This is a genomic window from Burkholderia guangdongensis, from assembly GCF_013403875.1.
Classification (GTDB): Bacteria; Pseudomonadota; Gammaproteobacteria; order Burkholderiales; family Burkholderiaceae; genus Burkholderia; species Burkholderia guangdongensis.
In genome coordinates this window covers 57,672-253,465 of the sequence record NZ_JACBNX010000002.1, presented here as the reverse complement: position 1 = coordinate 253,465, position 195,794 = coordinate 57,672, and the positions used below count along the sequence as shown (strand labels likewise).

Below are 195,794 nucleotides of genomic sequence, written 5' to 3'. Positions count from 1 at the left end.
TCATCGGACCGTTGCCGAACTGTTCAAGCAGTTCGGCCGGAATCGCCGGCAGCTCTGCAGGCTTGGCTTTCGGTTTGCGGGGCATACATTCTCCTTGAGAGGATGATATGCCTTGAACACGAAATTACTGACAGGCCCGAAACTTTGCCTCCGGGGTATTGGCTCGAGCATAGATCAGGCTCAACTTTTCGGCGGCGTCGCCATAGCCTTGGGCGAACGCACACTCTAGCATCTGTGTTGCAATGGGCTCGTTACCCCAAAAGCCCTCCGCTGGATCGTCGTAGGTGCCCGCCAACTTGTATCCCAAGAACGTCTGCGCTGACGGGCTACCCATATCGACCGCGCGCTGGAAGAAGGCATATGCGCTTGTAGCATCGCCCCCCTTGACTAGCCCGTTCTGGTGATAAATCCCCATCATGTCGTAGGCGTCAGGCACACCTAGTTTCATCGCCTTTTCCACCCAGCGGATTGCTGCCTCTGGATCATGGTTCTGTACCCCCGGATGATCGCTCAGTATGAGCGAAGCGAGATTGAGCATGGCCTTCCAGTGATCGCGCTCGGCGGCCTGCGTGTACAGCTGGTAGATCTTCGGGTAGTCGCGCCTGTCGTAGTCGATGTTCGGATCATCTAGCGCAAGGGCCTGCTGGAACCACAATTCAGCCTGCGGATCTATCGGCGGCACGTGCTGCTCCTGATAGACGCACGTAAAAGTCTTGCGGTGCGGGCTGAACAACGGCAGTTTCTCGTAACGCGGCAGGTCGGACATCGATGCCCTCAGCTTGCTAGTCAAAGCAGCAAGGGGACTGGCCTGCGATTCGACAGCCACCACGCAGAGACTGGCGAATAGAAGTCGCAGAACAAGGACGATAAGCTTCGCGCTGGATCGATTCATTTCATACAACGGCAGAATTATCTGATGAAGGCACGGTTTTCTCCTATTTCGCGGGCGGACTGACCGGCTTCGCAGCGTCGATCAGCGTCTTCGCATTCCCGTCCCATCTGGGGAGTGAAGCGGGTGGCAACGGGAGAACTTCGTCCAGGTTCGACAATTTCAGGCGACCTTGATAGTGCTCCAACGCCCCCTTCACTACGCGATATCGATCAGCACGAGCCTTATCGATACTGCCGGGAAGGTTCCTGCCGTTGGTCAAGTTGAATCCGCCAAACTCAATGGATAACGTGCTTGCACATTTTGCACTCCCTAGCTTTACGCCTTCCTGTAAAACCGCCAGTGCACGACGTTTCGCGTCTGCCGTTCTCGCCCGAGCGTAGACAAAACCCAACTCTTCTGCCGCATCTCCGTAGCCTTGTGCGAGAGCACACTCGAGCATCTGGGTAGCGATCGGCAAGTTGCCCCAGAACGCTTCATCCGAATCGTCGTACGCAGCGTCGAGCTTTTCCCCAAGAAATGTCATCGCGGACGGACTGCCCATGTCAGCCGCACGTTGAAAAAATGCGTATGCGCTAGTCGCATCACCGCCCTTGATCAACCCGTTCTGGTGATAGGTTCCCATCATGTCGTATGCGTCGGGTACACCCAGCTGCATCGCCTTCTCAACCCAACGAATTGCAATTTCAGGATCGTGCTGGGGTACGCCGGGATACTCACTCAGAATCAGCGAGGCGAGATTGAGCATGGCCTTCCAGTGATCGCGCTCGGCGGCCTGCGTGTACAGTTGATAGATCTTCGCGTAGTTGCGTTTGTCGTAATCGATGTTCGGGTCATCTAGCGCCAGCGCCTGCTGGAACCACAATTCGGCCTGCGGATCTATCGGCGGCACGTGCTGGTCCTGATAGACACAGGTAAAAGTCTTGCGGTGCGGGCTGAACAACGGCAGTTTCTCGTAGCGTGGCAGGTCGGACATCGATGCCCTCAGCTTGCCAGTCAGAGCAGCAAGGGGGCTGGCGTGCGATTCGACAACCAGCACGCAGAGACTGGCGAATAGAAGTCGCAGAACAAGGACGATTAGCTTCGCGCCGGATCGATTCATTTCAGACAACGGCAGAATTATCTGATGAAGGCACGGTTTTTCTCCTATTTCGCTGGCGGATTGACCGGCTTCGCAGCGTCGATCAGCGTCTTCGCATTCCCGTCCCATTTGGGGAGTGGAGCGGGTGGCAACGGGAGAACCTCGTCCAGGTTCGGCAATTTCAGGCGACCTTGATAGTGCTCCAGTGCCTCTCCCAACTTGAAATAGCGTTCGGCGCGTGCTGTGTCGACATGGCCGATAAGATTGTTGCCGCTGGCCAAGTCAAATCCACGAAATTCGGACGCTAAATCGCTTGCACATTTTGCGCATCCAAGCTTTACGCCTTCGTGCAAGACCTTGAGTGCCTGAAGTTTTGACTCAGGCGTAGTTCCCTTATATAAGCCACCCAAGTCGTAAGCGGCGTCCCCATAGCCTTGGGCAAGTGCACATTGCAACATTTTCATGCCAATGGCCGAATTCCCCCAGAATTCACCATCTGGACTGTCGTAGCTCCCACTCATCCTAAAACCGAGAAACGCTTGGGCCGAGGGGCTACCCATGTCCGCTGCACGTTGAAAAAATGCATAGGCGCTGTTTGCATTGCCTCCCTTGATCATCCCGTTCTGATGGTACGTGCCCATCATGTCGTATGCGTCGGGTACGCCTAACCGCATCGCTTTCTCAACCCATTCAATCGCGATTTCAGGATCGTGCTGAGGCACTCCCGGATAACTACTTAGAATCAACGAAGCAAGATTGAGCATGGCTTTCCAGCTACCGCGATCGGCAGCCTGAGCGTATAGCTGGTAAATCTTCGGATAGTCACGCTTCTCGTAGTAGATATCCGGGTTGTCGAGCACGAGAGCCTGCTGAAACCACAACTCTGCCTGGGGATCGACAGGCGGCACATGCTGATTCTGATAAACGCACGTAAAGCTCTTTCGATGCGGATCAAAGAGGGGCGGTTTTTCGTTGCGCGGTAGATCGGACGTGGTAAGGCTCGGTTTGCTGGCCGATGATGGCAATTCTCCTGCCCGCGCGTTGAAAGTGAACAGACCCAGGGCAACAAAAATGATCCCGCAGAAGACTGCTATCGGCATCAGGCGACCTCGAATGGCCCCCACAATGTCTCGTGCACGCATTTCCATCCCTTTATTACTTTTTGACTACTCTTTATTGTCATCGAAATGACATGGGCGCTCTCCCGCGCGATTCTACAGTCAAATACACCAGCATGCGAGATGGAGATTAACCCAACGCACGCTCGCCCCGTAAACGCAAAATGGGCCGGCACGCCCCTCGCGCACCGGCCCGTTGCCGGGATCAAACCGCCCGCCCCGTTACTTCCCCGGCGCCTTATAAGCAATACAATCAACCTCGACCTTGCAATCGATCACCATGCTCGACTGCACGGCCGCGCGCGCCGGCGGATGCTCGCCGAAGTACGAAATGAACACCTTGTTGAACGACGCGAAATCGCGCGCGTCGTCGAGCCACACGCCGCAGCGCACGACGTGCTCGAGCCCGTAGCCCGCTTCCTTCAGGATCGCGATCACGTTCTCGATCGCCTGCTTCGATTGCGTGACGATCCCGCCCTCGACGACCTCGCCGTTCACCATCGGCGTCTGGCCGGACACGTACAGCCAGCCGTCCGCCTCGACCGCGCGCGCAAACGGCATCACCTGGCCGCCGGTGCCCTTCGCTTCGCCAATCCCATATCGCTTCATTGCTTCACTCCTGGTTGCTTCGGTTATGAATGCACGCGCCGCCTTCCATCACGGCACGCGACGATGATGAATCCGAATCCGCTCTCGCGTCGTCCGCCGTCCGCTATCGCCGTCAAAACGCCGCTTCGGCCGACACCGGCACTCGCGCGCCGCGCGCGACGAAGCCGCCCGCGCGCTCGCCGGTCGGCTGGCCGTCGCGGTAGGTCAGCACGCCGTTGACCCACACCGCGTCGATCCCGTGCGCCGGTTGCTGCGGGCGATCGAACGTCGCCGCGTCGATCACGCGGTCCGGATCGAACAGCACGAGATCCGCGTGGAAGCCCACGTGCACCTCGCCGCGCCCGACGATCCCATAGCGCCGCGCGGATAGCGACGTCATCTTGCGCACCGCCTCCTCGAGCGGCAGCAGCCCCGTATCGCGCGCGTAATGGCCGAGCACGCGCGGGAACGCGCCCCACAGCCGCGGATGCGGCAGCGGATCGTTCGGCAACCCGTCGGAGCCGACCATCGTCGCCGGATGCGACAGGATCCGCCGCACGTCGTCCTCCGACATGTTGTGATACACCGCGCCCGCCGGCCGGATCTTCTGCGCGGCCTCCTGCTCGGTCACGCCCCAATCGGCCGCGATCGCCTTCAACAGCTTGCCCGCGACTTCCGGATGCGGCTCCGACCACGTGATCGTGATGTCGATGTCACCCGTCACCTGCTTGAGGTCGAGCGTCGACGAGCTGCGGCTGTACGGATAGCAGTCGCAGCCGACCGGCTGATAGCCGCGCGCGCGCTCGAGCGACGCGAGCACCTCGGTGCTGCGCCCCCAGTTCGACGGCCCCGCGCACTTCAGGTGCGAGATGATGACCGGCACCTTCGCGTGGCGGCCGACGCGGTACGCCTCGTCCATCGCGTCGAGAATCGCGTCGAACTCGGTGCGCATGTGCGTCGTGTACAGCGCGCCCGCATTCGCGAGCGGCTCGGCTAGCGCCATCACCTCGTCGGGCGTCGCCGAGAACGCGGAGCCGTATGCGAGCCCGGTCGACAGGCCGAGCGCGCCGTTCGCGAGCGCCTCCTCGAGCTGCGCGCGCATTCCGGCAACCTCGGCGTCGGTCGCCGCTCGATCCAGGCGGTCCATGTGATTGTTGCGCAGCGCGGTGTGGCCGATCAGCGCCGCGACGTTCACGGCCGGCCGCGCGTCGTTCACCGCGGCGACGTAGTCGGCGAACGTCGGATACAGGAACGCGCCGCGATCGCCGAGCAGGTTCATCGGATCCGGCGGGTCGCCCGCTAGCGTGACCGGCGACGCGCTGATCCCGCAGTTGCCGACGATCACCGTCGTCACGCCCTGCGTGATCTTCGGCAGCATCTGCGGCGAGCGGATCACGTGCGTGTCGTCGTGCGTGTGGACGTCGATGAAGCCGGGCGCGAGCGCACGGCCGTTCGCTTCGACGACCTCTTCGGCCAGCCAGTTCGACAGATTGCCGATCGCGGCGATCATGCCGTTGCGGATCGCGACGTCGCGCTCGACGGGCGGCGCGCCGGTGCCGTCGTAAAGCTGGGCGCCGACGATCAGCGTATCGGCGGCTTCGGGGTGCGAATGCATGGGTCAGTCTCCTACCGGTTGACGGTCTCCGCCGCCGCGATGCGCGTCGAGCGCATGCTTGATGCGGCGCAACGATTCACGGCACGCGTCGCCGAGCCGCAGCGCGACCTCGGTGACGAGCACGTCGAGCGCCATCATCATCGCGTAGCGCGATGTCGATGGCTTGAAAATGAAGTCGGTTTCGAACGCGACCACCGGAATCAGGTGATCGGCGAGCTGCGCGAGCGGCGACGCGGGCGCGGTCAGCGCGATCAGCGTCGCGCCGTAGCGCTTCGCGAGCGCGCAGCTCTCGAGCAGCTCGGGCACGCGGCCCGTCGTCGACAGCGCGACGATCACCTGCTCGCGCGACACAGTCGCCGCAACCATCCGCTGCAGCACGCTGTCCTGATAGCTCGCGACCGGCCGGCCGAAACGCACGAGCCGAAAGCGCAGCTCGTCCGCGAGCGCGGTCGAGCCGCCGCCCTGCCCGTACACGTAGATCATCTTCGCGCCGACGAGCGCGGCCGCGGCCGCGTCGAACGACATCTGCCGCAGCAGCTGATGATTGTGCGCGAGCGCGAGCTGAATCTCCTCGTAGACGAGCAACGCCGGGTTCGTGTCCCGCGCGTCGGCCGCGCCGGCGGGCGTGAGGAAGCGCTGGCCGACGGCCGCCGCCTGCGCGACGAGCACCTTCAGCTCGCGCACGTCGCGGCAGCCCACCGCCTTCGCGAAGCGCGTGACGGTGGCGATGCTGACGTCCGCGTCGCGCGCGAGCGTGCCGATGCTCGCGTGCGCGGCGCGCGCAAGATCCGCGAGAATGAACGCGGCAACCTTGCGCTCGGCGTCGCGCAGCTCGGGCGCGCATTCGGTGATCCGCGCGACGATGTCGACGGCCGGCTGGACGCCCGATGCGGCCGACGCGGCGGATGCGGTCGACGCGGCGGATTCGGCCGACGCGGCGGATTCGGCGGCCGCGGCGGATTCGGCGGCCGGCGCAACGGTCGACTGACCGACGGATTGGACAGCGGATGGATTCATCTGCGGGAATCGTTGCGGCGCACCATGTTACTAAATAACATCACCGCGCCGATGCTACTTTCTGTACCATTCACGTGTCAATGTTGGGACCATACATATCGATGATGGAGCGGGATGAAATGAAAGTTACAAACTATCAGGAAACCTCGATCGATCCGTTCGGCAAGGGCCTCGGCAATCTGCCGGGCGCGAGCGTGCCGCTATCCGACGCGCGCCGGCTCGAATGGAATCTGCTCGCGGAGGATGTGAGCCTGCCGGCCGCCGTGCTGTACGAGGATCGCATCGAGCACAACCTGAAGTGGATGCAGGCGTTCGTCCAGGAATACGGCGTGAAGTTCGCGCCGCACGGCAAGACGACGATGGCGCCGCAGCTGTTCCGCCGCCAGCTCGACGCCGGCGCGTGGGGCATCACGCTCGCGACCGCGCATCAGACGCGCGCCGCGTATCACGGCGGCGTGCGCCGCGTGCTGCTCGCGAACCAGCTCGTCGGTCGCCACAACATGATGATGATCGCCGAGCTGATGTCGGATCCGGAGTTCGAATTCTTCTGCCTCGTCGATTCGGCCGACGGCGTCGATCAGCTCGGCCGCTTCTTCGGCGAGAAGAAGAAGACGCTCAACGTGCTGCTCGAGCTCGGCGTGCCGGGCGGCCGCACCGGCGTGCGCGACGACGCGCAGCGCCAGGCGGTGCTCGACGCGATCGCGCGGTATCCGGATACGGTAAAGCTCGCCGGGATCGAGCTGTACGAAGGCGTGCTGAAGGAGGAAGCCGACATCCGCGCGTTCCTGCAGGGCGCGGTCGCGCTGACGCGCGAGCTCGCCGCCGCCGGCCGCTTCGCGCGCACGCCGGCGATCCTGTCGGGCGCGGGCTCCGCGTGGTACGACGTCGTCGCGGAAGAGTTCGCGAAAGCGTCGGACGCGGGCTTCGCGGAAGTCGTGCTGCGCCCCGGCTGCTATCTGACGCACGACGTCGGCATCTACAAGCACGCGCAAACCGGCGTGTTCGCGCGCAACCCGATCGCGCGCAAGATGGGCGAAGGGCTGCTGCCCGCGCTGCAACTGTGGGCGTACGTGCAGTCGGTGCCGGAGCCGGACCGCGCGATCGTCGCGCTCGGCAAGCGCGACTCCGCGTTCGACGCCGGCCTGCCGGAACCCGCGCGCCACTTCCGCCCGGGCCGCGACACCGCGCCGCGCGACGTCGCCGAGAGCGAGGGCTGGGCGATCACCGGGCTGATGGACCAGCACGCGTACCTGCAGATCGCGCCCGGCGCGGACCTGAAGGTCGGCGACATGATCGCGTTCGACATCTCGCACCCATGCCTGACGTTCGACAAGTGGCGCCAGCTGCTCGTCCTCGATCCGCAGTTCCGCGTGAAGGAAGTGATCGAAACGTTCTTCTGATGTTCTGATGCGCGCCTGACGCGCACCCGACGTGCGCGAGTCGCGTCTTACCGGCGCGTCTGACCGGCGCGTCTGACCGGCGCGTCTGACCGGCGCGTCTGACCGGCGCGGCGGCCGACCGGCGCCGCGCGCGGCCCGCTCAGCGCGCGCCGGACTGTTCGTCCGAATGCGCGCCGACCTCTACGATCCGCGATTCGAGCGTCGCGAGCGCGCCCGAGAGCGCGGTCAGCGCGTCGTCCGGCAACACGGTCATCGTCTCGCGCAGGAACGCGTTGCGGCGCGGCACGCCCGCGTCGAACGCGGCGCGCCCGTCCGCGGTCAGGCTCACGTTCGTCACGCGGTTGTCGCGCGCGTCCGATTCGCGCTCGACCCAGCCGAGCGCCTCGAGCGCCTTCAACTGGCGCGTCAGCGCGCCCGGGTCGACGCGCAGCACCTCGACGAGCCGCTTCTGCGACGAGCGCCCGCCGAACCGGTCGAGCATGACCATGATCCGCCAGCGCGGCATCGGCTGCCCGACCTGCGACTCGAACGCGGACATGAATGCGCGATACGTGCGTCCGAACTGCTGAAAAATCGCGACGCGATCCTGTTCTTCCATGCGTTGAATCCGACTCCGGGGGTTATTCGACGACGACGCTCGGCTCGACCGCGCGCCGCAGCTTGACCGGCGGCACGCGGCCGCAGTGCCACACCGCATAGACCGCGACGACCGCCGACAGCGCGATGCCGAGGTGGATCGCGCCGACCAGCGATTCGCGGGCCGACTCGAGCAGCAGCGCGCCGTTGTGCCCGGCGCGCCCAAGCTCCGCGACGAGGCTGCTTTGCGCGGCGCGGTCGATCAGGATCTGCGGATCGGCGAGCTGCGCATACCAGTGCAGCGCGTGGTCGGCATCGAGCGCGCTGCGCACGCCGTTGCCGTACATCTGGTTCACCAGCGTGCCGGTGATCGCAGTGCCGACCATCCCGCCGACCATCCGCAGCGACTGCAGCAGCGCGGTCGCGATGCCGAGGTGCTGGCGCCCGGCCGTCTGCTGCGCGAACACGGTCAGGTTCGGCAGCACGAAACCGAGCCCGACGCCGCCCGCGACCATCAGCGACATCAGCGCCCAGGTCGGCATCGCGCGCGTCGCGACGGTAATGCCCGCGCACGTCAGCGCGAACAGCGCGAAGCCGATCCGAAGCATCGCGTTCGGGTTCCGGATCCGCGTGACGATGCGGCCGTTCATGATGCTGCCGATCGTGATGAACACGACGAGCGGCGTGATCACGAGGCCCGCGTCCTTCGGCGACATGCCGAAGCCGCCCTGGAACAGCAGCGGCGCATAGAACAGCAGCGACAGCATCGCCATGCCGGCCAGGATCGCGAGCACGAACAGCGCGGACAGCGAGCGGTTGCGGAACATGTCGAACGGCAGAATCGGATGTTCGCAGCGCTTCTCCCAGTGCCACAGCGCGGCGCCCGCGCCGACCGTGACGACGAGCAGCAGCGTCGCCCAGCTCGCGATCCCGTACTTCGGCAACCATTCGACGAACAGCTGCATCGAGCCGAGCGTCAGTGCGATCAGCAGCGCGCCGGGCCAGTCGAGACTCATCTGGCGGTCGTCATCGGCCTGCCGCAGGTGCGGCAGATAGCGCCATACGAAGAACAGCGACAGCAGGCCGACCGGCAGGTTCACGTAGAACACCGAGCGCCAGCCGTAATACTGGGTCAGGAAGCCGCCGAGCGACGGGCCGATCGCGTTCGCGATCCCGAACGCGGAGCTCAGGATCACCTGCCAGCGCAGCCGGACGACCGAATCGGGGAACAGATCGGGCACGCACGCGAACGCGGTGCCGACCAGCATCCCGCCGCCGATCCCCTGCAGGCCGCGCGCGAGCACGAGGAACAGCATGCTGTTCGCCATCCCGCACAGCGCCGACGCACCGGTGAACACGACGATCGACGCGATCACGAACGGCTTGCGCCCGTAGTGGTCGCCGAGCCGGCCGAAGATCGGCACGGTGATCACCGACGTCAGCAGATACGACGTCGCCACCCACGCATAGAGATCGAACCCTCTCAGTTCGGAGACGATCGTCGGTAGCGCGGTGCCGACGACGGTCTGGTCGAGCGCGACGAGCATCGTGACGAACGACATGCCGAGCATCGCGAGCAGTGATTCCCGGAACGGCAGCACTTGCCCGCTCGAATGGTGGGCGGCGGTATGAAGGGCCATTTTTTGTTAGCGCAACTTTTGACGAGTCAAAGAATTCGGGATTCTAGCATGGGTGGGGTATGCTGGCGACGGCCTGAATGCGTGTATGCGCGGCGAAACGCCACCGCGAGGGAGAGAAATGGAACCGATTTCAATCGGCGTCGCGACGACGCTGTCCGATCAAGACCTGGATGCGCTGCGACGCGCGAAGCAGCGGCTCGACAGCCCGTCGCTGACGATGAAGCTGACGAGCGTCGTCGGCGCGCCGATCGAGAAGATGATCGGCAAGCTGCCGGACTTCGCGACCGGCAAGATCCACGACGCGACGCAGATCGCACTGCGCAAGTGCCTGAACATCGCGCTGCGCACGCTCGGCCGGCCGAACGCCGACGACGCGCCCGACAAGCCGAGCAACCTGCTGCACAAGCTCGCGGTCGCGACGACCGGCGCGGCGGGCGGCGCGTTCGGCTTCGTCGCGCTGCCGGTCGAGCTGCCGGTCACGACGACGCTGATCTTCCGCTCGGTTTGCGACATCGCGCGCAGCGAGGGCGAGGATCTGTCGTCGATCGACACGCAGTTGCAGTGTCTCGCGGTGCTCGGGATGGGCAGCGCGGCGCTGCCGAAGGAAGGCGACGCGGATCTCGGCTACTTCGCGATGCGTGCGGCGCTCGCGCAGGCGATCTCGCGGGCGTCGTCGGAGATCGCGTCGAAGGGGATCGCGTCGCACGGCTCGGCCGCGCTGTTCCGGCTCGTGCAGACGGTCGCGTCGCGGTTCTCGGTGCAGGTGACCGAGCAGATGGCCGCGAAGTCGATTCCGGCGCTCGGCGCGGTGCTCGGCGCCACCGTCAACACGCTGTTCATCGATCACTTCCAGCAGATGGCGCACGGGCATTTCGCGGTGCGCCGCCTCGAGCACAAGTACGGCGCGGCCGTCGTGCGGGCCGCGTATCAGGCGATCGACGCCTCGCCCACGCGCTGAACCGACCGCTCGACCGCGACCCGGCGCAGAAACGCGGCCGCCCGGTCGAGCGCGCGCCGCGATTCCGGCAAGAACGGCGTGTACACCTGCCAGACGTGCGGCATGTCGGGCCAGATCTCGATCTCGACCTGCACGCCCGCGGCCCTCGCCTTGTCGGCGACGCGGCGCGAATCGTCGAGCAGCACTTCGGTGCTGCCGGCCTGGATGAACAGCGGCGGCAGTCCGGCGAGATCCGCGTACAGCGGCGACGCGTACGGATGCGTGCCCGGCGTGTCGCCGAGATAGAGCTTCGCGGCCTTGCCGAGCGCCGGGCCCGCGAACATCGGGTCGATCCCGTCGTTCGTGCGCAGCGTCGCGCCGGTCGCCGCGAGATCGGTCCACGGCGAGAACAGGATCGCGCCGGCCGGCAGCGGCTCGCCGCGATCGCGCAACGCGACGAGCGTCGCGAGCGCGAGCCCGCCGCCCGCCGAATCGCCGCCGAGCACGATCGATTCCGGCGGCGTGCCCAATTCGAGCAGCTTCCGGTACGCGGCGAGCGCGTCGTCGAGCGCGCCGGGGAAGCGCGTTTCAGGGGCGAGCCGGTAGTCGAGCGAGAACGAGCGCACGCCGGCGCGCTTCGTCAGTCCGAACACGAGCGGGCGATGCGTCTTCGTCGAGCAGAAGTAATAGCCGCCACCGTGAAAGTACAGCAGCATGCGTCCGTTGCGACGGCCGGCCGGCAGGTCGGTGCGCTCGAGCCATTCGCCCTTCAGCGGCGCGTCGCCCGGCCCGTCGCACTCGCGCAGCCGGTAGCCGGACGGCGCGCGGCGCGGCACGCGCATCCGCAGCCGCGTGAAGCGGCGCGCACGCTCCGGCTCGACCACCGGGCGGGTGGTCTCCGGATGGAACTGCCAGCGCAACAGCCAGCACGCGACTTTGCTTTGCCAACTCATCGGACGCACTCCGTATCGAAATGTGTCGATGGTACGTGCGATTGCGCCGGCAACGTTCGACAGGTGCCTCTACATCAAACGCCGGCCATCAGCTCGCCGGCAGCACCTGCCCGCGGATCTCGCCCGCCGGATGCGCCTTCGTATGCACGTTGAAATACCACTTGCCGGCCATCAGGTCGCCGACCTGCGTGTCGGTCAGCTCCTTCGAGCCCTTGATCGGGCTCGCGAGCCCGTCCTTCGGTATCCCCACCTGCGGGTCCGCGTTCTGCCCGACAGGCGCCGGCCCGTGGAAGTGCGCGGCCGTCGCCGGCCCGGTCAGATCCTGGTACGTGACCGTCCACTGCAGCGTGTGGGTCGACGTGTCGAACGTCGCGTCGACCTTGCCCGAGCCCTTGCTCGTCGTCGGCGGTACCTCGCTCGACGGCTGCAGGTTCGCGGTCAGATGAACAGTCTCGGCGGCAGCGCTGCCGGCGGCCAGCACGCCGGCCATCAGCGCGACACGAAGGAAACGCAGCTTGAGCATGGGATCTCCTTGTACGTCGTGGAACGCCACCGGGCGGTGGTCGTAACCGCATGTTAGTCGATCCGGGCCGATTCCACCGTGCGTTGGCCGATCGGCCAGGCGGGCAGATGCCGCGCACGAGCCTCGTTCCGGGCGGGCTCCGAGCGGCACGATCGCCGGCGCCGTCGCTACAGCTGATCCTCGACCGGCAGCATCCTGAAGAACGCGGTCAGCAGGTTGCGCAGCAGCCCCGCGTGCGGATCGGTCGTGTACGTGCGCATCTCGCCGTCGTCGACGCCGTGCCAGACGATCTTCGCCGCGCCCGGCCCCGACGGCGCGGCGAGCGACAGCTTGTAGCTGCGCTCCGGCTGCGTCACCAGCGCGAAAATGTCCGCGACCTGCCCCGCGATCTGCGGGCTGTGGATCACGAGCGCGAGCTCGGTGTTCAGGTGCGCGGAGCGCGGATCGAGGTTCATCGAGCCGATCACGAGAATCTTCCGGTCGATCACGTACGCCTTCGCATGCAGGCTCGCGCGCGATTGCGACCCGAAGATGCCCGGCCGCAGGCTGCGCTGCTGCGCCTTGAACTCGTACAGCTCGACGCCGCACTGCAGCAGTGGCACGCGGTAGGGCGCATAGCCGGCCTGCACCGCGACCGCGTCGGTCGCCGCGAGCGAGTTCGTCAGGATCGCGACGCGCACGCCGCGCGCGGTCATCGCGGCGGCCGTGTCGACACCCGCCGGGTGCGGCACGAAGTACGGCGAAAACCCGAGGAACGACTCGTGCGCGTCGCGCGTGAGCTCGATCAGCCGCTGCAGCGGCGGGCTCACGTAGTCGCTCGTCGGCAGCGCGATCTTGTCCGGCAGATCGGCCTTGAACTCGGCCGGCGCCCACGCGAGACCGAGCGCGCCGCTCGAGATCTGCTCCGCGAGCGGCTTCTCGTCGGCCGGCATCGCGTCGAACGTATCGACGTACTTGTACCAGTGCGTGCGCAACTCGTCGCGCATCGCGTCGAGATCCTTCGCGTCGAACGTCTGGTGATTCAGCGTCGACAGTGGATAGCTGCGCGCGCTCGCCCAGTACGTGTCGAAGCTCGCCGACACGTCGCGCACGATCGGGCCCGCCGCGAGCACGTCGAGATCGCGGAACTGCAGCGTCGGGCTCGCGCTGAAGTATTCGTCGCCGATGTTGCGGCCGCCGACGATCGCGACCTGGTTGTCCGCGATCATCGCCTTGTTGTGCATCCGGCGCGTGAACGTGTCGATCTGCGCGAGCACGTGCGTCGCGCGCTGCATCATCCCGCCCGCCTCCGAGCCGAACGGATTGAACACGCGAACCTCGATGTTCGGATGCGAGTTGATCGACGCCATCACGCGGCCGATGTCGCGGAAGTTCAGGTCGTCGACGAGCATCCGCACGCGCACGCCGTGGTCCGCCGCATAGAGCGCGACGCCGAGCAGCATCTTGCCGGTCTTGTCCTCGGTCGCGATGTAGTACTGCATGTCGAGCGTCTTCTTCGCCGCGAGCCCGAGCGCGACGCGCGCCTGCAGCGCCTCGGTGCCGGTGGGCAGCAGGCGGAAGCCCGATTCGCCCGGATGCGCGGCCTCCGGCGCCGCAAGCGCGTCCGACAGTGGCGTCTTCACGTCCGGCGGCAGCGCGTGCGAGACCGTGCGGTTCAGCGTCGTCGCGGGGGGATGGGTCGCGCATCCGGCGACGAGCGCCAGCAGCGCGCAAACGGCGAGCGCCCGGCACGCGCGGGCGGCACGAAAGGTCGGCGCGAGCCGGATCGGGGACGTCGGCACGTTTTCCTCGGCAAGCGGATCGGTGTGGAGCGCGCGTATGCGCCGCGCACGGGCAGGTTCGTTTCGGCCGATTCTAAGTGTCGTGAAATGACGCGGTCAATCGCGGGCAGGTGTCGCGGGCCGATGTCGCGCGGCCCGCCCCGTACGCCTATTGCGCGAGCTGCAGATCCGCGATCGCCGCCGCGAGAAAGCGCGCGGCCTCGCCGCCCGTGACGACGCGGTGATCGAACGTCAGGCTGAGCGGCAGCAGCCGGTGCACGACGGCCACGCCGCCGACCGGCACGACGCCGTCGTGGATGCGCCCCGCGCCGAGGATCGCGACGGTCGGCGGCACGACGATCGGCGCCGCGTACTTGCCCGCGATCATCCCGAAGTTCGACAGCGTGATCGTGTTGCCGCGCATCTCCTCCGGCGGAATCCTGCGCGCGCGGATGTCGTCGCGCATCCGGTCGAGCCCCGCGCGCAAGTCGGCCGCGTCGCGATGCGCGACGTCGCGCAGCACCGGCACGAAGAGCCCGTCGACCAGATCGACCGCGATGCCGACATCGATTTTTTCGAGCACGTGCCGCCGCCCCGTGTGCCCCTCGTACCACGTGTTGAGCCCCGGTTCCGCGCGGCAACCGGCCACGAGCGCGCGGATCAGCCGGATCGTCACGTCGGTGCGCGCGGGCCACGCATCGATGTCGGCATCGTCGATCACGGTCGCCGCCGCGACCTCGCTCTGCGCGCGCGCCATGTTCTGCGCCATCGCGCGCCGCACGCCGCGCAGCACCTCGGGCGGCCCGACGTCGGCGAGCACCTTCGCGACACGCTGCACGTCGGCCGCGGTGATCACGCCGTCGGCGCCGGACGGCGTCACCATCGCGAGATCGACGTCGAGCTTGCGCGCGAGCGCGCGCACCGCCGGCATCGCCTTGATCCCGCCCGCGCCGCCCCCGCCCCCCGCGCCAACGCCAAGCGCGGCCGGCTCGTCCTGCACGACGCGCGCGCTCACCTCGACCTCGCCGACGACGGTGCCCGTATCCGCGTCGTCGCCCGCCCCCTCGAACGCGACGAGCGCCGCGCCGAGATGCACGATGTCGCCGGGCTGGCCGAACAGCTTCGAAATCCTGCCGGCCAGCGGCGACGGGATGTCGACGATCGCTTTCGCGGTCTCGACCGACAGCAGCGGCCGGTCGGCGTCGACCTCGTCGCCCGCCTTCACGTGCCATTCGATGATCTCGGCTTCCTGCAGGCCTTCGCCGAGATCCGGGAGCTTGAAGATTTTCATGGGTTTACGCCCCCTCCAGCGTCTTCCTCACCGCCGCGACGATCCGCGCCACGCCCGGCAGATTCTGCTGCTCGAGCCGGAACAGCGGCACGACGACGTCGTAGCCCGTCACGCGCTGCACCGGCGAGAGCAGCGAATAGAGGCCGCGCTCCGCGATGTTCGCGGCGATCTCCGCGCCGAATCCGCCGGTGCGCGCGGCTTCGTGCACGATCACGCAGCGCCCGGTCTTCGCGACCGACGCGAGGATCGTGTCGACGTCGAGCGGCTTGAGCGTCGCGACGTCGATCACCTCGGCCATCACGCCCTCCTTCGCGAGCAGGTCCGCGGCCGCCTGCACTTCCTGCAGCGCCGCGCCCCAGCTGACGAGCGTCACGTCGGAGCCGTCGCGCAGCGTGAAGCACGTGTCGAGCGGCAGCGCTTCGCCGTCGTCCTCGATCGGCTGGCGGAACAGGCGATACAGGCGCGTCGGCTCGAGAAAGATCACCGGATCCGGATCGCGGATCGCCGCGAGCAGCAGCCCGTACGCGCGCGCGGGCGACGACGGGATCACGACGCGCAGCCCCGGAATGTGCGCGAACAGCGCCTCCGGATTCTCCGAGTGATGCTCGGGCGCGTGGATGCCGCCGCCGCTCGGCGCGCGGATCACGAGCGGGCACGACAGCCGGCCGCGCGTGCGGTGGCGCAGCCGCGACGCGTGGTTCAGCACGTGATCGAGCGCCGGATAGATGAAGCCGCTGAACTGGATCTCGGCGACGGGCCGCAGGCCCATCGCGGCCATGCCGACCGCGGCGCCCGCGATGGCCGTCTCGGCGAGCGGCGTGTCGATCACGCGCTCGGCGCCGAAGCGCGCCTGTAGATCGACGCTCGCGCGGAACACACCGCCGTTCACGCCGATGTCCTCGCCGAGCAGCACGACGGCCGGGTCGCGCGCGAGCTCGTACGCGAGCGCGCGGTTCACCGCCTCGACGAGGTTGAGGTCAGCCATGGTGGTTCCCCGGCGCTGGTGCGAACGCGAGCGCGGTGTCGCGCTGCTCGCGCAGCGCGTCCGGCAGCGTCGCATACAGATGATCGAACATCGCGGACGCATCGGGCGGCGCGACCGTGAGATACGCCTGCACCGCGGCTTCGACCTGCTCGTAGCACGCCTTGCCGAGCACCGTGTCCTGCGCCTTGTCGAGCACGTTCCGGTTCATCAGGTACTTGCGCAGGCGCACGAGCGGTTCGAGCTCCCATTCCTTGCCGACGGTTTCGGCGTCGCGATAGCGCGTCGCGTCGTCGGCGGTCGTGTGGTCGCCGAGCCGGTAGCTGAGCGCCTCGACGAGCGTCGGCCCGCCGCCGCGCCGCGCCTTGTCGAGCGCCTCGGCCACGGCCTGATGCACGGCGATCACGTCGTTGCCGTCGACCTGCCGCCCTTCGATGCCGGCTGCGATCGCCTTCTGCGCGAGCGTCTGCGCGGCGGTCTGGCGCGCGCGCGGCACCGAGATCGCCCACTGGTTGTCGTTGACGACGAGCACGAGCGGCGCCTGCCAGACGCCCGCCATGTTCATCGCCTCGTAGAAGTCGCCCTTCGACGTGCCGCCGTCGCCGAAAATCGTCACCGCGACGCGCGGCTCGCGGCTCAGCATGAACGCGTACGCGGCACCCACCGCATGGCAGACCTGCGTGCCGATCGGCACGCAATTCGGGAAGTCGCGCGGCACCGCGCTGAAGTTGCTGCCGCGCTCGTCGCCGCCCCAGTAGAGCAGGCTCTCCACCATCGTGACGCCGCGCAGCAGTTGCGCCGCGTGGTCGCGATACGACGGGAACAGCACGTCGTCCGTCTGCATCGCGCTCGCGACGCCGACGCCGATCGCCTCCTGCCCGACCGACGACGCGAACGTGCCGAGCTTGCCGGTGCGCTGCAGCGCGACGGCCTTCGCGTCGAACGTACGCGTGAGCACCATCGCGCGATACAGCGGCAGCAGCGCCGCCGGATCCTGCGCGAACGGCGGAAACGGCTGGACCGGCTCGCCGTCGGGGCCGAGATACTGCGTATGGTCGATGTGAAAACGCGCGACCGTACTCATGGCACGCCTCTGTTCGGTTGCGGGCGGGGTCGTCGCACGTGCGCGAGGCCGCGCGGACGTGCCCTTATTCCGGCCCCAAGACCATTGTTCAACCTTAGTCAGTCCGCCGATGAAAGCAAGTCGGGTCTGTACGCACGGACGCGGCACGCAGGCGCGCGCGTGGCCTATGCGCGGCGCTTCAGCCGCCGCGCGACCAGTATCGGCAGCCGCAGCAGGCAGCCGGCCACGAGCCGCAGATGCATCCACACGAGCAGCAGGTTGTCGCGGCAGTAATTGAAGTGCGACACGCCGCCCTCGTTCGCGCGGAAGTAGCGCACCGGCGCGTCGATGCGGATCGGCCGCACGCCGGCCCAGCACAGGCGCACGGCCGCCTCGGGGTCGAAGTCGAAGCCGCGCATCCACGCGTGCCGGTGCATGATCGCCGCGAGCGGCGCGACCGGATACACGCGAAAACCGTACAGCGAATCGCCGATGCCGGCCCACAGTGTCTCGACGTCCGCCCACACGTTCGACAGCCGCCGCCCCTGCACGCGGATCTGCGGCGCGCTCGAATCGAACTTCGGGAAGCCGAGCACCATCGTGTCCGGCGCGGCCTGCGACGCGACCATGAACGCGGGGATCAGGTCGGCCGGATGCTGGCCGTCGGAATCCATCGCCAGCACGTGCGTGAAGCCGCGCGCGGCCGCCGCGTCGAGCCCCGCGAGCACCGCGGCGCCCTTGCCGCCGTTCGTCGGCAGCACGATCACGTGCAGCCCCGGATCCTGCGCGGCCATCGCGACGAGGCGCTCGGCGCTGCCGTCCGTGCTGCCGTCCACGACGACCCAGACGGGATTCCACTGCGCGCGCGCGCTGCGCACCGTCTCGTCGACCTTCACGCCGGGGTTGTAGCTCGGAATCAGGACGAGGTGCGTGGTCGAGGCAAGGGGCGTGGACATGGAAACGGCCGGTTGCGGTGAGAACGGGACCTGACTGAATTCTAGGTTTTCGCCGGCGACGGGGCGGACGGCGCAGGGGCTGACCGCCCCCTCGGGCGGCAGCGAGCGTGGGGGTCGTTTCATCCCAGGCGCTCCACCTGATGGCCGGCGCTCGCCTCGATCTCGATCAGCAGATCCGCGCGGCAGACGTCGGCGCGCAGATACAGCGGCCGCGCGTCGGCGCCGGCCGCGTCGCGCAGCGCGCGATCGATCGCGGCGAGCGCGGCCGCGTCGTCGGGATCGCGCACGTAGACCTTGTAGACGAGATCGGACAACGCGAAACGCGGCCCACCGCGCCGCGCGGCCTCGTCGAGCACGGCCGCGAGATTCGCGAACGTCTCGCGCGTCTGTGCAAGCACGTCGCCGCGATGCAAGGTCCGATGTCCGACGATGCTCGCGGTGCCCGACACGAACAGCACCGGCGCGGCCGCGCCCGGCCACACGGCCGCGCGCGCGAACGTCGGCGCGCGCGCGCCGTACCGCGCAGGATAGTGATACGCGCTGACCTGCCGCGGATTCTCGATCGCGTCGGCCGGCGTGCGGCTCGCGAGGAAATAGACAGAGAGCGGAGCGGCGTCGTCCGTGCTGTCGGCCCTTCCGTCGGCCCTTCCGTCGGCCCTTCCGTCGGCCCTTCCGTCGTCCCTGCTGTCGTCCCTGCTGTCGTCCCTGCCGTCGACCATCGTCGAGCCGAGCGCGCACGCGGCGGGCACCGCGCCCGTCAGCGTGCGACGGCTCGCGTCGAACGCGCGCTGGCGGCCCGCGTTGAACTGCCGGTAGCGCTCGAGCCCGAACTGCTCCGCGTTGATCGCGGGCACCGTGTTCCAGATCCGCAGCAGGTGCGGCATCGCGAGCGTATCGATCAGCGCGAACAGCGCGCGGTACGCGGCGCAGGTCGCGCGCTCGAGCGGCGTCGTGCCATCGGTGCCATCGGTGCCGTCGATGCCACCGGTGACGCCAGCGCCGTCGCCCGACGCGAAATCCGCCTCGCGCAATGCGATGCTGCCGAACACGAGCCCCGCCGATTCGCTGTATCGATAACGGAGCGGGCCGCTTGCCGCGCTGACGACGTCGCCCGCATCGCACTGCCAGATCTCGAAGCACGCGTCGTCGCGGCACGCGAGCGGCGCCGCGCCGGCCGGCGCGAGCGGCGCCATGTGCACCGGCGCGAGCGGCAGCGTCGGCGCGGCGTCGGCGAGCACGGCCCAGCGCGCCGGATCGCCAAAGCACGCGGCGCCGAGCGCACCCGGGAACGCGCGGTCGAACGCGTCCGCGCGAGCCTCGGGGCCCGCGTCGCTCAGCCGCGCGGCGACACGCGCGGCGCCGGCCTGGACGAGCCGCAACGCGCCACGCGTGGCGCGCGCGTCAGGCGAGCCCGCCGTTGATCGACAGCACTTGTCCGGTGACATAGGCAGCCGCATCGGAAACCAGATACGCGACCATCGCCGCGACTTCGCCGGGTTCGCCCGCGCGCTGCGCGGGCACGAGCTGCTTGATGCGCTCGGGCGGGAATGCGTCGCCGGCCATCGGCGACGCGATGATGCCGGGCGCAACGGCGTTCACGGTGATCCCGCGCGACGCGAGCTCGAGCGACAGCGACTTCGTCGCGCCGATCAGCCCGGCCTTCGCGGCCGCGTAATTGACCTGCCCGCGGTTGCCCGTCACGCCAGCGACCGACGCGATGTTCACGATCCGTCCGCGACGCGTGCGAATCATCGGCAGCAACAGCGGCTGCGTGACGTTGAAGAAGCCGTTCAGCGACACGTCGATCACGCTGCGCCATTGCCGCTGCGTCATGCCGGCCATCGGCGCGTCGTCGTGGATGCCCGCGTTGTTCACGAGGATCTGCACGGGCGCGTCGTCGGTCACGCGCGCGAGCGCGGCGTGCGTCGCATCGGCGTCGGTCACGTCGAACGCGATCGCGCGCGCGGCGCCGCCCGCCGCGACGATTCGCGCGGCGACGGCTTCGGCCTGCGCCAGATTGCGGTTCGCGTGCACCCAGACTTCGTGGCCCGCCTGTGCGAGCGCATCGCAGATCGCCTGTCCCAGTGCACCGCTGCCGCCCGTCACGAGCGCGCGCATCGACTGTCCTCCCTCATTCGTTGATCATTCCGGCGGCCGCGGCCGCGCGCGTCACGGCATGCGCGTGCGCTAGCACTAGCGCACGCGATGCTCGGCGACGTACGCGGCGAGCGCGCCGAGTGTCGCAAAAATCTTTTCGTTGTCGGGATTGTCCGAGCGCAGCTCGAAGCCGTACTTCTTCGAGATCAGCAGCGCGATCTCGAGAATGTCGATGGAGTCGAGCCCGAAGCCGTCGCCGTACAGCGGGGTATCGGCACTCACTTCGTCGAGTCGGACGTCCTCGAGGTTCAGTTCGCCCACGATCAGCGTGGCGAGCTCTTGTTCCAGTTCGTTCATCATGCTTGCAAGCAGGCAGCGCACCGCAGCGGCGAGCGAACGGAAAACGACGGCACGACGCGCGCGCCGGCTGAGCCGCCCGCCCGCTTCCGCCGGCCACCCCGCCCGCGTTATTTGGGGATCGTTTGATAAAAAGTTAGGCGGATTCTAGACGAAGGGGTAGGTGTCGTATACCGCGAAAGGGTTACAGAGCTACCGGCGCGCGCAGGCCCGCATTTTGGGACGCGAACGCACCGGACGCTTGAGCCACTTTGGGCGGATATCGATCGGGCGCGCGGCGCGCGGCGCCGCAAGCCATACAATCAGTTACAAACCCGCGGGCGGACGGACGGACGCGGCCCGGCCGGCACCCTAAAATGTGCGCGGCGCCGGCCCCGATACCCGTCGGGCCCGCCATTCGTACGACGATTTTGCGGCGCGACGCCGTTGAATTGCGTTGCCCCGATCAGACCTGTTTCGACCCGCGCAGCCATGCAGCTCACGCTTGTTTGCCCCGTTCCGGACCGTCGAGCCGTCCGCCGCGTTCAGCGCGGCGGGGGGCGCCGCCGTGTCGTGCGTGTCGTGCGTGTCGTGCGTGTCGTGCGTGTCGTGCGTGTCGTGCGTGTCGTGCGCGTGGTGCACGCCGGGAGTGCCGGGAGTGCCGGGAGCGCCAGCCATGCCGGGAGCGCCCGATGACGACGCCAGCCGCGATCGCGCGCGGCACCGCGGCCGTGGCCGCGGTGGCCGCCTATCAGGCCGGCGCGCACTACGCGGCCGCGACGCCGGGCGCGCACGGCGTCGGCCTCGCGCTCGCGCTCGTGCCGCCGCTGTTGATCGCGCTCGGCGCCGCGCTGCGCTCCGCGCGGCGCGCATGGCTCGTGCCGCTGTGGGCGCTCGCGTGCGCGGCGCTGTGGAGCGCGCGCGCGCCGCTCGCGCAGCATTTCGGCTGGGGCCTGTATCTGGAGCACGCGAGCTTCAACGTCGCGATGGCGCTGCTGTTCGGCCGCACGCTCGCGCGCGGCCGGATTCCGCTCTGCACGCGCTTCGCGACGATGATCCACGGTACGCTCACGCCCGCGGTCGCCCACTACACGCGCCGGATCACGCTCGCGTGGACGCTGTTCTTCGTCGCGACGGCCGCCGTGTCGACGCTGCTGTTCGCGGCCGCGTCGATCGTCGCGTGGTCGACGTTCGCGAATTATCTGTCGCTGCCGCTCGTCGGCGTGATGTTCGTCGCCGAGCACGCGTGCCGCCGTTTCGCGCTGCCCGGCGAGCCGACCGCGGGCATCGCCGACGCGATCCGCGCGTACCGGCAGACCACGCGGGAAAGCGCGCCGAGCGGGCGCGTGCCGTGAAGCGCCGCGCGATCGCCGGAGGCGTCCGCGCCGTTGCCTATTTTCGTTGTCACTGAAGAAGTCATGCCGAGTCATCCGCTCGTATTCCATTCGTCGCCGGACCAGACGATCGCCTGGCGCGACGGCGCCCCCGTGCCGGTGCGCGCGTTTCTCGCCGACGTCGCGCGGGTCGCGGCCGCGCTGCCCGAAGGCGGCCACGTGTTCAACGTGTGCCGCGACCGCTACCGTTTCACGGTCAGCCTGTGCGCGGCGCTCGTCGCCGGCAAGATCAGCCTGCTGCCGTCGACACACACGCCCGATACCGTGCGCCAGCTCGCCGCGTTCGCGCCCGACGCGTTCTGCCTGCACGACACGCCCGACTGCGCGATCGACCTGCCGCGCTTCCGTTACCCGGAGCCGGACGCCGATGCCGCGCCCGCCGATGCCGATGCCGATGCCGCGATCCCTCGGATCGACGCGTCGCGAATCATGGCGTACGTGTTCACATCCGGCTCGACCGGCGCGCCGGTGCCCCACCGCAAGACCTGGGGCTTCCTCGTCGACAACGTGCGCGCGGCCGCCGCGCGGCTCGGGCTGCTCGACGCGCGTCCGTGCACGATCGTCGGCACCGTGCCCGCGCAGCATATGTACGGCTTCGAATCGACGGTGCTGCTCGCGCTGATCGGCGGCCTCGCGTTCAGCAACCGGCAGCCGTTCTACCCGGTCGACATCCGCGCGGAACTCGACGCGGTGCCGCAGCCGCGCGTGCTCGTCACGTCGCCGATCCATCTGCGCGCGCTGCTGGCGTCATCGGAGCGCGCGCTGCCGAGCGCGTCGCTCGTGCTGTCGGCGACCGCGCCGCTCGCCGAGAAGCTCGCGCGCGACGCGGAGGCGCGCCTCGCGGCACCGCTGATCGAAATCTACGGCAGCACCGAGACCGGCCAGATCGCGACGCGACGCACCGCGCACGGCGCGACCTGGGCGCTGTTCCCGGGCGTGCGGCTCGACGCGCGCGCCGCCGCGCCGGGCGACGACGGCGGGCCGACCGTCTGGGTATCGGGCGGGCACGTGGAGGAGCCGGTGCCAATGGGCGACGCGCTCGAGTTGCTCGACGACACGCACTTCCTGCTGCACGGGCGCAAGGCCGACCTGATCAACATCGCGGGCAAGCGGACGTCGCTCGCATACCTGAATCATCAGCTCAATGCGATCCCCGGCGTGGTCGACGGCGTATTCTTCATGCCCGACGACGATACGCGCGGTGAGCACGGCGGACACGATAAGCACGATAAGCACGAAGCGCACGACAGGCATGGCGAACCGGTCGCGCGGCTCGTCGCGCTCGTCGTCGCGCCCGGCGTCGCGGTCGCGGACCTGCAGCGCGCGCTGCGCGAGCGGATCGACGCGGCGTTCATGCCGCGGCCGCTGCTGTTCGTCGACGCGCTGCCGCGCAACGACACCGGCAAGCTGCCGCGCAACGTGCTCGCGGCGCTGGTCGCGCGGCAGATGCGCGGCGCGCCACCGCCACCCGCCCCCGTCACGTTCACGATCCCGGCCGACCACCCGGCGCTGCCGGGCCACTTTCCGGGCCGGCCGATCGTGCCGGGCGTCGTGCTGCTCGACCACGCGATCAGCGCGATCGGCGCCGCGCTGAACCGTCCATTCGACACGTGGCGGCTCGGCTCCGCGAAATTCCCGAGCCCCGCCGCGCCCGGCGAGCCGCTCGCGCTCGCCTTCGACACGGCCGCGAGCGGCGCGATCCGCTTCACCGTGCGGGCCGGCCCGCGCGAGGTCGCGAGCGGCGTGCTGTCCGCGCCGTCGGCGCCGCAAGAACGCGCCGCCGGCACCACGCGGCAGACGGCGGGCCGATGAGCCGCACCGCGTGGGCCGAGCGCCAGGAGCGCAGCAACGTCGGGCTGCTGCGCGCGATGACCTGGCTGTCGCTGCGCGTCGGCCGGCGGGCGTCGCGCGCGCTGCTGCATCTGGTCGCGCTCTATTTCGTGCTGTTCTCGCCGGCCGCGTGCGCGGCCTCGCGCGACTATCTGCGCCGCGCGCTCGGCCGCCCCGCGCGCTGGCGCGACGTGTACCGGCACGTGTTCACGTTCGCGACGACGATCCACGATCGCATCTACCTGATGAACGAGCGCTACGATCTGTTCGACATCCGGCTGCACGGCGAGACGCGCGTCGACGAAGCGCTCGCGCGCGGCCGCGGCGCGTTCCTGATCGGCGCCCATCTCGGCAGCTTCGAGGTGATCCGCTCGGTCGGCCGCACGCAGCCGGCGCTGCGCGTCGCCGTCGCGATGTACGAGGAGAACGCGCAAAACATCAACGCGGCGCTCGCCGCGATCAATCCGGCCGCGAGGCCGGACGTGATCCCGCTCGGGCGCGTCGACGCGATGCTGAAGGTGCACGAGCGGCTCGACGCGAACTGCATGGTCGGCATCCTCGCCGACCGCACGCTGCCGCACGACACGCAGGCGTCGACGCTGCGCGACCTGCTCGGCGCGCCCGCGGCGTTCCCGCTCGGCCCGCTGCACATGGCCGCGATGCTGAAGCGGCCGGTGATCTTCATGACCGGCCTCTATCGCGGCGGCAACCGCTACGACGTCCACTTCGAGTCGCTCGCCGATTTCACGGGCCTGCGGCGCGACGCGCGCGCGGCCGCGGTCGACGATGCGCTCGCACGCTACGTCGCGCTGCTCGACCGGTATTGCCGCGCGGCGCCGTACAACTGGTTCAATTTCTTCGACTTCTGGCAGAACGACGAGGCGCCCGCGTCGCGCACCGATCTGCCCGCCACCCGGAACTCCGACGCATGACCGCCCTTCGCCGCCCTCCGCTGCGCCTCCGGCGCGCCGTCACCACGCTGGCGGCCACGCTGACCGCGGCCGCCAGCGTGCTCACCGCACTCACCGCGCCTGCCCACGCGGCGGACGCGTCCGCCGCGAACGCTGCCGGCTGGACCCTCGACCGGCTGATGGCGACGCTCGCGCAGAACAAGTCCGGCCGCGCGACGTTCACCGAAACGAAATACCTGTCGATCGCCACGCGGCCGCTCGAATCGTCGGGCGAACTCGTGTTCGTCGCGCCCGACCATCTCGAGAAGCACACGCTAAGCCCGAAGCCGGAGAACCTCGTCGTCGACGGCGACATGCTGACGATCGAGCGCAACGACCGCAAATACACGCTCGCGCTCGCGCGCTATCCGGAGCTCGGCGCGTTCATCGACAGCATCCGCGCGACGCTCGCCGGCAACCGCTACGCGCTCGAGCACGTGTACAAGGTCGCACTCGCCGGCCGCGGCGACGACTGGACGCTCACGCTGACACCGCTCGATGCGCGGATGCAGAAGATCGTCACCACGATCACGCTCGACGGCACGCGCGACGAGCTGCGCAGCGTCACGATCCGCCAGGCCGACGGCGATCATTCGCTGATGCGGCTCCACCCGGCCACCCCGCGCTGATGGACACACGCACCCGGCCCGATCCGTCGGTCACGCGCCGTGCATCCGCCGCGCGGCGGCGCGCGGTGCTCGCGTGGCTCGTCGGCGTGCTCGCATGCGCGGTCGCGATCGGCCGCGCGCACTTCACCGCGGACTTGTCCGCGTTCCTGCCGCGCTCGCCGAGCGCCGGCCAGCAGATCCTCGTCGACCAGCTCCGCGACGGGCTCGTGTCGCGGCTGATGCTCGTCGCGATCGACGGCGGCGACGCCGGCACGCGCGCGGCCGTGTCGAAAAAAATCGCGGCGACGCTGCGCGGCGACCCACGGTTCGCAGCGGTCAACAACGGCGAGCCGGTGAACGACGCCGCCGATCAGCAGTTCCTGTTCGCGCACCGCTACGTGCTGAGCCCGACCGTGACGCCGCAACGCTTCTCGGCCGACGGGCTCCATCAGGCACTCGGCGACAGTCTCGACCTGCTGAGCTCGTCGGCCGGTCTCGTCGCGAAGGACATGCTGCCGCACGACCCGACCGGCGAAATCGCCGCGCTCGTCGGCCAGCTCGACAGCGCCGCGCAGCCCGCGCTCGCCGACGGCGTGTGGGCGTCGCGCGACGGCCGGCGCGCGGTGCTCGTCGTGCAGACGGCCGCCGCCGGCTCGGACACCGACGCGCAGGCAAGCGCGATCGACGCGGTGCATCGCGCGTTCGACGCGGCCGCGCGCGCGGTGCCGAACGCGGCCGCGTGCCGGCTGCTGATGACGGGCCCAGGCGTGTTCTCCGTCGACGCGCGCGACACGATCCGGCACGACGTCGAGCGCCTGTCGACGCTGAGCGTCGTGCTGATCGTCGCGCTGCTGCTGACCGTCTACCGCTCGCCGCGCACGCTCGCGCTCGGGCTGCTGCCGGTGCTGTCGGGCGTCGCGGCCGGGCTCGCGGCGGTCAGCGTCGCGTTCGGCACCGTGCACGGACTCACGCTCGGCTTCGGCACGACGCTGATCGGCGAAGCGGTCGACTACTCGATCTACCTGTTCGTGCAGTCCGCGCAACGGCGCGCGAGCGACGCGCCGGCCGCGGACCCGATGCGCGCGTGGATCGCCGCGTACTGGCCCACGATCCGGCTCGGCGTGCTGACGTCGATCTGCGGCTTCGCGTCGATGCTGTTCTCCGGTTTCCCCGGCCTCGTGCAGCTCGGCCTCTATTCGATCGCGGGCCTTTCCGCGGCCGCGCTCGTCACGCGCTTCGTGCTGCCGCATCTGCACGGCGGGCGCATCGCGATCCGCGACGTGTCGCGGCTCGGCGCCGCGCTCGCGCGGGCCGCGCAGGCGGCGCCGAAACTGCGCGTGCCGCTCGCGGTCGTCGTGCTCGCCGCGTGCGCGACGCTCGCGCTGCAGCGCGACCACCTGTGGAGCCGCGAGCTCTCCGCGCTGAGCCCGGTGCCGGCCGCCGGCCAGGCGCTCGACGCGAGCCTGCGCGCGGACGTCGGCGCGCCCGACGTCCGCTATCTGGTCGTGATCCCGGCCGCGACCGAGCAGGCCGCGCTCGAACGCGCGGAGAAGATCGCCGCACAACTGCAACCGCTGGTCGAACACGGCGTGCTCGCCGGCTACGAGAGCCCCGCGCGCTACCTGCCGAGCGACGCGACGCAGCGCGCGCGGCTCGCGAGCCTGCCGCCCGCGGACGTGCTCGCGGCACGGATGCGCGCGGCCGTCGAGAATCAGCCGGTCACGGTCAAACCGGGGCTGTTCGCGCCGTTCATCGCCGACGTCGACGCCGCGCGCCAGCAGCCGCTGCTGACGCGCGCGGATCTGAAGGGCACGTCGATGGCGCTCGCGGTCGACGCGTTGCTGACCGAGCGCGCGGGCCACTGGAGCGCGATGCTGCCGCTGCGCGCGCCAGCAACGTCGCCGAACGCGCCGGACGTGACGCACGCGCCTCATGCCGCCGGGCCGAGCCTCGACGCCACGCCGATCCGTGACGCAGTCGCGCGCGCGGGCGTGCCGGGCGCGCTGTTCGTCGACATGAAGGCGGAGGCCGACCGCCTGTATGTGAACTACGTGCACGAAGACCTGCGGCTGTCGCTCGCGGGCTTCGCGGCGATCGCGGTGCTGCTGGCCGTTGCGCTGCGCTCGCCGCGCCGCGGCGCGCGCGCGCTCGCGCCGCTCGTCGCCGCGGTGCTCGTCGTGACGGCCGGCTTCGCGCTCGCGCACGTGCCGCTGACGATCCTGCATCTGATCGGGATGCTGCTGATCGTCGCGGTCGGCTCGAACTACGCGCTGTTCTTCAGCGCACGCGCCGACGTGGTGGCTGACACGGTGACCGATTCAGCGGCCAACACGGCAACCGGCGCGCAGCCGATCGCGCCGCACACGCTCGTGTCGCTCGCGATCGCGAATCTCGCGACCGTCGCCGGCTTCGGGCTGCTCGCGCTGTCGCGCGTGCCGCTGCTCGAAACGTTCGGGCTCACGGTCGGCCCGGGCGCGATCCTCGCGCTCGTGTTCGCCGCCATCCTCGCGCCGCGGCCCCAGCAGCCCCCTCCGCCCCTACAGCCGCCGGGCCCCCTGCGGCCCACGCGCCCCCAGCAGCCCCCTCCGCCGGCGGCCGCCGCCGGCGCCGCATCCCGCAACGGAGACCCCGCATGAACGCGAGATCGCCAACGCTGCCGCCCACGCCGCCCGGCGCACCGCGCCGCTGGAAGCCGACGCCGCTGATTACCGGCACCGCGGCGCTGCACGTCGGCGCGGCGACGGCCGTCGGTGCGCACCCGGCGGCGTGGCCATGGGCCGTGGGCGGCGTCGCCGCATCGCACCTGGTGCTGTCCGCAGCGGGCCTGTGGCCGCGCAGCGCGTGGCTCGGCCCGAACTGGACCCGGCTCCCCGACGGCACCGACCGCCGGATCGCGCTGACGATCGACGACGGCCCGAACCCCGAGATCACGCCACGCGTGCTCGACCTGCTCGACCGCTACGGCGCGCGCGCGACGTTCTTCTGCATCGGCGAGCGCGCCCGCGCGCACCCGAAGTGCGTCGAGGCGATCGTCGCGCGCGGGCACGCGGTCGAAAACCACAGCCAGCGGCACTGGCACACGTTCTCGCTGTCCGGGCCCGGCGCGCTGCGGCGCGAGATCGACGCCGCGCAGCGCACGCTCACGGACATCGCCGGCACGCGGCCGCTGTTCTTCCGCGCGCCGGCGGGGCTGCGCAATCCTTTCCTCGAGCCGGTGCTCTGCGAGCTCGGCCTGCAGCTCGCGAGCTGGACGCGGCGCGGCTTCGACACGCGCACGCGCGACGCCGGCACGATCGCGCACCGCCTGCTGCACGGCCTCGCGCCGCGCGACATCCTGCTCATCCACGACGGCCATCCGGCGCTCGACGCGCGCGGCGAGCCGGTCGTGCTCGACGTGCTGCCGCGGGTGCTGCGCGCGGCCGCCGACGCGCAGCTCGGCTGGACCACGCTGCGCGCGGCGCTCGCGCCCGCAGCGGCGCCGGCCGGCCCGTCCGGGGCCATTTGATAAAATTCAAAGGCATTCGGCACACGAACCGGCAATCGGACTTGACCCCAGTGAAACCTCTCCTGCTTTCGCACTTCACGGCCACGAGCTGCGCGGGACGCGGGCTCGACGCGACGCTCGCGGCGCTGCGCGGCCAGCGCGGCGGCCTCGCGCCGTGCGACTTCGAGCGCGCGGACCTCGACACGTGGATCGGCGCGGTCGACGGCGTCGACGCCGAGCCGGTGCGCGCCGACCTCGCCGACTTCGAGTGCCGCAACAACCGGCTCGCGCAGCTCGGCCTCGCGCAGGACGGCTTCGCCGCGAACGTCGACGCCACGATCGCGCGCTACGGCGCGCAGCGCGTCGGCGTGTTCATCGGCACGAGCACGGCCGGCATCCTCGAGACCGAGCGCGCGTACCAGCGGCGCGACCCGGCGAGCGGCGCGCTGCCCACCGACTTCCACTATGCGCACACGCACAACCCGTACTCGCCCGCCGCGTTCGTGCGCGCGTACTTCGCGCTGCGCGGGCCGGCGATGGCGATCTCGTCCGCATGCTCGTCGGGCGCGAAAGTGTTCGGCTCCGCGCGCCGGATGATCGAAGCGGGCCTGATCGACGCGGCCGTCGTCGGCGGCGTCGATTCGCTGTGCCTGACGACGCTGTACGGCTTCAACTCGCTCGAGCTGCTGTCGCGGCAGCCGTGCCGGCCGTTCGACGTCGCGCGCGACGGCATCTCGATCGGCGAGGCCGCCGCGTTCGCGCTCGTCGAACGCGTGCCGGACCGCGCGCTCGACGACGATGCGATCCTGCTGCTCGGCGTCGGCGAATCGAGCGACGCGCATCACATGTCGTCGCCGCATCCGGAAGGGCTCGGCGCGCGCGTCGCGATCGAGCAGGCGCTCGCGTCGGCCGGCCTCGCCGCGCGCGACGTCGACTACATCAACCTGCACGGCACCGCGACGCCGAGCAACGACACGGCCGAGAGCCGCGCGGTCCGCGCGCTGTTCGAGCGCACGCCGAGCAGCTCGACGAAGGGCGCGACCGGTCACACGCTCGGCGCGGCGGGCGCGCTCGAGGCGGTCGTGACCGCGCTCGCGCTGCGCGGCCGCTTCGTGCCCGCCGGCATCAACACGACACAGCCCGACCCGGCGCTCGCACTCGACTACGTGCTGACGAGCCGCGACGCGAACGTGCGGATCGCGCTCAGCAACTCGTTCGGCTTCGGCGGCACGAACTGCAGCCTGATTCTCGGCCGCGCGGACCGCGCGCGGCACTGACTCCCATGACACTCGGCGCCTACATCGAAAGCATCGGCCTGATCGGCCCCGGACTCGACGGCTGGCCGCACGCGGCCGACGTGCTCGCGGGCCGCGCGGCCTATGTGAGCGCGCGCACCGCGCTGCCGCCGCCCGCCGGCCTGCCACCGGCCGAGAAGCGCCGCACCGGGCCCGTCGTCCGGGTCGCGCTCGCGGCCGGTCACGAGGCGGCCGCCGCGAGCGGACGCGACGCCGCGACGCTCGCGACCGTGTTCACCGCGTCCGGCGGCGACGGGCAGAACTGCCACGCGATCTGCGAAACGCTCGCGGGCGACGACCGGCAACTGTCGCCGACCCGCTTCCACAATTCCGTGCACAACGCGCCGGCCGGCTACTGGAGCATCGCGACACGCGCGATGGCGCCGTCGAACGTGCTCTGCGCGCACGACGGCAGCTTCGCGGCCGGCCTGCTCGAAAGCCTCTGCCAGATCACGGTCGACCGCACACCGATCCTGCTGATCGCATACGACACCGACTACCCGGAGCCGCTGCACGCGGTGCGGCCGATCCCCGACGCGTTCGGCGTCGCGCTCGTGCTCGCGCCCGACGCGGGCCCCACCGCGCTCGCGCGCATCGACGCGCACCTCACCGATGCGCCCGCGACCACGCTCGCTTCGCCCGAGCTCGACGCGCTGCGGCGCGGCAACCCGGCCGCACGCGCGCTGCCGCTGCTCGCCGCGCTCGCCGCGCGCCGCTCGTCGAGCGTCGTGCTCGACTATCTGGCCGACACGCGCGTGCGGATCGACGTCGCCGTGCCGGCCACGGAGGCCGCCCGATGAGTCGTCAGATAAGCCGGCCGCCGCCGACGCTCGACCGCGCGTGGATCGCCGCGCGGATTCCGCACAGCGGCGCGATGTGCGTGCTCGATGCGGTCACCGACTGGGACGACACGCACATCCGCTGCATCGCGACGAGCCATCGCGATCCGGCGAATCCGCTGCGCGCGAACGGGCGGCTCGCGGCCGTTTGCGGAATCGAATACGCGGCGCAGGCGATGGCCGTGCACGGCGCGCTCGTCGGCGCCGCGCACGACCGGCCGCGCGCCGGCTTTCTGACGAGCGTGCGCGGCGTCGACGCGCACGTCGACCGGCTCGACACGCTCGACGCGCCGCTCGTCATCGACGCAGAGCGCGTGAGCGGCAGCGACAACACGGTTCTGTACAGCTTCACGCTCCGCTGCGGCGAGCGCGTGCTGCTGACGGGCCGCGCCGCCGTGATGCTCGATGCCGACGCCGCGCGGCGCAACGACGGCGACGGCGGCGATGCCGCGTAACCTTTTATCCGACGAACGCTTTTATAGGATCAATGACGTGAAGAAAGCTTGCCAAATCGTACTGGTCGCGCTGTCACTCGCGACACTCAGCCATGTGGCCAACGCGGATGTCGCCGAAGTCGGTCACGACATCAAGCGGGACGCGAAGGCCGCCGGCAAGGGCATCGGCCACGGCGCGCGCGAATTCGGACACGCGACGAAACACGCGGCGATCGAGGTCGGGCACGGCGCGAAGGCGGCCGGCCACGGCGTCGCGAACGCGACGCGCAACGGCTGGCACGCGACCAAGCGCGCGACGAAGCGCGTGTTCCACAAGAACGACTGACGCGCCCTGCCTCCGACCGTCGCGCGCGAGGGTTTTACATCCGCACGCCGACCTCTGGCAGCCTATCTCGGACCTCCCACCGCCGATCGCGGACCTCTGACCGCCGATCGCGGAGGTTTGAGCGCCGCGCATGAGCCTCCGAGCGCCGATCGCGAGGATTTGAGCGCCGCACACTCGGGCGTTTGAGCTCCGATCATGAGAGTTTGAGCTCGGATCGCGAGAGTTTGAGCTCGGCGCGCGGGTCGTTGAGCTCGGATCACTGGACCTTTGAGTTCGGCGCGCGGGCCTCTGACCCCCGATCGCGAGGGTTTGACCTCGACGCACTCAAAATGCGAACAGGCCCGAGTCAGTTTGCGCAACCCGGCGTGGTGGCCGGCCGCCACGCGAAAGCCCTGAAGCCCCGCCTCCCCCCAAAAAAGCTGATACCTGTATCAGCGCGTTTCTGCCAAACGAAATACTGGCATCGCATCCCCTGTCCAGAATCCGGCCAGTCCTCCGGCTGCGTCCGGACATTCCAATCAGGGGAAATCATGCAGAAGACCACTCTCGCGCGGCTGCTGTGCGGGTTGACGCTGGTCGGCGCGCTCGGCGCGTGCGGCGGCAACACCGATAGCGCTGGCAACCCGCTCGGCAGCATGAATGCGGCCAACTCGAATTCAAACGCAAACGCAAACGGCAACAACGGTAACGGTCAGACGACGCCGCCCGGCCAGCAGGTCGTCAACCGCGCGCTCGTGATCGAGCTCGACGGGCTCACGTACGCGGCGCTCGCGGCCGGCATCGCCAACGGCTCGCTGCCGAATCTCGCGAAGCTGCAGGTCGCGCCCGCGTACAGCGGCGGCGTGAACGGCACGCTCACGCAGCAGCCGAACCTCGACACGCCAAGCTGGGCGACGCTGCTGACCGGCACCTGGGCCGATCGCCATCAGGTGCTGTCCGACGCGCCGAACCAGGCAATGCAGGCGCCGACCGCATTCGACACGCTGAAGACCGCGCAGGCCGGCCTGCTCGGCGCGGCCGTCGACTCCGCGAACCTCGCGTCGCTGCTGGCCGGCGAACGCAACGCGGGCAACCTCGACACGCTCGCGAACTGCGCGTCGGTCGACAACTGCGTGACGCAGCAAAGCGCCACGATGATCGACCAGGGCTACTCGCTCGTCGTCGCGCAATACCACTCGGCCGAGGACGCGGCGCTGAACTACGGGGTCAACGCGCCCGCGTACGCGAACACGCTGAAGCAGCTCGACGCCGCCGTCGGCGCGCTCGTCGACGCCACCGCGAAGCGCAAGAAGGAGAACTGGCTGATCGTCGTCACCGGCGGCCACGGGCTGAACGCGGCCGGTGGCAGCGACGGCCTGCCGCTGCTGTCCGAATCGACGACGTTCATCGCGATGAACCAGGCCGACAACGGCCGCCTCGGCAGCGCCGCGCAGCCCGCGTCGCTCGCCGATCTGCACACGCGCGCGAGCATCGCCGACGTCGCGCCGACCGTGCTCGCGCAACTGAACGCACTGCCGGGCGCATCCGCGTACGAAATGGACGGCGGCGAGTTGATCGGCGCGCAGCCCGTGTCGCAACTCGCCGGCACGACGAGCACGGACGGCCAGAGCCTCGTGCTGTCGTGGGTCGCGCCGTCGACCGGCGCGATCGCGGTGTGGCGCGCGGGCCAGCAGATCGCGACGCTGCCCGCCGGCACGACGACCTACACCGACAGCCAGCTCGGCCTGACGGCCGCCGGCACGTACCGCTTCGACTACGTGGTGACGGCCGCGGGTGCAGCCGGGAATGCGCCCGTCGGCGGGATCGAGCAGATCAGGTACGTGCCGCCGCCGCCCCCGCCGCCGCCGCTCGCGACGACACTGAAGAGCGGCCTCGTCGACTACTACCCGTTCGGCGCGCTGCCGGCCGTCGACGCGCTGAACGCGAGCACGATGGGCCCGTTCGCGGCCGACGCGAACGGCGGCTCGCTCGCCGCCGATCCGTTCGGCGGCCAGGGGCTGCAGGTGAGCACGCAGACCGTCGACGCAAACGGCTACGACGGCTACAAGCTCGTGCAGAACGCGGACATCGCGACGCAGCCGCAATTCACGATCGGCATGTGGGTGATGACGCCGTGCACCGACGTCGTCGGCTTCGGCACGCCGGTGTTCGCGAACAAGAACTGGCAGAGCGGCAAGAACCCGGGGATCGCGATCGGGCTGTTCCCGCAGGCGTCGGGCGCGCCGTCGGGCACCTGCAACATCCAGTACAACGCGGGCGACGGCACGAACCGCAACGACCTGAAGACGATGAACGTGACCGCGAACAAGTGGGTGTACGCGGCGTTCGTGATCGACACGGTCGGCAAGACGATGACCGCGTACACGTTCGATCCGGTGATCGGCGAGCAGAAGCAGACCACGCCGCTCACGGTGTCACTGTCCGCGCTGCCCGGCCTCGGCACGAAGACGTTCGGCATGAACGAGGACGGCACCGGCCAGTACCACATGCTCGCGTGCGGCCATCCGGCGAGCTACTACAGCGGCGGCTACACGGTCAATGCGTGCGCGACCGTGAAGCCGAACGTCGAGAGCTTCTCCGACGTCGCGACGTGGAACCGCGTCGTCACCGAAACCGAGCTGCAGTCGATCGCCGGCTCGGGCAAGCCGCTGTCCACGATCCTTCACTGACCGGAGTTCCGACATGAACGCGATTTCCCTGGCGCGCCTGCGCGGCGCCGCCCCCCGCGCGCGCGCCGCGCTCGCCGTCGGCGTGCTCTGCGCGCTCGTCGCCGGCTGCGGCGGCGACTCGTCGGACGACGCGAGCGGCGCCGTCAAGGCCAACGTGAACGCGGCGGCTGCCGGCGCCGGCGGCGCGAGCGCGCCGGTGCCGATCGTCGCGATGCCGGGCGCGGGCCCCTGCCCGGCGTCGGGCACGACCGCGCTGCCGTCGCCGTCGCTGAACGCCCAGTTGCGCTGCGCGCCGTGACGCGCGCGCCCTCCCGAGACGACCTTCATTCGAACATGACTTCCATCGACCGCCGCTCGTTTCTCCGTGCCGCCGCCGCCGGCACGGCCTTCGCGATGTTCCCGCCGGCGATCCGGCGCGCGCTCGCGATCCCCGCGAACAACCAGACCGGCACGATCAACGACGTCCAGCACGTCGTGATCTTCATGCAGGAAAACCGCTCGTTCGACCATTACTTCGGCACGATGCCCGGCGTGCGCGGCTTCGGCGACCGCCTGACGATCCCGCAACCGGGCGGCACGCCCGTCTGGCAGCAGAGCGACGGCACGCGAGCGGTGCTGCCGTTCCATCTCGACAGCACGAAGGGCAACGCGCTGCTCGTCGGCGGCGCGCACTCGTGGACCGACGCGCACGACGCGTGGGACAACGGCCGGATGACGACCTGGCCGAAGTACAAGGGCGACGCGTCGATGGGCTATCTGCAGCAGCCCGACCTGCTGTTCCACTTCGCGCTCGCGAACGCGTTCACGATCTGCGACGCATATCACTGCTCGCTGCACGGCGGCACGAACTCGAACCGGATCTTCCTGTGGACCGGCACGAACGGCCCGACGGCCGCGAACGCGGCGGTCGTGAACAACGACGGCTGGGACGGCCTCGGCGCATCCGCGACCGGGCTGCGGTGGACGACCTACCCGGAGCGCCTGCAGACGGCGGGCGTGAGCTGGAAGGTCTACCAGAACCTGCCGGACAACTACACGGACAACCCGCTCGCCGGCTTCGCGACGTTCCGCAAGGTCAACGAGACGATCCCCGGCTCGCCGAACGCGCCGTATACGCCGGCGATGGAGGCGCTGTCGCCGCTGTACAAGGGAATCGGCAACACGATGCCCGACGGCGGCTTCCTGCAGGCGCTCGCGACCGACATCGCGGCGGGCCAGATGCCGCAGGTGAGCTGGATCGTGTCGCCGCAGGCGTACTGCGAGCACCCGGGCGCGTCGACGCCGGGCCAGGGCGCGTACTACCTGCAGTTGCTGCTCGACACGCTGACCGCGAACCCGGAGATCTGGAGCAAGACCGTGCTGTTCGTCGACTACGACGAGAACGACTGCTTCTTCGATCACATGCCGCCGCCGGACGTGCCGTCGCTGAACCCGGACGGCACGTACGCGGGCAAGTCGACCGTCACCACGCAGTACGAATACTTCACCGTGCCGAACCCGCCCGGCGATTCGTCGCCGCTGCCGCCGGACGGCCGTCCGTACGGGCCGGGCCCGCGCGTGCCGATGTTCGTCGTGTCGCCGTGGAGCACCGGCGGCTGGGTGAACTCGGAAGTGTTCGACCATACGTCGGTGCTGCGTTTCCTCGAGCAGCGCTTCGGCGTGCACGAGCCGAACATCAGCCCGTGGCGCCGCGCGGTGTGCGGCGACCTGACGTCCGCGTTCAACTTCAAGAACCCGAACACGAACCCGACGACGTCGTTCTCCGCGCCGACCAAGGCCGCGGCCGACGCGCAGCACACGCAGCAGGCGGCGGCGGGCGCGGTGCCGGTGCCGTCGGTCGCCGCGCAGCAGATGCCGGCGCAGCCGCAGGGCACGCGCGCGTCGCGCGCGCTGCCGTACGAGCTGCACACGAGCGCGAACGCGGACGTCGGCGGCGGCCTGCTGTGGCTCACGTTCAGCAACACCGGCACCGTCGGCGCGGTGTTCCATGTGTACGACAAGCTGCATCTCGACCGCGTGCCGCGCCGCTACACGGTCGAGGCGGGCAAGCAGCTCTCGGATTCCTGGAGCGCGGTCGCGGACGACGCGGGCAATTACAACCTGTGGGTGCTCGGGCCGAACGGCTATCACCGCGAATTCCAGGGCAACGTCACGCAGGCGGCGAGCGGCCCCGCCGCCGAAGTCCGCGTCTGCTACGACCCGGCGAACGACGCGGTGTACCTGACGATCATGAACGTCGGCAACGCGGCGAGCCAGGTCACGGTCACGTCGAACGCGTACCGCACCGACGGCCCGTGGACCTACGCGGTGCCGGCCGGCATGCAGGTCGAGCCGTACTGGGTGCTCACCGCGTCGAGCGGCTGGTACGACTTCACGCTGACCGCCGAGAATGGCCTCGCGCGGCGCTTCGCCGGCCACGTCGAAACGGGCCGCGACAGCATCAGCGATCCTGCGATGGGCACGCCCGCGTGAGCGCGACGCGTCGCCCGCTGCCGCGCATGATTGCGCGGCCGATCGGGCACGCGGCGAGCCGATCGTCGAACGATTCGAGACCGTGAGCGGGCGTGCCGCTAAGCCCGCTCGTCGCGGCACTCGACGTTCGCCATGAACGCGGCGATGAGCCGCGTATCCGCGCGCGCGTCGAGGTAGTACAGGTATTCGTGCATGCGCGGCATGTCGTCGACGAGCGGGATCGCGCGCAGCTCCGGATGCGCGCCGACCTCGCCGCGCGGCATCAGCGTGCAGCCCATGTCGTGCCGCACCGCCTCGCGGATCGCCTCGCGGCTGCCGAGCTCGATCACGCCGGCCGGCAGCGCGACGCCCGCGTGCTTCAGCACGTGCTCCATCAGCGTGCGCGTGCGCGAGCCGGGCTCGCGCAGCAGCAGCGTGTGACCGGCGAGCTCCGCGAGCGCGGCCGCGTCGCGCGACGCGAGCGGATGCGACCGGTGCACGACGACGACGAGCGGATCGTCGGCGATCGTGTGCCGCACGAAGCGCGGATCGGCGTCGCGCTGCGACGACACCGCGACGTCGACGCGAAAGTCGGCGAGCGCATCGAGCACCTGCCGCGAGTTGCCGATCTCGATACTGATCCTGACGGCCGGATACTGGCGCCGGAACGCGGCGATCGCGGGCAGGATGTAGAACGGGCCGGTGGTGCCGACGCGCAGATTGCCGGTGCGCAGTTCGCGCTCGTTGCGCAGCGCGAAGTCGACATCGTTCTCGATCTGCAGCATCTGGCCGATCATCGGCATCAATGCCGCGCCGACGTCGCTGAGATCGAGACGGTTGCCGCGCCGGTGGAACAGCGCGACGCCGTAATGGCGCTCCAGTTGCTGGATCCGCGACGTGATCGTCGGCTGGCTGACTTCGAGCCGCTTCGCCGCCGCGGTCACGCTGCCCTGACGGGCGGTTTCATAGAAGGCGGCGAGCAGCAGGGCGAGCATGGCGGAGGACGGAAGGCGACGCGCGTACGATACGCGCGTCCGGTGTCAGCGAGATGACGCGTCACGAACGACGCCGTGCCCGTGCCCGTGCCCGTGCCGCGCGGGCGCGCGCGGCACGGGCACGGCGGCGTGTCACATCGTCAGACCTTGCCCTTCCACGGCACCAGCGCCTTCTCGAGATAGCGCATCAGCATGTCGAAGCAGAGCGCGAAGAAGCCGATCACGATGATCCCCATGATCACGACGTCGCTCGCGAGGAACTCGGCCGCGTTCAGCACCATGAAGCCGAGGCCGCTCGTCGACGCGACCATCTCGGCCGCGACCAGCGTCGTCCAGCCGACGCCGATCCCGATCCGCATCCCGGTGAAGATCTCCGGCAGCGCGGATTTCATGATCACGTGCAGGATCACCTGCCGGCGCGTCGCGCCCATCGAGTACGCGGCGTGGATCTGCTCGATCGACACCGAGCGCACGCCCGCGCGCGCGGCGATCGCGAGCGGCGCGAAGATCGCGAGATAGATCAGGAACACCTTCGAGAACTCGCCGATCCCGAACCAGATGATCACGAGCGGCAGATACGCGAGCGGCGGCAGCGGACGGTAGAACTCGATCGGCGGATCGAAGACCCCGCGCATGATCCGCGACACGCCCATCATGATCCCGATCGGAATCGCGGTCACGCACGCGAGCGCGAACGCGCCGAACACGCGCAGCAGGCTGATCCCGGTGTGCTGCGCGAGCGTCGAGTTCGCGAAGCCGTCGGTCGACACCACGATGAACTTCGCGTAGACCGCCTGCGGCGACGGCAGAAACAGCGGCTTGATCCAGTGCAGGTTCGTCGCGAGGAACCAGACCCCGACGAGCACGATGATCGTCACGATGCTCGTCACCGCGCTGCTGCCCTGCCCCGGCGCGCCGAACGAGCCGCCCGGCTTCACCGGCTTCTTCGCGAACAGGCGCGGGCGCTGCGGTCCGCGCGGCGGCGCGCCGCGCCGGTCGTCGGAGACCCCGCCGGCCGTGTGGTCGACCGCGCCGGACTGGAGGACCGGGTGTCCCCAGTGCGTCGATTTGGAGCTAGACATGAACGACCTCCTGCTCGGCTTCGCCCCTGCGTTCGTCGCCGTAGATGATGCCGAGCACGCGCTCGCGCATCGCGATGAAATCCGGGCTCGACTTGACCGTGCGCGCATCGCGCGTCTCGAGGAAGCGCCGGTTGAAATCGAGCTCGTACGTGTGCGTGATGCGCCCTGGCCGCGGCGACATCACGATCAGCCGGCTCGCGAGGAACAGCGCCTCCTCGACGCTGTGCGTGATGAAGAAGAACATCTTGTTCGTCTTCTTCCACACGTCGAGCAACAGCTCCTGGATCGTCTCGCGCGTCAGCGCGTCGAGCGCGGCCATCGGCTCGTCCATCAGCAGCATCGCCGGATCGCAGGTCAGCGCGCGCGCAATGCCGACGCGCTGCTGCATCCCGCCCGACAGCTGATAGATCATGTGCTGATGAAAATCCTGCAGCCCGACGAGCGCGAGGTTGCGCGCGGCGATATCGCGGCGCGTCTTCTTCGGCACGCCCTGCAGCTTCAGCCCGAACTCCGCGTTCTCCATCACGCTGAGCCACGGCAGCAGCGCATGCTTCTGGAACACGACGCCGCGATCCGCGCCGGGCCCCATGATCGGCTGCCCGCCGAGCAGCAGCGCGCCCTTCGTCGGCGCGATGAAGCCGGCCATCATCGACAGCAGCGTCGTCTTCCCGCAGCCCGACGCGCCGAGCGCGACGACGAAATCGCCCTGCGCGATAGTCAGGTTGATGTTGTCGAGCGCGTGGACGGACTCCCCGGGCCGGCGGCCGGGAAACACGACGCTCACGTCCTTGATCTCCATGCTTTCCATCTGCTGTCTCCTCGTTGACGGCGGGCACGGTAGCGCGCGCCCGCCGCGGAACTCCATTACTTCAGCTTCTGAGCGGCTTCGGCATAGTCGGGCGTCACGAACTTCGCGTAGTCGGGCAGCACCGCGTCGATGCGCTTCTGATCCTTCAGGAATCCGGACGTATCCTTCAGCGCGAACGCCGCGCGGCTCGCGGCGCCGCCGCCGAGCCAGTCCTTCGACACCTGATCCTGCAGCGACGGGAACGCGTAGAGCGACAGCGACGCCGGCACGTCGGCGGGCGTGCCGCCGATCATCTTCGCGATCGCGGCCGCCTGCGGCGACGACGCGTTCCATTGCGCCGGGTTCGAGCGATACTGCTCGTCGATGTTCTCGATCGCACGCACGAGCTTCGCGAGGAAGTCCTTGTGTTCCTCGCCCCACTTGCGGTCGACCGCGATCCCGTCGAACGTCGGCTTGCCGAGCTTCGACAGCTCACCCGACGTGACCAGCACCTTGCCCGACTTCTTCAGCTGCGCGAGCGCCGGATCCCACACGTACGCGGCGTCGATGTCGCCACGCTCCCATGCGGCGACGATCTGGTTCGGCTGCATGTTCAGGATCTGCACGTCGGACGGATTGATGCCCCAATGCTGCAGCGCAAACATCGTGTGATAGTGCGTGGTCGACACGAACGGCACGCCGATCTTCTTGCCCTTCAAGTCCGCGGGCTTCGTGATCCCGGAGCCGTTGCGCACGACCATCGCCTCGGCGTTGTTGATGTTGTCGAGGATCCAGAACAGCTGCAGGTCGAGGCCCTGGCTCACGGCCGCGGCGAGCGGGCTCGAGCCGATCACGCCGACCTTCACGTCGCCGGATGCCATCGCGGTCGCGACTTTCGCGCCCGATTCGAACTGGCGCCAGTTGATCTTGTAGCCGGTGGCCTTCTCGATCGAGCCGTTCGCGATCCCGACGATCCACGGGTCGACGATCTGCTGATACGCGATCGTCACTTCCTTGTCCTGCGCATAGGCCTGGCTCGCCCCGAAGAGCGACACGAGGCCCAGCACGGCGGCGAAGGCGAGAAAGCGGGCGGCGAAGCCGCGCGCGAGGCGGCCGAGCCATGATGCAGGCTGGGCGGGGTTCGGATGATTCATGGCGGGTCTCCCGTGCGTCGATGGGTGCGGGGTTCGGCGTGCTATGCGACTCGGTCGCAGCTCACCCGGCATGTCGGCTTGCGAAGGGCCTATGCCAATCACCTCCGCCGGGTCGATTCGAGTATCGTCACTAAAAATTCCGGCAGGTTAGTGCCAGACAACGCCAATCGTTGAGTCCACATCCCGCGCGCAGCGCGCGGCCACGCGGCACGCACGCGCGTGCGGGGCTACTGAAAGAAGTTTAGGTAACCGTGGACCGGTGCCGCAGAGGGCGAACCCGTAAGCGGATGCCACGTCGCGCGGCGTCCCAAATGTTGATCTAGCTCAAATTCAGGGCCCCTTTCGATCCAACCCGTTTTGAATCGGCTTGGTTTGTTACCGATCCGGATCGGAATGGTTTCCGCCGAGACGAACCCGCCGCTGGATGACGATGCCCCACGCTTTACTTGGATTCGACATTTCGATTAATATCGAACAATGGAAACGAACCAGACCATCGCCGCGCTCGCGGCACTCGCACACGAATCCCGGCTCGCGGTCTTCCGGGCACTGGTGCAGGCGGGGCCGCAGGGCTTGCCGGCCGGCCGGATTGCCACGCTGCTGGATGTGGCGCCGTCATCGCTGTCGTTCCACCTGAAGGAGCTGGCCCATGCCCAGCTCGTCACCAGCCGCCAGGAAGGCCGCTTCGTCTTCTATTGCGCGAACTTCGCGACGATGAACGGCCTCTTGGCCTACCTCACCGAGAACTGCTGCGGCGGCAACCCCTGCTCGCCGACGGCCGCGTGTTCGACGTCCGGCGAGCAGCGATCATGAACCCTCCGAATCCTCACACATGACCACGAACGTACTGATCCTCTGCACCCACAATTCGGCACGTAGCGTGCTCGCGGAAGGCATGCTCAATCATTGGGCCGCGAAGCTCGGCAAGGACGTGCGCGCGTACAGCGCCGGCAGCGCGCCGAGCGGCCGGCTCAATCCGTTCGCGCTGGATGCGCTGACGGGCGCGGGCGTGGACGTCAGCGGCTACCGCAGCAAGAGCTGGGACGAGTTCGTGGGCGAAAGCGCCCCGGAGATGCGCATCGTCATCACGGTGTGCGACAGCGCGGCGGCGGAGACGTGTCCTTACTGGCCCGGCAGCCCGGTGAAAGTGCACTGGGGCTACGCCGATCCGTCGAACGCGTTGGGCGGCGACGAAGGCAAGCGACTCGCCTTCGAGCTCACGCGCCAGGCGATCGGCTATCGGATGCTGCAGTTGCTCGCGCTGCCGCTTGATCGTATGAGCAATGCCGAACTTCAGGCGGCCTTGGTCGACATCTCGAAAAACTGACCACGCCACGATGAACACGTCCAACATCGCCCCGCCCCGAAAGGCCGTCACCAAGCCTTCCATCAACTTCTTCGAACGCTATCTGACCGTCTGGGTGGCGCTGTGCATCGTCGCCGGCATCGCGCTCGGCCAGGCGCTGCCCGGCCGGTTCCAGCAGATCGGCCGGATGGAATACGCGCAGGTCAATCTCCCGGTCGGGCTGCTGATCTGGGTGATGATCATCCCGATGCTCGTCAAGGTCGACTTCGGCGCATTGCATGAAGTCCGTCAGCACGTGAAAGGCATCGGCGTCACGCTCGTCGTGAACTGGCTCGTCAAGCCGTTCTCGATGGCCTTTCTCGGCTGGCTGTTCATCAAGCACCTGTTTGCGCCGATGCTGCCGGCGGACCAGCTCGACAGCTACATCGCCGGCCTGATCCTGCTGGCCGCCGCGCCGTGCACCGCGATGGTGTTCGTCTGGAGCCGGCTGACGGGCGGCGATCCGCTGTTCACGCTGTCCCAGGTCGCGCTGAACGACAGCATCATGGTGGTCGCGTTCGCGCCGCTGGTCGGCCTGCTGCTCGGCATTTCCGCGATCACGGTGCCGTGGGCGACGCTGCTCACGTCGGTGGTGCTCTACATCGTCATTCCGGTGATCCTCGCGCAAATCTGGCGCAAGTGGCTGCTGTCGAACGGACAGGCGGCATTCGATGCCGCGATGGCAAGGATCGGCCCGTGGTCCATCACCGCGCTGCTGGCCACGCTGGTGCTGCTGTTCGCGTTCCAGGGCGAAGCGATCCTGAAGCAGCCGCTGGTGATCGCGCTGCTCGCGGTGCCGATCCTGATTCAGGTGTTCTTCAACTCGGCGCTCGCGTACTGGCTCAACCGCGCGGTCGGCGAGAAGCACAACGTCGCGTGCCCATCGGCGCTCATCGGCGCGTCCAACTTCTTCGAGCTGGCGGTCGCGGCCGCGATCAGCCTGTTCGGTTTCCATTCCGGCGCCGCGCTCGCGACGGTCGTTGGCGTGCTGATCGAAGTGCCGGTCATGCTGCTGGTGGTGCGCATCGTCAACCAGTCCAAGGGCTGGTACGAGCAGGGCGTCGGCATCCCGCCGGGCCCGCGGACGGGATCGTTCGGCAAAAAAGACGGCGATGTCGCGATCGACGCGGAGGGTAAGCATGACTGACCGTCTGAACGATCTGCCGCAACTCGACGCCACGCTGTTTCGCGTGCCGGACGCCGGTCAATTGCGACCGGCGTCGCCGTCGACCCATCCGCCCCGATTCCTGCTCCTTTACGGATCGCTGCGCGAACGCTCATTCAGCCGCCTGCTGACCGAGGAAGCGACTCGCCTGCTCACCGCGATGGGCGCCGAGGTGCGCGTATTCAATCCGAGCGGCCTGCCGCTGCCCGACGACGCGCCGGAAAGTCATCCGAAGGTGGTCGAACTTCGCGAGCTGGCGCAATGGTCTGAAGGGATGGTGTGGTGCTCACCGGAGCGGCACGGCGCGATGACCGGGATCATGAAGTCGCAGATCGACTGGATTCCGCTGTCCGTCGGCGCCGTTCGCCCGACTCAAGGAAAGACGCTGGCCGTCATGCAGGTCAGCGGCGGCTCGCAGTCGTTCAATGCGGTGAACCAGATGCGCGTGCTGGGACGCTGGATGCGCATGCTGACCATCCCGAACCAGTCGTCAGTGGCGAAGGCCTTCATGGAATTCGACGAAGCCGGGCGGATGAAGCCGTCGGCCTACTACGATCGTGTCGTGGATGTGATGGAGGAACTGGTCAAGTTCACCTTGCTGATCCGAGATATCGGCCCTTATCTGGTCGACCGGTACAGCGAGCGCAAGGAAAGCGCCGAGGAGCTGTCGAAGCGCGTCAATCAGCGCGGTATCTGAGTGCGCGGGTGCTGTGGCCATGAGGAGTAGGGATCGCCCTACACCGCCAGCGCGTCTGCCGGAGGCTTCAGCGAAGTGCTCCAAGCGCTTGACAAATTTTCACAGTCCCACAACTAGCGGCCATAGTCCGTGGACAGAAAATTAACAGGGCCAGAATTAATTTTCATTGACAAAATTGCCAACCAAATAAAATATTTGTCCATCGTCCACGGACCATGGACACAAAACACTGGCACGATATGAAAAGTCAAGACCTCCTGCTCTTGCTCAAGCTGGTTGCGCTTGAGCGCCGTACATCCGAGCACCCGTCCAAGGAAGGGCGCGATCTGACGAAGTCGGTCGTAGATCCGTCGGAAGCAATCGACAGTATCCCGGAAGTTCCGGACGACATATCCATGCCGCCTCAATTGAATCTCGAGATGGATCCCTACAGCGTGCGTGGATTGGCGGATGCGACGGGTATCAGCAAATCCGAGATTAGCAATGTCTTGGCCCGCTGCTATTCCAACGGACTTGCCCGATCGCAGAAGCGGAGCGGTTCACCGGTAGTCAATCGCCGGGAACTCGAAGAATTTCTAGCCTACGGCGTCCGGTTTGTTTTCCCTACAAAAATAGCTGGTCTGGCGCGCGGCATTCCGACCAGCCTCACCGCACCAATCTTTCAGGGCATACTTCGCAGTGCAGGCGATTACCTTCCTGTCTGGCCCGATCCACACGGCGACACTCTCGGCCTCGCCGTGGAGCCGTTGTACAAAACAGTGCCCATCGCGATCAGGAAAGACGAGACACTCTATATGCTGCTCGCCACCGTGGATTCGATTCGCGTGGGACAACCACGCGAACGGAAGCTCGCCATCACGCAGCTACAAAACCTTCTGGATTTTTGAAATGGCCTCTATCGACGACTACATCGGGATGATACGTACAGTTGCCAAAGCGATAGGACCAGAACTCTGTCAAGACGTCGCTTTCGTCGGAGGCTGCACCACTGCCTTGCTGCTGACCGATCTCTACACGCAACAACAAGTAAGACACACGGACGATGTTGACCTCATCGTGCACGCGGTGAGTTACCCGCATTGGGAGCAACTGAAGGAACAGTTGCGCAAGAAAGGTTTTCGGGAAGACATGTCCGAAGATGCCCCCATCTGCGCGATGTTTCTCGCCAAGTTGCGTGTCGACTTCATGCCGGACGACGCTGAGATTTTGAAATTCGGGAATGCGTGGTATCAAGACGCCCTTGAAAGCGCTGAGCCGCGCGATATTGGCGATGGCATAACTGTCAAAATTGTACGCCCCGAACACTTCCTCGCGACCAAGCTCGCGGCATACCTCTCTCGCGGAAACAACGATCCGCTGGACAGCCAGGACATCGAAGATATTCTCACTCTCCTTGATGGGCGCTCCGAAATCGGCAACGAGATGCTGCAGGCCAAAGCAGAGATGCGCAAATATGTGAGCAACCAACTGCAGTTACTTCAGAAGCATCGGGATTTCGAGAATGCCGTGGCATCCGCAAGTAACGGTGATCCCGCGCGAGAGAAAGTCATTCATGAGCGAGTGAATCTCATCATTTCTTTCGCAGAGCTCGAATGAGCGAACTCGCCCCTCTCGCCTGTTCAAGCTTGTTTGCAATCAGCGCAATTCAACACCTCATGCTCCAACCATCGAATCAGCACGGCACAAATAAAAGGCCCGCGTGCTTTTGACACACGGGCCTCAATCAACAAAAATTCAGCTTAGTAGGGTCTAGAACGGAATATCGTCGTCCATCTCGTCGAACCCGCCGCCGGCCGGCGCGCTCGGACGGCTCGTCGCCGCGCCGCCGCGCGCGCCGCCACCACCACCGGCACCCGCGCCGCCGCCAGCGCGACCACCACCGCCGCCGCGCTCCATCTGCTCGCCACGGCCACCGCCGTAGCCGCCGCCATAACCTTCGTCACCGCCGCCAGCGCCGCCGCCCGAGCCGCCGCGACCGCCGAGCATCTGCATCTGATCCGCGACGATCTCGGTCGAATAGCGGTCCTGACCGTCCTGACCCTGCCACTTGCGCGTGCGGATGCGGCCCTCGATATACACCGACGAGCCCTTCTTCAGGTACTCGCTGACGATCTCCGCGAGACGGCCGAAGAACGCGACACGGTGCCACTCGGTCATTTCCTTGAACTCGTTGGACGCCTTGTCCTTGTAGCGATCGGTCGTCGCGAGGCGGATGTTCGCAACCGCGTCGCCGCTCGGCAGATAACGCACTTCGGGATCGGCGCCGAGATTGCCGACGAGGATGACCTTGTTGACGGATGCCATGTGTTTCTCCAATAAATTCGATGCGAAGCCGCGCGCGAAACCGTTCGCCGATGCGTCGGCCGGCGCGCGCCGCGTCAGGCCTTGCGCGGGGGCGGCTTCATGCCGGCCGCGATTATAAGCCACGCGGCCACGAGCCCCGAGCACGTCAGGAAGACCGTGTCGGCCCCGCCGTGCTTCAGCAGCCAGCCGCCCGCGAAGCCGCCGAGCGCGAGCCCGATCGACTGCGTCGTGTTGTACACGCCGGTGGCCGCGCCCTTGCGCGAGCCCGGCGCGAGCTTCGACACCAGCGACGGCTGCGACGCCTCCAGGATGTTGAACCCGAGGAAGTAGACGAACAGAATCGCCGCGACAATCAGAATGGTATGCGGTGCGGTGCCGAGCGCCAATTGGCCGATCAGGATAGCCAGAATGCCACCGAGCAGCACCGGCTTCATCTTCCCGCGCGTCTCGGCCGCGATGATCGCCGGCACCATCATCACGAACGACAGCCCCATCACCGGCAGATACACCTGCCAGTGCGACGCGACCGGCAGCCCGGCGTCCACCAGCAGGCGCGGCACGACGAGGAACAGCGCGGTCTGCGTCGCATGCAGCGCGAGCACGCCGAAGTTCAGTCGCAGCAGCTCGACGTTGTGCAGCACCTCCGCGAACGGCGCCGGCACGTGCACCGGCCTCGGCGCATCCGGCACGATCCACACCACGACGCCGATCGCGAGCAGCGACAGCACGCCGATCACCGCGAACAGCCCGTTCATCCCGACCCAGTGGAACACGATCGGCGCGCCGACGATCGCAACCGCGAACGACACGCCAATCGAGCCGCCCACCATCGCCATCGCCTTCGTGCGGTTCTGCTCGGACGTCAGGTCCGCGATGAACGCGAGCACCGCCGACGATACCGCCCCCATTCCCTGGATCACCCGCCCGACGATGATCCACTGGATGTCGTGCGCGCCCGCGGCGACGAAGCTGCCGAGCGCGAAGATCACGAGGCCCACGGCGATCACCGGCTTGCGGCCGAACTTGTCGGACGCCCAGCCGTAGAAGATGTACAGCAGCGACTGCGTGACGCCGTACGCGCCGAGCGCGATGCCGACGAGCAGCACGTTGTCGCCGCCCGGGATCGTTTTCGCGTAGACGGAGAACACCGGCATGATCATGAACAGCCCGAGCATGCGCAGCGCGAAAATGGCCGCGAGCGACAATGTCGCGCGCATTTCGGACGGGGACATGCGGGTGCGGGAAGACGTGGCGGACGGATTGGACATCGATCGGAATCGGATTTCGGATGATCGGAACGTCGCCCTGCAGCGGGCGGCAGGAGAACCGGGCCGGCGGGCCGGGCTGCCGCCATCGGTCCGGACCGTCGACCGCCCGCCTCGCGGCGGCGCGCCCCGGGCGGAGCCCGTCCGGCGCGGCCCGCCGGCCGCCTTGCGGACAGCTGCTGCCAACACTGGGAGCCCCGAACGACGGTCTCGAAAAGCCGTTATAGTAGCAGGTTTGTTCTCCCCTCTTTCGCCAGGTTCATGGAACAAATCCGTATCCGTGGGGCCCGTACCCACAACCTGAAGAACGTCAATCTCGACCTGCCGCGCCACAAGCTGGTCGTGATCACCGGTCTGTCCGGATCGGGCAAGTCGTCGCTCGCGTTCGACACGCTGTACGCGGAAGGCCAGCGCCGCTACGTCGAGAGCCTGTCCGCGTACGCGCGCCAGTTCCTGCAGCTGATGGAGAAGCCCGACGTCGACCTGATCGAGGGGCTGTCGCCCGCGATCTCGATCGAGCAGAAGGCGACGTCGCACAATCCGCGCTCGACGGTCGGCACCGTCACGGAGATCCACGACTACCTGCGGCTGCTGTACGCGCGCGTCGGCACGCCGTACTGCCCGGATCACGAAATCCCGCTCGAGGCGCAAAGCGTGTCGCAGATGGTCGACGCCGCGCTCGCGCTGCCCGAGGAAACGAAGCTGATGATCCTCGCGCCCGTCGTCGCGAACCGCAAGGGCGAGCACGCGGATCTGTTCGAAGAGATGCAGGCGCAGGGCTTCGTGCGCTTTCGCGTGCGCTCGGGCGGCGGCACCGCGAACGAAGGCGTCGCGCAGATCCACGAGGTCGAGTCGCTGCCGAAGCTGAAGAAGAACGACAAGCACACGATCGACGTCGTCGTCGACCGGCTGAAGGTGCGCCCGGACATGAAGCAGCGTCTCGCGGAATCGTTCGAGACCGCGCTGCGTCTCGCCGACGGCCGCGCGATCGCGCTCGAGATGGATACGGATAAAGAACATCTGTTCAGCTCGAAGTTCGCGTGCCCGATCTGCTCGTACTCGCTGCAGGAGCTCGAGCCGCGCCTGTTCTCGTTCAACAACCCGATGGGCGCGTGCCCGGACTGCGACGGCCTCGGCCAGATCACGTTCTTCGATCCGAAGCGCGTGGTCGCGCATCCGTCGCTGTCGCTCGCGGCGGGCGCGGTGAAGGGCTGGGACCGGCGCAACCAGTTCTACTTCCAGATGCTGCAGAGCCTCGCCGCGTTCTACGAGTTCGACATCGACGTCGCGTTCGAGGATCTGCCCGAAAAGATCAGGAAGGTGCTGCTGTTCGGCTCCGGCAAGCAGACGATCCCGTTCGCGTATATCAACGAGCGCGGCCGCACGACGGTGCGCGAGCACGTGTTCGAGGGGATCATCCCGAACCTCGAGCGCCGCTACCGCGAGACCGATTCGGTCGCGGTGCGCGAGGAGCTCGCCAAATACCAGAACAACCAGCCGTGCCCGACCTGCGACGGCACGCGCCTGCGCCGCGAGGCGCGTTTCGTGCGCATCGGCGCCGGCGGCGACGCGCGCGCGATCTTCGAGATCAGCGGCTGGCCGCTGCGCGACGCGCTCGGCTATTTCAGCGCGCTGTCGCTCGACGGCGCGAAGCGCGAGATTGCGGACAAGGTCATCAAGGAGATCGTCGCGCGGCTCACGTTCCTGAACAACGTCGGCCTCGACTATCTGTCGCTCGAGCGCAGCGCGGAGACGCTGTCCGGCGGCGAGGCGCAGCGCATCCGCCTCGCGTCGCAGATCGGCTCGGGCCTGACCGGCGTGATGTACGTGCTCGACGAGCCGTCGATCGGCCTGCATCAGCGCGACAACGACCGCCTGATCTCGACACTGAAGCACCTGCGCGACCTCGGCAACTCGGTGATCGTCGTCGAGCACGACGAGGACATGATCCGCACCGCCGACTACGTCGTCGACATGGGCCCGGGCGCGGGCGAGCACGGCGGCTCCGTGGTCGCCGAGGGCACGCCGAAACAGGTGCAGTCGGACGCCGATTCGCTGACCGGCCAGTACCTGTCCGGCAAGCGCACGATCGAGTATCCGGACGAGCGGATCGCGCCCGACGACGAGCGGCAGCTGCGCATCGTCGACGCGCACGGCAACAACCTGAAGAACGTGACGCTCGAGCTGCCGGTCGGCCTGTTGACCTGCATCACCGGTGTATCCGGCTCCGGCAAGTCGACGCTGATCAACGACACGCTGTACCACGCGGTCGCGCGGCATCTGTACGGCTCGTCGGCCGAGCCGGCGCCGCACGAGTCGATCGAGGGCCTCGAGCATTTCGACAAGGTGATCAACGTCGACCAGTCGCCGATCGGCCGCACGCCGCGCTCGAACCCGGCCACGTACACGGGCCTGTTCACGCCGATCCGCGAGCTGTTCTCGGGTGTGCCGGCGTCGAAGGAGCGCGGCTACGATCCGGGCCGCTTCTCGTTCAACGTGAAGGGCGGCCGCTGCGAGGCGTGCCAGGGCGACGGCGTGCTGAAGGTCGAGATGCACTTCCTGCCGGACGTGTACGTGCCGTGCGACGTCTGCCACGGCAAGCGCTACAACCGCGAGACGCTCGAAGTCCAATACAAGGGCAAGAACATCAGCGAGGTGCTCGACATGACGGTCGAGCACGCGCACGCGTTCTTCAACGCGGTGCCCGTCGTCGCGCGCAAGCTGAAGACGCTGCTCGACGTCGGCCTCGGCTACATCCGGCTCGGCCAGTCGGCGACGACGCTGTCCGGCGGCGAGGCGCAGCGCGTGAAGCTGTCGCTCGAGCTGTCGAAGCGCGACACGGGCCGCACGCTGTACATCCTCGACGAGCCGACCACCGGCCTGCACTTCCACGACATCGCGCTGCTGCTCGAAGTGATCCACCGGCTGCGCGACCAGGGCAACACGGTCGTGATCATCGAGCACAACCTCGACGTGATCAAGACGGCCGACTGGGTGATCGACCTCGGCCCCGAGGGCGGCGCCGGCGGCGGCCAGATCATCGCGCAGGGCACGCCCGAGCAGGTCGCGAAGACGAAGGCGAGCTTCACCGGCCGATACCTCGCACCGCTGTTGAAGCGCGGCCGCAAGTAGGCGGGCACCCACCCGCATCGCGCGCGGCCGGCCTCGCGGCCCGCGCGTGCCCTCTTCCTTCGCGTGCCATTGTCCTTCACGCGCCCGCTTCCGCGGTCCGGCCCCACTCCGCCGCCAGCCCGCGAGCGCCGCGCGACGCTCGCCCGCGCAACCCTGCGCGCGCTCCGCGTGTTTACACCCGGCTTAAAACAGCCCGTCGCGGCCCATAATGGTTGCTATACTTTCCGACCGTAAGGTTTCCACGCGGCGCCGTGCCGTCAACAGGACTATCCGATGGAGAAGCAAAAGGAGTCGCCGCGCGATTCTCAATCCCGTGAGCCACACCTGCGCAGCGTGCGGCTGACGAGCGATTTCACGCTGCCGCACCTGACGGCGATCGAGAGTGCCAGCTACCTCCTGACGTTCGTGTCGCTGTGGCTCGTCCTCGAGCTGAATCTGCTCGGCGGCGTGCTCGCCGGGCTGCTCGTGTACCAGCTCGTGCATACGATCGCGCCCGTGATCGAGCGCCACACGACGAGCCGCAGCGCGCGCTGGTTCGCGGTCGTGCTGCTGTCGATCGCGATCGTCGGCCTGCTCGCGGGGCTCACCGTCGGCATTCTCGAGCACTTCGAGCACACGGTGCCGAACCTGCAGAACCTGCTCGGGCAGGTGATGCAGATCGTCGACCAGACCCGCGCGCGCACGCCCGCATGGATCGCGAACCTGCTGCCGGTCGACGTCGCACAGATGAAGGCGAAGGCGTCGCTGCTGATGAGCGCGCACATGGAGCAGCTGCAGCAGAGCGGCAAGAGCGTCGCGCGCGGCCTCGGGCACGTGCTGTTCGGGATGATCGTCGGCGCGATGATCGCGATCGGCGTCGAGCACAACAAGCCGCGGATGCCGCTCTCGACCGCGCTCGTGACGCGCGTGTCGCGCTTCGCGGATTCGTTCCGCCGGATCGTGTTCGCGCAGGTGAAGATCTCCGCGCTGAACGTGACGCTGACGGGCGTCTACCTGCTCGTCGTGCTGCCGGCGTTCCACGTGCGGCTGCCGCTGTCGAAGACGCTCGTGCTCGTCACGTTCATCACCGGGCTGCTGCCGGTGATCGGCAACCTGATCTCGAACACGCTGATCGTCGCCGTGTCGCTGTCGATCGGCATGAGCACCGCGATCGCGTCGCTCGTGTTCCTCGTGCTGGTCCACAAGCTCGAATACTTCCTGAACGCGCGGATCGTCGGCGTGCAGATCGAGGCGCGCGCATGGGAAATCCTGCTCGCGATGATCGTGATGGAAGCCGCGTTCGGCGTGCCGGGCGTGATCGCCGCGCCAATCTTCTACGCGTACCTGAAACGCGAGCTGCATGCGCTGCGGCTGATCTGACCGGCACCGTTTCCGGCGCCCCGAAGCGAAACGCCGCGCCCGGATCTTCCGGTGCGCGGCGTTTTCACATCCGTCGGCCGTCGGCCGCTATCGGTGACTTAGCGGGTGACTTAGCGGAACACGACCGTCTTCGTGCCGTTCAGCACGATCCGGTGCTCGACGTGCCACTTCACCGCGCGCGCGAGCGTCACGCACTCGACGTCGCGGCCGATCGCAGTCAACTGGTCCGGCGTCATGCTGTGGTCGACCCGCTCGACTTCCTGCTCGATGATCGGGCCTTCGTCGAGATCGGTCGTCACGTAGTGCGCGGTCGCGCCGATCAGCTTCACGCCACGATCGAACGCCTGGTAATACGGCTTCGCGCCCTTGAAGCTCGGCAGGAACGAATGGTGGATGTTGATCGCGCGCCCCGCGAGCCGCGCGCACATGTTCGGCGACAGAATCTGCATGTAGCGCGCGAGCACGACGAGGTCGGTCTGATGCTCGTCGATCACCTCGAGCACGCGCGCCTCCTGCGCGGCCTTCGCGTCGGCCGACGCGCCGGCCGCGAGCGGCAGGTGATGGAACGGAATGTTGTAGCTCGCGGCGAGCTGGTAGAACTCCTTGTGATTCGACACGATCGCCGGAATCTCGATCGGCAACTGGCCGGTGCGGTAGCGGAACAGCAGATCGTTCAGGCAGTGGCCGATCTTCGACACGAGGATCACGACGCGCGGCTTCACGCCCGCGTCATGCATCTCCCAGCGCATCCCGAACTGCTCGGCAAGCGGCGCGAACTGCGCGCGCAGCGTATCGAGCGCGGCCGTGGCCGCGAACTCGCTGCCCTCCTGCACGAAATGTACGCGCATGAAGAACTCGCCGCTGCGGCTGTCGCCGAACTGCGCGGAATCGAGAATGTTGCTCGCGCGCTCGAACAGGAAGCCCGAGACCGCGTGGACGATGCCGTGCCGGTCCGGGCACGACAGTTTCAGGATAAAGCTGTGATCGGCCGACATGGCGGCTACTCCCTCTCGTTTTCCAAGTTTATTGTCCGCATCGCCGCGGCCGGCCCGCCCGACGCGGGTCAGGCGGCCGGCACGAACAACGCGTCGATGCCCGGCGCGTCGACCGCCGACAGCCAGCCGTGGCGCAGCAGCGTGTCGAGCGTCGCGAGGCTCGCGTCCATCGTCGCGTCGCCGGCGCGCAGCCAGCCGATCACCTCGGGCACGCCGGCGAGCAGATGCTCGGCGACTTCGCCGTCCTGGTTGCGCGGCGCGAAATCGCGCGGCAGCGGCAGGTCATATACGAAGATCAGCTCCGACTGCGTGCCCTCCGGCAGCGAGCACAGCACCTGCACCGCGCGCCCGGGCATCGCGCGCGCGGCGAGCTCGGCCGGGATGCCGGCTTCCTCCCAGCACTCCTTGACGAGCGTGTCCATCACGCCGAGCCCCCAGCCGATCCCGCCGGCGACGACGTTGTCGAGCATCCCCGGATCGGTCGCCTTCGTCGCGCTGCGGCGGCCGAGCCACATCTGGCGCGCGCCGGAGGCGACGCTTTCCGCGACGATGCTTCCCGCGGCCGGTACGCCCGAAGCCGGTACGCCCGCATCCGAAGCCGCATATTCTACGATGCCGTTCAGATGGACCGCGTACGTCTGCGTGCCGAAGAAGCGCGACGCCGCGCGCTCGATGTACGCGAACGGCGGATCGTCGAAGCGGTTGCGGATCGCGTAGATCTCGTCTCGCCAGCCCGGAATCGCCCCTTCGGCCGCGAGCGCACCGATCACGCTCGCGAGCGCCATGCTGCGCGCGTCGACGGTGTCGTAGCGGTCGGACAGCGCGACGCGGCCGTCGAACAGCTCGAACACGTCGGGCCAGCGGGCGAGCCGCTCGGCGGTGTCGCGGCGCACCCAGCCGACCGGCACGCCGGCGATGTCGAAGCGCAGATGCGCGGCCGGATCGAAGCGGCGCGCGGCCGCGATGCACGGAAAAGTCATCGGATCAGTCCATCAGTCCTTCAGCGCGACGCGGATGCCGATCGCGACGAACGTCGCGCCCGCGAGCCGGTCGAGCCACACGCCCGCCTTCGGCCGGCGCTTGAGCCACGCGCCGATCACGCCCGCGCACACGCCGAACAGCGAGAAGATCACCGCGGTCTGCGCCATGAAGATCGCGCCGAGCTCGAACATCTGCAGCGCGACGCGCTGCGCGCCGTGCGGATCGACGAACTGCGGCAGGAACACGATGAAGAACAGCGTGACCTTCGGATTCATCATGTTGCCGAGCACGCTCTGCCGGAAGATCGACGAAAGCGGCTGCGGCGCGCGCTCGTGCGCGGTCGCGAGGCCCTGGCTCCTGAGCGCCTTGATCCCGATCCAGATCAGGTACGCGGCGCCCGCGAGCTTCAGGATCTGGAACGCGACCGGCGACGAGCGCAGCAGCGCGGCGACGCCGAGCGCTGCGAGCGTCGTGTGGAACGTGACGCCGGCCGCGAAGCCGAGCGCGGCCGCGACGCCGGCCGAACGGCCCTGCGAGATGCCGCGCGCGAGCACCTGGAGATTGTCCGGGCCGGGCGCGAGCGTGATCGCGACCGAGCTGGCGAGAAACAGCAGAAAATGGGGCATCGTCGGCTCGCTGGGTTGGATCGGAATACGGCGATTGGAGGCGTGGATCGGCGGCGTGGATCGCAGGCGCGGATCGGCGGCCGGCGCTCAGTGGCCGGAGAACGACGTGACCGTGAACACCGGCAGGCCCGCGTCGCGCAGCAGCGTCGAGCCGCCGAGATCCGGCAGATCGATGATCGCCGCACCCTCGACGACGACCGCGCCGAGCCGGTGCAGCAGATTGCGCCCCGCCATCATCGTGCCGCCGGTCGCGATCAGGTCGTCGACGATGACGACGCGATCGCCGGGCCGGCACGCGTCCTCGTGGATCTCGACGGTCGCGGTGCCGTACTCGAGCGCGTACGACTCCGACTGCGTGCGGTACGGCAGCTTGCCGACCTTGCGGATCGGCACGAAGCCGACGTTCAGCTCGTACGCGACGATCGGCGCGATGATGAAGCCGCGCGCGTCGAGCCCGGCCACATAGTCGAGCTTCGCGTCGACATAGCGCTCGACGAACAGGTCGACGAGCACCCGCAGCGCCTTCGGGCTCTGCAACAGCGGCGTGATGTCGCGGAACATCACGCCGGGCTGCGGCCAGTCGGGCACCGTGCGGACCTGGTCGTGGATGAAGCTGGCGGGATCGAGCAACCCGCCCGATGACGATTGCGACATGGAATTCTCCGAAATGAACGATGCGCCGGGGCGCCGTCCGGGCAATACGGGTCGGATCGCTCGCCGTCGGCGGCCGCCGGCCCTCCCCTGCGCTGTCGACGTCGCTCAGGCGACCGCGGTCGGCGGCGGCTCCCGCCGATGGCGCGACAACCGCTCCTCGGCGAGCGCGAGCGCCTCGGGCAGCCCGCGCAGCACGACGATGTCGCTCGCGCGCAGCTTCGTCTGCGGATCCGGCTCGACGCCGCGAATGCCGTGCCGGCGGATCGCCGTGACGTCGAGCCCGAGCTCGAACAGCCCGAGTTCATCCAGCGATCGCCCGACCGCGTCCGCGCGCTCGTCGACGGGCACCGATTGTAGCCGCACCTGCTCGTGGTCGTCCCCCTCGACGTCGTCCGCGCCGTGGAAATAACCGCGCAGCAGGCTGTAGCGCTCGTCGCGCATCTCCTCGACGCGCCGCACGACGCGTCGCATCGGCACGCCGACCAGCACGAGCGTGTGCGACGCGAGCATCAGGCTGCCCTCGACGATTTCCGGGATCACCTCGGTCGCGCCGGCCGCAAGCAGCTTCTCGAGATCGGCGTCGTCGACGGTGCGCACGATCGCGGGCAGCGTCGGCTCGAGCTCGTGCACGTGATGGAGCACGCGCAGCGCGGACGGCGTGTTCGCATACGTGACCGCGACGGCCTTCGCGCGGTGGATGCCGGCCGCGACCAGCGACTCGCGGCGCGCGGCGTCGCCGAACACGACCGACTCGCCGGCCGCCGCGGCCGCGTTCACGCGGTCCGGATCGAGGTCGAGCGCGACGTACGAGATCCCTTCGTGCTCGAGCATCCGCGCGAGGTTCTGCCCGGCGCGGCCGTAGCCGCAGATGATCACGTGGCCGCGCTGCTTCAGGCTCTGCGTCGCGATCCGCGTCATCTGCAGCGACTGCATCATCCATTCCGTGGACGAAAGACGCATCACGATCCGGTCCGCGTTCTGGATCAGGAACGGCGCGGCGAGCATCGACAGCAGCATCGACGCGAGAATCGCCTGCAGCAGCGTCGGGTCGACCAGATGGCGGTCGAGGATCAGGTTCAGCAGCACGAAACCGAACTCGCCGGCCTGCGCGAGGCCGAGGCCGGTGCGCATCGCGACGCCCGGCGACGCGCCGAACAACCGCGCGAGCCCGGTGATCCCGACGCTCTTGAGCAGCACCTGGCCGACGAAGAAGCCGAGGACGATCAGCGGATGCACCCAGATCACGCGGGGATCGAGCAGCATCCCGGTCGTCACGAAGAACAGGCCGAGCAGCACGTCGCGGAACGGCTTGATGTCCTCCTCGACCTGATGGCGATACGGCGTCTCGGAGATCAGCATCCCGGCGATGAACGCGCCGAGCGCGAGCGACAGCCCGAACTTGTCGGTGATGAACGCGGCGCCGAGCGTGACGAGCAGCAGGTTCAGCACGAACAGCTCCTGCGAGCGGCGCCGCGCGACGACGTCGAACCAGCGCGTCATGAAGCGCTGCCCGACGATCAGCAGCAGCGCGAGCGCGACGACGATCTTCACGGCCGCGAGCGCGAGCGACGCCGCGAGGTGGCTGGACGATGCGTCGCCGAACGCGGAGATCACGATCAAGAGCGGCACGACCGCGAGATCCTGGAACAGCAGCACGCCGAAGATGTTGCGGCCGTGCTCGGTCTCGATCTCGAGCCGCTCGGCGAGCATCTTCGACACGATCGCCGTCGACGACATCGCGAGCGCGCCGCCGAGCGCGATGCTGCCCTGCCACGTGATGTGCACCCAGCGCTCGACGGCCCAGCCGAGCCCGAACGCGAGCGCGAGCGTCGCGACCACCTGCATCAGGCCGAGGCCGAACACGAGCCGCCGCATCGCTCGCAGCTTCGCGAGCGAGAACTCGAGGCCGATCGAGAACATCAGGAACACGACGCCGAATTCCGCAAGGTGCTCGGCGCGCTCGAGATCCGCCGCGAAGCCGATCGCATGCGGACCGACCACGATGCCGACGGTCAGATAGCCGAGCATCGGCGGCAGATTCAGCGAACGGAACACGACGACGCCCACCACTGAAGCCAGCAGCAGCATGAGCGTCATTTCGAGCGGCGAAATCACGGCAGGAGCGTCCTCGTTCGTCGACACCGCGGCGGCGCGGGCGTGGGATTGGATCGGGATCCGGCACCCCGGAAGGCACGGGGCGGAAGGGTCCGGCCAGGGCACGCCCCGCCGGCTCGGCGAACAAGCGCCTTTGCTATACTCCGCCGCATGATAGCGAAAATCAATGACGATCGGGCGCTTGCGCTCGCCCGCGACGTACTCGACATCGAGGCCGACGCCGTGCGCGCGCTCGCCGGCCAGCTCGACGGCGAGTTCGTCGAGGCCGTCGCGCTGCTGCTGGGCTGCCGCGGCCGCGTGGTCGTGTCCGGCATCGGCAAATCGGGGCACATCGCCCGCAAGATCGCGGCGACGCTCGCGAGCACCGGCACGCCGGCGTTCTTCGTTCATCCGGCCGAGGCGAGCCACGGCGATCTCGGGATGGTCACCGAAGACGACGTGTTCATCGGCATCTCGTACTCCGGCGAATCCGAAGAGCTCGTCGCGATCCTGCCGCTCGTGAAGCGGATCGGCGCGAAGCTGATCGCGATCTCGGGCCGCGCGGAATCGAGCCTCGGCAAGCTCGCGGACGTGAACCTGAACGCCGCGGTCGCGAAGGAAGCGTGCCCGCTGAACCTCGCGCCGACCGCGAGCACGACCGCGGCGCTCGCGCTCGGCGACGCGCTCGCGGTCGCGGTGCTCGACGCGCGCGGCTTCGGCTCCGAGGATTTCGCGCGCTCGCACCCGGGCGGCGCGCTCGGCCGGCGCCTGCTGACTTACGTGCACGACGTGATGCGCACCGGCGACGACGTACCGTCGGTCGGCCTCGACGCGACGCTGTCGGACGCCCTGTTCCAGATCACCGCGAAGCGGATGGGGATGACGGCCGTCATCGGCGCGGACCGCAAGGTCGCGGGCATCTTCACCGACGGCGACCTGCGCCGCGTGCTCGAGCGCGACGGCGATTTCCGCAAGCTGCCGATCGTCGATGTAATGACGCGCAATCCGCGCACGATCGGCGCGGACCATCTGGCCGTCGAAGCGGTGGAACTGATGGAGCGCCACCGGATCAATCAGATGCTCGTGGTCGATGCCGACGGCGCGCTGATCGGCGCGCTGAACATGCACGACCTGTTCTCGAAGAAGGTGATCTGATGACGGCTCCGCTCAGTGCGGCCGAACGCGCGAGCCGCGTGAGGCTGATGATTTTCGACGTCGACGGCGTGCTGACCGACGGCGGCCTGCTGTTTACGGCCGCCGGCGATGCGATGAAGTCGTTCAACTCGCTCGACGGACACGGCGTGAAGCTGCTCGGCGAAGCGGGGATCGCGACCGCGATCATCACGGGGCGCCGCTCGGACATCGTCGCCGCGCGCGCGAAGGAGATGCGGATCGCGCATCTGTTCCAGGGCGTCGAGAACAAGACGGTCGCGTTCGACGAGCTGCTCCGCACGCTCGGCCTCGCGCCGCACGACTGCGGCTACATGGGCGACGACTGGCCCGATCTGCCGGTGATGGTGCGCTGCGGCTTCGCGGCCGCGCCGGCGAACGCGCATCCGGAAGTGATCGCGCGCGCGCACTGGGTCGCCGAGGCGCGTGGCGGCCACGGCGCGGTACGCGAGGTCTGCGACGCGGTGCTGCGCGCGCAGCACCGCTACGACGCGCTGCTCGCGGCGGCCTGCGGAACCCGCACATGACCAACACCCCATTCCGCTGGACCCAGCTCGTTCCGCTCGTCGCCGTCGCGGCGCTCGCCGGCGTCACCTGGTGGCTGCTGCAGGCGACGCTGCCGCCGCCCGGCGAGGGCGTCGCGCGGCCGAAGAGCCACACGGCCGACTATTTCGCCGACAACTTCTCGGTGACCGAACTCGATCAGACCGGTGCAACCCAGTACCGGCTGACGGCCGCGCACCTCGTCCATTACGAGGACGACGAGAACAGCGATCTGGCCGATCCGGCGATGCGCGCGTTCCAGCCCGGCAAGCCGGTCGTGACGACGACCGCCCAGCGCGGCATCGTGAACGGCGACGTGTCGATCGTCGACCTGTACGACAACGCGCGGATCCAGCGCGCGGCCGGCGCCGGCGATCCGCCGATGCAGGCCGATTCGCAGCATTTCCGGATCTTCGTCAACGACGATGTGATCCAGACCGAAAAGCCGGTTAAACTTCAGCGCGGCCTGTCGGTCGCCAACGCCACCGACGGCATGAAGTACAACAACGTCACCCGGGTCATCGAGCTCTACGGCAACGTGCGCGGCACGATCGCCGCGCCGGACGTGTCCGGCGGCAGCTCTCACGGTCAACCCAAGTAACTCATCCCACGCGTGACTGCATGAACGAAACGCATCCGAGTCCGATCCTGCGCGGCGCCCGACGCGCGGCCCGCGCCGCGCTCGTCGCGGCGCTCGCGGCGCTCCCGCTCGCCGGGCTCGCGCCGGCCGCCCACGCGGAAAAGGCCGACCAGAACAAGCCGATCAACGTCGAAGCCGACAACCTGACCTACGACGACCTGAAACAGGTCACGGTCGCGACCGGCAACGTCGTGATCACGAAGGGCACGATCGTCATCAAGGGCGACCGCGTCGAGGTTCGCCAGGATCCTGAAGGCTACCAGTACGCGACCGCGACGAGCACCGGCAGCAAGCACGCGTCGTTCCGCCAGAAGCGCGAAGGCCTCGACGAATACATCGACGGCGACTCGGAGCGCATCGACTACGACGGCAAGCAGAACCTGACCACGCTGACGACGCGCGCGACCGTGCGCCGGCTGCAGGGTCTGTCGACGATCGCCGACACCGTGCACGGCAGCGTGATCACGTACGACGGCGACCGCGACTTCTACACCGCGAAGGGCGGCAAGGACGTCGCCGCGCCGGGCAATCCGACCGGCCGCGTGCGCGCGATGCTGTCGCCGAAGAACGGCACGCCCGGCGCGCTGAACGGCCCCGGCACGCGCCTTTCGCCGTCGACGACGCTGCAGGAGGTACCCGCCCAATGAACGCGCTCCCGAACCGCCAGCCGGCCGGCACCGCGAGCTCGCTCGTCGTCCGAAATCTGAAGAAACGCTACGGCTCGCGCACGGTCGTCAAGGACGTGTCGCTCGACGTGAAGAGCGGCGAGGTCGTCGGCCTGCTCGGCCCGAACGGCGCCGGCAAGACGACGTCGTTCTACATGATCGTCGGGCTCGTGCCGCTCGACGCCGGCGAAATCGCGCTGAACGGCAGCTCGATCAGCCTGCTGCCGATCCACAAGCGCGCGTCGCTCGGGCTGTCGTATCTGCCCCAGGAAGCGTCGGTATTCCGCAAGCTGACCGTCGAGCAGAACATTCGTGCGGTACTCGAACTGCAGCACGACGACAACGGCAAGCGCCTGTCGAACGACGCGATCGGCGCGCGCACCGAGGCGCTGCTCGACGAACTGCAGATCGGCCACCTGCGCGAGAATCCGGCGCTGTCGCTGTCGGGCGGCGAGCGCCGCCGCGTCGAGATCGCGCGCGCGCTCGCGACGAACCCGAACTTCATCCTGCTCGACGAGCCGTTCGCGGGCGTCGACCCGATCGCGGTGCTCGAGATCCAGAAGATCGTCAAGTTCCTGAAGCAGCGCAACATCGGCGTGCTGATCACCGACCACAACGTGCGCGAGACGCTCGGCATCTGCGACCACGCGTACATCATCAGCGACGGCAGCGTGCTCGCGGCCGGCGCGCCGGGCGAGATCATCGAGAACGAGAGCGTGCGCCGCGTCTACCTCGGCGAGCACTTCCGTATGTAAGCCCCGCGCGGGCGCCCTGGCGACGGCCCGCGCACACACGGGGCCGCGCCCCGTTTCACCGTCGATCCGCGATACGCAAATTGCGAATGGCTCAACGCGGTCGGGTCGTGGCACACTGCGGCTATGACTTCCTTCCTGCCATGAAAGCCAGCCTCCAACTCCGCCTGTCGCAACACCTCGCGCTGACGCCGCAACTGCAGCAGTCGATTCGTCTGCTGCAACTGTCGACGCTCGAACTGCAGCAGGAGGTTGCGACGGCGGTCGCCCAGAATCCGCTGCTCGAGAACGAGGACGAATGGATCGCGAGCCCGCTGCGGGTTGCGTCCGACGGTTCGCTGATCGCGCAACCGCCCGCCGCGCCGTCCGGCGACATGCAGGGCGGCAACGGCACGTCGCCGGGCAGCGAGCGCGCCGAACGCGACGAGCCGCGCGGCGCGGACGAATACGACAGCTACGCATCCGGCGACGGCGCCGACTCGAGCCAGTGGAATCTCGACGAATTCGGCCGTTCGAGCGGCGCGTCCGACGACGACGATCTGCCGCCGCCGCAGGTGCAGGAAGCGTCGACGTCGCTGCGCGACCATCTCTCCGCACAGCTGCGCGTCACGCAGGCGAGCCCGCGCGACCGCGCGCTCGTGCTGTTCCTGATCGAATCGCTCGACGACGACGGCTATCTCACCGCGTCGCTCGACGAAGTGCTCACCGATCTGCCCGAAGAGCTCGAGATCGACGTCGACGAACTGAACGCGGCGCTCGCGCTGCTGCACAGCTTCGACCCGGCCGGGGTCGGGGCCCGCTCGGCGTCCGAGTGCCTGAAGCTGCAGCTCGTGCGCCTCGATCCGTCCCCGACGCGTCAGCTCGCGCTCGACATCGTGCTGCAGCATCTGGAGCTGCTCGCCGCGCGCGACTTCACACGGTTGCGCAAGCACCTGAAGGCGACCGACGACGAGCTGCGCGACGCGCACGCGCTGATCCGCTCGCTGGAGCCGTTCCCCGGCGCCGCGTACGGCAGGGCGGAAGCGGACTACGTGGTGCCCGACATCATCGTGAAGAAAGTCGGCCAGGGCTGGCAGGCGGAGCTGAATCCGGAAGTCGTGCCGCGGCTGCGGATCAACCATCTGTACGCGAACATCCTGCGCAACAGCCGCGGCGATCCGGCCGCCGGATCGCTGAAGCAGCAGCTTCAGGAAGCGCGCTGGCTGATCAAGAATATCCAGCAACGATTCGACACGATCCTGCGTGTCGCGCAGGCGATTGTCGAGCGTCAGAAGAATTTTTTCGCACATGGCGAAATTGCGATGCGCCCCTTGGTTTTGCGGGAAATTGCTGATACGCTGGGCCTACACGAGTCGACTGTCTCCCGTGTGACAACCGGTAAGTACATGCTCACCCCGTTCGGGACGCTGGAATTTAAGTACTTCTTCGGATCTCACGTTTCGACCGACACCGGTGGAGCCGCCTCTTCGACGGCCATCCGCGCCCTCATCAAGCAACTGATAGGAGCCGAAGACACCAAATCTCCTCTTTCGGACAGCCGCATCGCTGAGCTGCTGGCAGAGCAAGGTTTCGTGGTCGCGCGCCGGACGGTTGCGAAATACCGCGAAGCCCTCAAGATCCCGGCAGTGAATCTGCGCAAGTCTCTTTAGCCTGTCGCCCGGCACGGCGGCAGGCATGTTCCGGCCACCGCGCTGTCGACGGAAGGCCGGTCGACTTGTCCGCAATCGGCCGCAACGACGGCAAAGGCAAGTCGGCCAGCGCAGCCGCATCGAAACGCTTTCGGTGGTCATTCGCTTGGAGAAGCACTATGAACTTGAAGATCAGTGGACATCATCTTGAAGTCACGCCTGCAATTCGCGAATACGTGGTCACCAAGCTGGACAGGGTGCTACGGCATAGCGATCAGGTAATCGATGGCACTGTGATTCTCTCGGTCGATAACCATAAGGAAAAGGACAAGCAGCAACGCGCGGAAATCAACCTGCATCTGAAAGGCAAGGACATCTTCGTCGAAAGCGCGAACGGCAATCTGTACGCGGCGATCGATCTTCTGATCGACAAACTCGACCGCCAGGTCGTCAAGCACATGGAGCGCCTGCAGACGCACGCGCACGACCCGATCAAGCTCCAGCCGTCCGTCGAGCAGATCGAACTGCCGCCGCAATGACGACGTGCCGACGCATGCAAGCCACGCCCGGTTCGCCGGGCGTTTTTTTTGGAGTGCCGGGCGCGTCCGGGCGCGCCGCGCCATGCGCTCGGCAGTGTTCTATAATGCTCCGGTTATTGCCGGGGGGCGTCGATAAACGGTTCGCCGTACGCAGCAGTTCGGGTGTCGCCCGACGCGTCGATGTCGATGCGTCCGTCTGCCGCCGCGAAGAGACCCCAGGCCGCCCCATTCGCATGCCAACATGAATCGCCTAGCCAAAATCCTGCCCATCGAGAACGTCGTCGTCGACCTCTCCGTCACCAGCAAGAAACGCGTCTTCGAACAAGCCGGGCTGATTTTCGAAAATCAGAACGGCGTCGCCCGCAGCACCGTGACCGACAATCTGTTCGCGCGGGAGCGCCTCGGCTCGACCGGGCTCGGCGAAGGCGTCGCGATTCCGCACGGTCGCATCAAGGGCCTCAAGCATCCGCTCGCCGCGTTCGTGCGGCTTGCCGATCCGATTCCGTTCGAGGCGCCCGACGGCCAGCCGGTCGGCCTGCTGATCTTCCTGCTCGTTCCCGAGCAGGCGACGCAGCAGCATCTCGAGATCCTGTCCGAGATCGCGCAACTGCTGTCCGATCGCGACGCGCGCGATCGCCTGCACACCGAGACGGATCAGGTCGAGTTGCATCGCCTGCTCACTCAGTGGCAACCTTGAGCTGATTCGGGCGTTTAGGCCCTGTTCGCCCGACCGGGCGGCAGGGGCCGCCCGGCGCCGGCCCGCGCAGCGACGTCCACTCGCCGCCGCCCGCGCGCCGGACCTTAGGAGTGACGGACTCATGGATACGTCCAGCATCAACGCCCAGAGCATCTTCGACGACAACGCCGCCATGCTGAAGCTGAGCTGGCTGACGGGGCATGAAGGCTGGGAACGCGGCTTTTCCGCGGACACCGTCGCGAACGCGACGTCGAGCGCCGACCTCGTCGGCCACTTGAACCTGATCCACCCGAACCGGATCCAGGTGCTCGGCGAGGCCGAGATCGACTACTACCAGCGGCAAACCGACGAAGACCGCTCGCGCCACATGGCCGAGCTGATCGCGCTGGAGCCGCCGTTCCTCGTCGTCGCCGGCGGGGCCGCCGCGCCGCCGGAGCTGGTGCTGCGCTGCACGCGCTCGTCGACGCCGCTGTTCACGACGCCGATGTCGGCCGCCGCGGTGATCGACAGCCTGCGGCTCTACATGTCGCGGATCCTCGCGCCGCGCGCGACGCTGCACGGCGTGTTCCTCGACATCCTCGGGATGGGCGTGCTGCTGACCGGCGACTCCGGCCTCGGCAAGAGCGAACTCGGCCTCGAGCTGATCAGCCGCGGCCACGGGCTCGTCGCGGACGACGCGGTCGATTTCGTCCGCCTCGGCCCCGATTTCGTCGAAGGGCGCTGCCCGCCGCTGCTGCAGAACCTGCTCGAAGTGCGCGGCCTCGGCCTGCTCGACATCAAGACGATCTTCGGCGAAACCGCCGTGCGGCGGAAGATGAAGCTGAAGCTGATCGTGCAGCTCGTGCGGCGCCCGGACGGCGAGTTCCAGCGGCTGCCGCTCGAAAGCCAGACCGTCGACGTGCTCGGTTTGCCGATCAGCAAGGTGACGATCCAGGTCGCGGCCGGCCGCAACCTCGCGGTGCTCGTCGAGGCGGCGGTCCGCAACACGATCCTGCAGCTTCGCGGGATCGACACGCTGCGCGATTTCATGGATCGCCAGCGGCTCGCGATGCAGGATCCCGACAGCCAGTTTCCCGGCAAGCTCGTATGACCTGCACCGGCCGGCCGGCCCCCAAGTCGGGCGCGGGCGCGGCTGGCCGGTGCTATGATGAAACGTCAGCCTTCTGCCCTTCCCCATGCGCATTGTCCTCATCACCGGCATTTCCGGCTCCGGCAAGTCCGTTGCGCTGAACGCGCTCGAGGACGCGGGCTTCTACTGCGTCGACAATCTGCCGCCGCACGTGCTGCCGGAGCTGACCCGCTGCCTTGACGAGGCCGGGCAGCGCCGGCTCGCGGTCGCGATCGACGCGCGCTCGAGCGCATCGCTCGACGAGCTGCCCGGGCTGATCCGCACGCTGTCGCGCGACCACGACGTGCGCGTGCTGTTCCTGAACGCGAGCACGCAGTCGCTGATCCAGCGTTTCTCCGAAACGCGCCGCCGCCATCCGCTGTCCGGCTCGCCGTCGCACGACGCGGACGTCGGGCTGCTGACGTCGCTCGAAGAGGCGATCGAGCGCGAGCGCGACCTCGTCGCACCGCTCGCCGAGTTCGGCCATCAGATCGACACGAGCAGCCTGCGCGCGAACGTGCTGCGCACGTGGGTCAAGCGCTTTCTCGAGCTGGCCAACGACGACCTCGTGCTGATGTTCGAGTCGTTCGGATTCAAGCGCGGCGTGCCGCTCGACGCCGACTTCATGTTCGACGTGCGCGCGCTGCCGAACCCGTACTACGACCGCGAGCTGCGCCCGCTCACCGGGCTCGACCAGCCGGTCATCACGTTTCTCGACGCACTGCCGATCGTCCACCGGATGATCGACGACATCCATGCGTTCCTCGACAAATGGCTACCGCATTTCCGCGAAGACAACCGCAGTTATCTGACGGTCGCGATCGGCTGCACCGGCGGCCAGCATCGCTCGGTCTTCATCGCGGAAACGCTCGCGACGCGCCTCGCGCGCCAGGCGAACGTGATCGTGCGGCATCGTGACGCGCCCGTGGATGTCGGCGCGTCGTCGCGGCTCGTCACCTAGAGCCCACCCTTCGGTCCGCGCCATGTCATCACTTTCGACCACGTTAGTAGACTTGCCGCTGTTTCCGCTGCATACGGTGTTGTTCCCGGGAGGCTCGCTGCCGCTGAAGGTGTTCGAGGCGCGCTATCTCGACATGGTGCGCGCATGCCTGCGCGACGACGCGCCGTTCGGCGTCTGCCTGCTGAAGAGCGGGCCGGAGGTCGCGCAGGAAGGCGCGGTGTCGGTGCCCGAGACGATCGGCTGCATGGCGCGCATCGTGTCGTGCGACACCGGCGAGTTCGGGATGCTGTATCTGCAGGCGGTCGGCACGCAGCGCTTCGAGCTGCTGTCGCACCGGACCGAATCGAACGGGTTGCTCGTCGGCATCGCCGAGCCGCTGCCCGACGACATTCCGCTCGAAGGCGAGCAGGCGCTCGCGCAGTTCGGCGCGTGCGCGGAAGTGCTCGAGCGCATCATCGCGGCGCTGCGCAAGACCGAGAACTGCGAGCTGCCGTTCGCCGAGCCGTTCAGGCTCGACGATCCGACCTGGGTGTCGAACCGGCTATCGGAAGTGCTGCCGCTCGACCTGCGCGCGCGGCAGAAGCTGATGGAGTTTCCCGACGTCGGCGCGCGAATCGACGCCGTGCATCACGTGCTCAACCGGCACGGCTGGCTTTGAGCGCGCGCGCGGCGGCTGCGCGCGCGTGTCACCTTCCCGTCGTTCGCCGCTGAATGCGCGGCAACCCCGCATCAAAGCAGCGTGCCGGTCAATCCGTCGAGCAGTTTGCGCACCGGCGCGGGCACGCCGTACGCATCGAGCCCGGACAGCGGCACCCACGCGGTTTGGGCGTCGTGCACCTCGTGAACCGCGTGCGCTCCCGCGCCGGGCACCGCCGCGCCCGATTCGCGGACATCGCTCAGCCGCGGCTCGATCTCGAGCCGGAAATGCGTGAACGTATGCGTGAGCGGCGCGAGCGGCACCGGGCCGGCGCCGCCGAGCCGGCGCGCGCGCTCGGCGAGCGCGGGTTCCCCGTCGGCTTCCGGCAGGCTCCACAGTCCGCCCCAGATGCCCGCGGGCGGACGCCGCTCGAGCAACACCGCGTCGCCGTCGCGCAGCACGAGCATCCACGTCTTGCGCGTCGGCACCGCCTTCTTCGGCCGCGCGGCCGGCAGTTCGCGCTGGCGCCCCGTCGACTGCGCGACGCAGTCGCCCGCGAACGGGCAGCGCGCGCAATCGGGTTTGCCGCGCATGCAGAGCGTCGCGCCGAGATCCATCAGCCCTTGCGTATACGCGCTCACTTCGTCGGCATCGGCCGCCGCGCCGGTCACCGTATCGGCCGCCGCATCTGCCACCGCATCGGCCACCGCATCGGCCACACCAGGCAGCAGCGATTCGGCGAGCGCCCACATGTCGTTCTCGACGCGCTTCTCGCCCGGGAAACCCTCGACGCCGAACACACGCGCGAGCACGCGCTTCACGTTGCCGTCGAGAATCGTCGCGCGCGCGCCGTACGCGAACGACGCGATCGCCGCCGCGGTCGAGCGGCCGATGCCGGGCAGCTCGGCGAGCGCGTCGGGCGTCGCCGGAAATGCGCCGCCGTGCTCGGCGACGACGGCCTGCGCGCAGCGATGCAGGTTGCGCGCGCGAGAGTAGTAGCCGAGGCCGGCCCACAGCGCCATCACGTCGTCGAGCGGCGCGGCCGCGAGCGCGGCGACGCTCGGATAACGTTCGAGAAAGCGCGCGTAATACGGGATGACGGTCGACACCTGCGTCTGCTGCAGCATGATCTCCGACAGCCAGATCCGGTACGGATCGCGCGTGTTCTGCCACGGCAGGTCGTGGCGGCCGTGCTCGCGCTGCCACGCGACGAGGCGCGCGGCGAACGTGCGGTGCAGATCGGTGACGGGGTACGGAGCGGGAGCGGTGCGAGGCGGTTTCAAGGTGTGGAGGAAGGTGTCTGAGAGGTTAGCGTTGGCAATTCGGACAATAGTAGGTGGACCGCTGGCCCTGTACGATCTGACGGATCGGCGTGCCGCACACGCGGCACGGCTCGCCCGCGCGATCGTAGACGAAGCAGTCGAGCTGGAAGTAGCCGCTCTCGCCATTGCTGCCGACGAAGTCGCGCAGCGTGCTGCCGCCGCGCTCGATCGCGGCGGCGAGCGTCGCGCGCACCGCGTCGGCGAGCCGCTCGTAACGCGGCAGCGACACCTTGCCGGCGGGCGTGGTCGGACGAATGCCGGCGCGAAAGAGGCTCTCCGACGCATAGATGTTGCCGACCCCGACGACGATATCGCCCGCGAGCAGTGCCTGCTTCACGGCGACGGTGCGCCCGCGCGTGCGCGCATGCAGCAGCGCGCCGGTGAACGCCGGCGAGAACGGCTCGACGCCGAGGCCCGCGAGCAGCGGATGCGCGTGCACGTCGCCGGCCTCGCGCGGATGCCAGAGCACCGCGCCGAAGCGGCGCGGATCGCGAAAGCGCAGCACGAAGCCGTCGAAGATCCAGTCGACGTGATCATGCTTCGCGGCCGCGGGCGGCTCGCCGGTGGTCGGCAGCACGCGCAGCGTGCCGGTCATGCCGAGATGCACGATGAACCAGCCGGCGTCGACCTCGAACAGCAGATACTTGCCGCGCCGCTCGACGCGCAGCACCTCGCGCTCGCGCAACTGCTCGGCGAACCCGGCCGGCACCGGCCAGCGCAGCATCGCCGTGCGCACGTCGACGCGCGCGACGCGGCGCCCCGCGACAAAGGGCTCGATGCCCCGTCGCGTCACCTCGACTTCCGGCAACTCTGGCATGTTTTCATGGGTCTCAATTCATTGATGACGATTGTGCGCGTATTGTAGCGACCGCGTTACAATCGGCTGAAACATCGATCGGATTTCCATGACCTTGCCCTCGAAGCTGCTTCACAAGCGCCCCGTCGCCCGCGCGCGCGGCTCGCGTGCCGTTTCCGCCGTCCCCGCCGTTCCGATCCGCCGCGCGATCGGCGCCGCGCTGCTCGCCGCCTGGGCCTTCACCGCCCTCCCGGCTCACGCGCAGGATCCCGCGACGGACGGCGCCGAGTCGCAAGAGGATACGTTCGATTCGATGTTGCCCGCGGAGAAAAAGGATCTCCCGGGCGTGCCGCTGACGAGCCAGATCGTCTATCAGGTGCTCGCCGCCGAAGTCGCGCTGCAGCGCAGCCAGCCCGCCCCCGCGTACCAGACCTATCTCGCGCTCGCGCGCGACACGCGCGATCCGCGGATGGCGCAGCGCGCGACCGAGATCGCGCTCGCCGCGCAAAGCCCGGCCGATGCGCTGGCCGCCGCGAATCTGTGGCACGAGTACGCACCCGACTCGAACCGCGCATCGCAGGTCGACGCCGCGCTGCTCGTGCTGTCCGGCAAGCCGGCCGACGCTCAGCCGATGCTCGCGCACGAGCTCGCGCGCGCGACCGGCGATTCGCGCGGCCCCGCGATCCTCGCGCTGCAGGCGCTGATCGCGCGCGGCCCGGATCGCGCCGGCGGCCTCGCGGTGCTGCAGGACATGCTGAAGAACGACATGAACCGCCCCGAGGCACGGCTCGCGATCGCGCGCCAGCAGCTCGCGGCCGACGACAAGGCGGGCGCGTCGCAGTCGCTGAAGGCCGCGCTGCAGATCCGCCCGGACTACCTGCCGGCCGCGCTGATGCTGTCGCAGATGAGCCCCGAGGATCGCGCGGCCGGCATCGTGTCGTTCGAGAAATACGTGCAGCAGAATCCGAAGTCGCGCGACGCGCGGCTCGCGCTGTCGCAGCTCTATCTGTCCGACAATCGTCTCGACGACGCGCAGAAGCAGTTCGAAGCGATGCGCAAGCTCGACGCGAAGGATCCGACGCCGCTGATGGCGCTCGCGCTGATCAAGATCCAGCAGAAGAAGCTCGACGACGCAACCGGCTACCTGAAGCAGTACGTGCAGATCGGCGAGAAGACGCCCGGCGCGGACGCCGGCCAGGGCTACATCTACCTCGCCCAGATCGCGATCGACCAGGGCAACGACGCGCAGGCGACGCAGTGGCTCGACAAGGTCAGCCCGGCGAGCCAGCATTACCTGCCCGCGCAGGTCACGCGCGCGCAGTTGCTGGAGAAGCAGGGCAAGACCGACGAGGCGCGCAAGGTTCTCGACGATCTGCAGGTCAGCGACCCGCACGACGCGGCGGTCATCGCGCGCACCGACGCATCGATCCTGTTCACCGCGAAACGCTACAAGGAAGCGGAAGCGCGTCTCGCGCAGGCGGTCCAGGATTATCCGGACGATCCCGACCTGCGCTACGACTACGCGATGGCGGCCGAGAAGGACGCGAACTACGCGACGATGGAGCAGGAGTTGCGCGAGCTGATCCGCACGCAGCCAGACAATCCGCAGGCGTACAACGCGCTCGGCTATTCGCTCGCCGACCGCAACCAGCGGCTGCCGGAAGCGAGCAAGCTGATCGAGAAGGCGATCCAGCTCGCGCCGGACGACGCGTACATCATGGACAGCCTCGGCTGGGTCAAGTACCGGATGGGCGACACCGCGAGCGCGGCGAAGATCCTGCGGCGCGCGTACGACCTGCAGCCGAACGCCGAAATCGGCGCGCATCTCGGCGAAGTGCTGTGGAAGAGCGGCGCGCAGGACGACGCGCGCTCCGCGTGGCGTGCCGCGCAGAAACTCGAGCCGGACAACGACACGCTGCAGCAGACGTTGAAGCGCCTGCAGGTCAACGGTCTCTGATGCGCATGCCGACGATGCGCCTCCCGCTTTACATCCCGCTGCGCATCCCGCGTCACACCGCGCGCGCGGCTACCGCCGCGGCAGCCGCTGCGGCCGCATTCGCGCTCGGCGGCTGCGCGAGCACGAAGCCGCCGCCGCTGCAGCTGGCGCCGGACATGGCCGTCACGCAGGCGATCGGCACGCACGCGTATCACGGCCGCTTCGCGGTGCGGTACAGCGACCAGTCCGGCAATGCGCGCAACGTGTACGGCAACTTCGACTGGCAGCAGCACGGCGACGACGTGTCGGTCGAACTGCGCAGCCCGCTCGGCCAGACGCTCGCGATCGTGAAGGCGTCGCCGCGGACGGCGTCGCTCGAACTGCCGAACCGCCAGCCGCAATACGCAACCGACGTCGGCGACCTGATGCAGCACGCGCTCGGCTTTTCGCTGCCGCTCGCGGGCCTGCGCTACTGGCTGCTGCCGACGCCCGCGCCCGCGACACCCGCGACGACGGTGCGCGACCCCGCCGATGCGACGCGCATCACGCAGATCCGCCAGGACGGCTGGACGATCGACTACGTCGCGTACGCCGACGCGCCCGCGACCGGCGTGAAGCGCGTGAACATCGTGCGCGCGACGCCGCCGCTCGACATCAAGCTCGTGCTCGACCAGTAGCACGCGCGCCCAACCTCTCCGACACACGCATGACCGACTCGCCCCGCTCGCTGCGCGACTGCCTCGCGCCCGCGAAACTGAACCTGTTCCTGCACATCACCGGCCGCCGCGCGGACGGTTACCACAACCTGCAAAGCGTGTTCCAGTTGCTGAACTGGGGCGACACGCTGCACTTCACGCATCGCGACGACGGCCGGGTCGTGCGCGTCACCGACGTGCCGGGCGTGCCGGCGGAGACTGACCTCGTCGTGCGCGCGGCGAATCTGCTGAAGGCGCACACGGGCACGACGGCGGGCGTCGACATCGAAATCGACAAGCGCCTGCCGATGGGTGCGGGCCTCGGCGGCGGCAGCTCGGACGCGGCGACGACGCTGCTCGCGCTGAACCGCCTGTGGCGGCTCGACATGCCGCGCGCGGCGCTGCAGGCGCTCGCGGTGAAGCTCGGCGCGGACGTGCCGTTTTTCGTGTTTGGAAAAAATGCGTTCGCGGAGGGTATCGGAGAAGATTTAGCTGGGGTAGAATTGCCGACTCGCTGGTTCCTGGTTGTGACGCCGCGAGTTCATGTCCCGACCGCCGAAATTTTTTCGGACGAGTTGTTGACAAGAGATTCGGAACCCGTCACAATTACGGACTTTCTTGCACAGCAAAGCCGCAACGCAGGATGGCCAGACAGTTTCGGCCGGAATGACATGCAGCAGGTTGTGACAAGCAAGTACGCGGAAGTTGCGCAGGTGGTCAAATGGTTTTATGATGTGACCCCCGCGAGGATGACCGGTTCTGGAGCAAGCGTGTTTGCCGCGTTTCGCAGCAAACATGAGGCAGAAGCGGCGCAAGCCCGACTGCCCGCCGGCTGGAACGGCGCAGTTGCCGAGAGCCTGAACGAGCATCCGCTCTTCGCTTTCGCGTCATAGAGTTTTACTTTGCCGGATGTCCTACCGTCCGACAGAGTTCAGGTTAAGCGTAGGGGAGTCGCCAAGTTGGTCAAGGCACCGGATTTTGATTCCGGCATGCGAGGGTTCGAGTCCTTCCTCCCCTGCCACAAATTTTCCCGCATTTCCCGCCCAAGCCCGACGCAGGTGCACGATGAGCAGCCATGACGGCCTGATGGTTTTTACTGGCAACGCGAATCCCGCGCTCGCCCGTGAAGTCGTCGACATTCTCGGTATTCCCCTCGGCAAAGCAATGGTCAGCCGTTTCTCCGACGGCGAGATCCAGGTCGAGATCCAGGAAAACGTGCGCGGCAAGGACGTCTTCGTCCTGCAATCCACGTGCGCGCCGACCAATGACAACCTGATGGAACTGATGATCATGGTCGATGCGCTGAAGCGCGCATCCGCCGGCCGGATCACCGCTGCCATCCCCTACTTCGGCTATGCGCGTCAGGATCGCCGCCCGCGTTCGGCGCGCGTCGCGATCTCGGCGAAGGTCATCGCGAACATGCTGGAAATCGCCGGCGTCGAGCGGATCATCACGATGGATCTGCACGCCGACCAGATTCAGGGCTTCTTCGACATTCCGGTCGACAACATCTACGCGACGCCGATCCTGCTTGGCGACGTGCGCAAGCAGGGCTACGAGAATCTACTCGTCGTGTCGCCGGACATCGGCGGCGTCGTGCGCGCCCGGGCGCTCGCGAAGCAGCTCAACTGCGATCTCGCGATCATCGACAAGCGTCGTCCGAAGGCGAACGTCGCCGAAGTGATGAACATCATCGGTGAAGTCGAAGGCCGCACCTGCGTGATCATGGACGACATGGTCGACACCGCCGGCACGCTGTGCAAGGCTGCGCAAGTGCTGAAGGAGCGCGGCGCGAAGCAGGTGTTCGCGTACGCGACGCATCCGGTGCTGTCGGGCGGCGCCGCCGAGCGCATCGCCGCATCGCAGCTCGACGCGCTGGTCGTGACCGACACGATTCCGCTGTCCGCCGAGTCGCTCGCGTGCCCGAAGATCCGCGCGCTGACCAGCGCCGATCTGCTCGCCGAGACGTTCTCGCGGATCCGCCGCGGCGATTCGGTGATGTCGCTGTTCGCGGATTCCTGATCGACACCTGATCGGATAGCGAAGCACGAAGTATGCGCGGAAAGCGAAGCGGCGACGCTTCGCTTTTTGCACAATCGGCCGGGACGTACGAAACCCCGGCCGTTTCATCGGGGCCGCCGCATCGGCGGTCCGTTTCACTGCCTGGTCGCGGGCAGTCAATGGAGAAATACATGAAAGTCGTCGCTTTCGAGCGCAACCTGCAAGGTACGGGTGCGAGCCGCCGCCTGCGCAACGCTGGTAAGACCACGGGTATCGTCTACGGTGGTGAAGCAGCGCCGCAAATGATCGAACTCGATCACAACGCGCTGTGGCACGCGCTGAAGAAGGAAGCCTTCCACTCGTCGATCCTCGACCTCGAAGTGGCCGGCCAGTCGCAGCAAGTCCTGCTGCGTGACGTCCAGTACCACCCGTTCAAGCAACTCGTGCTGCACGTGGACTTCCAGCGCGTCGACGCGAAGAAGAAGCTGCACACGAAGGTGCCGCTGCACTTCCTGAACGCCGAAGTCAGCCCGGCCGTGAAGCTGTCGAGCGCGATCATCGCTCACGTCGTGACCGAAATCGAAGTCGAGTGCCTGCCGGCCAACCTGCCGGAATTCCTCGAAATCGATCTGTCGAAGATCGAAGCGGGCCAGTCGCTGCACGCGAAGGACATCACGCTGCCGACCGGCGTCGCGCTGACCTCGCACGTCGACGCCGAAAACCCGGTGATCGCTTCGGCCGCTCTGCCGGCTGGCGCCGTCGCGGCGGCAGAAGGCGAAACGCCGGCTGCCTGAGCGGTCTGAGCGCCCTCTCGATCCGTTTCACGAAACGGTCGACGCAACCCGCCGCGGCTCGCCCGGCGGGTTTTTCTTTTTCCGCGCCTGGCGGCTCGTAGCCGCCATCGAAACGTCATGATCAAACTGATCGTCGGCCTCGGCAATCCCGGGGCGGAATACACCGCGACGCGCCACAACGCCGGCTTCTGGCTGATCGACCAGCTCGCCCGCGAAGCCGGCGCGACGCTGCGCGACGAACGCCGCTTCCACGGCTTCTATGCGAAGGCGCGCCTGCACGGCGAGGAAGTGCATCTGCTCGAGCCGCAGACGTACATGAACCGCTCCGGCCAGTCGGTCGTCGCGCTCGCGCATTTCTTCAAGATCCTGCCCGACCAGATCCTCGTCGCGCACGACGAACTCGACCTGCCGCCCGGCACCGTGAAGCTGAAGCTCGGCGGCGGCAGCGGCGGCCACAACGGGCTCAAGGACATCTCCGCGCATCTGTCGTCGCAGCAGTACTGGCGCCTGCGGATCGGCATCGGCCATCCGCGCGACCTGATCCCCGAAAGCGCGCGCGCCGGCGCGAAGCCGGACGTCGCGAACTTCGTGCTGAAACCGCCGCGCAAGGACGAGCAGGACGTGATCGACGCGGCGATCGAGCGCGCGCTCGCGGTGATGCCGATGGTCGTCAAGGGCGAACTCGATCGCGCGACGATGCTGCTGCATCGCCAGGGATGAGCGCCGGTGCGTCGCTACGCGCGGCGCGCATGAGGTAAGCTCGCTGTTTTTACCGTCAGGAGCGAAGCGGTGAGCCGTTACTGGAGCGACGTCGTTCAGCAACTCGTGCCTTACGTGCCGGGCGAGCAGCCCGCGCTCGCGCACCCGGTCAAGCTGAACACCAACGAAAATCCCTATCCGCCTTCGCCGTGCGTCGTCGCGGCGATCGCGCGCGAACTTGGGGCTACCGGCGAAGCATTGCGCCGCTATCCCGATCCGCTCGCGCGCAGGCTGCGCGAGACGGTTGCCGCGCATCACGGCCTGACGCCCGCTCAGGTGTTCGCCGGCAACGGCTCGGACGAGGTGCTCGCGCACGCGTTCCACGCGCTACTGAAGCACGACCGGCCGCTGCGCTTTCCGGACATCACGTACAGCTTCTATCCGACCTACGCGCGCCTGTACGGCGTGCAATACGAAGCGGTGCCGCTCGCGGACGACTTCTCGATCCGCGTCGACGACTATCTCGGCGATGCGGGCGGCGTGCTGTTCCCGAACCCGAACGCGCCGACCGGCCGCGCGCTGCCGCTCGCGGACGTCGAGCGGATCGTCGCCGCGAATCCGTCGTCGGCCGTCGTGATCGACGAGGCGTACGTCGACTTCGGCGCGGAATCGGCGATCGCGCTGATCGATCGCTATCCGAACCTGCTCGTCGTCCACACGACGTCGAAGGCGCGCGCGCTCGCGGGCATGCGCGTCGGCTTCGCGTTCGGCCATCCGGATCTGATCGAGGCACTCGATCGCGTGAAGGACAGCTTCAACTCGTATCCGCTCGATCGCCTCGCTCAGGCCGCAGCTCAGGCCGCGTACGAGGACGACGCGTATTTCGACGGGATGCGGCGCAAGGTGATCGCGAGCCGCGAACGGCTCACGGGCGCGCTGCAGGCGCTCGGCTTCGACGTCGTGCCGTCGGCCGCGAACTTCGTGTTCGCGCGCCATCCGGCGCACGATGCGGCTGCGATCGCCGCGCGGCTCAAGGAGAAGGAAATTTTCGTGCGGCACTTCAAGCTGCCGCGTATCGACCAGCATCTGCGCATCACGGTCGGCACCGACGCCGAGTGCGACACGTTCGTCGCGGCGCTGCGCGACCTGCTGGGCTGATCGGGCTGATCGGGCTGATCGGGCTGATCGGGCTCAGCGGGACGAGGGGCGCACGAGGGGCACACGAGGGGCACGAGGGCGGCGACGCAGGGCGCCCTCCTCGGCCACCTCCGGCCGCCCCGGCCGGTCACGCCTTGTCGTCGCCCGCGGCGGCAATCAGCGCGAGATACTTCGCCATCAACTGCTCGTGCGTCTCCGCGTGCTGCGGATCGCGCGGAATGCATTCGACCGGACACACCTGCTGGCACTGCGGCTCGTCGAAATGGCCGACGCACTCGGTGCACTTGTTCGGGTCGATCACGTAGATTTCCGGGCCCATCGAAATCGCGCCGTTCGGGCACTCGGGCTCGCACACGTCGCAATTGATGCACTCGTCGGTAATCATCAAAGCCATGCTGCCACCAACTTTCCTAGAAAAAACAATACATTATAGCTTTTCAGCCTTCCGCACGGTCGTGCAAAATTCCCCGAAATTCATGCATGCGTGTTGCGGCTGAGTTGCATAGGTGTTGCAGATTTTGCAGCGCGCAAAGTCCAGATAGCACGCCAGGCCATGAGCAGCAAGACGTTTCGACACAATTGCGACGTATGCGAGCCCGAGTGCCCGAACGGCGCGATTTCGATGGGCCCGGAAATCAGTGTGATCAATCGCGTCTATCGATGCGCACCAATCGCGGCATGATCAAGTCCGAGCGCCCCTGGTTGCCTGCAACTGTCGGTTACACCGACAATTTGCGCTACGGCTCGCCAGAAGAACCACCAAGCGTCTAGCTGCGTTGGTTTGCAGCCGAAGCAAGTGCAACGCTAGACAACGCGCCAAAGCGCCACCATTGGCACGGTCGCAATGCTCAACTCCGCACGGGCCTTACCAACACACGTACATGACCGACATCCACACCCAATCCAGAAAAATCGGGGAACCCCTTCCCACCTTCGATTCGATCGACGTGGCCGCCGACGCGATCATCAAAGCGTTGTTCCGGCTCTACATTGTGATGAACCCAGACAAGTCGGCCGAGGACTTCGAAAGCGAGATCCTCGTGCCCATAGCGCAGTCGTCGGCTCAGAGTCCTGCGCGGATCGAAGTTCCCGCGTTCAAGAACCACACCCAGCATTCGTTTGTGATTTACATGCGGGCGATCTGCCATGCCTGCGCTCATGTGATCGACGCTGGAAACGCCAGCGAAGAAGGCCACGAAAGCGTGGGATGGTCCCACATCGCTAACGCCCAATACCTTCTAGGTTTCGCTGAGGGCGTATTCGCTCTGGAACCAGCGCTAGCCGGTGTCATCTCTGCACGTAGCAAATCCGGCTCCACAGAGCGCAACGCAAAATATGAACCATTGCGCCGACTTGCGCGTGAACTGGCTGCATCGGGCAACTATCCCAGCAAGCGAAATGCGGCTTTGTCGATCAAAGTCCAGATTCTCAGGGAATCGCAAGCGCAAGGCGTCAATCTATCGGAAGCTCAGGCCGAGCGCACCATCACCAAGTGGCTGGACGGTATGACGTTTGCTCGAAAAAATGAGCCGCTTGCGGGCAAACGGCGTACGTGACGTAGCGCGTGGGATATTTCTGAAAATCGCTCCGAAATAAAGTTCGTTTCGTCGATTCACTGATCGGCGATTTCCTCAACTTTACAGGAGCATTTTCATGGTTCAAGCACTATCCACCGAAATCGATTTCGAAACTGCCACACCGTCACCCATCGATTCGGTTCAGCGAAAAATCGATATCTCGCCCGCATCATTCTTTCTCGACAGGGTTTTCAAGCTAAAAGACGAGCACACCCGCTCCAGAGTTTTCCTTTGGGAAGTGCTCGCCAAGATTCTCGGCCTGTATCAGAGCGACTACAAAAATTCTCCGAATGCGGCGCGCGTCGAAAGCAAGCAATTTCTCGAAGCCAAGTGCGAGCAGGAAAAAATTCGAGTCACATCGGAAACGAGTGTTCTGACTATGATGGCCAAGCTGATCGTAAGCGATAACCGGCAGCTTGCTGCCGGTTATGCCCTCGTGCTAACAACCGCTGATGTGATGGGCCAGACCGAAAACTCATTCTGCGCCTGGCTTGAAAATGAAGGCGGTATCGAGAAGGTAAGGAAAACCTACGATGCCAAAGGCAATCCCCGCCCCGCAAAGAGTCCGGTCTCCCAGTCAATTCTTGCCGAACGAGGTCGCAGACGAATCGGGACAAACATCCTCTGCACGGTCGATTCGCAGGAGCTTGAGGATGCCTTGCCGCCCGTTGAGGTAGATCGCGAACGCACGGCGATTGTCACGTGTCATCCAGACGGCAGCGTCTCTATCCGGGCGATCGTTAATGACCAAGGTGTACTCACCCGAGCGTACGCGGCCTATGCGAATCAGCCCCAATCGGCCAACGCATCTGCTGAATCGGACGAAAACCTGAGCATCAACTAATCAATGCGGGTGTTTGGGAAGGCCTAGACGCCCATTTATATAGGATAACTTATCATGATCATCAACAACCTGACCTTTCCTTCAGCGAATACCGAGTCGTCAATCAAGCGCCTCATTGAACCGTGTTACGTGTTTCCGGCAAATGGAACTAACGGCATCATCCTGTATGGTCCATATGGAACCGGAAAGACGACCTGTGCAAAACTTCTGCCGGTAGGCATAGAAGTAAAGTACTCGTCCGATATGCCAAACATCCGTTACGAAGACTGCATGTCCGGCAATAACGATGTTGCGCTGATTAATTCGATCCACACTCAGATCAGCTATGCTACCTTGAGCGGCACGTTCCACTACATTATTCTTGACGAGGCCGACAACCTCACGCCTGTCGCGATGAGACAGCTGAAAAGTGTGATGAACCAGACTTACGGCGCCAGCATATTCAATGCGGTTTTCATCATGACCACAAACCACATCGACAGAATCGATCCCGGTGTGGTGTCGCGGAGCAAGTGCATCTCATTTCAGCCGTCCAATATGGATGTTTGGATCCCGCTCGCACGAACTGCCCTTACAGAAGCAGGCGTTCCGAATGCCGGAAGTATTAGCGACAAGTTCATTCGAAACCGTATTATCGCCAAGGGCAATAATCCCCGCGAAATTCTCGATAATAGTCAGGACGTCGCCTATCAACTGAACAACAGCGCTCAGCTTCGGGCCATCGCCTACCAGCCGTAAGCAAGCAAATCCGCACCCGTCCCGGGCAGTTCCACCGTTCGGGCGGGTCGCTCGGAACCTGCCAAACGTAGGTGTCACCTACGTTCCGCCAATCATTCACCCCGTCGGCGTGCGCAAGCAAGCGAGCCTGCCGGTGCATTGCAGTCTTGCGCGCGGCGCCGCACGGCGTTATAGTTTTTATAACAATTACGGGGAAGCCATGCGCGCGCATCAGCCAGACCTGCCGGCATGTCCGGCCGATCGGTCTCATCCAGGCCATGCCAGAATCAGCGCATGGCTCCTAGCCTACCCCACGTTTCGAGACACGCTGCAATGTGGCGAGACGGACTTTGGCTCCCTGCCTTCTTACGTCCAGCTTTCCGTGCTAAGTCGGATGGCGGGACACTCTGATACGAGATCCACATGTCAATCCGCTCTCGGCGGAGTTCGTGCGTCTTACGTCGAACTCGATACGCTCAGTGTCGAAGAAGCCGTGCAACGCTATCTGCTTAGCGGAGCAAGCAATCTTCAGACGGAAAGGAACGCGTCACACGCGCTTGAGAAGGTCGCTGCACTATTCCCACCTGTGACGATTCCACTTGTTGATAGGCCACCGTGCTTGCTCAGTCCAGGCAAAAGCATCTTTCTGGATGGCTGGATACGATTCTTCGCATACCGATCCCGAAACGACCGGACCATACCTTTGCTTGCGGTCGATTGGCCCTACTTGTACGAGCGGTTATCTGATCGCAGTCATTGCCGCACGCCACGCAAACTTTGACTTACACTCTAAAATCCTCCGGGGCTTTACCACGAATACCTAAATAATTCTATATCACCTCAATCCTCACAATCATTTTACCACATTGACGAAAGTCCGAATCACTTTGAAAAAGGAAAAAAATGATCTCCGCGCTCGGACTCATAGGAATGCTTATTGTAATTGCCTGCTTTCGATCACCCAATATTAGCTACTGGAATGGTTTCTCAATACGCAACATAAGCTCTCACCTTACGCCAGTAGGTCGCAAGCTTTACCTAATTTTCATTGGCGTATTCATATTGAGCCCGATTATAGGCGCAACATTTCACAGTTCAAATCGCCGATCACGCGATACACCTATTGAAGAAATACCAAAAAGTGAGATCTCACAGGAGGAGTTCACTTCAACGCTGCTCGATCACAGCAAATTCCAAGGAAAGCATATTTTTTGGCATGCCGATATAGTTGACACACAAAATAAGTTCTTGATAGTTGAGACTCCACAAGGTGAGAAACTTGAGCTTAAAGGGATAGACCCAACACCATACAAATCTGCCCCCGACAGTACAGAGGTGACATTTTCCGGAGTTTTGGACGAGCCTGGGTTCTTCGAAAACAGCTTTCAGTGGCACGTCCGAGATGCGAAGATATATCACGTTGAAAACAGCGCTGCCACATCCGCTCGAATCGCAAAAGAAAACGAAATTTATAAAGATGACTGCCTGGAACATGCATATTGGCCGATGGACCGGCCATACGCCACGCTCACCGAGTTCAGACGATTTCCGCCGTCAGGCCCGACTATTGACTACCACTATGTTGACCAATTTCATAACGTAATAGACAAAGAGTGTAATTACATTATGGCAAACGGTTCAGTCTCACGATACTTGCAACACAGCGCGGGAGGTAGCTGGACGTCGGAGTCCTCGACTGAGGAGCCTGCCACGAAGTTTATTGTTGCGTCGACGGACACATTCCCGCCGCGCGCGTCCGCTTCCGCAACCGCTACCAGTGCGCCAACCACTAATTCCGAGACAACCGCCGCGGCGACCGCACCGGCGGAGGTCAAGTCGAGTGGCGTGCCGTCAGCAGGTACCGCCACCATCACACCAGCCAGCACCGCGTCGCACGATGCCGCCCCCTTACCTACAAGCAATGGCGTCACAACATCATCAATCGCGCCCTCCTTGCCTCCATCGGCGACAGCAACGCAGGTGGCCACTACAGATCAGACTGCTACGTGCGCGACCGCAGTTGATTGCGCCAAGACCATGCTGGCCTTCGCCAAGTCGGAAAATCTCGCGGGAGCCATGCAGGCAGCGAACACTATTGACTCTCTCTCCAAACCGACTCGCGGCGACAAGGCAGTCGCACGAAAATTCAATGTAGATGCCTTGAACGCGCTAAAGGATTCAAGACCGGACGATGCAGTCAAATTGCTCACCCAAGCAAATCAGACCGACCCTGGTGACGTGGAGATTGTAAGCAACCTGTCTTATGCTTACGCCGCTGACGGACAACTCGCAAAATCCGAGGACACCGCCGTACTGGCGCTGACTCTCAATCCAAGGCGAACCAGCGTTTGGGCACCTTTAGCTGTAACGATCGCGAAAGAACACCGACCAGATCAAGCCTTGGAGGCCATGTGGTTGGCATATCAGTTCTCGAGCGACAAGCAAAGAACCCTCAACTTTATCACCTCAAAATTATCGGAGGAAAAGGATCCGGAGGTGATCAATATGTATGCAGCAAGTAAAGCGTGGTTTACCGAGAATAGACGACCCAACTTCCAGTAGAGCCAGGTCGTAGAATGATCATTTTTCTACTTGCTGTAATTGTGCTGATCATGCTATTTGGTCGAAGAATGTTTTGGTGGCTGATCACGCTTATTGTGCTGGGAATTATTGCCGGCACAGAAGGCGCGCACGCCGGAGTACGTCATGCGCCTGCATCGACGCCCCTTCTGACGTCATTTGGTACACGTAACGCGCTGACGGAAGAAAAGCTTTGCAGCGCGTATCTGATCGATGATGTCGAATACAAATCGTTAAAAAACAATCCTTAATTTTATCGCACTCCCAATACCCCAATTTATTTGGAGAAAAATATGGCTCTTTGTCCCGGCCGCATCCCCAATCATCCCGGCCAGCATGCGTCGAACGTCTACCGTTGTACCAAATGTGGCGCGGTCGGCTGCAAAGATCACCGATGCTCGAATCATAATTGGAGTCAGAGCGGCGGCTGCCTACGCTGCGGCAGTCACGGTACCATGAAAGTCGTGTAGTTTCGCTTTGCCATCCGATACAAAAGACATCAAACAATCCCGGATTGTCGGTTAAACTGACAATCCGGACCGCCTATCTAGGGCGTCATGGGTACTCTCAACTAAAGACGCTTCCACGCTGCCTAATTGATCGGCGCGCTATGTCGCACTCGCAATAGCGAAATTGCCCCCTTTACTACATACAGCACGATCAACGCACCGGCTAGATCACCGACAATCATCACCAGCAATCGCTCGCCAAAGTTGTGCGTGTTACCTTGCAGGAAAAACCACACGTGAAGAAGCAACGGATTCGCAACGGAATACGCAATCGCCAACAGGAGCAACCGCTTCGGCGTAAGGTTCGTCAATGACGCACGAAGCCCGTACCACTCTATTGCAAGGCGATAGACCGCATAGGGTGCGACCGTTGAAATGATTGCTCCTGCGATCGAGCGCACCGGATCATGCGGGAAAAAGTAGAAGAAATTGACAAGCAAGCTCGCAATCAGCAGACCGATTGCGCCATCGCCGCCCAGCAACAGCGTGCTCAAGAGTCTCACGCCTGACGGTAGGTAAATCCAGTTCACGCCGCGAACGAACTCGCTATGCGTGAAGATCACTTCGTTCAACCACAACGACAGGATGAACACGACGACCGTCCCCGCAATCGACCAGAAATGTAAACGTAAGCTAGACATTGTCGTATAAAATGTTGGATACCCTGTTCTGGCCGATTCGGATGATAGTCCTACGACCTGTCACGGCTTGGAAGTTGTCGCGTTCGGAACATACGCAATGACACGCCCTGCCGACATCTACCTTCGATTCCTGCAACTGACTGAAGCGTTGCGCGGGATGCCATCGTTGCCGTCGCTTGATCCGCTCGAAGAGCGGATATTGGAGTTCATCGCCCGTGCAACGCAGGCGAAGGAGCGCCTTTCCGTTCGGGACATGATGGCTCATTCGGAGCTCGGCTCGCCCGCCACGCTACACGCCCGCATTACGTCCATGCGCGACAAAGGCTGGATCATGCTCGGCGACACCGAAGACGCTCGTCGCAAGCAGATCGAGCTGACGCCTGCGGCCCTCCGACACTTTGACAAACTCGCCGAAGCCTTCACGAAGGCCACGAAGGGTACCTGACATTTTTGCATCTGCCGGTCTAACCGACACTATCAGATCAGAAAAAGCTCCGCATCCCTATCGCGACTCCCGTCTGATTTCCACGCCCCGGCAATTCCACACTTGCGGCACCGGTCACCCTGTTGAAATCCACCGTACAATAAATTTCGGTACGCTTTGAAAGCTCATACTCAGCCAGCTCGACAAGGGTGGATCGACTACCGCTTCCCAACGTACCGTTGCCCGTCGCAGCGTTGCGCATGTGATCGTAATAAAACGCAGTGGACAAGAGCAACGGCGCAGCAATCCGCCACGCAAATCCGGCAAATGGCCCGTCATCGATACGGTTCGTGTCCTTCAGCCGACTGATGTCCGGGATTTGTTGCTCGGCAAGCAGCATATCGACAAGGCCCGTATTGTCTTGCGAATGCAGCCAACCAGCGTAAAGCTTCACTCGACGCAGCTCATACATCAGATCGACGTTGAAGACCGTTTGCCGGTTATTTGAGTTGTCGCGTACCTGCTGGACGCCAGCCGCAACGTTAAGCGGACCAGCGGAATACGACACCAGTAGGTTCGCAAGACTTCCCGCAGCAAAGTGGCCGGGCACCTGGCCCGAGAATCCACCAGCACCGCCTATCTCGTAGTTACTGCCGAACGAGTACATCGCACCGACAAACAGCCTGCCGAACTGCCCTGTGTATCTAATCGAATTGTCGGCCGCAAGGCCCGCTTCGAGCGCCCATGGCAGCCATGAGTTCTCCGGGTAGTTCGCATAGGTCAGCGGATCGTACGTCGTAACCAGCTTGTCAAACAGCGGCGTGTCTTGACGGCCGAGCGTTACCGTTCCGAATTCACCTGACAGGCCGACATTCGCCGCGCTTCCGAAAAAACGGCCACTGTCGCTCAGTGCACCGTCCTGTGGATCGAAGTTGCTCTCGATCTGGAATTCAGCCTTAAGGCCCTCGTCCAAATTCTCCGCACCGCGCAACCCAACATGACTATTGATGATCGCCCCATTCGTCATGAACAGACGACCGTTGTTCTGAGCATCATCATTGTTCAAGTAGCGCAGCGTGACTTCCGTCATACCATACAGCGCGACCGAACTTTGGGCTGAAGCATGCTGGCAAGCCGTCGCAAACGCGATGCCGCTGACAGCGGCGGCGATCCCCCTGTATCTCAACTGCTGTCCCCGCGTTGTGTGGTCGATGCTGTTGGGCTCGCAGTCTACATGCAACGACTACCAGCGAGCCAGAAATTTAGCAGGCGCAGGTCCGATAATCGAACTTGCCAGAGAAAGCACTTGCGCAGCGTTCGGCGCAATCGACGTGCAAATTGTCTGTTAAAACGACAATTCGGATAGCTACAAGACTATTCGTCTTGGACCGAGGGATGAAACCACAAGGATTTCATCGCTCCGTGACTACCGCAATGCAAGCAACCGCCGCCATTGCTCCAGTTGCGGTTCGTGCAACGATGATCCTTGCAGCCAACGGCCCCGCACTTGGTGCAGCGGTAGACGTTTCCGCTGTGCTGACCTGCGTAATTCTGGATACGACCGGGACAAATTGCCATGTGTTTATTCTTCGCGAGTTTCCTAAACGCCTGCTGCTCTGAACAGGTCCTCCTTGTTCAACGGCGCAAACCTCGCAATGCCAATGCGCCGGTTGAATAACTGAACGGCCCTCTCGAAATACTGCCGGTCGTCGAGTCGGCGCACCTCCTGACCGAGCGACCATCCTCTACCCAATACATGCGTCAGGTCTGGCCTGCTCTCGCGCCTGAACGCCAAGGCAAGCTGCCGACGTGCTTCTATCTGGGCAGGACTGTATCGGCTCATCACACGAGATCCACGGCCTTGCGCTGCATCTCGTCGTTGACATCGATGTACCGCTGCGTAGTCGAAATGTCCCGATGCCCCGCAAGAGACATCAGCACGCGAACACCTACGCCCTTGTTCGCCAGATTCGTGATAAACGAGCGTCGGCCTGAATGGCTGCTCGCCCCCTGAATGCCCGCATCCTTGTACAGCCAATGGAAGTACTGACATAGCGTGTTGGCAGTGAACCCAGCCCGCTTCTGCGTATAGAACAGCGGGCGCTCCGGTCGCGGATTCTTGAGGCAGGCGACATAGGCAACCAGTTCGCGTCGCAACTTCTGCCCGAGAAAGACCGTGCGTGCGTGACGTCCCTTGGTCTGCTCAGGAGCAAGTCGAATTTCCGACTTGATCGAGCCATCTGCGTTGAGCACGTCCCCAACAAGCAATGCGGCTACTTCGCCGACACGCATACCGGCCCAATGCGTCAGCAGCACCATCGCCCGATTGCGCAGCACATGCCGACGCATCGAGATGTAGGTCAGTACCTGCTTGAGTTCCTTTTCAGTGAATGTCTTGGCCTGCTTCATTTCCCCTCCGAACAAAGAGAATTCATGTCCAGAGGATGTATTCTTTAGTTATACGGATCAACAACCAAATGACATCGGGCAGAGGCCAGAGAAATCAAGCACCTACGTGATAACCAAATGTTTTTGCTATTTCATTTGGTTTTAGCTTGCTGCTGATGGGAGATGTCGGTTAAACCGACAAGTAATGTGCGCACCGCTGCCGGAAATTGCCCGCTAACCGAACAATTTGCTTGCAAGTAGCGCCGTTGAAGTAGGAGCAGTAGTAGGGAAGGAAGTAGGAGAGGACGTGGACGAACTAGTTGTTGCTGCATGCGGTGTCTTCGACTACGAACATCTGGTTGCTTTCTGTCGCATGCTCTATCCGTTCCTTGTTCGTCGTATTTCTCACATATAGATGTCTTTATTTTCTTCGAGTAGTTCGTCACAAGATCCATCGGAGGAGTTATTCATTGAGATCTATAACCGCAAGAAATCATTAAAGAACCTCATGTAACGAAGCTCTTCGCAATAAAAGCTGCGAGGACCTTTGGTCATCACGCAGCTAGACGTTTCTATATCGGAGCGTTAGTCCTTTGGTACGTGGACGTTTCCGTAGTCCACGTTGTCGGCGTCGCCTATGCCGACTTCCTTGAGGATGTAGTCGATCCAGCCGTCCGATGTCAGAGGCTTGATGTCGACCTCAAAGTTGCCGAAATCCGTTTGAAGCCATGCGGCTCGAATCGCACTAGCGATCAATGCCTCATCGACTCCGCCTCGAAAATTCCCCATCATGCAGTGATAGTGCAGAAGCTTGTCCGTTACGATGCCTTCGATAACAGGAATTACATAGACACTCGTACCGAATCGCTTGGCTGCATTTCCATATACAGCTGCGTTCAGGCGTCGAATGAACTGTCGGAAATTCTCTTTCGCTTCGATCTCTGTCAAGCGCTGTGTAGTCAGTCCCTTGTTGGTCATGATTTCACGATACGGCTTCATGGTGAGCGTTACAGCATGCGTTAAATATGGCGCGTACTGAATCATCCAGTCCCGTGTCGCTACTTTTATGTTTATGTTCTTTTCCATAGCCTTATTTAGCAAGACCACGACGAAGCGCTCGATATAGCGTAAAAAATCCTGTTGATTTCAGCCGTAAGCGGCTACATCCTCACTCCACCACATAACTCAGGAGTCCAATATGAGCACGCTCACCAATCTAAAGCTCGTCGCTGCCAAGCGTCCCGGTTCGATGCCGCAAATCGTGCAACGTCGTAACCGTTTGATCGCGAAGATCTGGGAGCAAACGGAACTCGCGAAGGCTCAGCAAGCGGGAACGACGTTCTCACCTACGAAGTTCCGTTCGGTGAAGAATGCAGAAACCGGCGAGCGCCGCAACGTGGAAGTACAGAAGCGCGTTCGTGCGTGGTGGTGGACCGCCGAAAGCGGCAAAGTCTGCATGTCGGTCCGCTATGGCACAAAAACGCTGGAGCTTGCAAAGGGCAAGACGGCTATCGAAGTCGGCACGCTCGCCGAGCTGATCCCGACGCTCGAGACGCTCAAGGCAGCAGTTGAGGCCGGCGAGCTCGATACGCAGATCGACGCCATCAGTAGTCAAATGCGTTCGGGCTTCGTCGCCAAGTAAGCCGATCTCTGGCAGTAGGGCCGTAGGCATGCGGGACGCGCCGCTCACATCTGCGCCGTGATATTGTTAGTGGCTAGACCATCAGCCACATACAACAATGGCGCAGATTATCTATGTCCTGACCAACGAGGCCATGCCGAATATCGTCAAGATTGGGATGACCAATGGCGATAGCGTGGAATCTCGCATCAGCCAGCTTAGCTTGGCTACTGGCGTTCCCCTCCCGTTCGAGTGCTACTTCGCTGCGGAGGTTGAAGATTGCTCGAAGCTCGAAAAGGCCCTGCATCAGTTATTTGCTGATACTCGGATCAATCCCAGACGAGAATTCTTCAAGATCGATCCCGAGAAAGTCGTGCTGGCAATCAGCATCGGCAATTTCAGAGAGGTCACGCCTGGCTACACCGATATCGATTCGGAAGAACTGCAAGCTCTGGATAAGGCAAAGGCACGTCGCTCCAAGTTCAACCTGGACGCAGTGGGAGTCAAGCCTGGCGCGGAACTCACGCTGTCACGCGACGAAGCAATCACCTGTACCGTCGTTGACAGTGGCCGCGTGAGCTATAAGGGCGAAGTAATGAGCCTTTCCGCTGCAGCATTGAAGGCGCTTCAATCCAAGGGCTACACCACTCCAGCAGCAAGTGGACCGGGTTACTGGATGTATGAAGGGGAAACGTTAGGTGAGCGTCGCCGCCGCATGGAAGAAGAGCAATACGGTGACTCAACAGTTGATTGAAATTCAGCGAGTCGCTGTCTCTATCCGCACATAAATATCTGTACACAACGATAGAGGCAATGCCCATGAGATACCATGAAATCCTGACCCACGTTGGTCTACATGAAGTCGCTGACCTTGAGAAGCAGCGCATCGATGCACAAAAGCAAGCGGCCAAACGCCAGACAACCACAGCCAAGCGAGCGGACATCACGCACCGAATCCGGAAGTTGCAAAAGCAGCTTTCCGACCTCAACGCCAAGCCGATCTGACCAATATTCGCAGCAGAAAAGTCGGTTGGACCGACGTTTGCAGGTCTTGGCCTCTTTCGCACGTCGTCACAGAGAGGCCAATTTCAAAGACGTCCGTTTTTCGTGATTCCCGTGTGTACGGTATACATGAGGTTATCTGGGCTCAGCCCAGCTTTTTCGCCAGTTCGCTGGCCGACGTGTGATAGTAACGCTTCAGCATCTGAACGTTGCTATGTCCTGTTACCGATGCGAGTTCAATCACGTTTGGCAACCTCTTCGCGAGACTGGTTGTCGCCATGTGCCGCAAATCGTGAAAGCGAAAGTCTTCGATCCGGGCACGCTTGCATGCGCGCGGCCATGCGCACAAAACGATGTTCTGGCTAATCGGGATGACGCGCTCGTCAACTCGCTCCAAACTTTCCAGAATCGCAAGCGCCGCGCTACTCAGCGGAACACAACGATCCTTGCCGTTTTTCGTCATCGGCAAATAAGCCGTGCGCTCATCGAAATCAATGTGCTTCCATAGCAGGGATAGCAATTCGCCCTGTCGCATAGCAGTCTCAAGCGCAAGCCTAACGAGCGGAACCAGCCACTTGCTCCGCAACTCGTGACGCTCTGCGTTGAGTTCATGCAATAGACGATCAACCTCGGCCGGTTTCAGCATACGATTTCGACCGGGCGGCAATCTAGGCCGTTTCACAAGCTTCGCCGGATTCGTTATGCTAAGCCCCCATTCGCGCTGAGCATGCGTGATAACGGCGCTGATTGTCGCGAGTTCTCGACAGACGCATGAGTTGGTCGCTACCTTAAGACGTTGATCTCGATAATCCGCAAGCACGCTGGTCGTGAGGTTGCACATACTGTACTCGGCGATCTTGTGTCGCATCATTTTGCCGATACGGTATTCCTCACTGCGTCGGCTGCGCTTTGTCTGCGTAACCGACTCTTTGTAGCGCTCCAGCAGCTTTCCGAATGTTATGTCGGTCGTGCCGGCCGGATCGACCCACGTTCCATCATCCATCATAGTTTCGACGGAGCGCGCCCAAACCTGACCTTCCGCCTTTGTCGAAAACGATTTGTACTGCGTAGGAAATCCCTTGCGAGTTACTTTGACTTGCCAACGGTTATTACGCTGACTGAATGTGGCCATGCTTTGCTCCCAGTGTTGCATAGGTGTTGCAAAACATGATTTCGGACAATCGAAAATGCCGGAAAGCCTCGACCAACGGTGAAATTAGGTTTTGACCCTAATTTTCAATTGATGCACTCGTCGGTAATCGTCAAAGCCATGCTGATCTCACTTGCTCGGACCTGCGGCCGGCACCGGGACGGCACCGGCCGGCGTTCGCGTCACGCGGCGGACCCGCGCTGCAACTCCATCTCGGCCACTTTTTCCGTCAGCCACTTCTCGACCGACGGGAACACGAATTTGCTCACATCTCCGCCCAACTGCGCGATTTCGCGCACGATCGTGCCGGAAATGAACTGATACTGGTCGGACGGCGTCATGAACATCGTCTCGACGTCCGGCAGCAGATAACGGTTCATCCCCGCCATCTGAAACTCGTATTCGAAGTCGGACACCGCGCGCAGGCCCCGCACGATCACGCGCGCATCGTTCACGCGCACGAAATCCTTCAAGAGCCCGGTGAAGCTCATCACCTTCACGTTCGGATAATGGCCTAGCACCTCGTTCGCAATCTGCAGACGTTCCTCGAGCGAGAAAAACGGCTTCTTCGCGCGACTGTCGGCGACGCCGACGACCAGCGTATCAAAAATGCTCGACGCGCGCCGCACGAGATCCTCGTGGCCACGCGTCAGCGGGTCGAACGTACCCGGGTACACGGCAACTACCATGTCGCTCCTCCTGTCAACACGCAAATGGGGCGCAGCCGTGCGACGCGCGCGCCGCTGCGGGGATGGGCGCGCGTCGCCTGGCCGGCGCGGCGCCTCGTATGAAACGCGCATTATTCATCATTTTCGCGTTGCAGCAAATGATAGTGAACCGCACCCGCCTTGTCGGATTTCGCGATGCGCCAGCCGGCCAGCGCGTCGTGCGCGGCCGGATCGAGCGCGGCGCCGGACTCCACGTACAGCGCGCCGCCCGGCGCGATCAGCGGCACCGCGAGCGCGAGCGCGCGTGCGAGCGCGGCGGCATCGCCGAACGGCGGATCGACGAACACGACGTCGAACGTGCCCGGCGCGAGCCCGGCCGCGAGCCGCAGCGCGTCAGCCTCGGCGATCTCGACCGCGCTCGCGCCGAGCTTGTCCTTGATCGCGCGCAGTTGCTGCGCGGCGCGCGGATGACGCTCGACCATCAGCACGCGCGCCGCGCCGCGCGACGCGGCCTCGAAGCCGAGCGCGCCGGTGCCGGCGAACAGGTCGAGGCAGCGCTGGCCGTCGAGCGCCTGGCCGAGCCAGTTGAACAGCGTCTCGCGGACGCGGTCGGGCGTGGGCCGCAGCCCGTCGAGATCGAGCACCGTGAGCGGCGTGCGCTTCCAGTCGCCGCCGATGATGCGGATCGTGCGCGGCTTGCCGCGGCTGGAGGGTGCCGCGGCGCGGCCTGAGGAGGAACGAGACATGGAGCCAGGAGACGATGGGGACCGGGCGCGAACGGTGCGCGCCGCCGAACAGGCGCACGTTACCACAGCCGCGCGCGGCGGCACCGCGCACGAGTACCTGCGCCCGCTTATAACGAGCCTTAGGCGCGCCTGATAAAATGCACGTCCCGGTCGCCGTCGCTCGGTGATCCGCGCCGCCCTCGGCCACGACTCGCACCTCTTCCCGAAGTCAGACCATGTTCAGTTTCTTCAAACGATTCAAGAAATCGCCGGAGTCGACGGCCGCGGACGCGCTGTCGGCCGACGAAGCACTGCACGACACGCCGCCCGCCGATGTGCCCGCGGCGAGCGTCCCGCAACCGGCATCCGCGCCGGCTCCGACGCCGGCCGCGCCTGCGCCGGCTGCGCCGAAGCCCGCAGCACCTGTGCCTGCCGCACCTGCGCCGGCCACGCCATCCGTCGTGATGACGGTCACGCCGACGGCGTCAGGCAACGGCGACGTCGTCGAGACGGTCGAAATCGTCCCGCCGCCGGTGCAAACGCCCGCCGCGAAGCAGTCGTGGCTCACGCGCCTGAAATCCGGCCTCGCGAAAACCGGCTCGAACATCACGAACGTGTTCGTGAAAGCGAAGATCGACGACGAGCTGTACGAGGAACTCGAAACGGCGCTGCTGATGTCCGACGCGGGCGTCGACGCGACCGAGCATCTGCTCGACGCGTTGCGCGGCAAGGTGCGCGCCGACCGCCTGACCGATCCCCAGCAGGTGAAGGATGCGCTGCGCGACCTGCTCGTCGAGCTGCTGAAGCCGCTCGAGAAATCGCTGATGCTCGGCCGCGCGCAGCCGCTCGTGATGATGATCGCGGGCGTGAACGGCGCGGGCAAGACGACGAGCATCGGCAAGCTCGCAAAGCATCTGCAGAGCTTCGACCAGTCGGTGCTGCTCGCGGCCGGCGACACGTTCCGCGCGGCCGCGCGCGAGCAGCTCGCGATCTGGGGCGAGCGCAACAACGTGACGGTCGTGCAGCAGGAAAGCGGCGATCCGGCCGCGGTGATCTTCGACGCGGTCAGCGCCGCGCGCGCGCGCAACATCGACGTGATGATGGCCGACACTGCCGGCCGCCTGCCGACGCAACTACATCTGATGGAGGAGCTGCGCAAGGTGAAGCGCGTGATCGGCAAGGCGCACGACGGCGCGCCGCACGAGGTGCTGCTCGTGATTGACGCGAACACCGGCCAGAACGCGCTCGCGCAGGTGAAGGCGTTCGACGACGCGCTCGGCCTCACCGGCCTCATCGTCACGAAGCTCGACGGCACCGCGAAGGGCGGGATTCTCGCCGCGATCGCGCGGCAGCGGCCGGTGCCGGTCTACTTCATCGGCGTCGGCGAGAAGGTCGAGGATCTGCAGCCGTTCAGCGCGGAAGAATTCGCGGACGCGCTGCTCGGCTGAGCGCGCGTCGCGCGATGGATCGAAGGCGCCCGAGCGAGGGCGCCTTTTTCATGCGCGGCGGGCGCGCGAGGTGACGCTCACTCGGCGCTCATCCACCGCTCACTCGGCGTCGGGCTGCGCGCCGGGCGCGGCCGCCTTGAACGCGTCGAGCGACGCCGCGTGGTCGTAGATCCGCTGGATCGTCGGGTAGCGCTGCGTGTCGATCGAGAAGCGCTGCGCGTTGAAGACCTGCGGCACGAGGCAGATGTCGGCGAGCGTCGGCGTATCGCCGAAGCAGAGCTTGCCGGTGCGCGGATCGTGCGCGAGCCGCGCCTCGAGCGATGCGAAGCCCGATTCGATCCAATGGCGGTACCACTCGTTCTTCGCCTCTTCCGGCACGCCGAGCGTGTGCTTCAGATACTTCAGCACGCGCAGGTTGTTCAGCGGATGGATCTCGCACGCGATCTGCAGCGCGCTCGCGCGCACGTACGCGCGATCCGCCGGCTGCTTCGGCAACAGCGGCGGCTCCGGATGCGTCTCCTCCAGATACTCGACGATCGCGAGCGACTGCTGCAGCGTCATGTCGCCGTCGATCAGCGTCGGCACGAGGCCGTCCGGGTTCAGCGTCCGATAGTCGTCCTTCAGTTGCTGGCCGCCGTCGCGCAGCAGATGGACCGGCACATAGTCGAACGGCAGTTGCTTCAGATGCAGCGCGATCCGCACGCGATACGCGGCGGAACTGCGGAAATAGCTGTATAGCTTCATGGGTCTCGTCTCTCATGGTCTTGATCGGCGCGCGGCACGGCGGCACCGCGACATGCGCGCGCGTCGTCGACGTCGAGAGTGTAGCGCGCCGACGCATGCCGTCACGCCGAAGCATGCCAACGCATGGCGAACCATGCCGACGCGTGCTTGCCAGAACCGCGCAAATGCGGTGTACTCGGCAGGTTCCCGCAGACCACGCCGCCCGCCTCGCCCCGCGACGCCGGCCGCCACCTTCACGCTTCGATGACCGACTCCCACGCCTCCGACGCCTTCCCGTGCGCCCGCTTCATCAAGGAAATCGGGCGCGGCCCTCATGGCGCGCGCGCGCTGTCCGCCGACGACACGTTCGCACTCTACCGCGCAATGCTCGACGCACGCGTGTCCGACGTCGAGCTTGGCGCGGTGCTGATCGCGTACCGGCTGAAGGGCGAGACCGCCGACGAGCTCGCCGCGATGCTGGCTGCCGCGCAGGCGTCGTTCGAGCCGGTGCGCGTGCCGGACGGCGCGTTCCGCGCGGTGTCGATCCCGAGCTACAACGGCGCGCGCAAGCAGCCGAACCTCGTGCCGCTGCTCGCGCTGCTGCTCGCGCGCGAAGGCGTGCCGGTGCTCGTGCACGGCGTGACCCGGGATCCGGGGCGCGTGACGAGCGCCGAAATCTTCGACGCGCTGTCGATCGCGCCATCGCGCTCGCACGATGAGATCGAGGCCGCGCTCGCCGAGCGCCGCGCCGCGTTCGCGCCGATCGACACGCTCGCGCCGAAGCTCGCGCGCCTGCTCGCGATGCGCGGCGTGCTCGGCGTGCGCAACTCGACGCACACGCTCGTGAAGATCCTGCAGCCGTTCGCGCCGGCCGGGCTGCGGCTCGTGAACTACACCCATCCGCCGTACCGCGACAGCCTCGCGCGGCTGTTCAACGATCATCCGGCCGCGTCGGCGGGCGGCGCGCTGCTCGCGCGCGGCACCGAGGGCGAAGCGGTCGCCGACACGCGGCGCCAGGTGCAGGTCGACTGGCTGCACGACGGCGTGTGCGACACGCTGCACGAAGCCGAGCGCTCGACGCCCGACGCGCCGCCCGTCGCGCTGCCCGAATCGCGCGACGCGGCGACCACCGCCGCCTGGACCGACGCGGTGCTGCGCGGCGCGGTGCCGGTGCCGGACACGGTCGCGCGGCAGGTCGACACGATCGTGCGGATCGTTCGAGTCGCGCCGGTCGCACCGATACACGGCATTTGACACGCCCCGGCGTCTTCGCATAGAGTGGTCGCCATGCGTTCCATTCCGAACCCCCTCCGAATTACCTCCGGCCGCCTAGCGCGGTCGCTATCGCTACGACTAGCGTAAGTTCCGCTGTCGTGGCGCCGTGCCATCCGCACGGTCCCTCCTGAAGTTTTCGTCGTACCTTCTCGCAGTTTTTTACAACCGAAGTCGTCAGCTTTCGTCCGTCCATCCGTCGGCCGAATCGCGAAGATCACCCGCATCCGCGCGCCATCCGGCGTCACGGTGCGAGGCGGCGCCGACCGCGCCCGCCGCGCCTCTTCGCACGCGACTTGAGACCCGAGGTCAACAAGATGATGCGCAACCCGCAAGACAAATACCGACCGTTCGAACCCGTCCGCCTCAACGGACGCAAGTGGCCGACGCGCACGATCGAGCGCGCGCCGATGTGGATGAGCACCGATCTGCGCGACGGCAACCAGTCGCTGATCGAGCCGATGAGCATCGAGCAGAAGCTCGAGTTCTTCGAGATGCTCGTCGCGATCGGCTTCAAGGAGATCGAAGTCGGTTTTCCGTCGGCGTCGCAAACCGACTTCGATTTCGTCCGCAAGCTGATCGACGAAAAGCGCATTCCGGACGACGTGACGATCGAAGTGCTCGTGCAGTCGCGCGAAGACCTGATCGCGCGCACGTTCGACGCGCTCGCCGGCGTGCCGCGCGCGATCGTGCACCTGTACAACGCGATCTGCCCGTCGTTCCGCCGGATCGTGTTCGGCGCGTCGAAGGAGGACGTGAAGGCGATCGCGGTCGAAGGCACGCGGATCATCAAGGCATACGCGCAAGCGCGCCCGTACACGCACTGGACGTTCCAGTACTCGCCCGAGACCTTCAGCATGACCGAGCTGCCGTTCGCGCGCGAGGTCTGCGACGCGGTCGCGCAGGTGTGGCGTCCGACCCGCGATCACAAGATGATCGTGAACCTGCCGGCGACCGTCGAGGCCGCGATGCCGAACGTGTTCGCCGACCAGATCGAATGGATGGACCGCAACCTCGGCTATCGCGACAGCATCGTGCTGTCCGTGCATCCGCACAACGATCGCGGCACCGCGGTCGCGGCCGCCGAGCTCGCGCTGCTCGCCGGCGCCGACCGGATCGAGGGGTGCCTGTTCGGCAACGGCGAGCGCACCGGCAACGTCGATCTCGTCACGCTCGCGATGAATCTGTATTCGCAGGGGATCGATCCGGGCCTCGACTTCTCCGATATCGACGCGGTGCGCCGTGTCGTCGAGCGCTGCAACCAGATTCCGGTGCATCCGCGCCATCCGTACGCGGGCGACCTCGTGTTCACCGCGTTCTCCGGCTCGCATCAGGATGCGATCCGCAAGGGCTTCGCGCAGCAGCGGCCGGACGCGGTCTGGGAAGTGCCGTACCTGCCGATCGATCCGGCCGACGTCGGCCGCAGCTACGATGCGGTGATCCGCGTGAACAGCCAGTCCGGCAAGGGCGGTGCGACGTATCTGCTCGAGCGCGGAATGGGCTTCACGCCGCCGCGCCGCGTGCAGATCGAGTTCAGCCATGCGGTGCAGACGCTCGCCGACGCATCCGGCGAGGAAGTGACGGCCGACGCGATCCGCGCGCTGTTCAGCCGCGAGTTCCTCGAGACGGACGGCCCGGCCGCGCGCCACGGCGACGCGATCCGCTGGGCGCGGCGTGACGTCGCGCAGGCGGTCGCGGTCGGTGTGGTGTCTGATGGCGCATTCGATGGCGCATTCGAAAGCCCGTCCGAAATTGCGCCCGGCGCCACGCCCGAACGCGCGGCCGAGCGCGGCGCCGCGGCGTTCGCGGCTGCGGCGGGCACGACGATCGACGTCGTGTCATGCGAGCACGCACGCACTGCGGACGGCCGCACCGTGGTGTTCGTCGGCTGCCGAGTTGGTGACGCGCCGCCGCGACACGGCGTCGGCGTGCACGCCGATGCGGCGACGGCCGCGCTCGACGCGCTCGTCAGCGCGATCAACCGCTCCGGATGGCATTGCGCGGACCGGCGCGCGGCGGCTTGAAGGGCAACAGGCGCAACCCGCGCCTCACGTCTCGGTCGCGCACCGCGTCGCCTGCCACGCGAGCAGGCGCCAGCGCTTGTTCTCCTGCGCGTGCACCGCGATGTAGATGATCGGATAGACGAGCCCGCCGTTGTTCGTTTCCATCTCGAGCAGCGCGCGCCCGGTGACGAGGCAGGTCGTGTCGCCGACGAGCTGCACGTCCTGCGACTGGATCTCGATCTGACGATAGCGGCGGCGGCCGGCGACGATCGCGTCGATGAGCTGCTGCTTCGTTTCCCGTTTGCCGCTGGTGTGCACGTAGAACACGTCATCCGACAGCAGCGCGTCGAGCGCTTCGCCGTCGCCGTCCACCATCGCGCGGAACCGATCGCGCTCGAGCGCGCGTATCGCATCGACCAGCTTCGTCGTCATCGTCTGCTCCTCGGCAGCGAGCACGCCACGGCGCTCGCGTGGATCAGAAGTCGTACTGCAGATAGAACTCGCTGAAATTTATACCAGGATTCGGCTCTTTGATACCCGCGTTAGACACATGTTGAAAACGAAAGCCGGCCTGGTATTGTTGGCGGTCGCCGAACCGCGCGCCGACGCCGATCAGTTCGGTGAACTGGAAAGCCGTCCCGACCGAGAAGTTCGTTCCTATCGTCGGATGAGACAGCACGCGTACGCCCGCGCCACCCTCGATGAACGGACGGATGTCGCCCGCGCTGCGCTCGAAGCGCAGCACCGGCTGCGCGCCGATCCATCCGATGTTGCCGTGAAGATCGCCCTCTCGCGTATGCCAGTACCCGACGTGGCCTTCGAGCGCGGCCGCGAAATGCCAGCCGCCGAGCGCCCACCCGGTCCAGCCCGGATCCCACACAACGCCGACGTCGCCGCCGGTGATCCCGCGATTCGCGAAGCCGCCGCCCGCCTGAATCCCCCAACGATCGGCGAGCGCCGCGCCGGACGCGGCGAACAAGGCGGCCGCCAGCAGCGCGCGCCGTGCGAGCCGGCCGCGCCGGCGACGGTTCTCGTTGTTCATCCGACACCCCACCCAGGATTGGATTGATGGCACCCGGCGCCGCTCGCCCGGTGCGAGCGAACTGGCTCTAATAATAGTAGAGGACTTTTCGAATCGGCAGCGGGACGCGAATGGTTTGCTGCCGGCCCGGCGAAAACCGGAATCGTCTGCCCGGTCGCGCCCTTCGATCACACTTTGTAATATTAGCTATTGGACTCTAAAAATCGATAGGGAAAACGGGAACTAGAATGACCGCACCGTTTCTAAGGATTAGCACTCCGCTGACCGGAGTGCTAAGATGGACCGCGGAATCATCCGATACCGGGGTTCAGCCCTGATTCCAAAGGAGTTTTTCTACGTGAGCAACGCATTGACCCTTCCGAACACCCTGAGCCCGGCGTCCGCTAAGGCCGAATCGGCAGGCTCGCTGGCGCTCGCATCCTACTCGATGCTGCCCGGCCAGCTTGGCAACATCGACGCCTATATCCAGGCGGTCAATCGCATCCCGTTGCTGACGCCCGAAGAAGAGCGCCAGTACGCGACCGAATTCCGCGAGCAGAACAACCTCGACTCGGCGCGCCGCCTCGTGCTGTCGCACCTGCGCCTCGTCGTGTCGATCGCCCGCAACTATCTCGGCTACGGCCTGCCGCACGGCGACCTGATCCAGGAAGGCAACATCGGCCTGATGAAAGCCGTGAAGCGCTTCGATCCGGCGCAGAACGTGCGTCTGGTGTCGTACGCGATCCACTGGATCAAGGCCGAGATCCACGAATACATCCTGCGCAACTGGCGGATGGTGAAGGTCGCGACCACGAAGGCGCAGCGCAAGCTGTTCTTCAATCTGCGCAGCCACAAGAAGGGCATGCAGGCGATGACGCCCGACGAGATCGACGGCCTCGCGCAAGAGCTCAACGTGAAGCGCGAGGACGTGACCGAGATGGAAACCCGCCTGTCCGGCGGCGACGTCGCGCTCGAAGGGCAGGTCGAGGACGGCGAGGAGTCGTACGCGCCGATCGCGTATCTCGCCGATTCGCACAACGAGCCGACCGCCGTGCTCGCCTCGCGTCAGCGCGACATGCTGCAGACGGACGGCATCGCGCAGGCGCTCGACGCGCTCGACGCGCGCAGCCGCCGCATCATCGAGGCGCGCTGGCTGCACGTCGCGGACGACGGCTCCGGCGGCTCGACGCTGCACGATCTCGCGGCCGAGTTCGGCGTGTCCGCGGAACGCATCCGCCAGATCGAAGCGAGCGCGATGAAGAAAATGCGCACGGCGCTCGCCGAATACGCGTAACGCCCGGCCCGGGCGCCCGGCGTCCGCGCATCGTTCGGCAAGCACCGCTGCGCATGAACCGCTGCCCATCCGGCAGCGGTTTTTTTTCGTCCGCCGACTGGCGCGATCTCCGGTCTGTTGCGCCGGCCTATTGCGCGTACGCGCGTTCGCTTTCGCCAGAGTTTGACGCAGCGCAACCAATTTCAACAATTCGCGACCGCGTGCCGCAGCGCACCGGCTCGGGATTCGGCAAACTGGCTCCTAGAATGACATTGTCCGGTTCGATATTGCTGCTCGCGCACACAAAGCGCAACAAAGCCGCATTCGACCGCCCTCGTCCACCTCGTCCACCTCGTCCACCTCGTCCACCTCGTCCACCTCGTCCACCTCGTCCGCCTTGTCCGCCTTGTCCCGACATACACATGGCCTCGATATCGACCGATCACGCCTCCCCGCCGCCGGCCGGCAAACGCCACAAGCGCGGCGCGCGCCGCCGCGTCGCCGCGTGGGTTCGCGGCCCGACGTTCGCCCGCGACATCACCGCCGTGCTGGTCGTCAAGCTCGCGCTGCTGGCCGTGCTGAAGTTCGCGTTTTTCAATCATCCGCAGGCCGAACACATGTCGCTGCCGCCTGCCGTCGTCGCCGAGAAGCTGCTGTCGGTGCCGGCCCCCTCCGGAGACCCTCACCATGATCAGTAGCGAAGTCGTCGATCTGTCGCGGTTGCAGTTCGGCATCACGGCGCTCTACCACTTCCTGTTCGTGCCGCTGACGCTCGGCCTGTCGTGGCTGCTCGTCATCATGGAAGCCGTCTACGTGATGACCGGCAAGCAGGTCTACAAGGACATGACCCAGTTCTGGGGCAAGCTGTTCGCGATCAACTTCGCGATGGGCGTGACGACCGGCCTCACGCTCGAGTTCCAGTTCGGCACGAACTGGTCGTATTACTCGCACTACGTCGGCGACATCTTCGGCGTGCCGCTCGCGGTCGAAGGCCTGATGGCGTTCTTCCTCGAATCGACGTTCGTCGGCCTGTTCTTCTTCGGCTGGAACCGTCTGTCGAGAGTCCAGCATCTGCTCGTCACGTTCCTCGTCGCGCTTGGCTCGAACCTGTCCGCGCTGTGGATCCTGGTCGCGAACGGCTGGATGAACAACCCGGTCGGCGCCGAGTTCAACTACCAGACGATGCGCATGGAGCTCGCGAACCTGTTCGACGTGATCTTCAACCCGGTCGCGCAGGTCAAGTTCGTGCACACGGTGTCGGCCGGCTACGTGACCGCGTCGATGTTCGTGCTCGGCGTGTCGTCGTGGTATCTGCTGAAGCGCCGCGACGTCGACTTCGCGCTGCGCTCGTTCGCGGTCGCCGCCGGCTTCGGGCTCGCGTCGACGCTCTGCGTGATCGTGCTCGGCGACGAATCCGGCTACACGACCGGTGAAGTGCAGCAGATGAAGCTCGCCGCGATCGAATCCGAATGGGAGACGCAGCCCGCGCCCGCGGCGTTCACGCTGATCGGGATTCCGAATCAGCAGGAACAGCGCACCGACTACGCGATCCGCATTCCGTACGCGCTCGGCCTGATCGCGACGCGCTCGATCGACGAGCCCGTGGTCGGCTTGCGCGAGCTCGCGAAGCGCAACGAGGATCACATCAGGAGCGGCATGATCGCGTACGGCGCGCTGCAAAAGCTCAAGGAGGGCAACACGAGCGCCGCGACGAAGGCGCTGTTCGACCAGCACAAGGACTATCTCGGCTACGGGCTGATGCTCAAGCAGTTCACGCCGGCCGTCACCGACGCGACGCCCGCGCAGATCGAGGCCGCCGCGAAGAAGACGATCCCGCCCGTCGCGCCGGTGTTCTTCTCGTTCCGGATCATGGTGTTCCTCGGCATCCTGTTCCTCGCGACGTTCGTCGCCGCGTTCTGGTTCTGCGCGCGCCGCGAATTGTTGCTGGACAACCGCCGCTGGTTCCTGCGGTGGGCCGTGTGGGCGATCCCGCTGCCGTGGCTCGCGGCCGAGTTCGGCTGGGTCGTCGCCGAAGTCGGCCGTCAGCCGTGGACGATCGCCGGCATCCTGCCGACGAACCTGTCGTCGTCGAGCCTCGCACCGTCCGATCTGTATCTGAGCCTCGCCGGCTTCATCGCGTTCTACACAGCGCTGTTCGTGATCGAGATCACGCTGATGTTCAAGTACGCGCGGCTCGGCCCGTCGTCGCTGCACACCGGCCGCTATCACCACGAACGCACCGAGCTCGCCGAACCCGCGAGCGCGTGACGCTCGCCCCTATCGCCCAAGGAATCGCTATGGATTACGCAACGCTCAAGCTGATCTGGTGGCTGCTGATCGGCGTGCTGCTGATCGGCTTCGCCGTCACCGACGGCTTCGACATGGGCGCGACCGCGCTGCTGCCGTTCCTCGGCCGCAACGACGACGAGCGCCGGATCATCGTCAACACGGTCGGCGCGACCTGGGAAGGCAACCAGGTCTGGTTCGTCACCGCGGGCGGCGCGATGTTCGCCGCGTGGCCGCTCGTCTACGCGGCGTCGTTCTCGGGCTTCTACTTCGCGATGCTGCTCGTGCTGTTCGCGCTGTTCTTCCGGCCCGTCGGCTTCGACTACCGCAGCAAGCGCAGCGACCCGCGCTGGCGCGCCGGCTGGGACTGGGGGCTGTTCATCGGCGGCTTCGTGCCCGCGCTCGTGTTCGGCGTCGCGTTCGGCAACCTGCTGCAGGGCGTGCCGTTCCAGTTCGACACCGACCTGCGCGTCACCTATTACGGCAGCTTCTGGGCGCTGCTCAATCCGTTCGCGCTGCTGTGCGGGCTCGTCAGCCTGTCGATGCTCGTCGCGCACGGCGCCGCGTTCATCCGGATCAAGACGGATGGCCCGATCGCGCGGCGCGCGTCGGTCGCGCTACGCGCGGCGACGCTCGTCGCGATCGCGCTGTTCGCGCTCGCCGGCGTGCTCGTCGCGACCCGCGTCGGCGGCTTTCACATCACGCAGCCGGCGCCCACGGACACGGTAGCAAACCCGCTGCTCAAGCAGGTCGCCGCCGGCTCGGGCCTGTGGCTCGCGAACTATGCCGAGTACCCGTGGATGATCGCGGCGCCCGTCGCGGGCTTCGCGGGCGGCCTGTTCGCGCTGCTGCTCGCGAGCACGCGCCGCGAGAAGACCACGTTCGTCTGCACCGGCCTGATGATCGTCGGCGTGATTCTGACGGCCGGCTTCTCGATGTTCCCGTTCATCATGCCGTCGTCGCTCGATCCGCGCAGCAGCCTGACCGTCTGGGACGCGACGTCGAGCCGCATGACGCTGCAGGTGATGCTCGCGGCCGTCGTCGTGTTCCTGCCGATCGTCCTGCTCTATACGGGCTGGGTCTATCGCGTAATGCGCGGCAAGATCACGCGGCAGGCGCTCGACGAGAACCGCCATTCGATGTACTGACTTTCGCGAAGGAGCAGATTCATGTGGTATTTCAGCTGGATTCTCGGCATCGGCGTCGCGCTCGCGTTCGGAACCATCAACGCGCTGTGGCTCGAATCGAGGCGCGCGCGGCACGAAGCGGCGGTTCACGTCGGCGCGGACTGACCGGCGATTCCCACATCGCCAACGCAGCGGCGACGCCGCTGCGATCGCCGACCAAGCAAAACCGGCGCCCTCGGGCGCCGGTTTCTCGTTGAGCCGACAGGCAGCGCGCATCGCGCCGCCCACCGGAATACCGCTGCCGTCAGGCCGGCTGCGGCGCCACGCCGCCGCCACCGCCGCCCGTTGCCGGCAGGCGCGCGCCGAGTTGCTGTGCATAGCGCTGCGCGGCCGAGCCGCAGACGACGTGGAACGTGTCGGCCGCGACCCACGTGACGTGCAGCGACGCGAGGTACTGACGGTCGAGCGCCGACGGATCGCGGACGACGACGCGCAGGCGCGTGGTCGCGATCGCATCGAGCGACACGACGTTGCTCGCGCCGCCGAACGCCGCGAGCCAGCGCGCCGGATCCGCATCGAGCGGGCCCGCATTCGCGGCGGCCGGCTGCTGCGCGGCGCTCGCCGCCGGTGCTGCAGCCACCGCTGCCACCGCCGCAACGGGCGCAGCCGCTGAAGCCGATGCAACCGCTGCAGCCGACGCTCCACTGCCGATCGCCGTGCGAATCTCGTCGGCGATCAGGTCCGCCTCCGGCCCGATGATCACCTGCACGCTGCTACCGCCGCGCTTGAGCACGCCGCGCGCGCCGGCCGCCTTCAGATCCGCTTCCGACACCTTCGCCGGATCGACGACCGACAGACGCAGGCGCGTCGTGCACGCATCGACGACCGACAGGTTGGCCGCGCCGCCGAGCGCGGCGATGTAGCGCTGCGCACGCGGCGCCGCACCAGCCGCCGCCGCTGCCGGCGCGACGAAACCACCCGACGCGCCCGACGCCTGCTCCGCTTCGTCGCCGGCCGGCTCGCGGCCCGGCGTCGCCATGTTGAACGTGCGGATGAAGAAGCGGAACAGCCCGTAGTAGACCGCACCGTACACGAGGCCGAGCGGGATCGCGATCCAGCCCCGCGTCGACAGCCCGTAGTTCAGCACGTAGTCGATCGCGCCGGCCGAGAACGTGAAGCCGAGCTTCACGCCGAGGAACTGGCAGATCGCGAGCGACAGGCCGGTCAGCACCGCATGGATCACGTAGAGCACCGGCGCGAGGAACATGAAGGTGTACTCGATCGGCTCGGTGACGCCCGTCAGCAGCGACGTCAGCGCCATCGAGAACAGCAGGCCGCCGACCACCGCGCGGCGCTCCTTCGGCGCCTCGTGGAACATCGCGAGACACGCGGCCGGCAGGCCGAACATCATCACCGGGAAAAAGCCGGTCATGAATTCGCCCGCGCTGGGATCCTTCGCGAAAAAGCGATGCAGATCGCCGTGCACGAGTACGCCGGCGGGCGTCGTGAAGTCGCCGAACACGAACCACGCGAGCGAGTTGATGATGTGGTGCAGGCCCGTGACGAGCAGCAGACGGTTCATCAGGCCGAACACGAACGCGCCGAGCGCACCGGCCGTCGTCAGCCACTGGCCCGCCGCGTCGATCCCGTGCTGGACCGGCTGCCACGCGTAGCCGAATCCTATCCCCAGCACCACGCAGACGAGCCCTGTCGCGATCGGCACGAAGCGCTTGCCGCCGAAGAACGCGAGATACTCGGGCAGCTTGATGTCCTTGTACTTGTTGTACAGCAGCCCCGCGGCGACGCCGGCGATGATCCCCGACAGCACGCCCATGTTCAGCTTCGGATCGATGTCCTTCATGATCGCGGTTTCGATCAGATAGCCGATCGCGCCCGCGAGCGCCGCGACGCCGTTGTTGTCCTTCGCGAAGCCGACCGCGACGCCGATCGCGAACAGCAACGGCAGGTTGTCGAAGATCGTGCCGCCCGCGTCGGCGAGCATCTTGATCCCGAGCACGTCGTCCTGGCCGAGCCGCAGCAGAATGCCGGCGACCGGCAGCACCGCGATCGGCAGCATCAGCGCGCGACCCAGGCTCTGTATCTTCAGAAACGGGTTCCCGTCCATTCAGTCCTCCAATCCATGTCTCTTTCGTTGAAATGATGTGTGTTGCACGGCCGATGAAATTCAGTCCAGCGGCCAGGTTTCGCGGCTCGCCGCCCGCACCGCCTGCGCCGACTCGAGCGCGAGCATGTCCTGCGCGCGCTGCCGGCAAAGCACGTAGTCGAGCCCGCGCACGCGCGCCTTGATCCCCGGCACCGACACCGGATCGACCGACAGTTCCGTCACGCCGAGGCCGACGAGAATCGGCACCGCGAGCGGATCGCCGCCCATCGCACCGCACACGCCGACCCACTTGCCGTTCTTTTCCGCGCCCTTCACCGCCGCATCGACAAGGCGCAGCACCGCTGGATGCAGCCCGTCCGCCTGCGCGGCGAGATCGGCCTGGCAGCGGTCCATCGCGAGCGTGTACTGCGTCAGGTCGTTCGTGCCGATCGACAGGAAATCCGCGTGCTTCGACAGTTGGTCGGCCAGCAGCGCGGCCGACGGCACCTCGATCATCACGCCGACTTCGATCGGCTCGGTGCGGCCCATGGCGCGCGCGAATTCGTCGATGCGCTGACGGATCCGCACGAGCTCGCCGACATCCGTGACCATCGGCAGCAGGATGCGCACCGCGCCGAACGGCTTCACCGAGAGCAGGCCGTGAAGCTGGTCGTCGAGCAGATCCGGGCGCACCTGCGCGAGACGGATGCCGCGCAGGCCGAGCGCCGGGTTCGGCTCGGGCGGCAGCGTCAGATAGTCAACCTCCTTGTCCGCGCCGACGTCGAGCGTGCGGATGATCGCGGTGCGACCCTGCAGCGCGTCGACGATCGCCTGGTAGCCTTCCGCGTGCTCGGCGCGCGTCGGCGCCGCCGGGCGATGGATGAACATCAGCTCGGTGCGCAGCAGGCCGACCGAGTCCGCGCCGTTGTCGACCGCGGTTTTCGCGTCGTCGAGCGTCGCGATGTTCGCGGCGACCTCGATCGCGCGGCCGTCGCGCGTCGCCGCCGCTTCGCCCGCGGTACGGCGGTTCGCTTCGCGCACGCCGGCGAGACGCTGACGCTCGTTGCGCGCGCGCTCGACGTCGAGTGCCGTCGGCGCGTGCTCGAGACGGCCCGCCGACGCGTCGACGACGACCTGCGTGCCGTCCGGAATCGAGAACAGCGCGTCGCCGACCGCGACCAGCGCCGGAATGCCGAACTGGCGCGCGATGATCGCCGCGTGCGACGTCGCGCCGCCGCGCGCCATCACGAGCGCGGTCACGCGCTGGCGATCGAGCGACGACAGGTCCGACGGCGTGAACTCCTCGGCCGCGAGCACCGCCTCGTCGGGCAGCGCGCGCGCCGCGGTGTTCGCGTAGCCGAGCGCGCGCAGCACGCGCTTCTCGATATCGCGCAGATCGGCCGCGCGTTCGGCGAGCAATTCGTCGTCGACTTTCGTCAGCACGTCGATCTGCGCGCGGATCGCCGAACGCCACGCGAACCCGGCGCTCTTGCCGAGGCTGATCAGGTCGCGCGCCGCGTCGAGCAGCGTCGGATCCTCGAGCAGCACGCGATGCACCGCGAAGATCCCCGCCTCGCCAACGGCGCCGCGCTGCGACGCGTTGCGCACGGTCTCGTCGAGCTCCGCGTCGATCGCCGCGAGCGCCTTGTCGAGCGCGCGGCTTTCGGCCGCCGACGTGCCGCTCGCCTGCTCGGGCGGCGTGAGTTCCGCGTCGTCCAGGCGCACGAGCGCGCCGACCGCGATCCCCGGCGCCGCGCAGACGCCCGCGAGCGTATTCGGCGCCAGCGGCGCCGCGCCGGCGCTACGCACGACCTGCGGCGCCGGCGACTTCGCGCGCGCCGGCTTCTCGTCGGACTCGCCGTGCGCTTCGCGCAGCAACTCGTTCGCGATCGCGTCGACCGCCTGCGCCGCCTGCGTGCCACGGCCGACGAGCTCGATCGTCGCGCGCTCGCCGGCGCCGAGGCCGAGCAGCCCGACGACGCTCTCGATCGGCGCCTTGCGCCCTTCGAAATGCACTTCGACGCGCGCATCGAGCCCACGCGCCGCTTCCCGCGCCCGCGCGGCGGGCCGCGCGTGCAGGCCGCCCGGCTGCGTGAGCTGGATCGAACGACGCACTTCGTTCGCGTCCGCCGCTGCGCCTGCGCCACCCGCAGCACCGGCGGCCGCCGCCGCGCCCTTGGCGCGCAGCGTCAGCAGCGGCGTCTCGCCGGCCTTCGCGAGGCCGCCGGACGCACGATCGACGATCTCGAACGCGTCCGAGTTCGCGATCGCGATCACCGACACGAGGCTGTGCGCGGCACGCGCGACCGCATCCTGCTCGAACTCGATCAGCAGATCGCCGGCCTTCACGTTCGCGCCCTGCTCGATGCGCGCGACGAAGCCTTGCCCGTTCAGCTCGACAGTGTCGATGCCGACGTGCAGCAGAATCTCCGCGCCCTGCGGCGACGTGATCGTCACCGCGTGGCCGGTGCGCGCGAGATGCGTAACGACGCCGTCGCACGGTGCGACGAGCTTGCCGTCGAGCGGGTCGATGCCGATGCCGTCGCCGAACATCCCGCCCGAGAACACCGGATCGGGCACTTCGGCCAGCGGCACGACCGGCCCCGTCAGCGGGGCGATCAGAACGAACGTATCTTGGGTGGAATGATTCAATTGGGGTTCCTCGGCGCGTCTCATCGGCGGACTCGTTTAGTCAGTGCGTGTCAGTGCGTTTCGGTGACTTTGTTCAGGTGGCGCGGCATGTCGGGGTTGCGACCGCGCGCGACGGCGAGATCGGCCGCCATCACGTAGAACGAAAGAACGGCGGCGATCGGATCGAGCGCCGGGTGCGCGGAAATCGCGAGCGGCAGCACGGCGCCCGATACGCCGGGCGTGCCCGGCGGCGCCGCGAGCAGCACGGCGGCACCGCGCGCGCGCATGTCTTGCGCGAGTTGCAACAGGCCGGCCTGCTCCGGGCCGGGCGGCGCGAACACGACGAGCGGATAGTCGCGGTCGATCAGCTCCATCGGGCCGTGACGGACTTCGGCGCTCGAGAACGCCTCGGCCTGGATGCCGGACGTCTCCTTCAGCTTCAGCGCCGCTTCCTGCGCGATCGCGAGGCCGAGGCCGCGGCCGATCACGATCATCCGCTCGACACCGCGCAGCGCATCGACGGCCGGCGACCAGTCGAGATGGCCCGCCTGCGCGAGCACGTCGGGCAGCCCGCGCAGCGCGGCGATCAGCGCGGCGTCGCGCTGCCAGAACGCGACGATCTGCGCGGACATCGACAGCATCGCGATATAGCTTTTCGTCGCGGCGACCGACAGCTCGGGGCCCGCGTACAGCGGCAACTCGTGCTCGCACGCGTCGGAGAGCGGCGACGGCATCATGTTGACCGCGGCGACGGTCAACGCGCCGGCTTCGCGCAGCGCGGCCATCGTGTTGACGAGATCGGGGCTCTTGCCGGACTGCGAGAACGCGAGCGCGAGCTGGCCCTTCACTTTCAGCGGCGCCTGCTGCAGCGTCGCGACCGACATCGGCAGCGACGCGACCGGCACGCCGAGGCGGCTCATCGTCAGGCCTGCGAAGTAGCTGGCCGCGTGGTCGGAGCTGCCGCGCGCGACCGTCAGCGCGACGGCCGGCGAGCTGGCCGCGAGATGCGCGGCGAGCGCTTCGACGCGTGCGGTATCGGCGAGCTGGCCGGCGACGACTTTCGCGGACTCGCGCGCTTCGTTAAGCATATTCGACAATTGATTCTCCTTCGACATAGGTCGCGGTAAGGTTCAGTTCACGATCGAGAACGACGAGGTCGGCCCACGCGCCGCGCGCGATGCGGCCGCGATCGGCGACGCCCAGATAGTCGGCCGCGTAGCGCGACATCCGGTTCGACACATCGGCCAGCGGCAGGCCGAGCGAGACGAGGTTGCGTAGCGCCTGATCCATCGTCAGCGTGCTGCCGGCGAGCGTGCCGTCGGCGAGGCGCACGCCGCCGAGGCACTTCGTCACGTGCTGGCTGCCGAGGCGGTATTCGCCGTCGGGCATGCCGGTTGCCGACGTGCTGTCGGTCACGACGTACAGGCGCGGGATCGCGCGCAGCGCCGCGCGGATCGCGCCCGGATGCACGTGCAGCAGATCGGGGATGATCTCCGCGTACTCGGCGTGCGCGAGCGCCGCGCCGACCAGGCCGGGGTTACGGTGATGCAGCGGCGACATCGCGTTGAACAGGTGCGTGAAGCCGCACGCGCCATGTTTCAGCGCGGCAACGCCGTCGTCGTAGGTCGCGAGCGAGTGGCCGAGCTGCACGCGCACGCCGCGCGCGGCCATCTCCGAGATGATCTCGATGTGGCCGGCGATCTCCGGCGCGAGCGTGACGACGCGGATCGGCGCGATCGACAGATATTTCAGCACCTCGTCGAGCACCGCCGACACCGCCGCGTCCGGCTGCGCGCCGAGCTTGCCGGGGTTGATGTACGGGCCCTCGAGATGCACGCCGAGCACGCGCGCGCCGCCCGGCGTGCGGGTGCGCGCGACGCCGCCCAGGTTCGCGACGACCTGCATCAGCTCGTCGCGCGGCGCGGTCATCGTCGTCGCGAGCAGGCTCGTCGTGCCGTACTGCGCATGCGTGCGGACGATCGCCTCGATCGCGTTGCCGCCCTCCATCACGTCGGCGCCGCCGCCGCCGTGCACGTGCAAATCGATGAAGCCGGGCAGAACGTAAGGCGCGTCGTTGTTCGCGGGATCGGCGGCGCGGCCCGACAGCGCGGTGATGCGGCCGTTCTCGAATTCGATCGAACCGTGAATCCAGCCTTCGGACGTGAGTATGTTTCCGGTCAGCATGACGTTCTCTTGAGGGTCTGGTGAATCGAGGACGGCTTCACGCCATCCGATGTGAGCGAATCATATAACCACAATAATACCAGTCAACCAACTGGTATTAGCGTCGGGAAAATCGCTGGAAGCCATGCCCATCAAGCGTTTCACGCAGAAAAAATCCTTTGTTTACAGTACCTTTCTGGATAAGGACTTACCCGAACTGGTATCGTTGGACACGGTTTCAGCGGTCCGGACGACGGCCGAAACGCAATTAAGCGAATACCGGAATAGAACCAGTTGAGCGGAGCGGGCGGTATGCGCCGATGAGCGTCAGTGGAACTCGCGGCTCGACGTGCGCAGGCCGCCGAGCAGCGGCGTCAGATCCTCGAGATGCTGGGCGATCAGGTGCCGCACGTCGCTTTCGCACTGCCAGACGCCCGACACCGCGAGCAGGGTCGAATCGAGCGCTTCGCGGCGTTGTCGCACGAGCAGCTCCGGCCGGACGATCACGTTCACGCAGCCCGTCTCGTCCTCGAGCGTCATGAACATCACGCCCTTCGCGGTGCCCGGCCGCTGCCTCGCGGTCACGATCCCGCACGCGCGCGCGAGCCGGCCGTTCAGGCGCTCGCGCAGCACGAGCGCGGACGATAGCCGCCGCGCATTCAGCTCGGGCCGCAGCAGCGCGACCGGATGCCGGTTCAGCGTGAGGCCCGTCGTCGCGTAGTCGGCGTGGATGTCGTCGAACTCGGACGGCGCGCCGAGCTCGGGCTTCTCCGGCTCGTCGATCGGCGCGGCGGCGAGCAGGTCGCGCTCCGGCGCCGCGGCGACCGCCTGCCACAGCGCGTCGCGGCGATGGCCGGCGAGCGTCGCGAGCGCATTCGCGGCGGCCAGCGCCTCGAGGTCGCGGCGCTCCAGGCGCGCGCGGCGCGCGAGCGCGTCGACGTTCTCGAACGGCCCCGCCGCGCGCGCCGCGTCGATCCGCCGCGCGGCCGCCTCGCCGAGCCCGCGCACGAGCGACAAACCGAGCCGCACCGCCGGCCGGCCGGCCGGCGGCGGCTCGCCGGGCAACGCCTCGAGCGACGCGTCCCAACCGCTATGCATCACGTCGATCGGCAGCACGGCCACGCCGTGGCGCTTCGCGTCCTGCACGAGCTGCGCGGGTGGATAGAAACCCATCGGCTGGCTGTTCAGCAGCGCGGCAAGAAAGATCGCCGGCTGATGGCATTTGAGCCAGCTGCTCGCATAGACGAGCAACGCGAAGCTCGCGCCATGGCTCTCCGGGAAGCCGTATTCGCCGAAGCCCTTGATCTGCTCGAAGATCTGCTCGGCGAATTCGCGCGTGTAGTCGCGCTCGAGCATCCCGTTCACGATCTTCTCGTGATACGGGCTCAGATCGCCCCGGCGCTTCCACGCGGCCATCGCGCGGCGCAGCGCGTCCGCTTCGCCGGGGGTGAAGCCGGCCGCGACGATCGCGATCTGCATCACCTGCTCCTGGAAGATCGGAACGCCGAGCGTGCGGACGAGCACCGCCTTGAGGGCGTCGCTCGGGTAGGTGATGTCGCCCTTCGCGTCGCCGCGCTCGATCCTGCGCCGCTCCAGATACGGATGCACCGCGCCGCCCTGGATCGGGCCCGGCCGCACGATCGACACCTCGACCACCAGATCGTAGTAATTGCGCGGCTGCAGCCGCGGCAGCATCGACATCTGCGCGCGCGACTCGATCTGGAACACGCCGACCGTGTCGGCGCGGCAGATCATGTCGTAGGTCGCTTTATCGTCCTGCGGAATGCTCGTCATGCCGGCCGGCTTGCCGTCGATCCCGCCGTGCCACGCATCGACCATGTCGAACGCGCGATGCAGCGCCGACAGCATCCCGAGCGCGAGCACGTCGACCTTCATCAGCTTCAGCGATTCGAGATCGTCCTTGTCCCACTGGATCACGCGGCGCCCGTCCATCGCCGCGTTCTCGACCGGCACGAGCCGCGTGAGCTTGCCGCGGCTGATCACGAAGCCGCCCGAGTGCTGCGACAGGTGACGCGGAAAATTCAGCAGCCGCGCGGCGAGTTCGGCCCATTTGCGGATCAGCGGCACGCCGGGATCGAGATCAACCAACGCGAATTGCTCGAGCAGATCGCGGCTGCCGTCGAACCAGCGATGCCCTTTCGCGACCCGCTCGATCAGCATCGGATCGACACCGAGCGCCTTGCCGATCTCACGCAGCACGCCGCGCGGACGATAGGTCGCGACGGCGGCGGCCAGCGCGGCGCGGTCCTTGCCGTATTTTTCGTACAGATACTGGATCACTTCCTCGCGCCGCTGGTGCTCGAAATCGACATCGATGTCGGGCGGCTCGCCGCGCTCCCGGCTGATGAAGCGCTCGAACAGCCCTTTGCTCTGTTCGGGGCTGACCTCAGTCACGCCGAGGCAGTAGCAGACGACCGAGTTCGCGGCCGAACCCCGCCCCTGGCACAGGATGTGCCGGCTGCGCGCGTATTTGACGATGTCGTAGACGGTCAGGAAGTACGGTTCGTATGTCAGCTCGGCGATCAGCTCCAGTTCGTATTGGATGCGCTCGCGCACGTGCGCGGGCACGCCGCCGCGTCCGCGATAGCGGCGACGCGCACCGAGCAGCGTTTCCTGGCGCAGATAGCGCGTCGGCGAATACCCGTCGGGCACGAGCTCGTGCGGATACTCATAGTGCAATTCGTCGAGCGAGAAACGGCACGCGTCGAGCATCGCGCACGTCTGTCCCATCTCCCGCGCCGAGAACAATTGCGCGAGCAGAACGCGCGGACGCAGATGCTGCTCCGCGTTCGGCGCGAGCGCATAGCCGCATTCGGCGATCGGCGTCCGGAGCCGGATCGCCGTCATCGCATCCTGCAGATCCTTGCACGAGCGTGCGTGCATCGTCACGTCGCCGAGCGCGACGACGCGCATCCCGTGCCGCGCGCCGGCCGCCCGGATCGCCTCCCGATACGCACCGTCGAGCGCGCGCCGCAACTGAACGAGCCCGAGCCGCGCGCGCTCGCCGAACAGCCGGTCGAACCACGCGACCTGCGCGTCGAGCACGTCGTCGCGTGCCGGATAGGTCGGCACGAGCACCGCGAAACAGTCGGGCATGCCGCGCAGGTGCGCGAATTCCGATGGCGGCGCCGCGAGCATCCGCGGCGTCAGCCGGTAAGTCCCCTTCGGTGCGCTCATCCGCCGCCACGAAATCAGCTCGGACAGATTGCCGTAGCCTTCGCGGTTCCGCGCGAGCAGCACGAGCCTGAACGCGCCGGGGCCCGGATCGTGGCCTGGCGCGGCGTCGTCCGGCGTCACGTCGAAATACGCGCCGACGACGAGCGGCAGCCCCTTCGCCTTCGCCGCGACGTGCATCCGTGGCGCGCCCGCGAGCGAGCACTCGTCGGTGATCGCGATGCCGCGATAGTGGAGGTCCGACGCGCACTCGACGAGTTCTTCCGCGAACGATGCGCCATGCAGGAACGAGAAGTTCGACCGGCAGAACAGCTCCGCGTAATCGGGAAGGATCGAGGCCATCGCATCCATCGCGCTCACCCGAAGAAGCCGTGCAGGAACCAGCCCGGCCCGGCGACATGGCGGATGGTCGGACATTCCTGATAGATCCAGTAGCAGGCGCCGTCGTCGCCCTGCGCGACGCGGTAGTCGCGTTCGACGAGCTGGCCGTCGAACCAGCCCGCCTCGATCCGCTCGATCGATGAAACGAACCTGAGCGGCGTGCGGTAGAACGGCCGATTCTCGCGGACCATCAGCGGCAGCGGCTCGGCCAGCAGCCATGCGGGACGCGGCGGCGCATCAGGTGGCGCGCCAGGCGGCACATCAGGTGACGCAACCGGCCGCCCGGCGGCGGCCCGTTTGCCGGCGGTCATATGAAGCGGCAACCAGCGGTTCTCGACCTCGGGCCGATGATCGGCGACAGGCGCGGCGCGCAGCACATTGTCGGCGCCGAGCCGCGCGGCCAGCAGCTCGACGAGACGCGCGCGCTCCTCGCGCGTGCCGCCCGGCTCCGGGAACAGATCATCGGCGGGCGGCGCGACCGACTCGACGCGCGTGACCGTCAGCCGCACCGCGATCACCGCCGCGGGCAGTGCGACGCGCGCGAGCCGCTCGCCGAGCAGCCGCATGAAATGCGCGCCGTCGCGCACCGGCGCGGCGAACGCGAGATCGAGCGTGGTCGGCGGCACCGCCTGGCGGCCGCGCTCGTGCTCGAGGCCGAACGTCATCGCGGCGAGCGAAAGCTGCCGCGCGGCGAGCCAGCCGCACAGCTGCACGACGAGCCGCTGCGCGACGAACAGCACGGCCTGCGCATATTCGACGCGCTCCGGCAATTCGAGCCGCATGTCGAAGACGGGCGGAATCGGCAGCCACGCGTGCAGCTCCGCGGCATGGCCGTATGCGCGGTCGAGCGCGGCGAGCAGCGCGGGCCCGCAGCGGCGCTGCAGCCCCGCGCGCGGCAGGCGGCGCAAATCGGCGAGCGTGCGGCAGCCGAGGCCGTCGAACCAGTCCGCGTATGGACGCGCGTCGGGCAACAGCGCGCACGGCAGCGCATCGAGCGCGCGCGCGAGCGAAGCGGTGCGCACGACGCGCCGCCGCGTGCGCAGCTGGCGCGGCGCGCGCGCGAGCAGCCACGCGCCGCGCCCGGTCGGCGCTGCGCTCACGCGGGCCGCATAGCCGAGCGCCGCGAGCGTCGCCCGCACCTGCCGGCACAGCGACGGCAGCCCGCCGAACAGGCGCAGGCTCGCACCGACGTCGACGACGAGCGTCGCTTCATCGTCGAGCGCGACGCACGGCGAGAAGCGCAGCAGCGCGAGCGCGACCGCGCGCAGCGCATCGGCCTCGCGCAGCGGATCGCGCTCGACGAGCCGCGTGTCGGCGGACAACGTCAGCACGCCGCCGCGCTTCATCCCCGCGCGGACGCCGCGCGCGCGAGCGAACGCGTCGGCGATCAACACGACGCCCTGCTCGAGCACCGCCCAGCCGCCGCCGGCCGGCTCAGGCGACGGTGTGACGCACACGTCGAGCGGCAGGCGCGGCAGATGGATGCCGAGCAAGACGCGCATAGCGGCCCTCCACGATCGGCGACGGCAGTTCGAGCTCGAGCATCTCTGCCTGCACCGGCCCGCGACGCTTGACGATCTCGACCGCCACGCCGCCCGGCTGCGGATGCAGCGCGAGCCGCAGCACGGCCGGCGACGGCTGCCGCGCGGCGGCGAGCGGCCGCAGCATCGCGAACAGCGTGCTGCCCGAGCGCGCGGCCGCGAGATGCAGCCGCCGCAATGCGTCGTTGCGCACCGTCTGCTGCCAGAGCAGCAGCGCGCCGCAGCAGCCGGTCTTCAGCGCCTGCTCGGCCGCCCACAGCGCGTCGGCCTGCCGCGGCGCGCGCAGCCAGAGCAGCGCGTCGGGCGGCACGTGAAGCGCCGCGAACGCGGCCGCGTTCGGCACATGCGGCGGCGCGACGAGCGCGAGCGGCCGCCGCGCGTCGACGGCCCGCGCGAGCGCAGGCGCGAGCAGCCGCAACTCGCCGCAGCCGGGCTGCGCGACGAGCAGTTCGACGAGCGCGCCGACCGGCCAGCCGCCGCCCGGCAGTTCGGCCGACAGCGCCGCGAAGCCGGTATCGATCGTGCGCGGCCCGCCGCGCGCGAGTTGGGAGCCGCGCCAGAGGGACGGATGCAGCGTTTCGGGAGCAATGGAGGATGCGAGCATGATGCCGACATGACTGTATGGATATACAGTATATGGCAATGCGTTCGCGGCGCACAGCACCGTCGCGTGTCGCGGATCGGCACGCGACGGCGAGCGAGATGACCCGTTTATCAAATCGGACATCTCTTTACCGTCACTGCCTATCTCAAATACATGAGACTCAATGATTTTACACTTTCATTACAATGCGTTAGGCTTTAGCAACCCTTGGATCAGAAAGGTGAGCAAATCAAAACTACTGTTCATTTCGACGCTCAAAAAGTCACTTCAAATGCGATCGCGACACTATATGAGCGAGTCGGGTTCGGTGCATCACGCGATTATCTGACAATCGATGATTTTCGCAATCGGTTTCTCGGCGGAACAAATATATTCGCCGCATTTGCCACCACACTTACCGGCCAGTTGGCCGGCATGGCCAGATCATTTAGTGACGATACGTTCGTCACATACATCGCGGAAGTCTGTGTGGACCCTGGTCTGCAAAGACAGGGCATAGGTTCGGCACTCATGAAAGCAATTGTCGACCGCTTCCAACATACTGCGATATTTGCAGATACCTTTATTGGATGCGAAAAAACATTTTCCGATGTCGGCATCACGCCGAAACCCAAACTCATCGCCTGCAGCCGGGCGCCCGGACCTTTCGGCGATGAAAGAGCGTAGCTCCGGATATCCGCTATGCGACGAATTTGCCCTGCTTGTCGAACAAGCCCTGCACTCGCTCGGCTCGACAAACGGCTCCGACGGCTTCGATGCACTTCACCTGATCAAGGACGATCTCCTTGCATACGTACAGCCGTTCAATCACGTCCGCTCTCGACAACGCAAAAATAAGCGTGAAGCATGGGAACGCCACGAGAACGAATTCCTCGGAAAATTCCTGCTTCGCCGCGCACGGAATGTTCACCGATATCTCAGGCGCGCCGCCAAGATCGCATCGTTACCGGCGATAGCAGGCCGGCACCAACAGGTCGAACTTGCCTTCCTCGACGGTGACTCGCATCGCGGCGGGGAACGTCCGGTATGCATCGATACCGGGAATCGCCGTTATGTCGTGAAACACACCGATCCGCGTCTATACGAGATCTTCGCGAAAACCTTGGATGTCGTCGAAGCGAGCGCTTCGATTGGGCTTCGGTATCCGCCGCTTCAGATCGACGACGATACGCATGCGTGGCAGGTACTCCCGTTCCTCGAGGCAGGAGCATCCAGCGATGCGATAGAACAACGGTTGTACATGATGCGCCTGGGTGCGGTAACGGCCATCGCCTACTTTCTCGATTTGACCGACATTCATCTGGAAAACCTGATCGCACACCGTGGCATCCCAGTCATCGTCGACATGGAATGCATGTTTTCCGGTTTTTCCGGTACTGCGCGCACGCCTCAAGAGAGGCTCATGTCCACGGGATTGATCGCTCCACAGGCCGGGCTTTCATCCATTGCCGGCGGCAGCCTGGCGTCCACGGAGATAGGTGGCCACCTGCGCACCGATGGCAGGTTCGCGTATTTACGGCGCAAGCGAACCACCACCCATCGATTGAAAATCGGCGACGACCTGTATGCCGATCCTCGGGAATACGTCGACGAAATCGTCCTCGGTTTCGAAACGACGCTGCACATTCTCGCGGCAAAGCGCGCGACGCTCACCGACATGCTGTGCGACGCAAGATACCAGACCTGTTCAACACGGTTCGTATTTCGGCCGACGGCACACTACAAGTGCTACCTCGAATTGCTGTTCACGCCCGCCGATATCAGCAGGCAACGCATGCAGCATGCGCTGTTCACCGACCTCTTCAAGCTTCCGACATACCACGATGATGACCGCATTGACACGCGAAGAGGCGAAACGCATGACCTCCTCAACGGCGATATTCCCTATTTTTCACTCAATGGCGAAGAGCCATACGTCCTGCATCAAACGGGGAAAATGAGTGCGGCACGCTCGCGCTTCTCGATGAGCCGCAGAATCAGGCGCGCGCTCGTCGAATTCGATACGGCGGACTTCCCCGCACTGACCGATTCGGTTCGCCAGTTCGTCAGAACCGGGAGGATCGATCCTTGATATCCAGATACCTGCGCCGCGCCCTACGCGATTTTGCGGCTACCCTCGATCGCCGCATGACGATACGTCTGGCAGTCATCGTGTTGTCCGTGCTATTGAGCTCCGCGGCCATCAGCCTCGCACCGATTTTCCTCGCGAGCCTCATCGACCACACGAAATCGCCTTCCGCCGCACATGACCTGAGCCTTCTCGTCCTCTTTTATATCGCCGCAAGATTCGCTGGCCAAATACTGGTCGATCTTCGCTGGCTGATTGTCAATCCGTTTCTCTATCGCCTGTCCTACCGGCTAGCCACACTGATGGCGGCGCGTATCGGCACACAATCCAACTACAGCGTTCGCATAGCCGATCACACGGAATCGATTACCCGACGAGTCGCAATCGTCTCAAAGATGCAAACCGGGTCGATGGGGGTCGCCTACAGCGTATTGTCCGGCTTTCTGCCGGCGATATGCGATCTCATCGTTGTCATTGCCGCCGTATCCACCCTGGCCGGCGACGTCTTTCCACATATGCTGGTGACGGCGATCGCAATACTGCTTCTTGCGGTGAAGTTCATGAGGCGAAGGGAGCTGGATCGCACAGCAGTCGCCCACAACGCGGACAACGACGTGTTCGCCCAATACGGCGGCCTGATTTCCAATGCCAAGCTGATTCATGAATACGATGCACTCCCCTTTTTCCAGCAACGTCTGCGATCTGCTATCGGCACGTCGATGGCCGCACACAATCGGCTCTTTCTGACCAAGAGCGTGCGTGGCATCGCGATTACGCTTGCCACCGCGATCGCCTATCTGATCGTCCTGCTCGTCGCCGCCCGTCGAGTGGCCGATGGCCAATTCGGTGCTGGCGAGATCTTCCTGCTCGCGACGTTCCTGGACCGACTGGTCCAACCGATGTCCAATCTATCCAATTCGGTGAACGGGTTTCAGAGCGGCATCGTCGCAATGAGCAGCGGCTATGACGAACTGGATTCTCTCGATCGCGAATACGCGCCGACGAATCCGTCCGTGCTGACTTTCAGCGCCGCACGACGCGCCCCTACAGACGCAAATGAACCGATCGCCTGTCGTGGCGACCGCGTTCACGTCACCGGCAAATCCGGCTCGGGCAAATCGACGTTTCTGTCCCGGGTATATGCGGCCGCACAAGCTGAACACGACCGACATGCCGTGCTGTTCTTGCAAGCCAATCCTGAAATCGTCGACGGCACGGTAAGAGACAACATTCGACTCGCGGACGAATCGATTTCTGAAGCTGCTGCCCTCGAATCTCTCGAAATATGGCCTGCGCACGGAGGCCGCCGGATCAATCTCGACGAGAGCGCACGCTCGCTATCGCTTGGAGAAAGACAGTTCATTGCGATCGTGCGCGCGGCGCTCAGAAAACCGAACATACTGATCATCGACGAAGCGCTCAATTCTATAGACGTCACATCCGAGGACGCAGTCCTTCGTTATCTACAGACTTCGCTGCCGGAGACAATCCTTTTTCTCGTCAGCCATCGCCCACTCCAGAGCATCAAGCCCGATTTCAGCGTCGATTTCGGCAAAACACGCGGAGCCGCGAAACTCGTGTTCACCTGAATCGCAGCGAAAAAGAAAAAAGCCTGCTCAAACCACGCAGGCCTTTCAAATCGGCTCGGAACCGAACCGGACGCGCTCAGAAACGACGCGACCATCGACCCCTTATAGCGTGGATGACGTCGGTAGAGGAAACCTCCAGCTGGCCCGCTTGGGCCAGGCGTTGGATGGCATCAAGGACAGCTGCCGGGGTCAATTTGCTCATTTATCTGCTCAGTATCCGCTCGCGCATGAGCGGATACTGCCTGAAATGAGCAGATTGTCAGGAGTGAGCTGCTCAGAACGACGCGACCATCGACCCCTTGAACTGATTCTTGATGAACTCCCGGACTTCAGCAGACTGATACGCCTTGACCAGCTTCTTGACCCACGGCTGATCCTTGTCCTTCGCCCGCACCGCGATGATGTTCGCGTACGGGCTCGTCAGCGCTTCGAGCGCGATCGCGTCCTTCGTCGGCTCCAGATGCGCGGCGAGCGCGTAGTTCGTGTTGATCACGGCCGCGTCGACGTCGCCGAGCACGCGCGGCAGCTGCGCCGCGTCGAGTTCGGTGAGCTTCAGCTTCTTCGGGTTCTCGGCGACGTCGAGCACCGTCGCGTTGTTGCCGCCGGTGCCGGCGCCCGTGCGAAGCTTGATCACGCCTTGCGTCTGCAGCAGCAGCAGCGCGCGGTTCTCGTTCGACGGATCGTTCGGCACCGCGACCTTCGCGCCCTGCGGCAGATCCTTCAGCGCCTTGAATTTCTTCGAGTACACGCCCATCGGCGAAATGTACGTCAGGCCCGCGCTGACGAGCTTGTAGCCGCGCTGCTTGACCTGGCTGTCGAGGTACGGCTGGTGCTGGAAGCTGTTCGCGTCGAGGTCGCCCGCGTCGAGCGCCGCGTTCGGCTGCACGTAGTCGTTGAACTCGATCACCTTCACGTCGAGCCCTTCCTTCTGCTTCGCGACCTTCTGCACGACCTGCCACACTTGCGAATCGGGACCGCTGACGGTACCGACCTTGATCACCCTGTTCTGCGCGTACGCGCCGGTCGACACCGCCAGCGCGGCACCCGCCGCCAGCACGGAAAACACTTTCAGGAGACTGCGACGCTTCATCTGATTCTCACTTCTGCTTGCAAACGGAAAAAGGATCGATGACCGGCCGGAACCGGTTCACCGGAAGACGGCAGATGGTGTCACAGGATCGACGCGATGTGAAATACATCGCGCTCATATAGGTATGCATCCGCCGGGAATAGCGGCAACGCGCACGCGCGCCGCCGCCGCAACGTGCTCCGCTCAGTCGAGCAGCAGTTTCAGATCATGAACCCACGGCGCCGGCCCCTGGCCGTCGCGCACGAAGAGCCGCAGCTTGCCGTCCGGATCGAACACGTAGCTCGCGGCGGTGTGGTCCATCGTGTAGCTGTCGGGCGTTTTGCCCGCGGCCTTCGCGTAGTACACGCGGAAGTCCTTCGTCACCTTCTGAAGCTGCGCGTCGTTCGCCGGCCGCAGCCCGATGAACGCCGGATTGAACGCCGGCACGTACTGGCCGAGCACGGCCGGCGTGTCCCGCGCCGGATCGACGGTGACGAACAGCACCTGCACACGTTTCGCGTCGTCGGGCCCGAGCTGCTTCAGCGCCTCGGACAGCTCGGCCATCGTCGTCGGGCACACGTCCGGGCAATGCGTGTAGCCGAAGAACAGCACGACGGCCTTGCCCTTGAAATCGGCGAGCGTGCGCATCTTGCCGGCCGTGTCGGGCAGCGCGAAGTCGGTGCCGAACTGCGTGTTGCCGGTGATGTCGACGTTCTGGAACTGCGGCGCGTTGCCGCAACCGGCGACGAGCAGCGCACCGGCGAGCATGCACGCGGCGAGCCAGACACGATGCGCACCGCGCGTCCACCAGGAATTGAGCATGGCGTTCAGACCGTCCTTCTTACATGCCGAGCAGCGGGCGCGCATAGTGATCGACGAGCAGCGCCGCGAACAGCAGCGACAGATAGACGATCGAAAAGCGGAACGCGCGGCGGGCCAGGTCGTCCGAATAGTCGCGGTAGATCTTCCACGCATACGCGAGGAAGATCGCGCCGAGCACCACCGCGCTCGCGAGATAGACGGCGCCGCTCATCCCCGACACGAACGGCATCAGCGTGACCGCGAACAGCACCACCGTATAAAGCAGGATGTGCAGCCGCGTGTACTGCTCGCCGTGCGTGACGGGCAGCATCGGCAGGCCCGCGTTCTCGTAGTCCTTGCGGCGGTACAGCGCGAGCGCCCAGAAATGCGGCGGCGTCCACACGAAGATGATCAGCACGAGAATCCACGCGTCGCCCGGCACCGCGCCGGTGACCGCGGCCCAGCCGAGCGCCGGCGGCATCGCGCCCGACGCGCCGCCGATCACGATGTTCTGCGGCGTCGCCGGCTTCAGCAGCAGCGTGTAGATCACCGCGTAGCCGACGAACGTCGCGATCGTCAGCCACATCGTCAGCGGGTTCGTGAACGTGTAGAGCGTCCACGCGCCGACGCTGCCGAGCACCGCGGAGAACACGAGGATCTGCGCGGTCGTGATCTCGCCGCGCGCGGACGGGCGCCACGCGGTGCGGCGCATCAGCGCGTCGACCTTCTGCTCGACGAGGCAGTTGATCGCGAACGCGGCGCCCGCGAGCAGCCAGATGCCGACCGTGCCGCCGACGAGCACCTTCCACGGCACCATGCCGGGCGTCGCGAGGAACATCCCGATCACGGCGCAAAACACCGCGAGCTGCGTGACACGCGGCTTCGTCAGCGCGATGTACTGGGAAAGGCGGCTACCGGGCGTATGGGAGAGGGTGCTGTCCATGAGATGGGGTCACGCCGGCGCGGCGTCGCGCGCAGGCAGCGCGACGGTTCCGGGGCGGCTTGAAAGGATGCGAAAGTTTAGCATGACGACGAGCAGCAGCAGGACCGCCGCGCCCCCGTTGTGTGCGACCGCGACCGGCAGCGGCCACTGCAGCACGATGTTCGTGAGGCCGGTCGCGAACTGCAGCACGACGACCGCGAGCACGCCGGTCGCCGGCGCCCGCAGCGACGCGAAACGGCGCATCTTCAGCGCGAACGCGATCAGGTACGCGACGACGACGAACGCGAACGTGCGGTGCGTCCAGTGGATCGCGACGAGCGCGTCCTGCGTGATCGCCTCGCCGTCGCCGGTCATCCCGAGCGCGCGCCACAGATGAAAGCCCTGATGGAAGTTCATCGGCGGAATCCACGCGCCGTTGCAGGTCGGGAAATCGGTGCACGCGAGCACCGCATAGTTCGTGCTGACCCAGCCGCCGAGCGCGATCTGCGCGACGAGCAGCGCGAGCGCCGCGAGCGCGGCCGCGCGATAGCGGCCGGCGTCGGGCTCGTACGCGGGCAGCGGCGTGATCCGCGCGGCAAGCCAGCCGAGCGAGCCGAGCAGCGTCAGGCCGAGCAGCAGGTGCGTCGTGACGATCACCGGCTGCAGCTTCATCGTGACGGTCCACGCGCCGAACGCGCCCTGCACGACGATCAGCATCAGCAGCCCCGTCGGCCACCACGGCGACACGTGCAACGGCCGGCGGCGCAGCCGCGCGGTCCATGCGATCGCGGTCTGCGCGATGATCAGCACGCCGATCGCCATCGCGAAATAGCGGTGGATCATCTCGATCCACGCCTTCGTCATGCTGACGGGGCCCGTCGGCATCAACTGGTGCGCGGCCGAGATCGCCGCGTGCGCGATGAACGGCGACGACGTGCCGTAGCAGCCGGGCCAGTCCGGGCAGCCGAGGCCGGAGTCGGTCAGCCGCGTGAAGCCGCCGAACATCACGAGATCGAGCGTCAGGAACGTCGTGACCCAGACGAGCTTGCGGAATTTGTTGTCGTCCGCCTTCACCCACACGTAGGACAGCACCAGCAGCGCGATGCACAGGCCGATCAGGCCGAGTTGTACGAGATACATCGGAGATTTCCTCGTCGCCCGTCCGTCAGCCGATGCTCGACCACTTGAGCAGCTTCGTCACGTCCCGCTTGATCTTGCTCGGATCCGGGTTCTTCGGGAAACGCATCATCAGGTTGCCGTTCGGATCGACGAGATAGATGTGGTCGGTGTCCTGCGTGCCCGCGTCGGCCGGCAGCCACGCGGCGATCGCGGCCGGATCGGCGACGAGCTTGCGCGTGTCCGGATACGCGGCGCTCACCTTGTCCGGAATCGGGTTCGCATCGCTGCGCAGCCACACCGTCGTGATCCGCTCGCGCTCGCCCGCCTGAGTCGCGCGCACCTGACGCATGAAGTAGAGCTTCGTCGCGCACGCGTCGTCGCACGCGCTCTTGTCGGTCATCACGAACAGCCACACGCCGCGCAGCGACGCGAGCGGGACCGTCTTGCCGGACTCGTCGACGACCGTCAGCGACGGCGGAATCGGCCGCTGCGGATCGATCAGCGCGCCATAGTTCGTCGAGCCGCCGCGCGGCTTGATCACGTAATAGGTGACATACGACGCGATCATCGGCGCCGCGCAAACCAGCGCGACGAGCAGCAGCATCCAGCGGCCGCGCTGCCACGAGCCGCGCGCCGGAGCGTCCGCGCCGGCGATCGGCCGGCGGGCGGGCTGACGGGAAGATTGCATAGACAAAATCGGACCTCTCGAAACAAGCCGCGGCATCGCCGCCGCGGCAAACCACGCGCTTACGCGCCGGACGGCTTCCTCGCCGCGCGCCGCGCCGCGAACAGACCGAAGGCCAGCGCGGCCACCGCCATGCCCCACCACTGGAGCATGTATCCATAATTGCGCTCGACGCCGAGCGTCGGCGCGGGCCAGTCGCGCACCAGCTTGTCGCCGTCGTCGCTCGTCTGCTGGATCACGAACGGCTGCAGCGGCAGCCCGGTTTCGCGCGCATACGCGCCGACGTCGAGGTTCTGGCGGATCTTCTGGTGCGGCGCCGAGCCGCCCGAGCCGAGCTCGAACGCGCGCGTCGCGTCGGCGCGCGCGATCCCTTCGATCGTCACGTCGCCCGCGGGCGTCGCGAACGGCTCGATCGTCGCGCGATCGGCCGTGTTGCGCGGCAGCCAGCCTCGATTCACGAGCACGTAGCCGCCGCCCGCCAGTTTAAACGGCATCACGACGTAAAAACCCGGCTGATCGTTATACGGACGATTGTCCAGAAAGACGGCGTTCTCCGGCATGAAGCGCCCGGTCGCGCGCACGCGATGGAACTCGATGTCCGCGAGCGGCAGCGGCACCGCGCCGACCGGCGCTGGCGGCGCATGCTCATAGCGCGTGATGTTCGCCTCGAGCGCCTCCTTCTGATGCGCACGGTCGCGCTGCCAGAAACCGAGCCGCACCGTGATCGCGACGACCGCCAGGATCAGCAGCGCGGGAAGCCAGCGAATCTTCATCATGCCGCTCCGCGGCCGAGACGATCGCGAAAGCGAGGTGCGATAATGACACCTTTCCCGTCGAATAGCCGTCGTCCGGTTCGCTTCATGCACATCCTCGTTGCCATCGCTTTCATCCTCATCGTTGCCAGCATGGGCTCGGCGCTCTATTTCATGATGCACGACCGCGGCCACACGAAACGCATGGTCTGGTCGCTCGCCACCCGCGTCGGGCTATCGATCTCGCTGTTCCTGTTCATCCTGTTCGCGAACTGGATGGGCTGGATCCACTACACCGGCATCCCGATCGGCCACTGACCCGCCGACGCGGCCGAATACGGCCGAATACGGCCGAATACGGCCGATTGCGGCCGATTGCGGCCGATTGCGGCGAACGTGACGAATGTGACATTTCGCCGCACGCACTCCCCGCCAAGCAAAAGCGCCGCCTGACTGGAGTCGCGGCGGCGCCCGGGTGAAGCGGTCTTCTCTACGCTGCCCGGCGGCACGCCGCCCGGCATTCAGCGCAAACGGCCCGCGCATCGCTCTCGCGGGCCGTTCGTTTCCGTTACAGCCAGTAGACGACGACGTACAGGCCGAGCCAGACGACGTCGACGAAGTGCCAGTACCACGCGGCGCCCTCGAACGCGAAGTGATGATCGGCCGTGAAGTGGCCGCGGATCATCCGCACCAGCACCACCGTCAGCATCGTGCCGCCGAGGAACACGTGGAAGCCGTGGAAGCCCGTCAGCAGGAAGAACGTCGAGCCGTAGATGCCCGAGGCGAGCGTCAGGTTCAGTTCGTTGTACGCGTGGAAATACTCGAAGCCCTGCAGGAACAGGAAGCAGACGCCGAGCAGCACCGTCGCGGCGAGCCATGCGATCGCCTTGCGGCGGTGATCATCGCGCAGCGCGTGGTGCGACACCGTCAGCGTCGCGCCCGACGACAGCAGCAGCGCGGTGTTCACGGTCGGAACCGGCCACGGAGTCATCGACTTGAAGTGACCGGCGAGCGCGGCCGGGCCTTCGTTCGGCCACACCGCGGAGAAATCCGGCCAGATCAGCTTGTAGTCGAGGCTGCCGAGCTGGTGCAGCGCGATTTCGCGGGCGTAGAACAGCGCGCCGAAGAACGCGCCGAAGAACATCACTTCGGAGAAGATGAACCAGCTCATGCTCCAGCGGTACGAGCGGTCGACGTTCTTGCCGTACATCCCGCCTTCGGATTCGGCGATCGAATCGCCGAACCAGTGATACAGCGTGAAGAGGAGCCACAGCAGGCCGATCAGCGCGGTATACGGCGCCCAGTCGTGGTCGTTGATCCACAGTGCGAACGAGCCGAGCATGACCAACAGGCCGATGGCCGCGCTGATCGGGTGCCGCGACGGATGCGGCACGAAATAGTACGGGCTCTGGTTGTGAGCGCTCATCCTTGATTCTCCACTTCAGTCCAATTTGTGTACCGGAACCGCTCCGGCTTTATTTCTCGCGGCGCGACGGCCGCCGCCACTGCCTTCCTGCCCGGGCGCCGACGCGCCCACCCTGCATTCCTGCGTCAGTGCACGACCGCGTGAACGACCGCGATCAGCACGCCGATGAACACCGCGGCCGCGATCAGCGCGACGATCAGCACGTGCAGCGGGTTCAGCTGCTGCGCGTCCGCCTCCAGGTCGCGCCGCTTGCGCACGCCGAAGAACGACCACAGCACCGCCTTCAGCGCCTTTCCGAACGAACTGTTCCTGCCGACTTCCGTCACGTCCCCTCCTGTCGATCAGAGTAAGCGCTGAAGCGCGAACTCGGATCCCATGCAAAGCTCCATCAGACGCCGGGCTTCGCCGGCGCCGTGCCGCGCGTCAGCGCGGGGGTATTCAACTCGAAGAACGTGTACGACAGCGTGATCGTCTTCACGTCCTTCGGCAATTTCGGATCGATCACGAACACCACCGGCATCCTGCGCGATTCGTTCGCGGCCAGCGTCTGCTGCGTGAAGCAAAAACACTCGATCTTCTTGAAAAACTCGGTCGCCTGCTTCGGCGCGTAGCTCGGAATCGCCTGCGCGACGACCGGCCGGTTCTGGCTGTTCGACACGTCGTACATGATCGTCGTCAACTGGCCCGGATGCACGTCGATGCTGCTCTTCTCCGGCATGAAGCCGAGCGGCCCGTGCGCATTCGCGTCGAACTCGACCGACACGGTGCGGCTGTAATCGATCTGCGTGTTCTTCGCCTCGCGCAGCGTCGCATCGCGCTGCACCAGGTTGTTGATACCCGTCACCTGACAGATCGCGCGGTACATCGGTATCAGCGCAAATCCGAACCCGAACATCATCAACGCGACGACGACGAGCTTGAACAGCATCGAACGGTTGAACGCCCGATCCGCCGTGGCTTCCGGCTTCGACATACGGCAACTTCCTCGCTACGGCTCAGTGAGTGGACAACCACCACTGCTTGATCACGACACCCATAAAAAAGACGGCGGCGATCGCCAGCAGGATCAGGCCGAGCCGCTTGTTGCCCTTGCGGATCTCTTCGGGCGTGCGTCTTTGTTGTGGATTCCGGGTCATCTGATACAGGGGGTGAAACGTTCCGAACACTCCGTCGCCGCCCGCGGGGCAGGCGACAACGGAGCCAGGATTCAATGCTTACTCGACGTGCGGCGGTTGCTCGAACGTGTGGAACGGAGCCGGGCTCGGCACGGTCCATTCGAGGCCCGTCGCGCCGTCCCACGGCTTGTCGGACGCCTTTTCCAGCTCGCCGCCGCCACGGTACGCGGGCAGCGCGACCGCGAACAGGAAGTACACCTGCGCGAGGCCGAAGCCGAACGCGCCGATCGTCGCGACCTGGTTGAAGTCCGTGAACTGCGCCGGGTAATCCGCATAACGGCGCGGCATGCCGGCGAGGCCCAGGAAGTGCATCGGGAAGAACGTCAGGTTGAAGAAGATCATCGACGCCCAGAAGTGGATCTTGCCGCGCATCTCGTTGTACATCCAGCCGGTCCATTTAGGCGACCAGTAGTACCAGCCCGAGAACAGCGCGAACAGTGACCCGGCAACGAGCACGTAGTGGAAGTGCGCGACCACGAAGTAGGTGCCGTGATACTGGATGTCGAGCGGCGCCATCGCGAGCATCAGGCCCGTCAGGCCGCCGAACGTGAACACGAACAGGAAACCGATCGCGAACAGCATCGGCGTCTCGAACGTCATCGAGCCGCGCCACATCGTCGCGAGCCAGTTGAACACCTTCACGCCGGTCGGCACCGCGATCAGCATCGTCGCGTACATGAAGAACAGCTGGCCGGTAACCGGCATGCCGGTCGCGAACATGTGGTGCGCCCAGACCATGAACGACAGGATCGCGATCGACGAGGTCGCGTAGACCATCGAGCTATAGCCGAACAGCGTCTTGCGCGCGAACGCCGGGATCACCTGCGACACGATCCCGAACGCCGGCAGAATCATGATGTACACCTCGGGGTGGCCGAAGAACCAGAAGATGTGCTGGTACATCACCGGGTCGCCGCCGCCTGCCGCGCTGAAGAACGACGTGCCGAAGTGGCGGTCGAACAGCACCATCGTGATCGCGCCCGCGAGAACCGGCATCACCGCGATCAGCAGATAGGCGGTGATCAGCCACGTCCACGCGAACATCGGCATCTTCATCAGCGTCATGCCCGGCGCGCGCATGTTCAGGATCGTCACGACGATGTTGATCCCGCCCATGATCGACGACGCGCCCATGATGTGCACCGCGAAGATCGCGAAGTCCATGCCCGGGCCCATCTGCGTCGACAGCGGCGCGTACAGCGTCCAGCCGGCGGCCGTCGCGCCGCCCGGCGCGAAGAACGAACCGACGAGCAGCACGGCCGCGACCGGCAGCAGCCAGAAGCTGAAGTTGTTCATCCGCGCGAACGCCATGTCCGACGCGCCGATCTGCAGCGGAATCATCCAGTTCGCGAAGCCGACGAACGCCGGCATGATCGCGCCGAACACCATGATCAGGCCATGCATCGTGGTGAGCTGGTTGAAGAACTCCGGCCGCATGATCTGCAGGCCCGGCTCGAACAGCTCGGCGCGGATGCCGAGCGCCATCACGCCGCCCGACAGGAACATGATGAACGAGAACAGCAGGTACAGCGTACCGATGTCCTTGTGGTTGGTGGCATACAGCCAGCGCCGCCAGCCGTGAGGCGTTTCGTGCGCGTGGTCGTCGTGCGCGTGGCCCGCGGCTACGTCGTGCCCGATGCTAGACATGAGAATCTCCTAATGCGAATACGTCGACAAACACAACGACACGTCAGGCCGCCGGCCCGATCTCGACACGGCGCGCTTCCTTCGCGTCCGCCCCGCCCGTGATCGTTTCCGGCTTCTTCAGAACGATGCGGTCTTCCGCGACACCCGCGGCCTTCAGCGCGTCGCGCACGGCCTGCGCGCGGTGCTTCGACAGCTCCGCGTTCGCATCGGCCGAGCCCGTCTTGTCGGTGAAGCCCGACACCGCGAGCTTCGCGTCCGGATGCGCCTTCGCGTAGTCGGCCGCCGCGGCGATCGACTTCTGCGCGTCGGCCGGCAGCGTGCTCTTGCCGGTGTCGAAATAGATCGTCGACAGCGCCGTGCTCGCTGCGGCCTGCTGCGATGCATCGGCTGCGGACGCGGCGGCCGGTGCTGCCGCTGCGGCTTCCGCCGGCGCGGCACCGCCCGCGGTGTCCGTCGGCATCTGGCCGTTACGCGCGGCCGCGACCTGCTTCGGTTGCAGCATGTCGCCCTTGTGGTTGCCCCACGAGTTGCGCTCGAACGTGATCACCGACGCGATGTCGACGTCCGACAGCGACGCCCACGACGGCATCGCGCCCTTGCCCTGCAGCACGCGCGTCAGGTGGCCGGCGATCGGGCCGTTCGCGATCGGGCTGCCGTCGAGCGCCGGGAATGCGCCGAGGCCCTTGCCGTTCGCCTGGTGGCACGCCGCGCAGTTCGCCTTGTAGACGTCCTCGCCGTGCGACATCAGTTCGGCCATCGTGTAAGTCTTGTTCGGATCGAGCGTCGCGCTGGCCATCTTCGCCTTCTCGTCGCTGACCCACTTCGCGTAGTCTTCGTCCGACAGCACCTCGACCACGACCGGCATGAACGCGTGTTCCTTGCCGCACAGTTCGGTACAGAAGCCGCGATAGGTGCCGGTCTTCTCGGCCTTGAACCACGTGTCGCGCACGAAGCCCGGAATCGCATCCTGCTTCACGCCGAACGCGGGCACGTACCACGAGTGAACGACGTCGTTCGCGGTCGTGATGATGCGGATCTTCTTGTTGACCGGCACGACGAGCGGGTGATCGACTTCCTGCAGATAGGTGTCGGTGATCGGCTTCTGGCCGTCGACTTCGCTGCGCGGGGTAATGAGGGTCGACAGGAAGCCGATGCCTTCGCCCGGGCCCTTCACGTAGTCGTAGCCCCACTTCCACTGGTAGCCGGTGACCTTGATCGTCAGATCGGCGTTCGTCGTGTCCTTCATCGCGACGACCGTCTTCGTGGCCGGCAGCGCCATCAGCACGACGATGATGAACGGAACGATCGTCCAGATGATTTCGACGGTCGTGCTTTCATGGAAATGGGCGGCCTTGAAGCCCTTCGATTTGCGGTGCGCGAAGATCGAATAGAACATCACGCCGAACACGACGACGAAGATCACCGTACACAGCACCAGCATCATCGCGTGGAGGTTGTAGAGCTCCTCTGCGATCTTCGTGACAGGCGGCTGGAAATTGATCCCGTTGACGCTGGGGCCACCCGGGACGTCTCCGACTGCCAGAGCGGAACCGGCGAAGAGCAATCCGCTGCATGCCAGCACGCCCGTGAGGGCTCGCTTGATTGTTTTCATAGCTTCCTTACCCAAAATTTCCATTCAAAGCCTCCCCCCGTCGCGAGCCGCCCGCGCAACCCGGACCGCCCCCTCAGCCGCAGCGCCTGAGCGATGCGCGCAGCGTCCGGGCGAACTGCACGCGCTGGTACTGCGCGAGATGCTGCCCGATCACAACGGTCTGCCCACGCGACACCAGCCGAATCGGATCGCGAGGCGTCGCGCCCGACTCGACCCGCACCCAGCGCGGGTTGAATTCGATCTGCGTGAGCCGCTCCGCATTCATCCGCTCGATCACGAGCCGATGCGGAAACAGCCTGATGCGTTCGTAGTCGACCGCATGGCGTGCGTAGATCGCGAACGCGACACCCACCGCCAGCAGCTCGATTCCGGTGAAGGGCGCCACGAGCCACGCCCCCCGCCATATCATCGACGCCGCGATCGCCAGCGAGACAGCCGCGAGCGACGCGTAAAACAGCACGAACTGACGCGGCGACACCGAGCAGTTGCGCTTCATCAGCCAATCCTCGAGGACCGGTTCCGCCTCCGTCGCTTCCGTCGAAACTTTCGCTGCGTCCATCGCCGTCTCACGCGAATGGCATGCGATGCATGCCTGCATCGAGCTCGCCGCCCCGTATTGCGGGGATCCCAAGGGCGGCAGGCTGACGCATTATAGGCGCGTTCAATGGCATCCACAAGCAAGCGGCGACCGGCCCGCAAGCCAAGCGCGACAAGGTTCCGCGCCGTTCCGGCGGGGTTTTTCGCATTAGCCCGCGCCGCTAATTCCCACCATAACGAAACCCTTCTTTACTGCATCAGCGATTCTTCGGGCGCCCCTTGCCGATATCCTCGATCCGCACGATTCCGTGGCCTTCCGGCGTCGTGCGCGGCACCGCCTTCCACGCGTGCCCGTAGATCACCTCGAACGTCAGCGCAATCGTGCCGTCGTCGCGCCGGCGCGCGTCGAGCGCGTCGCCGAGCGCGCGCCGGAAGCGCCGCGTCGCGCCGCGCGGCGCCGCGCGCTCGAACGGATACGCGCCCCAGCGGCGCACGTCGGCCAGCAGCGATTCGGGAGACTGGTACGTGATCGTCAGCACTTCCTGGTCCATCACCGGGATCTCGAAGCCGCTCTCGACGAGCATGTCGCCGAGATCGTGCATGTCGACGAAATCGATCACGCGCGCGCCGGCCGGCGCGAGGCCGAGCGTCGCCTCCGCTTGCGCGTACGCCGCGCGCAGCTCGCGCAGCGTGTCCGGGCCGAGCGTGCTGAACATCAGCAGGCCGTTCACGCGCAGCACGCGCTGCCATTCGGGAAACACCGCGTCCGGGCGCGAATGCCAGTGCAGCGCGAGATTCGACCAGATCAGGTCGAACGCGCCGGCCGCGAACGGCAGCGACGAGAAATCGGCCTGCGCGACGCGCGGCCCGCGCTGGCCCAGCGCACGGCCGAGCGACGCCGGCAGCCAGCGGCGCCAGTCGGTCTGCGCGGCCTCGCGCTGGCCCGCGCGCGCGAGCATCGCGCCGGATACGTCGACGCCGAACACCGGCGCCTCCGGAAAGCGCGCGCGCAGCGCCGGCAGGTCGTCGCCCGCGCCGCAGCCGGCATCGAGCACGCTCGCGGGGGTCACCTTGATGTATTCGAGACGCTCGTTCATCCGCTGCGCGATCTCGCGCGGCAGGAACGCGACCGCGTCGAATGCGTCGGCGCGGCGATCGAAGATCCGCCGCAGGCGCCGGGAATCATAGGCCGGACGGCTAGGTGAGGGAGAGACTGGCGACATGTCGGGCACACTGGCGAAGAGCCCGAAGTATACTCGCTCGCCCCGCCCGCTTCAGCGACGCGGGGCAGCGGCCTTGCCTCGAAGGAGCATCCGGATGCATCGTCGTCCCGTCCTGCCGCCGGCGATGCGCGTGCGGTTGTCGCGAATCGGCACGCTCGCCGCGCGCATCGCGACGATCGCGCTGCCGAATCGCTGCGCACTGTGCGGCAATTTGTCACATCCTGCGATCTGCGCCGTTTGCGATGCCGCGTACTGGAACGAAGCGCGCGTGCGCTGCGTCGTCTGCGCGGCGCCGCTCGCGCCCGGGCGGTCGCGCCGCGCGGCCGGCTACCGGTGCGACGCGTGCCGCGCCGACGCGCCGCCGTTCGACGCGACGCTCGCGCTCGCCGACTATCGCGCGCCGGTCGACACGCTCGCGCGGGCGCTGAAGTTTCATGCGCGGCTCGCGCTCGGCGCCGAGTTCGCGGGCCGGCTCGCGCGGCTCGTCGACGATGCGCACGGCGCGCGGCACGGCTTCGACGTAGTCGCGCCGGTGCCGCTCGCGCGCGAACGGCTCGCGGCGCGCGGCTACAACCAGGCGTGGGCGATCGCGCGGCCGCTTGCGCGCCGGCTTGGCGTGCGCGCGTCGGCGACGCTGCTCGTGCGCGTCGCGCGGACCGCGCCGCAATCGCGGCTCGCCGTGCGCGCGCGGCGCGACAATGTCGCATCGGCGTTCGCGGTCGCGCACGACGTCGCCGGCCGCCACGTCGCGCTCGTCGACGACGTGATGACGTCCGGCGCGACGCTCGCGGCGGCGGCGCAGGCTTTGAAGGCGGCGGGCGCGCGGCGCGTGACGAATCTCGTCGCGCTGCGCACCGCCAAAGATTGACCGATCGTTACACCCGACTGTTCGCAGTCGCTGATGCCCGAGACCGAATCATGTTCAACGTCGTCCTCGTCGAACCCGAAATTCCGCCGAACACCGGCAACGTGATCCGCCTGTGCGCGAACACCGGCGCGCGGCTGCACCTGATCGAGCCACTCGGCTTTCCGCTCGACGACGCGAAGATGCGCCGCGCCGGCCTCGACTATCACGAATATGCGCAGATGCGCGTGCACCAGGACTGGCACGCGTTCGTCGCGGCCGAAGCACCCGATCCCGCGCGGATGTTCGCGTTCACGACGCGCGGCTCGGGCCGCTTTCACGACCATGCGTTCCTGCCGGGCGACTGGTTCGTGTTCGGCGCGGAGACGCGCGGCCTGCCGGCGGACCTGCTCGAACGCTTCCCGAACGCGCAGCGCGTGCGCCTGCCGATGCGGCCGGGCAACCGGAGCCTGAATCTGTCGAATACGGTCGCGGTCGTCGTGTTCGAGGCGTGGCGTCAGGCCGGCTTCGACGGCGGCGCCTGAACGCGCGCGAGCGCCGCGCGGTAGAGCGCGAGCATGTCGGACGAAAAGCACGCGAACACGACGCGCGCGAGATGCGGCGCTTGCGGCAGCATGCCGACGACCGTGCCGAGCGCGACGTCGACCGCCTGCTCGGCCGGATAGCGATAGATCCCGCAGCTGATCGCGGGGAACGCGAGCGACGCGCAGCGCTGCGCTTCGGCGAGTTCGATCGCGCGCCGGTAGCATGACGCGAGCAGCTCGCGCTCGCCGCGCGCGCCGCCGTGCCACACCGGGCCGACCGCGTGGATCACGTATTTCGCGGGGAGCGCGTAGCCGCGCGTGAGCTTCGCGTCGCCGCTCGCGCAGCCGCCGAGCGTCTCGCATTCGGCAAGAAGCCCCGGGCCGGCCGCGCGATGGATCGCGCCGTCGACGCCGCCTCCGCCGAGCAGCGAGCCGTTCGCCGCGTTGACGATCGCATCGACCTCGAGCGTCGTGATGTCGACGACTTGCGCGTCGAGCGTGGTGGAACCGATCTGCAACATGGGCGGCCTCCCGTCGACCGGAGTGGGCGCGTCAGCGCTTGCGCCGGCCCATGCAGCGTTCGAACGGATGAGCCGGTCAGTTACAGCGTAGTTCGCATTGCGCGCGACGGCGAACGCCGGCGCTCACTCGGCGCGCGCGTCCCGGCGCAGCAACCCGCTGACCGCGTCGCGCGCGGCGACGCCGTCGAACAGCACGCCGCAGACCGCTTCGGTGATCGGCATTTCGATCGAATGCGCGCGCGCGATCGCCAGCACCGCCTGCGCGCAGCGCACGCCCTCGGCGACGTGGCCGAGCGCGCCGAGGATGTCGGCGAGCGAGCGGCCGGTCGCGAGCTGCAGGCCGACCGTGCGATTGCGCGACAGGTCGCCCGTCGCGGTCAGAATCAGATCGCCGACGCCGGTGAGGCCGGTGAAGGTTTCCGCGCGGCCGCCGAGCGCGACACCGAGCCGCGTCATTTCCGCGAGGCCGCGCGTGACGAGCGCCGCGCGCGCGTTGAGGCCGAGGCCGAGGCCATCGGCGATGCCGGTCGCGATCGCGAGCACGTTCTTCACCGCGCCGCCGACCTCGACGCCGACGACGTCGTCGCCGGTGTAGATCCGCATCGCGCCGTGATGGAACGCGGCGAGCGTGCGCTCGCGGCACGCGGCGGACGCGCTCGCGACGGTCAGCGCGACGGGCAGCCCCTGCCCGACCTCGCGCGCGAAGCTCGGCCCGGACAGCACGCCGTTGCTGTGCTGATCGGGCAGTTCGGCCGCGATCACCTGATGCGGCAGCAATTGCGTGTCGGCCTCGAAGCCCTTGCAGACCCAGACGACGTGCGCGGGCACGCAGCCCGCGTCGCGCATCGCGCCGCACAGCGCGCGCAGCCCGGCGACCGGCGCGGCGATCACGCAGAGCGCGTCGTCCGCGGCGCCGTGCGCGAGCGCCGCGGCGAGATCCGCGTCGTAGCGCAGCGCCACGGGCAGCGCGATGCCGCCCAGATAACGGGCGTTCTCATGCCGGGCGGCGAGCTCGGCGACGAGCGCCGCGTCACGCGCCCACAGCAGCGTGTCGTGCCGCGCGGCCAGATGGCCGGCGAGCGCAGTGCCCCAGGCGCCGGCGCCGAGGACGGCGACCTTCATGCCGGCACTCGCCGGGCCGCCCGCCCGCGACGAGGCGAGCGACGCATGCGTAGGGACGGTTTCATGTCGCACCGGCGAGCGCGTCGCGCTCAGTTCAGCGACGCGCCGTTCGGCACGGTCGAGCCCTGCTGCTGAATCTGCGAGAGACGCTGCTCGTAGAGCGCCTGGAAGTTGATCTCGGCGAGATGGATCGGCGGGAAGCCGGCGCGCGTGATCGCGTCGGCGATGTTCGAGCGCAGGTACGGGAACAGGATCGTCGGGCATGCGATGCCGACGAGCGGGTCGAGCTGCTCGGCCGGGATGTTGCGGATGTCGAAAATGCCGGCCTGCTTCGCTTCGATCAGGAACGCGACCTTGTCCTTGACTTTCGCGGTCACGGTGCCCGACACGACGACCTCGAATACGCTCTCCGCGAGACGCTCCGCCTTCACGTCGACCTCGACCTCGACCGACGGCATGTCCTGCTCGAGGAAGATCGCCGGCGAATTCGGCTGCTCGAGCGACATATCCTTCAGGTAGATGCGCTGAATGTTGAAGAACGGTTGATTTTCGACGTCGGACATGATGGCTCCAAAAATTATGTTCGCGCGCCGGCCGATGGCGGCCATGCACGCATGATGGGTTTCCGCGGGGATCGTGCTCGCCGGCCCGCGCGGCCGGCGGCCATTCTGCCCGAATCAGGCGGCTTGCAGAAGCGGCATGAGGCCGCCCTCGCGGTCGAGCTTCGACAGATCGTCGTAGCCGCCGACGTGCGTGTCGCCGATATAGATCTGCGGCACGGTGCGGCGGCCGGTGCGCGACATCATTTCCTCGCGGCGGCCCGGCTCCCGGTCGACCAGCACCTTCTCGACGTGCTCGACGCCGCGCAGCTTCAACAGACGCTCGGCCTGGACGCAATACGGGCACACCTGCGTGCTGTACATGAAGACCTTGTTCACTTCGCTGCTCCTTGTTTGACGACCGGCATCCCGGCCTGCTGCCAGGCGGCGACGCCGCCGTCGAGCACGTGCACTTCCGCGTAGCCGGCCGCCTGGACCTCGCGCGCCGCCTTCTGCGACTGCTGGCCGTTCTGGCAGACGAGCAGCACCGGCGTGCTCTTGTTCTTCGCGACCTGCGCGATCTTCGCGCCGATCTCGCCCGCGTCGACCTGGCGCGCCGACGGCAGATGGCCGGCCGCGAAGGCGGCCGCCGGCCGCACGTCGATCACGACCGCGTTGCGGCGATTGATGAGCTGCGTCGCCTCGGCCGCGGACAGTCCGCCGCGGCCGCGGCGCAGCACGGGCCACGCGAGCAGGCCGCCGGAAACGAGCAGGATCGCGATCAGGCCCAGGTTCGTGTAATCGGTAAAGAACTTCACGGAAATCCGCCGAAAAAAGAGAAATCGGAAAAGACAATCCCGGCATTATAAAATAACCGCCTTGCGCGAGGATGACGCCGCCCCGGACGCGGCGCCTTGCGCCCAGCTTCCTCACTACCGACCGCAAGCACATCCATGCACAAGCTCGTTCTCATCCGCCACGGCGAATCGACGTGGAACAAGGAAAACCGTTTCACCGGCTGGGTCGACGTCGACCTGACCGAACAGGGCGCCAACGAGGCCTACCAGGCCGGCGAACTGCTCAAGGAGGCCGGCTACACGTTCGACATCGCGTACACGTCGGTGCTCAAGCGCGCGATCCGCACGCTGTGGCACGTGCAGGACCGGATGGACCTGATGTATCTGCCCGTCGTCCACTCGTGGCGCCTGAACGAGCGCCACTACGGCGCGCTGTCGGGCCTGAACAAGGCGGAAACGGCCGCGAAATTCGGCGACGACCAGGTGCTGGTCTGGCGCCGCAGCTACGACACGCCGCCGCCGTCGCTCGAGCCGACCGACGCGCGCGCGCCGTACGGCGACCCGCGCTACGCGAAGGTGCCGCGCGAGCAGCTGCCGCTGACCGAATGCCTGAAGGATACCGTCGCGCGCGTGCTGCCGCTGTGGAACGAGTCGATCGCGCCCGCGATCAAGGGCGGCCGCAACGTGCTGATCGCCGCGCACGGCAACTCGATCCGCGCGCTGGTCAAGTATCTCGACGGCATCTCGGACGACGACATCGTCGGCCTGAACATCCCGAACGGCGTGCCGCTCGTCTATGAGCTCGACGAAAACCTGAAGCCGATCCGGAACTATTATCTCGGCGACCCGGAAGCGATCGCGAAGGCGCAGGCGGCCGTCGCGAAGCAAGGCAAGGCGGGCTGATCCCGCGCCGGGGCCAGGCCGGCCGGCCCGCCTGCCCGGTATGCCGGGCAGGTCGGCCCGCCCCGTCGCGAACCTCGGCGAGCCGACACTGTCGAACCGGTTTCGGCCCGTTCCCCTGACGAACGGGCCGACCGGTTATACTTGACTGCTACTTCCGCAAGAGCCACGCGCTTTCCGACCGCACCCGACTTTTCCTATGCGAATCAAACTGAAGAACATCGGCCTGATTGCCGCGGGCCTCGCCACGGGCGTGTTCGCCACGCTGCAGATTTCCGCGTCGGCCGAGCAGAGCGCCACGGCGCCGCTCCCCCTCGACCAGCTCCGCCTGTTCGCGGAAGTGTTCGGCCAGATCAAGCACGAGTACGTCGAGCCGGTCGACGACAAGAAGCTGCTGACCGCGGCGATCAAGGGCATGGTATCGAGCCTCGATCCGCACTCGTCGTTCCTCGACAAGACCGATTACCAGGAACTGCAGGAGCAGACGAAGGGCCGCTTCGCGGGCCTCGGTATCGAGATTTCGCAGGAAGACGGTCTCGTGAAGGTGATCTCGCCGATCGAGGACACCCCCGCGTTCCGCGCCGGAATCCGTCCGGGCGACCTGATCACGCGCATCAACGACAAGCCGGTGCGCGGCATGACGCTCGACAACGCCGTCAAGCAGATGCGCGGCGACCCCGGCACGAAGGTCACGCTGACGATCTACCGCAAGAGCGACGACCGCACGTTCCCGGTCACGGTCACGCGCGCGATCATCCGCGTGCAGAGCGTGAAGCTGAAGATGCTCGACCCGGGTTACGCGTACATCCGCATCACGAGCTTCCAGGAGCGCACGGTGCCCGATCTCGCCGCGAAGCTCGAGGACGTCGCGCGCCAGCAGCCGAACCCGAAGGGCCTGATCATCGATCTGCGCAACAACGGCGGCGGCCTGCTGCAGAGCGCGGTCGGCGTCGCGGGCGCGTTCCTGCCGCCGGATTCGGTCGTCGTGTCGACGAACGGCCAGATCCCGGATTCGAAGCAGGTCTATCGCGACACCTACGACAACTACCGCCTGCCGTCGTTCGACGGCGATCCGCTGAAGAACCTGTCGCCGGCCTTCAAGACCGTGCCGATGATCGTGCTGACGAACGCGTACTCGGCGTCCGCGTCGGAAATCGTCGCCGGCGCGCTGCAGGATTCGCATCGCGCGCTGATCATGGGCAAGACGACGTTCGGCAAGGGCTCGGTGCAGACGGTCCGCCCGATGACGGCCGACACCGCGCTGCGCCTGACGACCGCGTACTACTACACGCCGAGCGGCCGCTCGATCCAGAACAAGGGGATCACGCCCGACATTCCGGTCGACCAGTTCGCGGACGGCGATCCGGACGACGTGCTCGTCACGCGCGAGGTCGACTACACGAACCACCTCGCGAACACGCAGGATCCGAACGAGAAGAAGGAGCTCGAGCAGCGCGAGCAGCGCCGGATGCAGGAGCTCCAGAACCTCGAGGAGCAGAACGACAAGAAGACGCCCGAGCAGCGCCAGAAGGACCGCGACCGCAAGCCGGTCGAGTTCGGCACGCCGGACGACTTCATGATGCAGCAGGCGCTCAACAAGCTCGAAGGCAAGCCGGTGCAGGAGTCGAAGTCGCTGCTCGCCGAGAGCACGTCGAAGAACGCCCCGGCCAAGCCGGCCGCGGCATCGAAGGCGGCGGCGGCGCCGGCATCCGCGTCTGCGCCAGCCGCGCCGAAACCGGCTGCGCCTACGCCGGCAGCACCGAAGCCGGCGTCGGCCACGCAGTAAGCGTCAGCCCCGTCCGACAGGCCATCGCGGCAAACCCGCGATGGCCTGTTTCTTTTGCGCGCCTAGAATACGGGCATCCGCGTCACGCATCGCCCGCCGCCTGCCTCCGCTCATGAACGACGATCAACTCCTCCGCTACTCCCGCCATATCCTCGTCGACGAGATCGGCATCGAAGCGCAGCAGCGCTTTCTCGACGCGCATGCGATCGTCGTCGGCGCGGGCGGCCTCGGCTCGCCGGCGGCGATGTATCTCGCCGCATCCGGCGTCGGCACGATCACGCTCGTCGACGCGGACACCGTCGATCTGACGAACCTGCAGCGGCAGATCCTGCACGCGACCGCGTCGGTCGGACACCGGAAGGTCGAATCGGGGCGCGACGCGCTCGCGCGGCTCAATCCGGAAGTGACCGTGCACGCGGTCGCCGAGCGCGTGGACGACGCGTGGCTCGACGCGCACGTGCCGCAAGCGAGCGTCGTGCTCGACTGCACCGACAACTTCGCGACGCGCCATGCGATCAACCGCGCGTGCGTCGCGCATCGCGTGCCGCTCGTGTCGGGCGCGGCGCTGCGCTTCGACGGGCAGATCAGCACGTTCGACTTCCGCGATCCGGCATCGCCGTGTTACGCGTGCGTGTTCCCGGAGGATCAGCCGTTCGAGGAGGTCGCGTGCGCGACGATGGGCGTGTTCGCGCCGACGGTCGGCATCATCGGCTCGATGCAGGCGGCCGAAGCGCTGCGCGTGATCGGCGGCATCGGCGCGACGCTCACCGGCCGGCTGATGATGCTCGATTCGCTACGGATGGAATGGACGACGATGAAGATCGCGCGTCAGGCGGATTGTCCGGTGTGCGGCGACGCGCATTGACGACGCGCGGCGCTCATGACGCGTCGCTCACGCCGTCGCGTCCGCGCGCGGCTCGGCGACCGCGAGCCGCTTCAGCGCCGACTGCACCTCTTCGGGCTCGAACGCCGCGAGCACGTCCGCGGTCGGCTTCTCGAGCGCCTTCAGGTGCGCGCGCAGAATCTCCTGCTTGACGACGAGCAACTGGCTCGGATGCATCGAGAATTCGGTGAGCCCCATCCCGAGCAGCAGGCGCGTGAGCGTCGGGTCGCCCGCCATCTCGCCGCATACCGACACCGGCACGCCCGCGCGCTTCGCCTCGCGCAGCGTAAACGAGATCAGGTGCAGCACCGCCGGATGCAGCGGATCGTACAGATGCGCGACCGCGTTGTCCGCGCGATCGATCGCGAGCGTGTACTGGATCAGGTCGTTCGTGCCGATCGACAGGAAATCGAAGCGTTTCAGGAACAGCGGCAGCGCGATCGCGGCGGCCGGAATCTCGATCATCGCGCCGACGCGCACGTTCGGATCGTAGAGCAGCCCCGCGTCGTCGAGCTGGCGCTTCGCCTCGCGGATCAGGTCGAGCGTCTGGTCGATTTCCTGCGCGTGCGCGAGCATCGGAATCAGGATCTTCACCTGCCCGAATGCGGACGCGCGCAGGATCGCGCGCAACTGCGTGAGGAACATCTGCGGCTCGGACAGGCTCCAGCGGATCGCGCGCAGGCCGAGCGCCGGGTTCGGCGCGGTTTCGTAGCCTTCGTCGCGCGCGTCGAGCGGCTTGTCCGCGCCGACGTCGATCGTGCGGATCGTGACCGGCATCCCCTTCATCCACTCGACCGCCCGCTTGTACGCGGCGAACTGCTCCTCCTCCTCCGGCATCTCGTTCTCGTGATTCATGAACAGGAATTCGGAGCGGAACAGCCCGACGCCGACCGCGCCCGCCTCGACGGCCGCCTTCGCGTCGTCGGGCAGCTCGATGTTCGCGTAGAGCGCGATCTGCGTGCCGCACAGCGTCTGCGTCGGCGAGAACTTCAGCCGCTGCAGCTTGCGCTGCTCGAGCGCCTTCTCGGACTGGCGGTACGAATACTCCTCGAGGACGATCGGCGCCGGATCGACGATCACGATCCCCTGGTCGCCGTCGACGATGATCAGGTCGTCCTGCCGGATCAGCTGGCTCGCGTGCTGCACGCCGACCGCGGCCGGAATGCCGAGGCTGCGCGCGACGATCGCCGTATGCGACGTGCGCCCGCCGAGATCGGTGACGAACGCCTGGAACGACTGCGTCTTGAACTGCATCATGTCGGCCGGCGCGATGTCGTGCGCGACGACGATCATCTCGTCGCTGCCCTTCTTCGCGCCGCCGAGCTGCTGCGACGGCGACGGCGCGCCCGCGAGCGCCTTCAGCACGCGCTCGACGACCTGCTCGATGTCCGCCTTGCGCTCGCGCAGGTATTCGTCCTCGATGTCGTCGAAATGGCGCGTGAGCAGGTCGAGCTGCTCGGTCAGCGCCCACTCGACGTTGTAGCGGCGCGTGCGGATCAGGTCGATCGTTTCCTGCACGAGCATCGCGTCGTTCAGGATCATCGCGTGCACGTCGATGAACGCGCCGACTTCGCTCGGGGTGTCGTCGGTCAGGTCGGCACGCAGCACGTCGAGCTCGCGGTGCACCCGGTCGAGCGCCGCGCGAAAGCGCGCGACTTCGGCATCGATCTGATGCGTGTCGATCAGATAATGGGCGACGTCGAGCGCCATCGGCGCGATCAGATACGCGCGTCCGATCGCGATGCCTCGAGAGACGGGAATGCCATGCAGCGTGAAGGACACGCGCACCTCCTGATATGTGAACCGCGGCACGCTGCTGCGGTGCGCTTATGACCCTGGAATGTGATTATAAATTCCGTGACTGTCACATGACTGCATGCGGCGCAGCATTACGTACAATGAATCAATGATCGCGCGGCAAAAAAAATGCCGCGTGACGACGCGGCATTTTCTCCGGAAGGGGCGGCTCGCGCGTCACTGGCCTTCGCCGAACTTGTCGGCGATCAGCCTCAGCAGCGCATCCATCGCCTGCTCTTCATCCGGCCCTTCGGTCTCGATCGTGACCGAGCTGCCGATGCCGGCCGCGAGCATCATCACGCCCATGATGCTCTTCGCGTTGATTTTCCGGCCGTTGCGCGACATCCAGACCTCGGCCTGAAAGCTGCCCGCGAGCTGCGTGAGCTTGGCCGATGCGCGCGCATGCAGCCCCAATTTATTGACGATGGTGGTTTCTTGTTGAAGCATGGTCTTCGTTCGATCGAGGCTGCCGGCGGCGTTTCGTCGGCGGAATGAGGAAACGGGCGAAAAAGGGTGCCGCGGGCGAGATATTACAGCGGCTGCGCGTTACAGTGCGCTACGCGGGCACGGCTCGGGCGGAATCGGTGCGCATTCGCCACAGCCGACGTCGCTCGGCGGCGGCGGCGAACCCGCCGCGACCTCGTGAACGCCCTTCGCGCCACCGGATAGCGCCTTGTCGACGAGCGTGTCGAGCGGCACCGTGCGGTAGCAGACCGCGCGCACGAGCATCGGCAGATTCACGCCGGCGAGCACGCGCACGCCGTCGAGCTTCGCGAGCTGGCCCGCGATGTTCGCGGGCGTCGCGCCGTACATGTCGGTCAGCACGAGCGCGCCGTTCTCTTCCTTCAGGCGCGCGATCTCGGCGTACGCGAACGCCATTACCTGCGCGGGATCGTTGTCCGCCAGTACGTCGATCACGCCGATGCGCGCGGGCACGCCGCCGTAGATGTGCGAAATGCAGTCCCGCAGCGCGGTCGCGAGCGGGGCATGCGCGATGATCAGAATGCCTGCCATGTCATAAAAAACGCCGAAACGCCGTTCAAGCGGCCATTGTAGCAGGCCGTTTCAGTCGAGCCGGTGCGCTTATCCCGCCGCGCGCTCCAGCGCGTCGACGAACATCGCGGCGACGTCGAAGCCCGTCTGCTCCATGATCTCGCGGAAGCACGTCGGGCTCGTGACGTTCACTTCGGTCAGCCAGTCGCCGATCGCGTCGAGGCCGACGAGCAACAGGCCGCGCGCGGCGAGCACCGGCGCGAGCGTCTCGGCGATCTCGCGATCGCGCGCGGTCAGCGGCTGCGCGACGCCCACGCCGCCCGCCGCGAGATTGCCGCGCACCTCGTTGCCCTGCGGAATCCGCGCAAGCGAATACGGCACCGGCTCGCCGCCGATCAGCAGGATCCGCTTGTCGCCGGCCTTGATCTCCGGGATGAACTTCTGCGCCATCACCGAGCGCGCGCCGTCGTGGCTCAGCAGCTCGACGATCGAGCCGAGGTTCATGCCGTCGGGCTTCACGCGGAACACGCCCATCCCGCCCATTCCGTCGAGCGGCTTCAGGATCACGTCGCCGTGCTCCGCGTGGAACGCGCGCAGCCGCTTCGCGTCGCGCGTGACGAGCGTCGGCGCGACGAACTGCGGGAATTCGCCGATCGCGAGCTTCTCCGAATGGTCGCGGATCGACTGCGCACGGTTGAACACGCGCGCGCCGGCGCGCTCCGCGAGCTCGAGTAGCCACGTCGACGTCACGTACTCCATGTCGAACGGTGGATCCTTGCGCATCAGCACCGCGCCGAACGATGCGAGCTTGCGCGCGTCGACCGCGCCCGCCTCGTGCCACGGCGCGCGGTGCAGGTCGGCCGGATCGCCGACGAGCGTCACGCGCCGCACGTCGGCCTCGACGCTCGTGCCCGTCCACGCGAGATGATGCGGCTCGCACGCATAGACCGCGTGCCCGCGGCGCGCGGCCTCGGCCATCATCGCGTAGGTCGAGTCCTTGTAGATCTTGAAGCGTTCGAGCGGGTCGGCGATGAAGAGAATGTCCATGCGGGTCCTGATACCTGAAAGTCGAAACCGGCGCCTCGTGCGCCGGTTTGTCGTCTATTTATACCTGAATCGCTTCCGGATCGGTTTTCTCGAGCTCGATCGACGACGCGATCAGCGACAGCCGCGCGACGACGCCGTACATGTAGAAGCGGTTCGGCGGCGCCGCACCGGGCTTCGCGCCGGCGTCGGGCAGCGCGGTGTGCTCGAAGCCGAGCGGCACGTAGTGCATGCCGGGCGCGTTCAGGTTCTGGTCGCGCTGGCGGCCGCCGTGCGTGCGGTAGAAGCCGCCGACCACGTAGCGGTCGATCATGTAGACGACCGGCTCCGCGACCTCGTCGCCGACGCGCTCGAACGTATATACGCCTTCCTGCACGATCACGTCGTGCACCGCGAGGCCGGCCTTCGACTCGGCCATCTGCGCGCGCTCGGCCTTCGACATCCGGCCGATCTCGGCCGCGTCGTGCACGGTCATCACGCCGCGCCCGGCGGTGCCGGCGTCGGCCTTCACGACGACGAACGGCTTCTCGCCGATCCCGTATTCGCGATACTTGCGCGCGATCTTCTTCAGCACCGCGTCGATCGCGGCGGCGAGCGCGTCGTCGCCCTCGTGCGCCTGCCAGTCGACACCCTCGACGTGCGCGAAGTACGGATTCACCATCCACGGATCGACGCCGATCAGCTTCGCGAACTTCTTCGCGACGTCGTCGTAGCACGAGAAATGCGTCGACTTGCGGCGCACCGCCCAGCCCGCGTGCAGCGGCGGCAGCAGATACTGCTCGTGCAGGTTCTCGAGCACGTGCGGAATGCCGGCCGACAGGTCGTTGTTCAGCAGGATCGAACAGGGATCGAAATTCTTCAGGCCGAGCCGGCGCGGCGTGCGCTCGAGCGGCTCGAGCACGATCTTCTGGCCGTCGGCGAGCGTGATCGGCGTGACGTCGACGACGCTCGGATCGAGCGAGCCGAAGCGCACGTTGAGACCGGCCTGACGCATGATCGTCGCGAGCCGCGCGACGTTCTCGAGATAGAACGCGTTGCGGGTCGGCAGCTCGGGGATCACGAGCAGATTCTTCGCATCGGGGCAGATCTTCTCGATCGCGGCCATCCCGGCCTGCACCGCGAGCGGCAGCACTTCGGCCGGCAGATTGTTGAACGCGCCCGGGAACAGGTTCGCGTCGACGGGCGCGAGCTTGAAGCCCGCGTTACGCAGGTCGACCGAACAGTAGAACGGCGGCGTGTGTTCCTGCCATTCGAGCCTGAACCAGCGTTCGATCGCAGGCGTGGCGTCGAGGATCTTCTGCTCCAGTTCGAGCAGCGGACCGTTTAACGCCGTAACGAGATGCGGAACCATGAATCACTCGCGAACGGGAGAAAGAAGATTGTAGGGCAATTGCCCAACGCATTTGGGGATTGTTCCCGGATTCGCAAGGATTTAGAGGATGTTTTTAACTATAGACCCGATAGGCACAAGGGTTAAGCCTGCGCCGCCTCGCGTCCGGAGAAAAAAAACCCGCCGGGAAGGCGGGTCGAAGTCGCTGCGCTCATTCGGTTTTCGCGGGGCGGCCATCCGCAGGGCGGCCATTCATCGAGCCGCTCCGCGCGGGTCGTTTCGCTTATTCGACGTGCTCGCCATGCAGCACCACGTCGAGGCCTTCGCGCTCTTCCTCTTCGGCGACGCGCAGGCCCATCACCATGTCGATCCCCTTCAGCAGGATGAAGCTGACCACGCCGCTGTAGACCAGCGTGATCGCGACGCCCTTCGCCTGCAGCAGCAGGCTGCCGTCGGCGCCGCCGATGTCCTTCACCGCGAACACACCGGTCAGCAGCGCGCCAAGAATCCCGCCGACGCCGTGCACGCCGAACGCGTCGAGCGAATCGTCGTAGCCGAACTTGTGCTTGAGCCAGGTCGCCGACCAGAAGCAGACGACGCCCGCCGCGATGCCGATCACGAGCGCGCCGCCGACGCCGACGAAGCCCGAGGCCGGCGTGATCGCGACGAGGCCCGCGACCGCGCCCGACACGATGCCGAGCACCGACGGCTTACCCTTCGCGATCCATTCGGCGAACATCCAGCCGAGCGCCGCGCACGCGGTCGCCACTTGCGTCGTCAGCATCGCGAAACCGGCACGGCCGTCGGCCGCGACCGCCGAGCCGGCGTTGAAGCCGAACCAGCCGACCCACAGCATCGAGCCGCCGATCATCGTCAGCACGAGGTTGTGCGGCGCCATCGCTTCGCGGCCGTAGCCGACGCGCTTGCCGAGCACGAGGCACGACATCAGGCCCGCGATACCCGCGTTGATGTGAACGACCGTGCCGCCCGCGAAGTCGAGCACGCCGTCGGCCGACAGCCAGCCGCTCGGCTCCCAGACCATGTGCGCGATCGGCACATAGACGACCAGCGACCAGAGCCCCATGAACACGAGCATCGCCGAGAACTTCATCCGGTCCGCGAACGCGCCGCAGATCAGCGCGGGCGTGATGATCGCGAACGTCATCTGATAGACGAAGTAGACGGTTTCCGGAATCGTCGGCGCGAGGTGGCTGACGGTCAGCGTCGTCGCCTTGTCGCCGTGGATGTAGTTCATCCCGGACAGGAACACGCGCGAGAAGCCGCCGATGAAGCCGTTGCCCGGCGTGAACGCGAGGCTGTAGCCGACGACCGTCCAGAGCACCGTGACCAGCGCGGTGATCGCGAAGCTCTGCATCACCGTCGCGAGCACGTTCTTCTTGCGGACCATGCCCGCATAGAACAGCGCGAGGCCCGGCACCGTCATGAACAGCACGAGCGCGGTCGACGTCAGCATCCAGGCGGTGTCGCCGGAGTTGATCTTCGACGAATCGACCGAGAACGGCGCGGTCGGCGCGGCCGGTGCGGCAGCGGCCGACGCGGGTGCGGCGGCGGATGCGGCGGTGGCGCCGGACGCGGCGGCAGCACCGGACGCGGCCGCTTCCGACGCGTCGGAAGCGGCGGCGGAAGCGGCGCCGGACGCGGCAGCCGGTGCGGCGGCAGCGGCCGACGCGTCGGTTGCCGAAGCGGCGGGAGCGGAAGTGGCCGCGGGCGCGGAGGCAGCCGCGGCGGAGCTTGCGTCGTCCGCGAGCGCGGTGCCGACACCGCCCGCGAGCAGCGAGCCGGCCATCAGCAGGGACATCATCAGTTTTCGCATCGTCGTTTTCCTCTTGTCGCTCGTGTGTCGTGTCAGAGGGCGTCGGCGCCCGTTTCCCCGGTGCGGATCCGGATCACCTGCTCGATCGGCGTGACGAAGATCTTCCCGTCGCCGATCTTGCCGGTGCGTGCCGCGCGCTCGATCGCCTCGACCGCCTGCTCGACGAGATCGTCGGACACCGCCGCCTCGATCTTCATCTTCGGCAGGAAATCGACCACGTACTCGGCGCCCCGATACAGTTCGGTGTGGCCTTTCTGGCGCCCGAACCCTTTCACCTCCGTCACCGTGATGCCGGAGACGCCAAGCGCAGAAAGCGCTTCACGCGTTTCGTCCAGCTTGAACGGCTTGATGATTGCAGTAATGAGTTTCATGAAATCCTCTCGCTGGGTATCCCGTCGAACTGGTTGGATGTTGTGTCGCTGACTCTGCTGAGCAACTCGCATGCCAGGTCGATTCGACAGAGGCGTCGAAACGGGCGGCCCGCGCCGCGCGGGCCCGGCCGGACGGCCAACGCGGGCGGCGGTCGCTGGCGCCGCGCGGCGATCGTTGCTAGAGTGCTCGCACGTCCCGCGCATCGGGGCAATCACCGATGCGCTCGCCATGCCCGGAAATCGCGCGCCGCGCGCACCATTTCCGCCCATGCGTGCATCAAGGGCGCGAACGCAACGGAACATGCACATTTTTTGTGCAACGAAGGGGAATACCATGAAGCAACCCAGCGACGTTTTCAACGACCTGCAGGCGCGTATCGGCGACCTGCTGAAAAACTCGCCGGCCAAGGACGTCGAAAAGAACGTGAAGGCGATGCTGTCGCAAGGCTTCACGAAGCTCGATCTCGTCACCCGCGAGGAATTCGACACCCAGGCGCAGGTGCTCGCGCGCACCCGTGTACGGCTCGAGGAGCTCGAAAAGCGCGTCGCGGAGCTCGAGCAGAAGCTCGCCGCACCGCAGACGTGAGTCGCCGTTCGTTAGAATTTCATTCGAATCCGGCCCGCGTTTCGGCCAACCGTACCGCTTGATCATCTAGTCACCCAGTCCGCGCCACGCCGGCAAGCGCGCACCGACCTCTCCGTCACTCGCGGCGGACGGCCCTGGCCGTTCGCCTGTCCCGAGCTTTGCATCAGGAGTCTCGCCATGTCGCTTGCCGTGGTGCGCAGCCGCGCACCGGCGGCCGGCCGCGCGCCGGAAGTCACCGCCGAAGTCCATCTCGCGAACGGGTTGCCGTCGTTCTCCATCGTCGGCCTGCCTGATCTCGAAGTCCGCGAAAGCCGCGAACGCGTGCGCGCCGCGCTGCAGAACTGCGGCTTCGAATTCCCGGTCCGCAGGATCACCGTCAATCTCGCGCCCGCCGATCTGCCGAAGGCATCCGGTCGCTTCGACCTGCCGATCGCGCTCGGCATCCTCGCCGCGAGCGGGCAGATTCCGGCCGACGCGCTGGAGCGGCGCGAGTTCGCGGGCGAGCTGTCGCTGTCCGGCGCGCTGCGGCCGATGCGCGGCGCGTTCGCGATGGCGTGCGGCACGGCGCGGGACTGGCGGGCTGGTGGAACGGACTCGGGCTCGGATCCCGGATCCGGCTGGGGTTCAGGCACGGTTGATGGCTCCGGTACGGCATCGCACCCACCCGAGCTGTATCTGCCGATCGACAGCGCCGCCGAGGCCGCGCTCGTGCCGGGCGTCACCGTATTCGGCGCGCCCGACCTGCCCGCGCTGTGCGCGCACCTCGCCGGCGCGCCGGACGCGCGGCTCACGCCGGTCGCACCGCTTACTTCTCCCGGTTTCGACGGCGCGCCGTCGTCAAGCGTGCCCGATCTCGCCGACGTGATCGGCCAGCGCACCGCGCGGCGCGCGCTCGAAGTCGCCGCCGCGGGCGGACATCACATGTTGATGGTCGGGCCGCCCGGCGCGGGCAAGTCGATGCTCGCCGCGCGGCTGCCGGGCCTGCTGCCGCCGATGACCGACGACGAGGCGCTGACGTCGGCCGCGCTGCTGTCGGCGAGTCGCGCCGGCTTCTCGCCCGCGCAGTGGCGGCAGCGCCCGTTTCGCGCGCCGCATCACTCGTCGAGCGCCGCGGCGCTGGTCGGCGGCCGCAATCCGCCGCAGCCGGGCGAGATCACGCTCGCTCACCTGGGAGTGCTGTTCCTCGACGAGCTGCCCGAATTCGATCGCCACGTGCTCGAAACGCTGCGCGAGCCGCTGGAAGCCGGCCGCATCACGATCTCGCGCGTCGCGCTGCAGGCGGACTTCCCGGCCGCGTGCCAGCTCATCGCGGCGATGAACCCGTGCCCGTGCGGCTGGCTCGGCGATCCGTCGGGCCGCTGCCGCTGCACGCCCAACGTCGCCGCGCGCTATCTGCGCAAGCTGTCCGGGCCGATGCTCGACCGCATCGACATCCAGATCGCGCTACCGGCGCTGACGCCCGCGGAACTCGCGGCACGCGCAAACTCGCCGGGCGAGGCGAGCGCCGCGGTCGCCGAGCGCGTCGCGCGCGCCCGCGCGCGGCAGCTCGACCGGCAGGGCAAGACGAACCACATGCTGACCGGCCGCGAGACCGACGCACTGTGCCGGCCGACCGACGACGGCGAGCGCCTGCTGCGCGAAGCCGGCGAGCGGTTCGGCTGGTCCGCGCGCGCGTATTTCCGCGTGCTGAAGGTCGCGCGCACGATCGCCGATCTGGCCGGCGACCCTTGGCCGGACGCCGCGCAGATCGCCGAAGCGATCCGCTACCGGCGCGCGCTCGCGCCTCTCTGAGCACTCGAGCTGCGTGTCAAGACTTGACTTATGCACAATTCCACGCATCCGCTCGCATCGGGCGATTCGGCACGCATCACTTGAAGCGAATTTCGCATGCCTTTGATTCAATTCATTTTTTCGCCCTGTCGAGATTGCGGGCAATCTAACTGAAAGGCCGCCGGGCATGGCTCGGCGGGGTATTCCCAGTACTTTTCAACAAAGTTATCCACATTCTCTGTGGATAGCGGAAAAAGCCCCGCAAAATCCGTCAATTAGCCGCGAAAGCTGCGAAGGAACTTTCAGTTTGCGACGCACTCTTAGGCCCTCGCCCATCGTTTGAATCGCGCGTTTCAATCGAGCTTCAGCGAGCCGAAAAACTGGTCGAGCTGTTCCGGCGGCAACGGCGCGTCGGCGATCGCGACCACCTGGTACGCATGGCGGCCGCGCGCGAGAATGCGCGCGACGATCGTCTTGCGCGCATGATCCTGCCCCGCCGCGCCGGCCACGCGCAGTTCGAGCGCATCCACCGCGCCGCCCGACGCGAGCGGCACCGCGACCGACGTGATCTGCGCGGCGCCGCCGAGATTGCGCGACAGGCCTTCGCGCAGATAGTCGAGCGCCGCGCGGCGCGTCTCATCGCGATCGTCGGGCAGCATCACGGTGCCGACCGCGAACACCGCGTCGGACAGATGCGCCGCCTGCATCCGCATCTTCATCGGCACGCCCGCGATGACGAGCGTGCGCTCGTCGACGGTCGGCTTCGCCGGCAGGTCGATCGTGTAGCCGGCGTCGCTGTGCAGCGTACGCCAGTCGTAATGCGGCGAGCACGCGGTCAATGCCGCGCACGCGCAGCTCACTGCGGCGAAGTGCCGCAGTGAGCGAAAAAGGGGACGCAATGAATGGGGGAAAGCCGTCGGCATGGCGGTGAGCGTGGCGGGCAAAGCTCGCATTATCCGTCGAACGCGAAGCCCGGGATGTGTAACCGCGAGCATTGCGGATGCCGTATACGCGTTAAAATGGACGCCAAATTTTTGATGCCGGTCCGCCGGCCGCCTTCGAGAGCCTTCGCAGATGAACTCCACACCTTCCACCCAGAGCCGCCGCGGCCCGATGCGCTACATCGCGCTCGCCGCCGCCGCGGTTGCCATCGCCGTCGCCGGCTTCTTCGCGTTCAACGGCAAGTCGACGGTGCCCGACGCGACGTTCACGCTGCTGACCGGCCAGAAGATCTCGACCGCGTCCGACCTGAAAGGCAAGGTCTACCTGATCAACTTCTGGGCGACGAGCTGCGAGACCTGCATGCAGGAAATGCCGAAGATGGTTCAGACGTACAACCGCTTCAAGGGTCAGGGGCTCGAATTCGTCGCGGTCGCGATGAACTACGACTCGCCGATGTACGTGTCGAACTACGTGCAGACCCGCCAGCTCCCGTTCAAGGTCGCGTTCGACGACGGTAGCCTCGCGAAGGAGTTCGGCAACGTGCAGCTCACGCCGACGACCTTCGTCGTCGACAAGGACGGCAAGATCCTGAAGCGCTACGTCGGCGCGCCGCAGTTCGCGGAGCTCGACGCGCTGCTGCAGAAGGCGCTCGACAAGTCCGCGTAAGCAAGCCGCGTAAGCAAGCCGCGTAAGCAAGCCGCTTAAGCAAGCCGCTTAAGCAGGCACGCGTAAGCAGGCACGCATGAGCAGGCCCACATAAGCAAGCCCGCATCAGTCACGCCCCACCGCCTTGCGAAAACGGACCGTATGACCGACCCACAGTCGGCTCAGCGGTCCGTTTCTCCTTTCGCCGACAGCCCGTAGCGCTTCATCTTCTCGTACAGCGTCGCCTTGCCGACGTGCAGCCGGTCCGCGGTCGCCGCGACCGCGCCGCCCGTCTGGTTCAGCGCTTCGGCGATCACCGCGCGCTCGAACTGCTCGATGCGCGCCTTCAGCGTCTGCTCGCCCGCGTCCGGCAGTTCGTCGCCGCCCGCCTCCGGCGGCATGTCGGCGACACCGAGCACGAAGCGGTCCGCCGCGTTGCGCAGCTCGCGCACGTTGCCCGGCCAGTCGCGCTGCATCAGGCTCGCGCGCTGCCGGTCGGTCAGCACCGGCGCGGGCCGGTCGTAACGCACCGCCGCGTCGAGCATGAAGTGCTCGAACAGCGGCACGATATCCTCGCGGCGCTCGGCGAGCGGCGGCAGCGCGATCGTCACGACGTTCAGCCGGTACAGCAGGTCGCGCCGGAACGTGCCCGCCGCGACGAGCTCGGTCATGTCGCCCTTCGCGGCCGCGACGATCCGGCAGTTCACGCGGATCGGCTGGTTCGAGCCGAGCCGCTCCAGCACGCCGTCCTGCAGCACGCGCAGCAGCTTCACCTGCAGCGCGAGCGGCGTGCTCTCGATCTCGTCGAGGAACAGCGTGCCGCCGGACGCGTATTCGAGCTTGCCGACCCGGCGCTTCGCGGCACCGGTGAACGCGCCGGGCTCGTAGCCGAACATCTCCGATTCGAACATCGGCTCCGGTAGCGCGCCGCAGTTCACCGCGATGAACGGCTTGTCGCGGCGCGGCGACAGCTCGTGCAGGCTGCGCGCGATCAGCTCCTTGCCGGCGCCGGTGTCGCCGTTGATCAGCACCGACGCGTCGGTCGGCGCGACGTTCGCGATCAGCCGCCGTACCTGCTCGATCGCGGGACTGCGGCCGATGATGCGCGGCGCGACGACGCCCTGCCCCGCGAGCTCGCGCCGCAACGCGTGGTTCTCGAGCACGAGCTCGCGCCGCTCGAGCGCGCGCCGCACGGTCTCGATCAGCCGCTCCGCCGGAAACGGCTTTTCGATGAAGTCGTACGCGCCGTCGCGCATCGCCTGCACCGCCATCGTGATGTCGCCGTGGCCGGTGACGAGGATCACCGGCACGTCGGGGGCGCGCTCGCGGCACTGCGCGAGCAGGTCGAGGCCGCTCGCGCCCGGCAGCCGGATGTCGCTGACGATCACGCCCGCGTGGTCCGCGACGATCGCCTTGTCGGCCGCCTCGGCCGATTCGAAGCCGGTCACGTCGAAGCCCGCGAGCTGCAGGCTTTGCACGCTCGCGCGGCGCACGAGCGCGTCGTCCTCGATGTAGATCACTTGCAGCCGGTTGGCCATCGCTGTCACTGCTCCTGCTCGATGCGCGCCGCCGGCTCAACCGCCGGTGGACGCGGAGTCCGGATGATGCGTGCGCGCGCGCCGCAGCGTCAACACGAATTGCGCGCCGCCCGAGCGCGCATTGCGCGCGGTCAGCGCGCCGCCCGCATCGCTCGCGATCGACGACGAAATCGCAAGTCCGAGGCCGAGCCCGCGCCCCATCTCCTTCGTCGTGAAGAACGGCTCGAACAGCCGCGGCAGCAGCTCGGTCGGAATGCCCGGGCCGTTGTCGCGGACCTCGATCGCGAGCGTCGCGGCCGACACGTCGAGCGCGACCTCGATGCGCGGCGCGGCGACCGGCGCGACCGCGTCAAGCGCGTTGCCGAGCAGGTTGATCAGCACCTGCTCGAGACGCAGATCCTCGCAGCGCGCGACGAGCTCCGGATGGTCGTCCGCGAGATCGAGGCGGGCTTCGCGCGGCTCAAGGCCGCTTTCCTCGGGGCGTACCGTCAGCACGAGCTCGACGCCGCGCAGCCGCTCGCCGAGCAACGTCAGCGCATTGCGCAGCGCGCGCACGACGAGCGCCTGCTCGTTGCGCGGCCGAGCGCGCCCGACGAACAGCTTCAGCTGGTTCGTGATCTTGCCCATCCGCTCGGTCAGCGCGGCGATCGCCTCGAGGTTCTCGCGCGCAGCCGCCTGCTCGCCGCGGTCGAGCAGCACGCGCGTGTTGTCGGAGAAACTGCGCAGCGCCGCGAGCGGCTGGTTCAGCTCGTGCGTGATGCCGGCCGCCATCTGCCCGAGCGCCGCGAGCTTGCTCGCCTGGATCAGCTCGTCCTGAGCGGCGCGCAGCTCCTGCTCCGCGCGGATCCGGTCGCCCACCTCCTTGTGCAATTGCGCATTCGCGTCCGACAGATCGGCGGTGCGCTCCTCGACACGCCGGTTCAGCTCCGCGTACGCCTGCTGCAGCAGCGCGCGGCTGCGGATCATCTCGCGCACGCGCGCGCGTCGCATCCGCCAGTAGAAGCCGAACAGCGCGAGCGACACGATGCCGAACGCGGTGACGATCGTCGCATTGCGCGCGTCGGCGACGACGGGCGCGAGCGGCGCGAGCGTGACGAGCCGCCAGTCGGGCTCGCCGAGCCGGCGCTGCGTCGCGAGATAGCGGGTGCCGCCGCGCGCGGCGGCGAGGCCGGTCGCGCCCGGGTTGCCGATGCGCACGATCTGCGCGTCCGGGCCGAGCGCCTGCTCGACGCGCAACGGCAGCGGCGTGACCGGCAACTGCGCATACTGGCGTGTCTCGTAGATCGACGACGCAACGTCGCCCGGCAGCCGCGCGAGCGTGTGATATTTCCACGCGGGCACCGACGACAGGAACACGACGCCGTGATCGTCGGCGACGACGAGCGGCTCGGACGCATCGACGCCCGGGAACCATTCGAGATTGAGCTTCACGACGACGACGCCGACGATCTTTCCGTCGCGCCGCACCGGCTGCGAGATGTAGTAGCCGGGATCGTGCGAGATCGTGCCGATGCCGAAGAAGCGGCCGACGCGGCCGTGCATCGCGTCGATGAAATATGGCCGGAATTGATAGCCGATGCCGACGAAGCTGTCGGCGTCGCGCCAGTTGCTCGCGGCGACGCAGCGGCCGTCGGCGGCGATCACGTAGGTGACCGTCGCGCGCGCGTGGCGGTTCAGGTCTTCGAGATAGCGGTTCGCGCGCGCGACGTCGTCGGCGCGCGGTGCCCCAAGGGCACTTCCTTCGTGGCGTACCCCAAGGGCACTTCCTTCGGGAAGCGGCTCAAGGCCGCTCCCCTCGGGGCGCGCCCCGACGAGCAGCGCCTGCACGAACGGATGGCTGCCGAGTAGGTACGGCAGCGATTCGTAGCGCTCGAGCGTGTTCTGCAGCGCGCGCGTCGTGCGATCGACGCGCACCGCCGCGTTGCGGCGCAACTCGTCGACCTCGCGCCGCCACGTGAGCGCCCAGGTCAGCGCGCACGCCGCGGCCAGCACGGCGGCGAGCACGGCGAGGACGAGCAGGCGGCGCTTCACGTTGGCGGCTTCCTGGCGATGCGGATCGTCCATTGTGTCATAGACGTCCGCGCGGCTCCCGGCGCCGTGCGCCGAGCCGCTATCGCCCACCCCGTCGTCCGCTCCACCACCCGCGGGCGGCGCCGGAGCACGCGCCGTCCGCACGCCCATCGCGCTCAGACGCCGGCGGTCTCGGTCGCCGCGACCTGCGCGTTGCCGCTCAGCGCGTCGCGCAGCTTCGTGCGGTCGAGCTCCTTCTCCCACGCGGACACGACGACCGTCGCGACACCATTGCCGACGATGTTCGTCAGCGCGCGGCACTCGCTCATGAAGCGGTCGATCCCGAGGATCAGCACCATCCCCGACAGCGGGATCGTCGGCACGACCGCGAGCGTCGCGGCCAGCGTGATGAACCCCGCGCCGGTGACGCCGCTCGCGCCCTTCGACGTCAGCATCGCGACCGCGAGCAGCGTCAACTGCTGCATCCACGTGAGTTCGATGTTGGTCGCCTGCGCGATGAACAGCACGGCCATCGTCATGTAGATGTTCGTGCCGTCGAGGTTGAACGAGTAGCCGGTCGGCACCACGAGGCCGACGACGGAGCGCGCGCAGCCGGCCTTCTCGAGCTTCTCCATCAGCTGCGGCAGCGCGGCCTCGGACGAGCTCGTGCCGAGCACGATCAGCAGCTCTTCCTTGATGTAGGTGACGAAGCGGATGATCGAGAAGCCGGTGAGGCGCGTGACCGTGCCGAGCACGACGAGCACGAACACGACCGACGTCAGGTAGAACGTGCCGACCAGCTTCAGCAGCGGCAGGAGCGCGCCGACGCCGTACGTGCCGATCGTGAACGCCATCGCGCCGAACGCGCCGATAGGCGCGAGCTTCGTGACGATGTGCACGACGCCGAACAGCACGCGCGTGAGCCCGTCGATCAGGTCGGTGACGGCCTTGCCGCGCTCGCCGAGGTGCGCGAGCACGCTGCCGAACAGCAGCGCGATCAGCAGGATCTGCAGGATCTCGCCTTGCGCGAACGCGTCGGTGATCGTGTTCGGAATGATGTGCATGAAGAAGTCGACCGTCGACTGGCCGTGCGCCTTCGCCGCATACGACGCGACTTCCTTGCCGTTCAGCTTCGCCGGATCGATGTTGAAGCCGGCGCCCGGACGCAGCAGGTGCGTCGCCGCCAGGCCGAGCACCAGAGCGAACGTCGACATCACCTCGAAATACAGGATCGCCTTGCCGCCGACGCGGCCGACCTTCTTCATGTCCTCCATGCCGGCGATGCCGGTCACGACGGTGCAGAAGATGATCGGTCCGATCACCATCTTGATCAGCTTGATGAAGCCGTCGCCAAGGGGTTTCATCGCGGTCGCGAGCGACGGATAGAAGTGACCGAGAATCACGCCGACGACGATGGCGAAGATCACCTGCGCGTACAGCACTTTGTAGATGGGCTTCTTCTTCACGATGGTTCGTCTCCTTGAATGTGCTCTGTGTTCGTCCGGCCGGGGGGCGGCCGTCGTGCCATTTATATCGCAAGGTCGATGCCAGGCGGACGAGCCGCGTCAACGCATTGTTTTTATTGTATTTCTCGCGATGCGGCATGCAAGGGAATCCAGGATTCCGGAAATCCGGAATCCGCGCGTCCGGAACGCCGGACGCGCGGAACCCATCGTCGGACGAAAACCGCGTGCCGGCGGCGTCAGACGACCTTGTCGTCGCGCAGCTTCGCGACGTCGGCCCCGGTCAGCCCGAGCCATTCGCCGAGCACCGCGTCGGTGTCGGCGCCGAGCACCGGCGGCGCGCCGCGCACCGGCATCCGCTGGCCGTCGAGCCGGTAAGGCGGCGCGAGCACGTCGACCTGCCCCGCGACCGGATGCGGCTGCTTCGTCACGAGCCCCGCGCCTCGTGCGCGTTCGGACGTCAGCGCTTCGTGGAGCCCGAGCACCTCGCCGCACGGGATGCCGCCCTTCGCGAGCGCGTCGAGCAGCGCCGCGCGCGGCCGGCGCGCGAGTTCCGCGCGCAGGATCGGCAGCAGCTCCGCGCGGTTCGACGAGCGCGCGAGGTTCGTCGCGAAGCGCTCGTCCCGCGCGAGGTCGGGCCGCTCGATCGCGTCGCAGAAGCGCGCGAACTGCGCGTTGTTGCCGACCGTGATCACGAGCGGGCCGTCCTGCGCGTCGAACACGCCGTACGGCACGATCGACGGATGCTCGTTCCCGTAGCGCGGCGGATCCTTCTCCATCAGCAGCGCGTCGAGCCCGTAGTACACGGTGAGCATCAGCCCGCAATCGAACAGCGCCATCTCGATGCGCCGCCCGCGGCCGGTCTTCTCGCGCTCGTACAGCGCCGCGAGGATCGCCTGCGCCGAGTACATCCCGGTGATCACGTCGACCGCCGCGATGCCGAACTTCAGCGGCGGCTGGTCCGCCCAGCCGTTCAGCGCCATCAGCCCCGCCTCGCCCTGCACGACGAGGTCGTAGCCGGGCCGCGCCGCTTCCGGGCCCGAGCGGTCGTAGCCGGAAATCGCGCAGTGGATCAGCCGCGGATTCAGCTCGGCGAGCGCGTCGTAGCCGAGCCCGAGCTTCTCCGCGCCGCCGAGCTTGAAGTTGTGGACGACGACGTCGGCCTGCGCGGCGAGCTCGCGCGCGATCCGCTGGCCGGCCTCCGTCTGCAGATCCACGCAGATCGACCGCTTGCTGCGGTTCATGCTGTTGAAATACGTCGTCTCGGTGTGGCCGATGCGCAGCCCCCAGTCGCGCGTGTCGTCGCCGCGCGCCGGGTGCTCGACCTTGATCACCTCGGCGCCGAAATCGGCGAGCGTCATCGCGGTCAGCGGCCCCGCGAGCACGCGCGAGAAGTCGAGCACCTTCACGCCCGCGAGCGGCAGTCGATCGTTCGACATCGTCTTCTCCTCCCCGGTTACTGGTTCGACAGCGGCTTCGACAGCGCGACGTAGCGCTCGAGATGATGATCCTCGTCACCGAGCTGGTGATCGATCATCACGAGCCGCTTCGCGTAGTGCGACAGCGGCAGCTCCCACGTCATCCCGATCCCGCCGTGCAGCTGGATGCTCTCCTCCGCGACGAGCGCGCCGATCCGGCCGACCGTGTACTTCGCGGCCGCGAGCGCGCGCTCGCGTTCGACGCGCGGCGCATCGAGCTTCGACGCCGCGTTGATCACCGCCGAGCGCGCCTGCTCGATCTCGAGCAGCACGTCGGCCATCCGGTGCTGCAGCGCCTGGAAGCTGCCGATCGGCACGCCGAACTGCTTGCGCGTGCGCAGGTATTCGAGCGTGTGCTCCTTCGCGACGTCCATCGCGCCGACCGATTCGGCCGCGAGCGCGAGCAGGCCGAAGCCGAGCACCTGCTCGAGCAGCGCCGCGCCGTTGTCAGGATCGCCGAGCGCCGCGTCCGCCGTCAGCGCGACACCGTCGAAGCGGACCTCGGCCGCGCGGCCGCCGTCGACCTTCTGGTAGCCGCGCAGCGACACGCCCGGCGCCGACGCCGGCACGACGAACAGGCCGATGCCGTGCGCGTCGTCGTCCTGCCCCGCGGTGCGCGCGGTCACGACGAAGAACGTCGCGTGCTCGGCCTGGGCGACCACGCCCTTCGCGCCGGTCAGCACCCAGCCGTCGCCGCGCTTTTCCGCGCGCGTCTTCACGTTCGTCAGCTCGTAGTGCGAGCCCGGCTCGTCGTGCGCGAACGCGGCGCTCGCGCTGCCGTCGATCAGCGCGGCGAGCCGGTCGCGATGCGCGTCGCCGCCGGCCGCCGCGATCGCTCGGCCCGCGAGCAGCGCGCCGAGGAACGGCTCGACGACGAGCCCACGCCCGAGGCACTCGAACACGACCGCGATGTCGAAGCCCGCGCCGCCGAAGCCGCCGTCGGCCTCCGGAAACAGCGCGCCGACCGCGCCGAGTTCGGCGAAGCGTTGCCACATCGATTGATCGAAGCCCTCGGCCGACTGCGCGATCTTGTCGCGCAGCGGGAACGCGTATTGCTCGGCGATGAAGCGGTTCAGCGAATCCGCGAGCATCCGGCGGTCTTCGGTGTGTTGAAAGTCCATGGTCGTCTCCTTGTCCGCTTACAGCCCGAGGATCATCTTCGAGATGATGTTCCGCTGGATTTCGTTCGAGCCGCCGAAGATCGACAGCTTGCGGTTGTTGAAGTATTGCAGCGCGGCGCTCACGGCCTCTTCCGGGCCGACCGGCTCGCCCGCGTAGTCGCCGTCGAGCGCGTCCTCGATGAACGGCGCCGCGTACGGCCCCATCGCGCGGCGCATCAGCGACGTGATCTCCTGCCGGATCTGCGTGCCGCGGATCTTCAGCATCGAGCTCTCCGCGCCCGGCGCGCCGCCGCCCGCGACCGCTGCGAGCACGCGCAGGTTCGTCGTCGACATGTTCTCGAGTTCGATTTCGACGCGCGCGAGCCGCGTGGCGAACGACGGATCGTCGGCGAGCGGCCGGCCGTTCTTCTTCACCTTCTTCGCGACCGCATGCAGACGCTCGAGCGCGGCGGCCGAGAAGCCGACGCCCGCGATGTTCGTGCGCTCATACGTCAGCAGATACTTCGCGTAGGTCCAGCCCTTGTTTTCCTCGCCGACGAGGTTCTCGGCCGGCACGCGCACGTCGGTGAAGAACACTTCGTTCACCTCGTGCTCGCCGTCGAGCGTGATGATCGGCCGCACCTCGATGCCCGGCGTGTTCATGTCGATCAGCAGGAACGAGATCCCCTCCTGCTTCTTCACCGTGTTGTCGGTGCGCACGAGGCAGAAGATCATGTTCGCGTAGTGGCCGAGCGTGGTCCACGTCTTCTGGCCGTTCACGATGTAGTGCTCGCCATCGCCGTCCACACCGCGCACCGCGGTCGTCTTCACGCCCGCGAGGTCCGAGCCCGCGCCCGGCTCCGAGTAGCCCTGGCACCACCAGTCGGAGCCGTCGAGGATGCGCGGCAGCCAGTGGCGCTTCTGCGCTTCGTTGCCGTACTTGATCAGCACGGGCCCGAGCATGCTCAGGCCGAACGGCACGATCCGCGGCGCGCCGGCGAGCGCGCATTCGTTGTCGAACAGGAACTTCTGCGCAACGCTCCAGCCCGGGCCGCCGTATTCCTTCGGCCAGTGGTTCGCGAGCCAGCCGCGCTTGTTCAGCGTCGCATGCCATTCGACCATGTCGTCGCGCGTGAGCTTCAGGCCGCCCTTCACCTTGCGCGCGACGCGCTCGGACAGGTTCGCTTTCAGGAAGGCCTGCACCTCGGCGCGGAACGCTTCCTCTTCAGGGGTGAAATTGAGGTCCATCGTGTCTCCTTGTCGATTCGTATCGGATCACGCGCCGCCGTTCAGGCTCGCGAAGTTCGCGCCGCGCTCGACGAGCTCGACCAGCAGCGGCGACGGTTTCCAGAACAGCGGATCTTCTTTCGCGAACGCGCGGATATCGGCGAGCACGTTCGCGAGGCCGACCGTGTCCGCGTAGTGCATCGGGCCGCCGCGATAGCGCGGGAAGCCGTAGCCGTGCAGGAACACCGCGTCGACGTCGAGCGGGCGCAGCGCGATCTTCTCGTGCACGACGTTCGCGCCTTCGTTGATCATCGCGGCCATGTAACGGCGCACGATCTCGTCGTCGGTGAAGCCCTTCGGCGTGACGCCCGCGCGCTTGCGCTCGTCGTCGATGATCGCTTCGACTTCCGGGTCGGGCGTGCCGACGCGCGCGCCGTCCGGGTACAGGTAGTAGCCGCGCCCGGTCTTCTGGCCGAACCAGCCGCGCTCGCAGATGCGGTCGGCGATCTGCACGTAGCGCGCGCGCGGATCGCGCGTCGCCGCGCGGCGCTTGCGCGTCGCCCAGCCGATGTCGCCGCCCGCGAGGTCCGCCACCTGGAACGGGCCCATCGGGTAGCCGAAGCCGCGCACCGCGCGGTCGATCTGATACGGCGACGCGCCGTCTTCCATCATGTAGTCGGCCGCGAGCCGGTACACGGCGAGCACGCGGTTGCCGATGAAGCCGTCGCAGACGCCCGCGCGCACCGGCGTCTTCTTCAGCTTCTTCGCGAGTTCGAACGCGGTCGCGACGACATCCGCGCTGACCTTCGCCGGCACGACGATCTCGAGCAGCTTCATGATGTTCGCCGGCGAGAAGAAGTGCAGCCCGATCACGTCGGACGCGCGGCTCGTGCCCGCGGCGATCGCGTCGATGTCGAGATACGACGTGTTCGTCGCGAGCACCGCGCCCGGCTTGCACACGCGCTCGAGCTCCGCGAACACCGCGTGCTTGACCGCGATGTCCTCGAACACCGCCTCGATCACGACGTCGACCTGCGACAGCGCGTCGTACGACGTGCTGCCGTTGAAGCGCGCGACGCGCGCGTCGTGCGCGGCGGGCGTCATCCGGCCCTTCGCGACGAGGCCGTCGTACACCTTCTCGACGTGTGCGCGGCCGCGCGCGAGCGACGCGTCGTCGCGCTCGATCATCGTGACCGGCAGGCCCGCATCGAGGATCGAGACCGCGATCCCCGCGCCCATCGTGCCGCCGCCGACGACGCCGATCCGCTCGATCGGCCGCGGCTTCGCGCTGCGCGTCTCGGGCGCCTTCGCCGCTTCGCGCTCCGCGAAGAACGCGTGCACGAGGCCCGCGCGCTGCGGGCTCGCCAGGCATTCGACGAACAGCGTGCGCTCGAGTTTGATCCCGGCGTCGAACGGCAGCGTCAGCGCGCCTTCGACCGCGTCGACGATCTTCGCGGGCGAGAACAGCCCGCGCGACTTCTTCTGCAGATCGGCGCGCGCCGCGTCGATCGCCGCCTGCGCGGCCGCGCGGTCCGCGAGCCCCTGCGCGTCGCGCGTGCGCCGCACCGGCGCGCCGAGCGACAGCAACTCCTGCGTGTACGCGAGGCCTTCGGCGAGCGTGTCGTCGCTGTGCGCGACGCGGTCGACGAGGCCGAGCGCGAGCGCTTCGTCGGCGCCCGCGTGGCGGCCGGACAGCATCAGGTCGAGCGCGGCCTTCGCGCCGATCAGCCGCGGCGTGCGCTGCGTGCCGCCGGCGCCGGGCAACAGGCCCAGCAGCACTTCGGGCAGGCCGAGCTTCGCGCCCGGCACCGCGATCCGGTAATGCGCGGCGAGCGCGACTTCCAGCCCGCCGCCGAGCGTCGCGCCGTGCAACGCGACGACCACCGGCTTCGCGCTCGACTCGATCCGGTCGCACACGTCGGGCAGCGCGGGCGGCACCGGCGGCTTGCCGAACTCGCGGATGTCCGCGCCCGCGATGAAGTTGCGCCCGGCGCCGACGATCAGCACCGCGCGGATCGCGTCGTCGGCCGCGGCGGCGTCGAGCGCGTCGACGAGGCCCTGGCGCACGGTCGACGACAGCGCGTTGACGGGCGGGTGATCGACGGTGACGACGAGCACCTTGTCACGCCGCTCGCGCAGCACGGTGCCGGTGTCGGGGGAAGTCTGCTGGCTCATTCCTGTCTCCAAAAGAATGGGGCCGGCGCGCACGCCGGATTGACACGATTCTCGATTGATCGAGATTTATTGACAATTCCACCAACCCTTTACAATCTGTCAAGTTTTATTTGACACTGACGATTTTCTCCGCCCCCAAGGCTACGCTCATGGACCTGAATGCGCTAACGCTGCTCGTCGACATTCTCGACGCCGGCAATCTGAGCAAGGCGGCGCAGCGGCTCAGGGTGAGCCGCGCGAACGTTAGCTACCGGCTGAACCAGCTCGAGCGCTCGGTCGGCCTGCAGCTCGTGCGCCGCACGACGCGGCGGATCGAGCCGACCGAGATCGGCCTGCGGCTGTACGAGCACGGGCGGCGGATCCAGAGCGAGCTGCTCGCCGCCGAGGAGGCGGTCACGACGCTCGGCCAGGATCTGCAGGGCCGCGTGCGGCTGTCGGTGCCGAGCGGCTACGGGCAGCTCGTGATGTCCGAGTGGCTGATTGCGTTCAAGCGGCTCCACCCGGGGATCGTGCTCGACGTCGTGTTCGAGAACCGCGTCGAGGACCTGATGCGCGACGAAGTCGACATCGCGGTGCGCGTGATGTCCGAGCCGCCGCAGAACCTCGTCGCGCGCGACATGGGCGCGGTGCGCTACGTCGCGTGCGCGTCGACCGCGTTCGCGGCCGAGCACGGGATGCCGGCCGATCTCGGCGCGCTGACCGACGCGCCCGTGATCACGTCGGCGGTGATGGGCCGGCAGCTGCGCGTGGCCGCGTATCTCGGCGACGAGCGGCACGAGGTGCTGCTCGAGCCGGCGCTGATCTCCGAGAATTTCCTGTTCCTGCGCCAGGCGATCCTCGCCGGGCTCGGCGTCGGCATCGTGCCCGACTACGTGGTGCACGACGACGTGCGGCGCGGCGCGGCGCTCACGTCGCTCGACGCGTACCGCCTCAGCATCTTCGGCACGCACATGTACATGCTGTACATGCCGAACCGGCATCACACGCGCGCGACGCAGACGTTCATAGAGTTCGTCCTCGAAGAAGCCGGAAAGGCCGGCCGCGGCGGGCCGGCGTGGGCCGGACAGCCGGCGCCGGGGTAATTGTCAGATGACAGCGCGCCGCCGCCGCGGCGACAATGACGCGCGCCGTCGGCGGCGGCCACCCGCGCCGCGCCGGCGTCCCGACCATCTCCCATCCAACCGAGGGTTCCATGTCCGACCGGATTCGTCCGCGCCCGCTGCGTCCGTTAGGCCCACTGCGTCCGCCAGGCTCACTGCGTCCGCTTCGCCCGCTGCACCTGGCGGCCCTGCTCGGCGCCGCCGCGCTGCTGGCGCTCAACGCCGCCTGCACGACCCTGCCGCCCTCCACCGCGCAGGCGGGCACGAGCGGCGCAGCAGCGGCCCCGGCGGCCTCCGCGCCGGCCGTGCAGGCGCCCGAGTTGTCGTCGGGCTGGGTCGACAAGCCGGGCTGGGCGACGCAACGCTACATGATCGTCGCCGCGAATCCGCTCGCCGCGCAGGCCGGCTACGAGATGCTGAAGGCGGGCGGCACCGCGGTCGACGCGGCGATCGCGACGCAGATGGTGCTCGGGCTCGTCGAGCCGCAGTCGTCGGGCCTCGGCGGCGGCGCGTTCATGCTCTATTTCGACGGCAAGACGACGCAGGCGTACGACGGCCGCGAGACCGCGCCGGCCGCCGCGACCGACCATCTGTTCTACGGCCCCGACGGCAAGCCGATGGGCTTCTACCAGGGCGTCGTCGGCGGGCGCTCGGTCGGCGCGCCGGGCGTGCTGCGGATGCTCGACGCCGCGCACCGCGCGCACGGAAAGCTGCCGTGGCGGCGCCTGTTCCAGCCCGCGATCCGGCTCGCCGAGCACGGCTTCACGATCAGCCCGCGGCTCGCGACGCTGCTCGCGAACGACCGCTACCTGATGAACGACCCGACCGCGCGCGCGTATTTCTACGAGAAGGACGGCACGCCGAAGCGCGCCGGCACCGTGCTGAGGAACCCGCAGCTCGCGGCGACGCTGCGCCAGATCGCCGATCGCGGCGCGAACGCGTTCTACACCGGCGCGATCGCGCGCGACATCGTCGCGAAGGTGCGCAAGCATCCGACCAACCCGGGGCTGCTGTCGATGCAGGATCTCGCGCACTACCAGGCGAAGGTCCGCGAGCCGCTGTGCACCGGCTACCGGCGCTGGATCGTCTGCGGGATGCCGCCGCCGTCGTCGGGCGGGCTCGCGATCGCGCAGATGCTCGGGATTCTCGAGGCGATGCCCGACTGGCAGCAGATCGGCGCGCAAAAGCCGGTCACCAACGACGTCGGGCTCGAGCCGACGCCGTTCGCCGCGCATCTGTTCAGCGAGGCCGGGCGCCTCGCGTACGCGGACCGCGCGCGCTACGTCGCCGATCCGGACTTCGTGCCGCTGCCCGGCGGCGGCTGGAAAAGCCTGACCGACCCGAGCTATCTCGCGGCGCGCGCGCGGCTGATCGGCGCGAACAGCATGGGCGTCGCGCAGCCCGGCACGCCACAGGGCTGGACGCTCGCGATGGCCGACGACCGCAGCCCGGAGCTGCCGTCGACGTCCGACCTCGCGATCGTCGACCGCTACGGCGACGCGCTGTCGATGACGACGAGTGTCGAGGACGCGTTCGGCTCGCGGATGATGGTGCGCGGCTTCATGCTGAACAATCAGCTCACCGATTTCTCGTTCGTGTCGAGCGAGAACGGCCGGCCGGTCGCGAACCGCGTGCAACCGGGCAAGCGGCCGCGCTCGGCGATGGCGCCCGAGCTCGTGTTCGACCAGAAGACGAAGCAGCTGACGATGGTGGTCGGCTCGGCGGGCGGGCCGCAGATCATCAATCACGTCGCAAAGACGCTCGTCGGCGTGATGGACTGGGGGATGACGATGCAGCAGGCGATCGCGCTGCCGAACTTCGGCTCGACGAACGGGCCGACGGAGCTCGAACAGGATCGCGTGTCCGACGCGCTCGTGAACGGCCTGAAGGCGCGCGGGCACGACGTGCGGGTCGTCGAGATGAATTCGGGGCTGCAGGGGATCCAGCGGCTGAACGTGGAGGGCCGCACGGTCTGGTTCGGCGGCAGCGATCCGCGGCGCGAAGGGATCGCGATGGGCGACTGACGCGGGCGGGCGCCGCCGCTAGTTGATCCGCCACGGGCGCGGCCCGGGCCGGATCGTCAGCGCGGGGCTCGTCAGCAGCACGCGGATCAGGTCCGACTGCCGGTTCACGCCGGTCTTCGCGAACACCTGCTTCAGATGCGAGCGCGCGGTGTCGTACGCGACCTCGTGCGCCTGCGCATACGCCTTCAGGTCCTCGCCGCGCATCAGCCAGCCCGCGAGCCGCGCCTGGTGCGGCGTCAGCCCGTACACCTTGCACAGCAGTTCCTCCGGCGTACAGAGCCCGTCGTCCGGGTCCGACGCGAACACGACCGCCGTCGTCTGCGCGTCGATGCCCTCGGTCGCCTCGTGCACCGGCGTCACCATCGCGGTGATCCGCGTCGCCGAGCACAGGCGGTCGATCCCGAGCGCGGTGCCGACGCGCGGCTCCCGCGTGCGGACGCCCGCCGCGCGCGCGAGCGCGTGCTGCAGCTTCGCATCGTCGTCCGGGAACTGCGCGCGCAGCCGGCCGGCACCGTCGATCCGCAGCCCGCGCGGCTTGTCGGTCATCCACCGCGCGGCGCGGTTCGCGGCGAGCACCGTGCAGTCGGCGCCGCACATCCAGACCGCCATCGGCATCGCGTCGAGCGCGTGCATCTGCCCGGCATTCGCGGCACGCAGCGCGACGAACTGCTTGTGGATCTCGAACGCCTGGCGGATATGTGGCAGCAGCGCAGCGTAGAGCCGCAGCGCGTCGTCGCCGAACGCGCCGCCGCGCCGCGAGCGCATCGCCGAGAACTTGATCGCGTGCGTGCCGCTCTTCGACACGACGCCGCCGAGTGCGTGCGCGAGATCCTGCGGCCGCAGCCAGTCGCCATAGAACTCGCTGCGCTGCAGCGACGCGAACGGCACGAGCATCTCCGACGTGATCGCGTCGCCGGGCCGCATCCGGCCCTCCTGCTGCGCCCACACGTTGCACAGCGAGTAGTGCGCGGCATATGAGTCGATGCTCGCCGGATCGAAGCGCACGTATTCCATCAGCGCCAGCGCCCCGCCCTGCCGCACGACCGACGAATCGCCGAAGTCGTGCATGAACAGCACCGTGCCCGCGGCGCCGACCGTGGTCGAAAAGCGCTCGAGAAAGGTCCGCCATTTCGACGGATCCGTCGACGCCGCATAGATCAGATGAATCAACGTCGACAGCGCCCCCGCGTCGATTTCGCTCATCGTGCACCCCGCATTTTTTCTTTCTGTCCGGTCGCCGCTCGCCGTTCCGGCGCCACGGCAGGCCGTGGTGCGACTCATCATTCTGTCCCTCGTCACACCGTCGGCACCGTCGGCACCGTGGCACCGCTCCCAACTTCGCGCTCCAAAATCCCCATGGCAATACAGGGAAATCTCGATCGGCGCCGCCGCGCGCCGCCCTAACCCCAAATGGGGGATGACACCGCGTGGCGCGGCTGCCTACATTCAGTACGACGCCACGCGCGCCGCCCGGCGCGACAACGGCCCGACCCCGCGCGCACCGTCCTCTTCAAGATTCAGAAACGAACGCCAGGGGGAAGTCATGTCATCGGGATACAGGCAACTCGGCATATTGAGCGCGATCGCATCCGCGTGCGCGCTCGTCGCGTGCGGCGGCGGCAGCAACAGCGGCGGCGGCTCGACGGCCGCGCAGAACGCGTCGATCCAGGGGACGGTCGCGAGCGGCAACGCGGTGCCGAACGCGCTCGTCGCGGCGACCGACGTGCATGGCGCGACCGCGTCCGCGACCGCCGACGCGAACGGCAACTACACGCTCGACACGACGAAGCTGAGTGCGCCCGTCGCGCTCGTCGCGACCGATCCGACCGGGCTGGTGGGCCAGATGGTCACCGTGCTGCCGAGCCTGCCAGCCGCCGGCGGCACGTCGGTCGCGAACGTGACGACGCTGACGACCGCGCTCGCCGCGCTGCAGACGCCCGACGGCAACGCACTCGACTTCGTCACGTCCGGCGCGCCCGCGTCGCTGGCGTCGCTGGCGTCGATCACGCCGGCAGGCGCGCAGAAGGCGTCGGCGACGCTCGACACGTATCTCGGGAACCTGCTCTCCGCGAACGGCGTGACGGGCACGTTCGACGCGGTGTCGACGCCGTTCACCGCGAACCACACCGGCGCCGACGCGGTGATCGATCTCGTGCAGATCGAGCAGCAGGGCACGGCGACCTATCTCGCGAGCAAGCTGCCGCTGCCCGCCGGCACGACGCAGGGCGCCGGCTTCCTGACGCTCAGCACCGCCGGCGAGAACAGTCCGCCGCCGCCGCTCGCCGCGCCGCCCGCCGCGTTCGCGACGAACTTCTCCAACCTGTCCGCATACCTCGCCGCGCTCGCGCCGGCGATGACCGCGTGCCTGACCGGTGCGAACAGTTCGGCCTGCTCCGCGGTGTTCGACGCCGCGTACTTGGATAACGGCTACACGAACATCCAGCAGTTCGATACCGACCTGAAGTCGACCTCGCTCGCGCTCGGCACGCCGCAGATCGTGTTGCTCGCCGCCGACGGATCGAGCGCGACGATCCGCGTGCCGTACTCGCTCGGCACCGGCACGAGCGCCTCGCAGTTCATGTTCGCGACGCGTGTGCAGGCGGTGTCGAAGACGATCACGCTGCCGGGCGGCGCGCAGGTCGCGTGGGACGTGATCGGCAACCAGCTGAAGTACGACATCTCCGCGCAGACGCGGGTCACGCGGCGGATGTTCTTCGACACGTTCGTGAACAGCACCGGCAGCGCCGACGTGAACTTCTACGATGCGGGCGTGAACCTGAACGTGAACCTGCTCGGGCCGAACGGGACGAACCTCTACTCGGCGCTCGTCACCGGGCCGGGCCTGCCGTCGGGCGGGCTGTACATGATGCGCACGAGCGTCGTCGGCGACAACGCGCTGACGATTCCCGGCACGCAGCCGTCGTCGCCGCCGAAGAGCCCGGCGCTCGCGGGCAACAGCACGAACGAGTTCCGCTGGTCGTGGGCGACGGTCTCGCCGTCGGCGACGTTCACGCCGCCGAAGCGCGGCTTCTGGAGCACGGCGCCGCTCGACGTGAGCACGTTGCCCGCGGATCCGACCTACACGTTCACGCTGTACGACAGCAGCGGGAATCAGCTCGACCAGGTGAGCGTCGTCAACGTGACGCCGCCGGCCGACGCGACGGTCGGCGGGAAAACGGCCTGGGCGACGATCGGCGGCGACGTCGTGTCGAATTTCCTGAGCGCGAACGGTTCGGAGGCGGGCGCCGTGTCGTCGGTGCCGGTCGACTTCACGCCGGCGTCGGGGCAGCCGTCGCTGTATCAGGTGATGATCCAGTCGCTGGATTCGACCGGCAACGGCGCGCTCAACGTCGCGCCGCTGCCAAGCGGCGCGACGTCGCTGACGGTGAACGCGCCGACCGGCACACCGTTCCAGGCGGTCAACACGTCGACGGGCACCTTCCGGATCGTGCAGTTGCGCGGCAAGGATCCGTACGGCGTGCGCTTCTGGGACAACCAGACGTTCCGCAACGGCAGCAACGCGCCGGACGCCTTCTGAGCGCCCCCAGACCTGCCGCTTCGCGTCAGGCCCCCCGGGGGTCAAGAAAACCTGGGACGGCCCGGCGTTTTCTTGAGCGCGCAGCGTGCCGCGCGATACCGGCGCGGCACTGAACGAAAGCGGGCAGCGCGCGACGCAGCCGGGGGGGTGTCGCGCGCGTCGATCAGAAGTTGTGCTTGATGCCGACGTTGGCCAGCACCGTTTTCGCGCCGGCTGCCGTTCCGCCGGCCACGATCGACGTCTTGAGCCCCTCGAGCGGGTCGACCGTACCGACCGCACCGGCATCGACGTACGCGATCTGCGCATACAGCGTCGTGCGCTTCGACAGAAAATAATCGTTGCTCAGCACCAGCGATCTCGTCGTGCTGTTGTGCGCGCCCCTGTACGTGTTGTAGTAGCCGGCCAGGGTGGTCGTGTCGGTGCTGGTCCACCGATAGTCGATGCCCGCGCCGAACGAGCGGACGTTGGACACGTCGGGCCCGTCGATCGAGCGGTCGATCACGCCGAGATAGTTGAACTTGCCCGTCACCGGGCCGTATGGCACGGCGATACCGGCGTTCCACAGGCGGCTGACGTTGACGCCCGTCACGCTGTCGGCAATCGTCTGATACGCGGCGGACACCGTGAACGGGCCGGTGTAGGTTGCACCCAGCGAGATTTCGCTGCCGCGCTTCAGGCTGCCGGCCACGCCGCCGAATGAATAGGCGGCACCCAGCCAGACCGGGCCCAGCGTGTTCGAGTATTGCACCGCGTTGCCGATGAACACACCAACGTCGTTGTCGGGGCTGGTGCCCGCGCCCAAGGCATTGCCGGGTGCGGCAAGTTGCGTATAGGCCCACGAATACAGGCTCGACAGATTCTCCTTCATGTCGCGCGGTTCGGTCGTCAGTGCGGCAAGCAACGACGGACTATATTGGCGCCCCAGCGTCACTGTGCCCCACGGCGTGCTCAATCCGACGTTGGCCTGACGCCGGAAGATTTCCGGCGTATATCCCGGGCCGCTCGTCAGGGTGCCGGAGTTGCTGCTGAAGTGGCCTTCGAGGTCGAAGATGGCCTTCATGCCGCCGCCCAGATCCTCGACGCCGCGAAAACCCCAGATGCTCGGGCTGATGCCGCCGGTCGTGAGCTGAACCTGACTGCCGGGGGCGGTTGCCGCCCGGTTCATGTAGAGCAAGCCGGCATCGATCACCCCATAGATCGTGACCGAAGATTGCGCCGCCACGGCGCCCGACGCACAGCCCAGCGTCGCCGCCAACAGGAATTGCCGATAGTGCTGCTTCTGCATGGTGTCTCCATCCTTTATTGAATTGGCCGAGCCGGACCGGCTCTCTTCTCACGCTGTGTGCCGCGCGCCTTCGGGCACGGCGCCCGGACGAAACGCAACATGCGTGCCAATTCATTCATTTTCTTAAGTCATGCGAATAATCTGCATTGCCAATCATGTCGAATGAATCGACACGAGAATATCGAACGTCAAGATCAGGAGCGCTTCGCGTAGACGCTGCACCAGCCTTCCGCGGACACCGCCTTGCCCGGGAACATCATGCACGGGCCCGACGTGTCGTTTGCCGCGCCGGTATAGAAACGGCAGTTTTCGCATTTCTGTCCGGCCTGGTACTGGGTGAAATGCGTGGCATCGACGGTGTCGGCCATCGCTCGATAGCCGAACCCCTTGGCCGTCGGATCGTTCTCGTCGACGAGCGGCGCCGCGGCGCGTGCATCTTGTAGCGCGGCAAGCGCCGCGCACAGACCGACGGTACGGATCATGAAAGTTCTGCGTGCATGGGAGACCATGATGTTGTCCTCAGATGAATTGAAATTGGGGCGATTCGTCTCGCCCGGTCACCGCCCGGTGCCCAATTCACGCAAGTGCCATGCCATCCGTTCGGAACGTCGATGGACGGGACGATAGCCGCGAGAGCCAACGTCACCGTGGGTATTGAAGGAAACGGGGGGAGCGTGAACAAACGCAGAGGTGAAAACGCCGGCCACCGAGCCGGACGTCATGCGGACAACTAAACCCGATGCGACAGATGTCGAGACACAGCTGCGACACCTGTCTCAGCCATTATTCGGCGCGATTGGGCGGAACGATGCCGAATCGCTCCATCTTCCGGTACAACGTCGCGCGACAAATGCCCAGGCTGGCCGCCGCGCGCGTGACGTTCCAGTAGTGCGCGCGCAGCGCACCGATCAGCGCTTGCGCCTCGGGCGAAGGATCGGCGTAACCGGCGGACGGCACGGTGGGTTGAAGTCTTGCGGCGGGCGGCAATGCCATCTCGGCGGCGGGCTTCGTCGCACCGTCCCGCGCGCCTCGCGCCGAGAGAATGTCGGGCGGCAGATCTTCCGGCTCGATGACGCCGCCGTCGCACAGTGCCAGCGCCGAACGCATGCAGTTGCGCAGTTCGCGAATGTTGCCCGGCCACGCGTAACGCATCAGCACTTCCCACGCGTCGTCGGAAAAGCCGACCGTGCCACGCCCCATGTCCACGGCTTCGGCAACGCGCACCTTGCGGATCAGATCCGCCTTGTCCGCGCGCTCGCGCAGCGCCGGCAGGAACAGCTTGAGTCCGTTGAGCCGGTAGTACAGATCCTCCCGGAATTCCCCCGCACGCACGAGATCGGTCAGATTGCGGTGCGTCGCGCAGACGAGCCGGAAGTCGACCGGCACCGCCTTGTCCGCGCCGAGCGGCACGACCTCCCGCTCCTCCAGTACCCGCAACAAGCGGGTTTGAAGCTGAATCGGCATGTCGCCGATCTCGTCGAGAAACAGCGTCCCGCCGTCGGACTGCAGCAGCTTGCCGCGCATGCCCTTGCTGCGCGCGCCCGTAAACGCCCCTTCCTTGTAGCCGAACAGCTCGCTTTCGATCAGCGTTTCCGGCAGCGCCGCACAATTGAGCGCGACGAACGGCCCCTGGCAGCGATCGCTCGCCTCGTGCATCGCCTTCGCGAACGCCTCCTTGCCCGTGCCCGTCTCGCCCTGGAGCATCACCGCGATCGGCAGGCCGAGCACGCGCGTCACCTGATGCACGTTGCGCAGCATCGTCGGATCGGCGCCGGCGAGCTCCGTCAGCGCGAACGACGACGAACCGGCCGTCGCCCGACCCGGCGCCACCACACCCGTCACACCCGCCGCCCCCGTCACCGCCGCCCGCACCGCGGCCGGGCGCTCGCGCGGCGAACGGACCGTGACGAAGAAACGCTTCCCGCCCGCCAGCGTGCGCATCGGCACGGCCACGTCCGCGCGGTGAAACGATTGACTCAGCAGATCCTCGAGGCGGGTGTCGACGATCTCCTCGAGCATCCCGTCGAGCAGCCGCCCCGTCGCCGTCTGCGGACCGAGCGCGGCGAACGCGGCCCGATTCGCGCCGACGATGCGCCCCGTGCCGTCGAGCGCGAGCAGACCGTCGTCGGTCAGGTCGGCCGCGAGGCCGGTCCACTCCCCATACGAGCCGATGCGCACGACCCAGTCGTGGCGGAAGCGATCCAGAAAGTGGGCGTTCTCGATGGCCGTGACGGCCCCTTTGACCAGTTGCAGCACGAGATGCTGGCTGCGCCGGTCATCAGGCGAACTGAGCGCCGACGCATCGAGCACGCCGAGCACTTCTCCGGTGGGCCCGAGTATCGGCACGGCGCTGCAACTGAGCGCAATGTTCGTTTGACGAAAGTGCTCGGCATGGTGAACGGTGATCGCCGTCTTCTCGACGATGCAGGTGCCCACACCGTTGGTGCCCTCTTCGCTCTCCGACCAGCACGAGCCCAGATACAGCCCGTTGCGACGCAATTCCTTGTCGAGCACCGGATTACCGATGAAATCGATCGCAATGCCCGATGCATCGGCCAGCAGCACGATATAGCCGGCATCGAGAATCTGCGTCGCGAGCCGCTCCATCGGGCCGCGCGCGAACAGCCGGAATCGATCCGTCGACTCGCGGTGGCTGCGCAGATCCGGCCCGCTCAGCACGCGCGGCGGATCGAGCCGCTCGGGATCGAGGCTATGCGTGTGAATCGAGCGGCGCCAGGAGGTCAGGATCCTGGGTTCAACCTGCGCGGGCGTACTGCCGTCGAGGCAAGCGTATACAAATTCCGCGTGTTCGCCACCGGGCGCACCAGCCAGCATCGAGGCATCCTCCTTACAGGCCGCGACAGGCGGCCATTGCGTACTCAAAACTAATAGCTCGGAGTACGCAACGTACATGCCTGAATACCCGTAGGCAGCGGCGACGCCCGCTGAAGCGCTGCGACAACTGTTTAAGCGATGCGACAACTGTCGCACGACACCTGCGCGCTCATCCTCTCTTTCACCCTCCTCCATCCGCGCGGCAGGCCGCGCTCAAGCGGCACTCAAGCCCCGGCCAAGCCCCGCTCAAGCGGCGGGCGGGCGCCGCGCAAGGCCCGCCGCGCGATGCATTCGCCGAGATGACACGCGCGCCGGCAAGCGGCTGGCACGCAGCTTGCGGTAGGCATGGGCATCTGTCCGCCGAGCGAAACACCGACGCACCGCCGCGCCGACGACGAGCGTCAACGGCGGAAGCCGACCTGTCTATCAACCAAGGAGGAGATCGCAATGGACCCGACTTCCGAGCAACTGCTCTGGATGTATCGAACGATGGTGGAAATCCGCGAGTACGAAGAAACGATGGTCAAGGTGTACCTCGAAGGCAAGCTGCCGCCCCACATCCAGAAAGGGCTCGCCTTCGACATCGGCGGCGGCCCGGTGCCCGGCGAAATGCATCTGGCGGCCGGGCAGGAGCCCGTCGCGGTCGGCGTCTGCGCGCATCTGCGCAAGGAGGACACGGTCGTCGGCGCCCATCGCCCGCACCACTTCGCGATCGCGAAAGGCGTGCCGCTCGATGCGATGACGGCCGAAATGTTCGGCAAGGCCACCGGGCTCGGGCGTGGCAAGGGCGGCCACATGCACCTGTTCGATCCAGAGCACAAGTTCAGCTGCAGCGGCATCGTCGGCGCGAGCATGCCGCCGGCGTGCGGCGCGGCGCTTGCCGCCAAAAAGCGCGGCACGGACCACGTCGCCGTCGCGTTCTTCGGCGAGGGAGCGACCAATCAGGGCGCATTCCATGAGTCGCTGAATCTGGCGGCCGTCTGGCGCCTCCCGGTGATCTTCGTCTGCGAGGACAACAAGTACGCGATCTCGGTGGAGAAGACGGACTCCACGTCGATCGAATGGAACGCCGACCGCGCGGCCGGCTACGGCATGCCCGGCGTGCGCGTGCCGGAAAACGACGCGATCGCGGTCTACCGGGCGGCCGGCGAGGCCGTTGCGCGCGCCCGGCGCGGCGACGGGCCGACGCTGATCGAAGTGAAGACCGATCGCTATCTCGGCCATTTTCAGGGCGATCCGGAAACCTATCGGCCCAAGGGCGAAGCGGACACGCTGCGCCGCCACGATCCGATTCCGCGCCTCGCCGCTTTTCTGAAGGAAGGAAACCTGATCAATGAGACCGGCCTGCAGGCGATCGCTCAGGAAGCCCGGCAGCGCGTGGCCGATGCGTACGACTTCGGGCGCCGCAGCCCCTACCCGGAACCGCGGGACGCGCTGCTGCACGTATTCGTCTGAATGCCCGGTCGATGCAACAGCACGATTCGAATGAACGGAGACACACGATGAACGGTAACGCCAAGCGCAGGCTCACGATGTCGCAGGCGATCGCGGAAGCGATCGCGCAGGAGATGGAAAGCAATCCGGAAATTTTCGTGATGGGCGAAGACGTCGGCAAGTACGGCGGCATCTTCGGCGCGACGACGGGCCTTTTCAACAAGTTCGGCGGCGAACGCATCATGGACACGCCGATCTCGGAAACCGCCTTCATCGGCACCGCGATCGGCGCGGCCGCCGAAGGCATGCGGCCGATCGCCGAGCTGATGTTCGTGGATTTCTTCGGCGTCTGCATGGACATGATTTACAACCACCTCGCCAAGAACACCTACATGGCGGGCGGCAACATCAAGCTTCCGATGGTGCTGATGACGGCCATCGGCGGCGGCTACAACGATGCGGCGCAGCACTCGCAGTGCCTGTACTCGACGTTCGCGCACATGCCGGGCCTGAAAGTCGTCGTGCCGTCGAACGCGTATGACGCGAAGGGCCTGATGATTCAGGCGATCCGCGACGACAACCCGGTCATGTTCTTCTACCACAAGGGCATCATGGGCCTGCCGTGGATGTCCTACTTCGAAGGCAGCACGACCGACGTGCCGGAAGCGCCGTATGCGATTCCGTTCGGCAAAGCGCATGTCGTGCGCGAAGGCAGCGACGTGACCATCGTCACCCTCAGCCAGATGGTGCAGAAGGCCGTGCTCGCGGCCGAGCAGCTCGAACGCGACGGCATCCGCGCGGAGATCGTCGATCTGCGCACGCTGGTGCCGCTCGACAAGGACACGGTGCTCGCGTCGGTCGCGAAGACCGGCCGGCTGTTGATTGCCGACGAAGACTATTTGAGCTTCGGCCTCTCGGGAGAGATCAGCGCGATCGTCGCCGAGCAGCTGGACACGGTGTCGCTGAAATCGCCGATCAAGCGTCTGGCGGTGCCCGACGTACCGATTCCGTTCAGCCGGCCGCTCGAGCAGTTCGTCATCCCCCAAGTCGACTCCATCGTCGCCGCTGCGCGTTCGCTGGTGGATTCACCCATCCTCGTGAGGTAATCGCATGAGCACCATCGAAATCGTATTGCAGGACGAGTTCTGGGCCGACGTCGAGTCGGGCACGGAGGCGCTCGTCGAGGAATGGCTCGTCGGCGTCGGCGACTCGGTCGCGGCCGGCCAGGCTGTCGCCACGGTCGTCGTCGTGAAAACGAGCCACGAGGTCGTGGCGCCGGCGGCGGGTGTCATCGGCGACATTCTCGTGAAGGCGGAGGAAACCTTCGCGCAGGGCAAGGCCATCGGCCTGCTGCAGGTGGCGTGATGACGACGCTCCTCACCGACCCGGCCAGCGAGGCGGCGCGTCAGCCGGAGCGGGTGCCGCTGAAGGGCCTGCGCGGCGCGATCGCCCGCAACATGACGGCGGGCTGGCAGGCGCCGCGCGTGGCGATGGCCGTCGACGTCGACATGACCCGCACGCTCGCGCACCTCGAAACGTTGCGTGCGCAATCGACGGCGGAGGACCGCCCGACCGTCACCGCATTCGTGCTGCACGCGGCGGCCGCCGCGCTGCGCGCGCATCCGCGCATGAATGCGCTGATGCGCGAAGGCGGCATCGAGCTGGCGCCGCGCGTGAACGTGGGGCTGGCCGTCAGCATCGACGGCGGCCTCGCGGTGCCGGTGATTCACGATGCCGACACGCTGTCGGTCAGGCAACTGTCGGCGCACACGCGCGTGCTGGCGACGGCCGCGCGGGGCGGCACGCTGCCGCAGAAGGCCTTCCAGGGCGGAACGTTTACGGTCACCAACCTCGGCATGACCGGAATCGACTGGTTCTCGCCGATCCTCAATCCGCCGCAGGTGGGCATTCTCGGGGTGAGCCGCGTGGCGCAGCGGCCGGTCGTGCGTGCCGGGCAGATCGTGCCGGCATCGATGACGACGCTCACGCTCGTGTTCGATCACCGTGCGATCGACGGCCATCCGGCGGCGCTCTTTCTCGACGAGATTCGCCGGCTGCTCGAAGAGCCGGCGCAGCCATGAGGCCATCGTGATGTCGTCGCCATCGATCGAACGCGTGTCGGCCGCCCGCGAGCAGCAATGGAATGCCGACGCGCTGACCGGCAACGTGACCGAGCCGGGTTGCCGAATCTGGCTCTACCCGGAACCCGCGATCGTGCTGGGGTGCGCGCAGCACAAGCTGATGCCCGCGCCCGGCGCACCCGGCGAGGACGCGCTTGCCGTCCTGATGCGTCGCTCCGGCGGCGGCGCCGTGCTGGTCGGCCCCTGGCTCGTGGGCGTATCGGTCTGCCTGCCGCACGGGCATCCGCTGCTGGACCCGAGCCTCGCCGGGAGCTACCGCTGGCTCGGCGAAGCCCATGTCGCCGCGCTCGCGGCGATCGGGATCGCGGCCCACGCCGTGCCGCCCGGTCGCGCCCAGCACGGCGACGACGCCAGCACGCTGCCGGATCCGATCGACTGGGCGTGCTTTGGCGGCGTCTCCGCGTGGGAGGTCGTGGCCGACGGCGGTCGCAAGATCGCCGGCTTCGCGCAGATCAGGCGCCGCGGCGGCGCGCTGTTCGTCGGCGCGACGCTCGTTCAAGCGTCTCCGTGGGCGTTGATGTGCGGCCGGCTCGGCTACGGACATGAAGAAGCCGCGCGGTTGAGCGAGCGCACCGTCAGTTGCGCGGAGATCGCGGGGGAATCGGTCACGGCGCTGAATTTCGCGCGGATCGTGTCACGGGAACTCGGCACCCGGTTGTCGGCGCGTACGGGTGTGGGCATGGACTTGGGCGTGGGTGCGCGCTGCTCGAGCGAGGAGGTTCCAGCGATATAACGACGTGATCATAAAAACGTAATCCGAAACCATACTCAGGACAACATAGCGAAGGAGTGAGACATGAGAACGCTCGACAAACGCCCGACGATCAGCCGGCGGAATTTTCTGAAGACCACCGGGATCACCACCGTCGGCATCACGACGGTTTCCGCGGCGTCGCTGTTGATGAGCTCGGCCAATGCGTGGGCCAATAGCGTCGCCGCCACAGGCGGGCCCGACGCGGACGTGGCGAAGACGTTGCTGAAGGTCGCGCGCGACATCTATCCGCACGATCAGTTTTCCGACGCCATCTACATGAAGGCGCTCGATCCGTACGGCCAGGCCGCCGCCACGGATCCCGCGCTGAAGGCGTTGCTGAGCGACGGCGTGAAGAATCTGGACGGTCTCGCGAAAGCGCGCTTCGGCAAGCCCTACGCGCAGGTCGATGCGGAAGCCGATCGCGTGACGCTGCTCAAGTCGATCGACACGACGCCCTTCTTTGCCAAGCTGCGCGGCGATCTCGTGGTGAATCTCTACGACAACCACGACGTCTGGAAGAAGCTGGGTTACGAGGGCTCCTCCTGGGAAAAGGGAGGCTATCTGAATCGGGGCTTCAACGATCTCGACTGGCTCTGAGCCGATCCACGTCTTTAGGAGGACAAAAAAATGAGCAAGCAATTTGACCTGGACGACAGCCATGTCGTCGTGATCGTCGGCTCGGGCGCGGGCGGCGGGACATTGGCCAACGAACTGGCGCAAAAGGGCGTCGACGTGGTGGTGCTCGAGGCGGGCAAGCGCTTCACGTTCGACGATATCGAGAACGACGAATGGGCGATGTTCAAGAAGATCTCGTGGCTCGACAAGCGCATCACGGCGGGCAATCGCCGGCTGGCGAAGGATTTCCCGAACCTGCCGGCGTGGATCGTCAAGGGCGTCGGCGGCTCGACGATCCACTGGGCCGGCGTGGCGTTGCGGTTCCAGCAGCATGAATTCAGGATGCGCACGCTGAACGGCAATCTCGCCGGCGCCAACTACCTCGACTGGCCGATCAGCTATCAGGATCTCGCCCCGTACTACAAGCGCGCCGAACTCAAGATGGGCGTGACCGGGCCGACCACCGGCATGCCCTATCACCAGTGGAACAACGACTTCAAGGTGCTGGCGACCGGCGCGAAGCGGATCGGCTACAAGAAGATCCAGTCGGGGCCGATGGCGATCAACACGAAACCGCGGGACGGCCGTCCCGCCTGCATGCAGATCGGCTTCTGCATGCAGGGCTGCAAGATCGGCGCGAAGTGGTCGACGATGTACACGGAGATACCGAAGGCGGAGGCGACGGGCCGCGTGGAGGTGCGCCCGAATGCGATGGCGCTCAAGATCGAGCACGACCAGTCGGGCAAGGTGACGGGCGTGCTCTATGCGGACGAGCACGGCAACCATCAGTTTCAGAAGGCGCGCGTGGTGTGCGTCGCCGGCAATTCGATCGAGTCGCCGAGACTGCTGCTGAATTCGGCCTCGTCGATGTTCCCCGACGGCCTCGCCAATTCTTCCGGGCAGGTCGGGCGGAACTACATGTGCCACACCACCGCCGGCGTCTACGCGATCATGCCGAAGCCGGTCTACATGTATCGCGGCACGACCGTCGCCGGCATCGTGTCCGATGAGGCGCACAACGACACGTCTCGCGGCTTCGTCGCCGGCTACAGCCTCGAGGTGCTGTCGCTGGGCCTGCCGTTCATGGCGGCGTTCATCAATCCGGGGGCCTGGGGGCGGGACGTCACGTCGGCGCTGGACCAGTACGATCACATGGCCGGCGTATGGATCTGCGGCGAGGACGTGCCGCGCGAGACGAACCGCATCACGCTGCACGCGACGGAGAAGGATCAGTACGGGCTGCCGGTGCCGGTGGTGTTCAAGGAGTATCACGCGAACGACAACAAGCTGCTCGACCACGCGTACGGTCAGATGAAAAAGATCTACGAAGCATGCGGCTCGAAGCGCGTGATCGATCTGCCGTCCTACCCGGCCAGCCACAATATGGGCACGAACCGGATGAGCGAGAAATCCCGCGATGGCGTGGTCAACAAGTGGGGGCAGGCGCACGACGTGAAGAACCTGTTCGTGTCGGACGGCAGCCAGTTCACGACGAGCGGCGCCGAAAACCCGACGCTCACGATCGTCGCGCTCGCGATCCGGCAGGCCGAGTACATCGCGGACGCGATGCGGCGACGGGAAATCTGAGCCAGCGCGGCGCATCGCGCGAAAGCGGCTTATGATCACGTGCTGTTCGCGGCCAGCGATTGCGCGGCAGCGTCATCCCGAAAGGAGACAAACAGTGATCAAGCTCGAGCACCGCATTCCGGATGCGACTGACGCGACTGACGCGGCGGCGTCGTCCGTTCGGCCCGCCGCCCTGCAACTGGCATTCGAGGTGACCGGCGACGGGCCCGCGGTGATCATCCTGCACGGGCTGTTCGGGTCGGGCGGCAACTGGCGCACGGTGGCCCGTGCGCTGGCGCCGCGCCATCGCGTGTACTGCGTCGACCTGCGCAATCACGGCAACTCGCCGTGGAGCGACTCGATGGATTACCTCGCGATGGCCGAAGACGTGCGGGCGCTGATCGAGTCGCAGCGGCTGTCGAGCCCGACCGTGGTCGGCCACAGCATGGGCGGCAAGACGGCGATGGCGCTGGCGCTGACGAGCCCGTCCTGCGTCGGCAACCTGGTGGTCGTCGACATCGCCCCGGTGGCCTACGCGGACCGCTTCACGCCTTACGTCGAGGCCATGCGCAGCATCGATGCGGCCGCGCTGGCGTCGCGCACGGAGGTCCAGCGGCGCTTGACCGAGCGGCTGCCGGAACCGGCGACGGCGCCGTTTCTGCTGCAGAACCTGATCAACCGCAACGACCACTTCGACTGGCGGCTGAATCTGGCCGCGATCGGCCTGGCGGTGCCGGCCCTCAGCGACTTCCCGGCGGCGTTGCAAGGACGGCGCTTCGAAGGCCCGACCACGCTGATCCACGGCAGCGCGTCGGACTACGTGCGCGCGGCGGACATCGCGGCTTTCCCGGAGCGCTTTCCGGCGTGCCGCGTTCACACGATCGAGGGCGCGGGGCACTGGGTGCACGCGGAACAGCCGCGGGCGTTCGTCGACGCATTGAACCAGGCGCTCGCGCGATCGCCGGGAGGGTGAACCCGGCCGATATCGCGTCGTGACAAAAAAGCCCGCACGAGTGCGGGCTTTTCTTTATGCGACTGCGAAATGTTTGACGCGGGTTCGACGCGGGTCGACGTGGGTTCGGCGCGGCTCAGACCACGCCCGCCCCATGCGCCTGCAGATCCGCGTGATAGCTCGAGCGCACCATCGCGCCGACGGCCGCATGCGTGAAGCCCATCTTGTACGCCTCTTCCTCGTACATCTTGAACGTGTCCGGATGCACGTACGCGCGCACCGGCAGATGGTGCTCGGACGGCTGCAGATACTGGCCGACCGTCAGCATGTCGACGTCGTGCGCGCGCAGGTCGCGCATCACCTGAAGAATTTCCTCTTCGGTCTCGCCGAGGCCGACCATCAGCCCCGATTTCGTCGCGACGTCCGGATGCAGCGCCTTGAAATCCTTCAGCAGCTTCAGCGAATGCGCGTAGTCCGAGCCCGGACGCGCTTCCTTGTACAGGCGCGGCACCGTCTCGAGGTTGTGGTTCATCACGTCCGGCGGCGCGGCATTGAGGATCTCCAGCGCGCGATCGAGACGGCCACGGAAATCCGGCGTCAGGATCTCGATGCGCGTGTCCGGCGACTGCTCGCGCACCTCGCGGATGCACTCGACGAAGTGGCCGGCGCCGCCGTCGCGCAGATCGTCGCGGTCGACGCTCGTGATCACCACGTACTTGAGCTTCAGCGCGGCGATCGTGCGCGCGAGGTTCTTCGGCTCGTCGGCGTCGAGCGGATCCGGGCGGCCGTGGCCGACGTCGCAGAACGGGCAGCGGCGCGTGCACTTGTCGCCCATGATCATGAACGTCGCGGTGCCCTTGCCGAAGCATTCGCCGATGTTCGGGCAGCTCGCCTCTTCGCACACCGTGTGAAGGTTGTGCTCGCGCAGGATCGTCTTGATCTCGTTGAAGCGCGAGCTGCCGGTCGCCGCCTTCACGCGGATCCATTCCGGCTTCTTCAGTTTCTCGATCGGCACGACCTTGATCGGAATGCGCGCGGTCTTCGCCTGCGCCTTCTGCTTGGCGGTCGGATCGTAGGCGGCGTTCGAAGCGGCCTGTTCGGAAGAAGCGTTAACGTCAGTCATTCGAATGTTCCAGTGCCTGCGGCAATGCGGCGGCCGCGGATTCGCCGTCGAGGTTGGCGATCAGACGGCGCACCAGCGTGTGCGCCACGTCGTTCCAGTCGGCGGCAACCTCGAGGCTCGCCATGTCGACGGTTTCCAGTCCGGCATAGCCGCACGGATTGATCGCGAGAAACGGACGCAGGTCCATTCCCACGTTCAGGCTCAGCCCGTGATAGCTGCAGCCGTTGCGAATCTTCAGTCCGAGCGCGGCGATCTTCGCGCCCTCGTGCGGACCGGACGCCACGTAGATGCCCGGCGCGCCCGCCTTGCGCACGGATGCGAGATTATACGCCGCGAGGGTCTCGATGATGGCCGCCTCGATCAGCGTGACCAGCGTGCGGACCATCAGCTTGCGGCGGCGCAGGTCGAGCAGCAGGTACGCGACGATCTGGCCGGGGCCGTGATACGTGATCTGTCCGCCGCGGTCGACTTTCACGAGCGGAATCCCGCTGTCGGCAACGAGCAGGTGGGCCGGGTCGCCGGCCTGGCCGAGCGTGTAGACGGGCGGATGCTCGACGATCCAGATCTCGTCGCCGGTGTCGGCGGTGCGGGCGTCGGTGAACGCGCGCATCGCGTCGAAGCTGGCGCCGTACGGCTCGACGCCGCGCCAGCGCACCGTCGCCGACGGCGTGGAGGAGACAGCGGGAACGGCGGCGGGCGTGGACACGATGAAAACCGGCGAGACGGACATGGGCGGTAGTTTACCGAAAACCCATCCGTCCCGGCGGTCGTAGACAATCAGCAATCGGCCTGAAATCGACTCACAATCGGCTGCATTCATCGGCCGCATTCATCTGCCGAATGTGCGTGCGGACGGTCGCCGGGGCCGGATCGTGCGCGCACGGCGTCCGCCCGGGGCCAGATCGCGCACGCGCCGCACGCGCCGCACGCCCGGCCCAACCGCCCCGCCGCGTCAGACCGCCCGCCAGCCGTCGTGGAACATCGCCGCGAAGCGCGCGCGCAGCCGTTCCAGCCCGTTGCGGGCGACCTCCTTCGCGGGCTGCGCCACCGAGAACGCGACGCACGCGCTCTGCCCGCCCTCCGCGCTCAGCCACAGTCGCTCGCCGCGCCGCAGCCGCAGCGTATCGCCGGGCGCGAGGAAGTAGTCGTCGACGTCGTTGCTGCGCGTCGCCCACACGGGACCGCCGTGCACGGTCAGCCGCGTGCTGCGCACGACCTTCATCGGCACCGTTTCGCCGGGCTGGATTTCGAACGTGATGCTTGAGGAAATCTCTTGCATGATGCGCTCCGTGAAGTGACCTGCATGGCTACAATCGTATCCACGACAACGCATCCAGCCAAACGACGAATTTTCGCGTCATTGTGAGGAAAATTAGCAAATGGACCTCCGGCAACTTCCCCCGCTGAACGCCATCCGCGCATTCGAGGCCGCCGCGCGGCACGAGAGCTTCTCGCGCGCCGCCGACGAGCTGTTCGTCACGCACGGCGCGGTCAGCCATCAGGTGCGCGCGCTCGAGGCCGAGCTCGGCGTACCGCTGTTCACGCGTCACGGCAAGCGGCTCGCGCTGACCGCCGCCGGCGCCCGCTACGCGCAGCAGATCCGCACCGCGCTGATGATGCTCGCGGACGCGACGCGCGACGTCCGCGCGAGCGACCGCGACCGGCGGCTCGTGATCTCGATGCTGTCGTCGTTCGCCGCGCGCTGGGTGACGCCGCGGATCGGCTCGTTCATCGAGCAGCATCCGGAGATCGACGTCGAGTTGCAGTCGACGAACGCGCTGATCGATTTCGCGCGCGACGACGTCGATCTCGCGATCCGCTTCGGCTTCGGCGTGTATCCGGGGCTGCACGTCGAGCCGTTGCTCGACGAGGTGTTCTTCCCCGCGTGCGCGCCGACGCTGAATGGCGGCGTGTTGCCGCAAACGCCGGCCGACCTCGGCCGCTACAACCTGCTGCGCTCCGACGACGAGCTGTGGCGGCCGTGGTTCGACGTGGCCGGCCTCGACACGCTGACGGAGCCGAAGCGCGGCGTGCTGTATCAGGATTCGTCGAACCTGCTGCAGGCGGCGATCGACGGCCAGGGGATCGCGCTCGTGCGCCGCTCGCTCGCGGTGCACGAACTGCTGAAGGGCCGCCTCGTGCGGCTGTTCGACATCGACGGGCCGAGCCCGTGGCACTACTACCTGGTGTGCCCGCCGACGCGGCTCGGCACGCCGCGCGTGCAGGCGTTCCGCGCGTGGCTGCTGCGCGAGGCCGAGCGCTTCAAGGTGGTGTGCGCGGAAGTGGACGCGCGGCGCGCGGCGGGCAAACCCGTCGCGCCAGCGCGGGAGGACGAGAACGCCGGACGCATGCGCCCGGCGTGAAGGACGCGGCGCCGAACGCGAAGGGTTGGCGCCGGTAACGGATCAGTCGAAACGGATCAGCCGAAACGGCTCAGAGCACGACCTTGACCATCGGATGGCCGGTCAGCGCGCGATAGATATCGTCGAGCTGCGCCTGGCTCGTTGCGCGCACGGTGATCGTGAGGCCGGTGTAGTTGCCGCCGCTCGACGCGCGCTCCTCGATCTTCTCGACGTCGATCTCGCTATCGTGCACGCTGACAACCTTGAAGATCGTGTCCTTGAACTCCGGATGCGCCTTGCCCATGATCTTGATCGGGAAATCGCACGGGAACTGCAGCAGCGATTCCTTCGGGGTGTCGACCGCGCCGATCACTTCGACGGTCTTGGACGGTTCGCTCATACCTTTCTCCAACTTGGATCGAACTGTTCGAACTCGCGCGCCTTCGCGCGCTGATACGCATCGTACAGCGCCGCGAACACCGGGCCGGGCGTGCCGCCGTTCACCGGCAGATCGTCGAGCCGCGTGACCGGCAGCACTTCCTTCGTCGCCGACGTGATCATGATCTCGTCGGCCGAGCGCAACTCGGCCTCGTTGATCTCGCGCGCGACGAACGGAATCCCGCATTCGTCGGCGAGCGCTTCGAGCAGCCCGTAGCGGATCCCTTCGAGGATCCTGTTGCTGCGCGGCGGCGCGAGCAGCTCGCCGTGCTTCACGACCCACACGTTCGACGACGAACCCTCGGTCAGACAATCGTCGCGCAGCTGCAGCGTCTCGAACGCGTCGTGCGCGACCGCGTGCTGCGCCATCAGCACGTTGCCGAGCAGCGACGTCGACTTGATGTCGCAATGCAGCCAGCGGCGATCCTCCGCCGTCACGCAGCGCACGCCGGCCGCGCGCTCGTCGGCCGACGGCAGCCGCAGCGGATTCGTCATCACGAACACGGTCGGCACCGCGTTCGCGGGGAACGCGTGGCCGCGCTTCGCGACGCCGCGCGTGACCTGCACGTAGACGGTCGCGTCGCCGCCGGCGAGCCCTTGCGCATTCGCGCCGACGACCTGCGCGAGCAGCGCGCGCCAGCCCGCGTCGTCGTGCGGGTTCGCGATGCCGATCTTCCTCAGGCTGCGCTCGAGCCGCGCGAGGTGCTCGGCGAGACGGAACGGCACGTGCCGGCCGTCGTACGCGTACAGCGGAACGACTTCATACACGCCGTCGCCGAAGATGAAGCCGCGGTCGAGCACCGGAACGCGGGCCTCCGACAGCGGCACGAGCGACGCCTGCGACGACACGCTCAGATGGACGATCGGCTCGAATTCGGCTTGGCTCATCGCGATACGCAAAAAAGTAGGAAGTCGCCTGACAGCTTACTTCTTCTTGTTGAACATCAGCAGGATCGAATCCCAGATGCGGCCGAAGATGCCCGCTTCCGGCACCGGCTGCAGCGCAACGATCGGGAACTGCGACAGCGTCTTGCCGTCCGCGACGATCCTCACCGCGCCGACCTGCTGGCCTTGCGCGAGCGGCGCGATCAGCGGCGCGTTCAGGTCGACCTCGGTCTTGACCTTGTCGCCGAGGCCGCGCGGCACGGTCGCCCACTGGTCGCCCGTCACGCCGACCGGCACGTTGTTGATCTTGCCCTTGTAGATGCGCGGCGACTGGATCGCCTGGCCGCCCTTGAACAGGCGCACCGAGTCGAACGCGCTGTAGCCGTAGTTCAGCATCTTCATGCTGTCCTGCACGCGATCGCTTTCCTTCTGCTCGCCCATCATCACCGACACGAGGCGGCGGTTCGCGACGTCCGTGCCCGGCACCGGACGCTTCGCGGACGCGATCAGGCAGTAGCCGGCCGCCTGCGTGTGGCCGGTCTTCAGGCCGTCGACGGTCGGGTCGAGCCACAGCACGCGGTTGCGGTTCGGCTGGCGGATCTTGTTATACGTGAATTCCTTTTCCGAGAAGATGCTGTAGTACTGCGGAAAATCGCGGATCAGGCGCGCGGACAGCGTCGCGAGGTCGCCGGCGGTCGTGTAGTGGTTCGGGTCGGGCATCCCGTTCACGTCGGCGAAGTGCGTGCCCTTCATGCCGAGCTTCTGCGCCTCGTTGTTCATCAGGGTGACGAACTGCCCCTGGCTGCCGCCGACCAGTTCGGAGAGCGCGATCGCCGCGTCGTTGCCCGACTGGATGATCATCCCGTACACGAGGTCGTGCACCGACACCGGCTTGCCGGCCTCGATGAACATCCGCGACTCGTCGCGGCCGACGCTGCGCACCGAGTCGCTCGGCGTGACGATCTGGTCCATCGAGATCTTGTTCTGCGCGAGCGCCTCGAACACGAGGTACGCGGTCATCAGCTTCGTCAGCGACGCGGGCTCGGCACGCTCGTCCGCGTTGCCGGACGCGAGCACGGTGTTGCTCGTCGCGTCGATCAGCACCCACGAGCGCGCGTTCACGCCCGGCGGCGGCACCGCGCCCGGCATGAAGGTCGCGGGCGCGCCGGTGGTCGCCGGTGCGGCGGCCGCCGCGTGCGCGGCATGGGACTTCTTCGGAGCCGGCTTCGCATCGGCGACGACGATCGTCGACGCGAGCGCGACGGGCAGCATCACGCCGAGCGCGACGTTGCGCGCGGCGACGCTGAGGGTGGCGGAGGAAGCGATGGATTTGAGGCGCTGGGAGGGCAAACGCATGATCGGTTCAGGCTGATGGCAGAAAGTAGGCGCTTGACGCACGCGGTTCAATGGCTGGGCGGCGCTAAACCGCGCGCCGCGACGCGCCGCGGCCGGGCCGCGACCGACGCAAAGTGCGGCCATTATACGTGGCCGCGCGAGGCGCCCGGTCAGGTGGGGGTTTCCGTAAGCCGCGTGAAAGTGCGGCGAACACGAAGGCGGGTGAGTTCGGGCCGCGGGCGCTCACCGCCACGCATCGACCACGATCCGCTTCAGAATATGCAGCTTCCGGTGAAAGAAATGCTCGGCGCCCGGAATCACGACCACCGGCAGCTCCTGCGGCCGCGCCCAGTCGTACACCGACTGGATCGGCACCGTGTCGTCGGTCTCGCCGTGAATGACGAGCGTGTTCTCCGGCACGTCGGCGACCGACCAGCGGCTCGCGGCCGTGCCGACGAACACCATCCGCTCGACCGCCTGCCCCGCGTCGCGCAGCCGCTTCGCGACGTGCGACAGCACGAACGTGCCGAACGAGAAGCCGGCCAGCACGAGCGGCAGGTCCGCGTAGCCGGGCTGCGCGCGCATGTGCGCGAGCACCGCGAGCAGGTCGTCGGCTTCGCCGGTGCCGTTGTCGTGCACGCCGTCGGTCGCGCCGACGCCGCGGAAGTTCGACCGGTACACGATGTAGTTGAGCTGCACGAGCGTGCGCGCGAGCGTCTGCGCGACCTTGTTGTCCATCGTGCCGCCGAACAGCGGATGCGGATGCGCGACGAGCGCGATCCCGCGCGGCCCGCCCGTGCCTTCGCGGACCGCGTCGGGCAGGTCGACCGCGATCTCGATATTGCCGACCGGGCCGGCGATCAGGGATTTCTGCGTATGGACGTTCATGCCGGGTCTCGGAAGGTCGCTGGCGCTCAGATCTTCAGGCGCTCGACGGGCTTGCCGTCGCGCAGGTGCGATTCGACGATCTCGTCGATGTCGGCCTTGTCGACGTACGTGTACCAGGTGCCTTCCGGATAGACGACCATCACCGGGCCTTCCTCGCACCGGTCGAGACAGCCGGCCTTGTTGATGCGGACCTTGCCCGGCCCCGCGAGGCCGAGCTCCTTCACGCGCTTCTTCGCGTACTCCTGCATGGTCTGCGCGTCGCATTGCGCGCAGCTCGGCCGGTCCGCGCCGGGTTCGCGCTGGTTCAGGCAAAAGAAAACGTGGTGCTGGTAGTAGGAATCCATGATGGGTCACGACGGACGGCCCGGCAGCGCCGGACCGTCGCAGGCTGGTGGACGGATCGCTGGATTATAGCGACCGGCGCGCCCGTCGGCGCGCGATGCGCGGCGTGTTCGTCCGTCAGCGCCCGTCAGCGCCCGTCAGCGTCCGTCAGTGCGCGGGCGCGCCGGCCTGCGCGTGGGCCGACTCGGCGATCCTCGCGTCGGCCCACGCGGCGATCTGCTCGACGAGCGCGTCGCTCGCGGCCGCGAGCGAGCGCGCGCCGCCCGCCGCATCCGGCGAGCGCGCCGGCGCGCTCGCGGTGAACGTGCGCTGGCCGAGCACCTTGCCGGCCTGCGTCAGCGTCGCGCGCGCGGCGACGACGCCGCGGCTTTCCGTCTGGCCGTCGAACACCTGCTCGAACGCGTCGAGATCGACGCGCAGCGTCGGCGCGCTCACGCCATCGGCACCGTCGAGCACCGCGCCGCGCGACGACAGCGCGCCGCGCAGCCGCTGCGTGAGCAGTTGCGCGGGCGGCGCGGCCCAGCGGCTGTCCCGGTACGCGGCGGTGCGCTGCGCGTCCGCGTACGCGAGGCGGTACGTGAACTTGTCGCTATCGAGCGCCGCGGGCGCGTCGACGTCGAGCACGCGCAGCGCGGGCCCGCCGCCCGGCGACGATGCGGACACGGCCGGGCCGAGATCGTAACGCGCGTTGTGCGCGACCACGCCCGGGCCGGCGCAGCCGGCCGCGAACGCGAGCACGAACGCGAGCACGAACGCGAGCGCCAACGTCAGCGCCGGCGCGCCGAGCGCGATGATGGCCGGCCGCCGCGCGCGGCCGGGGAGTCGGAACATCGAGAACATGGCGTGCATCGTCGGATTCCTGGTCGGTTCATTGGCTGCCGGCGGCGGCTTGGCTGCCGGCGGCGGCGCCGGGCCACACGAAGCCGGGCTCGCCCGGCCCCGGCGCCGAACCCGGCGAGCCGAACAGCAGACTGCGCGGATTGCGGCCGACGTCGCCCGCGACGTCCTTCAGCGTGCGCGACGCGTCGCCGACGTCGGTCGCGAGCGTATTGAAGCGCGGCAGCGTGTCGTACTGCACGCGCGCGTTCAGCGCGTCGAGCGTGGTGCCGATCTGTGCGGCCGCGGCGCCCGCCTTGTTCAGGTTCTCGACGACCGGGCCGTTCGGCCGCAGCAGCGTGTCGGCCGACGCCATCGTGCGGTTCAGCTCGCGCATCGTCGTGGGCAGCCCGGCAACCGCCGGCTGCACCTGCTTCGACAGCGCGGTCACGCCGTCGGCCGCCTGCTGCAGGCTCGCGGCCGTCGCCTGCAGCTGCGCGCGCATGTCCGGCGACATCAGCGCGTTCGCGCTCTGCGCGACGAGCTCGAGCTCCCGCACCAGCACTTCGCCGCGCTGCTGAAGCTGGTCGAACAGGCTCGGATGCATCGGGATCTGCGCGATGGCCTTCGTCGACGACGGCAGCGGCGACAGGTCGCGCCCGGTGTCGTCGAGCTGCACGAACGCGATGCCCGTCACGCCCTGGAAGCCGAGGCTGCCGAACGTCGAGCGCGTGATCGGCGCGCCCTGGTCGACGAGAATCCGGATCAGGATCTGCCCCGGATGCGTGCGGTCGAACCCGATCGACTGCACCTTGCCGACGTCGAGCCCGCGATAGCGCACGGCGGCGTCCGGATAGAGGCCGGTCACGTTCGTGCGCGCGATCAGGTCGTACGGCACGCGCACGGTGCGGTCGACGTTGAACCAGAACACCGTGGCCGCGATCGCGAGCGACAGCGCGATCGTGAACAGCCCGGCCCAGAACGCATGCGACTTGTTTTCCATTCGCGGCTTCCCTCTCTAGAGTAAGACGCTCGCAGGCGCCGGTTCGAGCGCCGCCGCCGGCAGCTTCGCGCGCCGCTCGGGCGGCAGCGCCTGCAGTGCGCGGCGCCCGCGCAGCCCCAGAAAATATTCACGGATGAACGGATGATCGACGTTCGCCGCCTCCTCGACCGGCGCCGCGACGAGCACCTTGCGATCCGCGATCACCGCGACGCGCGTCGACAGCGCGGTCATCGTGTCCAGATCGTGCGTGACCATCACGACCGTGAGCCCGAGCGTGCGGTGCAGCGTCGCGATCAGCGCGACGAACTCGTCGGACGCCCGCGGATCGAGCCCGGCGGTCGGCTCGTCGAGGAACAGCAGCTCGGGCTCGAGCGCGATCGCGCGCGCGATGCCGACGCGCTTGACCATCCCGCCCGACAGCGCGGCCGGCATCTTCGACGCGTGCTTGCACGGCAGCCCGACCATCTCGAGCTTCAGCATCACGATGTCGTGCAGCAGGTCCTCCGGCACGCGGCCGAGCTCGCGCAGCGGTTGCGCGACGTTGTCGAACACCGTCATCGACGAGAACAGCGCGCCCTGCTGGAACAGCATCCCGGAGCGCGTGCGCATCATCCGCGCGGTCGCCGCGTCGATCTTCGACGTGTCCATCCCGAACACGCGTATCGTGCCCGACGTCTGCCGCTCGAGGCCGAGGATCTGCCGCACGAGCGTCGTCTTGCCGGAGCCCGAGCCGCCGACGATCGACACGATCTCGCCGCGCCGCACGTCGAAGTCCAGATGCTCGTGCACGACGTTGCGCCCGTAGCGCTTCGTCAGGTCGCGCACCTCGATCACGGGTTCGGTGGCCGTCGTCATCCGAGCCCCACGTTCTGGAAAAGGATCGCGAACACCGCGTCGGCGAGGATCACGACCGTGATCGACGTGACGACCGACGTCGTCGTCCCGCTGCCGAGGCTCTGCGAGTTCGGCTTGATCCGGAAACCGAAATGACAGGCGACGAGCGCGATCAGCATGCCGAACACGACGCCCTTGCCGAGCCCGATCCACAGATTCGCGAACGGCACCACGCCGGGCAGCGAGCGCATGAAGTAGCTGATGTCGATGCCGAGCGACAGCTTCGCGGCGAACGCGCCGCCCGTGAGCGCGATGATGTTGGTCCACATCACGAGCAGCGGCATCGCGATGCTGAGCGCGAGCATGCGCGGCAGGATCAGCCGCAGCCCGTGCGGGATGCCCATCACGCGCATCGCGTCGAGCTCCTCGGTCACGCGCATCACGCCGATCTGCGCGGTGATCGCCGAGCCCGAGCGGCCCGCGACGAGGATCGCCGACAGCACCGGCCCGAGCTCGCGGATCACCGACAGCCCGAGAATGTTCACGATGTAGCGGTTCGCGCCGAACTGCGCGAGCTGCTGCGCGGACAGATAGCTGAGCACGATGCCGATCAGGAACGCGACGAGCGCGGTGATCGGCAGCGCCTGCGCGCCGGCGCTGTAGATGTTCGCGGACGTCTCCTTCCACGGCATCGTCCGCGGGCGGCGCAGCACGGACAGGCCGTCGAGGATCGAGCGGCCGAACATCGCGACGCCGCCCTGCAGATGATCGGCGAACGCGAACAGCGCGAGGCCCAGCCGCGTGAGCGCATCGCCGCGAACGACGGGTTCCGGAGCCTCGCGCTCGCTGTCGAGCCGCTCGATGCGCTCGAAGATCGTGCGCTGCGTGTCGGTGAGCGCGATGCCGGCCGGCAGCCGGCGGCCCCACACGCGCCACAGCGCCTGCCCGCCGACGTGGTCGAGCCGCTCGATGCCGGACAGATCCCACGCGCGCACGCGCTGCCGCTGCTTCGCGAGGCGCGCGACGACGCCGCGGTTGCGCGCCAGCGCGAGCGCGGTCCACTGGCCGGACAGGCGGGCGGTCTGGCCTTGGCTGCCGGCATCGACCGACAGGCCCGGAGGAGTCTCGAAATCCAAGGCGGCGGGTGCTGAAGTCGGGAAGGTGACAGCGGTCATTGTAGTAGCGAACCGATTCGGGATGCGATGCGCAAATCATGCGGGCGGCGCCTGAGCGCGGACGCGGGCCCCTGTCGCTACAATACCGTCATGAACACGCCCTCCTCCCCCGACACGCCCGACGCCGGCGCCGCGCACATCGCGCGCGGCCGGCTCGACGCGCACCTGGACGCCGCGCCGCGCGCGTGGCCGCTCGACATCGTCGCCGCGACCGGCTCGACCAACGCCGACCTCGCCGCGCGCCTGAAGGCACTGCCGCGCACCGCGCACGCGCTGCCCGCCCCGCTCGTGCGCGTCGCGTTCGAGCAGACGGCCGGCCGCGGCCGGCAGGGCCGCCCGTGGTTCGCGCAGCCGGGCAACGCGCTGCTGTGCTCGGTCGGCTGCATCGTGCCGCGTCCGATCGATTCGCTCGGCGGGCTCAGCATCGCGATCGGCGTCGCGCTCGCGGAAGGCCTCGCGGCGCTGCCGCTCGACGCGAGCGCCGGCGTCGCGCTCAAATGGCCGAACGACGTGCTGCTGACGGCCGGCGACGCCGGCACGCGGGCGCTGGTCGGCAAGCTCGCCGGCATCCTGATCGAAACCGTGTGGACGACGCCCGACGCGACCGCGGTCGTGATCGGCTTCGGGATCAACGTGCGCGGCGCGGAAACGGTCGCCGCGCAGGTCGACGCGCTGCGCGCGCGCGACACCACGCTCGCGAGCGGGCTGCCGCCGGCGGCGCTGTCGTCCGCGTGGGCGCAGGCGAACCTGACCGATACGCTCGCCGCGTCGCTGAACGCGCTGACACCCGCGCTCGCGCAGTTCTCGGCCGACGGGCTCGCGCCGTTCCTGCCGCGCTGGCATGCGCTGCACGCGTATGCGGGCCGCGAGGTCGTGCTGCTCGAGCGCGGCGTCGAATGCGCGCGCGGGATCGCGACCGGCATCGACGACGCGGGCCAGCTGCTGCTCGACACGCCGGACGGCATCCGCACGATCGCGGCCGGCGACGTGTCGCTGCGCGAGGCGCTCGGATGACGAATGACGCCGCGCCGCTGCTGCTGATCGACGCCGGCAACAGCCGGATCAAGTGGGCGCTCGCCGATGCGCGGCACACGTTCGTCGCGACGGGCGCGTTCGGCCACGCGCGCGACGGCGGCGCCGACCCGGACTGGGCCGGCCTGCATCGGCCGCGCGGCGCATGGATCTCGAACGTCGCCGGCGACGACGTCGCCGCCCGGCTCGACGCGCTGATCGACGCGCGCTGGCCGGGCCTGCCGCGCACGACGATCCGCGCCCGCGCGTCGCAATGCGGGGTGACGAACGGCTACACGACGCCGGGGCAGCTCGGCAGCGACCGCTGGGCGGGGCTGATCGGCGCGCGCGCGGCGTTCGCGGGCGAGGCGCTGCTGATCGCGACGTTCGGCACCGCGACGACGCTCGAAGCGCTGCGCGCGGACGGCGTCTTCACCGGCGGGCTGATCGCGCCGGGCTGGGCGCTGATGATGCGCTCGCTCGGCACGCACACCGCGCAACTGCCGACGCTGACGACCGACATCGCGAGCGGGCTGCTCGCCGACGCGCACGCGGCGCCGTTCCAGGTCGACACGCCGCGCTCGCTGTCGGCGGGCTGCCTGTACGCGCAGGCGGGATTGATCGAGCGCGCGTGGCGCGACCTCACCGACGCGTGGCGCGCGCCGGTGCGGCTCGTGCTCGCGGGGGGCGCCGCGGACGAGATCGCGCGCGCGTTGACGCTCCCGCATACGCGGCACGATTCGCTGATCCTGTCCGGCCTGGCGCTGATCGCGGCCGAGGCCGCGTCCGCCGCGCGGTGCGGCGGCGATTGACGAACGAGAATTGATGAACGAGGAGTGTCGACGATGCTGCGCTGGTTGATCGCTGTTCTCTTTCTCGCGAACATGATCGCGTTCATGGCGGTGCGCGGCACGTTCGGGCCGCTGCCGGCGGCCGGCCCACTCGATCCGGACGCAAGTGCGCGCCAGGTTGCCCCGGATGCGCTGCGCGTGGCGCCGCTCGCGCCACCGGCCGCCGCGAACTGACCGGAACGCCGCGCGCCGCTGATGGCTGCTGCTACGGTTGCTGCGCGCGAACCTTCTTCAACAGCGCCGTCGTCGAGCGGTCGTGCTCGAACGGAATCGCGAGCGCGCGGCCGCCCCAGCCGCGCACGAGCGCGGATTCGGGCAGCACGTCCATATCGTAGTCACCGCCCTTCACCAGGATGTCCGGATGCACGGCCTCGATCAGCGCGACCGGCGTCTGTTCGTCGAACTTTACGACCCAGTCGACGCTCTCGAGCGCCGCGAGCAGCGCCATCCGGTCGTCTTCGCGATTGATCGGCCGGTCGTCGCCCTTGCCGAGCATGCGCACCGACGCGTCGCTGTTCACGCCGACGATCAGGCACGCGCCGAGCGCCTTCGCGTCGGCGAGATAGGTCACGTGGCCGCGATGCAGGATGTCGAAGACGCCGTTCGTGAACACGACGGGCGACGGCAGCGACGCGCGCCGGGCGGCGAGCGCGTCGCGGGTGATCAGCTTGCGTTCGAAGGAAGCGGGCATGATGCGACTCGGGACACGCGGCCGCTCAGGCCGGCTGCGCCGCCCCGTCGGCGTCGGCCTGCAGGCGGCTCGTCACTTCCTTGCGGTAGCGGTTGAGCTCGGTGGCCGTCGCGAACGTGCGCTCGAACAGGATCGACATGTTGTGCAGAATGCGCTCGACGACCTTCTTCTCCCACTCGCCGTCGAAGTGGATCTGCTCGTCGAGCCAGCGCTCGAGCCACTCCGGATCGGGCAGGCGCGACTGCACGGTGTCGCGCGGGAACAGCGCCTGGTTCACGTGCAGGTTGGTCGGGTGCAGCGGTTTCTCGGTGCGGCGCGCGGACGCCATCAGCACGCCGATCTTCGCGAACGCCGCGCGCGCGCCGTCGCCGAAGGTGTTCAGCGCCTTCTTCATGTAACGCAGGTACGCGCCGCCGTGGCGCGCCTCGTCACGCGAGATCGTCTCGTAGATGTGCTTGATCACCGGCTCCGTGTGCCATTCGGCCGCGCAGCGATACCAGTGGTTCAGGCGGATCTCGCCGCAGAAGTGCAGCATCAGCGTCTCGAGCGCCGGCGCCGGATCGAACTCGAAGCGCACCGCGTGCAGCTCCTCCTCGGTCGGCATCAGTTCCGGGCGGAAACGGCGCAGGTATTCCATCAGCACGAGCGAATGCTTCTGCTCCTCGAAGAACCACACGCTCATGAATGCCGAGAAATCGCTGTCGTGCCGGTTGTCGCGCAGGAACATCTCGGTCGCGGGCAGCGCCGACCATTCGGTGATCGCGTTCATCTTGATCGTCTTCGCCTGCTCGTCGGTGAGCAGCGAAGCGTCGAACTTGTCCCATGGAATGTCCTTCTCCATGTCCCAACGGACGGCTTCGAGCGACTTGTAAAGTTCCGGATAAAGCATGGTGTTCATGGTCCCACCCCTGTTCTGCGCAATGCGACTTCTCTTAATGTGACCGTTGCTGAAAACGCGGCCCTCGCACGCGTTTTTACCAACCAAAGCGGTAATTTTACGCAATAATTCGGCCCCCGGACGCATTTCGCGCCGGACGCCGTGCGGCTGCGCCGCCGCCGTGGGGCAGGCCGCGCGCCGCTCGATCCGAACGGCCGCGCATCCCGTGTGGAGCCGGCGCCGTCCGGCTTCGCTGGCGAACCCGGCCGCGCGGCGCCCGGGTCAGGGCGCGTGGCGCGACAGGCCGCTCGATATAGGGTGTATTCGGCGGCGGCCATGATAGCACGCGCCGATGGCCGTTCCGAGACTCCGGCCGGCCGTGCGGCGCGACGTCGCGGCGCGCGCCGGCGCGGCGCGAAGCATCGTCCGCCCGTCGAATCCGTATCAGACCCGCATCAGACCCGCATTTCCCCGGCCGGCTGCCCGGCCGACGGCGGCGCGTGCGTGCGGTCCGCGAGCGCGATCCAGTCGGCGAGCACGTCGCGCCGCGCGAGCCCGTCGCGATAGCCGAGCGCGATCAGCTCGCGCGCGAACGCCTCCTCGAACAGCAGATAGCTCGCAAACGACGCGCCCGCCGGCTGGCTGCCGCCGACGCCGCCGAGCAGCCCGCGCACGGAGAGCGGCAACTGCTTCAGGTGCTTCGCGGCGATCAGCTCGATCCGCTCGGACGGCGCGATCGCGAGCACGTCGACGTGCCGCCAGCCGCTGCCCGCCTCGACCTGATGCGGCATGTGCGCGACCACGCGGTTGATGTGCTCGATCCGCTCGATGTCCGAGCCGATCGAATCGAGGAACACGCTCGCGAGCACCTGCTGGCCGATCTGCGCGAGCGTCGGATAGCCGCGCACGAGGCCCGCGCCGTTCGCGGCCGGAATCTCGGGCCGCGGGTCCGCCGCGC

General features: G+C 67.0%; 184 protein-coding genes, 1 tRNA gene and 5 pseudogenes (1 of these 190 only partly in view). 88 read left to right on the top strand and 102 right to left on the bottom strand.

All coding sequences use genetic code 11. From position 1 onward, the window contains the following. Positions 1–124: 124 nt before the first annotated feature. From HZI36_RS03740 to HZI36_RS03715, 6 genes and pseudogenes are all read right to left on the bottom strand, one after another. Positions 125–766: a tetratricopeptide repeat protein gene (locus HZI36_RS03740; protein WP_343049965.1), complete on the bottom strand. Its 642-nt coding sequence runs from the start codon at positions 764–766 to the stop codon at positions 125–127. 169 nt (positions 767–935) lie between these two features. Further along, the gene (locus tag HZI36_RS03735; protein ID WP_425485199.1) at positions 936–1,865 is read right to left on the bottom strand and encodes an SEL1-like repeat protein; all 930 of its coding nucleotides are present in this window, start codon (positions 1,863–1,865) and stop codon (positions 936–938) included. Positions 1,866–2,041: 176 nt separating this feature from the next. Further along, positions 2,042–3,070 (bottom strand): annotated as a pseudogene (locus HZI36_RS03730) (tetratricopeptide repeat protein); the annotation flags it as partial. 240 nt (positions 3,071–3,310) lie between these two features. Next, the gene (locus HZI36_RS03725; protein ID WP_179401285.1) at positions 3,311–3,697 is read right to left on the bottom strand and encodes a RidA family protein; all 387 of its coding nucleotides are present in this window, start codon (positions 3,695–3,697) and stop codon (positions 3,311–3,313) included. 112 nt (positions 3,698–3,809) lie between these two features. Then, positions 3,810–5,291 carry an N-acyl-D-amino-acid deacylase family protein gene (locus HZI36_RS03720; RefSeq protein WP_179401284.1) on the bottom strand — a complete coding sequence of 494 codons (1,482 nt, stop codon included), beginning with the start codon at positions 5,289–5,291 and terminating at the stop codon, positions 3,810–3,812. Between the two features lie 3 nt (positions 5,292–5,294). Beyond that, the gene (locus HZI36_RS03715; RefSeq protein ID WP_179401283.1) at positions 5,295–6,308 is read right to left on the bottom strand and encodes a MurR/RpiR family transcriptional regulator; all 1,014 of its coding nucleotides are present in this window, start codon (positions 6,306–6,308) and stop codon (positions 5,295–5,297) included. A 119-nt stretch (positions 6,309–6,427) separates the two neighbouring features. On the opposite strand from HZI36_RS03715, the gene HZI36_RS03710 reads away from it, so the two are divergent. Next, positions 6,428–7,708, top strand: coding sequence for an amino acid deaminase (locus tag HZI36_RS03710; protein ID WP_179401282.1), 1,281 nt, complete (start codon positions 6,428–6,430; stop codon positions 7,706–7,708). A gap of 139 nt (positions 7,709–7,847) precedes the next feature. Here HZI36_RS03710 and HZI36_RS03705 read toward each other — a convergent pair whose 3' ends face one another. After that, entirely contained in the window at positions 7,848–8,306 is a 459-nt protein-coding gene (locus HZI36_RS03705; protein WP_179401281.1) for a MarR family winged helix-turn-helix transcriptional regulator, read from the bottom strand. Between the two features lie 22 nt (positions 8,307–8,328). Next, positions 8,329–9,924 carry an MFS transporter gene (locus tag HZI36_RS03700; RefSeq protein WP_179401280.1) on the bottom strand — a complete coding sequence of 532 codons (1,596 nt, stop codon included), beginning with the start codon at positions 9,922–9,924 and terminating at the stop codon, positions 8,329–8,331. Between the two features lie 118 nt (positions 9,925–10,042). Between HZI36_RS03700 and HZI36_RS03695 the strand changes: the two genes are divergently transcribed. Beyond that, positions 10,043–10,882 (top strand): EcsC family protein, encoded by an 840-nt coding sequence (locus HZI36_RS03695; protein WP_179401279.1) that lies wholly within the window; start codon positions 10,043–10,045, stop codon positions 10,880–10,882. Here the strand turns inward: HZI36_RS03695 and HZI36_RS03690 are convergent. The 10 genes from HZI36_RS03690 to HZI36_RS03645 form a co-directional block, all read right to left on the bottom strand. Further along, positions 10,852–11,814, bottom strand: coding sequence for an alpha/beta hydrolase (locus HZI36_RS03690; protein ID WP_179401278.1), 963 nt, complete (start codon positions 11,812–11,814; stop codon positions 10,852–10,854). The two genes, HZI36_RS03695 and HZI36_RS03690, sit on opposite strands and share 31 nt — an antisense overlap. 88 nt (positions 11,815–11,902) lie before the next feature. After that, on the bottom strand, positions 11,903–12,337 hold the full coding sequence (locus HZI36_RS03685) for a CHRD domain-containing protein (RefSeq protein WP_179401277.1): 435 nt from the start codon (positions 12,335–12,337) through the stop codon (positions 11,903–11,905). A gap of 167 nt (positions 12,338–12,504) precedes the next feature. Beyond that, positions 12,505–14,118, bottom strand: a complete 1,614-nt coding sequence (locus HZI36_RS03680; protein WP_179401276.1) for a phospholipase D-like domain-containing protein — start codon at positions 14,116–14,118, stop codon at positions 12,505–12,507. Between the two features lie 148 nt (positions 14,119–14,266). Continuing rightward, the gene (locus HZI36_RS03675) at positions 14,267–15,388 is read right to left on the bottom strand and encodes a dihydrolipoamide acetyltransferase family protein (protein ID WP_179401275.1); all 1,122 of its coding nucleotides are present in this window, start codon (positions 15,386–15,388) and stop codon (positions 14,267–14,269) included. A gap of 4 nt (positions 15,389–15,392) precedes the next feature. Then, positions 15,393–16,373 carry an alpha-ketoacid dehydrogenase subunit beta gene (locus tag HZI36_RS03670; RefSeq protein WP_179401274.1) on the bottom strand — a complete coding sequence of 327 codons (981 nt, stop codon included), beginning with the start codon at positions 16,371–16,373 and terminating at the stop codon, positions 15,393–15,395. Next, entirely contained in the window at positions 16,366–17,454 is a 1,089-nt protein-coding gene (gene pdhA / locus HZI36_RS03665; protein WP_179401273.1) for a pyruvate dehydrogenase (acetyl-transferring) E1 component subunit alpha, read from the bottom strand. The genes HZI36_RS03670 and pdhA overlap by 8 nt, the downstream gene beginning before the upstream one ends. Before the next feature lie 164 nt (positions 17,455–17,618). After that, the gene (locus tag HZI36_RS03660; protein ID WP_179401272.1) at positions 17,619–18,389 is read right to left on the bottom strand and encodes a glycosyltransferase family 2 protein; all 771 of its coding nucleotides are present in this window, start codon (positions 18,387–18,389) and stop codon (positions 17,619–17,621) included. A gap of 119 nt (positions 18,390–18,508) precedes the next feature. After that, positions 18,509–19,768 carry a chorismate transformation FkbO/Hyg5 family protein gene (locus HZI36_RS03655; protein WP_484478979.1) on the bottom strand — a complete coding sequence of 420 codons (1,260 nt, stop codon included), beginning with the start codon at positions 19,766–19,768 and terminating at the stop codon, positions 18,509–18,511. Positions 19,769–19,790: 22 nt separating this feature from the next. Continuing rightward, the gene (fabG, locus tag HZI36_RS03650; RefSeq protein WP_179401271.1) at positions 19,791–20,507 is read right to left on the bottom strand and encodes a 3-oxoacyl-ACP reductase FabG; all 717 of its coding nucleotides are present in this window, start codon (positions 20,505–20,507) and stop codon (positions 19,791–19,793) included. Between the two features lie 75 nt (positions 20,508–20,582). Next, complete coding sequence (locus HZI36_RS03645; protein ID WP_179401270.1) at positions 20,583–20,867, bottom strand: phosphopantetheine-binding protein; 285 nt, start codon at positions 20,865–20,867, stop codon at positions 20,583–20,585. Positions 20,868–21,514: 647 nt separating this feature from the next. On the opposite strand from HZI36_RS03645, the gene HZI36_RS03640 reads away from it, so the two are divergent. The 13 genes from HZI36_RS03640 (at position 21,515) to HZI36_RS03580 (ending at position 37,143) form a co-directional block, all read left to right on the top strand. Next, a complete protein-coding gene (locus tag HZI36_RS03640; RefSeq protein ID WP_179401269.1) occupies positions 21,515–22,177 on the top strand; it encodes a COG4648 family protein in 663 nt (220 codons plus the stop codon). Positions 22,178–22,240: 63 nt separating this feature from the next. Beyond that, positions 22,241–24,028: an AMP-binding protein gene (locus tag HZI36_RS03635; protein WP_179401268.1), complete on the top strand. Its 1,788-nt coding sequence runs from the start codon at positions 22,241–22,243 to the stop codon at positions 24,026–24,028. Then, positions 24,025–24,978, top strand: a complete 954-nt coding sequence (locus HZI36_RS03630) for a lysophospholipid acyltransferase family protein (RefSeq protein WP_179401267.1) — start codon at positions 24,025–24,027, stop codon at positions 24,976–24,978. The genes HZI36_RS03635 and HZI36_RS03630 overlap by 4 nt, the downstream gene beginning before the upstream one ends. Beyond that, positions 24,975–25,625, top strand: coding sequence for a LolA-related protein (locus tag HZI36_RS03625; protein ID WP_179401266.1), 651 nt, complete (start codon positions 24,975–24,977; stop codon positions 25,623–25,625). Before HZI36_RS03630 ends, HZI36_RS03625 begins: the two co-directional genes overlap by 4 nt. After that, complete coding sequence (locus HZI36_RS03620) at positions 25,625–28,240, top strand: MMPL family transporter (RefSeq protein ID WP_179401265.1); 2,616 nt, start codon at positions 25,625–25,627, stop codon at positions 28,238–28,240. The genes HZI36_RS03625 and HZI36_RS03620 overlap by 1 nt, the downstream gene beginning before the upstream one ends. After that, complete coding sequence (locus HZI36_RS03615) at positions 28,237–29,109, top strand: polysaccharide deacetylase family protein (RefSeq protein WP_179401264.1); 873 nt, start codon at positions 28,237–28,239, stop codon at positions 29,107–29,109. Before HZI36_RS03620 ends, HZI36_RS03615 begins: the two co-directional genes overlap by 4 nt. A 50-nt stretch (positions 29,110–29,159) precedes the next feature. Beyond that, positions 29,160–30,365: a beta-ketoacyl-ACP synthase gene (locus HZI36_RS03610; protein WP_179401263.1), complete on the top strand. Its 1,206-nt coding sequence runs from the start codon at positions 29,160–29,162 to the stop codon at positions 30,363–30,365. Positions 30,366–30,370: 5 nt separating this feature from the next. Next, positions 30,371–31,183: a beta-ketoacyl synthase chain length factor gene (locus HZI36_RS03605; RefSeq protein WP_179401262.1), complete on the top strand. Its 813-nt coding sequence runs from the start codon at positions 30,371–30,373 to the stop codon at positions 31,181–31,183. Then, the gene (locus tag HZI36_RS03600; RefSeq protein WP_179401261.1) at positions 31,180–31,677 is read left to right on the top strand and encodes a hotdog family protein; all 498 of its coding nucleotides are present in this window, start codon (positions 31,180–31,182) and stop codon (positions 31,675–31,677) included. The genes HZI36_RS03605 and HZI36_RS03600 overlap by 4 nt, the downstream gene beginning before the upstream one ends. Further along, positions 31,667–32,002, top strand: coding sequence for a hypothetical protein (locus tag HZI36_RS03595; RefSeq protein ID WP_246326947.1), 336 nt, complete (start codon positions 31,667–31,669; stop codon positions 32,000–32,002). Before HZI36_RS03600 ends, HZI36_RS03595 begins: the two co-directional genes overlap by 11 nt. A 530-nt stretch (positions 32,003–32,532) precedes the next feature. Next, a complete protein-coding gene (locus HZI36_RS03590; protein ID WP_179401260.1) occupies positions 32,533–34,671 on the top strand; it encodes a hypothetical protein in 2,139 nt (712 codons plus the stop codon). 13 nt (positions 34,672–34,684) lie between these two features. After that, positions 34,685–34,969: a hypothetical protein gene (locus HZI36_RS03585; RefSeq protein WP_179401259.1), complete on the top strand. Its 285-nt coding sequence runs from the start codon at positions 34,685–34,687 to the stop codon at positions 34,967–34,969. Between the two features lie 35 nt (positions 34,970–35,004). Beyond that, positions 35,005–37,143 (top strand): phosphocholine-specific phospholipase C, encoded by a 2,139-nt coding sequence (locus tag HZI36_RS03580; RefSeq protein ID WP_179401258.1) that lies wholly within the window; start codon positions 35,005–35,007, stop codon positions 37,141–37,143. A 98-nt stretch (positions 37,144–37,241) separates the two neighbouring features. On the opposite strand, the gene HZI36_RS03575 is transcribed toward HZI36_RS03580, so the two are convergent. From HZI36_RS03575 to tauA, 4 genes are all read right to left on the bottom strand, one after another. After that, positions 37,242–38,117: a LysR substrate-binding domain-containing protein gene (locus HZI36_RS03575; protein WP_179401257.1), complete on the bottom strand. Its 876-nt coding sequence runs from the start codon at positions 38,115–38,117 to the stop codon at positions 37,242–37,244. Positions 38,118–38,257: 140 nt separating this feature from the next. After that, the gene (locus HZI36_RS03570; RefSeq protein ID WP_179401256.1) at positions 38,258–39,199 is read right to left on the bottom strand and encodes an ABC transporter permease subunit; all 942 of its coding nucleotides are present in this window, start codon (positions 39,197–39,199) and stop codon (positions 38,258–38,260) included. Then, on the bottom strand, positions 39,192–40,007 hold the full coding sequence (locus HZI36_RS03565) for a taurine ABC transporter ATP-binding protein (RefSeq protein ID WP_179401255.1): 816 nt from the start codon (positions 40,005–40,007) through the stop codon (positions 39,192–39,194). Before HZI36_RS03565 ends, HZI36_RS03570 begins: the two co-directional genes overlap by 8 nt. A 56-nt stretch (positions 40,008–40,063) precedes the next feature. Further along, positions 40,064–41,140 carry a taurine ABC transporter substrate-binding protein gene (gene tauA / locus HZI36_RS03560; protein ID WP_179401254.1) on the bottom strand — a complete coding sequence of 359 codons (1,077 nt, stop codon included), beginning with the start codon at positions 41,138–41,140 and terminating at the stop codon, positions 40,064–40,066. 477 nt (positions 41,141–41,617) lie between these two features. On the opposite strand from tauA, the gene HZI36_RS03555 reads away from it, so the two are divergent. The 6 genes and pseudogenes from HZI36_RS03555 to HZI36_RS03530 all read left to right on the top strand — a co-directional run bounded on the left by HZI36_RS03555 (position 41,618) and on the right by HZI36_RS03530 (position 45,943). Then, positions 41,618–41,953 carry an ArsR/SmtB family transcription factor gene (locus HZI36_RS03555; protein WP_179401253.1) on the top strand — a complete coding sequence of 112 codons (336 nt, stop codon included), beginning with the start codon at positions 41,618–41,620 and terminating at the stop codon, positions 41,951–41,953. A gap of 19 nt (positions 41,954–41,972) precedes the next feature. Then, complete coding sequence (locus HZI36_RS03550; RefSeq protein ID WP_179401252.1) at positions 41,973–42,467, top strand: arsenate reductase ArsC; 495 nt, start codon at positions 41,973–41,975, stop codon at positions 42,465–42,467. Between the two features lie 10 nt (positions 42,468–42,477). Beyond that, positions 42,478–43,542, top strand: a pseudogene (arsB, locus tag HZI36_RS03545) (ACR3 family arsenite efflux transporter); the annotation flags it as partial. 82 nt (positions 43,543–43,624) lie between these two features. Continuing rightward, a complete protein-coding gene (gene arsH, locus HZI36_RS03540) occupies positions 43,625–44,347 on the top strand; it encodes an arsenical resistance protein ArsH (protein WP_179401251.1) in 723 nt (240 codons plus the stop codon). 215 nt (positions 44,348–44,562) lie between these two features. Beyond that, entirely contained in the window at positions 44,563–45,234 is a 672-nt protein-coding gene (locus HZI36_RS03535) for a hypothetical protein (RefSeq protein WP_179401250.1), read from the top strand. Position 45,235: 1 nt separating this feature from the next. Then, a complete protein-coding gene (locus HZI36_RS03530) occupies positions 45,236–45,943 on the top strand; it encodes a hypothetical protein (protein ID WP_179401249.1) in 708 nt (235 codons plus the stop codon). A gap of 153 nt (positions 45,944–46,096) precedes the next feature. Here HZI36_RS03530 and HZI36_RS03525 read toward each other — a convergent pair whose 3' ends face one another. Next, complete coding sequence (locus HZI36_RS03525; RefSeq protein ID WP_179401248.1) at positions 46,097–46,651, bottom strand: single-stranded DNA-binding protein; 555 nt, start codon at positions 46,649–46,651, stop codon at positions 46,097–46,099. Between the two features lie 74 nt (positions 46,652–46,725). Then, positions 46,726–47,919: an MFS transporter gene (locus tag HZI36_RS03520; RefSeq protein ID WP_179401247.1), complete on the bottom strand. Its 1,194-nt coding sequence runs from the start codon at positions 47,917–47,919 to the stop codon at positions 46,726–46,728. Positions 47,920–48,177: 258 nt separating this feature from the next. Between HZI36_RS03520 and uvrA the strand changes: the two genes are divergently transcribed. Next, on the top strand, positions 48,178–51,048 hold the full coding sequence (uvrA, locus tag HZI36_RS03515; protein ID WP_179401246.1) for an excinuclease ABC subunit UvrA: 2,871 nt from the start codon (positions 48,178–48,180) through the stop codon (positions 51,046–51,048). A 273-nt stretch (positions 51,049–51,321) separates the two neighbouring features. After that, positions 51,322–52,407: an AI-2E family transporter gene (locus HZI36_RS03510; RefSeq protein WP_179401245.1), complete on the top strand. Its 1,086-nt coding sequence runs from the start codon at positions 51,322–51,324 to the stop codon at positions 52,405–52,407. A gap of 110 nt (positions 52,408–52,517) precedes the next feature. On the opposite strand, the gene purU is transcribed toward HZI36_RS03510, so the two are convergent. From purU to HZI36_RS03485, 5 genes are all read right to left on the bottom strand, one after another. After that, on the bottom strand, positions 52,518–53,402 hold the full coding sequence (gene purU, locus HZI36_RS03505) for a formyltetrahydrofolate deformylase (protein WP_179401244.1): 885 nt from the start codon (positions 53,400–53,402) through the stop codon (positions 52,518–52,520). Positions 53,403–53,470: 68 nt separating this feature from the next. Beyond that, on the bottom strand, positions 53,471–54,382 hold the full coding sequence (locus HZI36_RS03500) for an NUDIX hydrolase (protein WP_179401243.1): 912 nt from the start codon (positions 54,380–54,382) through the stop codon (positions 53,471–53,473). A gap of 12 nt (positions 54,383–54,394) precedes the next feature. Next, on the bottom strand, positions 54,395–55,009 hold the full coding sequence (locus HZI36_RS03495; protein ID WP_179401242.1) for a LysE family translocator: 615 nt from the start codon (positions 55,007–55,009) through the stop codon (positions 54,395–54,397). Positions 55,010–55,096: 87 nt separating this feature from the next. Beyond that, positions 55,097–55,663 carry an adenine phosphoribosyltransferase gene (locus HZI36_RS03490; protein ID WP_179401241.1) on the bottom strand — a complete coding sequence of 189 codons (567 nt, stop codon included), beginning with the start codon at positions 55,661–55,663 and terminating at the stop codon, positions 55,097–55,099. A 105-nt stretch (positions 55,664–55,768) separates the two neighbouring features. Continuing rightward, positions 55,769–57,778 carry a cation:proton antiporter domain-containing protein gene (locus HZI36_RS03485; RefSeq protein WP_179401240.1) on the bottom strand — a complete coding sequence of 670 codons (2,010 nt, stop codon included), beginning with the start codon at positions 57,776–57,778 and terminating at the stop codon, positions 55,769–55,771. Positions 57,779–57,928: 150 nt separating this feature from the next. On the opposite strand from HZI36_RS03485, the gene kdsD reads away from it, so the two are divergent. From kdsD to HZI36_RS03430, 11 genes and pseudogenes are all read left to right on the top strand, one after another. Further along, positions 57,929–58,912, top strand: coding sequence for an arabinose 5-phosphate isomerase KdsD (gene kdsD, locus HZI36_RS03480; protein ID WP_179401239.1), 984 nt, complete (start codon positions 57,929–57,931; stop codon positions 58,910–58,912). Further along, positions 58,912–59,454 carry a KdsC family phosphatase gene (locus HZI36_RS03475; RefSeq protein ID WP_179401238.1) on the top strand — a complete coding sequence of 181 codons (543 nt, stop codon included), beginning with the start codon at positions 58,912–58,914 and terminating at the stop codon, positions 59,452–59,454. Before kdsD ends, HZI36_RS03475 begins: the two co-directional genes overlap by 1 nt. Further along, a complete protein-coding gene (gene lptC, locus HZI36_RS03470; protein WP_179401237.1) occupies positions 59,451–60,071 on the top strand; it encodes an LPS export ABC transporter periplasmic protein LptC in 621 nt (206 codons plus the stop codon). The genes HZI36_RS03475 and lptC overlap by 4 nt, the downstream gene beginning before the upstream one ends. 20 nt (positions 60,072–60,091) lie before the next feature. Beyond that, positions 60,092–60,757: a lipopolysaccharide transport periplasmic protein LptA gene (gene lptA / locus HZI36_RS03465; RefSeq protein ID WP_179401236.1), complete on the top strand. Its 666-nt coding sequence runs from the start codon at positions 60,092–60,094 to the stop codon at positions 60,755–60,757. Further along, positions 60,754–61,530: an LPS export ABC transporter ATP-binding protein gene (gene lptB, locus HZI36_RS03460; protein ID WP_179401235.1), complete on the top strand. Its 777-nt coding sequence runs from the start codon at positions 60,754–60,756 to the stop codon at positions 61,528–61,530. Before lptA ends, lptB begins: the two co-directional genes overlap by 4 nt. A gap of 140 nt (positions 61,531–61,670) precedes the next feature. Next, positions 61,671–63,176, top strand: coding sequence for an RNA polymerase factor sigma-54 (locus HZI36_RS03455; protein WP_179401234.1), 1,506 nt, complete (start codon positions 61,671–61,673; stop codon positions 63,174–63,176). Positions 63,177–63,334: 158 nt separating this feature from the next. Further along, entirely contained in the window at positions 63,335–63,694 is a 360-nt protein-coding gene (gene hpf, locus HZI36_RS03450) for a ribosome hibernation-promoting factor, HPF/YfiA family (RefSeq protein ID WP_179401233.1), read from the top strand. 180 nt (positions 63,695–63,874) lie between these two features. Further along, positions 63,875–64,391 (top strand): annotated as a pseudogene (locus HZI36_RS03445) (PTS sugar transporter subunit IIA). Between the two features lie 121 nt (positions 64,392–64,512). Further along, positions 64,513–65,481: an HPr(Ser) kinase/phosphatase gene (hprK, locus tag HZI36_RS03440; protein WP_004195225.1), complete on the top strand. Its 969-nt coding sequence runs from the start codon at positions 64,513–64,515 to the stop codon at positions 65,479–65,481. Between the two features lie 85 nt (positions 65,482–65,566). Further along, entirely contained in the window at positions 65,567–66,460 is an 894-nt protein-coding gene (rapZ, locus tag HZI36_RS03435; protein WP_179401231.1) for an RNase adapter RapZ, read from the top strand. Positions 66,461–66,482: 22 nt separating this feature from the next. After that, positions 66,483–67,118: an LON peptidase substrate-binding domain-containing protein gene (locus HZI36_RS03430; RefSeq protein ID WP_179401230.1), complete on the top strand. Its 636-nt coding sequence runs from the start codon at positions 66,483–66,485 to the stop codon at positions 67,116–67,118. 71 nt (positions 67,119–67,189) lie between these two features. Here the strand turns inward: HZI36_RS03430 and HZI36_RS03425 are convergent, their stop codons facing one another. Next, positions 67,190–68,380 carry an A/G-specific adenine glycosylase gene (locus tag HZI36_RS03425; RefSeq protein ID WP_179401229.1) on the bottom strand — a complete coding sequence of 397 codons (1,191 nt, stop codon included), beginning with the start codon at positions 68,378–68,380 and terminating at the stop codon, positions 67,190–67,192. A 25-nt stretch (positions 68,381–68,405) separates the two neighbouring features. Continuing rightward, positions 68,406–69,236, bottom strand: a complete 831-nt coding sequence (gene mutM, locus HZI36_RS03420) for a bifunctional DNA-formamidopyrimidine glycosylase/DNA-(apurinic or apyrimidinic site) lyase (RefSeq protein WP_179401228.1) — start codon at positions 69,234–69,236, stop codon at positions 68,406–68,408. An 88-nt stretch (positions 69,237–69,324) separates the two neighbouring features. On the opposite strand from mutM, the gene HZI36_RS03415 reads away from it, so the two are divergent. From HZI36_RS03415 to hisC, 8 genes are all read left to right on the top strand, one after another. Further along, entirely contained in the window at positions 69,325–71,172 is a 1,848-nt protein-coding gene (locus HZI36_RS03415; protein WP_179401227.1) for a tetratricopeptide repeat protein, read from the top strand. A gap of 14 nt (positions 71,173–71,186) precedes the next feature. Beyond that, a complete protein-coding gene (gene lolB, locus HZI36_RS03410; RefSeq protein WP_425485195.1) occupies positions 71,187–71,828 on the top strand; it encodes a lipoprotein insertase outer membrane protein LolB in 642 nt (213 codons plus the stop codon). Between the two features lie 29 nt (positions 71,829–71,857). Continuing rightward, positions 71,858–72,739, top strand: coding sequence for a 4-(cytidine 5'-diphospho)-2-C-methyl-D-erythritol kinase (ispE, locus tag HZI36_RS03405; RefSeq protein WP_179401225.1), 882 nt, complete (start codon positions 71,858–71,860; stop codon positions 72,737–72,739). Positions 72,740–72,790: 51 nt separating this feature from the next. Next, positions 72,791–72,867: transfer RNA gene (locus HZI36_RS03400), tRNA-Gln, on the top strand. Between the two features lie 44 nt (positions 72,868–72,911). After that, positions 72,912–73,868 (top strand): ribose-phosphate pyrophosphokinase, encoded by a 957-nt coding sequence (locus HZI36_RS03395; protein ID WP_179401224.1) that lies wholly within the window; start codon positions 72,912–72,914, stop codon positions 73,866–73,868. A 170-nt stretch (positions 73,869–74,038) separates the two neighbouring features. Further along, on the top strand, positions 74,039–74,641 hold the full coding sequence (locus HZI36_RS03390; protein ID WP_179401223.1) for a 50S ribosomal protein L25/general stress protein Ctc: 603 nt from the start codon (positions 74,039–74,041) through the stop codon (positions 74,639–74,641). Between the two features lie 117 nt (positions 74,642–74,758). Beyond that, positions 74,759–75,361 (top strand): aminoacyl-tRNA hydrolase, encoded by a 603-nt coding sequence (pth, locus tag HZI36_RS03385; RefSeq protein ID WP_179401222.1) that lies wholly within the window; start codon positions 74,759–74,761, stop codon positions 75,359–75,361. Positions 75,362–75,430: 69 nt separating this feature from the next. Further along, positions 75,431–76,498, top strand: coding sequence for a histidinol-phosphate transaminase (hisC, locus tag HZI36_RS03380; RefSeq protein ID WP_179401221.1), 1,068 nt, complete (start codon positions 75,431–75,433; stop codon positions 76,496–76,498). A 127-nt stretch (positions 76,499–76,625) separates the two neighbouring features. Here hisC and HZI36_RS03375 read toward each other — a convergent pair whose 3' ends face one another. Next, positions 76,626–76,892, bottom strand: a complete 267-nt coding sequence (locus tag HZI36_RS03375; protein ID WP_179401220.1) for a YfhL family 4Fe-4S dicluster ferredoxin — start codon at positions 76,890–76,892, stop codon at positions 76,626–76,628. A 487-nt stretch (positions 76,893–77,379) separates the two neighbouring features. Between HZI36_RS03375 and HZI36_RS03370 the strand changes: the two genes are divergently transcribed. From HZI36_RS03370 to HZI36_RS03350, 5 genes are all read left to right on the top strand, one after another. Beyond that, complete coding sequence (locus HZI36_RS03370) at positions 77,380–78,054, top strand: hypothetical protein (RefSeq protein WP_179401219.1); 675 nt, start codon at positions 77,380–77,382, stop codon at positions 78,052–78,054. 97 nt (positions 78,055–78,151) lie between these two features. After that, positions 78,152–78,919 carry a hypothetical protein gene (locus tag HZI36_RS03365; RefSeq protein WP_179401218.1) on the top strand — a complete coding sequence of 256 codons (768 nt, stop codon included), beginning with the start codon at positions 78,152–78,154 and terminating at the stop codon, positions 78,917–78,919. Positions 78,920–78,973: 54 nt separating this feature from the next. Next, a complete protein-coding gene (locus HZI36_RS03360; RefSeq protein ID WP_179401217.1) occupies positions 78,974–79,657 on the top strand; it encodes an AAA family ATPase in 684 nt (227 codons plus the stop codon). An 882-nt stretch (positions 79,658–80,539) separates the two neighbouring features. Further along, positions 80,540–82,198: a tetratricopeptide repeat protein gene (locus HZI36_RS03355; protein WP_179401216.1), complete on the top strand. Its 1,659-nt coding sequence runs from the start codon at positions 80,540–80,542 to the stop codon at positions 82,196–82,198. Between the two features lie 14 nt (positions 82,199–82,212). Continuing rightward, positions 82,213–82,467 carry a hypothetical protein gene (locus HZI36_RS03350; protein WP_179401215.1) on the top strand — a complete coding sequence of 85 codons (255 nt, stop codon included), beginning with the start codon at positions 82,213–82,215 and terminating at the stop codon, positions 82,465–82,467. 341 nt (positions 82,468–82,808) lie between these two features. On the opposite strand, the gene HZI36_RS03345 is transcribed toward HZI36_RS03350, so the two are convergent. Next, positions 82,809–83,366 (bottom strand): MASE1 domain-containing protein, encoded by a 558-nt coding sequence (locus HZI36_RS03345; protein WP_179401214.1) that lies wholly within the window; start codon positions 83,364–83,366, stop codon positions 82,809–82,811. Positions 83,367–83,463: 97 nt separating this feature from the next. On the opposite strand from HZI36_RS03345, the gene HZI36_RS03340 reads away from it, so the two are divergent. Further along, positions 83,464–83,811 carry a winged helix-turn-helix domain-containing protein gene (locus HZI36_RS03340; RefSeq protein WP_179401213.1) on the top strand — a complete coding sequence of 116 codons (348 nt, stop codon included), beginning with the start codon at positions 83,464–83,466 and terminating at the stop codon, positions 83,809–83,811. Positions 83,812–83,848: 37 nt separating this feature from the next. Here the strand turns inward: HZI36_RS03340 and HZI36_RS03335 are convergent, their stop codons facing one another. Next, complete coding sequence (locus HZI36_RS03335; protein ID WP_179401212.1) at positions 83,849–84,976, bottom strand: porin; 1,128 nt, start codon at positions 84,974–84,976, stop codon at positions 83,849–83,851. A 209-nt stretch (positions 84,977–85,185) separates the two neighbouring features. On the opposite strand from HZI36_RS03335, the gene HZI36_RS03330 reads away from it, so the two are divergent. Continuing rightward, complete coding sequence (locus HZI36_RS03330; protein ID WP_179401211.1) at positions 85,186–85,410, top strand: hypothetical protein; 225 nt, start codon at positions 85,186–85,188, stop codon at positions 85,408–85,410. A 222-nt stretch (positions 85,411–85,632) separates the two neighbouring features. Here HZI36_RS03330 and HZI36_RS03325 read toward each other — a convergent pair whose 3' ends face one another. Both HZI36_RS03325 and HZI36_RS03320 read right to left on the bottom strand, forming a co-directional pair. After that, positions 85,633–86,199, bottom strand: coding sequence for a tyrosine-type recombinase/integrase (locus HZI36_RS03325; RefSeq protein ID WP_179401210.1), 567 nt, complete (start codon positions 86,197–86,199; stop codon positions 85,633–85,635). A 564-nt stretch (positions 86,200–86,763) separates the two neighbouring features. Beyond that, positions 86,764–87,222: a hypothetical protein gene (locus HZI36_RS03320; protein ID WP_246326945.1), complete on the bottom strand. Its 459-nt coding sequence runs from the start codon at positions 87,220–87,222 to the stop codon at positions 86,764–86,766. 154 nt (positions 87,223–87,376) lie between these two features. Between HZI36_RS03320 and HZI36_RS03315 the strand changes: the two genes are divergently transcribed. From HZI36_RS03315 to HZI36_RS03305, 3 genes are all read left to right on the top strand, one after another. Continuing rightward, a complete protein-coding gene (locus HZI36_RS03315; RefSeq protein ID WP_179401208.1) occupies positions 87,377–87,820 on the top strand; it encodes a DUF6641 family protein in 444 nt (147 codons plus the stop codon). A gap of 97 nt (positions 87,821–87,917) precedes the next feature. Further along, a complete protein-coding gene (locus HZI36_RS03310; protein WP_179401207.1) occupies positions 87,918–88,553 on the top strand; it encodes a GIY-YIG nuclease family protein in 636 nt (211 codons plus the stop codon). A gap of 65 nt (positions 88,554–88,618) precedes the next feature. Next, the gene (locus HZI36_RS03305; RefSeq protein ID WP_179401206.1) at positions 88,619–88,804 is read left to right on the top strand and encodes a hypothetical protein; all 186 of its coding nucleotides are present in this window, start codon (positions 88,619–88,621) and stop codon (positions 88,802–88,804) included. 142 nt (positions 88,805–88,946) lie between these two features. Here the strand turns inward: HZI36_RS03305 and HZI36_RS03300 are convergent, their stop codons facing one another. The 3 genes from HZI36_RS03300 to rsmD all read right to left on the bottom strand — a co-directional run bounded on the left by HZI36_RS03300 (position 88,947) and on the right by rsmD (position 91,365). Then, positions 88,947–89,933: a tyrosine-type recombinase/integrase gene (locus HZI36_RS03300; RefSeq protein WP_179401205.1), complete on the bottom strand. Its 987-nt coding sequence runs from the start codon at positions 89,931–89,933 to the stop codon at positions 88,947–88,949. Positions 89,934–90,133: 200 nt separating this feature from the next. Next, the gene (gene coaD / locus HZI36_RS03295) at positions 90,134–90,640 is read right to left on the bottom strand and encodes a pantetheine-phosphate adenylyltransferase (protein WP_179401204.1); all 507 of its coding nucleotides are present in this window, start codon (positions 90,638–90,640) and stop codon (positions 90,134–90,136) included. A gap of 110 nt (positions 90,641–90,750) precedes the next feature. Then, complete coding sequence (gene rsmD, locus HZI36_RS03290) at positions 90,751–91,365, bottom strand: 16S rRNA (guanine(966)-N(2))-methyltransferase RsmD (protein ID WP_179401203.1); 615 nt, start codon at positions 91,363–91,365, stop codon at positions 90,751–90,753. Positions 91,366–91,580: 215 nt separating this feature from the next. On the opposite strand from rsmD, the gene ftsY reads away from it, so the two are divergent. Next, entirely contained in the window at positions 91,581–92,792 is a 1,212-nt protein-coding gene (ftsY, locus tag HZI36_RS03285; protein ID WP_179401202.1) for a signal recognition particle-docking protein FtsY, read from the top strand. 99 nt (positions 92,793–92,891) lie between these two features. Here ftsY and maiA read toward each other — a convergent pair whose 3' ends face one another. Continuing rightward, positions 92,892–93,536 carry a maleylacetoacetate isomerase gene (gene maiA / locus HZI36_RS03280; protein ID WP_179401201.1) on the bottom strand — a complete coding sequence of 215 codons (645 nt, stop codon included), beginning with the start codon at positions 93,534–93,536 and terminating at the stop codon, positions 92,892–92,894. Positions 93,537–93,779: 243 nt separating this feature from the next. Between maiA and ybiB the strand changes: the two genes are divergently transcribed. Together ybiB and leuA are read left to right on the top strand one after the other, a co-directional pair. Beyond that, positions 93,780–94,769 carry a DNA-binding protein YbiB gene (gene ybiB, locus HZI36_RS03275; RefSeq protein WP_179401200.1) on the top strand — a complete coding sequence of 330 codons (990 nt, stop codon included), beginning with the start codon at positions 93,780–93,782 and terminating at the stop codon, positions 94,767–94,769. 335 nt (positions 94,770–95,104) lie between these two features. Then, the gene (gene leuA, locus HZI36_RS03270; RefSeq protein WP_179401199.1) at positions 95,105–96,811 is read left to right on the top strand and encodes a 2-isopropylmalate synthase; all 1,707 of its coding nucleotides are present in this window, start codon (positions 95,105–95,107) and stop codon (positions 96,809–96,811) included. A 24-nt stretch (positions 96,812–96,835) separates the two neighbouring features. Here the strand turns inward: leuA and HZI36_RS03265 are convergent, their stop codons facing one another. Further along, complete coding sequence (locus tag HZI36_RS03265; RefSeq protein ID WP_179401198.1) at positions 96,836–97,222, bottom strand: nuclear transport factor 2 family protein; 387 nt, start codon at positions 97,220–97,222, stop codon at positions 96,836–96,838. Positions 97,223–97,265: 43 nt separating this feature from the next. Further along, positions 97,266–97,832 carry an acyloxyacyl hydrolase gene (locus tag HZI36_RS03260; protein ID WP_179401291.1) on the bottom strand — a complete coding sequence of 189 codons (567 nt, stop codon included), beginning with the start codon at positions 97,830–97,832 and terminating at the stop codon, positions 97,266–97,268. 337 nt (positions 97,833–98,169) lie between these two features. On the opposite strand from HZI36_RS03260, the gene rpoH reads away from it, so the two are divergent. From rpoH to cydX, 5 genes are all read left to right on the top strand, one after another. After that, on the top strand, positions 98,170–99,105 hold the full coding sequence (gene rpoH, locus HZI36_RS03255; RefSeq protein ID WP_179401197.1) for an RNA polymerase sigma factor RpoH: 936 nt from the start codon (positions 98,170–98,172) through the stop codon (positions 99,103–99,105). Positions 99,106–99,506: 401 nt separating this feature from the next. Continuing rightward, entirely contained in the window at positions 99,507–99,782 is a 276-nt protein-coding gene (cydP, locus tag HZI36_RS03250) for a cytochrome oxidase putative small subunit CydP (protein ID WP_179401196.1), read from the top strand. Next, positions 99,772–101,352, top strand: coding sequence for a cytochrome ubiquinol oxidase subunit I (locus HZI36_RS03245; RefSeq protein ID WP_179401195.1), 1,581 nt, complete (start codon positions 99,772–99,774; stop codon positions 101,350–101,352). Before cydP ends, HZI36_RS03245 begins: the two co-directional genes overlap by 11 nt. 29 nt (positions 101,353–101,381) lie before the next feature. After that, the gene (cydB, locus tag HZI36_RS03240; RefSeq protein ID WP_179401194.1) at positions 101,382–102,518 is read left to right on the top strand and encodes a cytochrome d ubiquinol oxidase subunit II; all 1,137 of its coding nucleotides are present in this window, start codon (positions 101,382–101,384) and stop codon (positions 102,516–102,518) included. Between the two features lie 21 nt (positions 102,519–102,539). Continuing rightward, positions 102,540–102,662, top strand: a complete 123-nt coding sequence (gene cydX / locus HZI36_RS03235; protein ID WP_179401193.1) for a cytochrome bd-I oxidase subunit CydX — start codon at positions 102,540–102,542, stop codon at positions 102,660–102,662. Between the two features lie 139 nt (positions 102,663–102,801). Here cydX and nagE read toward each other — a convergent pair whose 3' ends face one another. The 7 genes from nagE to imuA form a co-directional block, all read right to left on the bottom strand. Next, positions 102,802–104,622, bottom strand: coding sequence for an N-acetylglucosamine-specific PTS transporter subunit IIBC (gene nagE, locus HZI36_RS03230; RefSeq protein ID WP_179401192.1), 1,821 nt, complete (start codon positions 104,620–104,622; stop codon positions 102,802–102,804). Between the two features lie 60 nt (positions 104,623–104,682). Then, a complete protein-coding gene (gene ptsP / locus HZI36_RS03225) occupies positions 104,683–107,277 on the bottom strand; it encodes a phosphoenolpyruvate--protein phosphotransferase (protein WP_179401191.1) in 2,595 nt (864 codons plus the stop codon). A gap of 26 nt (positions 107,278–107,303) precedes the next feature. Beyond that, the gene (locus tag HZI36_RS03220; protein ID WP_179401290.1) at positions 107,304–108,320 is read right to left on the bottom strand and encodes an SIS domain-containing protein; all 1,017 of its coding nucleotides are present in this window, start codon (positions 108,318–108,320) and stop codon (positions 107,304–107,306) included. Continuing rightward, on the bottom strand, positions 108,313–109,416 hold the full coding sequence (gene nagA, locus HZI36_RS03215) for an N-acetylglucosamine-6-phosphate deacetylase (RefSeq protein WP_179401190.1): 1,104 nt from the start codon (positions 109,414–109,416) through the stop codon (positions 108,313–108,315). Before nagA ends, HZI36_RS03220 begins: the two co-directional genes overlap by 8 nt. Positions 109,417–109,722: 306 nt before the next feature. Continuing rightward, positions 109,723–112,941: an error-prone DNA polymerase gene (locus tag HZI36_RS03210; RefSeq protein ID WP_179401189.1), complete on the bottom strand. Its 3,219-nt coding sequence runs from the start codon at positions 112,939–112,941 to the stop codon at positions 109,723–109,725. A gap of 5 nt (positions 112,942–112,946) precedes the next feature. Next, positions 112,947–114,473, bottom strand: coding sequence for a Y-family DNA polymerase (locus HZI36_RS03205; RefSeq protein ID WP_179401188.1), 1,527 nt, complete (start codon positions 114,471–114,473; stop codon positions 112,947–112,949). Continuing rightward, positions 114,406–115,116, bottom strand: a complete 711-nt coding sequence (gene imuA / locus HZI36_RS03200) for a translesion DNA synthesis-associated protein ImuA (RefSeq protein ID WP_179401187.1) — start codon at positions 115,114–115,116, stop codon at positions 114,406–114,408. Before imuA ends, HZI36_RS03205 begins: the two co-directional genes overlap by 68 nt. Before the next feature lie 207 nt (positions 115,117–115,323). Between imuA and HZI36_RS03195 the strand changes: the two genes are divergently transcribed. The 3 genes from HZI36_RS03195 to HZI36_RS03185 are packed head-to-tail and all read left to right on the top strand — an operon-like array spanning position 115,324 to position 118,773. Next, on the top strand, positions 115,324–115,782 hold the full coding sequence (locus tag HZI36_RS03195) for a GNAT family N-acetyltransferase (RefSeq protein ID WP_179401186.1): 459 nt from the start codon (positions 115,324–115,326) through the stop codon (positions 115,780–115,782). After that, a complete protein-coding gene (locus HZI36_RS03190; RefSeq protein ID WP_179401185.1) occupies positions 115,769–117,187 on the top strand; it encodes a DUF4135 domain-containing protein in 1,419 nt (472 codons plus the stop codon). The genes HZI36_RS03195 and HZI36_RS03190 overlap by 14 nt, the downstream gene beginning before the upstream one ends. A gap of 56 nt (positions 117,188–117,243) precedes the next feature. After that, positions 117,244–118,773: an ATP-binding cassette domain-containing protein gene (locus HZI36_RS03185; protein WP_179401184.1), complete on the top strand. Its 1,530-nt coding sequence runs from the start codon at positions 117,244–117,246 to the stop codon at positions 118,771–118,773. A 274-nt stretch (positions 118,774–119,047) separates the two neighbouring features. Here the strand turns inward: HZI36_RS03185 and HZI36_RS03180 are convergent, their stop codons facing one another. The 6 genes from HZI36_RS03180 to HZI36_RS03155 all read right to left on the bottom strand — a co-directional run bounded on the left by HZI36_RS03180 (position 119,048) and on the right by HZI36_RS03155 (position 124,142). Further along, positions 119,048–119,863 (bottom strand): MetQ/NlpA family ABC transporter substrate-binding protein, encoded by an 816-nt coding sequence (locus HZI36_RS03180; protein ID WP_179401183.1) that lies wholly within the window; start codon positions 119,861–119,863, stop codon positions 119,048–119,050. A 183-nt stretch (positions 119,864–120,046) separates the two neighbouring features. Continuing rightward, on the bottom strand, positions 120,047–120,664 hold the full coding sequence (locus tag HZI36_RS03175; protein ID WP_179401182.1) for an SCO family protein: 618 nt from the start codon (positions 120,662–120,664) through the stop codon (positions 120,047–120,049). 19 nt (positions 120,665–120,683) lie between these two features. Beyond that, a complete protein-coding gene (cyoE, locus tag HZI36_RS03170) occupies positions 120,684–121,586 on the bottom strand; it encodes a heme o synthase (protein ID WP_179401181.1) in 903 nt (300 codons plus the stop codon). Between the two features lie 9 nt (positions 121,587–121,595). After that, a complete protein-coding gene (locus HZI36_RS03165) occupies positions 121,596–122,705 on the bottom strand; it encodes a COX15/CtaA family protein (RefSeq protein WP_179401180.1) in 1,110 nt (369 codons plus the stop codon). Between the two features lie 25 nt (positions 122,706–122,730). Continuing rightward, complete coding sequence (locus HZI36_RS03160) at positions 122,731–123,372, bottom strand: SCO family protein (protein ID WP_179401179.1); 642 nt, start codon at positions 123,370–123,372, stop codon at positions 122,731–122,733. Positions 123,373–123,431: 59 nt separating this feature from the next. Continuing rightward, on the bottom strand, positions 123,432–124,142 hold the full coding sequence (locus HZI36_RS03155) for an SURF1 family protein (protein ID WP_218883610.1): 711 nt from the start codon (positions 124,140–124,142) through the stop codon (positions 123,432–123,434). A gap of 87 nt (positions 124,143–124,229) precedes the next feature. Between HZI36_RS03155 and HZI36_RS03150 the strand changes: the two genes are divergently transcribed. Continuing rightward, a complete protein-coding gene (locus HZI36_RS03150) occupies positions 124,230–124,439 on the top strand; it encodes a twin transmembrane helix small protein (protein ID WP_179401177.1) in 210 nt (69 codons plus the stop codon). Between the two features lie 250 nt (positions 124,440–124,689). Here the strand turns inward: HZI36_RS03150 and HZI36_RS03145 are convergent, their stop codons facing one another. From HZI36_RS03145 to HZI36_RS03110, 8 genes are all read right to left on the bottom strand, one after another. Next, a complete protein-coding gene (locus HZI36_RS03145) occupies positions 124,690–125,547 on the bottom strand; it encodes a cytochrome c oxidase subunit 3 (protein ID WP_179401176.1) in 858 nt (285 codons plus the stop codon). Between the two features lie 125 nt (positions 125,548–125,672). Then, positions 125,673–125,873 carry a DUF2970 domain-containing protein gene (locus HZI36_RS03140; protein ID WP_179401175.1) on the bottom strand — a complete coding sequence of 67 codons (201 nt, stop codon included), beginning with the start codon at positions 125,871–125,873 and terminating at the stop codon, positions 125,673–125,675. Positions 125,874–125,935: 62 nt separating this feature from the next. Further along, positions 125,936–126,520: a cytochrome c oxidase assembly protein gene (locus tag HZI36_RS03135; protein WP_179401174.1), complete on the bottom strand. Its 585-nt coding sequence runs from the start codon at positions 126,518–126,520 to the stop codon at positions 125,936–125,938. 22 nt (positions 126,521–126,542) lie between these two features. Then, entirely contained in the window at positions 126,543–126,683 is a 141-nt protein-coding gene (locus HZI36_RS03130; RefSeq protein WP_218883608.1) for a cytochrome oxidase small assembly protein, read from the bottom strand. 78 nt (positions 126,684–126,761) lie between these two features. Then, positions 126,762–128,369, bottom strand: a complete 1,608-nt coding sequence (gene ctaD / locus HZI36_RS03125; protein WP_179401173.1) for a cytochrome c oxidase subunit I — start codon at positions 128,367–128,369, stop codon at positions 126,762–126,764. 43 nt (positions 128,370–128,412) lie between these two features. After that, on the bottom strand, positions 128,413–130,005 hold the full coding sequence (gene coxB, locus HZI36_RS03120) for a cytochrome c oxidase subunit II (protein ID WP_179401172.1): 1,593 nt from the start codon (positions 130,003–130,005) through the stop codon (positions 128,413–128,415). 49 nt (positions 130,006–130,054) lie between these two features. Next, a complete protein-coding gene (locus HZI36_RS03115) occupies positions 130,055–130,540 on the bottom strand; it encodes a DUF2244 domain-containing protein (RefSeq protein WP_246326944.1) in 486 nt (161 codons plus the stop codon). Between the two features lie 235 nt (positions 130,541–130,775). Next, positions 130,776–131,741, bottom strand: coding sequence for a methyltransferase domain-containing protein (locus tag HZI36_RS03110; protein WP_179401170.1), 966 nt, complete (start codon positions 131,739–131,741; stop codon positions 130,776–130,778). A gap of 94 nt (positions 131,742–131,835) precedes the next feature. Between HZI36_RS03110 and HZI36_RS03105 the strand changes: the two genes are divergently transcribed. Then, a complete protein-coding gene (locus tag HZI36_RS03105; RefSeq protein ID WP_179401169.1) occupies positions 131,836–132,609 on the top strand; it encodes a phosphoribosyltransferase family protein in 774 nt (257 codons plus the stop codon). Positions 132,610–132,659: 50 nt separating this feature from the next. Beyond that, positions 132,660–133,130 carry a tRNA (uridine(34)/cytosine(34)/5-carboxymethylaminomethyluridine(34)-2'-O)-methyltransferase TrmL gene (gene trmL, locus HZI36_RS03100; protein WP_179401168.1) on the top strand — a complete coding sequence of 157 codons (471 nt, stop codon included), beginning with the start codon at positions 132,660–132,662 and terminating at the stop codon, positions 133,128–133,130. Here trmL and HZI36_RS03095 read toward each other — a convergent pair. From HZI36_RS03095 to HZI36_RS03075, 5 genes are all read right to left on the bottom strand, one after another. Next, on the bottom strand, positions 133,103–133,651 hold the full coding sequence (locus HZI36_RS03095; protein ID WP_179401167.1) for an O-acetyl-ADP-ribose deacetylase: 549 nt from the start codon (positions 133,649–133,651) through the stop codon (positions 133,103–133,105). The genes trmL and HZI36_RS03095 overlap by 28 nt on opposite strands. 123 nt (positions 133,652–133,774) lie before the next feature. Continuing rightward, positions 133,775–134,773 (bottom strand): NAD(P)H-dependent glycerol-3-phosphate dehydrogenase, encoded by a 999-nt coding sequence (locus HZI36_RS03090; RefSeq protein WP_179401166.1) that lies wholly within the window; start codon positions 134,771–134,773, stop codon positions 133,775–133,777. A gap of 89 nt (positions 134,774–134,862) precedes the next feature. Continuing rightward, entirely contained in the window at positions 134,863–135,336 is a 474-nt protein-coding gene (secB, locus tag HZI36_RS03085; RefSeq protein ID WP_179401165.1) for a protein-export chaperone SecB, read from the bottom strand. A gap of 114 nt (positions 135,337–135,450) precedes the next feature. Further along, a complete protein-coding gene (grxC, locus tag HZI36_RS03080; RefSeq protein ID WP_179401164.1) occupies positions 135,451–135,711 on the bottom strand; it encodes a glutaredoxin 3 in 261 nt (86 codons plus the stop codon). After that, positions 135,708–136,130: a rhodanese-like domain-containing protein gene (locus HZI36_RS03075; RefSeq protein WP_179401163.1), complete on the bottom strand. Its 423-nt coding sequence runs from the start codon at positions 136,128–136,130 to the stop codon at positions 135,708–135,710. The genes grxC and HZI36_RS03075 overlap by 4 nt, the downstream gene beginning before the upstream one ends. A gap of 135 nt (positions 136,131–136,265) precedes the next feature. Between HZI36_RS03075 and gpmA the strand changes: the two genes are divergently transcribed. The 3 genes from gpmA (at position 136,266) to HZI36_RS03060 (ending at position 139,660) form a co-directional block, all read left to right on the top strand. Further along, the gene (gene gpmA / locus HZI36_RS03070) at positions 136,266–137,012 is read left to right on the top strand and encodes a 2,3-diphosphoglycerate-dependent phosphoglycerate mutase (protein WP_179401162.1); all 747 of its coding nucleotides are present in this window, start codon (positions 136,266–136,268) and stop codon (positions 137,010–137,012) included. Positions 137,013–137,208: 196 nt separating this feature from the next. Then, positions 137,209–138,795 carry a S41 family peptidase gene (locus HZI36_RS03065; protein WP_179401161.1) on the top strand — a complete coding sequence of 529 codons (1,587 nt, stop codon included), beginning with the start codon at positions 137,209–137,211 and terminating at the stop codon, positions 138,793–138,795. A gap of 112 nt (positions 138,796–138,907) precedes the next feature. Next, positions 138,908–139,660, top strand: a complete 753-nt coding sequence (locus HZI36_RS03060) for a HesA/MoeB/ThiF family protein (protein ID WP_179401160.1) — start codon at positions 138,908–138,910, stop codon at positions 139,658–139,660. Between the two features lie 27 nt (positions 139,661–139,687). Here HZI36_RS03060 and ptsP (HZI36_RS03055) read toward each other — a convergent pair whose 3' ends face one another. The 7 genes from ptsP (HZI36_RS03055) to HZI36_RS03025 form a co-directional block, all read right to left on the bottom strand. Further along, positions 139,688–141,460 carry a phosphoenolpyruvate--protein phosphotransferase gene (ptsP, locus tag HZI36_RS03055; protein WP_179401159.1) on the bottom strand — a complete coding sequence of 591 codons (1,773 nt, stop codon included), beginning with the start codon at positions 141,458–141,460 and terminating at the stop codon, positions 139,688–139,690. 192 nt (positions 141,461–141,652) lie between these two features. Continuing rightward, positions 141,653–141,922 (bottom strand): HPr family phosphocarrier protein, encoded by a 270-nt coding sequence (locus HZI36_RS03050; RefSeq protein ID WP_179401158.1) that lies wholly within the window; start codon positions 141,920–141,922, stop codon positions 141,653–141,655. A 99-nt stretch (positions 141,923–142,021) separates the two neighbouring features. Further along, positions 142,022–142,489 (bottom strand): PTS sugar transporter subunit IIA, encoded by a 468-nt coding sequence (locus tag HZI36_RS03045; protein ID WP_179401157.1) that lies wholly within the window; start codon positions 142,487–142,489, stop codon positions 142,022–142,024. A gap of 69 nt (positions 142,490–142,558) precedes the next feature. After that, on the bottom strand, positions 142,559–143,515 hold the full coding sequence (gshB, locus tag HZI36_RS03040) for a glutathione synthase (protein ID WP_179401156.1): 957 nt from the start codon (positions 143,513–143,515) through the stop codon (positions 142,559–142,561). Between the two features lie 58 nt (positions 143,516–143,573). Beyond that, positions 143,574–144,863, bottom strand: a complete 1,290-nt coding sequence (gshA, locus tag HZI36_RS03035) for a glutamate--cysteine ligase (RefSeq protein WP_179401155.1) — start codon at positions 144,861–144,863, stop codon at positions 143,574–143,576. A gap of 262 nt (positions 144,864–145,125) precedes the next feature. After that, on the bottom strand, positions 145,126–146,676 hold the full coding sequence (locus tag HZI36_RS03030; protein WP_179401154.1) for an ammonium transporter: 1,551 nt from the start codon (positions 146,674–146,676) through the stop codon (positions 145,126–145,128). 32 nt (positions 146,677–146,708) lie between these two features. Next, on the bottom strand, positions 146,709–147,047 hold the full coding sequence (locus HZI36_RS03025; RefSeq protein ID WP_179401289.1) for a P-II family nitrogen regulator: 339 nt from the start codon (positions 147,045–147,047) through the stop codon (positions 146,709–146,711). Between the two features lie 334 nt (positions 147,048–147,381). Here HZI36_RS03025 and HZI36_RS03020 point away from each other — a divergent pair, with 334 nt between their 5' ends. The 3 genes and pseudogenes from HZI36_RS03020 to HZI36_RS03015 all read left to right on the top strand — a co-directional run. Continuing rightward, positions 147,382–147,633, top strand: a complete 252-nt coding sequence (locus tag HZI36_RS03020; RefSeq protein ID WP_179401153.1) for an accessory factor UbiK family protein — start codon at positions 147,382–147,384, stop codon at positions 147,631–147,633. Positions 147,634–147,810: 177 nt separating this feature from the next. Then, a pseudogene (locus HZI36_RS27465) lies at positions 147,811–148,210 on the top strand (magnesium chelatase domain-containing protein); the annotation flags it as partial. An 80-nt stretch (positions 148,211–148,290) separates the two neighbouring features. Next, positions 148,291–149,424 (top strand): annotated as a pseudogene (locus tag HZI36_RS03015) (YifB family Mg chelatase-like AAA ATPase); the annotation flags it as partial. A gap of 332 nt (positions 149,425–149,756) precedes the next feature. Here HZI36_RS03015 and HZI36_RS03010 read toward each other — a convergent pair. Then, positions 149,757–150,326 (bottom strand): hypothetical protein, encoded by a 570-nt coding sequence (locus HZI36_RS03010; protein ID WP_425485193.1) that lies wholly within the window; start codon positions 150,324–150,326, stop codon positions 149,757–149,759. A 151-nt stretch (positions 150,327–150,477) separates the two neighbouring features. Between HZI36_RS03010 and HZI36_RS03005 the strand changes: the two genes are divergently transcribed. Beyond that, entirely contained in the window at positions 150,478–151,011 is a 534-nt protein-coding gene (locus HZI36_RS03005; protein WP_179401150.1) for a TlpA disulfide reductase family protein, read from the top strand. A 161-nt stretch (positions 151,012–151,172) separates the two neighbouring features. On the opposite strand, the gene HZI36_RS03000 is transcribed toward HZI36_RS03005, so the two are convergent. The 7 genes from HZI36_RS03000 to HZI36_RS02970 form a co-directional block, all read right to left on the bottom strand. Next, entirely contained in the window at positions 151,173–152,528 is a 1,356-nt protein-coding gene (locus tag HZI36_RS03000) for a sigma-54-dependent transcriptional regulator (protein ID WP_179401149.1), read from the bottom strand. 36 nt (positions 152,529–152,564) lie between these two features. Continuing rightward, complete coding sequence (locus HZI36_RS02995) at positions 152,565–154,709, bottom strand: sensor histidine kinase (protein ID WP_179401148.1); 2,145 nt, start codon at positions 154,707–154,709, stop codon at positions 152,565–152,567. 5 nt (positions 154,710–154,714) lie between these two features. Next, positions 154,715–156,004, bottom strand: coding sequence for a C4-dicarboxylate transporter DctA (locus tag HZI36_RS02990; RefSeq protein WP_179401147.1), 1,290 nt, complete (start codon positions 156,002–156,004; stop codon positions 154,715–154,717). Positions 156,005–156,240: 236 nt separating this feature from the next. Next, positions 156,241–157,440 (bottom strand): CaiB/BaiF CoA transferase family protein, encoded by a 1,200-nt coding sequence (locus HZI36_RS02985; RefSeq protein ID WP_179401146.1) that lies wholly within the window; start codon positions 157,438–157,440, stop codon positions 156,241–156,243. Between the two features lie 17 nt (positions 157,441–157,457). Then, positions 157,458–158,600 carry an acyl-CoA dehydrogenase family protein gene (locus HZI36_RS02980; protein WP_179401145.1) on the bottom strand — a complete coding sequence of 381 codons (1,143 nt, stop codon included), beginning with the start codon at positions 158,598–158,600 and terminating at the stop codon, positions 157,458–157,460. An 18-nt stretch (positions 158,601–158,618) separates the two neighbouring features. Next, positions 158,619–159,827: an acyl-CoA dehydrogenase family protein gene (locus HZI36_RS02975; protein WP_179401144.1), complete on the bottom strand. Its 1,209-nt coding sequence runs from the start codon at positions 159,825–159,827 to the stop codon at positions 158,619–158,621. Between the two features lie 27 nt (positions 159,828–159,854). Further along, positions 159,855–161,981 (bottom strand): 3-hydroxyacyl-CoA dehydrogenase NAD-binding domain-containing protein, encoded by a 2,127-nt coding sequence (locus tag HZI36_RS02970; protein ID WP_179401143.1) that lies wholly within the window; start codon positions 161,979–161,981, stop codon positions 159,855–159,857. A 149-nt stretch (positions 161,982–162,130) separates the two neighbouring features. Between HZI36_RS02970 and HZI36_RS02965 the strand changes: the two genes are divergently transcribed. Then, positions 162,131–163,063, top strand: a complete 933-nt coding sequence (locus HZI36_RS02965) for a LysR family transcriptional regulator (protein WP_179401142.1) — start codon at positions 162,131–162,133, stop codon at positions 163,061–163,063. A 110-nt stretch (positions 163,064–163,173) separates the two neighbouring features. Continuing rightward, positions 163,174–165,105: a gamma-glutamyltransferase gene (ggt, locus tag HZI36_RS02960; protein ID WP_179401141.1), complete on the top strand. Its 1,932-nt coding sequence runs from the start codon at positions 163,174–163,176 to the stop codon at positions 165,103–165,105. Between the two features lie 18 nt (positions 165,106–165,123). Here the strand turns inward: ggt and HZI36_RS02955 are convergent, their stop codons facing one another. After that, a complete protein-coding gene (locus tag HZI36_RS02955; protein WP_179401140.1) occupies positions 165,124–166,308 on the bottom strand; it encodes a helix-turn-helix transcriptional regulator in 1,185 nt (394 codons plus the stop codon). A 340-nt stretch (positions 166,309–166,648) separates the two neighbouring features. Here HZI36_RS02955 and HZI36_RS02950 point away from each other — a divergent pair, with 340 nt between their 5' ends. Continuing rightward, a complete protein-coding gene (locus tag HZI36_RS02950; RefSeq protein WP_179401139.1) occupies positions 166,649–168,643 on the top strand; it encodes a carboxypeptidase-like regulatory domain-containing protein in 1,995 nt (664 codons plus the stop codon). 163 nt (positions 168,644–168,806) lie between these two features. Here HZI36_RS02950 and HZI36_RS02945 read toward each other — a convergent pair whose 3' ends face one another. From HZI36_RS02945 to HZI36_RS02935, 3 genes are all read right to left on the bottom strand, one after another. Beyond that, a complete protein-coding gene (locus HZI36_RS02945; protein ID WP_179401138.1) occupies positions 168,807–169,928 on the bottom strand; it encodes a porin in 1,122 nt (373 codons plus the stop codon). 194 nt (positions 169,929–170,122) lie between these two features. Then, complete coding sequence (locus HZI36_RS02940; RefSeq protein ID WP_179401137.1) at positions 170,123–170,437, bottom strand: high-potential iron-sulfur protein; 315 nt, start codon at positions 170,435–170,437, stop codon at positions 170,123–170,125. A 274-nt stretch (positions 170,438–170,711) separates the two neighbouring features. Then, positions 170,712–172,763: a sigma-54-dependent Fis family transcriptional regulator gene (locus HZI36_RS02935; RefSeq protein WP_246326943.1), complete on the bottom strand. Its 2,052-nt coding sequence runs from the start codon at positions 172,761–172,763 to the stop codon at positions 170,712–170,714. Positions 172,764–173,210: 447 nt separating this feature from the next. Between HZI36_RS02935 and HZI36_RS02930 the strand changes: the two genes are divergently transcribed. The 8 genes from HZI36_RS02930 (at position 173,211) to HZI36_RS02895 (ending at position 180,246) form a co-directional block, all read left to right on the top strand. Next, complete coding sequence (locus HZI36_RS02930; RefSeq protein WP_179401136.1) at positions 173,211–174,218, top strand: thiamine pyrophosphate-dependent dehydrogenase E1 component subunit alpha; 1,008 nt, start codon at positions 173,211–173,213, stop codon at positions 174,216–174,218. 47 nt (positions 174,219–174,265) lie between these two features. Then, the gene (locus tag HZI36_RS02925) at positions 174,266–175,303 is read left to right on the top strand and encodes an alpha-ketoacid dehydrogenase subunit beta (RefSeq protein WP_179401135.1); all 1,038 of its coding nucleotides are present in this window, start codon (positions 174,266–174,268) and stop codon (positions 175,301–175,303) included. 4 nt (positions 175,304–175,307) lie between these two features. Continuing rightward, positions 175,308–175,562, top strand: a complete 255-nt coding sequence (locus HZI36_RS02920; RefSeq protein WP_179401134.1) for a biotin/lipoyl-containing protein — start codon at positions 175,308–175,310, stop codon at positions 175,560–175,562. Continuing rightward, positions 175,562–176,278 carry a 2-oxo acid dehydrogenase subunit E2 gene (locus HZI36_RS02915; protein ID WP_179401133.1) on the top strand — a complete coding sequence of 239 codons (717 nt, stop codon included), beginning with the start codon at positions 175,562–175,564 and terminating at the stop codon, positions 176,276–176,278. Before HZI36_RS02920 ends, HZI36_RS02915 begins: the two co-directional genes overlap by 1 nt. A 10-nt stretch (positions 176,279–176,288) precedes the next feature. Further along, positions 176,289–177,071, top strand: coding sequence for a lipoyl protein ligase domain-containing protein (locus HZI36_RS02910; protein WP_179401132.1), 783 nt, complete (start codon positions 176,289–176,291; stop codon positions 177,069–177,071). 63 nt (positions 177,072–177,134) lie between these two features. Then, a complete protein-coding gene (locus tag HZI36_RS02905) occupies positions 177,135–177,689 on the top strand; it encodes a twin-arginine translocation signal domain-containing protein (RefSeq protein WP_179401131.1) in 555 nt (184 codons plus the stop codon). A 30-nt stretch (positions 177,690–177,719) separates the two neighbouring features. Further along, a complete protein-coding gene (locus HZI36_RS02900) occupies positions 177,720–179,294 on the top strand; it encodes a GMC family oxidoreductase (RefSeq protein WP_179401130.1) in 1,575 nt (524 codons plus the stop codon). Between the two features lie 94 nt (positions 179,295–179,388). Continuing rightward, on the top strand, positions 179,389–180,246 hold the full coding sequence (locus HZI36_RS02895; protein WP_343049956.1) for an alpha/beta fold hydrolase: 858 nt from the start codon (positions 179,389–179,391) through the stop codon (positions 180,244–180,246). A gap of 115 nt (positions 180,247–180,361) precedes the next feature. Here HZI36_RS02895 and lipA read toward each other — a convergent pair whose 3' ends face one another. The 3 genes from lipA to HZI36_RS02880 all read right to left on the bottom strand — a co-directional run bounded on the left by lipA (position 180,362) and on the right by HZI36_RS02880 (position 182,627). Further along, positions 180,362–181,348, bottom strand: a complete 987-nt coding sequence (gene lipA / locus HZI36_RS02890) for a lipoyl synthase (protein WP_179401128.1) — start codon at positions 181,346–181,348, stop codon at positions 180,362–180,364. Beyond that, positions 181,341–182,078: a lipoyl(octanoyl) transferase LipB gene (lipB, locus tag HZI36_RS02885; protein ID WP_179401127.1), complete on the bottom strand. Its 738-nt coding sequence runs from the start codon at positions 182,076–182,078 to the stop codon at positions 181,341–181,343. The genes lipA and lipB overlap by 8 nt, the downstream gene beginning before the upstream one ends. A gap of 222 nt (positions 182,079–182,300) precedes the next feature. Continuing rightward, positions 182,301–182,627, bottom strand: coding sequence for a DUF2917 domain-containing protein (locus HZI36_RS02880; RefSeq protein WP_179401126.1), 327 nt, complete (start codon positions 182,625–182,627; stop codon positions 182,301–182,303). 100 nt (positions 182,628–182,727) lie between these two features. Between HZI36_RS02880 and HZI36_RS02875 the strand changes: the two genes are divergently transcribed. After that, on the top strand, positions 182,728–183,711 hold the full coding sequence (locus HZI36_RS02875) for a transcriptional regulator GcvA (protein WP_179401125.1): 984 nt from the start codon (positions 182,728–182,730) through the stop codon (positions 183,709–183,711). Between the two features lie 70 nt (positions 183,712–183,781). Here the strand turns inward: HZI36_RS02875 and HZI36_RS02870 are convergent, their stop codons facing one another. From HZI36_RS02870 to HZI36_RS02830, 9 genes are all read right to left on the bottom strand, one after another. After that, on the bottom strand, positions 183,782–184,090 hold the full coding sequence (locus tag HZI36_RS02870; protein ID WP_179401124.1) for an HP0495 family protein: 309 nt from the start codon (positions 184,088–184,090) through the stop codon (positions 183,782–183,784). Beyond that, on the bottom strand, positions 184,087–185,016 hold the full coding sequence (locus HZI36_RS02865; protein ID WP_179401123.1) for a D-amino acid aminotransferase: 930 nt from the start codon (positions 185,014–185,016) through the stop codon (positions 184,087–184,089). Before HZI36_RS02865 ends, HZI36_RS02870 begins: the two co-directional genes overlap by 4 nt. 36 nt (positions 185,017–185,052) lie before the next feature. Further along, entirely contained in the window at positions 185,053–186,369 is a 1,317-nt protein-coding gene (locus HZI36_RS02860) for a D-alanyl-D-alanine carboxypeptidase family protein (protein ID WP_179401122.1), read from the bottom strand. Between the two features lie 222 nt (positions 186,370–186,591). Further along, positions 186,592–187,236, bottom strand: a complete 645-nt coding sequence (locus HZI36_RS02855; RefSeq protein ID WP_179401121.1) for an alpha/beta hydrolase — start codon at positions 187,234–187,236, stop codon at positions 186,592–186,594. A 26-nt stretch (positions 187,237–187,262) separates the two neighbouring features. Next, positions 187,263–187,580 (bottom strand): (2Fe-2S) ferredoxin domain-containing protein, encoded by a 318-nt coding sequence (locus HZI36_RS02850; RefSeq protein ID WP_179401120.1) that lies wholly within the window; start codon positions 187,578–187,580, stop codon positions 187,263–187,265. A 145-nt stretch (positions 187,581–187,725) separates the two neighbouring features. Then, positions 187,726–188,427 (bottom strand): ABC-type transport auxiliary lipoprotein family protein, encoded by a 702-nt coding sequence (locus tag HZI36_RS02845; RefSeq protein ID WP_425485192.1) that lies wholly within the window; start codon positions 188,425–188,427, stop codon positions 187,726–187,728. A 19-nt stretch (positions 188,428–188,446) separates the two neighbouring features. Beyond that, positions 188,447–189,397, bottom strand: a complete 951-nt coding sequence (locus HZI36_RS02840; RefSeq protein ID WP_179401119.1) for an MlaD family protein — start codon at positions 189,395–189,397, stop codon at positions 188,447–188,449. Positions 189,398–189,412: 15 nt separating this feature from the next. Continuing rightward, the gene (locus tag HZI36_RS02835; protein ID WP_179401118.1) at positions 189,413–190,252 is read right to left on the bottom strand and encodes an ABC transporter ATP-binding protein; all 840 of its coding nucleotides are present in this window, start codon (positions 190,250–190,252) and stop codon (positions 189,413–189,415) included. Continuing rightward, complete coding sequence (locus HZI36_RS02830) at positions 190,249–191,367, bottom strand: MlaE family ABC transporter permease (protein ID WP_179401286.1); 1,119 nt, start codon at positions 191,365–191,367, stop codon at positions 190,249–190,251. Before HZI36_RS02830 ends, HZI36_RS02835 begins: the two co-directional genes overlap by 4 nt. Positions 191,368–191,496: 129 nt before the next feature. Between HZI36_RS02830 and HZI36_RS02825 the strand changes: the two genes are divergently transcribed. The 3 genes from HZI36_RS02825 to HZI36_RS02815 are packed head-to-tail and all read left to right on the top strand — an operon-like array spanning position 191,497 to position 193,442. Beyond that, on the top strand, positions 191,497–192,420 hold the full coding sequence (locus HZI36_RS02825; protein WP_179401117.1) for a biotin--[acetyl-CoA-carboxylase] ligase: 924 nt from the start codon (positions 191,497–191,499) through the stop codon (positions 192,418–192,420). After that, the gene (locus HZI36_RS02820; RefSeq protein WP_179401116.1) at positions 192,417–193,229 is read left to right on the top strand and encodes a type III pantothenate kinase; all 813 of its coding nucleotides are present in this window, start codon (positions 192,417–192,419) and stop codon (positions 193,227–193,229) included. The genes HZI36_RS02825 and HZI36_RS02820 overlap by 4 nt, the downstream gene beginning before the upstream one ends. Before the next feature lie 33 nt (positions 193,230–193,262). Continuing rightward, entirely contained in the window at positions 193,263–193,442 is a 180-nt protein-coding gene (locus tag HZI36_RS02815) for a hypothetical protein (protein ID WP_179401066.1), read from the top strand. Between the two features lie 31 nt (positions 193,443–193,473). Here HZI36_RS02815 and rfaE2 read toward each other — a convergent pair whose 3' ends face one another. From rfaE2 to HZI36_RS02800, 3 genes are all read right to left on the bottom strand, one after another. Beyond that, entirely contained in the window at positions 193,474–193,959 is a 486-nt protein-coding gene (rfaE2, locus tag HZI36_RS02810; protein ID WP_179401115.1) for a D-glycero-beta-D-manno-heptose 1-phosphate adenylyltransferase, read from the bottom strand. Between the two features lie 25 nt (positions 193,960–193,984). Next, positions 193,985–194,857 carry a ferritin family protein gene (locus tag HZI36_RS02805; RefSeq protein WP_179401114.1) on the bottom strand — a complete coding sequence of 291 codons (873 nt, stop codon included), beginning with the start codon at positions 194,855–194,857 and terminating at the stop codon, positions 193,985–193,987. Positions 194,858–195,291: 434 nt separating this feature from the next. Beyond that, a protein-coding gene (locus HZI36_RS02800; protein WP_179401113.1) for a patatin-like phospholipase family protein crosses the window boundary here: on the bottom strand, positions 195,292–195,794 show its end. The gene runs 709 nt beyond the window's last position; 503 of the gene's 1,212 nt are visible here — the last part of the coding sequence; its start codon lies off the right edge, out of view; the stop codon is at positions 195,292–195,294.

Coding starts and splice junctions, on each gene's coding strand:
- HZI36_RS03150 (WP_179401177.1), top strand. CDS start 124,230: ATGCACATCCTCGTTGCCATCGCTTTCATCCTCATCGTTGCCAGCATG.
- HZI36_RS03720 (WP_179401284.1), bottom strand. CDS start 5,291: ATGCATTCGCACCCCGAAGCCGCCGATACGCTGATCGTCGGCGCCCAG.
- HZI36_RS02980 (WP_179401145.1), bottom strand. CDS start 158,600: ATGGACTTTCAACACACCGAAGACCGCCGGATGCTCGCGGATTCGCTG.
- lptB (WP_179401235.1), top strand. CDS start 60,754: ATGAACGCGCTCCCGAACCGCCAGCCGGCCGGCACCGCGAGCTCGCTC.
- HZI36_RS03185 (WP_179401184.1), top strand. CDS start 117,244: ATGACGATACGTCTGGCAGTCATCGTGTTGTCCGTGCTATTGAGCTCC.
- HZI36_RS03375 (WP_179401220.1), bottom strand. CDS start 76,892: ATGGCTTTGATGATTACCGACGAGTGCATCAATTGCGACGTGTGCGAG.
- rsmD (WP_179401203.1), bottom strand. CDS start 91,365: ATGTCTCGTTCCTCCTCAGGCCGCGCCGCGGCACCCTCCAGCCGCGGC.
- HZI36_RS02925 (WP_179401135.1), top strand. CDS start 174,266: ATGAACGGTAACGCCAAGCGCAGGCTCACGATGTCGCAGGCGATCGCG.
- hprK (WP_004195225.1), top strand. CDS start 64,513: ATGGATACGTCCAGCATCAACGCCCAGAGCATCTTCGACGACAACGCC.
- HZI36_RS03430 (WP_179401230.1), top strand. CDS start 66,483: ATGTCATCACTTTCGACCACGTTAGTAGACTTGCCGCTGTTTCCGCTG.
- nagA (WP_179401190.1), bottom strand. CDS start 109,416: ATGCTGACCGGAAACATACTCACGTCCGAAGGCTGGATTCACGGTTCG.
- HZI36_RS02805 (WP_179401114.1), bottom strand. CDS start 194,857: ATGAACACCATGCTTTATCCGGAACTTTACAAGTCGCTCGAAGCCGTC.
- HZI36_RS03020 (WP_179401153.1), top strand. CDS start 147,382: ATGAAGCAACCCAGCGACGTTTTCAACGACCTGCAGGCGCGTATCGGC.
- HZI36_RS02845 (WP_425485192.1), bottom strand. CDS start 188,427: ATGCACGCCATGTTCTCGATGTTCCGACTCCCCGGCCGCGCGCGGCGG.
- HZI36_RS03550 (WP_179401252.1), top strand. CDS start 41,973: ATGACCACGAACGTACTGATCCTCTGCACCCACAATTCGGCACGTAGC.
- HZI36_RS03305 (WP_179401206.1), top strand. CDS start 88,619: ATGAGATACCATGAAATCCTGACCCACGTTGGTCTACATGAAGTCGCT.
- HZI36_RS02915 (WP_179401133.1), top strand. CDS start 175,562: ATGACGACGCTCCTCACCGACCCGGCCAGCGAGGCGGCGCGTCAGCCG.
- HZI36_RS03005 (WP_179401150.1), top strand. CDS start 150,478: ATGAACTCCACACCTTCCACCCAGAGCCGCCGCGGCCCGATGCGCTAC.
- HZI36_RS03565 (WP_179401255.1), bottom strand. CDS start 40,007: ATGGAAAGCATGGAGATCAAGGACGTGAGCGTCGTGTTTCCCGGCCGC.
- HZI36_RS02970 (WP_179401143.1), bottom strand. CDS start 161,981: ATGAGCCAGCAGACTTCCCCCGACACCGGCACCGTGCTGCGCGAGCGG.
- HZI36_RS03455 (WP_179401234.1), top strand. CDS start 61,671: ATGAAAGCCAGCCTCCAACTCCGCCTGTCGCAACACCTCGCGCTGACG.
- HZI36_RS03165 (WP_179401180.1), bottom strand. CDS start 122,705: ATGTATCTCGTACAACTCGGCCTGATCGGCCTGTGCATCGCGCTGCTG.
- HZI36_RS03415 (WP_179401227.1), top strand. CDS start 69,325: ATGACCTTGCCCTCGAAGCTGCTTCACAAGCGCCCCGTCGCCCGCGCG.
- HZI36_RS03130 (WP_218883608.1), bottom strand. CDS start 126,683: ATGACCCGGAATCCACAACAAAGACGCACGCCCGAAGAGATCCGCAAG.
- HZI36_RS03050 (WP_179401158.1), bottom strand. CDS start 141,922: ATGCTTCAACAAGAAACCACCATCGTCAATAAATTGGGGCTGCATGCG.
- HZI36_RS03220 (WP_179401290.1), bottom strand. CDS start 108,320: ATGCTTAACGAAGCGCGCGAGTCCGCGAAAGTCGTCGCCGGCCAGCTC.
- HZI36_RS03530 (WP_179401249.1), top strand. CDS start 45,236: ATGGCCTCTATCGACGACTACATCGGGATGATACGTACAGTTGCCAAA.
- HZI36_RS03520 (WP_179401247.1), bottom strand. CDS start 47,919: ATGTCCAATCCGTCCGCCACGTCTTCCCGCACCCGCATGTCCCCGTCC.
- HZI36_RS03695 (WP_179401279.1), top strand. CDS start 10,043: ATGGAACCGATTTCAATCGGCGTCGCGACGACGCTGTCCGATCAAGAC.
- HZI36_RS02985 (WP_179401146.1), bottom strand. CDS start 157,440: ATGTCGAACGATCGACTGCCGCTCGCGGGCGTGAAGGTGCTCGACTTC.
- HZI36_RS03580 (WP_179401258.1), top strand. CDS start 35,005: ATGACTTCCATCGACCGCCGCTCGTTTCTCCGTGCCGCCGCCGCCGGC.
- HZI36_RS02905 (WP_179401131.1), top strand. CDS start 177,135: ATGAGAACGCTCGACAAACGCCCGACGATCAGCCGGCGGAATTTTCTG.
- HZI36_RS03555 (WP_179401253.1), top strand. CDS start 41,618: ATGGAAACGAACCAGACCATCGCCGCGCTCGCGGCACTCGCACACGAA.
- HZI36_RS02900 (WP_179401130.1), top strand. CDS start 177,720: ATGAGCAAGCAATTTGACCTGGACGACAGCCATGTCGTCGTGATCGTC.
- ptsP (WP_179401191.1), bottom strand. CDS start 107,277: ATGAGACGCGCCGAGGAACCCCAATTGAATCATTCCACCCAAGATACG.
- ybiB (WP_179401200.1), top strand. CDS start 93,780: ATGACCGACTCCCACGCCTCCGACGCCTTCCCGTGCGCCCGCTTCATC.
- HZI36_RS02880 (WP_179401126.1), bottom strand. CDS start 182,627: ATGCAAGAGATTTCCTCAAGCATCACGTTCGAAATCCAGCCCGGCGAA.
- HZI36_RS03620 (WP_179401265.1), top strand. CDS start 25,625: ATGGACACACGCACCCGGCCCGATCCGTCGGTCACGCGCCGTGCATCC.
- HZI36_RS03320 (WP_246326945.1), bottom strand. CDS start 87,222: ATGATTCAGTACGCGCCATATTTAACGCATGCTGTAACGCTCACCATG.
- rapZ (WP_179401231.1), top strand. CDS start 65,567: ATGCGCATTGTCCTCATCACCGGCATTTCCGGCTCCGGCAAGTCCGTT.
- HZI36_RS03500 (WP_179401243.1), bottom strand. CDS start 54,382: ATGACTTTTCCGTGCATCGCGGCCGCGCGCCGCTTCGATCCGGCCGCG.
- HZI36_RS03000 (WP_179401149.1), bottom strand. CDS start 152,528: ATGGCCAACCGGCTGCAAGTGATCTACATCGAGGACGACGCGCTCGTG.
- HZI36_RS02865 (WP_179401123.1), bottom strand. CDS start 185,016: ATGAGCCAAGCCGAATTCGAGCCGATCGTCCATCTGAGCGTGTCGTCG.
- HZI36_RS03605 (WP_179401262.1), top strand. CDS start 30,371: ATGACACTCGGCGCCTACATCGAAAGCATCGGCCTGATCGGCCCCGGA.
- HZI36_RS03390 (WP_179401223.1), top strand. CDS start 74,039: ATGAAAGTCGTCGCTTTCGAGCGCAACCTGCAAGGTACGGGTGCGAGC.
- cyoE (WP_179401181.1), bottom strand. CDS start 121,586: ATGGACAGCACCCTCTCCCATACGCCCGGTAGCCGCCTTTCCCAGTAC.
- HZI36_RS03615 (WP_179401264.1), top strand. CDS start 28,237: ATGAACGCGAGATCGCCAACGCTGCCGCCCACGCCGCCCGGCGCACCG.
- pth (WP_179401222.1), top strand. CDS start 74,759: ATGATCAAACTGATCGTCGGCCTCGGCAATCCCGGGGCGGAATACACC.
- HZI36_RS02945 (WP_179401138.1), bottom strand. CDS start 169,928: ATGCAGAAGCAGCACTATCGGCAATTCCTGTTGGCGGCGACGCTGGGC.
- nagE (WP_179401192.1), bottom strand. CDS start 104,622: ATGGACGGGAACCCGTTTCTGAAGATACAGAGCCTGGGTCGCGCGCTG.
- HZI36_RS03145 (WP_179401176.1), bottom strand. CDS start 125,547: ATGAGCGCTCACAACCAGAGCCCGTACTATTTCGTGCCGCATCCGTCG.
- HZI36_RS03715 (WP_179401283.1), bottom strand. CDS start 6,308: ATGAATCCATCCGCTGTCCAATCCGTCGGTCAGTCGACCGTTGCGCCG.
- HZI36_RS03265 (WP_179401198.1), bottom strand. CDS start 97,222: ATGACGACGAAGCTGGTCGATGCGATACGCGCGCTCGAGCGCGATCGG.
- HZI36_RS03365 (WP_179401218.1), top strand. CDS start 78,152: ATGGTTCAAGCACTATCCACCGAAATCGATTTCGAAACTGCCACACCG.
- HZI36_RS03685 (WP_179401277.1), bottom strand. CDS start 12,337: ATGCTCAAGCTGCGTTTCCTTCGTGTCGCGCTGATGGCCGGCGTGCTG.
- coxB (WP_179401172.1), bottom strand. CDS start 130,005: ATGGAAATTTTGGGTAAGGAAGCTATGAAAACAATCAAGCGAGCCCTC.
- HZI36_RS03210 (WP_179401189.1), bottom strand. CDS start 112,941: ATGGATGCGATGGCCTCGATCCTTCCCGATTACGCGGAGCTGTTCTGC.
- lptC (WP_179401237.1), top strand. CDS start 59,451: ATGACCAACACCCCATTCCGCTGGACCCAGCTCGTTCCGCTCGTCGCC.
- coaD (WP_179401204.1), bottom strand. CDS start 90,640: ATGGTAGTTGCCGTGTACCCGGGTACGTTCGACCCGCTGACGCGTGGC.
- HZI36_RS02935 (WP_246326943.1), bottom strand. CDS start 172,763: ATGCTGGCTGGTGCGCCCGGTGGCGAACACGCGGAATTTGTATACGCT.
- leuA (WP_179401199.1), top strand. CDS start 95,105: ATGATGCGCAACCCGCAAGACAAATACCGACCGTTCGAACCCGTCCGC.
- HZI36_RS03260 (WP_179401291.1), bottom strand. CDS start 97,832: ATGAACAACGAGAACCGTCGCCGGCGCGGCCGGCTCGCACGGCGCGCG.
- HZI36_RS03160 (WP_179401179.1), bottom strand. CDS start 123,372: ATGCAATCTTCCCGTCAGCCCGCCCGCCGGCCGATCGCCGGCGCGGAC.
- HZI36_RS02850 (WP_179401120.1), bottom strand. CDS start 187,580: ATGGATTCCTACTACCAGCACCACGTTTTCTTTTGCCTGAACCAGCGC.
- cydX (WP_179401193.1), top strand. CDS start 102,540: ATGTGGTATTTCAGCTGGATTCTCGGCATCGGCGTCGCGCTCGCGTTC.
- HZI36_RS03710 (WP_179401282.1), top strand. CDS start 6,428: ATGAAAGTTACAAACTATCAGGAAACCTCGATCGATCCGTTCGGCAAG.
- trmL (WP_179401168.1), top strand. CDS start 132,660: ATGTTCAACGTCGTCCTCGTCGAACCCGAAATTCCGCCGAACACCGGC.
- rfaE2 (WP_179401115.1), bottom strand. CDS start 193,959: ATGCCCGCTTCCTTCGAACGCAAGCTGATCACCCGCGACGCGCTCGCC.
- HZI36_RS03090 (WP_179401166.1), bottom strand. CDS start 134,773: ATGAAGGTCGCCGTCCTCGGCGCCGGCGCCTGGGGCACTGCGCTCGCC.
- secB (WP_179401165.1), bottom strand. CDS start 135,336: ATGTCCGACGTCGAAAATCAACCGTTCTTCAACATTCAGCGCATCTAC.
- HZI36_RS03095 (WP_179401167.1), bottom strand. CDS start 133,651: ATGTTGCAGATCGGTTCCACCACGCTCGACGCGCAAGTCGTCGACATC.
- HZI36_RS03625 (WP_179401266.1), top strand. CDS start 24,975: ATGACCGCCCTTCGCCGCCCTCCGCTGCGCCTCCGGCGCGCCGTCACC.
- lipB (WP_179401127.1), bottom strand. CDS start 182,078: ATGTCCGTCTCGCCGGTTTTCATCGTGTCCACGCCCGCCGCCGTTCCC.
- HZI36_RS03175 (WP_179401182.1), bottom strand. CDS start 120,664: ATGCTCAATTCCTGGTGGACGCGCGGTGCGCATCGTGTCTGGCTCGCC.
- HZI36_RS02855 (WP_179401121.1), bottom strand. CDS start 187,236: ATGAACGTCCATACGCAGAAATCCCTGATCGCCGGCCCGGTCGGCAAT.
- HZI36_RS03735 (WP_425485199.1), bottom strand. CDS start 1,865: ATGTCCGACCTGCCACGCTACGAGAAACTGCCGTTGTTCAGCCCGCAC.
- HZI36_RS03670 (WP_179401274.1), bottom strand. CDS start 16,373: ATGGCTGACCTCAACCTCGTCGAGGCGGTGAACCGCGCGCTCGCGTAC.
- cydB (WP_179401194.1), top strand. CDS start 101,382: ATGGATTACGCAACGCTCAAGCTGATCTGGTGGCTGCTGATCGGCGTG.
- ftsY (WP_179401202.1), top strand. CDS start 91,581: ATGTTCAGTTTCTTCAAACGATTCAAGAAATCGCCGGAGTCGACGGCC.
- HZI36_RS03315 (WP_179401208.1), top strand. CDS start 87,377: ATGAGCACGCTCACCAATCTAAAGCTCGTCGCTGCCAAGCGTCCCGGT.
- HZI36_RS03575 (WP_179401257.1), bottom strand. CDS start 38,117: ATGCTCGCCCTGCTGCTCGCCGCCTTCTATGAAACCGCCCGTCAGGGC.
- HZI36_RS03060 (WP_179401160.1), top strand. CDS start 138,908: ATGAACGACGATCAACTCCTCCGCTACTCCCGCCATATCCTCGTCGAC.
- HZI36_RS03345 (WP_179401214.1), bottom strand. CDS start 83,366: ATGTCTAGCTTACGTTTACATTTCTGGTCGATTGCGGGGACGGTCGTC.
- hpf (WP_179401233.1), top strand. CDS start 63,335: ATGAACTTGAAGATCAGTGGACATCATCTTGAAGTCACGCCTGCAATT.
- HZI36_RS03310 (WP_179401207.1), top strand. CDS start 87,918: ATGGCGCAGATTATCTATGTCCTGACCAACGAGGCCATGCCGAATATC.
- HZI36_RS03585 (WP_179401259.1), top strand. CDS start 34,685: ATGAACGCGATTTCCCTGGCGCGCCTGCGCGGCGCCGCCCCCCGCGCG.
- HZI36_RS03065 (WP_179401161.1), top strand. CDS start 137,209: ATGCGAATCAAACTGAAGAACATCGGCCTGATTGCCGCGGGCCTCGCC.
- ctaD (WP_179401173.1), bottom strand. CDS start 128,369: ATGTCTAGCATCGGGCACGACGTAGCCGCGGGCCACGCGCACGACGAC.
- HZI36_RS03690 (WP_179401278.1), bottom strand. CDS start 11,814: ATGAGTTGGCAAAGCAAAGTCGCGTGCTGGCTGTTGCGCTGGCAGTTC.
- HZI36_RS03740 (WP_343049965.1), bottom strand. CDS start 766: ATGTCCGACCTGCCGCGTTACGAGAAACTGCCGTTGTTCAGCCCGCAC.
- HZI36_RS03660 (WP_179401272.1), bottom strand. CDS start 18,389: ATGTCCACGCCCCTTGCCTCGACCACGCACCTCGTCCTGATTCCGAGC.
- HZI36_RS03115 (WP_246326944.1), bottom strand. CDS start 130,540: ATGGACGCAGCGAAAGTTTCGACGGAAGCGACGGAGGCGGAACCGGTC.
- HZI36_RS02965 (WP_179401142.1), top strand. CDS start 162,131: ATGGACCTGAATGCGCTAACGCTGCTCGTCGACATTCTCGACGCCGGC.
- ispE (WP_179401225.1), top strand. CDS start 71,858: ATGACCGACTCGCCCCGCTCGCTGCGCGACTGCCTCGCGCCCGCGAAA.
- HZI36_RS03180 (WP_179401183.1), bottom strand. CDS start 119,863: ATGAAGCGTCGCAGTCTCCTGAAAGTGTTTTCCGTGCTGGCGGCGGGT.
- HZI36_RS03245 (WP_179401195.1), top strand. CDS start 99,772: ATGATCAGTAGCGAAGTCGTCGATCTGTCGCGGTTGCAGTTCGGCATC.
- HZI36_RS03340 (WP_179401213.1), top strand. CDS start 83,464: ATGACACGCCCTGCCGACATCTACCTTCGATTCCTGCAACTGACTGAA.
- tauA (WP_179401254.1), bottom strand. CDS start 41,140: ATGAATCATCCGAACCCCGCCCAGCCTGCATCATGGCTCGGCCGCCTC.
- gpmA (WP_179401162.1), top strand. CDS start 136,266: ATGCACAAGCTCGTTCTCATCCGCCACGGCGAATCGACGTGGAACAAG.
- HZI36_RS02975 (WP_179401144.1), bottom strand. CDS start 159,827: ATGGACCTCAATTTCACCCCTGAAGAGGAAGCGTTCCGCGCCGAGGTG.
- HZI36_RS02860 (WP_179401122.1), bottom strand. CDS start 186,369: ATGCGTTTGCCCTCCCAGCGCCTCAAATCCATCGCTTCCTCCGCCACC.
- HZI36_RS02930 (WP_179401136.1), top strand. CDS start 173,211: ATGGACCCGACTTCCGAGCAACTGCTCTGGATGTATCGAACGATGGTG.
- HZI36_RS03635 (WP_179401268.1), top strand. CDS start 22,241: ATGCCGAGTCATCCGCTCGTATTCCATTCGTCGCCGGACCAGACGATC.
- ggt (WP_179401141.1), top strand. CDS start 163,174: ATGTCCGACCGGATTCGTCCGCGCCCGCTGCGTCCGTTAGGCCCACTG.
- pdhA (WP_179401273.1), bottom strand. CDS start 17,454: ATGAGTACGGTCGCGCGTTTTCACATCGACCATACGCAGTATCTCGGC.
- HZI36_RS02955 (WP_179401140.1), bottom strand. CDS start 166,308: ATGAGCGAAATCGACGCGGGGGCGCTGTCGACGTTGATTCATCTGATC.
- HZI36_RS03350 (WP_179401215.1), top strand. CDS start 82,213: ATGATCATTTTTCTACTTGCTGTAATTGTGCTGATCATGCTATTTGGT.
- purU (WP_179401244.1), bottom strand. CDS start 53,402: ATGTCGGCCGATCACAGCTTTATCCTGAAACTGTCGTGCCCGGACCGG.
- HZI36_RS02815 (WP_179401066.1), top strand. CDS start 193,263: ATGCTGCGCTGGTTGATCGCTGTTCTCTTTCTCGCGAACATGATCGCG.
- HZI36_RS03510 (WP_179401245.1), top strand. CDS start 51,322: ATGGAGAAGCAAAAGGAGTCGCCGCGCGATTCTCAATCCCGTGAGCCA.
- HZI36_RS03025 (WP_179401289.1), bottom strand. CDS start 147,047: ATGAAACTCATTACTGCAATCATCAAGCCGTTCAAGCTGGACGAAACG.
- HZI36_RS03155 (WP_218883610.1), bottom strand. CDS start 124,142: ATGAAGATTCGCTGGCTTCCCGCGCTGCTGATCCTGGCGGTCGTCGCG.
- HZI36_RS03395 (WP_179401224.1), top strand. CDS start 72,912: ATGAGCAGCCATGACGGCCTGATGGTTTTTACTGGCAACGCGAATCCC.
- HZI36_RS03490 (WP_179401241.1), bottom strand. CDS start 55,663: ATGTCGCAATCGTCATCGGGCGGGTTGCTCGATCCCGCCAGCTTCATC.
- HZI36_RS03495 (WP_179401242.1), bottom strand. CDS start 55,009: ATGCCCCATTTTCTGCTGTTTCTCGCCAGCTCGGTCGCGATCACGCTC.
- HZI36_RS03325 (WP_179401210.1), bottom strand. CDS start 86,199: ATGAAGCAGGCCAAGACATTCACTGAAAAGGAACTCAAGCAGGTACTG.
- HZI36_RS03105 (WP_179401169.1), top strand. CDS start 131,836: ATGCATCGTCGTCCCGTCCTGCCGCCGGCGATGCGCGTGCGGTTGTCG.
- HZI36_RS02940 (WP_179401137.1), bottom strand. CDS start 170,437: ATGGTCTCCCATGCACGCAGAACTTTCATGATCCGTACCGTCGGTCTG.
- fabG (WP_179401271.1), bottom strand. CDS start 20,507: ATGCGCGCGCTCGTGACGGGCGGCAGCGGTGCACTGGGACAGGCGATC.
- HZI36_RS03705 (WP_179401281.1), bottom strand. CDS start 8,306: ATGGAAGAACAGGATCGCGTCGCGATTTTTCAGCAGTTCGGACGCACG.
- HZI36_RS02875 (WP_179401125.1), top strand. CDS start 182,728: ATGGACCTCCGGCAACTTCCCCCGCTGAACGCCATCCGCGCATTCGAG.
- HZI36_RS03700 (WP_179401280.1), bottom strand. CDS start 9,924: ATGGCCCTTCATACCGCCGCCCACCATTCGAGCGGGCAAGTGCTGCCG.
- HZI36_RS03355 (WP_179401216.1), top strand. CDS start 80,540: ATGATCTCCGCGCTCGGACTCATAGGAATGCTTATTGTAATTGCCTGC.
- mutM (WP_179401228.1), bottom strand. CDS start 69,236: ATGCCAGAGTTGCCGGAAGTCGAGGTGACGCGACGGGGCATCGAGCCC.
- lipA (WP_179401128.1), bottom strand. CDS start 181,348: ATGACTGACGTTAACGCTTCTTCCGAACAGGCCGCTTCGAACGCCGCC.
- HZI36_RS02820 (WP_179401116.1), top strand. CDS start 192,417: ATGACGAATGACGCCGCGCCGCTGCTGCTGATCGACGCCGGCAACAGC.
- HZI36_RS03045 (WP_179401157.1), bottom strand. CDS start 142,489: ATGGCAGGCATTCTGATCATCGCGCATGCCCCGCTCGCGACCGCGCTG.
- HZI36_RS03475 (WP_179401238.1), top strand. CDS start 58,912: ATGACGGCTCCGCTCAGTGCGGCCGAACGCGCGAGCCGCGTGAGGCTG.
- HZI36_RS03010 (WP_425485193.1), bottom strand. CDS start 150,326: ATGCCGACGGCTTTCCCCCATTCATTGCGTCCCCTTTTTCGCTCACTG.
- uvrA (WP_179401246.1), top strand. CDS start 48,178: ATGGAACAAATCCGTATCCGTGGGGCCCGTACCCACAACCTGAAGAAC.
- kdsD (WP_179401239.1), top strand. CDS start 57,929: ATGATAGCGAAAATCAATGACGATCGGGCGCTTGCGCTCGCCCGCGAC.
- HZI36_RS03135 (WP_179401174.1), bottom strand. CDS start 126,520: ATGTCGAAGCCGGAAGCCACGGCGGATCGGGCGTTCAACCGTTCGATG.
- lptA (WP_179401236.1), top strand. CDS start 60,092: ATGAACGAAACGCATCCGAGTCCGATCCTGCGCGGCGCCCGACGCGCG.
- HZI36_RS02825 (WP_179401117.1), top strand. CDS start 191,497: ATGAACACGCCCTCCTCCCCCGACACGCCCGACGCCGGCGCCGCGCAC.
- HZI36_RS02910 (WP_179401132.1), top strand. CDS start 176,289: ATGTCGTCGCCATCGATCGAACGCGTGTCGGCCGCCCGCGAGCAGCAA.
- HZI36_RS03595 (WP_246326947.1), top strand. CDS start 31,667: ATGCCGCGTAACCTTTTATCCGACGAACGCTTTTATAGGATCAATGAC.
- cydP (WP_179401196.1), top strand. CDS start 99,507: ATGGCCTCGATATCGACCGATCACGCCTCCCCGCCGCCGGCCGGCAAA.
- HZI36_RS03110 (WP_179401170.1), bottom strand. CDS start 131,741: ATGTCGCCAGTCTCTCCCTCACCTAGCCGTCCGGCCTATGATTCCCGG.
- lolB (WP_425485195.1), top strand. CDS start 71,187: ATGCGCCTCCCGCTTTACATCCCGCTGCGCATCCCGCGTCACACCGCG.
- HZI36_RS02920 (WP_179401134.1), top strand. CDS start 175,308: ATGAGCACCATCGAAATCGTATTGCAGGACGAGTTCTGGGCCGACGTC.
- HZI36_RS02995 (WP_179401148.1), bottom strand. CDS start 154,709: ATGGGCGTGCGGACGGCGCGTGCTCCGGCGCCGCCCGCGGGTGGTGGA.
- HZI36_RS03675 (WP_179401275.1), bottom strand. CDS start 15,388: ATGAAAATCTTCAAGCTCCCGGATCTCGGCGAAGGCCTGCAGGAAGCC.
- HZI36_RS03630 (WP_179401267.1), top strand. CDS start 24,025: ATGAGCCGCACCGCGTGGGCCGAGCGCCAGGAGCGCAGCAACGTCGGG.
- arsH (WP_179401251.1), top strand. CDS start 43,625: ATGACTGACCGTCTGAACGATCTGCCGCAACTCGACGCCACGCTGTTT.
- maiA (WP_179401201.1), bottom strand. CDS start 93,536: ATGAAGCTATACAGCTATTTCCGCAGTTCCGCCGCGTATCGCGTGCGG.
- HZI36_RS03030 (WP_179401154.1), bottom strand. CDS start 146,676: ATGCGAAAACTGATGATGTCCCTGCTGATGGCCGGCTCGCTGCTCGCG.
- HZI36_RS03640 (WP_179401269.1), top strand. CDS start 21,515: ATGACGACGCCAGCCGCGATCGCGCGCGGCACCGCGGCCGTGGCCGCG.
- HZI36_RS03205 (WP_179401188.1), bottom strand. CDS start 114,473: ATGCGCGTCTTGCTCGGCATCCATCTGCCGCGCCTGCCGCTCGACGTG.
- HZI36_RS02870 (WP_179401124.1), bottom strand. CDS start 184,090: ATGAGCGAACCGTCCAAGACCGTCGAAGTGATCGGCGCGGTCGACACC.
- HZI36_RS02950 (WP_179401139.1), top strand. CDS start 166,649: ATGTCATCGGGATACAGGCAACTCGGCATATTGAGCGCGATCGCATCC.
- HZI36_RS03330 (WP_179401211.1), top strand. CDS start 85,186: ATGAAACCACAAGGATTTCATCGCTCCGTGACTACCGCAATGCAAGCA.
- HZI36_RS02835 (WP_179401118.1), bottom strand. CDS start 190,252: ATGACGACGGCCACCGAACCCGTGATCGAGGTGCGCGACCTGACGAAG.
- HZI36_RS02840 (WP_179401119.1), bottom strand. CDS start 189,397: ATGGAAAACAAGTCGCATGCGTTCTGGGCCGGGCTGTTCACGATCGCG.
- HZI36_RS03370 (WP_179401219.1), top strand. CDS start 77,380: ATGACCGACATCCACACCCAATCCAGAAAAATCGGGGAACCCCTTCCC.
- gshB (WP_179401156.1), bottom strand. CDS start 143,515: ATGGACATTCTCTTCATCGCCGACCCGCTCGAACGCTTCAAGATCTAC.
- HZI36_RS03725 (WP_179401285.1), bottom strand. CDS start 3,697: ATGAAGCGATATGGGATTGGCGAAGCGAAGGGCACCGGCGGCCAGGTG.
- HZI36_RS03190 (WP_179401185.1), top strand. CDS start 115,769: ATGAAAGAGCGTAGCTCCGGATATCCGCTATGCGACGAATTTGCCCTG.
- HZI36_RS03525 (WP_179401248.1), bottom strand. CDS start 46,651: ATGGCATCCGTCAACAAGGTCATCCTCGTCGGCAATCTCGGCGCCGAT.
- HZI36_RS03535 (WP_179401250.1), top strand. CDS start 44,563: ATGGACACAAAACACTGGCACGATATGAAAAGTCAAGACCTCCTGCTC.
- HZI36_RS03570 (WP_179401256.1), bottom strand. CDS start 39,199: ATGTCTAGCTCCAAATCGACGCACTGGGGACACCCGGTCCTCCAGTCC.
- HZI36_RS03360 (WP_179401217.1), top strand. CDS start 78,974: ATGATCATCAACAACCTGACCTTTCCTTCAGCGAATACCGAGTCGTCA.
- HZI36_RS03300 (WP_179401205.1), bottom strand. CDS start 89,933: ATGGCCACATTCAGTCAGCGTAATAACCGTTGGCAAGTCAAAGTAACT.
- gshA (WP_179401155.1), bottom strand. CDS start 144,863: ATGGTTCCGCATCTCGTTACGGCGTTAAACGGTCCGCTGCTCGAACTG.
- HZI36_RS03600 (WP_179401261.1), top strand. CDS start 31,180: ATGAGTCGTCAGATAAGCCGGCCGCCGCCGACGCTCGACCGCGCGTGG.
- imuA (WP_179401187.1), bottom strand. CDS start 115,116: ATGCTCGCATCCTCCATTGCTCCCGAAACGCTGCATCCGTCCCTCTGG.
- HZI36_RS03590 (WP_179401260.1), top strand. CDS start 32,533: ATGCAGAAGACCACTCTCGCGCGGCTGCTGTGCGGGTTGACGCTGGTC.